Source organism: Pseudonocardia sp. Cha107L01 (assembly GCF_052566575.1).
In genome coordinates, this window is sequence record NZ_CP199579.1 from 56,657 (window position 1) to 284,646 (window position 227,990).

217 protein-coding genes, 4 tRNA genes and 4 pseudogenes (2 of these 225 running past the window's edge) are annotated in these 227,990 nt (G+C 70.6%); 57 read left to right on the plus strand and 168 right to left on the minus strand.

The window, feature by feature from the left end; genetic code table 11:
- From ACTXG6_RS00270 to ACTXG6_RS00285, 4 genes are all read right to left on the minus strand, one after another.
- On the minus strand, positions 1-161 hold the 5' end (the start) of the coding sequence (locus ACTXG6_RS00270) for an anti-sigma-D factor RsdA (protein WP_445185727.1). 1,450 nt of this gene lie to the left of the window's left edge; only the first 161 of its 1,611 coding nucleotides appear in the window; its start codon is at positions 159-161; the stop codon falls past the left edge of the window.
- Positions 162-179: 18 nt separating this feature from the next.
- Entirely contained in the window at positions 180-749 is a 570-nt protein-coding gene (locus ACTXG6_RS00275) for a sigma-70 family RNA polymerase sigma factor (RefSeq protein WP_445185728.1), read from the minus strand.
- A gap of 233 nt (positions 750-982) precedes the next feature.
- On the minus strand, positions 983-1,579 hold the full coding sequence (locus ACTXG6_RS00280; protein ID WP_028926878.1) for a response regulator transcription factor: 597 nt from the start codon (positions 1,577-1,579) through the stop codon (positions 983-985).
- Between the two features lie 85 nt (positions 1,580-1,664).
- The gene (locus ACTXG6_RS00285; RefSeq protein ID WP_445185729.1) at positions 1,665-2,825 is read right to left on the minus strand and encodes a hypothetical protein; all 1,161 of its coding nucleotides are present in this window, start codon (positions 2,823-2,825) and stop codon (positions 1,665-1,667) included.
- Between the two features lie 164 nt (positions 2,826-2,989).
- Here ACTXG6_RS00285 and ACTXG6_RS00290 point away from each other — a divergent pair, with 164 nt between their 5' ends.
- Positions 2,990-3,286 carry a WhiB family transcriptional regulator gene (locus tag ACTXG6_RS00290; RefSeq protein ID WP_445185730.1) on the plus strand — a complete coding sequence of 99 codons (297 nt, stop codon included), beginning with the start codon at positions 2,990-2,992 and terminating at the stop codon, positions 3,284-3,286.
- Between the two features lie 65 nt (positions 3,287-3,351).
- Here ACTXG6_RS00290 and groL read toward each other — a convergent pair whose 3' ends face one another.
- A complete protein-coding gene (groL, locus tag ACTXG6_RS00295; RefSeq protein ID WP_445185731.1) occupies positions 3,352-4,974 on the minus strand; it encodes a chaperonin GroEL in 1,623 nt (540 codons plus the stop codon).
- A gap of 107 nt (positions 4,975-5,081) precedes the next feature.
- Positions 5,082-5,378 carry a co-chaperone GroES gene (gene groES / locus ACTXG6_RS00300; protein WP_028926881.1) on the minus strand — a complete coding sequence of 99 codons (297 nt, stop codon included), beginning with the start codon at positions 5,376-5,378 and terminating at the stop codon, positions 5,082-5,084.
- 230 nt (positions 5,379-5,608) lie between these two features.
- Here groES and ACTXG6_RS00305 point away from each other — a divergent pair, with 230 nt between their 5' ends.
- A complete protein-coding gene (locus ACTXG6_RS00305; protein ID WP_445185732.1) occupies positions 5,609-7,282 on the plus strand; it encodes an alkaline phosphatase D family protein in 1,674 nt (557 codons plus the stop codon).
- A 180-nt stretch (positions 7,283-7,462) separates the two neighbouring features.
- Here ACTXG6_RS00305 and rimI read toward each other — a convergent pair whose 3' ends face one another.
- The 7 genes from rimI to ACTXG6_RS00340 form a co-directional block, all read right to left on the minus strand.
- Positions 7,463-7,933, minus strand: coding sequence for a ribosomal protein S18-alanine N-acetyltransferase (gene rimI, locus ACTXG6_RS00310; protein ID WP_445190307.1), 471 nt, complete (start codon positions 7,931-7,933; stop codon positions 7,463-7,465).
- A gap of 85 nt (positions 7,934-8,018) precedes the next feature.
- Complete coding sequence (gene tsaB / locus ACTXG6_RS00315; RefSeq protein ID WP_445185733.1) at positions 8,019-8,789, minus strand: tRNA (adenosine(37)-N6)-threonylcarbamoyltransferase complex dimerization subunit type 1 TsaB; 771 nt, start codon at positions 8,787-8,789, stop codon at positions 8,019-8,021.
- 62 nt (positions 8,790-8,851) lie between these two features.
- Positions 8,852-9,571 carry an HAD family hydrolase gene (locus tag ACTXG6_RS00320; protein ID WP_445185734.1) on the minus strand — a complete coding sequence of 240 codons (720 nt, stop codon included), beginning with the start codon at positions 9,569-9,571 and terminating at the stop codon, positions 8,852-8,854.
- A gap of 52 nt (positions 9,572-9,623) precedes the next feature.
- A complete protein-coding gene (gene tsaE / locus ACTXG6_RS00325) occupies positions 9,624-10,109 on the minus strand; it encodes a tRNA (adenosine(37)-N6)-threonylcarbamoyltransferase complex ATPase subunit type 1 TsaE (RefSeq protein ID WP_445185735.1) in 486 nt (161 codons plus the stop codon).
- Entirely contained in the window at positions 10,106-11,233 is a 1,128-nt protein-coding gene (locus ACTXG6_RS00330) for an alpha/beta fold hydrolase (RefSeq protein ID WP_445185736.1), read from the minus strand. Before ACTXG6_RS00330 ends, tsaE begins: the two co-directional genes overlap by 4 nt.
- A complete protein-coding gene (gene alr, locus ACTXG6_RS00335) occupies positions 11,230-12,471 on the minus strand; it encodes an alanine racemase (RefSeq protein WP_445185737.1) in 1,242 nt (413 codons plus the stop codon). Before alr ends, ACTXG6_RS00330 begins: the two co-directional genes overlap by 4 nt.
- A 125-nt stretch (positions 12,472-12,596) precedes the next feature.
- Positions 12,597-14,087: an NAD(P)H-hydrate epimerase gene (locus ACTXG6_RS00340; RefSeq protein ID WP_445185738.1), complete on the minus strand. Its 1,491-nt coding sequence runs from the start codon at positions 14,085-14,087 to the stop codon at positions 12,597-12,599.
- A gap of 120 nt (positions 14,088-14,207) precedes the next feature.
- Here ACTXG6_RS00340 and ACTXG6_RS00345 point away from each other — a divergent pair, with 120 nt between their 5' ends.
- The gene (locus tag ACTXG6_RS00345) at positions 14,208-15,047 is read left to right on the plus strand and encodes a dienelactone hydrolase family protein (protein WP_445185739.1); all 840 of its coding nucleotides are present in this window, start codon (positions 14,208-14,210) and stop codon (positions 15,045-15,047) included.
- 69 nt (positions 15,048-15,116) lie between these two features.
- Here the strand turns inward: ACTXG6_RS00345 and ACTXG6_RS00350 are convergent, their stop codons facing one another.
- From ACTXG6_RS00350 to eccCa, 9 genes are all read right to left on the minus strand, one after another.
- Positions 15,117-16,019: a hypothetical protein gene (locus ACTXG6_RS00350; RefSeq protein WP_445185740.1), complete on the minus strand. Its 903-nt coding sequence runs from the start codon at positions 16,017-16,019 to the stop codon at positions 15,117-15,119.
- Positions 16,016-16,333 (minus strand): hypothetical protein, encoded by a 318-nt coding sequence (locus ACTXG6_RS00355; RefSeq protein WP_445185741.1) that lies wholly within the window; start codon positions 16,331-16,333, stop codon positions 16,016-16,018. Before ACTXG6_RS00355 ends, ACTXG6_RS00350 begins: the two co-directional genes overlap by 4 nt.
- 131 nt (positions 16,334-16,464) lie before the next feature.
- Positions 16,465-17,805: a phosphoglucosamine mutase gene (gene glmM / locus ACTXG6_RS00360; RefSeq protein ID WP_445185742.1), complete on the minus strand. Its 1,341-nt coding sequence runs from the start codon at positions 17,803-17,805 to the stop codon at positions 16,465-16,467.
- A 7-nt stretch (positions 17,806-17,812) separates the two neighbouring features.
- The gene (rpsI, locus tag ACTXG6_RS00365; protein ID WP_445185743.1) at positions 17,813-18,325 is read right to left on the minus strand and encodes a 30S ribosomal protein S9; all 513 of its coding nucleotides are present in this window, start codon (positions 18,323-18,325) and stop codon (positions 17,813-17,815) included.
- The gene (gene rplM, locus ACTXG6_RS00370) at positions 18,322-18,765 is read right to left on the minus strand and encodes a 50S ribosomal protein L13 (protein WP_445185744.1); all 444 of its coding nucleotides are present in this window, start codon (positions 18,763-18,765) and stop codon (positions 18,322-18,324) included. The genes rpsI and rplM overlap by 4 nt, the downstream gene beginning before the upstream one ends.
- Before the next feature lie 251 nt (positions 18,766-19,016).
- On the minus strand, positions 19,017-19,304 hold the full coding sequence (locus tag ACTXG6_RS00375; protein ID WP_445185745.1) for a WXG100 family type VII secretion target: 288 nt from the start codon (positions 19,302-19,304) through the stop codon (positions 19,017-19,019).
- 43 nt (positions 19,305-19,347) lie between these two features.
- On the minus strand, positions 19,348-19,659 hold the full coding sequence (locus ACTXG6_RS00380; RefSeq protein WP_445185746.1) for a WXG100 family type VII secretion target: 312 nt from the start codon (positions 19,657-19,659) through the stop codon (positions 19,348-19,350).
- 164 nt (positions 19,660-19,823) lie between these two features.
- Positions 19,824-21,158 carry a type VII secretion-associated protein gene (locus tag ACTXG6_RS00385; RefSeq protein ID WP_445185747.1) on the minus strand — a complete coding sequence of 445 codons (1,335 nt, stop codon included), beginning with the start codon at positions 21,156-21,158 and terminating at the stop codon, positions 19,824-19,826.
- Positions 21,155-25,762 (minus strand): type VII secretion protein EccCa, encoded by a 4,608-nt coding sequence (eccCa, locus tag ACTXG6_RS00390; protein WP_445185748.1) that lies wholly within the window; start codon positions 25,760-25,762, stop codon positions 21,155-21,157. The genes ACTXG6_RS00385 and eccCa overlap by 4 nt, the downstream gene beginning before the upstream one ends.
- Positions 25,763-25,984: 222 nt before the next feature.
- On the opposite strand from eccCa, the gene eccD reads away from it, so the two are divergent.
- Both eccD and mycP read left to right on the plus strand, forming a co-directional pair.
- Complete coding sequence (gene eccD, locus ACTXG6_RS00395) at positions 25,985-27,496, plus strand: type VII secretion integral membrane protein EccD (protein ID WP_445185749.1); 1,512 nt, start codon at positions 25,985-25,987, stop codon at positions 27,494-27,496.
- Complete coding sequence (mycP, locus tag ACTXG6_RS00400; protein ID WP_445185750.1) at positions 27,493-28,971, plus strand: type VII secretion-associated serine protease mycosin; 1,479 nt, start codon at positions 27,493-27,495, stop codon at positions 28,969-28,971. Before eccD ends, mycP begins: the two co-directional genes overlap by 4 nt.
- A gap of 53 nt (positions 28,972-29,024) precedes the next feature.
- Here the strand turns inward: mycP and eccB are convergent, their stop codons facing one another.
- Entirely contained in the window at positions 29,025-30,512 is a 1,488-nt protein-coding gene (gene eccB / locus ACTXG6_RS00405) for a type VII secretion protein EccB (protein ID WP_445185751.1), read from the minus strand.
- A 122-nt stretch (positions 30,513-30,634) separates the two neighbouring features.
- On the opposite strand from eccB, the gene ACTXG6_RS00410 reads away from it, so the two are divergent.
- On the plus strand, positions 30,635-30,862 hold the full coding sequence (locus ACTXG6_RS00410) for a hypothetical protein (protein ID WP_445185752.1): 228 nt from the start codon (positions 30,635-30,637) through the stop codon (positions 30,860-30,862).
- Between the two features lie 17 nt (positions 30,863-30,879).
- On the opposite strand, the gene ACTXG6_RS00415 is transcribed toward ACTXG6_RS00410, so the two are convergent.
- Positions 30,880-31,779 (minus strand): SAM-dependent methyltransferase, encoded by a 900-nt coding sequence (locus ACTXG6_RS00415; protein ID WP_445185753.1) that lies wholly within the window; start codon positions 31,777-31,779, stop codon positions 30,880-30,882.
- Between the two features lie 174 nt (positions 31,780-31,953).
- Here ACTXG6_RS00415 and ACTXG6_RS00420 point away from each other — a divergent pair, with 174 nt between their 5' ends.
- Entirely contained in the window at positions 31,954-32,532 is a 579-nt protein-coding gene (locus tag ACTXG6_RS00420; protein ID WP_445185754.1) for a pyridoxamine 5'-phosphate oxidase family protein, read from the plus strand.
- Between the two features lie 21 nt (positions 32,533-32,553).
- On the opposite strand, the gene truA is transcribed toward ACTXG6_RS00420, so the two are convergent.
- The 56 genes from truA to ACTXG6_RS00700 all read right to left on the minus strand — a co-directional run bounded on the left by truA (position 32,554) and on the right by ACTXG6_RS00700 (position 82,640).
- Positions 32,554-33,345 carry a tRNA pseudouridine(38-40) synthase TruA gene (gene truA / locus ACTXG6_RS00425; RefSeq protein WP_445185755.1) on the minus strand — a complete coding sequence of 264 codons (792 nt, stop codon included), beginning with the start codon at positions 33,343-33,345 and terminating at the stop codon, positions 32,554-32,556.
- A 35-nt stretch (positions 33,346-33,380) separates the two neighbouring features.
- Complete coding sequence (gene rplQ / locus ACTXG6_RS00430) at positions 33,381-34,133, minus strand: 50S ribosomal protein L17, sunset domain variant (RefSeq protein ID WP_445185756.1); 753 nt, start codon at positions 34,131-34,133, stop codon at positions 33,381-33,383.
- 72 nt (positions 34,134-34,205) lie between these two features.
- Positions 34,206-35,249: a DNA-directed RNA polymerase subunit alpha gene (locus ACTXG6_RS00435; RefSeq protein WP_445185757.1), complete on the minus strand. Its 1,044-nt coding sequence runs from the start codon at positions 35,247-35,249 to the stop codon at positions 34,206-34,208.
- Positions 35,250-35,408: 159 nt separating this feature from the next.
- Complete coding sequence (rpsD, locus tag ACTXG6_RS00440) at positions 35,409-36,014, minus strand: 30S ribosomal protein S4 (RefSeq protein WP_445185758.1); 606 nt, start codon at positions 36,012-36,014, stop codon at positions 35,409-35,411.
- Between the two features lie 16 nt (positions 36,015-36,030).
- A complete protein-coding gene (gene rpsK / locus ACTXG6_RS00445) occupies positions 36,031-36,438 on the minus strand; it encodes a 30S ribosomal protein S11 (protein WP_445185759.1) in 408 nt (135 codons plus the stop codon).
- On the minus strand, positions 36,438-36,818 hold the full coding sequence (gene rpsM, locus ACTXG6_RS00450) for a 30S ribosomal protein S13 (RefSeq protein ID WP_445185760.1): 381 nt from the start codon (positions 36,816-36,818) through the stop codon (positions 36,438-36,440). The genes rpsK and rpsM overlap by 1 nt, the downstream gene beginning before the upstream one ends.
- Before the next feature lie 197 nt (positions 36,819-37,015).
- Positions 37,016-37,129 (minus strand): 50S ribosomal protein L36, encoded by a 114-nt coding sequence (gene rpmJ, locus ACTXG6_RS00455; RefSeq protein ID WP_010148647.1) that lies wholly within the window; start codon positions 37,127-37,129, stop codon positions 37,016-37,018.
- Between the two features lie 26 nt (positions 37,130-37,155).
- Positions 37,156-37,377: a translation initiation factor IF-1 gene (gene infA / locus ACTXG6_RS00460; RefSeq protein WP_028926917.1), complete on the minus strand. Its 222-nt coding sequence runs from the start codon at positions 37,375-37,377 to the stop codon at positions 37,156-37,158.
- A gap of 178 nt (positions 37,378-37,555) precedes the next feature.
- Complete coding sequence (locus ACTXG6_RS00465; protein ID WP_445185761.1) at positions 37,556-37,915, minus strand: hypothetical protein; 360 nt, start codon at positions 37,913-37,915, stop codon at positions 37,556-37,558.
- Between the two features lie 118 nt (positions 37,916-38,033).
- Positions 38,034-39,419, minus strand: coding sequence for an NAD(P)(+) transhydrogenase (Re/Si-specific) subunit beta (locus tag ACTXG6_RS00470; protein WP_445185762.1), 1,386 nt, complete (start codon positions 39,417-39,419; stop codon positions 38,034-38,036).
- A complete protein-coding gene (locus ACTXG6_RS00475; protein WP_445185763.1) occupies positions 39,416-39,760 on the minus strand; it encodes an NAD(P) transhydrogenase subunit alpha in 345 nt (114 codons plus the stop codon). The genes ACTXG6_RS00470 and ACTXG6_RS00475 overlap by 4 nt, the downstream gene beginning before the upstream one ends.
- Positions 39,760-40,902: a Re/Si-specific NAD(P)(+) transhydrogenase subunit alpha gene (locus tag ACTXG6_RS00480; protein ID WP_445190308.1), complete on the minus strand. Its 1,143-nt coding sequence runs from the start codon at positions 40,900-40,902 to the stop codon at positions 39,760-39,762. Before ACTXG6_RS00480 ends, ACTXG6_RS00475 begins: the two co-directional genes overlap by 1 nt.
- A 186-nt stretch (positions 40,903-41,088) precedes the next feature.
- Complete coding sequence (map, locus tag ACTXG6_RS00485) at positions 41,089-41,937, minus strand: type I methionyl aminopeptidase (protein WP_445185764.1); 849 nt, start codon at positions 41,935-41,937, stop codon at positions 41,089-41,091.
- Positions 41,938-41,961: 24 nt separating this feature from the next.
- Complete coding sequence (locus ACTXG6_RS00490; protein ID WP_445185765.1) at positions 41,962-42,510, minus strand: adenylate kinase; 549 nt, start codon at positions 42,508-42,510, stop codon at positions 41,962-41,964.
- Between the two features lie 71 nt (positions 42,511-42,581).
- Positions 42,582-43,892 (minus strand): preprotein translocase subunit SecY, encoded by a 1,311-nt coding sequence (secY, locus tag ACTXG6_RS00495; protein ID WP_445185766.1) that lies wholly within the window; start codon positions 43,890-43,892, stop codon positions 42,582-42,584.
- A gap of 213 nt (positions 43,893-44,105) precedes the next feature.
- Positions 44,106-44,552 carry a 50S ribosomal protein L15 gene (gene rplO, locus ACTXG6_RS00500; protein ID WP_445185767.1) on the minus strand — a complete coding sequence of 149 codons (447 nt, stop codon included), beginning with the start codon at positions 44,550-44,552 and terminating at the stop codon, positions 44,106-44,108.
- On the minus strand, positions 44,549-44,737 hold the full coding sequence (gene rpmD / locus ACTXG6_RS00505; RefSeq protein ID WP_445185768.1) for a 50S ribosomal protein L30: 189 nt from the start codon (positions 44,735-44,737) through the stop codon (positions 44,549-44,551). The genes rplO and rpmD overlap by 4 nt, the downstream gene beginning before the upstream one ends.
- On the minus strand, positions 44,734-45,375 hold the full coding sequence (gene rpsE / locus ACTXG6_RS00510; RefSeq protein ID WP_445185769.1) for a 30S ribosomal protein S5: 642 nt from the start codon (positions 45,373-45,375) through the stop codon (positions 44,734-44,736). Before rpsE ends, rpmD begins: the two co-directional genes overlap by 4 nt.
- 37 nt (positions 45,376-45,412) lie before the next feature.
- On the minus strand, positions 45,413-45,859 hold the full coding sequence (rplR, locus tag ACTXG6_RS00515; protein WP_445185770.1) for a 50S ribosomal protein L18: 447 nt from the start codon (positions 45,857-45,859) through the stop codon (positions 45,413-45,415).
- Complete coding sequence (gene rplF, locus ACTXG6_RS00520; protein ID WP_445185771.1) at positions 45,860-46,399, minus strand: 50S ribosomal protein L6; 540 nt, start codon at positions 46,397-46,399, stop codon at positions 45,860-45,862.
- A gap of 12 nt (positions 46,400-46,411) precedes the next feature.
- Entirely contained in the window at positions 46,412-46,810 is a 399-nt protein-coding gene (gene rpsH / locus ACTXG6_RS00525; RefSeq protein ID WP_445185772.1) for a 30S ribosomal protein S8, read from the minus strand.
- 73 nt (positions 46,811-46,883) lie between these two features.
- Entirely contained in the window at positions 46,884-47,069 is a 186-nt protein-coding gene (locus ACTXG6_RS00530; protein ID WP_028937626.1) for a type Z 30S ribosomal protein S14, read from the minus strand.
- A gap of 5 nt (positions 47,070-47,074) precedes the next feature.
- A complete protein-coding gene (gene rplE, locus ACTXG6_RS00535; RefSeq protein WP_445185773.1) occupies positions 47,075-47,644 on the minus strand; it encodes a 50S ribosomal protein L5 in 570 nt (189 codons plus the stop codon).
- Positions 47,644-47,970 (minus strand): 50S ribosomal protein L24, encoded by a 327-nt coding sequence (rplX, locus tag ACTXG6_RS00540; RefSeq protein ID WP_445185774.1) that lies wholly within the window; start codon positions 47,968-47,970, stop codon positions 47,644-47,646. Before rplX ends, rplE begins: the two co-directional genes overlap by 1 nt.
- 2 nt (positions 47,971-47,972) lie before the next feature.
- Positions 47,973-48,341, minus strand: coding sequence for a 50S ribosomal protein L14 (rplN, locus tag ACTXG6_RS00545; RefSeq protein WP_325697423.1), 369 nt, complete (start codon positions 48,339-48,341; stop codon positions 47,973-47,975).
- An 8-nt stretch (positions 48,342-48,349) separates the two neighbouring features.
- Complete coding sequence (gene rpsQ / locus ACTXG6_RS00550) at positions 48,350-48,634, minus strand: 30S ribosomal protein S17 (RefSeq protein WP_445185775.1); 285 nt, start codon at positions 48,632-48,634, stop codon at positions 48,350-48,352.
- Positions 48,631-48,879, minus strand: a complete 249-nt coding sequence (gene rpmC, locus ACTXG6_RS00555) for a 50S ribosomal protein L29 (protein WP_445185776.1) — start codon at positions 48,877-48,879, stop codon at positions 48,631-48,633. Before rpmC ends, rpsQ begins: the two co-directional genes overlap by 4 nt.
- Positions 48,879-49,298, minus strand: a complete 420-nt coding sequence (gene rplP / locus ACTXG6_RS00560; protein WP_445185777.1) for a 50S ribosomal protein L16 — start codon at positions 49,296-49,298, stop codon at positions 48,879-48,881. Before rplP ends, rpmC begins: the two co-directional genes overlap by 1 nt.
- Before the next feature lie 3 nt (positions 49,299-49,301).
- Entirely contained in the window at positions 49,302-50,201 is a 900-nt protein-coding gene (rpsC, locus tag ACTXG6_RS00565) for a 30S ribosomal protein S3 (RefSeq protein WP_445185778.1), read from the minus strand.
- A complete protein-coding gene (gene rplV, locus ACTXG6_RS00570) occupies positions 50,201-50,638 on the minus strand; it encodes a 50S ribosomal protein L22 (RefSeq protein ID WP_445185779.1) in 438 nt (145 codons plus the stop codon). The genes rpsC and rplV overlap by 1 nt, the downstream gene beginning before the upstream one ends.
- A gap of 65 nt (positions 50,639-50,703) precedes the next feature.
- Positions 50,704-50,985: a 30S ribosomal protein S19 gene (gene rpsS, locus ACTXG6_RS00575; RefSeq protein WP_445185780.1), complete on the minus strand. Its 282-nt coding sequence runs from the start codon at positions 50,983-50,985 to the stop codon at positions 50,704-50,706.
- 15 nt (positions 50,986-51,000) lie between these two features.
- Positions 51,001-51,837: a 50S ribosomal protein L2 gene (rplB, locus tag ACTXG6_RS00580; RefSeq protein WP_445185781.1), complete on the minus strand. Its 837-nt coding sequence runs from the start codon at positions 51,835-51,837 to the stop codon at positions 51,001-51,003.
- A 13-nt stretch (positions 51,838-51,850) separates the two neighbouring features.
- On the minus strand, positions 51,851-52,150 hold the full coding sequence (gene rplW / locus ACTXG6_RS00585) for a 50S ribosomal protein L23 (protein ID WP_445185782.1): 300 nt from the start codon (positions 52,148-52,150) through the stop codon (positions 51,851-51,853).
- Positions 52,147-52,839 (minus strand): 50S ribosomal protein L4, encoded by a 693-nt coding sequence (gene rplD / locus ACTXG6_RS00590; protein WP_445185783.1) that lies wholly within the window; start codon positions 52,837-52,839, stop codon positions 52,147-52,149. Before rplD ends, rplW begins: the two co-directional genes overlap by 4 nt.
- Before the next feature lie 4 nt (positions 52,840-52,843).
- A complete protein-coding gene (gene rplC, locus ACTXG6_RS00595; protein WP_445185784.1) occupies positions 52,844-53,506 on the minus strand; it encodes a 50S ribosomal protein L3 in 663 nt (220 codons plus the stop codon).
- A gap of 14 nt (positions 53,507-53,520) precedes the next feature.
- A complete protein-coding gene (rpsJ, locus tag ACTXG6_RS00600; RefSeq protein ID WP_003938093.1) occupies positions 53,521-53,826 on the minus strand; it encodes a 30S ribosomal protein S10 in 306 nt (101 codons plus the stop codon).
- 380 nt (positions 53,827-54,206) lie between these two features.
- The gene (gene tuf, locus ACTXG6_RS00605; RefSeq protein ID WP_445185785.1) at positions 54,207-55,400 is read right to left on the minus strand and encodes an elongation factor Tu; all 1,194 of its coding nucleotides are present in this window, start codon (positions 55,398-55,400) and stop codon (positions 54,207-54,209) included.
- Between the two features lie 325 nt (positions 55,401-55,725).
- Positions 55,726-57,825, minus strand: a complete 2,100-nt coding sequence (gene fusA / locus ACTXG6_RS00610; protein WP_445185786.1) for an elongation factor G — start codon at positions 57,823-57,825, stop codon at positions 55,726-55,728.
- Positions 57,826-57,895: 70 nt separating this feature from the next.
- On the minus strand, positions 57,896-58,366 hold the full coding sequence (rpsG, locus tag ACTXG6_RS00615; RefSeq protein WP_445185787.1) for a 30S ribosomal protein S7: 471 nt from the start codon (positions 58,364-58,366) through the stop codon (positions 57,896-57,898).
- The gene (gene rpsL / locus ACTXG6_RS00620) at positions 58,366-58,740 is read right to left on the minus strand and encodes a 30S ribosomal protein S12 (protein WP_445185788.1); all 375 of its coding nucleotides are present in this window, start codon (positions 58,738-58,740) and stop codon (positions 58,366-58,368) included. The genes rpsG and rpsL overlap by 1 nt, the downstream gene beginning before the upstream one ends.
- A gap of 675 nt (positions 58,741-59,415) precedes the next feature.
- Entirely contained in the window at positions 59,416-60,207 is a 792-nt protein-coding gene (locus ACTXG6_RS00625; protein ID WP_445185789.1) for an HAD family hydrolase, read from the minus strand.
- Between the two features lie 108 nt (positions 60,208-60,315).
- A complete protein-coding gene (otsB, locus tag ACTXG6_RS00630; RefSeq protein ID WP_445185790.1) occupies positions 60,316-61,110 on the minus strand; it encodes a trehalose-phosphatase in 795 nt (264 codons plus the stop codon).
- A 211-nt stretch (positions 61,111-61,321) separates the two neighbouring features.
- Positions 61,322-65,245: a DNA-directed RNA polymerase subunit beta' gene (locus tag ACTXG6_RS00635; RefSeq protein ID WP_445185791.1), complete on the minus strand. Its 3,924-nt coding sequence runs from the start codon at positions 65,243-65,245 to the stop codon at positions 61,322-61,324.
- Positions 65,246-65,324: 79 nt separating this feature from the next.
- Positions 65,325-68,831, minus strand: coding sequence for a DNA-directed RNA polymerase subunit beta (gene rpoB / locus ACTXG6_RS00640; RefSeq protein ID WP_445185792.1), 3,507 nt, complete (start codon positions 68,829-68,831; stop codon positions 65,325-65,327).
- 383 nt (positions 68,832-69,214) lie between these two features.
- Entirely contained in the window at positions 69,215-71,257 is a 2,043-nt protein-coding gene (locus ACTXG6_RS00645; protein ID WP_445185793.1) for a hypothetical protein, read from the minus strand.
- Between the two features lie 20 nt (positions 71,258-71,277).
- Positions 71,278-71,799 carry a hypothetical protein gene (locus ACTXG6_RS00650; protein ID WP_445185794.1) on the minus strand — a complete coding sequence of 174 codons (522 nt, stop codon included), beginning with the start codon at positions 71,797-71,799 and terminating at the stop codon, positions 71,278-71,280.
- Positions 71,796-72,782 (minus strand): hypothetical protein, encoded by a 987-nt coding sequence (locus tag ACTXG6_RS00655; protein ID WP_445185795.1) that lies wholly within the window; start codon positions 72,780-72,782, stop codon positions 71,796-71,798. Before ACTXG6_RS00655 ends, ACTXG6_RS00650 begins: the two co-directional genes overlap by 4 nt.
- Positions 72,783-72,802: 20 nt before the next feature.
- Positions 72,803-73,387: a hypothetical protein gene (locus tag ACTXG6_RS00660; protein ID WP_445185796.1), complete on the minus strand. Its 585-nt coding sequence runs from the start codon at positions 73,385-73,387 to the stop codon at positions 72,803-72,805.
- An 85-nt stretch (positions 73,388-73,472) separates the two neighbouring features.
- On the minus strand, positions 73,473-74,804 hold the full coding sequence (locus tag ACTXG6_RS00665; RefSeq protein WP_445185797.1) for an MlaD family protein: 1,332 nt from the start codon (positions 74,802-74,804) through the stop codon (positions 73,473-73,475).
- The gene (locus tag ACTXG6_RS00670) at positions 74,801-75,976 is read right to left on the minus strand and encodes an MCE family protein (protein ID WP_445185798.1); all 1,176 of its coding nucleotides are present in this window, start codon (positions 75,974-75,976) and stop codon (positions 74,801-74,803) included. Before ACTXG6_RS00670 ends, ACTXG6_RS00665 begins: the two co-directional genes overlap by 4 nt.
- Positions 75,973-77,298 (minus strand): MCE family protein, encoded by a 1,326-nt coding sequence (locus tag ACTXG6_RS00675; RefSeq protein WP_445185799.1) that lies wholly within the window; start codon positions 77,296-77,298, stop codon positions 75,973-75,975. The genes ACTXG6_RS00670 and ACTXG6_RS00675 overlap by 4 nt, the downstream gene beginning before the upstream one ends.
- Positions 77,295-78,356, minus strand: a complete 1,062-nt coding sequence (locus ACTXG6_RS00680) for an MCE family protein (RefSeq protein ID WP_445185800.1) — start codon at positions 78,354-78,356, stop codon at positions 77,295-77,297. Before ACTXG6_RS00680 ends, ACTXG6_RS00675 begins: the two co-directional genes overlap by 4 nt.
- A gap of 3 nt (positions 78,357-78,359) precedes the next feature.
- Positions 78,360-79,523: an MCE family protein gene (locus tag ACTXG6_RS00685; protein WP_445190309.1), complete on the minus strand. Its 1,164-nt coding sequence runs from the start codon at positions 79,521-79,523 to the stop codon at positions 78,360-78,362.
- An 8-nt stretch (positions 79,524-79,531) separates the two neighbouring features.
- A complete protein-coding gene (locus tag ACTXG6_RS00690; RefSeq protein WP_445185801.1) occupies positions 79,532-81,025 on the minus strand; it encodes an MCE family protein in 1,494 nt (497 codons plus the stop codon).
- Complete coding sequence (locus ACTXG6_RS00695) at positions 81,025-81,852, minus strand: MlaE family ABC transporter permease (protein WP_445185802.1); 828 nt, start codon at positions 81,850-81,852, stop codon at positions 81,025-81,027. Before ACTXG6_RS00695 ends, ACTXG6_RS00690 begins: the two co-directional genes overlap by 1 nt.
- Positions 81,853-81,854: 2 nt before the next feature.
- Entirely contained in the window at positions 81,855-82,640 is a 786-nt protein-coding gene (locus tag ACTXG6_RS00700) for an MlaE family ABC transporter permease (RefSeq protein ID WP_445185803.1), read from the minus strand.
- Positions 82,641-82,871: 231 nt separating this feature from the next.
- Between ACTXG6_RS00700 and ACTXG6_RS00705 the strand changes: the two genes are divergently transcribed.
- Complete coding sequence (locus ACTXG6_RS00705) at positions 82,872-83,981, plus strand: CaiB/BaiF CoA transferase family protein (RefSeq protein WP_445185804.1); 1,110 nt, start codon at positions 82,872-82,874, stop codon at positions 83,979-83,981.
- A gap of 84 nt (positions 83,982-84,065) precedes the next feature.
- A complete protein-coding gene (locus ACTXG6_RS00710; protein WP_445185805.1) occupies positions 84,066-84,701 on the plus strand; it encodes a TetR/AcrR family transcriptional regulator in 636 nt (211 codons plus the stop codon).
- A gap of 125 nt (positions 84,702-84,826) precedes the next feature.
- Here the strand turns inward: ACTXG6_RS00710 and rplL are convergent, their stop codons facing one another.
- Together rplL and rplJ are read right to left on the minus strand one after the other, a co-directional pair.
- Positions 84,827-85,210 (minus strand): 50S ribosomal protein L7/L12, encoded by a 384-nt coding sequence (gene rplL, locus ACTXG6_RS00715; RefSeq protein ID WP_445185806.1) that lies wholly within the window; start codon positions 85,208-85,210, stop codon positions 84,827-84,829.
- 60 nt (positions 85,211-85,270) lie between these two features.
- Positions 85,271-85,843, minus strand: a complete 573-nt coding sequence (gene rplJ / locus ACTXG6_RS00720; RefSeq protein ID WP_445185807.1) for a 50S ribosomal protein L10 — start codon at positions 85,841-85,843, stop codon at positions 85,271-85,273.
- Between the two features lie 405 nt (positions 85,844-86,248).
- Between rplJ and ACTXG6_RS00725 the strand changes: the two genes are divergently transcribed.
- On the plus strand, positions 86,249-86,527 hold the full coding sequence (locus ACTXG6_RS00725; protein ID WP_445185808.1) for a hypothetical protein: 279 nt from the start codon (positions 86,249-86,251) through the stop codon (positions 86,525-86,527).
- Between the two features lie 205 nt (positions 86,528-86,732).
- Here ACTXG6_RS00725 and rplA read toward each other — a convergent pair whose 3' ends face one another.
- The 5 genes from rplA to ACTXG6_RS00750 form a co-directional block, all read right to left on the minus strand.
- Positions 86,733-87,449 carry a 50S ribosomal protein L1 gene (gene rplA / locus ACTXG6_RS00730; RefSeq protein WP_445185809.1) on the minus strand — a complete coding sequence of 239 codons (717 nt, stop codon included), beginning with the start codon at positions 87,447-87,449 and terminating at the stop codon, positions 86,733-86,735.
- Positions 87,450-87,611: 162 nt separating this feature from the next.
- On the minus strand, positions 87,612-88,046 hold the full coding sequence (rplK, locus tag ACTXG6_RS00735) for a 50S ribosomal protein L11 (protein WP_445185810.1): 435 nt from the start codon (positions 88,044-88,046) through the stop codon (positions 87,612-87,614).
- A gap of 63 nt (positions 88,047-88,109) precedes the next feature.
- A complete protein-coding gene (gene nusG, locus ACTXG6_RS00740; RefSeq protein WP_445190310.1) occupies positions 88,110-89,015 on the minus strand; it encodes a transcription termination/antitermination protein NusG in 906 nt (301 codons plus the stop codon).
- A gap of 117 nt (positions 89,016-89,132) precedes the next feature.
- Positions 89,133-89,459 carry a preprotein translocase subunit SecE gene (gene secE, locus ACTXG6_RS00745; RefSeq protein WP_445185811.1) on the minus strand — a complete coding sequence of 109 codons (327 nt, stop codon included), beginning with the start codon at positions 89,457-89,459 and terminating at the stop codon, positions 89,133-89,135.
- Positions 89,460-89,510: 51 nt separating this feature from the next.
- Positions 89,511-89,586 (minus strand) — tRNA-Trp (locus ACTXG6_RS00750).
- 217 nt (positions 89,587-89,803) lie between these two features.
- Here ACTXG6_RS00750 and ACTXG6_RS00755 point away from each other — a divergent pair.
- Both ACTXG6_RS00755 and ACTXG6_RS00760 read left to right on the plus strand, forming a co-directional pair.
- Positions 89,804-91,039, plus strand: coding sequence for a pyridoxal phosphate-dependent aminotransferase (locus ACTXG6_RS00755; protein WP_445185812.1), 1,236 nt, complete (start codon positions 89,804-89,806; stop codon positions 91,037-91,039).
- Between the two features lie 24 nt (positions 91,040-91,063).
- Positions 91,064-91,414, plus strand: coding sequence for a nuclear transport factor 2 family protein (locus ACTXG6_RS00760; RefSeq protein ID WP_445185813.1), 351 nt, complete (start codon positions 91,064-91,066; stop codon positions 91,412-91,414).
- 8 nt (positions 91,415-91,422) lie between these two features.
- On the opposite strand, the pseudogene ACTXG6_RS00765 reads toward ACTXG6_RS00760, so the two are convergent.
- The 8 genes and pseudogenes from ACTXG6_RS00765 to ACTXG6_RS00800 form a co-directional block, all read right to left on the minus strand.
- Positions 91,423-92,732, minus strand: a pseudogene (locus ACTXG6_RS00765) (BCCT family transporter).
- Between the two features lie 209 nt (positions 92,733-92,941).
- Positions 92,942-93,151 (minus strand): hypothetical protein, encoded by a 210-nt coding sequence (locus ACTXG6_RS00770; protein WP_445185814.1) that lies wholly within the window; start codon positions 93,149-93,151, stop codon positions 92,942-92,944.
- Positions 93,152-93,272: 121 nt separating this feature from the next.
- Positions 93,273-94,631: a hypothetical protein gene (locus ACTXG6_RS00775; RefSeq protein WP_445185815.1), complete on the minus strand. Its 1,359-nt coding sequence runs from the start codon at positions 94,629-94,631 to the stop codon at positions 93,273-93,275.
- Between the two features lie 66 nt (positions 94,632-94,697).
- Positions 94,698-95,180, minus strand: a complete 483-nt coding sequence (locus ACTXG6_RS00780) for a MaoC/PaaZ C-terminal domain-containing protein (protein WP_445185816.1) — start codon at positions 95,178-95,180, stop codon at positions 94,698-94,700.
- A complete protein-coding gene (locus tag ACTXG6_RS00785) occupies positions 95,177-95,623 on the minus strand; it encodes an FAS1-like dehydratase domain-containing protein (protein WP_445185817.1) in 447 nt (148 codons plus the stop codon). The genes ACTXG6_RS00780 and ACTXG6_RS00785 overlap by 4 nt, the downstream gene beginning before the upstream one ends.
- 5 nt (positions 95,624-95,628) lie before the next feature.
- The gene (gene rpmG, locus ACTXG6_RS00790; RefSeq protein WP_445185818.1) at positions 95,629-95,793 is read right to left on the minus strand and encodes a 50S ribosomal protein L33; all 165 of its coding nucleotides are present in this window, start codon (positions 95,791-95,793) and stop codon (positions 95,629-95,631) included.
- Between the two features lie 37 nt (positions 95,794-95,830).
- Positions 95,831-95,906: transfer RNA gene (locus ACTXG6_RS00795), tRNA-Met, on the minus strand.
- A 40-nt stretch (positions 95,907-95,946) separates the two neighbouring features.
- Positions 95,947-96,019, minus strand: a tRNA-Thr gene (locus ACTXG6_RS00800).
- 175 nt (positions 96,020-96,194) lie between these two features.
- Between ACTXG6_RS00800 and ACTXG6_RS00805 the strand changes: the two genes are divergently transcribed.
- Both ACTXG6_RS00805 and ACTXG6_RS00810 read left to right on the plus strand, forming a co-directional pair.
- On the plus strand, positions 96,195-98,027 hold the full coding sequence (locus ACTXG6_RS00805; protein ID WP_445185819.1) for a metallophosphoesterase: 1,833 nt from the start codon (positions 96,195-96,197) through the stop codon (positions 98,025-98,027).
- Positions 98,028-98,179: 152 nt separating this feature from the next.
- A complete protein-coding gene (locus tag ACTXG6_RS00810) occupies positions 98,180-99,040 on the plus strand; it encodes an endonuclease domain-containing protein (RefSeq protein WP_445185820.1) in 861 nt (286 codons plus the stop codon).
- Between the two features lie 11 nt (positions 99,041-99,051).
- On the opposite strand, the gene ACTXG6_RS00815 is transcribed toward ACTXG6_RS00810, so the two are convergent.
- Complete coding sequence (locus ACTXG6_RS00815; protein ID WP_445185821.1) at positions 99,052-99,198, minus strand: hypothetical protein; 147 nt, start codon at positions 99,196-99,198, stop codon at positions 99,052-99,054.
- A gap of 15 nt (positions 99,199-99,213) precedes the next feature.
- Here ACTXG6_RS00815 and ACTXG6_RS00820 point away from each other — a divergent pair, with 15 nt between their 5' ends.
- The 6 genes from ACTXG6_RS00820 (at position 99,214) to ACTXG6_RS00845 (ending at position 105,230) form a co-directional block, all read left to right on the plus strand.
- Positions 99,214-99,990, plus strand: a complete 777-nt coding sequence (locus tag ACTXG6_RS00820) for a 5-formyltetrahydrofolate cyclo-ligase (protein WP_445185822.1) — start codon at positions 99,214-99,216, stop codon at positions 99,988-99,990.
- A gap of 230 nt (positions 99,991-100,220) precedes the next feature.
- Positions 100,221-101,510, plus strand: a complete 1,290-nt coding sequence (locus tag ACTXG6_RS00825) for a cytochrome P450 (protein ID WP_445185823.1) — start codon at positions 100,221-100,223, stop codon at positions 101,508-101,510.
- Complete coding sequence (locus ACTXG6_RS00830) at positions 101,507-103,189, plus strand: class I adenylate-forming enzyme family protein (RefSeq protein WP_445185824.1); 1,683 nt, start codon at positions 101,507-101,509, stop codon at positions 103,187-103,189. The genes ACTXG6_RS00825 and ACTXG6_RS00830 overlap by 4 nt, the downstream gene beginning before the upstream one ends.
- Before the next feature lie 126 nt (positions 103,190-103,315).
- On the plus strand, positions 103,316-104,179 hold the full coding sequence (locus ACTXG6_RS00835) for a hypothetical protein (RefSeq protein ID WP_445185825.1): 864 nt from the start codon (positions 103,316-103,318) through the stop codon (positions 104,177-104,179).
- A gap of 142 nt (positions 104,180-104,321) precedes the next feature.
- The gene (locus ACTXG6_RS00840) at positions 104,322-104,813 is read left to right on the plus strand and encodes a DUF1059 domain-containing protein (protein WP_445185826.1); all 492 of its coding nucleotides are present in this window, start codon (positions 104,322-104,324) and stop codon (positions 104,811-104,813) included.
- Between the two features lie 117 nt (positions 104,814-104,930).
- Positions 104,931-105,230, plus strand: coding sequence for a hypothetical protein (locus ACTXG6_RS00845; protein ID WP_445185827.1), 300 nt, complete (start codon positions 104,931-104,933; stop codon positions 105,228-105,230).
- A gap of 90 nt (positions 105,231-105,320) precedes the next feature.
- Here the strand turns inward: ACTXG6_RS00845 and ACTXG6_RS00850 are convergent, their stop codons facing one another.
- Positions 105,321-105,539 carry a hypothetical protein gene (locus tag ACTXG6_RS00850; protein WP_445185828.1) on the minus strand — a complete coding sequence of 73 codons (219 nt, stop codon included), beginning with the start codon at positions 105,537-105,539 and terminating at the stop codon, positions 105,321-105,323.
- A 251-nt stretch (positions 105,540-105,790) separates the two neighbouring features.
- Here ACTXG6_RS00850 and tenA point away from each other — a divergent pair, with 251 nt between their 5' ends.
- Together tenA and ACTXG6_RS00860 are read left to right on the plus strand one after the other, a co-directional pair.
- Positions 105,791-106,459 carry a thiaminase II gene (tenA, locus tag ACTXG6_RS00855; protein WP_445185829.1) on the plus strand — a complete coding sequence of 223 codons (669 nt, stop codon included), beginning with the start codon at positions 105,791-105,793 and terminating at the stop codon, positions 106,457-106,459.
- Positions 106,460-106,515: 56 nt separating this feature from the next.
- A complete protein-coding gene (locus ACTXG6_RS00860) occupies positions 106,516-107,838 on the plus strand; it encodes a cytochrome P450 (protein WP_445185830.1) in 1,323 nt (440 codons plus the stop codon).
- Positions 107,839-107,889: 51 nt separating this feature from the next.
- On the opposite strand, the gene ACTXG6_RS00865 is transcribed toward ACTXG6_RS00860, so the two are convergent.
- Genes ACTXG6_RS00865 through ACTXG6_RS00875 form a run of 3 tightly spaced genes read right to left on the minus strand, consistent with a single transcriptional unit; the run spans position 107,890 to position 110,301 of the window.
- Complete coding sequence (locus tag ACTXG6_RS00865; protein WP_445185831.1) at positions 107,890-108,720, minus strand: SDR family NAD(P)-dependent oxidoreductase; 831 nt, start codon at positions 108,718-108,720, stop codon at positions 107,890-107,892.
- Entirely contained in the window at positions 108,717-109,106 is a 390-nt protein-coding gene (locus ACTXG6_RS00870; RefSeq protein ID WP_445185832.1) for a phage holin family protein, read from the minus strand. The genes ACTXG6_RS00865 and ACTXG6_RS00870 overlap by 4 nt, the downstream gene beginning before the upstream one ends.
- A gap of 4 nt (positions 109,107-109,110) precedes the next feature.
- The gene (locus ACTXG6_RS00875; protein WP_445190311.1) at positions 109,111-110,301 is read right to left on the minus strand and encodes a serine hydrolase domain-containing protein; all 1,191 of its coding nucleotides are present in this window, start codon (positions 110,299-110,301) and stop codon (positions 109,111-109,113) included.
- A gap of 97 nt (positions 110,302-110,398) precedes the next feature.
- Between ACTXG6_RS00875 and ACTXG6_RS00880 the strand changes: the two genes are divergently transcribed.
- Positions 110,399-110,812 (plus strand): hypothetical protein, encoded by a 414-nt coding sequence (locus tag ACTXG6_RS00880; RefSeq protein WP_445185833.1) that lies wholly within the window; start codon positions 110,399-110,401, stop codon positions 110,810-110,812.
- On the opposite strand, the gene ACTXG6_RS00885 is transcribed toward ACTXG6_RS00880, so the two are convergent.
- Entirely contained in the window at positions 110,809-111,810 is a 1,002-nt protein-coding gene (locus ACTXG6_RS00885; protein ID WP_445185834.1) for an EamA family transporter, read from the minus strand. The two genes, ACTXG6_RS00880 and ACTXG6_RS00885, sit on opposite strands and share 4 nt — an antisense overlap.
- 333 nt (positions 111,811-112,143) lie before the next feature.
- On the opposite strand from ACTXG6_RS00885, the gene ACTXG6_RS00890 reads away from it, so the two are divergent.
- The 3 genes from ACTXG6_RS00890 to ACTXG6_RS00900 all read left to right on the plus strand — a co-directional run bounded on the left by ACTXG6_RS00890 (position 112,144) and on the right by ACTXG6_RS00900 (position 115,579).
- Positions 112,144-113,187 carry a zinc-dependent alcohol dehydrogenase family protein gene (locus tag ACTXG6_RS00890; RefSeq protein WP_445185835.1) on the plus strand — a complete coding sequence of 348 codons (1,044 nt, stop codon included), beginning with the start codon at positions 112,144-112,146 and terminating at the stop codon, positions 113,185-113,187.
- A gap of 105 nt (positions 113,188-113,292) precedes the next feature.
- Complete coding sequence (locus ACTXG6_RS00895; RefSeq protein ID WP_445185836.1) at positions 113,293-113,673, plus strand: nuclear transport factor 2 family protein; 381 nt, start codon at positions 113,293-113,295, stop codon at positions 113,671-113,673.
- Positions 113,674-113,917: 244 nt separating this feature from the next.
- Positions 113,918-115,579: a glucose/sorbosone family PQQ-dependent dehydrogenase gene (locus ACTXG6_RS00900; protein ID WP_445185837.1), complete on the plus strand. Its 1,662-nt coding sequence runs from the start codon at positions 113,918-113,920 to the stop codon at positions 115,577-115,579.
- A gap of 303 nt (positions 115,580-115,882) precedes the next feature.
- Here ACTXG6_RS00900 and ACTXG6_RS00905 read toward each other — a convergent pair whose 3' ends face one another.
- Positions 115,883-117,196: an MFS transporter gene (locus ACTXG6_RS00905; protein ID WP_445185838.1), complete on the minus strand. Its 1,314-nt coding sequence runs from the start codon at positions 117,194-117,196 to the stop codon at positions 115,883-115,885.
- A gap of 143 nt (positions 117,197-117,339) precedes the next feature.
- Between ACTXG6_RS00905 and ACTXG6_RS00910 the strand changes: the two genes are divergently transcribed.
- On the plus strand, positions 117,340-118,248 hold the full coding sequence (locus ACTXG6_RS00910) for an oxidoreductase (protein WP_445185839.1): 909 nt from the start codon (positions 117,340-117,342) through the stop codon (positions 118,246-118,248).
- A gap of 276 nt (positions 118,249-118,524) precedes the next feature.
- Here the strand turns inward: ACTXG6_RS00910 and ACTXG6_RS00915 are convergent, their stop codons facing one another.
- Genes ACTXG6_RS00915 through ACTXG6_RS00925 form a run of 3 tightly spaced genes read right to left on the minus strand, consistent with a single transcriptional unit; the run spans position 118,525 to position 121,380 of the window.
- A complete protein-coding gene (locus ACTXG6_RS00915; protein WP_445185840.1) occupies positions 118,525-118,899 on the minus strand; it encodes a hypothetical protein in 375 nt (124 codons plus the stop codon).
- Between the two features lie 46 nt (positions 118,900-118,945).
- Positions 118,946-119,812 carry a metal-dependent hydrolase gene (locus ACTXG6_RS00920; RefSeq protein ID WP_445185841.1) on the minus strand — a complete coding sequence of 289 codons (867 nt, stop codon included), beginning with the start codon at positions 119,810-119,812 and terminating at the stop codon, positions 118,946-118,948.
- Positions 119,809-121,380, minus strand: coding sequence for a flavin-containing monooxygenase (locus ACTXG6_RS00925; protein ID WP_445185842.1), 1,572 nt, complete (start codon positions 121,378-121,380; stop codon positions 119,809-119,811). The genes ACTXG6_RS00920 and ACTXG6_RS00925 overlap by 4 nt, the downstream gene beginning before the upstream one ends.
- A gap of 91 nt (positions 121,381-121,471) precedes the next feature.
- On the opposite strand from ACTXG6_RS00925, the gene ACTXG6_RS00930 reads away from it, so the two are divergent.
- Positions 121,472-122,209 carry a TetR/AcrR family transcriptional regulator gene (locus ACTXG6_RS00930; RefSeq protein ID WP_445185843.1) on the plus strand — a complete coding sequence of 246 codons (738 nt, stop codon included), beginning with the start codon at positions 121,472-121,474 and terminating at the stop codon, positions 122,207-122,209.
- 17 nt (positions 122,210-122,226) lie between these two features.
- Here ACTXG6_RS00930 and ACTXG6_RS00935 read toward each other — a convergent pair whose 3' ends face one another.
- Positions 122,227-122,706 carry a VOC family protein gene (locus tag ACTXG6_RS00935; RefSeq protein ID WP_445185844.1) on the minus strand — a complete coding sequence of 160 codons (480 nt, stop codon included), beginning with the start codon at positions 122,704-122,706 and terminating at the stop codon, positions 122,227-122,229.
- A 58-nt stretch (positions 122,707-122,764) separates the two neighbouring features.
- Positions 122,765-123,715, minus strand: coding sequence for an EamA family transporter (locus ACTXG6_RS00940; RefSeq protein WP_445185845.1), 951 nt, complete (start codon positions 123,713-123,715; stop codon positions 122,765-122,767).
- A 69-nt stretch (positions 123,716-123,784) separates the two neighbouring features.
- Here ACTXG6_RS00940 and ACTXG6_RS00945 point away from each other — a divergent pair, with 69 nt between their 5' ends.
- Positions 123,785-124,732: a LysR family transcriptional regulator gene (locus tag ACTXG6_RS00945; protein ID WP_445185846.1), complete on the plus strand. Its 948-nt coding sequence runs from the start codon at positions 123,785-123,787 to the stop codon at positions 124,730-124,732.
- Here ACTXG6_RS00945 and ACTXG6_RS00950 read toward each other — a convergent pair.
- From ACTXG6_RS00950 to sigK, 4 genes are all read right to left on the minus strand, one after another.
- Entirely contained in the window at positions 124,701-125,264 is a 564-nt protein-coding gene (locus ACTXG6_RS00950; protein ID WP_445185847.1) for a TetR/AcrR family transcriptional regulator, read from the minus strand. The two genes, ACTXG6_RS00945 and ACTXG6_RS00950, sit on opposite strands and share 32 nt — an antisense overlap.
- Before the next feature lie 132 nt (positions 125,265-125,396).
- Positions 125,397-127,001 (minus strand): molybdopterin-dependent oxidoreductase, encoded by a 1,605-nt coding sequence (locus ACTXG6_RS00955; protein WP_445185848.1) that lies wholly within the window; start codon positions 126,999-127,001, stop codon positions 125,397-125,399.
- Positions 127,002-127,075: 74 nt separating this feature from the next.
- Complete coding sequence (locus ACTXG6_RS00960) at positions 127,076-127,855, minus strand: anti-sigma factor (protein ID WP_445185849.1); 780 nt, start codon at positions 127,853-127,855, stop codon at positions 127,076-127,078.
- The gene (gene sigK, locus ACTXG6_RS00965) at positions 127,855-128,463 is read right to left on the minus strand and encodes an ECF RNA polymerase sigma factor SigK (protein WP_445185850.1); all 609 of its coding nucleotides are present in this window, start codon (positions 128,461-128,463) and stop codon (positions 127,855-127,857) included. Before sigK ends, ACTXG6_RS00960 begins: the two co-directional genes overlap by 1 nt.
- A gap of 217 nt (positions 128,464-128,680) precedes the next feature.
- Here sigK and ACTXG6_RS00970 point away from each other — a divergent pair, with 217 nt between their 5' ends.
- Positions 128,681-129,319, plus strand: a complete 639-nt coding sequence (locus tag ACTXG6_RS00970; protein ID WP_445185851.1) for a fasciclin domain-containing protein — start codon at positions 128,681-128,683, stop codon at positions 129,317-129,319.
- 294 nt (positions 129,320-129,613) lie between these two features.
- Here the strand turns inward: ACTXG6_RS00970 and ACTXG6_RS00975 are convergent, their stop codons facing one another.
- The 4 genes from ACTXG6_RS00975 to ACTXG6_RS00990 form a co-directional block, all read right to left on the minus strand.
- Positions 129,614-130,426 (minus strand): hypothetical protein, encoded by an 813-nt coding sequence (locus ACTXG6_RS00975; RefSeq protein ID WP_445185852.1) that lies wholly within the window; start codon positions 130,424-130,426, stop codon positions 129,614-129,616.
- A gap of 271 nt (positions 130,427-130,697) precedes the next feature.
- Positions 130,698-131,321 carry a phosphatase PAP2 family protein gene (locus tag ACTXG6_RS00980; protein ID WP_445185853.1) on the minus strand — a complete coding sequence of 208 codons (624 nt, stop codon included), beginning with the start codon at positions 131,319-131,321 and terminating at the stop codon, positions 130,698-130,700.
- Positions 131,322-131,377: 56 nt separating this feature from the next.
- Positions 131,378-132,244, minus strand: a complete 867-nt coding sequence (locus tag ACTXG6_RS00985; RefSeq protein ID WP_445185854.1) for a polysaccharide lyase family 7 protein — start codon at positions 132,242-132,244, stop codon at positions 131,378-131,380.
- 234 nt (positions 132,245-132,478) lie between these two features.
- Positions 132,479-132,820: a hypothetical protein gene (locus tag ACTXG6_RS00990; RefSeq protein ID WP_445185855.1), complete on the minus strand. Its 342-nt coding sequence runs from the start codon at positions 132,818-132,820 to the stop codon at positions 132,479-132,481.
- Between the two features lie 252 nt (positions 132,821-133,072).
- Between ACTXG6_RS00990 and ACTXG6_RS00995 the strand changes: the two genes are divergently transcribed.
- Positions 133,073-133,273, plus strand: a complete 201-nt coding sequence (locus tag ACTXG6_RS00995) for a hypothetical protein (RefSeq protein ID WP_445185856.1) — start codon at positions 133,073-133,075, stop codon at positions 133,271-133,273.
- 82 nt (positions 133,274-133,355) lie between these two features.
- Entirely contained in the window at positions 133,356-134,009 is a 654-nt protein-coding gene (locus tag ACTXG6_RS01000; protein WP_445185857.1) for a hypothetical protein, read from the plus strand.
- A 42-nt stretch (positions 134,010-134,051) separates the two neighbouring features.
- On the opposite strand, the gene ACTXG6_RS01005 is transcribed toward ACTXG6_RS01000, so the two are convergent.
- The 3 genes from ACTXG6_RS01005 to ACTXG6_RS01015 all read right to left on the minus strand — a co-directional run bounded on the left by ACTXG6_RS01005 (position 134,052) and on the right by ACTXG6_RS01015 (position 136,403).
- Positions 134,052-134,294, minus strand: coding sequence for a hypothetical protein (locus ACTXG6_RS01005; RefSeq protein ID WP_445185858.1), 243 nt, complete (start codon positions 134,292-134,294; stop codon positions 134,052-134,054).
- Between the two features lie 115 nt (positions 134,295-134,409).
- Positions 134,410-135,231, minus strand: coding sequence for a dienelactone hydrolase family protein (locus ACTXG6_RS01010; RefSeq protein ID WP_445185859.1), 822 nt, complete (start codon positions 135,229-135,231; stop codon positions 134,410-134,412).
- Positions 135,232-135,347: 116 nt separating this feature from the next.
- Positions 135,348-136,403: a zinc-dependent alcohol dehydrogenase gene (locus ACTXG6_RS01015; protein WP_445185860.1), complete on the minus strand. Its 1,056-nt coding sequence runs from the start codon at positions 136,401-136,403 to the stop codon at positions 135,348-135,350.
- Positions 136,404-137,181: 778 nt separating this feature from the next.
- Between ACTXG6_RS01015 and ACTXG6_RS01020 the strand changes: the two genes are divergently transcribed.
- The 8 genes from ACTXG6_RS01020 to ACTXG6_RS01055 all read left to right on the plus strand — a co-directional run bounded on the left by ACTXG6_RS01020 (position 137,182) and on the right by ACTXG6_RS01055 (position 147,844).
- The gene (locus ACTXG6_RS01020; RefSeq protein WP_445185861.1) at positions 137,182-138,030 is read left to right on the plus strand and encodes an IniB N-terminal domain-containing protein; all 849 of its coding nucleotides are present in this window, start codon (positions 137,182-137,184) and stop codon (positions 138,028-138,030) included.
- 228 nt (positions 138,031-138,258) lie between these two features.
- A complete protein-coding gene (locus ACTXG6_RS01025) occupies positions 138,259-138,861 on the plus strand; it encodes a DUF1326 domain-containing protein (protein ID WP_445185862.1) in 603 nt (200 codons plus the stop codon).
- Positions 138,862-139,719, plus strand: coding sequence for a DUF2182 domain-containing protein (locus ACTXG6_RS01030; protein WP_445185863.1), 858 nt, complete (start codon positions 138,862-138,864; stop codon positions 139,717-139,719).
- A 572-nt stretch (positions 139,720-140,291) separates the two neighbouring features.
- Positions 140,292-143,333: a GAF domain-containing protein gene (locus tag ACTXG6_RS01035; protein ID WP_445185864.1), complete on the plus strand. Its 3,042-nt coding sequence runs from the start codon at positions 140,292-140,294 to the stop codon at positions 143,331-143,333.
- A gap of 286 nt (positions 143,334-143,619) precedes the next feature.
- Positions 143,620-143,829, plus strand: coding sequence for a hypothetical protein (locus tag ACTXG6_RS01040; protein ID WP_445185865.1), 210 nt, complete (start codon positions 143,620-143,622; stop codon positions 143,827-143,829).
- On the plus strand, positions 143,826-143,972 hold the full coding sequence (locus ACTXG6_RS01045; protein WP_445185866.1) for a hypothetical protein: 147 nt from the start codon (positions 143,826-143,828) through the stop codon (positions 143,970-143,972). The genes ACTXG6_RS01040 and ACTXG6_RS01045 overlap by 4 nt, the downstream gene beginning before the upstream one ends.
- Entirely contained in the window at positions 143,969-144,202 is a 234-nt protein-coding gene (locus tag ACTXG6_RS01050) for a hypothetical protein (protein ID WP_445185867.1), read from the plus strand. The genes ACTXG6_RS01045 and ACTXG6_RS01050 overlap by 4 nt, the downstream gene beginning before the upstream one ends.
- A gap of 513 nt (positions 144,203-144,715) precedes the next feature.
- On the plus strand, positions 144,716-147,844 hold the full coding sequence (locus ACTXG6_RS01055) for a GAF domain-containing protein (RefSeq protein WP_445185868.1): 3,129 nt from the start codon (positions 144,716-144,718) through the stop codon (positions 147,842-147,844).
- A 473-nt stretch (positions 147,845-148,317) separates the two neighbouring features.
- Here the strand turns inward: ACTXG6_RS01055 and ACTXG6_RS01060 are convergent, their stop codons facing one another.
- Both ACTXG6_RS01060 and ACTXG6_RS01065 read right to left on the minus strand, forming a co-directional pair.
- On the minus strand, positions 148,318-149,106 hold the full coding sequence (locus ACTXG6_RS01060) for a class I SAM-dependent methyltransferase (protein WP_445185869.1): 789 nt from the start codon (positions 149,104-149,106) through the stop codon (positions 148,318-148,320).
- Between the two features lie 594 nt (positions 149,107-149,700).
- Positions 149,701-149,786: transfer RNA gene (locus ACTXG6_RS01065), tRNA-Tyr, on the minus strand.
- A gap of 93 nt (positions 149,787-149,879) precedes the next feature.
- On the opposite strand from ACTXG6_RS01065, the gene ACTXG6_RS01070 reads away from it, so the two are divergent.
- Positions 149,880-150,371: a YajQ family cyclic di-GMP-binding protein gene (locus tag ACTXG6_RS01070; RefSeq protein ID WP_445185870.1), complete on the plus strand. Its 492-nt coding sequence runs from the start codon at positions 149,880-149,882 to the stop codon at positions 150,369-150,371.
- Here ACTXG6_RS01070 and ACTXG6_RS01075 read toward each other — a convergent pair.
- The 5 genes and pseudogenes from ACTXG6_RS01075 to ACTXG6_RS01095 form a co-directional block, all read right to left on the minus strand.
- Positions 150,355-150,576 (minus strand): annotated as a pseudogene (locus ACTXG6_RS01075) (hypothetical protein); the annotation flags it as partial. The gene ACTXG6_RS01070 and the pseudogene ACTXG6_RS01075 overlap by 17 nt on opposite strands.
- Before the next feature lie 732 nt (positions 150,577-151,308).
- Entirely contained in the window at positions 151,309-151,527 is a 219-nt protein-coding gene (locus tag ACTXG6_RS01080; RefSeq protein WP_445185871.1) for a hypothetical protein, read from the minus strand.
- Between the two features lie 1,193 nt (positions 151,528-152,720).
- On the minus strand, positions 152,721-154,364 hold the full coding sequence (locus ACTXG6_RS01085) for an efflux RND transporter periplasmic adaptor subunit (RefSeq protein ID WP_445185872.1): 1,644 nt from the start codon (positions 154,362-154,364) through the stop codon (positions 152,721-152,723).
- Between the two features lie 1,209 nt (positions 154,365-155,573).
- On the minus strand, positions 155,574-155,936 hold the full coding sequence (locus tag ACTXG6_RS01090; RefSeq protein WP_445185873.1) for a cupin domain-containing protein: 363 nt from the start codon (positions 155,934-155,936) through the stop codon (positions 155,574-155,576).
- A gap of 105 nt (positions 155,937-156,041) precedes the next feature.
- Positions 156,042-156,800, minus strand: a complete 759-nt coding sequence (locus ACTXG6_RS01095) for an alpha/beta fold hydrolase (RefSeq protein WP_445185874.1) — start codon at positions 156,798-156,800, stop codon at positions 156,042-156,044.
- Between the two features lie 62 nt (positions 156,801-156,862).
- On the opposite strand from ACTXG6_RS01095, the gene ACTXG6_RS01100 reads away from it, so the two are divergent.
- The gene (locus ACTXG6_RS01100) at positions 156,863-157,819 is read left to right on the plus strand and encodes a helix-turn-helix transcriptional regulator (protein WP_445185875.1); all 957 of its coding nucleotides are present in this window, start codon (positions 156,863-156,865) and stop codon (positions 157,817-157,819) included.
- A 60-nt stretch (positions 157,820-157,879) separates the two neighbouring features.
- Positions 157,880-158,761, plus strand: a complete 882-nt coding sequence (rfbA, locus tag ACTXG6_RS01105; protein WP_445185876.1) for a glucose-1-phosphate thymidylyltransferase RfbA — start codon at positions 157,880-157,882, stop codon at positions 158,759-158,761.
- Positions 158,762-158,821: 60 nt separating this feature from the next.
- Here the strand turns inward: rfbA and ACTXG6_RS01110 are convergent, their stop codons facing one another.
- Complete coding sequence (locus ACTXG6_RS01110; RefSeq protein WP_445190312.1) at positions 158,822-159,262, minus strand: GNAT family N-acetyltransferase; 441 nt, start codon at positions 159,260-159,262, stop codon at positions 158,822-158,824.
- Between the two features lie 38 nt (positions 159,263-159,300).
- A complete protein-coding gene (gene htpX, locus ACTXG6_RS01115; protein WP_445185877.1) occupies positions 159,301-160,167 on the minus strand; it encodes a zinc metalloprotease HtpX in 867 nt (288 codons plus the stop codon).
- A 180-nt stretch (positions 160,168-160,347) separates the two neighbouring features.
- Between htpX and ACTXG6_RS01120 the strand changes: the two genes are divergently transcribed.
- The 3 genes from ACTXG6_RS01120 (at position 160,348) to ACTXG6_RS01130 (ending at position 164,309) form a co-directional block, all read left to right on the plus strand.
- On the plus strand, positions 160,348-161,163 hold the full coding sequence (locus tag ACTXG6_RS01120) for an enoyl-CoA hydratase (protein ID WP_445185878.1): 816 nt from the start codon (positions 160,348-160,350) through the stop codon (positions 161,161-161,163).
- Positions 161,164-161,301: 138 nt separating this feature from the next.
- Positions 161,302-163,236 (plus strand): 2-oxoacid:acceptor oxidoreductase subunit alpha, encoded by a 1,935-nt coding sequence (locus tag ACTXG6_RS01125; RefSeq protein WP_445185879.1) that lies wholly within the window; start codon positions 161,302-161,304, stop codon positions 163,234-163,236.
- Positions 163,233-164,309 carry a 2-oxoacid:ferredoxin oxidoreductase subunit beta gene (locus tag ACTXG6_RS01130; protein WP_445185880.1) on the plus strand — a complete coding sequence of 359 codons (1,077 nt, stop codon included), beginning with the start codon at positions 163,233-163,235 and terminating at the stop codon, positions 164,307-164,309. The genes ACTXG6_RS01125 and ACTXG6_RS01130 overlap by 4 nt, the downstream gene beginning before the upstream one ends.
- Before the next feature lie 64 nt (positions 164,310-164,373).
- Here the strand turns inward: ACTXG6_RS01130 and ACTXG6_RS01135 are convergent, their stop codons facing one another.
- Both ACTXG6_RS01135 and ACTXG6_RS01140 read right to left on the minus strand, forming a co-directional pair.
- Positions 164,374-166,092, minus strand: a complete 1,719-nt coding sequence (locus tag ACTXG6_RS01135; RefSeq protein WP_445185881.1) for an APC family permease — start codon at positions 166,090-166,092, stop codon at positions 164,374-164,376.
- 504 nt (positions 166,093-166,596) lie between these two features.
- Positions 166,597-168,897 (minus strand): sunset domain-containing protein, encoded by a 2,301-nt coding sequence (locus tag ACTXG6_RS01140; RefSeq protein WP_445185882.1) that lies wholly within the window; start codon positions 168,895-168,897, stop codon positions 166,597-166,599.
- Between the two features lie 311 nt (positions 168,898-169,208).
- Here ACTXG6_RS01140 and rarD point away from each other — a divergent pair, with 311 nt between their 5' ends.
- Positions 169,209-170,216 carry an EamA family transporter RarD gene (rarD, locus tag ACTXG6_RS01145; RefSeq protein WP_445185883.1) on the plus strand — a complete coding sequence of 336 codons (1,008 nt, stop codon included), beginning with the start codon at positions 169,209-169,211 and terminating at the stop codon, positions 170,214-170,216.
- On the opposite strand, the gene ACTXG6_RS01150 is transcribed toward rarD, so the two are convergent.
- The 18 genes from ACTXG6_RS01150 to ACTXG6_RS01235 form a co-directional block, all read right to left on the minus strand.
- Positions 170,185-171,171 carry a polyprenyl synthetase family protein gene (locus tag ACTXG6_RS01150; protein ID WP_445185884.1) on the minus strand — a complete coding sequence of 329 codons (987 nt, stop codon included), beginning with the start codon at positions 171,169-171,171 and terminating at the stop codon, positions 170,185-170,187. The genes rarD and ACTXG6_RS01150 overlap by 32 nt on opposite strands.
- Positions 171,172-171,203: 32 nt before the next feature.
- Entirely contained in the window at positions 171,204-172,769 is a 1,566-nt protein-coding gene (nuoN, locus tag ACTXG6_RS01155; protein WP_445190313.1) for an NADH-quinone oxidoreductase subunit NuoN, read from the minus strand.
- 14 nt (positions 172,770-172,783) lie between these two features.
- Positions 172,784-174,388, minus strand: coding sequence for an NADH-quinone oxidoreductase subunit M (locus ACTXG6_RS01160; RefSeq protein ID WP_445185885.1), 1,605 nt, complete (start codon positions 174,386-174,388; stop codon positions 172,784-172,786).
- Positions 174,389-174,395: 7 nt separating this feature from the next.
- Positions 174,396-176,363 carry an NADH-quinone oxidoreductase subunit L gene (gene nuoL / locus ACTXG6_RS01165; RefSeq protein WP_445185886.1) on the minus strand — a complete coding sequence of 656 codons (1,968 nt, stop codon included), beginning with the start codon at positions 176,361-176,363 and terminating at the stop codon, positions 174,396-174,398.
- Between the two features lie 40 nt (positions 176,364-176,403).
- Positions 176,404-176,703, minus strand: a complete 300-nt coding sequence (gene nuoK / locus ACTXG6_RS01170; RefSeq protein WP_445185887.1) for an NADH-quinone oxidoreductase subunit NuoK — start codon at positions 176,701-176,703, stop codon at positions 176,404-176,406.
- A gap of 76 nt (positions 176,704-176,779) precedes the next feature.
- Positions 176,780-177,631, minus strand: coding sequence for an NADH-quinone oxidoreductase subunit J (locus ACTXG6_RS01175; RefSeq protein ID WP_445190314.1), 852 nt, complete (start codon positions 177,629-177,631; stop codon positions 176,780-176,782).
- 11 nt (positions 177,632-177,642) lie between these two features.
- Complete coding sequence (gene nuoI / locus ACTXG6_RS01180) at positions 177,643-178,185, minus strand: NADH-quinone oxidoreductase subunit NuoI (protein ID WP_445185888.1); 543 nt, start codon at positions 178,183-178,185, stop codon at positions 177,643-177,645.
- A complete protein-coding gene (gene nuoH, locus ACTXG6_RS01185; protein ID WP_445185889.1) occupies positions 178,178-179,584 on the minus strand; it encodes an NADH-quinone oxidoreductase subunit NuoH in 1,407 nt (468 codons plus the stop codon). Before nuoH ends, nuoI begins: the two co-directional genes overlap by 8 nt.
- Positions 179,581-182,109: an NADH-quinone oxidoreductase subunit G gene (locus ACTXG6_RS01190; protein ID WP_445185890.1), complete on the minus strand. Its 2,529-nt coding sequence runs from the start codon at positions 182,107-182,109 to the stop codon at positions 179,581-179,583. Before ACTXG6_RS01190 ends, nuoH begins: the two co-directional genes overlap by 4 nt.
- A complete protein-coding gene (nuoF, locus tag ACTXG6_RS01195; protein ID WP_445185891.1) occupies positions 182,106-183,512 on the minus strand; it encodes an NADH-quinone oxidoreductase subunit NuoF in 1,407 nt (468 codons plus the stop codon). The genes ACTXG6_RS01190 and nuoF overlap by 4 nt, the downstream gene beginning before the upstream one ends.
- Positions 183,512-184,258: an NADH-quinone oxidoreductase subunit NuoE gene (gene nuoE, locus ACTXG6_RS01200; RefSeq protein WP_445185892.1), complete on the minus strand. Its 747-nt coding sequence runs from the start codon at positions 184,256-184,258 to the stop codon at positions 183,512-183,514. The genes nuoF and nuoE overlap by 1 nt, the downstream gene beginning before the upstream one ends.
- Positions 184,259-184,334: 76 nt before the next feature.
- Entirely contained in the window at positions 184,335-185,654 is a 1,320-nt protein-coding gene (locus ACTXG6_RS01205) for an NADH-quinone oxidoreductase subunit D (protein WP_445185893.1), read from the minus strand.
- Between the two features lie 88 nt (positions 185,655-185,742).
- On the minus strand, positions 185,743-186,552 hold the full coding sequence (locus ACTXG6_RS01210; RefSeq protein ID WP_445185894.1) for an NADH-quinone oxidoreductase subunit C: 810 nt from the start codon (positions 186,550-186,552) through the stop codon (positions 185,743-185,745).
- A gap of 8 nt (positions 186,553-186,560) precedes the next feature.
- Positions 186,561-187,109, minus strand: a complete 549-nt coding sequence (locus ACTXG6_RS01215; protein WP_445185895.1) for a NuoB/complex I 20 kDa subunit family protein — start codon at positions 187,107-187,109, stop codon at positions 186,561-186,563.
- Positions 187,110-187,122: 13 nt separating this feature from the next.
- Positions 187,123-187,488 (minus strand): NADH-quinone oxidoreductase subunit A, encoded by a 366-nt coding sequence (locus ACTXG6_RS01220; protein WP_445185896.1) that lies wholly within the window; start codon positions 187,486-187,488, stop codon positions 187,123-187,125.
- A gap of 96 nt (positions 187,489-187,584) precedes the next feature.
- Complete coding sequence (locus ACTXG6_RS01225; RefSeq protein WP_445185897.1) at positions 187,585-188,913, minus strand: geranylgeranyl reductase family protein; 1,329 nt, start codon at positions 188,911-188,913, stop codon at positions 187,585-187,587.
- A 221-nt stretch (positions 188,914-189,134) separates the two neighbouring features.
- On the minus strand, positions 189,135-189,821 hold the full coding sequence (locus ACTXG6_RS01230; protein ID WP_445185898.1) for a demethylmenaquinone methyltransferase: 687 nt from the start codon (positions 189,819-189,821) through the stop codon (positions 189,135-189,137).
- Between the two features lie 187 nt (positions 189,822-190,008).
- Positions 190,009-191,265: a polysaccharide lyase family 7 protein gene (locus ACTXG6_RS01235; protein ID WP_445185899.1), complete on the minus strand. Its 1,257-nt coding sequence runs from the start codon at positions 191,263-191,265 to the stop codon at positions 190,009-190,011.
- A 174-nt stretch (positions 191,266-191,439) separates the two neighbouring features.
- Between ACTXG6_RS01235 and ACTXG6_RS01240 the strand changes: the two genes are divergently transcribed.
- Positions 191,440-192,624, plus strand: a complete 1,185-nt coding sequence (locus tag ACTXG6_RS01240; RefSeq protein WP_445185900.1) for an epoxide hydrolase family protein — start codon at positions 191,440-191,442, stop codon at positions 192,622-192,624.
- 65 nt (positions 192,625-192,689) lie between these two features.
- On the opposite strand, the gene ACTXG6_RS01245 is transcribed toward ACTXG6_RS01240, so the two are convergent.
- Positions 192,690-193,799: a glycosyltransferase gene (locus tag ACTXG6_RS01245; protein WP_445185901.1), complete on the minus strand. Its 1,110-nt coding sequence runs from the start codon at positions 193,797-193,799 to the stop codon at positions 192,690-192,692.
- Positions 193,800-193,819: 20 nt separating this feature from the next.
- On the minus strand, positions 193,820-194,965 hold the full coding sequence (locus ACTXG6_RS01250; RefSeq protein ID WP_445185902.1) for a glycosyltransferase family 4 protein: 1,146 nt from the start codon (positions 194,963-194,965) through the stop codon (positions 193,820-193,822).
- A gap of 260 nt (positions 194,966-195,225) precedes the next feature.
- Here ACTXG6_RS01250 and ACTXG6_RS01255 point away from each other — a divergent pair, with 260 nt between their 5' ends.
- Positions 195,226-196,089 carry an inositol monophosphatase family protein gene (locus tag ACTXG6_RS01255; protein WP_445185903.1) on the plus strand — a complete coding sequence of 288 codons (864 nt, stop codon included), beginning with the start codon at positions 195,226-195,228 and terminating at the stop codon, positions 196,087-196,089.
- Positions 196,090-196,132: 43 nt separating this feature from the next.
- Here the strand turns inward: ACTXG6_RS01255 and ACTXG6_RS01260 are convergent, their stop codons facing one another.
- The gene (locus ACTXG6_RS01260; RefSeq protein WP_445185904.1) at positions 196,133-196,837 is read right to left on the minus strand and encodes a DUF3592 domain-containing protein; all 705 of its coding nucleotides are present in this window, start codon (positions 196,835-196,837) and stop codon (positions 196,133-196,135) included.
- A gap of 236 nt (positions 196,838-197,073) precedes the next feature.
- Between ACTXG6_RS01260 and ACTXG6_RS01265 the strand changes: the two genes are divergently transcribed.
- Positions 197,074-198,336 (plus strand): isochorismate synthase, encoded by a 1,263-nt coding sequence (locus ACTXG6_RS01265; RefSeq protein WP_445185905.1) that lies wholly within the window; start codon positions 197,074-197,076, stop codon positions 198,334-198,336.
- A 92-nt stretch (positions 198,337-198,428) separates the two neighbouring features.
- On the opposite strand, the gene ACTXG6_RS01270 is transcribed toward ACTXG6_RS01265, so the two are convergent.
- From ACTXG6_RS01270 to ACTXG6_RS01285, 4 genes and pseudogenes are all read right to left on the minus strand, one after another.
- Positions 198,429-200,258, minus strand: a complete 1,830-nt coding sequence (locus tag ACTXG6_RS01270; protein ID WP_445185906.1) for a thiamine pyrophosphate-binding protein — start codon at positions 200,256-200,258, stop codon at positions 198,429-198,431.
- Between the two features lie 92 nt (positions 200,259-200,350).
- A pseudogene (locus ACTXG6_RS01275) lies at positions 200,351-200,878 on the minus strand (YbaK/EbsC family protein); the annotation flags it as partial.
- 43 nt (positions 200,879-200,921) lie between these two features.
- Complete coding sequence (locus ACTXG6_RS01280; RefSeq protein ID WP_445185907.1) at positions 200,922-201,749, minus strand: aldo/keto reductase; 828 nt, start codon at positions 201,747-201,749, stop codon at positions 200,922-200,924.
- A 46-nt stretch (positions 201,750-201,795) separates the two neighbouring features.
- Positions 201,796-202,635, minus strand: a complete 840-nt coding sequence (locus ACTXG6_RS01285; protein ID WP_445185908.1) for an aldo/keto reductase — start codon at positions 202,633-202,635, stop codon at positions 201,796-201,798.
- A 121-nt stretch (positions 202,636-202,756) separates the two neighbouring features.
- Between ACTXG6_RS01285 and ACTXG6_RS01290 the strand changes: the two genes are divergently transcribed.
- Positions 202,757-204,394 carry an ABC-F family ATP-binding cassette domain-containing protein gene (locus ACTXG6_RS01290; RefSeq protein ID WP_445185909.1) on the plus strand — a complete coding sequence of 546 codons (1,638 nt, stop codon included), beginning with the start codon at positions 202,757-202,759 and terminating at the stop codon, positions 204,392-204,394.
- Positions 204,395-204,430: 36 nt separating this feature from the next.
- Here the strand turns inward: ACTXG6_RS01290 and ACTXG6_RS01295 are convergent, their stop codons facing one another.
- The 6 genes from ACTXG6_RS01295 to ACTXG6_RS01320 all read right to left on the minus strand — a co-directional run bounded on the left by ACTXG6_RS01295 (position 204,431) and on the right by ACTXG6_RS01320 (position 211,700).
- Positions 204,431-205,129, minus strand: a complete 699-nt coding sequence (locus tag ACTXG6_RS01295) for a FadR/GntR family transcriptional regulator (RefSeq protein WP_445185910.1) — start codon at positions 205,127-205,129, stop codon at positions 204,431-204,433.
- 63 nt (positions 205,130-205,192) lie between these two features.
- Complete coding sequence (locus ACTXG6_RS01300; protein WP_445190315.1) at positions 205,193-208,045, minus strand: FAD-binding and (Fe-S)-binding domain-containing protein; 2,853 nt, start codon at positions 208,043-208,045, stop codon at positions 205,193-205,195.
- A 103-nt stretch (positions 208,046-208,148) separates the two neighbouring features.
- Positions 208,149-208,691 (minus strand): FmdB family zinc ribbon protein, encoded by a 543-nt coding sequence (locus ACTXG6_RS01305; RefSeq protein ID WP_445185911.1) that lies wholly within the window; start codon positions 208,689-208,691, stop codon positions 208,149-208,151.
- Between the two features lie 64 nt (positions 208,692-208,755).
- A complete protein-coding gene (locus ACTXG6_RS01310; RefSeq protein ID WP_445185912.1) occupies positions 208,756-210,051 on the minus strand; it encodes a hydroxyacid-oxoacid transhydrogenase in 1,296 nt (431 codons plus the stop codon).
- The gene (locus tag ACTXG6_RS01315; RefSeq protein ID WP_445185913.1) at positions 210,048-210,860 is read right to left on the minus strand and encodes an N-acyl homoserine lactonase family protein; all 813 of its coding nucleotides are present in this window, start codon (positions 210,858-210,860) and stop codon (positions 210,048-210,050) included. Before ACTXG6_RS01315 ends, ACTXG6_RS01310 begins: the two co-directional genes overlap by 4 nt.
- Before the next feature lie 132 nt (positions 210,861-210,992).
- Positions 210,993-211,700: a GntR family transcriptional regulator gene (locus tag ACTXG6_RS01320; RefSeq protein WP_445185914.1), complete on the minus strand. Its 708-nt coding sequence runs from the start codon at positions 211,698-211,700 to the stop codon at positions 210,993-210,995.
- A 592-nt stretch (positions 211,701-212,292) separates the two neighbouring features.
- Between ACTXG6_RS01320 and ACTXG6_RS01325 the strand changes: the two genes are divergently transcribed.
- The 5 genes from ACTXG6_RS01325 (at position 212,293) to ACTXG6_RS01345 (ending at position 219,179) form a co-directional block, all read left to right on the plus strand.
- Positions 212,293-214,254: a thermonuclease family protein gene (locus ACTXG6_RS01325; protein WP_445185915.1), complete on the plus strand. Its 1,962-nt coding sequence runs from the start codon at positions 212,293-212,295 to the stop codon at positions 214,252-214,254.
- A gap of 107 nt (positions 214,255-214,361) precedes the next feature.
- Positions 214,362-215,276, plus strand: coding sequence for a 1,4-dihydroxy-2-naphthoyl-CoA synthase (locus ACTXG6_RS01330; protein WP_445185916.1), 915 nt, complete (start codon positions 214,362-214,364; stop codon positions 215,274-215,276).
- A gap of 21 nt (positions 215,277-215,297) precedes the next feature.
- Entirely contained in the window at positions 215,298-216,467 is a 1,170-nt protein-coding gene (menE, locus tag ACTXG6_RS01335; protein ID WP_445185917.1) for an o-succinylbenzoate--CoA ligase, read from the plus strand.
- Positions 216,468-216,882: 415 nt separating this feature from the next.
- Positions 216,883-218,175, plus strand: a complete 1,293-nt coding sequence (locus ACTXG6_RS01340) for a hypothetical protein (protein WP_445185918.1) — start codon at positions 216,883-216,885, stop codon at positions 218,173-218,175.
- Between the two features lie 122 nt (positions 218,176-218,297).
- A complete protein-coding gene (locus tag ACTXG6_RS01345; protein ID WP_445185919.1) occupies positions 218,298-219,179 on the plus strand; it encodes a 1,4-dihydroxy-2-naphthoate polyprenyltransferase in 882 nt (293 codons plus the stop codon).
- 99 nt (positions 219,180-219,278) lie between these two features.
- Here the strand turns inward: ACTXG6_RS01345 and ACTXG6_RS01350 are convergent.
- Positions 219,279-219,524 (minus strand): annotated as a pseudogene (locus tag ACTXG6_RS01350) (DUF4229 domain-containing protein); the annotation flags it as partial.
- A 143-nt stretch (positions 219,525-219,667) separates the two neighbouring features.
- Here ACTXG6_RS01350 and ACTXG6_RS01355 point away from each other — a divergent pair.
- On the plus strand, positions 219,668-219,868 hold the full coding sequence (locus tag ACTXG6_RS01355) for a hypothetical protein (RefSeq protein WP_445185920.1): 201 nt from the start codon (positions 219,668-219,670) through the stop codon (positions 219,866-219,868).
- Positions 219,869-220,156: 288 nt separating this feature from the next.
- On the opposite strand, the gene ACTXG6_RS01360 is transcribed toward ACTXG6_RS01355, so the two are convergent.
- The 7 genes from ACTXG6_RS01360 to hemL form a co-directional block, all read right to left on the minus strand.
- Positions 220,157-221,383 (minus strand): nucleotide-binding protein, encoded by a 1,227-nt coding sequence (locus ACTXG6_RS01360; protein WP_445190316.1) that lies wholly within the window; start codon positions 221,381-221,383, stop codon positions 220,157-220,159.
- A gap of 906 nt (positions 221,384-222,289) precedes the next feature.
- Positions 222,290-223,282, minus strand: coding sequence for a c-type cytochrome biogenesis protein CcsB (gene ccsB / locus ACTXG6_RS01365; protein ID WP_445185921.1), 993 nt, complete (start codon positions 223,280-223,282; stop codon positions 222,290-222,292).
- Positions 223,282-224,853 (minus strand): cytochrome c biogenesis protein ResB, encoded by a 1,572-nt coding sequence (resB, locus tag ACTXG6_RS01370; protein WP_445190317.1) that lies wholly within the window; start codon positions 224,851-224,853, stop codon positions 223,282-223,284. The genes ccsB and resB overlap by 1 nt, the downstream gene beginning before the upstream one ends.
- A 268-nt stretch (positions 224,854-225,121) precedes the next feature.
- Positions 225,122-225,898 carry a cytochrome c biogenesis CcdA family protein gene (locus ACTXG6_RS01375; RefSeq protein WP_445185922.1) on the minus strand — a complete coding sequence of 259 codons (777 nt, stop codon included), beginning with the start codon at positions 225,896-225,898 and terminating at the stop codon, positions 225,122-225,124.
- Between the two features lie 115 nt (positions 225,899-226,013).
- Positions 226,014-226,622, minus strand: a complete 609-nt coding sequence (locus ACTXG6_RS01380; protein ID WP_445185923.1) for a TlpA family protein disulfide reductase — start codon at positions 226,620-226,622, stop codon at positions 226,014-226,016.
- Positions 226,619-227,275 (minus strand): histidine phosphatase family protein, encoded by a 657-nt coding sequence (locus tag ACTXG6_RS01385; RefSeq protein ID WP_445185924.1) that lies wholly within the window; start codon positions 227,273-227,275, stop codon positions 226,619-226,621. The genes ACTXG6_RS01380 and ACTXG6_RS01385 overlap by 4 nt, the downstream gene beginning before the upstream one ends.
- Positions 227,272-227,990, minus strand: partial view of a glutamate-1-semialdehyde 2,1-aminomutase gene (hemL, locus tag ACTXG6_RS01390; protein ID WP_445185925.1) — the 3' portion only. The gene runs 622 nt beyond the window's last position; 719 of the gene's 1,341 nt are visible here — the last part of the coding sequence; the start codon falls outside the window, past its right edge; it ends in the stop codon at positions 227,272-227,274. Before hemL ends, ACTXG6_RS01385 begins: the two co-directional genes overlap by 4 nt.

Consider the following 227,990-nt stretch of genomic DNA (forward strand, 5'->3'; position numbering starts at 1 on the left):
TCGTCGTCGGCCCGGATCGACATCATGTCGACGGGGTCGACCTGGTCGCCGTCGTCGGAGAAGTCAAAGGGGGAACTCGAGGACCCGGCACCGGAGCGGCCGGCCCGGCGCTGCCCACGCCCATTCTTCGGGGACTCGTCCCCGCGCCATGAACCACGCATCTCAGACCACCTCCTCCACTACCGACCCTCGGACATTGCTTTGCGCAGCCGACCGAGAGCCCGGTGCTGCGCCACCCGAACGGCGCCCGGCGTCGAGCCCACCGCTTCCGCGGTCTCCTCGGCGGACAAGCCGTTCACCACCCGCAAAATCAAAATTTCACGCTGTTTCTCCGGAAGCACCTCTAGCAGGCGGCCCATCTCTCCGGCGGACTCGAACTGCAGCGCGCGCTGCTCGGGTCCGTCCGAAACCTCTGGACTATCCGGTACATCGGGAACCGGCTCGGACTTGTTACGTCCGGCCGCCCGGTGCGCGTCAATAACTTTGTGCGCGGCGATGCCGTAAACGAAGGCGAGAAAAGGTCTGCCCTGGTCGCGGTAGCTCGAAAGCGCCGTGAGTACCGCCATGCACACCTCCTGCGCAACGTCGTCCGCTGACGCGAACGTCCGTTCGGTGCGCCCGAGGCGGGCACGGCAGTAACGGACCACCAGCGGTCTGATAGTTCTCAGGATGTAGTCCACAGCGACCCGGTCGCCACGGATCGCGGCAGCCAGGTACGCGTCGAACTCTTCGTCCCTCGTATCAGTCATCGCTACTAGTCGTCTAGGTGTTACCGACACGGCCCCTCCAGTGCCCGGGGAGGGTACTGCGTCGCGAAGCAGGCCAATCCCAAAGCCCCCGGGGGCACCAACCGTAGCGGGTGGGTAGGTCCCAGCCCCCAGGTATTTCGAGAGAGAAGACGCACGAGACCGGGAGAGGTTGCGTTTGCAACCTCTCCCGGTCTGGTCTGGTGGCTGTCGCTAGGTAACAGCGGTGAGGACGATCAGGAAACCAAGCCGCGGCGGAACCCGTGCGCCACGGCCTGGGCACGGTCCCGGACGCCGAGCTTGCGGAACAGCCGGCGGGCGTGCGTCTTGACGGTGTCTTCGGACAGGTAGAGCTCACGGCCGATCTGACCGTTGCTCTTGCCCTGGCTCATGCCACGCAGTACCTGGAGCTCCCGCTCGGTGAGCTGCACACCAGGATCGGTGGGAGCCCGAGGGGTGGGTACGGCGGTGCTGGCCAGAGTGTGGGCCAATGCGGCCACCAGCTCAGGACGCGATGCATCCCAGCGAAGGTAGCCTCGAGCTCCCCCGGCAATGGCCGCGGCGATACTGCCAGCGTCGTCCGGTGCCCCGAACACAATGACGTTGGCCTGGGGATGCGCTGCGACAAGTCGACGTGTTGCTTCGACACCGGTGGGCACCGCGCGTTGCGTCCCCACCAGAACGACGTCGACCGGTTGCCGGGAGTACCGGGCCAGCAGTTCGTCGCCATGTGCCACACAGTCGATTCGGTGCACCCCCGGCACCGCGGACATCACACGAGTGAGCCCCTCACGAACGCTGCGACGATCATCGCAGATCAGTACCGTCGTCACAGGGACTCCTTCCTACAGCTGCTTCCTGCAGCCGGGTGACATCTCATCCCCCGTATCGGCTGGCAGGGAATCTACCTTGACACGATCAGGGCTTATTTTTGCACTCCATTCGGGAAGAATGCGCTGAGCGGCGCGTCTCGGCCGGGTGATAGGGATCCAAATGGAGCAATTTTGTCTCTGAGAGGGTCGGCACCCAGGGTGAACGGTCCAACACAGATCGTGCGAAGGGGTCACTGTGTCGGCGGATTGTCCACACAATCTGGGCGGCCCGACTGCGGTGGGTGGTCGATCGATCCAAGTCGGTGGGCTCCACCAGGCCTGCCAGCATCAGCTGGATCGGCCATTCGAGGGTCCATAACCCAGACTGACGCGTCCGTTCGGACAGCTTGCTGAGAACGGCGATCACCCGCTCGGGCGGACTCCCGGCGCCGGCCTCGGCCGCCGCGAGCACGAGCGCGGACTTGACCTGGTGCCGCACGGCGCCGGCCGCGGTGGCGCGTGCCAGCGCCGGGCGCGCCCACTCGATCGCCGGTTCCGGCCGGTTCTGGCTCAGTGCGAGCTCGGCGCGCACCCAGTGCCAGCGCACACCCGGACGCCAGGACGGGTGCTCGGCGGCCGCCGGCTCGGCCAGCCGCAGCAACCGGTCGGCCAGTTCCAGGTCGGCCAGCCCGATCGCATCGGCGGCCAGCCCGAGTAGTGCGTCCACCCTGGCGGCCGGCAGGTCCAGTCCGGCACCGGCACCACCCGGTCCGGCACCAACCGGTCCGGCACCAACCGGTCCGGCACCGCACCCGGAGACGGTGCTCTCAACACTGTCAGCGCTCTCAGTGGCGAGATTCTCAGTGGCGAGATTCTCAGTGGCGAGATTCTCAATGGCGCTCTCAGCGGCGCCCCCGCCGTTCTCAGGATCGGTGGCCAGTGCGAGCCCCAGACCGTCCCAGCGCCTCGCCGCCAGGTGACCGCCGGACTGGCGCAGGTGCGCGGCCCTGGTCACGGCGGCGTGCGCACGCACGGTCCTGCTGGCTCCTGACCGGCCGCTGACGCCGGCCAGCAGCGTCGCGGCGGCGGCGTAACGGCCACGGGCCCCGAGCGCCACAGCGGCCAGCCAGCGCTGTTCGGCCGGATCACCCGGATGGACCACTATCGGCGCCTCGGGTCGGTCGCCGAACGCGATCCGGACCAGGGCGACGGCACCGGCGGTCTCGAATACGCGCCGGTCACCGGGGTTGTCAACTCCGGTGCTCACCGGTTCACCCGATGCGAGGTCATTGTGAGCTGTGCCCTCTCCAGAATGCTTGTCAAGTACCGAAACCCGCTCCTAATGTGACGGTCAAATGTTTGACCAGTTAGGTGCCCGATCCTGCACGTCAGGCTCGAGCCTTCGAGAGAGTCGTATCGGGGGTACGAAACATGGCTGATACACGCAGGTTGCCCGGTCCGAACGCGGATGTGTGGGACTGGCAGCGCAGCGGCGCGTGTCGGGGCATGGACAGCGCGTTCTTCTTTCACCCGGAAGGTGAGCGCGGCCCGGCCAGGGCGAACCGGGAGGCCAGGGCCAAGTCGGTCTGTGGTGGCTGCGGGGTCCTCGACCAGTGTCGGCGGCATGCGCTCGCGGTGCAGGAGCCCTACGGGATCTGGGGCGGACTCTCCGAGTCCGAGCGCGACGGCCTGCTCCGGACGAAGAAGCGGCAGCTCACACTTCGGTGAGCTGCCGCTTCTTCGTGTGGCCCTAGGACCGTGTCGCACGTGTTCTAACGCTGGAACGAGCCAGGTCAGTGCCCGTGACCGTGGCCGCCGTGGCCGCCGGCGGCCGGCTGCTCCTCGACGGGCTTGTCCACGATGGTGCTTTCGGTGGTCAGCACCATGCGGGCGATCGAGGCGGCGTTGATGACCGCCGACTTGGTGACCTTCGCCGGGTCGACGATGCCGTCGGCGATCAGATCGCCGTAGACCAGCGTGGCGGCGTTGAAACCGCTGCCCCAGGGCTGCTCGGCAACCTTAAAGACGACGACCCTGCCCTCCTGGCCGGCGTTCGCGGCGATCCACTGGACCGGAGCCTGCAGCGCGCGGCGCACGATGGCGACACCGGTCGCGGAGTCACCGGTCAGCCCGAGCCCATCGGCGAGCTCCTTGGACGCGTGCAGCAGCGCGGAACCGCCACCGGGCACGACGCCCTCCTCGACCGCCGCGCGGGTGGCCGCTACCGCGTCCTCGATGCGGTGCTTGCGCTCCTTCATCTCGGTCTCGGTTGCCGCGCCGACCTTGACCACGGCGACCCCGCCGGACAGCTTGGCCAGCCGCTCCTGCAGCTTCTCGCGGTCCCACTCGGAATCGGTGGACTCGATCTCGGCCTTGAGCTGCGACACCCGAGCGTCCACGTCGGCCTTGGCGCCGGCGCCGTCGACCAGGGTGGTGGTGTCCTTGGTGACCACCAGGCGGCGGGCCTTGCCCAGCACCTCGAGGCCGGCCTCGGACAGCTTGAGCCCGATCTCCGGGTTGATCACCTGTGCGGCGGTGGCGACGGCCAGGTCGTCCAGGAATGCCTTGCGGCGGTCCCCGAAGTACGGCGCCTTGACCGCGCAGACCCGCAGCGTCTTGCGGATCGAGTTGACGACCAGGGTGGACAGTGCCTCGCCCTCGACGTCCTCGGCCACGATCAGCAGTGGCTTGCCCTCGCCGAGCACCTTCTCCAGCAACGGCAGCAGGTCGGCGATCGCGCCGATCTTCTCCCGGTGCAGCAGGATGTAGGCGTCCTCGAGCACCGCCTCCATCGACTCGGAGTCGGTCACGAAGTAGGGCGAGAGGTAGCCCTTGTCGAACTGCAGGCCCTCGGTGATCTCGAGCTCGGTGGCCAGCGTGGAGCCTTCCTCCACGGTGATCACACCGTCCTCGCCGACCGCCTGCATCGCCTGGCTGATCAGCTCGCCGATCTCGGCGTCCCGGGAGGCCACGGTGGCGACCTGGGCGATGCCGCTGCCGCCGGTGACCGGGGTGGCCTTCTCGGTGAGGATCTCGGCGATCTTGTCGGCCGCGGCCGAGATGCCGATCCCCAGCGCGGTCGGGTTGGCGCCGGCGGCCACGTTGCGCAGCCCCTCGTTGACCATGGCCTGGGCCAGCACGGTCGCGGTGGTGGTGCCGTCACCGGCGACGTCGTTGGTCTTGGTGGCAACGGCCTTGGCCAGCTGGGCGCCGAGGTTCTCGAACGGGTCTTCCAGGTCGATCTCGCGCGCGATGGTGACACCGTCGTTGGTCACCGTCGGGCCGCCGAACTTCTTGTCCAGTACGACGTGCCGGCCACGCGGGCCAAGGGTCACCTTGACCGCGTCGGCGAGCTGGTTCACCCCGCGCTCCAGCGCCCGCCGCGCCGACTCGTCGAAATTGATCTGCTTGGGCATTTTTGCCTTTCACCTAATCCATGGGTACGAAACGGCGAAACGCCGCCCCGGCTGGCCGGATCGTCAACTCTCCGGTGGCCGGGACGGCGTCGCGTGCTAGAAGACGGTCAGTTGACGACCGCGAGCACGTCGCGGGCGGAGAGGATGAGGTACTCCTCGCCGTTGTACTTGACCTCGGTGCCGCCGTACTTGGAGTAGATGACGACGTCGCCGACACTCACGTCCACCGGGACGCGGTTGCCGTTGTCGTCCACCCGACCCGGGCCGACCGCGAGGACCTTGCCCTCCTGGGGCTTCTCCTTGGCGGTGTCCGGGATGACGATGCCTGACGCGGTCGTCGTCTCGGCCTCACTGGCCTGCACGACGATCTTGTCTTCGAGCGGCTTGATGTTCACGCTCGCCACGAGTGTGCCCTCCCCTTCCTGGGGTGTTCATGAAGGATTCCCGGTTGAGAATCGCCATGTTGGGAACGACGGCCACGGTGCCCCGCCGTCGCGGGTGCCGGGGCACCGAGCTGCCGCGTAATTGGCACTCTACCCACGAGAGTGCCAAGCCTCAACGCCGACCCGCGTGGACTTCGAGGTTCACCGCGAGTTGGTTCACACGCCGCCCGGTGTCCGGTTGGCTGACGGGTATGTCCTCCTCGGGAACACCGGCCTCCGCCGGGTCCGCCGGACCGTCCCGGCGGGCGGTACTGCGCGGCGGCCTGACCGGGGCGGCGGCACTGGCCGGTCTCGCTTCGGCGGGAACGCTGGCCGGGTGCGCCTCGGCCGGTTGGCCCCGAAGCTCGGCGCTGGTGGCCGGGTCATTTCAGGGCCCGGCGGCGGCACGGTCGGCGGGCTCGGTGTTCACGCTCGGCGTGGCCTCCGGCGACCCGACCCCGGACGGCATGGTGCTGTGGACCCGACTGGCCCGCGACCCGGCGCACGAGGACGGCCTCGGCGGCATGCCGACCGGCGCCGGGTCCAGCTCCCTGGCGGTGGTCGACGTGGACTGGGAGCTGGCCGCCGACCAGCGCTTCGGCAAGGTGCTGCAACGGGGTACCGCGCGGACGGGCGCCGACCTCGGCTACTCCGTGCACGTGGAGACCAGGGGGCTGCCGGCCGGGCGGGAGTACTGGTACCGGTTCCGGGTCGGCAGGGGCAGCGGCGCCGAGCTGTCCCCGGCCGGGCGCACCCGGACCACCCCGGCGGCCACCGCGCTGACCCCGCTGAACCTCTGCTTCGTCTCCTGCGCACGCTACGAACAGGGCCTGTTCACCGCGTACCGCCGACTCGCCGAGGACCAGCCCGACGTGGTGCTGCACCTCGGCGACTACAGCTACGAGTACGCCTCGGACAGCACCTCGGTGCGCCAGCTGGCGGGCGGTGTTGAGCGCACCCTGGCCGACTACCGGCGGCGCTACGCGCAGTACCACGCCGACCCCGACCTGGCGGCCGCGCACGCCGCCGCGCCCTGGATCGCGGTCTTCGACGACCACGAGGTGGAGAACAACTGGGCCGACATGATCCCCGAGAACCCCGGCGAACCGGACTTCGCGGGGCGACGGGCGGCCGCGTTCCAGGCGTACTACGAGAACATGCCGCTCCGCCCGTCGGCCCGGCCGTCCGGGGTGAACATGCGGCTCTACCGGCGGCTGGGCTGGGGTGCGCTGGCCACCTTCCACATGCTCGACACCCGGCAGTTCCGCGATGACCAGCTGTGCGGCGACCGCTACGACAGCGACTGCGTCGCCCGGGTGGATCCGGCGCGGAGTCTGATGGGGGCCACCCAGGAGGCGTGGCTGGCCGAGGGGTTCGCCCGGTCCACCGCGCGCTGGGACCTGATCGGCCAGCAGGTGATGTTCTCCCAGGTCGACCTCACGCCCGGGGCCGACCGAGGGTTCAACCCGGACGCCTGGGACGGCTACGTCGGCTGCCGGGACCGGGTGGTCGACAGCTGGGTCGCCGCCGGGGTGCGCAATCCGGTGGTCCTCTCCGGGGACGCGCACCGGCACTGGGCGGCGGACGTGAAGACCCGGTTCGACGACCCGGCCGCGCCGGTGGTGGGCACCGAGCTGGTGGCCACCTCGATCGCGGCCGGTGGCGACGGGTCGGAGCAGCTGCCGACCACGGCGGCGGTGCTCGCGGAGAACCCGCACGTGAAATTCTTCAACAACCGGCGCGGATACGTCCGCACGACGGTCACCCCGGACACCCTGACGGCCGACTTCCGGGTAGTGCCGTACGTGTCCCGCCCGGGCGCGCCGGCCGAGACGCGGGCCAGCTTCGTGATCGAGGACCGGGCCGCCGGCCTGACCCAGCTCTGAGGCGAGCCGGGCGAGCCGGGCGAGCAGGCGAGCAGGGCGAGCCGGGCGAGCCGCAAGGTTGTTACCGAGCTGCACGCCAGGCAGGTTTTGCGGCGCCTCGGCATGCCTGTTGTGCAGCTCGGTAACAACAGGTGGCCCCGGGGGCTCGGCGGCCCGGGGGCTCGGGGGCTCGGCGGGCAGTCAGCCGGTGCTGGGCGGGCGGCGCATGGTGAACGCGTCGGCGCCGCTGGGGCGGTAGTAGTTGCGGCGGACGCCGAGCCGCTCGAAACCGGTCGAGCGGTACAGCTCCAGCGCCACCTCGTTGTCGGTGCGCACCTCGAGGAACACCGCGGCGCGCAGCTCGTCGGCGTGGCGCAACAGCCCGGCGAGCAGACGCCGCCCGACCCCCCGGCCCTGCTGCTCCGGGTGCACGCCGATGGTGTGGATCTCGGTCTCGGCCGGCTGTCCGGCGTTACCGGGCCCGGCGAGCAGGGCGAGCCCGCCGTAGCCGACCAGCCGCCCGCCGTCCGCGCCGTCGCGGGCGGCCAGGTAGAAGTGCCCGGCGGTCAGCTCGTCGCGGAACATCCGCGCCGTCCACGGGTCGTCCTCGGCGAACAGCAGCCGCTCCAGCACCGCGCAGTCCGCCGCGTCGCTCGGCAACAGCGGGCCCAGCGTGACGGTGCCCTCGCCGTGCCGCTGAACCTGCCGCTGGTCCTGCCGCTGGTCCTGCCGCTGGCCCTGCCGCTGGTCCTGCCGTTCAGCCAAGGCTGACCCGCTTGCGCGCGGCCGGCGGCACCGCGTCCGGGCGGCGCAGGTAGTAGGGCCGCAGGGGCGCCGGGTCGGCCCCGGTGCGCAGGTCGTCACCGGCCGCCGCCACCAGCCCGGCCGGCGACGGCGCCAGCGCGGCACCGGCCGCCGGGTACTCCGCGAGTCCGAGCAGCTCGGCGTGCGCGGCGGCCGCCGGCCCGGCCACCCGGCGAACCCCGAGCTCCGTGACCCGCTCCGCCAGCGCCGCCGGGGTGTCCACCGCCGGGCCGGCCACCCGGTGCCCGGCCCCGTCGTAGGCCGCCCAGTACACCTCGCGCCGGCGCGCGTCGCTGACCACCAGCAGCGCACCGACCCCGCCGGCCGCCGTGTGCAGCGCCGCCGCGTCCAGCGTGGCCGCCGAGCCGACCGCCGGGTCCAGCGCCACCGGGTCCAGCGCCGAGGCCGCCACCGCGTCCAGCGAGCACACCCCGTACACCGGCACGCCGAGCGCGTCGCCCAGCCCGGCCGCGCTGACCAGGCCGACCCGCAGCCCGGTGAACGGACCGGGACCGGCGCCGCAGACCACCGCATCGACGTCGGCCAGTTGCCGCCCAGCCGCCGCGCACACCTCGAGCACCGCCGGCATCAGCTGCTCACCGTGCTGCCGCGCGCCGGCGCGGACCCGCGAGGCGAGCACCGTGGCCGGCCCTTCGACGGCGGGCACCTCGAGCAGGCCGACGGCCACCGCATCGGTCGCGGTGTCTAGAGCAAGAACGAGCACCCGGCCAGGGTACGACCCGTGAGTGGCGAGTGGTCCTATCGGACCACTCGCCACTCACGTGGTCACCAGGTGGCGAGCAGCTCGGGCAGCTCGGACAGCCGTTGGATCACCGCGTCCGGCTCGACGTCCACCGGTACCTGCTGGTCGAGCGGGATGACGCTGTGCGGGACGAACACCGCACGCATGCCGATGCCCTTGGCGCCGGCGATGTCGTCGTACGGCCGGTCGCCGACGTAGACGCAGCGGGCCGGGTCGGTCGCCCCCACGGCGGCCATCGCGGCGCGGAACGCCTCCGGGTGCGGCTTGGTCCAGTCCAGGTCCGAGGTCCACACGCAGGCGTCGAACAGCTCCAGCACACCGTCGCGGCGCAGGAACTCCTCGTGCCAGGCGCCCGGCCAGCCGGTGGAGGACAGCACACCGAGCGCCAGCCCCCGCTCGCGCAGCCGGCTCAGCGTCGGAGCGACCTCGGCGTGGGTGTGCGTGGCGACCGTCCAGAACTCGCGGAACGCGGTCAGCGCGTCCTCCCGGTACGGCAGCGCCGGGCCACCGAGCGCCTCGGTCGCATCGGCCACCACCTGGGCCAGGGTGAACGCCCGGTGCTCCTCGCGGACGCGGCGCCACCGGCCGTTCTCAGCGGCGAGCAGCGCGGTGGCGGCCCGCTCGGCGGCGGTCGCATCGCCCGGGTGCACCACATCGGCGTAGGCCCGCCAGCCAGCGAGGTGATCGATCGTCACCCAGGGCGCGAGCGTGCCACCCCAGTCGAAGATCACGGCGTCGATCATCGGGCGGCGCTCATCGGGCGGCAATCATGTCTCGGCGATCATGTCTCGTCGATCATGTGGCGGGGGTCCCTGCCTCCCAGGACAGCAGCGCGACCCGGCTGTCGTCGTCGCGGCGGGTCAGCCGCACCAGCAGGTACCGCTGGGCCAGCCCGTCGGCCAGTCCCTCGCCCCACTCCACCACCACGGCGGCCGAGGCGAGGTCGGTGTCCAGGTCCAGGTCGTCCAGCTCGGCCCGCCCACCCAGCCGGTAGGCGTCCACGTGTACCAGCCCGACACCGCGCCCGCCCGGGGCCGGCGGGTGCTCGCGGGCGATCACGAACGTCGGCGAGGTGACCGCACCGGCCACCCCGAGCCCTCGGCCGATGCCCCGGGCCAGCACGGTCTTGCCGGCACCGAGCGGCCCGGACAGCAGCACCACGTCACCGGCCGCCAGCTCGGCGCCGATCCGCGCCCCCAGTGCCTCGGTGTCGGCCTCGGTGGGCAGCGTCAGCTCTCCGCCGGTCAGCTCGACCAGGGCGGTCCCGGCCTGCTCGGTCACGCCCGCCTCCGCAGCCGGCGCAACACACCCGTCGGGCGGGCCACCTTGCCGAGCAGTTCGACCAGTGCCGCGTTGACCGGCTCCGGCTGCTCCAGCATGGCCATGTGCCCGACCCCGGTCAGCCGCACCAGCGTCGCGTCCGGCAGCTCGCCGGCGATCTTCTCGCTGTGCGCGATCGGGATGATCCGGTCCGCGTCCCCACCGATGATCAGCGTCTCGCACTGCTTCAGCCCGGGCAGCGCGGCGAGGCGGTCATGGCTGTCCAGGGTGTCCACGAAGTCGATCAGCGCGTCCACCGCGTTGGCGCTGATCATCGTGTGCACGAAGTCCACCAGCCAGTTGCCCACCGAGCGGTCGCCGTAGGCATAGGCCCTGGTGACGCCCCAGACCAGGTCGTTGACGAGTGCACGGGTGCGCTCCACCAGCCGGGGCTGCCACCCGGCCAGCGCGCCGACCAGCCGGGTCAGCACATTGCGCCGGGACAGGAAGGTGCCGGGCAGCCCGGAGGCCGCGACCTCGCCGGCCGACGTGCACAGCAGCGCCACCCCGGCCACCCGCTCGGTGAACAGCTCGGGCAGCTGCTCGGCCAGCGCCATGATCGTCATACCGCCCATGGAGTGGCCAATCAGCACCAGCGGGCCGTCCGGGGCCAGCGTGCGCAGCACCGCGTCCAGGTCGGCGCCGAGCTGCTCGATCGTGCAGCTGACCCGACTGGCCCGCTCGGACTGGCCGTGGCTGCGGTGGTCGTAGAACACCAGGCGGGCCTTGGCGTCGGGGAGCGCGGCGAACGCCTGCCGCTGGAAGTGCCAGCAGCGGCGGTCCAGCGCAAAACCGTGCACGAACACCACGGTGAGCTCGGCGCGGCGGCTCTCCAGCGGCTCGATCACCTCGGCGGACAGCCGGACCCCGTCGTCGGCGGTGATCGACCACGGCGTGCCGGCCGGGAGCAGCCCCAGCTCGGCCGGCGCCGGCCGGCCGTCCTCGGCGTCCGTCGCCAGGCCCCGGCGCTCCCGGGACAGCTTGGACCAGCGGGTGGCCGTGCCGACGGCGACACCGGTGGCGGCGGCGCCGAGCACGCCGCCCACGACACCCCCGGCGATCCGCCAACCGCGGTTGCGACTCACCTGGCGTCCCCTGCATCCATACCGAACACCGTGCGCGACACCCGCCCCACCCGCAACCCGGTAACGACCTCGTAATGGATCGTGCCGAGCGCATCGGCCCAGTCCTGGGCGGTCGGCTCACCCCGGTCACCGGGCCCGAACAACACCGCCTCGGACCCCACCTCCACCGGCTCACCGTCCCGGTCGGGCCCGCAGTCGACCATGATCTGGTCCATGCAGACCCGGCCGACCACCGGCAACCGCCGCCCGGCCAGCAGCACCTCCATGCCGCCGACCCCGCTGGGCCGGCTCCCCAGCCGGCGGGGCACCCCGTCCGCGTAGCCGACCGGCAACAGCGCCAGCGTGGTGTCCCTCGGTGTGCTCCACTCGTGCCCGTAGGACACGCCCTCGCCCGCCGGCACCCGCTTGACCAGCGCAACCCTGGTTCGGAAGGTCATCGCCGGGCGCAGGCCGAACCGCGAGGGCGGTGGGCCGATCGGGTCCAGCCCGTAGACCGCGATGCCCGGGCGGACCAGGTCGTAGTGCAGGTCGGGGCGGGTCAGGGTGGCACCGGAGTTGGCCAGATGCCGGATCGGGTGCAGGCCGGCGTCGGTGGCGAGCTGCCAGGCGGCGTCCAGCCGGGCGGCCTGGCGGTCCAGCATCGGATTGGTGGGCTCGTCGCCGTGGGCCAGGTGTGACCACACCGCGATGACATCAATCACACCGTCGGCGACGGCTTCGGCGGCGGTCCGCACCAGACCCGGCCAGTCGGCCTCGTTGCAGCCGTTGCGGCTCAGCCCGGTGTCGATCTTGAGGTGGACGCGCGCGGGGCGACCGACCGCCTCGGCGGCGCCCCGGACCAGGGCGAGCTCGGTGACCGAGGCCACCGAGAGATCGATGTTCCTGGCCACGCCGGCGGCGAAGTCGACGTCGGGCAGGTCCAGCCAGCTCAGGATCGGCGCGGTGATGCCGCCGTCGCGCAGCGCCAGCGCCTCGTCCAGCGTGCACACGCCCAACCAGCTGGCGCCGGCCGACAGCGCCGCCCTGGCCACCGCGACGGACCCGTGCCCGTAGCCCTCCGCCTTGACCACCGCCATAACACCCGCGCCGGAACGGGCCGCGAGGCCGGTCAGGATTGCCACGTTGTGCCGGATCGCGCCCAGGTCGACGGCCGCTTCGGCGCGCGGCCTGCCCGACTCGGTGCCGCCGGCGGTCTCCCCGCTCGGTGCGGCGCGGCGGTGGTCGGCGGTCGCGGACATGCCGCCATGGTCTCATCCGGGCCACCCGCACCGGTCGCCCCCGGCTCACTACCCGTCCGGCCCCGCCGGCCGCCCCCGGCTCCCGACCCGTCCGCTGGCCCGGCTCTTACCTGCTCCGGCGCGGGCTACCGGGCCTGTCGGCGTACCGCGCGGATCGCGTCCGGCACGGCGGCCAGCAGCGCGGACGCGCCGATCGGGGCGCCCGGACCGGTCGCCGCACCCGGGTCAGCACCACCGACGGCGGCGATCACGGCGGCCCGGCTGTGCAGGTACGCGGCGCAACCGGCCGCCCACCACGGCTCCAGCCCGGCCGCCAGCAGCGCCCCGATCAGCCCGGACAGCACGTCCCCGGAGCCGGCGGTGGCCGCCCAGGACGAGTCGGACGGGTGTGCCAGGGCGCGGCCGTCGGCGTCGGCCACCACGGTGACGTTGCCCTTGAGCAGCACGGTGGCGTGCAGGCTGGCAGCGGCACGGCGGGCAGCGGCGACCCGGTCGGTGCCCACCTCGCCGGCGATCCGGGCGAACTCTCGGTCGTGCGGGGTGTACACGGCGGGCACCTCGGCGGCCGCGTCGGCCAGGTCCGGCGTCGAGGCGATCAAGGTGATCGCGTCGGCATCCAGGCAGACCGGGACGCCCCGGTCCAGCACGGCGGCCAGGGTGTCCCGGCCGGCGGCGCCGGTACCGATGCCCGGGCCGACGGTCCAGGCCTGGGTGCGGCCGGTGTCGGCGACGGAGCCGGCCGCCACCACCTCCGGCCAGCGCGACCGCACCTGTTCCGCGGCGCTGCCGGCGAACCGGACCATGCCCGAGGTGGCCGACACCGCCGCGCCGGTGGCCAGTACCGCCGCCCCCGGGTACACCGACGAACCGGCGGCGATCCCGACCACGCCCTGGGTGTACTTGTCGTCGGCCGGGCCGGGGACGGGCCAGCGCGACGCCACGTCGGCGACCTCGAGCTGGTGCAGGTCGGGCGCCGGCAGGTGCGGACCCAGCCCCAGGTCGACCAGGTGCACCGGTCCGCAGCGGCGCGCGGCCAGCGCGTGCACCGGCTTGTGGGCGCCGAAGGTGACGGTCGCGGCGGCGGTCACCGCCGGTCCGTCCGTCGCACCGGTGTCCGGGTCCACCCCGCTGGGCAGGTCGACGGCCAGGATCGGCACCCGGGCGTCCTCGGCGGCGGCCACCAGCGCGGCGGCCGGCTCACGCAGCGCGCCACGCCCGGAGATCCCGACGATCCCGTCGATCACCAGGTCCGCGCCGCGCACCGCCGCCTCGGCCCGCTCGGCGTGCGCCGCATCCAGGACCCGGCCCCCGCGTCGGCGCAGCGCGGCCAGCCCGGCCGGATGCGCGCGGTCCGGTACCAGCAGCACGGCGGTCACCGCGACGCCGCTCCGGCGCAGCTCGTAGCCGGCCCACAGCGCGTCACCGCCGTTGTTGCCCGCGCCGACCAGCAACGCCACCCGGCGCCCCGCCACCCCGCCGGCGTGCTCGGCCAGCATCGCGGTCGCCCGGGCACCGACCCCGTACGCCGCCCGCCGCATCAGCGCGCCGTCCGGGGTCCGCCGCAGCAGCACGTCCTCGGCCGCCCGCACCTGGCCGGCCGTCCACATCCGCCTCATGCCGCCAACGTTAGAGGCCGGCCCCCGGCCGCACCTGTCCCCCGGCCCGGCCGACATCTCCCCGGGAGGGCGGCGTGGCGTGCCGGTACCGCCTCCGGCGGTATGGGATAGCGTCTGCGCGTGGCTCGTACCCGACAGCCGGCGGCCCCCAAGCTGCCCCGATCGCCCAAGAAAGCGATCGAGCAGCTGTCCCGCCCAGGTCCGCACTCCGTGCTGCGCGGCGAGTTGGGGCTGGTCGGCCTGCCCGGCGTGGTCTACGCGCCCAGCGAAGGACTCGGCCTGCCCGCGGTGGCGTTCGGCCACGACTGGTTGCAGGGCCCGGACCGGTACCTGCCGCTGCTGCGCCACCTCGCCTCCTGGGGCATCGTGGCCGCCGCGCCGGCCAGCTTCCGGGGACCGGTACCCAGCCACGCCCGGTTCAGCGCCGACCTGCGCAGCACCCTGGAGGTCTGCGTCGGCGTCCGTCTCGGCGACGGTGCGATCAGCGTGGACAAACGACGGCTCGCGCTGGCCGGGCACGGCATGGGCGGTGGTTGCGCGGTGCTCGCCGCCGCCGACCGCCAGGCCGCCGGTGAGCCGGTCGCCGCCGTGGTCACCCTGGCCGCCTCGGAGACCCGGCCGTCCGCGATCGAAGCCGCCCCCCTGATCACCGCCCCCTCGCTGCACCTGGCCGCCGGCAAGGACCAGGTCAGCCCGCTGGTCGGCAACGCGGAACCGGTGGCCGCCGGCTGGGGCGGACCCGTCGTCCTGCGCTCACTGCCGAAGGCGAACCACCTCGGATTCCTGAGCGGCCGCGCCTGGATCGACTCCCTGCTCGCCGGCAAGCCGCACTCCGGCACCGCCCGGCTGACCCGTGCACTGGTGACCGGTTTCCTGCTGCAGACGCTGTTCGGCGACTCCGACCTGGACGAACTGGTGTCCGGCGAGCTCAAACGCACCGAGCTCCTCCTCACCCGCTGACCCCACCCGCGAGTCGGGGATTCCGTCAGCGCGAGTCGGGGATTCGATCAGCGCGAGTCGCGGAGTCCGTCAACGCGGCCGGTCCGGTAGCTGAGCGATGCGTACCCCGGTGTCGGTCTCGGTCCGGCTGCCCTCGGTACCGGCCAACAGTGGGCCGGTTCCGGCATCCAGCAGGGGAGCGGAGTCCAGCGGCTGCCAAACCTGGCGAACCTGGTCGCGGTAAGCCCGATCGACGACGATCTCCCGCGTCAGCGGTGTCCCGCCGCTGACCCAGGTACCGGATACGGCGTGCTCCGGCCCACCGCCGGGGTCACCGCTCCAACTGTCAGTTGCGCCGATGTGGCCGTCGCCGGCCAGCGCGGCACGCAACGCCCTGAGTACCGCGCTGTGGCGCCCGACCAGCTCGTCCAAGGCCCCCCAGCGAACCACCTCGACCGTTTCCTCCGCTGGGGGTGCACCGCGTCCGGCATCGCACATCGCTGATCCGTCCGCTTCGTCGGCCTCCCGATGAGCCAGCCAGACGGACCGGTGATCCCCACCGGTCGGAGCCCCATCGCCGACCCGCAACACCTGCTGTGCCAACTCCGCGAGCCAGGACTCGAGGCGAACCGAGTCCGCCCGCAACTGGGTCGCCAGGCCGGTCAGCTCAGCGACCTCGGACTCGATCGCGGCGCCCAGTACAGCGGCCCGCCCGGAGGCGTCCGGGCCGATCCCCGCCTCGGCGAGCGCGCCCACCTTCCGCCCGAGATCATCGACATCGGCCGCCTCCCGGTCCAGCCGATCAGCGGCGGTGGCCAGCTCACCGGGCTCGACGCCGACCAGCCGGGCGCACCGATCCTGTTCAGCGGTGGACCACGGGTGTTCGGCCGCAACGCCACGCCGGCACGGATGAGCCCACCAGCGCCGATACACCGGTCGCCACATCTCGAGTGCGGCCAGCACCGGGGCGATCGCGTGCAGTGGGGCGTTCACCGGCGTCCGGGCGGGAGCGTGGACAACCTGGACTCCAGCTGCCGGGCGCCGGCCACGAGCCGGCTCTCGTGCGCCCGCGCGGCATCGGCGCCGCGGCATACGTCAGCGGCGAGCTCCGCGAGCTCGGCGGTGTAGCGCCCGAGCCTGTCCGCCACGAGATCGCGCCGCTCGGGGGCCCCCGGCCCGGTCAGGAACGGATCGATCACCGTCCCGTGTACCCGGGCCGCCGACGAAGCCAACTCGTCAGCCAGCGCGGCGAGCCGGGTCGCTCCGGCCAGCGCTGCCTCGGGATCCAGCTCGAAACTCGTCGCCATGCGCCGAGCGTGACAAATGTCGGAGCCCGGCGGGCCCGAATCGGCGGACTTCGATGCGATCGCACACAGTGCCGGCCCCGAGCCCCGCCCAGCGCGCTGACGGAATCCCCGACTCGCCGGTGGGCCCGGGGTTAGGTGACGGAGGCTACGACGGTGGCCAGTTGCTCGCCGATGCGCTCCGCGAGATCCCGGGTCGGCGCCTCGACCATGACCCGGACCAGCTGCTCGGTACCGGACGGCCGCAGGAGCACCCGTCCTCGGTCACCCAGCTCGACCTCCGCCTTGGCGACCGCGTCCCGCACCTCGGCGGCGGCGGCGACCGTGGCCTTGTCGGTGACCCGGACGTTGATCAGCACCTGGGGCAGCGCGACCATCACCGAGGCCAGGTCGGCCAGTGTCCGCCCGGTGACCGCCATCCGGGCCATCAGGCGCAGCGCGGTGAGCACCCCGTCGCCGGTGGTGGCATACGCCGGCAGCACCAGGTGGCCGGACTGCTCGCCGCCCAGCGCGAACCCGCCGGCCCGCAGCTCCTCGAGTACGTAGCGGTCCCCGACCGCCGCGGTGCGTACCGTGATGCCCGCGTCCCGCATGGCCAGGTGCAGCCCGAGGTTGCTCATCACGGTGGCGACCAGGGTGTCCTCGACCAGCTCGCCGCGCTCCCGCAGCGCCAGGGCGAGCACCGCCATGATCTGGTCGCCGTCGACCGTGGCGCCGTCGGCGGTCACCGCGAGGCAGCGGTCGGCATCGCCGTCGTGGGCGATGCCCAGGTCGGCCCGGTGTTCGCGGACGGCTCCGGTCACCTCGTCGAGGTACGTCGAGCCGCAGTGGTCGTTGATGTTCAGGCCGTCCGGGGCGGCGTGGATCGCGATCACCTCGGCGCCGGCCCGGCGGTAGGCCTCGGGCGCGAGCTCGGCGGCCGCGCCGTTGGCACAGTCCACCACCACCCGCAACCCGGCCAGCGGAGTCTCGCCCGCGCCGGCGAGCCGCAGATGACCCAGGTAGCGCTCACCGGCGTCGACCAGGTCGCGCACCCGCCCGACCTCGGCGCCGACCGGGCGGCTTCCCGGCTCGTAGAGGCGCGCCTCGATGGCGTCCTCGACCGTGTCGGCCAGTTTGTGCCCACCCTCGGCGAACAACTTGATGCCGTTGTCCGGCATCGGGTTGTGCGACGCGGAGATCATCACGCCCAGGTCGGCACCGAGCTCGCCGACCAGGTACGCCACGGCCGGGGTGGGCAACACCCCGGCCCGCAGCACGTCCGCACCGGCGGAGGCCAGACCGGCGGTGACCGCCGCTTCCAGCATCTCGCCGCTGGCGCGGGGGTCCCGACCGACCACGGCCACCGGGCGGTGCGAACGATCGCGCTCCGCAAGTACCCGGGCGGCCGCGACCGCCACCGACATCCCGAGCTCGGGAGTCAGCTCCGCGTTGGCCAGGCCCCGAACGCCGTCTGTACCGAACAGCCGGCCCATCCGGGGGTCAGCGCTTGCTGTACTGAGGCGCCTTGCGGGCCTTCTTGAGACCGTACTTCTTGCGCTCAGTCGCCCGCGCGTCACGGGTGAGGAAGCCGGCCGCCTTGAGCGCCGGGCGGTCGTCGATGTTCAGCACGATCAGGGCCCGGGCGATACCCAGGCGCAGCGCGCCGGCCTGACCGGAGATGCCGCCGCCGTGCAGGGTGGCCAGCACGTCGTACTTCTCGACCTGCTCGGTGATCACCAGCGGCTCCTTGACCAGCTGCTGGTGCACCTTGTTCGGGAAGTAGACCGGAAGGTCCTTGCCGTTGAGCCGGAAGTTGCCGGTGCCGGGCACCAGGCGCACCCGTACCACGGCCTCCTTGCGGCGACCCACGGTCTGGACCGGGCGGCCGGGGACGACCGGCGCCGGAGCCGTGGTGTCCTCCGCGGGAGCGCTCTCCTCGCGCGGGGCCTCGACCTCGGCCGGGGTCTCGGTCGTGAAGTCTTCGACGTCGGGGGACTGCTCGGGGGTACTCACTGGCTCACCTGGGTGATCTCGAAGGGCTGCGGCTGCTGCGCGGCGTGCGGGTGGGTCGGGCCGGCGTAGACCTTGAGCTTCTTGCCAAGGGCCCTACCGAGCCTGTTCTTCGGCAACATGCCCTTGACGGCCTTCTCGACCAGCCGGTCGGGGTGCTTGTCCAGCATCTCCCCGACCGAGCGCTGGCGCAGGCCGCCCGGGTAGCCACTGTGCCGGTAGACGAACTTGTCGTCCCGCTTGTTGCCGGACACCGCGACCTTCTCGGCGTTGATGATCACGACAAAGTCGCCGGTGTCGACGTGCGGGGCGAAAGTGGGCTTGTGCTTACCGCGAAGCAGGGTGGCGGCATGAGTAGCCAGCCGGCCTAGGACGACGTCGGTAGCGTCGATGACATGCCAGTCGCGAGTGACCTCGCCAGGCTTCGGACTAAACGTGCGCACGGACCTACCTCGTCGTCTCTTGCTTGCGGGAGCTGCCTGGGGTTCGGCGCGGGCCGACCCCGGGGTGCTCGAACGAACGGCTCCGCTGGTTTAACAACACCGCCGTTCGCAGCACAACGACTTTCGAGGGTACCCGTCGTTGTCCCGATGGGTCAAAACGGGTCGGTGCGGCACCCACTCCGGCTCCTCGAGCCAGGGTCGATACCGCGCCCGCCACCGCCGGACCAGACCGGCAATTCGTCACGCCCTCGTCAAACCCAGCGGCTCGCATTGGACTGTTCGACCTGCTGATATCCCTCATTGGCGTGCCCCAATGCTACCCCGATCTGGGTCAGCACCTGATTCAGGTCGGCGGCCGAGGTATCCCACTGGCGCTGCTTGACCTGGTAGTCCTCGGCGGCCTGGCCGGTCCAGGTGGCCACCATCGGGGCCAGCGACCGGCGCAGGTCCTCCAGTTGGGCGTTCATCCGCTGTGCGGTGCCTGCCACGTTCTGCTGGGCGGCGGCCATCTCGCCGAACGTAACCTTGATCTCAGACATCGGTTTCCTCCTTAATCTCTGGTCAGCCTCTGGTCGCGACCGGTCAGCCCAGCGCGCCCTGGATCGCGGACAAACTCTGGTGCTGCTGGTCCTCGGCCTGTTGGTAACTGCGACCCGAGCCCTGAATCGCCTCGCCGATGCCACGCAGTGCCTCGTTCAAGGTCTTCGCATCGCCGTCCCAGCGGGCCATCAGCCCCTGGAACGCGGTCGACGCCTCCCCCCGCCAGGCGCCGGCCAGCGGCGCGAGCTGGTTGCGCAGCGCGGACAGCTGGGACTGCACCTGCTCGTTGACGGCCACCACCTGTTGGGCGGCGCGCTGCATTTGCTCGGGAGTGGTTCCGTACCCCGCGGCCATCGCCATCACTGCCTTTCATTCGTGTCGGTTCGCGGCCCGCTCGGGCGGCTTCAACACGTTCACGCTGTCAGTCGGCGCACAGTCCCGGAGTCGAATGCGGACTTTCGTGTGCGATTGCGAACACACCGGGACGCCGCTTCGAGCGCGGTGGCGCCGTCTCGTGTTCAGGACCGCATCCGCAGCGAGCCGACGACCTCGGCGCAGGCGGTGCGGACCGCCTCGACACCGCCCGGGGTGTGCTGGCAACCGACGCTGAGCTGCGCGTCCCGCTCGAAGAGCACGTACCAGTCCACCTCGGCACCGAGGCCCGGCTGGCGCTGCCGGTAGGCGATCACGTCCCGGTCCGCGACGCGGGTGGCCAGGGTGAACTCATCCAGCACCGCACCGCCGGCGACGGACCGCGCATACCGGTCGCGCAGCTCGCGGAATGCCCGGTCCGGCTCGGCCGCGCTGTCGTAGCCGAGCGGGGTCTGTTCGACCGCGATCAGGTCCGACCCGGCCGGCGCCCCGACCGGGGTGAGCAGGGTGCGTCGCCGTTCCGGCAGCCCGCCCGAGTGGCGCCAGCCATCGGGTAGCCGCACCGTGTAGTCGTACTGGGCCAGGCTGACGGGCCGCTCCCCGGCACCGTCGGACTGGTGCGGCGGCGGGCCGGCGCCGGTGAACGCCCCGGTCCCCAGCCCGGTGACCGCGGCCGCCACGAGCGCCGCGAGCAACGGGCCGCCGGCGCCGCACGACGCCCGGATCCGCCGTCCGGGTCTCGCGGCCGCCACCAGTCCCTCGGTCAGCGAGGCGGCCTCGATGCGGTGTGCTCCGGTCAGCTCGAACAGTGCCGGCCCGGAACCACTGAGCCCACCGGGCCGTGTGGCGGCGGTCGGTGCCGTTCGCAGTGCGCCCAACACCGCGACGGTGTCCGGGTCGGGCGGGAGCGTCGGGCGCTCGCCGAGCAGGTCGGTGAGCGGCTCGATCAGCTGCTCCACGACGGACGCCGCGGCCACCAGCAGCGCACCGCCGGTCAGTTCGCACGGCGGCACTCCGGCGGCCTCGGTGACCTGCGTCAACACCCGGATCAGATCGTTTCCGCCGACCCGAGGGGTCTGTCTGAGGGCGACTACCGGCCCGCCGTCCGCGCTGCCAAGCACGGTGGCACAGACGCCGGTCGGAGTCACCTGCAGCACCGCGAACGGCCCAGGTGGCCGCGCGGTGCGGGCGCTCACCTCGCGGGCGGCGGCCAGTGCCGACGAGCAGGTTCGTACCGGTACGCCCGGCCCGGCGAGCCGGCTGGCGGCGTCGAAGGCGGTCGGCGCCGACCAGTGCGCCGGGTGCACCACAACCAGCTCCTCGACCGGGTCGAGGACCGAGTCGAGTCGGCGCAGCGCCGACCGGACCGCTTCGCGGACCGACACCGAGGGGCCCCCGGGCAGCACCCAGGGCGCCTCGCAGCGGCCCGCCGCGGCGCCGAGTCGGACCTCGGCGGACCCGAGCTCGACGGCCAACCTCATGACGGTGGCCGCTTCGTCACTCTCCTGGCGGCCCGCGGCGCCCGAGGTGGCGGCGCCGCCGGAACACCGAGCTCGCGCGGCGCCACCTCCTCACCCGGCGCCGCCGCCTCGCCCGGTGCCGCCTCGCCCGGCGCCACCTCCTCACCCGGCGCCGCCTCGCGCGGTGCCGCCGCCTCGGCCGGTGCCGCCGGGATCGGTTTGGCCGGCCGACCCGGCTTTGCCCGCTCGACCGCTCGGGCGGAGCTCTCGGGCTCGGTCGGCTCTGCCCGGGCCGGCCGCACTGTCGGCTCCGCCCGGTCGCCCGCCGCTGCCGCCCTGGTCCGCGCCGGGGTCGAGGGCGACTTGGCCCGCCTGACCCTCGGTGCCGAGGGAGCGGGCGCCGGTCGGGCCGGCTCGACCGGCGGCACCGGCGCGGGGGCCGCCGCACCCGCCGGCACGGGTACCGAGGACCGAGGAAGCGAAGCCGGGGCCGATCCGCCGGACCCCGCGGCCGAGGCCGGGTCGCGCTGATCGAGCTCGGCATCCACCTCGAGCAGCGCGACCTGCACCCGGCGCCGGCCGGAGCGCCGGCCCACCAGTACCGCCCGACCGGGTGGCATCGGGGCCGGCTTCACGCCGTCCAGCAGCGGGCCCTCCTCGGGGCTGCCACTCATCATCAGCCCCGGTGAGGCGAGCTCGCGCAGCCGCGCGATGACCGGCTCGAACAGGGCCCGGCCGGCGCCGCCGCTGCGCCTGGCCAGCACCAGGTGCAGGCCGACGTCCTTGGCCTGCGGCAGGAACTCCAACAGCGGCAGCAGCGGGTTGCCCGACGCCGCCGCACCGCTGCTGGCGACCAGGTCGTAGTCGTCGACCAGCACGTACACGTCGGGACCGGACCACCAGGAGCGCGTGCGCAGCTGCGCCGGGGTGACGTCGGGGCCGGGCAGCCGGCGGCGCAGCGAAGCGGCCACCTCGCTGATCGCCTGACCGGCGGCCTCCCCGTTGCTGGCGTACCCGATCAGGTGACTGTCCGGCAGCTGCCCGAGCAGCGTCCGCCGGTAGTCGACGAGCACGATGCGGGCCTGCTCCGGGGCCAACCGGTCGGTGATGCCACGGGCCAGCACCCGCAGCAGGTTCGTCTTGCCGCTCTCCCCGTCGGCGAAGCACAGCAGGTGCGGCTCCGCTTCGAAGTCGAGGTAGACCGGCTCGAGCCGGGCCTCGTCCACCCCGATCGGCAGCGCGTGCCGGGAGGTCGGCGGGTTGGTCCCGGCCGCCGCCAGCTCGGTGCTCCTGGCGAGCAGCTCGCGGAACTCCATCCGGTCCGGCAGCAACCGCACCGCCGGCGCGCGGACCCCGGTCCACGCCTCGGCCACCGCCCGGACCGCCTCGGCGAAACCGCCGCCGATGGTGTCCAGCGCGGGCCGGGCGATCACGCAGTGACCGCCGTCCGGCGCCAGTCCCCGGGCCGGCCTCGCGGGTACCAGTGCCGCCTTGCGGCGGTCCACCTCGGAGTCGGCCGGGTCGCCCAGCCGCAGCTCGAAGCGGGTACCGAGCAGGTCCTTCAGCGCCGGGCGCAGCTCCGTCCAGCGGTTCGCCGACACCAGCAGATGCACCCCGTAGGACAGCCCCCTGCTGGCCAGCGGCATCAGCTGCGCCTCGAGCTCCTCGAACTCGGCACGCAGGGTGGAGTAGCCGTCGACCACCAGGAACACGTCGCCGTGCGGATCGTCGGCGAACTCACCGAGGACCCGGCGGCGCCGGAAGTCGGCGGCGGACTCGACGCCGGCCTCCCGGAAGGTGCGCTCCCGGTCCGCCAGCAGGCTGGTCACCTCCGCCATCGTGCGGCGCACCACGTCGGGGTGCTGGCGGTCGGCGACGCCACCCACGTGCGGCAGGCCGGCCAGCCCGCCGAGCAATCCGCCGCCGAAGTCCAGCGCGTAGATGGTCAGCTCGTCGGGGGTGTTGGTCAGCGCCATGCTGAGCAGCAGGGTCCGCAGCAGGGTGGACTTGCCGGACTGCGGGGCGCCGGCCACGACGCCGTGCCCGGCCGCCGAGGAGAAGTCGGCGACCAGTGGGTCCCACCGCTGGTGGTACGGCCGGTCGATCAGGCCGAGCGGCACCCGCAGTCCGCCGCTCTCCCGGGTACCGAGGCCGCGCGGCCCGCGGCCCAGTGCCGGCAGCAGGATGTCCAGTGCGGGCGGCTCGTCCAGTGGCGGCAGCCAGACCCGGTGCGCCGGCGGCCCCTGACCCGCCATCGCGCCGACCATCAGGTCCAGCACGCTGCGGGCCGCCGGTCGACCCGCGCCGGGCGGCGGGACGATGCCCAGCTGGGTGCCCGCCAGCACCAGCGGGCCGGCGCCGGGGACCGGGGCGTTGAACAGCGCGAGGGTTCCGTGGATCACCTCGGTCGCCGGTCCGGCGACACCGTCGGCCAGCACCTGGGTCGGCGCTTCGTCCGGTTCACCGGGGCGCGCCCCGACCCGGGCCGAGGTGAACAGCCGGGGGCGGATCGACCCGGTGACCGCGGCCGGCGCCGGCGCCACACCGGCCGCCTGCGGCGCGGACACGTACGCGGCCCGGAAGCGCACCAGCTCGTCGGTGCCCAGCGCGAGGTACCCGGAGCCGGGCATCGGCGGCAGCTGGTAGGCGTCCGGCACGCCGAGCACCGCCCGGGACTCCGCCGGGGAGAAGGTGCGCAGCGCGATGCGGTAGGACAAGTGCGACTCCAGCCCGCCCAGCCGCCCCTCGTCCAGCCGCTGCGAGGCCAGCAGCAGGTGCATCTGCAGCGACCGCCCCAGCCGGCCGATGGTGACCATCAGGTCGACCAGCTCGGGGCGCTGGGCGAGCATCTCGGAGAACTCGTCGACCACGATCAGCAGCGCGGGCAGCGGTGGCAGGTCGGCCCCGTCGCGGCGCTTGCGCTCGTAGTCGCCGACGCTGGCCAGGTTGCCGGCGGCGCGCAGCGCCTCCTGCCGGCGGGTGATCTCGCCGGCCAGTGCGTCGGCCATCCGGTCCACCAGGGACAGCTCGTCGGCCAGGTTGGTGATGACCGCCGAGACGTGCGGCAGCTCGGCCATGCCGAGGAACGTGGCGCCGCCCTTGAAGTCGATCAGGACCATGTTCAGCCGGTCCGAGGCGTGCGTGGCGGCCAGCCCGAGCAGCAGGGTGCGCAGCAGCTCCGACTTGCCCGACCCGGTCGCCCCGATGCACAGCCCGTGCGGCCCGGACCCGCCCTGCGCGGACTCCTTCAGGTCCAGCAGCACCGGGTCGCCGGTCTCACCGACCCCGATCGGCACCCGCAGCGTGTCCGGGGCGGAGTCGCGCCACCGGGCCCTGACCACCCCGACCGCGGCCGGGTCGTCCAGCCCGAGCAGCTCGGGCAGCCCGACGGTGTTGCGCAGTGGGCGGCCGGTGTCCGGCTCGGCTCCCCTCGGGGCGCGGTAGCGGGCCATCCGGCGGGCCAGCGTGGTCGCCTCGGCGAGACCGAGCGTGTCCGGCCGGCCGATCCACCTGGGCTGCTCGTCGCGGTCCCGGCCGCTGCTGATGCCCAGCCGGGTCGGCTCCACCCACAGGGTCAGTTCGCGTTCGCCGGTCGAGGCGCCCGCCAGGTCGGCCAGCCGCAGCACGGTGACCTCCGGCCGGTCCAGCCACTGCGCGCCGGCCCGCCGCACGTCGATCCCGTCCACCACGATCAGCAGCCGGGCGGGGTTGCCGCTGGCGGTCGGGGCGGTGGGCGCGGCCAGCCAGTCGGCCACCTCGGCGGCTCGCCCGGTGACCAGCCGCAGCGCGCCGATCTCGTCGACCAGCGTCGGGTGCTGCACGTGCGGCAGCCACTTCACCCAGTCCCAGGCCGGCATCGTCGCCGGGGAGGCGATCACCGCTAGGCGTGCCTCGGCCGGGCTGTGCCACACCACGTACTGCGCGATCATCGCCCTGGCCAGCCCTCGGGCCGTGTCCAGGCCGGGGTCGGTGCCCTGCGCGCGCAGGCACACCCAGCGCAGCGCGCCCAGCGCGACCGCGACCGGCAGATCCGGCACCACCGAGTGCGCCCGGAGCAGCCGCCGCAGCGCCCAGGCGCACACCGGTTCGAGTTCGTTGAGCGGCCCGGTCTGCGGTTCGACCAGGCGGGTGGCCAGCCGCTGCCGGCCCCGGCACACCCGAATCTGGCCGAAGTCCTGGTCGGTCTCCCGCCGCTCCCACAACCGGTCGGTGTCGAGTACCCCGAGCAGGGCCGACGGGTCCGGCTGGGTCCACTCCAGAGCCGTGCGCTGTGCGGCGGTGGCGATCCGGACCTTCTTCCGCACCTGGGCGAGGTAGCGCAGGTAGTCGCGGCGCTTCTCGTCGGTCTCCGCGCGCTGGCTGCCGCCCCGCCCCAAACCACCAGCCATCATGCCGACGGTGGACAGCGCGAACATGCCGCCGAACAGCCACGAGGTGGGGTTCTGGACGCCCATCACAACGATGAAACCGACCGAGCCGAGCACCATGACGGCCGGCATCAACCGCTGGCCCAGCCCGGCCGGCACCGGCTTGCCGGGCTCCGGTGGCGGCTCCAGCGGGAACTCGCCGCCGGGGAGCCGGGGTGGCGCAATCCGAGGCGCGCGGCGCACCGTGCGGGTACTCATGGGCAGCCGTCCCGTCCTGTGTCGAGGCCGTGCAGTGGCCGTGTCGGGGTTCGGCCACCGGGGCGTGGTGCCACCGGAAAGCTCGTCCGACCAGTTCCGCCAAACCGCCCTCACAGACGATCAGGCGCCGCAATACTAAGAACCTGACAGCGCCCGCCGGGGCCGTTTGAGAAAACTCGCCCCCGGTGACGGCCCGATCTTCTTTCCGTGGCAGGAGGTGGCATGACCAGGCCGGACGCCGGTATGGCACGGGCCGAGACGCGTGCCGACAGCACCCGGTTCTGCCGGGTGACAGTGTTGGCCCCCCGGTCTCGGATGGATCTTGCGCTACCGACCGACCTGACCGTGGCCGAGCTGGTTCCGATGCTCAGCGAGCTCGCGGGTGAGTCCGGTCCGCACCGCCGGGCCCGGTTATCCGGGGCAGACCGGTCAGGCACCCCGGCGGCCTGGTGCCTGGCCGCCGCGGCCGGCGCCGAACTGCCGCCGCACGCCACCCTGGCCGGGCTCGGTGTGCTGGACGGTGACCTGCTGCGGTTACGCAGCCGCGCGGACGCCCCACCGCCACCGGTCTTCGACGACCCGGTGGACGCGGTGGCCGAAGCGGTGCGCGCACCGGACGGCGAGCCAGGGGCCTGGTCGGACCGCGGTGACGACCCGGACGGCCCGTCGGAGCCCTACTCGGTGTGGCCCTGGAACGACCGCTGCCGCCGGCTGGCCGGGCTGTCCGCCGGCGTGCTGGCCGCGGTGGCCGCCGCGATCCTGCTGGCCGCCAGCCGCGGCTGGGGCGAGCAGCCCAACGGTGTCGCCGCGGTGGTCAGCGCGCTGGCCGCGGCCGCCGCCCTCACGGCCGCGGTGCGCACCGTGGCGCGGGACGGGACCGGCGCCGTGGTGCTGGCCACCGGCGCCGTCCCGCTGGCCGCCGCGGCGGGCTTCGCCGCGCTGCCCGGTACGCCGAGCGCCGGGCATCTACTGCTGGCCACCGCGCTCGCGGCCGCCGCCTCGGCGGCCGGACTGGCCCTGCTCGGCACCGCCGCTCCGGTGCTGGTGGGTACCGCGCTGGCCACCGCGCTGACCGCGTTGGCCGCCCTGCTGGGCGTGTTCCAGGCCGGATCGGCGAGCGGGCTGGCCGCCGGTGCGGCCACCGTCGCGGTGGGACTGTTGCCGCTGCTGCCCCGGGCCAGTATCCGGCTCGCCGGGCTGCCGCCGCCGGTCGTCCCCACCACCCCGAGCGACATGATCGCCGCCGACGCGCAGTGGGAGCTCGCCTCCCCGGAGGAGATCCACTACCAGTCCCGGTTGGCGCACACCTACCTCGCCGGACTGGTACTGGGCGCCACCGCGGTGGCCTCGGGCGGGGCGGTGCTGGCCGCGTCCGGCGCGGGCTGGGCCGGGCGCGGGTTCGCCGCCGTCGTGGTGGCCGTGCTGCTGCTGCGCTCCCGGGGTTACGTCACGGCCGCCGCGTCCGCCGCGCCGATGGCCGGCGGTCTGCTGGCCGGCATGGCGCTGGTCGCCGGGATCGCCTCCACCGGTCCGGCGGTGGCCCGTCTCGGCGGTGTGGCGGTGCTGCTGGTGGCCGGCGCCGTGGCGATCTGGCTGGTGCGCAGCGGGCCGAGGCGGGAGCCGTCGCCGGTGCTGCGCCGCACCGTGGACATCGTGGAAGCGGTCCTCGTGGTGGCCACCTTCCCGCTGGCACTGGCCGTGCTGGACCTCTACCAGCTGGTACGCGGACTGTGAGGCGGACAGCGGCCGGCCTGGCGCTCGCGGCGACCGCGCTGCTGCCCGCCGCGGCGCTCCCCCCGGCCTCGACCGGCACCACCGAGCCGTCCACGGTGGTGGGAGCCGCCGCCACCGTGCCCTCGGCCGCGCGCGCGGGTGCGGCGGCCGGAGGCACGGCCAGCGCCGGTGCGCACCGCGTGCCGGTGGACTTCCCGCGCCCACCGCCGGTCGACGTCAACCTGCTGCCCGGTGACGGCCCGCCGACTCGGGCGCCCGGGGTGCGGCAGGAGAGCGCGTGCGTCGGCGCCACCCACACTCCCGACCGCGCCACGTGGCCGGACCTGTTGTGGGGTCAGCGGCTGTTCTCGCTGCCCGAGCTGTGGTCGACCAGCAGAGGGCGCGCGGTGCGTATCGCGGTGATCGATACCGGCGTCGCCCGCCATCCGCTGCTGACCGGGCGGTTGATCGCCGGCGGCGACTACGTGGCCGGCGGCAACGGCCTCGCCGACTGCGACGGGCACGGCACCGCGGTCGCCGGCATCGCGGCCGCGTCGGCCGACCCGGGCAGCGGATTCGCCGGCGTGGCCCCGGCGGCCGAGGTGATCTCGATCCGGCAGTCCAGCCCGTCGTTCTCGGTGCCCGGCCAGGGCGACACGCGGCAGGCGGCCGGCAACCTGAACACACTGGCGGCGGCGATCGTGCACGCGGTCGACCTGGGCGCGGGCGTGATCAATATTTCCGAGGTGTCCTGCGCGCCGCCCGACGCCCCCGGCTCCGCCGAGCTGCAGGTCGCCATCCACAGCGCGGTGCTGCGCAACGTGGTGGTGGTCGCCGCCGCCGGCAACGCGGGCCCGAGGGCCGATCCCGGTCACGACGGCGCGTGCCCGGAGCAGCCGAGGTCCGACACGGTCGCCTACCCCGGCTGGTTCGACGACGACGTGCTCACCGTGGCGGCGGTGGCGCCGAACGGACTGGCCTCCCAGTTCAGCTACCCCGGGCCGTGGGTCGACGTGGCCGCGCCGGGTGAACGCCTGATGTCGCTGTCGCCCGGTGGCCCCGGCGTGACCGACCAGCTCTCCCTGATCAACACGACCGCCCCCATCCAGGGCACCAGCTTCGCGGCACCGGCGGTCGCCGGGCTGGCCGCGCTGATCCGGGCCAGGTTCCCACAGCTCACCGCCCGCCAGGTGATGGACCGGATCACCGCCACGGCGGCCCAGCACGCCTCCGGGCGCAGCGACACGGTCGGCTTCGGTGTGGTCGACCCGGTGGCCGCGCTGACCCGCTCCCCCGCGGTCCTGCCGCCGCCGGCCGGCTCACCGGCGGCCGGCGACACCGGCACCCTGCAGCTCGCCGCCGCCTCGGCGGGCCCGGCCGCCGCCGGCCAGGGCGCGCTGTGGGGCGGTGTGCTCGCGCTGCTGGGCGCGCTCACCGCCGCCGCGCTCGCGGTGGGCCGCCTGCGCACCGGCTGGCGGCCGGACACCCGCCGCTGAGCCACCGAGCCACCGAGCCACTGAGCCACCGAGGCCGCTGACTCGACCCGGGGTCAGCCGCCCGGGGCGGCCACCAGCACGTCCACCGTGCGCTGGGCCTGGGCGACGTCGAGGGGCGGCCCGGCCGGCAGCGCGCGCAGGGCATCCGCCGGGACCGGCAGCACCGACCGCACCCCGAGCGCGTTCGCGGTGTCCGGGTTGGCGATGGGGTAACCGACGCCGTTCTCGGATACCAGCCAGAGCGCTCCGGAGCCCTGCGCGCCGCTCTGCTCGTCGTCGGGTGCCGTGCACCTCGGCTGTGCGCGGGAGACGGCACAGGCCACCAGGGCGCCGCTGGCCGGCAACGACACCGCGTCCAGCCGGGGACCGGGGCCGTCGGCCTGGGCGAGCGGCGTGGCCGACCGCCCGGCCGGCACCGGTGGCGCGGCGGCCGTGGTCACGGTGCCGTCCAGCCCGTTCGGCGCCCACTGCCAGCACACCGAGCCCGCGCCGTCCACGATCTGGGGCACCACCGCCGGGTAGGCGTCCAGCTGCGGCACGGTGACCCTGGGCAGCGCGTTGATCTGCTCGAGCCGCACGCTGTCCGGCGGCTGGGCGGGGTCGGCGCGCAGCCCGGCCCTGAGCAGGCCGGCCACCGGCGGGGAGACCTCCTGCACGCCGTTCGCGAGCACCAGGTAGTTGCGGTCCGGTTGACCGGACACGACCACCCGCACGACGTCGCCGACCGCGTGGCCGGGCAGTACGGCCGTCTCCTGGCCGGCGCCGGACGGGGTCAGCGTGTCCAGCGGCTGACCGTCCGGGATGACCGCGAGCAGTGCGGCCGCGGCCGAGCGGGGGGCGTGGTCACGCAGGTCGTAGGCCTGGCGGACCTCCGGCGCGTCGATCCGGTACTTGTGCCCGCCCAGCACCAGGTACTGCTGGCCGTCCGGACCCTTCAGCAACAGCCCGTACGAGCGGCCCAGCGGGGTGGAGGGGCCGGCGCCGGCGATCAGGGTGCTGCTCGGAGCTGACCCCGGCGCGACGCTGTCGCACAGCGCCCACGGCCCGCTCGCCGCCACCGCGTCGTCCCCGGACGGCAGGATCGCGGCCGCACCGGGCACCGCGGCGGTCGCGGTGCGGGGCGCGGCGTCGAGCGCCTTGTCGTCCACGGTGACCGGGGTGGCGGCGGCCGAGGCACCGCGCGCCAGGCCACTCCCGCCGCCGCTGTGCTGGGCGGCGTAGAGCACCAGTCTGGCCGCGGCCAGGTTGGCCACCGGGACCAGCCGGTCCGGTTGGTGGATCACCGCGAACAGCCGGCCGGACTGCTTGCCGGCCACCACCTGCTGGTTCGCCCAGGCCGGCGCCGGCGACACCTTGGCGTAGACGAACATGGCGACCAGACCGAGCATCGCCAGCGCCACGCCGACCACGACGACGCGCCGCTGGCCGCGGATCTCCTCGTGCAGCAGCACCGGGTCGCGCCGAGCCAGCGCGGACTCCATCCGCCGCTGGCCGAACCGGTACGCGTCGAGCTGCATCCGGGTGACAGGTTGCTTAGCCATGATCGTCTGCCCGCTTGCCGTGAGAGGTGATCACCGAGCTGTCACGGTAACCGGGCAGCGGTCGCCGGCGGGGCGGAATGGCCAGATCGGCCCGGCGTTCCACACGCCCGCCGGAACCCGGGGTGGCGGGCATCGGCGCCGCGACCGGCCTGGTCCAGTTGCTCGGCGGCGGGCTGCTGTACCTCGCCATGCGCCGGGACCCGGTGCTCGCGCCGATGCTGTCACTGGCCGGCTGGCGCACCTCCTGGCCGGCGGTGCGCCGGCTGCTGAGGTCCGGTGGGCCGACCAACCGGCCCGGGGGCGTCCTGGGCCCGGCGGTGGTCCTGCTGCTGGGTCCGGAGTTCGCCTGAGCCGCGCGGGGTCGTGACTACCTGGTGGCCACCAGCTGCATCGGCGTCACCAGGTCGCTCTCCAGCGCGGCCACCAGGTTCGCCACCTTCACCCGGAAGCCGTCGCCCAGCATCACCTGCGGGCCCAGCGCCGGCAGCGCGTCCTCGGGCAGGTCGCGCAGCTTGGTGAGCTGTTCCAGCGCCAGGCCGCGCAGGTCCCGCCCCTCCTCCACGGTGAACCCGGCCTCGGTGAGCAGCCAGCGGTACTCCGACGGCGACTCCAGGAAGCTGTGCTCCGCACTGCTCGCCCACGGCACCGGATAGGTCAGCTCGCCGTCCTCCGACGCCCGCATCACGTCGTAGACGGCGAACCGCCCGCCGGCACGCAGCACCCGGTACGCCTCGGTGCACAGCTTCGCCTTGTCCGCGACGTTCATGCCGACGTGCACCAGCACGGCGGCGTCGAAGCTGCCGTCGCCGAACGGCAGCCCGGTGACGCTGCCCTCCCGGAAGGTGGCCAGGTCGGCCAGCCCGCAGCGCTCGGTGAGCTCGGTGGCAACCTCCGCGTGCTCCCTGGCCAGGTCCACCCCGGTCACCCGGCAGCCCCGGTGCCTCGCCAGGTAGCGCGCCGGGCCGCCCAGCCCGCAGCCGAGGTCGAGCACGTGGGTACCGGAGGCCGGCGCGAGCAGCTCGGCCAGCTCGACGGTCGCCGCACGGCCGCCGGTGTGCAGTTCGTCCACCGGGCTCAGGTCGTCGGAGTCGATCGGCGCCGCGGACTTCCCGGCCGCGGTGAGCGCGTCCAGCAGCGTGGACAACAGCGCGTGCCGGCTGTAGTGCCGGACCACCGGGTCGATCACTGGCACGGTCACCGCCTGTACCGGCCCCGTCGCCCCGATCGACGCGTCCACCCCCGTCGACAGCTCGGTCGACTCCGCCACCACGCCACCCCCAGATCGTGCCCGCCGGCCCGTGCCCGCCGGCTCGCACTCGGCGGCCGGCGGCGGGGCGGTGGCCCAAATCGTGGCACAGCCTCAGAATCGGCCCCGCACCGAAGGGCTCCCACAGGCCGAATCGCGCTCGCCTTTCGGCGGCCGCCGAACTACCGTCGAGGTGTGGGTCAGGTCTTCGAACGGCTGAACGACCGATGGCGACGATTCATCGCGGACCAACCGATGTACTTCGTGGCGACCGCGCCGAGCGGCCCGGAAGGGCACGTCAACGTGTCGCCCAAGGGTTACTCGGACACCTTCGCGGTGCTCGACGACCACACGGTCGGGTACCTGGATCTGGACGGCAGCGGCGTGGAGACCATTGCCCACCTGCGCCAGAACGGCCGGGTGACGATCATGTTCTGCTCTTTCACCCGATCGGCGAAAATCCTGCGGCTGTACGGCCGGGGCAGCGTGGTGCTGCCGTCGGACCCGGACTGGCCCCGACTGCTCGCGCACTTCGGCCCGCACCCGGGGGTGCGGTCGATCATCGTGGTCGAGCTCGACCTGATCGCCGACTCCTGCGGATACAGCGTGCCGACGATGACCGAGGTGGCGGAGCGGGATCTGCTGGACCGCTTGGCGAGGCGGCCGGACACGGTGGCCAGGCGGGTCGACCGGGCCGGCGACCACCGACACAGCATCGACCAGATCCCCGCGCTCGCACCGAGGGAGACCGACCCGGCGCACCAGCACTCCTGAGCGACTCAGCCGCTGACCGACTCAGCCGCCCAGTACGCGCACCCGCCGGGTCAGGGTGGCCCGCGCGGCCAGCTCGGCGGGCGGCGGGTAGTCCACGGCGACCAGGGTCAACCCGTGCGCCGGAGCCACCGTGACCTCGCTGGCCCGTTCCGGGCGGGTCAACAGCGAGGCGGGCCACTCCGGCGGGCGCTGACCCCGGCCCACCGCGAGCAGCGCGCCGACCAGGCTGCGCACCATCGAGTGGCAGAACGCGTCGGCGCTCACCTCGGCGACCACCACGCCGTCGTCCAGCGCGCGCCACTCCAGGCGCTGCAGCGCGCGGATCGTGGTGGCGCCCTCCCGGCGGCGACAGAACGCCACGAAGTCGTGCTCGCCGAGCAGCCCGGCGGACGCCTCGTTCAGCGTCGCCAGGTCGGCACCGTGCGGCCAGGAGACGGTGTCCCGGGCGCGCAGCGGCTCGGCGCCGTACGGGGTGACCGCGATGCGGTAGCGGTAGTGCCGGCGCAGCGCGGAGAAGCGCGCGTCGAACTCCGCCGGCACCCCGGTCAGCCCGCGCACCCGCACGTCCGGTGGCAGCAGCCGGTTCAGCCGCCGCAACACCGGCGACAGGTCCAGCTCGGCGGGCAGGTCGACGTGCGCCACCTGCCCGGTCGCGTGCACCCCGGCGTCCGTCCGACCGGCCACCGTCAACAGAACCGGCCGGCGCACCAGGGTGCTCAGCGCCTCAGTGAGAACGCCGCACACGGTGCGCCGGCCGGGTTGCACGGCCCAACCGGAGAAGTCGGTGCCGTCATAGCTGATGTCCAGCCGCACTCTCGCGAGCGCGGCTGGCCCGTCAACGGCTGAGCTCAGGAGCCGTCCTTCTCGGAGTCGCCGTCAGCGTCCTCGCGCTGCGCCGGCGGCAGTTCGAAACCGGCCGCCTCGGCCGCGTCCGCGTCGGCGAACCAGACCTCGGCGACGGTGCGGTCGTAGTGCGACGTCCCGGGCAGGTGGTACAGCTTCGAGTCGTCGTTACCCTTGACCGGGTAACCGTCCGGCTGTCCGCCGTCCGCCAGCGGGGCGTGGCTGCCCTCGCCGTAGGGCGCGTCCTCGGTGGAGGAGCTCTCCTCCACCTCGGCCTCGGTGCTGACCGCGGCGGGAGCCGTCTCGACCGGCGTCTCAACCGGAGCCTCGACCGGCGTCTCGGCCGGGGCGGACTGCGAGGCAGCCACCCGACGGGCCCGGTCCGCTTCGTTGGTCACCGTCTGCGAGGTGATCAGCTCGATGACCGCCATCGGGGCGTTGTCGCCCTTGCGCGGCATCGTCTTGGTGATCCGGGTGTAGCCACCCTCACGAGCGGCGAACAGCGGGCCGATCTCGGTGAGCAGGCGGTGCACCACGTTCTTGTCGCGGATCACCTTCTGGATCTCACGGCGGTTGTGCAGGTCACCCCGCTTCGCCTTGGTGATCAGGCGCTCGGCGTACGGGCGCAGCCGCTTCGCCTTCGCCTCGGTGGTGGTGATCCGCCCGTAGGTGAACAGCGAGGTGGCCAGGTTGGCCAAGATCAATCGCTGGTGGGACGGAGAACCCCCGAGGCGGGGACCCTTGGTCGGGGCAGGCATCTTGCACTCCTTCGGGATGCGGTGAGTGGCGAGTGACGTGACGACACTCGCCACTCACGCGTAGCCACAGGGCTACAGCTGCTCGGTTTCGGCGTAGTCCTGGCCGTCGTCGCCGAGGTGGTCCGGGTCGAAGCCCTCGCTGTCGTAGTCCACAGCTGCGACCGACGGGTCGAACCCGGGGGGGCTGTCCTTGAGCGCGAGACCCAACCCGACCAGCTTCATCTTGACCTCGTCGATCGACTTGGCCCCGAAGTTGCGGATGTCGAGCAGGTCGGCCTCGCTGCGTCCGACGAGCTCCCCGACGGTGTGGATGCCCTCGCGCTTGAGGCAGTTGTAGGAGCGGACGGTGAGGTCCAGCTCCTCGATCGGCATCGCGAAGGCCGCGATGGTGTCGGCCTCCTGCGGCGACGGGCCGATCTCGATGCCCTCGGCGTCCACGTTGAGCTCGCGCGCCAGGCCGAACAGCTCGACCAGGGTCTTGCCGGCCGAGGCCAGCGCGTCGCGCGGGGTCATGGACGGCTTGGTCTCGACGTCCAGAACCAGCTTGTCGAAGTCGGTCCGCTGCTCGACCCGGGTCGCCTCGACCTTGTAGGTCACCTTGAGCACCGGCGAGTAGATCGAGTCGACCGGGATGCGCCCGATCTCGGCACCACTGACCTTGTTCTGCACGGCCGGCACGTAGCCCCGGCCGCGCTCGACGACGAGCTCGACCTCGAGCTTGCCCTTGTCGTTCAGGGTGGCGATGTGCAGGTCCGGGTTGTGCACGGTGACGCCGGCCGGCGGCACGATGTCGCCGGCGGTGACCGAACCCGGGCCCTGCTTGCGCAGGTACATGGTGACCGGCTCGTCCTCCTCGGAGCTGATGACCAGCTCCTTGAGGTTCAGGATGATGTCGGTGACGTCTTCCTTGACCCCGGGGACGGTGGTGAACTCGTGCAGCACCCCGTCGATCCGGATGCTGGTGACGGCGGAACCCGGGATGGACGACAGCAGGGTCCGGCGCAGCGAGTTGCCGAGCGTGTAGCCGAAGCCGGGCTCGAGCGGCTCGATGACGAACCGGGACCGGGTCTCGGCGACGGTGTCTTCAGCAAGGCTGGGACGCTGAGAAATCAGCACGTGCGTTTTCCTCTCGTTCCACGACATCCGCTATTTGACGCCGTGTTTTAACCGGCCGGGTGGCCGTGTCGCCGACACTGCGGCGACACGGCCCCCGACCTCCTCCAGAACGCTCCATTCCGCGCCCGGAGGACCTCACAACTAGTGCAACAGAGCCGCTTACTTCGAGTAGAGCTCGACGATCAGCTGCTCGGTGACCTGGGTGTCGATCTGCGACCGCTCCGGCCGCTGGTGGACCAGGATGCGCAGCGTGCTCGGCACGACCTGCAACCAGGCCGGAACCGGGCGGTCGCCCTGGGTCTCCTTGGCGATGATGAACGGATCCGTGTTCACCGACTTGGGACGCACGTCGATGATGTCGTACTGGGACACCCGGAAGCTGGGGATGTCCACCTTCTTGCCGTTCACCGTGAAGTGACCGTGGTTCACCAGTTGGCGAGCCATCCGCCGGGTGCGGGCCAGGCCGGCCCGGTAGACCACGTTGTCCAGCCGCGTCTCGAGGATCTGCAGCAGGTTGTCACCGGTCTTGCCGTCGCGACGGCTGGCCTCGGCGTAGTAACGACGGAACTGCTTCTCCAGCACGCCGTAGGCGAAACGGGCCTTCTGCTTCTCCTGCGTCTGGAGCAGGTACTCCGTCTCCTTGATCCGGATCCGGCCGTGCTGGCCGGGCGGGTAGGGACGGCGCTCGAATGCCTGGTCGCCGCCGACAAGGTCAACCTTGAGCCGACGGGACTTGCGGGTCATGGGGCCGGTGTAACGAGCCATATCTGGTTCTCCTCCCCTAGACCCGGCGCCGCTTGGGCGGACGGCAGCCGTTGTGCGGCTGCGGGGTGACGTCGGAAATGGTGCCGACCTCGAGGCCGGCGGCCTGCAGCGAACGGATCGCGGTCTCCCGGCCGGAACCGGGGCCCTTCACGAAGACGTCCACCTTGCGCATGCCGTGCTCCTGCGCCTTGCGGGCCGCGCTCTCGGCGGCCATCTGCGCGGCGAACGGAGTCGACTTGCGGGAGCCCTTGAACCCGACGTGCCCGGCCGAGGCCCAGGCGATCACCGCACCCTGGGGGTCGGTGATGGAGACGATCGTGTTGTTGAAGGTGCTCTTGATGTGAGCGTGGCCATGGGCCACGTTCTTCTTTTCCTTGCGCCGAATCTTCTTCGGACCGGCGCCAGCCCGCGTCTTGGGAGGCATTACTTCTTCCCTGCCTTCTTCTTGCCGGCCACGGTCTTCTTCGGACCCTTGCGGCTACGAGCGTTCGTCTTCGTCCGCTGGCCGTGCACGGGGAGGCCTCGGCGGTGCCGGATCCCCTGGTAGCAACCGATCTCGATCTTGCGCCGGATGTCCGCCTGGACCTCACGGCGAAGGTCGCCCTCGACCTGGAAGCTGGTCTCGATGTGGTCCCGCAGCTTGGCGAGGTCCTCGTCGGAGAGGTCCCTCGAGCGCAGGTCCGGGTTGACCCCGGTAGCAGTCAGGATGTCCTTGGAACGGCTACGGCCGATGCCGTAGATGTAGGTCAGCGCGATCTCCATCCGCTTTTCGCGGGGGAGGTCTACGCCAGCGAGTCGTGCCATGCGGCGTGTCGTCTCCTGTCGTGTTTCTTCCAGGTCTGCTTCCCGACCGTCCCGGATGACTCGCTTTTACGCGTCCGGGCCCCGGCCTGGATTCCGGGGGCAAACACACTCCAGATTTCGGAGTGGCAGGTTCGGGAAGGCTCTGTTGTGCGTAGTGCGGTGGGCGACGCGCGGGGCAACCGCACAGCGCCCGGCGATCAGCCCTGACGCTGCTTGTGGCGCAGGTTCTCGCAGATCACCATGACCCGCCCGTGACGGCGGATCACCTTGCACTTGTCGCAGATCTTCTTGACGCTCGGCTGGACCTTCACGTCCGTCGCTTCCTAGAGATGGGTCGTCACTTGTAGCGGTAGACGATGCGGCCACGGGTCAGGTCGTACGGCGACAGCTCGACGACGACCCTGTCTTCCGGCAGGATGCGGATGTAGTGCTGCCGCATCTTGCCGCTGATGTGCGCGAGCACCCGGTGGCCATTTTCCAGCTCCACGCGAAACATCGCGTTCGGCAGCGGCTCGACCACCCGGCCCTCTACCTCAAGCGCCCCGTCTTTCTTGGCCATATCCTCCGCGATTCGTGACTAGCTTCAGGTGACAGGCACGCGTCAACACCGGGACCTGAAGTGCGGGATGGCACGACGGAACCAGCGCATCGCGCGCCGTATGTCCAGTGTACGTGTCCTTGCGCGGCGGCTCCAAACCGGGTACAGGCGCGCCCCGGCCGGCAACCCTGCGTGGCCCTCAGTGGCAGGGTCGCACCTTCGAGGTCAGCTGTTCGAGCAGCAGCACGACCCCCCAGGGTCCGACCACCCACACCCACCACGGGTACACCCCGCCGCCGACCCCCACCGACACCGCCGCCCAAATCACCACGTTGACCACGCCGGCGAACAACCAGCAGAGCAGTTGGATGCGCCGGGCCAGCGCCCAGCCGTCCCGCCGGGAACGCCGAGGATGCCGCTCGGACGGCAGCGGTGAACGGGTGGAGCCCGCCGACGGCACTGCCCGGGCCCGCGATCCGATCGTGGGCGACCCCGGCTCGGGCAGGTCGGCGGTCAGCGGCGCCAGGTCGGCATAGGTGCGGGCCGCGTAGGCGAGCATTTGGAAACATCGTTACAGTAACGCTGTTTCGCTGGGCTGTCACCCCCGTGCCGGCCGTGCTCGCGAAGCGGCGGGCGCCCACCGCATCCGGCGAGCGCCCGCCACGGCGCGAACTCCTCTAGAGCGCCTTGAGCTCCTCGGTCACCTCGGAGACCGACTTCTTCGCGTCGCCGAACAGCATCGAGGTCTTGTCGTCGTAGAACAGCGGGTTGTCGATGCCGGCGAACCCGGAGTTCATCGAGCGCTTCAGCACGATGATGTGGTGCGCCTGGTCGACGTTCAGGATCGGCATGCCGTGGATCGGCGAGCTGGGGTCGTTGCGCGCGGCCGGGTTGGTCACGTCGTTGGCCCCGATCACCAGCGCCACATCGGTGCGGGCGAACTCGTCGTTGATGTCGTCCATTTCCTTGAGCTGGTCGTACGGCACGTCGGCCTCGGCCAGCAGCACGTTCATGTGCCCGGGCATCCGCCCGGCGACCGGGTGGATGGCGTACTTGACCGTGACACCCTTGGCCTCCAGCAGCTTGGCCATGTCCTTGACCGCGTGCTGGGCCTGGGCCACCGCCATGCCGTAACCGGGCACCACGACGACCTGGTCGGCGTAGGCCATCTGGATCGCCGCGTCCGCCGCCGACGTGGCCTTGACGGTCTTGTCGCCGTCCTCGCCGCCGCCGACCGCGGTACCGCTGCCACCGAAGCCGCCGGCGATTACCGACGGGATCGACCGGTTCATCGCCTTGGCCATCTGGTCGGTCAGGATCGAACCGGAGGCGCCGACGATCATGCCGGCCACGATCATCGCGGTGTTCGAAAGCGCCAACCCGGTGGCCGCCGCCGACAACCCGGTGAACGCGTTGAGCAGCGAGATCACCACCGGCATGTCCGCGCCGCCGATCGGCAGCACCACCATCACGCCGAGGACCGCCGCGATCAGCAGGATGCCGACGATCAGCCACTCCGAGGTACCACCGGTGCCGATCACGATCGCCAGCGCGATGGCCGCGACCAGCAGCAGCACGTTCAGCACGATCTGCAGGCGGCCGAGCCCGATCGACTTACCCGGGATGATCTCCTGCAGCTTGCCGTAGGCGATCAGCGAGCCCCAGAACGAGATCGACCCGACGATCACCGAGAACAGCGAGGCCACCACGAAGTAGCCGGGGTGGCTGGCGTAGCCGGGGTCGTCGCGGAACTCCACCCACGCGATCAGGGCCACCGCGCCACCGCCGACGCCGTTGAACAGCGCCACCATCTGCGGCATCGCGGTCATCTTGACCTGGCGCGCCGACGGCACCCCGAGCAGTGTCCCGATCACGATCCCGATGACGATCAGAACCCAGTTCGACATCCCGGGCACCAGCAGCGTGGCGATGAGCGCGACGCCCATGCCGACCGCGGCGATCTGGTTGCCGCGCACCGCCGTCTTCGGGCCGGTCAGCCCCATCAGGCCGTAGATGAACATGCCGAACGCCACGATGTAGAGGACGGTCACCAGGGTGTTCACGACTTGTCCCCATCCTTGCCGGCACCGGCCGGGGCCTTCTTGGCACTGGTCGGGCCGCCCTTGAACATGCCCAGCATCCGGTCGGTCACCAGGAACCCGCCGACGACGTTGATGGTGCCGAACGCGATCGCGATGACCAGCAGGATCTTGGAGAACACATCCAGGTGCTCACCGCCGAGGCCCAGCACCACGATGCCGCCCAGCAGGACGATGCCGTGAATGGCGTTGGTGCCCGACATCAGCGGGGTGTGCAGCGTGTTCGGCACCTTCGAGATGACCGCGAAGCCCACAAATCCCGCCAGCACCAGAATCGCCAAGTTTGCGAGCAGACTCGACTCCATCAGTTCCCGCCCTCACTCGGCTTGCCGGCGACGCGGGACTTGCTCAGCACCTCGTCGGAATAGTCCGGCGCGAGCCCACCCTCGTCATTGATCATCAACTCCAGCAGCGCGGAGATATTCCGCGAGTACAGCTCGCTGGCGTGCTCGGGCATGGTCGCCGGCAGGTTCAGCGGCGAGGCGATGGTGACGTCGTGCTTGACGACGATCTCGCCCGGCTCGGTCAGCTCACAGTTGCCGCCGGCCTCCCCCGCCAGGTCGACGACCACACTGCCGGCCTTCATGCCCTGCACCGCGGCCGCGGTGACCAGTGTGGGGGCCTTGCGCCCCGGTACCAGCGCGGTGGTGATCACCACGTCGAAGCCGGTGATCGCCTCCTCGAGCCGCTTCTGCTGCTCGGCCCGCTCGTCCTCGGACAGCTCGCGGGCGTACCCGCCCTCACCGGCCGCCTCGATGCCCAGATCCAGCCACTGCGCACCGAGCGAGCGGACCTGGTCCGCCACGTCCGGGCGCACGTCGTAGCCCGTCGTACGGGCGCCCAGGCGCTTCGCGGTGGCCAATGCCTGCAGTCCGGCCACCCCGACGCCGAGAACCAGTACCGTCGCCGGTTTCACCGTGCCGGCGGCGGTGGTCAGCATCGGGAAGAACCGGGTCGACTGGTCCGCGGCCAGCAGCACCGACTTGTAGCCGGCCACGTTCGCCTGCGAGGAGAGCGCGTCCATCGACTGCGCCCGGGAGATGCGTGGGATCGACTCCACCGCGAAGGCGGTCACCCCGGCCGCGTCCAGCTTCTCGATCACTTCCGGATGGGCCAGCGGAGCCAGGAACCCGATCAGCATGCCGCCCTTGGTGAGCTTGCCGATCTCCTCGTCGGTGGGGGGCGCGACCTTCACCACCACATCGGCACCCCACGGGTCGCCGATCGTCGCGCCCACGTCGGTGTAGAGCTCGTCGGGGATCAGGGCCGCGAGCCCCGCCCCGGACTCGACCACGATGTCCAGCCCCTTGCCGATCAGACGCTCAGCGACCTTGGGCACCAACGCCACCCGCCGCTCGCCAGCACCCGTCTCGCGGGGTACGCCTACACGCGTACGGCGCTGCGCCGCCGCGTCACCAGTTGCGTTCACAGCGAGAGCATCAAGCATGCTCACGCACGCGTCCAGTCCAGCCCAACAACGGTGTGGTGAGCGTAACGCTATCGGATGGTGTCAGCATTCGGCAGACAGTATACGAAGTGCTGATAGAAGGCCATGATCGCCTTCAGTACAAGTGATCTGACCAACTCAATCACTCGCGGCGCTCGGGATCTGACTAGTCCGAAAACAGGACTCTCAGCTGCTGGCGGGCGTCCGCACCGGGGCGGTCAGCACCCACGGGCCATCCTCGGTGATCGCCACCGTGTGCTCCCAGTGCGCCGCCCGGGAGTTGTCCTCGGTGACCACCGTCCAGCCGTCGTCCAGCGTCCGGGTCTCCGCGCTGCCACCGGTGAGCATCGGCTCCACCGCGAGCACGCCGCCGGCGGGCAGCCTCGGGCCGCGCCCCGGCGAGCCCAGGTTCGGCAGGAACGGGTCCATGTGCATGCTGGTGCCGATGCCGTGGCCGCCGTACTCGGCGACGATCCCGTAGGGCACCCCGTCGCGCTCGGCGGCCGCCTCGGCGGCGACCTGCACGGCGTGCGAGATATCGGTCAGCCGGCCACCCGGCACCGCCGCCGCAATGCCCGCTTCCAGCGCCGACCGGCACGCCTCGGACAGTGCGAGGTCGGCCGCCGACCCGGTGCCGACGGCGAAGGTGACGGCCGAGTCACCGTGCCAACCGTCCACGATCGCGCCGCAGTCGACCGACAGCAGGTCACCCTCGGCGAGCACCTGGTCCGCGGCCGGGATGCCGTGCACGATCTGGGCGTTCACCGAGGCGCAGATGCTCCCCGGGAAGCCGTGGTAACCGAGGAACGACGGCACCCCGCCGCCGTCCCGGATGGTCTGCTCGGCGAGCTGGTCCAGCTCGAGTGTGCTGATCCCGGCCTTGGCGTGCGCTGCCACCTCGGCCAGCGTGCGGGCCACCAGCTGCCCGGCGGCGTGCATCGCTTCCAGCTGGCCCTGCGTCTTGCGTTCGATCTGCCGACCTCCCAGCCTGGCGAGGCCGGCACGCAGGCCAGCCAGTGGTCCGTTCCCGCTCATCTCGTCAACTCCGCGCCGAACACCTCAGCCGGCGCCCAGGGCGTCGACCACGCGCTCGGTGATCTGCTCGATCTCGCCGACCGCGTCCACCGTGACCAGCAGATCGCCGTAGTGCTCGAGCAGCGGGGCCGTCTCGTCGCGGTAGATCTCCTGGCGGCGCCGGATCACGGCCTCGGTGTCGTCCGTCCGGCCGCGGCCGAGCAGTCGCTCCACCAGCACGTCCTCGGGCACCTCGAGCGCCACCACGGCGTCCAGGTCGTCCCCGGCGGCGTGCAACATCTCGCCCAGTGCGTCGGCCTGCGCGACAGTGCGGGGAAAGCCGTCCAGGATGAACCCCTTGGCGGCGTCGTCCTCGGTGAGGCGCTCCCGGACCATGCCCACCGTGACCTCGTCGGAAACCAGCTCGCCGGCGTCCATGAACCGCTTCGCGGCAAGACCGAGCGGGGTGTCCGCACTGAGGTTCGCGCGGAAGAGGTCGCCGGTGGAGATGTGCGGTACCTCGAGGCGCTCCGCGAGCCGGACCGCTTGGGTCCCCTTGCCCGCGCCCGGCGGACCAACCAGAACGAGTCGCACCGCGACACCGACCTTTCTACCTCGTGGACTCACTCGCCCCACTCACCCCATACCGGCGGCACAACTCGAGGTTAACGGAGGAAACCCTCGTAGTTGCGCTGCATGAGCTGGCTCTCGATCTGCTTCACCGTGTCCAGGCCCACACCCACCATGATCAGAACCGCCGTTCCACCGAACGGGAAGTTCTGGTTCTGGCCGGCGCTGGTGATGCCCAGGAAGAAGTTCGGCAGCACCGCGATGATGCCCAGGTACAGCGACCCGGGCAGGGTGATCCGGCCGAGCACGAAGCTCAGGTACTCGGCCGTGGGACGGCCGGGCCGGATGCCGGGGATGAAGCCACCGAACTTCTTCATCTCGTCGGCGCGCTCATCGGGGTTGAACGTGATGCCGACGTAGAAGTACGTGAAGAAGATGATCAGCAGGAAGTAGAGCGCAATGTGCACGAAGCTGGACTGGTCCACGACGTAGGTCTGAACGATCCGCGACATCGTGCCGCCGTTGTTGCCGGACAGCCGCACGATCAGATCGGGCAGGTAGAGCAGCGACGAGCCGAAGATGACCGGGATGACGCCGGCCTGGTTGACCTTCAGCGGGAGGTAGGTGGAGGTACCGCCGTACATCCGGCGGCCGACCATGCGCTTGGCGTACTGCACCGGGATACGGCGCTGGCCCTGCTCGACGAAGACGACGCTGGCGATGATGGCGAGACCGAACACGCAGATGCCGACGAAGACCAGCACGCCGCCGTTGGTCAGGATGCCACCGCCCTCGGCGGGGATGCGGGCCGCGATCGAGGTGAAGATCAGCAGCGACATGCCGTTGCCGATGCCGCGCTCGGTGATGAGCTCGCCGAGCCACATGATCACCGAGGTACCCGCGGTCATCACCAGGACGATGACGGCCAGCGGGAAGATGCCCGAGTCGGGGATCACCGGCTTGTCGCAGTTGGCGAACAGCTGGCCCCGGTCGGCGAGGGCGATGATTCCGGTGGACTGCAGGATCGCAAGCCCGATCGTGAGGTAGCGGGTGTACTGGGTCAACTTGCCCTGACCCGACTGCCCTTCCTTCTTCAGCTGCTCGAACCGGGGGATGACCACGGTGAGCAGCTGCACGATGATGCTGCCGGTGATGTAGGGCATGATGCCCAGCGCAAAGATCGACAACTGCAGCAGCGCGCCGCCGCTGAACAGGTTGATCAGTGCGTAGACACTCTGGTTCTCGCCGCCCTCGACCTGCCGCAGGCACTCCTGGACGTTCGGGTAGGAGACCCCGGGGGACGGCAACGTGGCGCCCAGCCGGTACACGGCCAGAATCGCCAGAGTGAAGAGGATCTTCTTTCGGAGGTCCGGTGTCGCAAGTGCAGACCGGAACGCGCTGAGCACTCCTGGATCCTCCCGTGCTGGGGCGTCTTCGGTGCCGCGGAGCGGCTCTGACGCCAATGGAACCGGTATCCGACACCACCGGCCAGAATGCTGGAACACGAGGGTAACAGCAGGCCGATGGGGCTCTAACCGGGCGTCGGCGATGCGGATTACACCGCATCGCCGACGGGCCGGCGCGGCTTCGAATGCCGCGCCGGCGGGGCCGCCCGGGAGTTACAGCTGGGTAGCTGTGCCGCCGGCGGCGGTGATCTTTTCCTTGGCGCTGCCGGAGAACTTGTGCGCGCTCACGGTCAGCTTGATGCTGCCCAGATCGCCGTCTCCGAGCACCTTGACCAGCTCGTTCTTCCGTACCGCACCGGACGCGACAAGCTCGTCGGGGCCGACGGTGCCGCCTTCCGGGTACAGCCGAGCCAGGTCGCCGACGTTCACTACCTGGTACTCGACGCGGAACCGGTTGCGGAAGCCCTTGAGCTTCGGCAGCCGCATGTGCAGCGGCATCTGGCCACCCTCGAACCCGGGCGCCACGGTGTTGCGCGCCTTCGTGCCCTTGGTGCCCCGACCGGCGGTCTTGCCGCCCTTGCCGCCTTCACCGCGGCCGACCCGGGTCTTGGCCGTCTTGGAGCCGGCCGCCGGGCGGAGGTGATGGACCTTGATTGTCATTTGGAGTCAACCTCCTCCACCGTGACCAAGTGGCGCACGGTGGCGATCATGCCTCGAACCGCCGGGGTGTCATCCCGCACCACGGTCTGCCGGATCTTGCGCAGTCCGAGGGTGTGCAGGGTGGCCTTCTGGTTCTGCTTGCTACCGATGGTGCTCCGCACCTGGGTGACCTTGAGCGCCATCACGCACCGGCCCCACTGGCGGCCGCCGCCCGAGCGCGCAGCATCGCGGCCGGAGCCACGTCCTCCAGCGGCAGGCCGCGGCGAGCGGCCACCTCCTCGGGACGCTGAATGCTCTTCAGCGCGGCCACGGTGGCATGCACCACGTTGATGGCGTTGTCGCTGCCCAGTGACTTGGACAGGATGTCGTGGATACCGGCGCACTCCAGCACGGCGCGCACCGGGCCACCGGCGATGACACCGGTACCGGGGCTGGCCGGGATGAGCAGTACGACGCCGGCGGCGGCTTCACCCTGCACGCGGTGCACGATGGTGCCGCCGATGCGCGGGACGCGGAAGAAGTTCTTCTTCGCCTCCTCGACGCCCTTGGCGATCGCCGCCGGGACTTCCTTGGCCTTGCCGTAGCCGACGCCGACCATTCCATCGCCGTCACCCACGATCATCAGCGCGGTGAAGCTGAATCGACGACCACCCTTGACGACCTTGGCCACCCGGTTGATGGTGACCAGCCGCTCCACGAACTGGGTCTTCTCCTGGGCCGCCCCGCCACGGCCTCCGTCGCGACGGTCCCGGCGGTCGTTGCGGTCGTTACTGCCGCCCGCGGGACCCCCCTGACCGCCGTCACGCCGTGCACGTCCGGGCATCAGGCGTTCCCTTCCATCTGGTTACACATCATGTTCATCAGAACTCCAGGCCGCCTTCGCGCGCCGCGTCAGCGAGCGCCGCGATCCGGCCGTGGTAGACGTAGCCGCCACGGTCGAAGACCGCTGCGCTCACGCCGGCCGACTTGGCCCGGGACGCGAGTAGCTCGCCAACCTTGGCCGCACGGGCCTTCTTGTCGCCGTCCAGGCCACGCACGTCGACCTCCATCGAGGAGGCCGAGGCGATGGTGTGACCGGCCACGTCGTCGATCAGCTGCGCGACCATGTGGCGCGAGCTGCGGTTGACGGCGAGGCGAGGACGCTCGGCGGTGCCGGTGATCTTCTTACGGATCCGGGCATGACGACGGGTGCGGGCCAGCCGCCGCCGGGCCGAGACCCGGGAGCCGACCCGGCGCGCGGTACCTGCGCCGGCCGCCTTCTTCGGAGCGCCGTTGACGCTCGCTTCTGGGCTGCTTGTGCTAGCCATTTACTTACCCGTCTTCCCGACCTTGCGCCGGATGTTCTCGCCGGCGTAGCGCACACCCTTGCCCTTGTACGGGTCGGGCTTGCGCAGCTTGCGGATGTTCGCGGCGATCTCGCCGACCAGCTGCTTGTCGATGCCCTGGACGGTGAACCGCGTGGGGTTCTCCACCACGAAGGTGATGCCGTCCGGCGCCGCCACGGAGACCGGGTGGCTGTAGCCGAGCGCGAACTCCAGGGTCGAACCCTTGAGCGCGACGCGGTAACCGACGCCGTGGATCTCCATGCGCTTCTCGTAGCCGGCGGTCACCCCGACAACCAGGTTGTGGACCAGGGTCCGGGACAGCCCGTGCATCGCGCGGCTGTACCGCTCGTCGTCGGGCCGGGTGACGCGGATGGTGCCGTCGTCGTCCCGGTCGACCGCGATCGGCTCGGCGACAGTGTGGGTCAGGGTGCCCTTGGGTCCCTTGACGGTGACCGTGCGCCCATCGATGGTGACGTCGACGCCGTTGGGCACCGCCACCGGGAGCTTTCCGATTCGTGACATGGTCAGATCCCCTTACCAGACGTAGGCGAGGACTTCCCCGCCCACGCCCCGCATGCTCGCCTGCCGGTCGGTCATCAGCCCCGACGACGTCGAGATGATCGCCACGCCGAGACCACCGAGCACCCTCGGCAGGTTGGTCGACTTCGCGTACACCCGCAGGCCGGGCTTGGAAACCCGGCGCAGGCCCGCGATGCTCCGCTCACGATTGCGGCCGTACTTCAGGTCGACCACCAGCGCACTGCCGACTTCGGCCTGCTCGGTCTTGAACGAGGCGATGTAGCCCTCGCGCTGGAGGATCTCCGCGATCGAGACCTTGAGCTTGGAGTGCGGCATCACGACCTGGTCGTGGTATGCCGAGTTGGCATTGCGCAGACGAGTGAGCATGTCTGCGATCGGGTCGGTCATCGTCATGGTGACCCTGTCACCTCTCTCATCGTGGTTCCCCGGTGGGGCCTACGACGGTCATTCGCTTGAGAAGTCGTCCTCACCAGGACGACTTGGAAACTCCTGGCAGTTCGCCCCGGTGCGCCATCTCGCGCACGCAGATCCGGCACAGGCCGAACTTGCGCAGCACCGCGCGGGCACGCCCGCAGCGCTGGCATCGGGTGTAACCGCGCACCGCGAACTTCGGCTTGCGCGCGGCCTTGATAACCAGACCAGTCTTGGCCATCGCGGTCAGCTCTCCTTGAACGGGAAGCCGAGCAGCTTGAGCAGCTCCCGACCTTCCTCATTGGTTCCGGCGGACGTGACGACCGTGATGTCCATGCCGCGAGGCCGGTCGATCGAGTCAGGGTCGATCTCGTGGAACATGGACTGCTCGTTGAGACCGAAGGTGTAGTTGCCGTTGCCGTCGAACTGCGTCGGCGCAAGCCCGCGGAAGTCGCGGATACGCGGCAGCGCGATGGTCAGCAGCCGGTCCAGGAACTCCCACATCCGGTCGCCGCGCAGGGTGACCCTGGCGCCGATCGGCATGCCCTCGCGGAGCTTGAACTGGGCGATCGACTTGGTGGCCTTGCGGACCTCCGGGCGCTGCCCGGTGATCGTGGCCAGGTCGCGGACCGCGCCGTCGATGAGCTTCGAGTCGCGGGCGGCCTCGCCGACGCCCATGTTCACCACGACCTTGAGCACGCCGGGGATCTGCATGACGTTCGAGTACTCGAACTTCTCGCGCAGCGCCGGGGCGATCTCCTCGCGGTACCGGGCCTTGAGCCGAGGCAGCTGCTTGGTGTCGGTAGCGGTTGCCATCAGAGCTCCTTCCCGGTGCGACGGGCCACGCGAACGCGCTTGACCTTGCCGTCCTCGCGCTTGACTTCCTTCTTACCGATCTTGGTCGGCTTGCCCTCGGAGTCCACGATCATCACGTTCGACACGTGGATCGAGGCTTCCTGGGTGACGATCCCGCCCGACTGGGCGCCGCGCTGGGTGGTCGTGATCCGGGTGTGCTTCTTGATCCGGTTCACGCCCTCGACCAGCACTCGGTCCTTCGTCGGGTACGCCTGGATCACCTTGCCCTTGGCACCCTTGTCCTTGCCGGCGATCACCTGAACGGTGTCGCCCTTCTTCACCTTCATTTCTACAAAACCTCCGGCGCGAGCGAGATAATTCGCATGAACTTCTTGTCGCGCAGCTCGCGGCCCACCGGACCGAAGATCCGGGTACCCCGGGGTTCGCCGTCCGGCTTGATCAGAACGGCGGCGTTCTCGTCGAAACGGATGTAGGAGCCGTCCGGGCGACGCTTTTCCTTGACGGTCCGCACGATGACGGCCTTCACCACGTCGCCCCGCTTGACGCCGGCGCCCGGGATCGCGTCCTTGACGGTACCGACGATGATGTCGCCGATCCCGGCGTAGCGGCGCCCCGATCCCCCAAGCACCCGGATGCACAGGATTTCCTTGGCACCGGTGTTGTCCGCGACACGCAGTCGCGACTCCTGCTGGATCACGTCAGCTCCTACTTAGCCTTCTCGAGGATCTCCACCAGTCGCCAGCGCTTGGTGGCTGACAACGGGCGGGTCTCCATCAGCCGGACGCGGTCTCCGACGCCGGCGGTGTTGCTCTCGTCATGCGCCTTGACCTTGCTGGTCCGGCGGATGACCTTGCCGTAGAGGGGGTGCTTGACCCGGTCCTCCACCGACACAACGATCGTCTTGTCCATCTTGTCCGACACCACGAGGCCCTCACGGACCTTGCGGAACCCCCGGGTGCTCTCCACCTCGGTTGCGGTCTCTTCACTCATGCCGCGCCCTCATCGTCGATCGGGGCGGCCGACAGTCCCAGCTCGCGCTCGCGCATCACGGTGTACACCCGCGCGATGTCGTGCCGAACCGTACGCAGCCGCCGGTTGTTGTCCAGCTGCCCGGTCGCCATCTGGAAGCGGAGGTTGAACAGCTCCTCCTTGGACTCCCGCAGGCGCAGCACCAGCTCCTCGTCGGTGAGCTCACGCAGCTCCGACGCACCAGTACCCACTCCGGAACTTGCCATCAGAACTCACCACCCTCACGGGTCACGATGCGGCAGCGCATCGGCAGTTTGTGGATCGCGCGGCGCAGTGCCTCGCGCGCGGTCTGCTCGTTCGGGTAACTCATCTCGAACATCACCCGGCCGGGCTTGACGTTGGCCACCCAGAACTCCGGGCTGCCCTTACCGGAACCCATGCGGGTCTCGGCGGGCTTCTTGGTCAGGGGACGGTCCGGGAAGATGTTGATCCACACCTTGCCGCCACGGCGGATGTGCCGCGTGATGGCGATACGGGCGGACTCGATCTGCCGGTTGGTGACGTATGCCGGCTCGAGGGCCTGGATACCGAAGTCACCGAAGGTGACCTTGGTGCCGCCCTTGGCCGCGCCACTCCGTCCCGGGTGGTGCTGCTTGCGGTGCTTGACCTTGCGAGGCATCAGCATGGCTCAGCCCTCCGAAGAAGACGCAGTGGACGCCGGAGACGCAGTAGACGCCGCGGGTGCACTGGCCCCGATCGTCTGGGTCGCGGCAGGTGCCTCGGCCGGAGCAGCAGCCTGCTCCTCGACAGCGACCCCACCGGACGCCTGCTGGGCCGCGGCCCGACCGGCATCCGTGCTGGTGGCGGTAGTACCGGAGGCACCGGAGCGGCGACGCGTCGGGCGCTCCCGGCGCGCGGCACCACTCGGCTCCGCGGCCGCGGCGGCGTTCTCACGACGACCGCCGACCACGTCACCCTTGTAGATCCACACCTTCACGCCGATCCGGCCGAACGTGGTGCGGGCCTCGAACAGGCCGTAGTCGATGTCCGCGCGCAGCGTGTGCAGCGGCACCCGACCCTCGCGGTAGAACTCCGAACGCGACATTTCGGCGCCACCGAGGCGGCCCGAGCACTGCACCCGGATGCCCTTGACCTGCGGCGAGCGCATTGCGGTCTGGATCGCCTTACGCATCGCGCGGCGGAACGCCACCCGGTTGGACAGCTGCTCGGCAACACCCTGCGCGACGAGCTGGGCGTCCGACTCGGCGCCCTTCACCTCGCGGATGTTGAGCTGCACCTGCTTGCCGGACAGCTTCTCCAGCTGGCCGCGGATGCGGTCCGCCTCCGCGCCACGCCGGCCGATCACGATGCCGGGGCGGGCGGTGAAGATGTCGACGCGAACCCGGTCCCGGGTGCGCTCGATCTCGACCTTGGAGATACCGGCCCGCTCCATGCCCTTGGAGAGCATCTTGCGGATCGCGACATCTTCCTTCACGTACTCCGCGTACTGCTTGTCGGCGTACCACCGGGACTTCCAGTCCGTGGTGATGCCCAGCCGAAAGCCGTGCGGATTGATCTTCTGACCCATCAGCGGGTCCTTCCCTTCGCGCCGGAGCGGCTGGCCTGCTTCTGCTGCGCCCTGCGCAGCGACTCGGGCCGCGACTCGAGCTCGACCGTGATGTGGCTGGTGCGCTTGCGGATGCGGTATGCCCGGCCCTGTGCGCGCGGCCTGATTCGGGGCAGCGTCTTGCCTTCGTCCACGTACGCGGTAGCGATCACCAGCGAGTCCCGGTCCAGCTCCAGGTTGTGCTCGGCGTTGGCGATCGCCGAGGCGACCACCTTGTACACCGGCTCACTGGCCGCATGGGGGTCGAACTTCAGGATCGTCAGGGCGTCCACAGCACGCTGACCACGAACAAGGTCGATGACGCGCCGAACCTTCCGAGCACTCATCCGGATGTGCCGGGCCCGCGCGACAGCGCGCACCGGCTCGGTGCCGGTGGTGTCCTGGCTGGTTGCAGCCATCTCTTCCTCTGCCTTCTTCTCAGCTCTTTAATGCAGCCGCTGTTCAACGTCAGCTACTGGCCGCGTCAGCGGCGGCGAGCCCTGCGGTCATCCTTGATGTGGCCACGGAACGTGCGGGTCGGCGCGAACTCGCCGAGCTTGTGCCCGACCATCGACTCCGACACGAACACCGGGACGTGCTTGCGGCCGTCGTGCACCGCAATGGTGTGCCCGATCATGTCGGGGATGATGGTCGAACGGCGAGACCACGTCTTGATCACGGTCTTCTTGCCGGACTCGTTGAGTACGTCCACCTTCTTGAGCAGGTGGTCGTCCACGAACGGGCCCTTCTTCAGGCTGCGCGGCATCTCTTACCTCCCTGCTCAGCGCTTCTTGCCGGATGTACGCCGGCGGCGGACGATCAACTTGTCACTTGGCTTGGTCCTGCGCGTGCGGCCCTCGGGCTTGCCGGCCGGGTTGACCGGGTGACGCCCACCGGACGTCTTGCCCTCACCACCGCCGTGCGGGTGGTCCACCGGGTTCATGGCGACACCACGGACGGTCGGGCGCTTGCCCTTCCACCGCATCCGTCCCGCTTTACCCCAGTTGATGTTGGACTGCTCCGCGTTGCCCACCTCGCCGACGGTGGCGCGACAGCGCACGTCGACGTTGCGGATCTCACCGGACGGCAGCCGCAGCTGCGCGTACGGGCCGTCCTTGGCGACCAGCTGCACCCGTGCGCCGGCCGAGCGCGCCATCTTCGCGCCGCCACCGGGGCGGAGCTCGATGGCGTGGATCACGGTGCCGGTCGGGATGTTGCGCAGCGGCAGGTTGTTGCCCACCTTGATGTCGGCCTTGGGGCCGGCCTCGATCTTGTCGCCCTGCTTGAGCTTCTCCGGCGCGATGATGTAGCGCTTCTCGCCGTCGAGGTAGTGCAGCAGCGCGATCCGGCTGGTGCGGTTCGGGTCGTACTCGATGTGCGCGACCTTGGCCGGCACGCCGTCCTTGTCCGCCCGGCGGAAGTCGATCACCCGGTACGCACGCTTGTGGCCACCGCCCTTGTGCCGGGTGGTGATACGCCCGTGCACGTTGCGGCCGCCGGTGCTGTGCAGCGGGCGGATCAGCGACTTCTCCGGCGTCGACCGAGTGATCTCAGCGAAGTCGGAGACGCTGGAGCCGCGCCGGCCAGGCGTGGTCGGCTTGTGTTTACGGATACCCATGGTTTCTCCTCCCTCAGCTCGCCGGTCCGCCGAAGATCTCGATCGCGCGGCTCTCCTCGGAGAGCGTCACGATCGCGCGCTTCGTGTTCTTGCGCTTGCCGTAGCCGCTCCGGGTGCGCTTGCGCTTACCCGGCCGGTTCAGCGTGTTGACGCTGACGACCTTGACGCCGAACACCTTCTCCACGGCGATCTTGATCTCGGTCTTGTTGGCGGTCGGCGGCACCAGGAAGGTGTACTGGCGCTCCTCGAGCAGCCCGTAGCTCTTCTCGGAGACCACCGGCGCGATCAGTACGTCGCGCGGATCGGGGATCACTTGCTCTCCTCCGTGACAGCCGCGGCCTCGCTCGACCGGGCGATAGCCCGTGCGGAGCGACCGCGGGCCGGACCGGCCAGGAACGTGTCCAGCGCGTCGGCGGTGAAGATCACGTCGTCGTTGACCAGCACGTCGTAGGTGTTGAGCTGATCCGGCGCGATCACGTGCACCGTCGGCAGGTTGCGCAGGCTGCGCCAGCCGACCTCGTCCTCGCGTCCGACCACGACCAGCACCCGGGGGCGCTCGCTCAGCGCCGCGATCGCGGTGCGAGCCGTCTTGGTGGACGGGGTCTCGCCGGAGACGATCCCGGTGAGCACGTGCACCCGGCCGTTGCGGGCCCGGTCGGACAGCGCGCCGCGCAGGGCGGCCTGCTTCATCTTCTTGGGGGTCTTCTGGGCGTAGTCGCGCGGCACCGGGCCGTGCACCACACCGCCGCCGGCGAACTGCGGCGCCCTGGTCGAGCCCTGACGAGCCCGGCCGGTGCCCTTCTGCCGGTACGGCTTCTTGCCACCGCCCCGGACCTCGCCACGCGACTTCGCCTTGTGCGTGCCCTGGCGTGCGGCGGCCAGCTGGGCCACCACCACCTGGTGCATCAGCGGCTTGTTCTCCGTGACGTCGAACACGTCGGCCGGGAGCTCGACCGAACCGTCGGTGCCGCCCTCAGGCTTGCGGATCTCCACGCTTGTCATCTGGTCACACACCGCCCTTCGCGGCACTCTTGACCAGCACCAGGCCGCCCTTGGGGCCGGGAACCGCGCCCTTGATGAGCAGCAGCCCGGAGTCGGCGTCGACCCGGTGCACAGTCAGGTTCTGGTTGGTGACCCGCGCGTGGCCCATCCGGCCAGCCATCTTCAGGCCCTTGAACACCCGTCCAGGGGTGGCGCAGCCACCGATGGAGCCGGGCGAACGGTGCTTGCGCTGGACACCGTGGCTGGCACCGAGGCCGTGGAAACCGTGGCGCTTCATGACGCCGGCGGTGCCCTTGCCCTTGCTGGTGCCGACCACGTCGACGACCGCGCCGGTCTCGAACACCTCGGCGGTCACCTCCTGGCCAAGCTGGTACTCGTTCGCATCGGAGGTGCGCAGCTCGAACAGGTGCCGGCGCGGGGTGACCCCGGCCTTGCTGAAGTGTCCGGTCTTGGGCTTGTTCACCCGGCGCGGGTCGACCGCCCCGTACGCCAGCTGGACGGCGGTGTAACCGTCGGCCTCCTGGGTACGGATCTGGGTCACCACACAGGGCCCCGCGCGCACCACGGTCACCGGCACGACGCGGTTGTTCTCGTCGAACACCTGCGTCATCCCGAGCTTTGTGCCCAGGATGCCGGTCACCTGCTTCTCTTCACTCGACTCAGTCATCGGTTTCGGAGCCTTTACTGGATGTTGACGTCGACGCTGGCCGGCAGGTCGATGCGCATGAGCGCGTCAACCGTCTTGGGCGTCGGGTCGAGGATGTCGATCAGCCGCTTGTGCGTACGCATCTCGAAGTGCTCCCGCGAGTCCTTGTACTTGTGCGGCGAGCGAATGACGCAGTACACGTTCTTCTCGGTCGGCAGCGGCACCGGACCCACGACCCGCGCGCCGGTGCGCGTTACCGTCTCGACAATTTTGCGAGCGGACGCGTCGATCGCCTCGTGGTCGTAGGCCTTGAGCCTAATGCGGATCTTTTGTCCCGCCATGGTGGTAGGCCGTCCTCTTCTTCCTGCCGCTGCGTGCCTTGCCCTGTCGCGTGCTTGGTCTGTCCGGGCCGGCTCGGTCGCAAGGACCGAGCGTGATCCGGCTCGACCGCCGCGCCGAGCCTGGCCGCGGACCATCGTTCGTGGTGGCCCCGGTCCACGAGGTCGGGCGTGTCGCGCGCCAGGCGCAGACTGGTACCCGTACCACTTCGTCTCGAGGGGGCTGACTTCCCTGCCTCCCGCACTCGGTCGATGTTCCGACCTGCTACCGGAGGCCGCTCATGCCAGGGCCGATCGGCACTTAGTCAATCGGTGCCGATCGGCCCCAGTGAGCAACCCGTCTAGTTTGCCACACCGTGATGCGGCAACCCAAATCGGGGTCGTTACTTGTTGATCTTGACGACTCGACCGGCGCCGACGGTACGTCCACCCTCGCGAATAGCGAAGCGGAGACCCTCTTCCATGGCGATCGGCTGGATCAGTGCCACGGTCATCTCGGTGTTGTCGCCCGGCATGACCATCTCGGTCCCGCTAGGCAGAGTGACCACACCGGTCACGTCCGTGGTACGGAAGTAGAACTGCGGCCGGTAGTTGTTGAAGAACGGCGTGTGCCGGCCACCCTCGTCCTTGGACAGGATGTAGACCTGTGCCTCGAAGTCGGTGTGCGGGGTGATCGAGCCCGGCTTGACGACAACCTGGCCGCGCTCCACCTCCTCGCGCTTGATGCCACGGAGCAGCAGACCGACGTTGTCACCGGCCTGGCCCTCGTCGAGCAGCTTGCGGAACATCTCGATGCCCGTGGTGGTGGTGGTCATCGACTTTTCCTTGATGCCGACGATCTCCACGGTCTCGTTCACCTTGACCACGCCACGCTCGACGCGGCCGGTGACGACGGTGCCACGGCCGGTGATGGTGAACACGTCCTCCACCGGCATCAGGAACGGCTTCTCGATGTCGCGGACGGGCTGGGGGACGTTGTCGTCCACCGCGTCCATGAGCTCGAGAACGCTCTTGCCCCACTCCTCGTCGCCCTCCAGCGCCTTGAGCGCGGAGACGCGGACGATGGGCAGGTCGTCACCCGGGAACTCCTGCGAGCTGAGCAGCTCGCGGACCTCGAGCTCGACCAGCTCCATGATCTCCTCATCGTCGACCATGTCGGCCTTGTTCAGCGCGACGACGATGTAGGGGACGCCGACCTGACGGGCCAGCAGCACGTGCTCACGGGTCTGCGGCATCGGGCCGTCGGTGGCCGCGACCACCAGGATCGCACCGTCCATCTGGGCCGCGCCGGTGATCATGTTCTTGATGTAGTCGGCGTGCCCTGGGCAGTCGACGTGCGCGTAGTGCCGCTTCTCGGTCTGGTACTCGACGTGCGCGATGGAGATCGTAATACCGCGCTGCCGCTCTTCCGGGGCCTTGTCGATCTGGTCGAACGCGCTGGCCTCGTTGAGTTTCGGGAACTTGTCGTGCAGAACCTTGGTGATGGCCGCCGTCAGCGTGGTCTTGCCGTGGTCGATGTGACCAATCGTGCCGATGTTGACGTGCGGCTTGGTCCGCTCGAACTTCGCCTTCGCCACTGCTGGGTCCTCCTGGACTGTGATTCCTTGTTATCCGCCGTGCTGACGGCAGGTCTTTGGTTCTTGGAGATCGGACCGGGAACGCTACTCCCCCGGTCCGACCTCGCTGTACTGGGTCTAGCTGGTCGCTCTACTACCCGTCGACGCGAGCTGTGACACTCACTCGCCCGTAGCCTTCGCGCTACCGACTGCTCGGCCCCGGGCTCGCTCCGCTCCTCGCTCGCTAGAGCGAGCTGCGATGCTCACTCACCCGTAGCCTTCGCGCTACCGACTGCTCGGCCCCGGGCTCGCTCCGCTCCTCGCTCGCTAGAGCGAGCTGCGATGCTCACTCACCCGTTGCCTTCGCGATGATCTCCTTGGCCACGTTGGTCGGAACCTCCGCGTAGGAGTCGAACGTCATCGAGTAGTTCGCCCGGCCCTGCGTCTTGGACCGCAGGTCCCCGACGTAGCCGAACATCTCCGAGAGCGGGACCAGTGCCTTGACCACACGGGCCCCGGCACGCTCCTCCATGGCCTGGATGTGGCCACGGCGGGAGTTCAGGTCGCCGATCACGTCGCCCATGTAGTCCTCGGGCGTGGTGACCTCAACGGCCATCAGCGGCTCGAGGAGCACCGGAGACGCCTTGCGGGCGGCCTCCTTCAGCGCGATCGAGCCAGCGATCTTGAAGGCCATTTCGGACGAGTCAACCTCGTGGTACGCGCCATCCAGCAGGGTGAGCTTGATGCCCACCAGCGGGTAGCCCGCGATCACGCCATACTGCATGGCGTCCTGTGCGCCGGCGTCCACCGAGGGGATGTACTCCCTCGGCACCCGTCCGCCGCTGACCTTGCTCTCGAACTCGTACAGCGCACCGTCGCCGGTCTGCAGCGGCTCGAGCTTGATGATCACCTTGGCGAACTGGCCGGAGCCACCGGTCTGCTTCTTGTGCGTGTAGTCGTACTTCTCGACCGTCTTGGTGATGGTCTCGCGGTACGCCACCTGCGGCTTGCCGATGTTGGCCTCGACCTTGAAGTCCGACTTCATCCGGTTGACCAGCACCTCGAGGTGCAGTTCACCCATGCCCTGGATGATGGTCTGGCCGGTCTCGTCGTCCTGGTTGACCCGGAAGGTCGGGTCTTCCTCGGCGAGCTTCTGGATCGCCGTGCCGAGCTTCTCCTGGTCGGCCTTCGTCTTCGGCTCGATAGCAACCGAGATGACGGGCTCCGGGAAGGTCATCGACTCGAGCACGATCGGCGACTGCGGGTCACACAGGGTGTCCCCGGTCGTCGTCTCCTTGAGGCCGATCACCGCGTAGATGTGGCCGACCATGGCCTCGTCTACCGGGTTCTCCTTGTTGGCGTGCATCTGGAAGATCTTCCCGATGCGCTCCTTGCGGTCCTTCGTGGAGTTGACCAGCTGGGCGCCGGCCGAGACCCGACCCGAGTAGACCCGGATGTAGGTCAGCTTCCCGAAGAACGGGTGCGCCGCGATCTTGAAGGCCAGCGCGGCGAACGGCTCGTCCACCTGCGGCTTGCGGAACGCGGGCGTCTCGCCATCGGCCAGCGTGCCCTCGACGGGCGGCAGGTCGTACGGCGACGGCAAGTAGTCGATGACCGCGTCGAGCATGGGCTGGACGCCCTTGTTCTTGAACGCGGACCCACACAGCACCGGGTAGGCGATCCGGTCGGTCACGATCTTCCGGATGCCGGCCTTGATCTCGTCGATCGACAGCTCTTCGCCACCGAGGTAGCGCTCCATCAGGTCGTCGTCGGTCTCGGCGACCATCTCGAGCAGCTTCTCGCGGTACTCGGCGGCGCGCTCGGTCAGGTCGGCCGGGATCTCCTCGACCGCGTAGTCCTCGCCCTTCTGCACCTCGCCACGCCAGGTCAGCGCACGCATCTGGACCAGGTCGACGACTCCGATGAAGTCGCCCTCCGATCCGATCGGCAGCTGAATGGGCAGCGGCTTGGCGCCGAGGCGCTCGGAGATGGTCCGGACGGTGTAGTAGAAGTCCGCGCCGATCTTGTCCATCTTGTTGACGAAGCAGATCCGGGGGACGTCGTACTTGGTGGCCTGCCGCCAGACCTGCTCGGACTGCGGCTCGACCCCCTCCTTGCCGTCGAAGACCGCGACCGCGCCATCCAGTACCCGCAGGTTCCGCTCCACCTCGACGGTGAAGTCCACGTGCCCGGGGGTATCGATGATGTTGATCTGGTGGTCTTTCCAGAAGCAGGTGGTAGCAGCGGATGTGATCGTGATTCCGCGCTTCTGCTCCTCCTCCATCCAGTCCATCGTGGCGGCGCCGTCGTGCACCTCACCGATCTTGTAGTTGATCCCGGTGTAATACAGGATCCGCTCGGTGGTGGTGGTCTTGCCGGCGTCGATGTGGGCCATGATGCCGATGTTGCGGACCTTCGTCAGGTCCGTCAGCACGTCTCGTGCCATGGTTGTAACCCCCCCTCTCGCGTGGTGGGCGGTTTTGGGTAAGGAATCGGTAGGACGGACGGTCGGTCCGTCACCACCGGTAGTGCGCGAAGGCCTTGTTCGACTCGGCCATCTTGTGCGTGTCCTCGCGGCGCTTGACCGCGGCACCAAGTCCGTTGCTGGCGTCCAGCAGTTCGTTCATCAGCCGGTCGACCATCGTCTTCTCACGGCGCTGCCGGGAGAACGTGACCAGCCAACGCAGCCCGAGCGTGGTGGACCGGACCGGCCGCACCTCGATCGGCACCTGGTAGGTGGCACCACCGACGCGGCGGCTCTTGACCTCGATCGACGGCTTGACGTTGTCCAGCGCGCGCTTGAGGGTGACCACGGGGTCGGTGCCGGTCTTGTCCCGGCAGCCCTCCATGGCCGCGTACACGATCCGCTCCGCGATCGACTTCTTGCCGTCTACCAGTACCTTGTTCACCAGCTGGGTAACCAGCGGCGAGCTGTAGACCGGGTCAGACACCAATGGCCGCTTGGGAGCCGGGCCCTTGCGAGGCATTAGCTCTTCTCCTTCTTCGCGCCGTACTTGCTGCGAGCCTGCTTGCGGTTGCGGACACCCTGGGTGTCGAGCGAGCCGCGAATGATCTTGTAACGGACACCGGGGAGGTCCTTCACCCGGCCGCCGCGCACGAGCACGATCGAGTGCTCCTGCAGGTTGTGGCCCTCACCGGGGATGTAGGCGGTCACCTCGATCTGACTGCTCAGCCGGACCCGGGCGACCTTGCGCAGCGCGGAGTTCGGCTTCTTCGGCGTGGTGGTGTACACGCGCGTGCAGACACCGCGGCGCTGGGGGCTTTCCTTCAGCGCGGCGGTCTTGGTCTTGGAGACCTTGTCCTCGCGGCCCTTGCGGACCAGCTGCTGGATCGTGGGCATGGACCGGCTACTTCTTCCCGTCGGTGGCGTACTGCGTGCTTGTCATGTCTCTTCTACGTGCTCGTGCGGTGTTCTCTGGTGTTACCGGGCCGCCCGCGACGGGGGGCTGACCGTCCCCCGAGGTCGGGCGTGTCGCCTAGAAATCGGCTCACGGTGACCCAGGGGAGCACACCATTCAACGTTTCAGGGTGACCCGCGATTCCGTACTCCGCGCTCGCGTTTGGGCGAGCGGCAGGGGTGACGAGCACGCGGAGCTACCCGACAATGCCGGGCACTACCCCAAAGGATACCCGGCCCGCCGCCATAGGGTCAAAACGGGTCGGTTGCTACCCCGAGAGTGCCCGATCACGGCGGGGTCCGCAAGAACCTTCACCTGGGAAGTTCGGCCATGAACCGGGGCGCCCGAGCCGTCCGGGCCCGCATCCGCGGGGAACACCCACCCCGCCGGTCCGCTGCCCAGTGTCACCGCCCGGTCACGCCAGGTGCTCGGTGGAACCGCCGGCGCGGAACCGGACGAGCTCCCCGGGCCGGCCCTCGGACCACCGTGCACCGGTTCCCTCGCCCCTGGTTCGGCGACCGGTTGCGCGGCTGCGCTCAGCGGTACGACTGCGGATAGCGTTCTGACCTGCACTAACGCTGCGCAGCCGGATTACTACAGAGCGCTCGGGTGAATCTTCAGGACGACCGGCGCCGCAGCCGACCGGCGGCGAGCTCCGCGAGGTCGACCTCGTCCAGCGAGCTCACCACCAGGTCGGCGTTCTGCCCGGCGAGCAGGTCGGCATCGTCCGACCGGGCCACCCCGATGGCGAACATGTCGCCGGCCTTGGCCGCCTGCACCCCGCTCGGTGCATCCTCCACGACGAAGCAACTGGTCGGCGGTTGGTGCAGCTCTTCGGCGGCGGCCAGGAAGATGTCCGGCGCCGGCTTGCCGTGCGCGAAGTCACGTCCGGAGATGTCCACATCTAGTGCATCGGCCAGGGTGAGCCCCGGGCGCAGCACCTTGGTCAGCTCGGTGGGCAGGTTCTGCTGCTCGGCGAAGGTGTCCAGCCGGATCTGGCGGAGCATCAGGCCGGCGTTCTTCGACGACGACGCGGCCGCCGTGGGGATGCCCGCCGCCTTGACCCCGAGTACGAACCGCAGCGCGTCCGGGAACGCCGTGAAGTCGCCGGCCTCGATCAGCGCGATCACCTTCGCCTGCTTGCGATCGGCGTACTCCTGCGCCCTGCGGTCGATGTCGGGCACACCGAAGTACTCCAGCGCGTCCCGGGCGCCGTTCATCCTCGGCTTGCCGGAGAGCACCTTCTGATAGACCTGGCTGGTGAACCCGTCGGCCGTCCAGCTGGTCCCGCCGGCGATGTCGGACCAGTCGCCCTCCATCAGCTCGCGCAGCGAGTCCCGCCAGGCCGGCTCGTGCGGTGAGTCGACCAGGACCCCGTCGACATCGAAGATCGCTCCCTGAAACGACACCTGCGTTCCTCTCCCCTGCCGCGGCTGGCTGCGCTCAGCCTGCCAGGTCCCGGGTGGCGCGGCACAACCCGCCCGGGGTGAACAGAGACAGAGACCGGGCTCAGAGCCTCAGCGCGCCAGGGTGTCCAGGAACCGCTCGACCTCGTCGACCGAGTCGAGGGTGAAGTCGGCCGCGGTCTCCCGGTCCAGCTCCGCCTGGTCACCGACATAGATGGCAATGCCGCGGCCCTGCACCGCCCGGAAGGCGTCCTCGTCGGTCACGTCGTCGCCCAGGTACAGCGGCACCTGGTCGTCGCCGGCGAGCCCCAGGGTGTCGAGCAGGTAGAGCACCGCGCGGCCCTTGTCCCAGTCCAGCTTGGGCTGCAGCTCGTAGACCATCTTGCCCGGGGTGAGCTTGAGGTCGTCGGGACGCTTCGCCAGCAGCCCCTGCACCACCTCGTCGACCCGGCGCCGGCCGTCCCCGTCGGTCAGCCGGTAGTGCACCGCGACCGACGCCCGCTTCGGTTCGACGAACGCACCGGGCACCTGGTCCAGCTCGGCGCGCAGTGCCTCGGTCACCGAGTCGACCAGGTCCACGAAGTCGGACGCCGCCTCGTGGCTCAGCGTGCCCCGCTCGGGGTGCCAGATGTCGAACCCGTGGCTGCCGGCGACCACCAGGTCGGCCACACCCATCAGGACCTGTACCACCTGCCGGTCCCGCCCGCTCACCACGCACACCGAGCAGCGGGTGGCCAGCTCGTGCACCACCCGCCGCATCGCGGGGCTCATCCGGGCATCTTCGGGTCGGTCGACGATCGGGGTGAGCACGCCGTCGTAGTCCAGGAACACGGCCGGTTGCCGGCCGGCAAGTCGGTTCTCGAATTCGTCGTGGTCGCGGAGCGCGTGCGGGAGCTGATCAGCCACCCCTGCACCCTACGGCCGCACGGCGACGCGGGAGAAACGAAGGAGCCGGGGTCGGGGGCCACCACGGGAGAGTGGTCCCCGACCCCGGCTCCGGGATCGATCTTCAACTCGACTTTCGCCTCGCGCCGGGTGTGCTGGGACCCCCGACTCGATGTGCTGTGAGCCCCGACTCGCGCTCACCCGTCGGTTCGCGCGAGCCGGTCGGGCTCACCTAGCGGTAGTCGCGGCCGAAGTCGTAGTCGTCCAACGGCACAGCCGCGCCGGTGCCGGTGCCGAACACGTCGGGGGCGTAGTACCCGTCGTCGTAGTTCGGCAGGGCGTAGGCGGCCGCACGAGCTTCCTCGGTCGGCTGGACCTCGATGTTGCGGTACCGGCTGATACCGGTACCGGCCGGGATGAGCTTGCCGATGATGACGTTCTCCTTGAGCCCGACCAGCTGGTCGCGCTTTCCGTTGATCGCCGCATCGGTGAGGATCCGGGTGGTCTCCTGGAACGAGGCCGCGGACAGCCACGACTCCGTCGCCAGCGAGGCCTTCGTGATCCCCATCAGCACCGGCCGACCTGAGGCGGCCTCGCCGCCCTCGGCCACCATCCGACGGTTCACCGTCTCGAAGTCGGCCCGCTCGGCGAGTGCGCCGGGCAGGAACTCCGTGGAACCCGAGTCGATGACGGTCACCCGGCGCAGCATCTGCCGGACGATCACCTCGACGTGCTTGTCGTGGATGTCCACGCTCTGCGTGCGGTACACCTTCTGCACCTCACGCACCAGGTGCAGCTGCACCTCGCGCGGGCCCATGACACGCAGCACCTCGTGCGGGTCGGCGGTGCCCTCCAGCAGCAGCTGCCCGACCGTGACGTGGTCGCCGTCGGCGAGCGGACGCTCCTCGCCGTTGACCGTCGTCATGGCCAGCCACTGCCGCTTGGACAGCTTCTCGTAGATGATCTCCTCGCCGCCGTCGTCCGGCACCAGGGTGATCTTCCAGAACTTGTCGCCGTCCTCGATCTGGATGCGGCCGTCGACGTCCGCGATGGGCGCCTTGCCCTTCGGTACCCGAGCCTCGAACAGCTCGGTGACACGGGGCAGACCGGTGGTGATGTCGTCCCCGGCCACACCGCCGACGTGGAACGTCCGCATGGTCAGCTGGGTACCCGGCTCACCGATCGACTGGGCGGCCACGATGCCGACCGCCTCGCCGACGTCCACCTGCTTGCCGGTGGCCATCGAACGGCCGTAGCACATCGCGCAGATCCCGGTGGCGGACGTGCAGGTCAGCGCGCTCCGCACCTTGATCGTCTTGATGCCCGCCGCGAACAGCCTGAGCAGTGCCGGGTCGCCGAGGTCGTCGCCCTTGCCGACCAGCACATTGCCTTCGGCGTCCCGGACCTCTTCACCCGAGCAACGGGCGTACACGCTGGTACGCACGTAGCGGTCCGGGATCCGCGAGCCGTCGGCCGCCGGTTCGGTGACCGGCATCGTGATGCTGCGCTCGGTGCCGCAGTCGACCTCGCGGACGATGACGTCCTGCGAGACGTCGACCAGACGCCGGGTCAGGTAGCCCGAGTCGGCGGTCCGCAGCGCGGTGTCCGCCAGGCCCTTCCGGGTGCCGTGCGTGGAGATGAAGTACTCCAGCACGGACAGGCCCTCGCGGAAGTTGGACTTGATGGGCCGAGGGATGTACTCACCCTTCGGGTTCGCCACCAGGCCCTTCATGCCCGCGAGCTGCCGGACCTGGGCCATGTTGCCGGCCGCTCCGGACTGCACGATGGTCGGGATCGGGTTGTCCGGCGGGAAGTTGGCTTCCATCGCCTTGGCCACCTCTTCGGAGGCCTGGGTCCAGATCTTGACCATCTCGTCGTTGCGCTCCTGGTGCGACAGTGCGCCGCGCTGGTAGCGCTTGTTGATCTGCTCGGCCTTGACCTCGTAGCCGTCCAGGATGTCCTGCTTGTTCGGCGGGACGACGACGTCGTCGATGGCGAGCGTGACGCCCGAGCGGGTCGCCCAGTAGAAGCCGGCGTCCTTGAGGCGGTCCAGGGTCTGGGCCACCTCGGTCATCGAGTACCGCTCGGCCAGGTCATTGATGATCATGGCCTGGCGCTTCTTCGGCAGCGCGTCGTTGATGAACGCGTAGTCCGACGGAAGCAGCTCGTTGAACAGCACCCGACCCAGGGTCGTCTCGTTCAGCCACGGGTCGCCCTGCTGCCAGCCCTGCTCGGTCAGCTCGGCCGCCCGGTCAGCCGGCGGGACCGCATCGGTCAGCCGGATCTTGACCATCGCCTGCAGGTGCAGGGACTTGCGGTCGTAGGCCATGACAGCCTCGGCCGGCGAGGAGAACGCCTGTCCCTCACCGAACGCGCCATCGCGCTGCCGGGTCAGGTGGAACAGACCGGTCACCATGTCCAGACGGGGCATGGCCAGCGGCCGGCCCGACGCCGGGGACAGAATGTTGTTCGACGACAGCATCAGGATCCGCGCCTCGGCCTGGGCCTCGGCGGACAGCGGCAGGTGCACCGCCATCTGGTCACCGTCGAAGTCCGCGTTGAACGCCTCGCAGACCAGCGGGTGCAGCTGGATCGCCTTGCCCTCGACCAGCTGTGGCTCGAAGGCCTGGATGCCGAGGCGGTGCAGCGTGGGTGCCCGGTTCAGCAGGACCGGGTGTCCGCTGATGACCTCTTCCAGCACGTCCCAGACCTGGGACCGGCCGCGCTCGACCATCCGCTTGGCGGACTTGATGTTCTGCGCGTGGTTGAGGTCGACCAGCCGCTTCATCACGAACGGCTTGAACAGCTCCAGCGCCATCTGCTTGGGCAGCCCGCACTGGTGCAGCTTGAGCTGCGGGCCGACCACGATGACCGAACGGCCGGAGTAGTCGACGCGCTTGCCGAGCAGGTTCTGACGGAACCGGCCCTGCTTGCCCTTCAGCAGATCGGACAGCGACTTGAGCGGGCGGTTGCCCGGACCGGTCACCGGCCGGCCGCGGCGGCCGTTGTCGAACAGTGCGTCGACGGCCTCCTGCAGCATCCGCTTCTCGTTGTTGACGATGATCTCGGGCGCGCCGAGGTCGATCAGCCGCTTGAGCCGGTTGTTCCGGTTGATCACGCGGCGGTACAGGTCGTTCAGGTCGGAGGTGGCGAACCGGCCACCGTCCAGCTGCACCATCGGGCGCAGGTCCGGCGGGATGACCGGGACACAGTCCAGGACCATGCCGAGCGGGTTGTTGCCGGTGATCTGGAACGCCGCCACGACCTTCAGCCGCTTGAGCGCGCGCAGCTTCTTCTGTCCCTTGCCGCTGCGGATGGTCTCCCGCAGGTTCTCTGCCTCGGCAGGGATGTCGAAGGTCTGCACCAGCTTCTGGATCGCCTCGGCGCCCATACAGCCGGTGAAGTAGTCGCCGTACCGGTCGTAGAGCTCCCGGTAGAGCATCTCGTCGGCGATCAGCTGCTTGGTGGCCAGCTTGGCGAACGTCGACCAGATCTCGTCGAGGCGGTCCAGCTCCCGCTGCGCACGATCGCGCAGCTGGCGCATCTCGCGCTCGCCGCCTTCCTTCACCTTGCGGCGGACGTCGCTCTTGGCGCCCTCCGCCTCCAGCTCGGCAACGTCGGCCTCGAGCTTCTGGGCGCGGGCCTCGAGGTCCGCGTCCCGGCGCTGCTCGACGCGCTTGCGCTCGACGCCCATCTCGTTCTCGAGGGTGGGCAGATCGTTGTGCCGCTGCTCGTCGTTCACCGAGGTGATGACGTAGGCAGCGAAGTAAATGATCTTCTCGAGATCCTTCGGCGCCAGGTCGAGCAGGTAGCCGAGCCGGCTCGGCACACCCTTGAAGTACCAGATGTGCGTGACCGGAGCGGCCAGTTCGACGTGGCCCATCCGCTCGCGGCGGACCTTGGTGCGAGTCACCTCGACGCCGCAGCGCTCACAGATGATGCCCTTGAACCGGACCCGCTTGTACTTACCGCAGTAGCACTCCCAGTCCCGGGTCGGGCCGAAGATCTTCTCGCAGAACAGCCCGTCCTTCTCCGGCTTCAGGGTTCGGTAGTTGATCGTCTCGGGCTTCTTGACCTCGCCGAACGACCACTGACGGATGTCCTCAGCGGTGGCAAGGCCGATGCGTAGCTCGTCGAAGAAGTTGACGTCTAGCACGTGGCTTCAGTCTCCCCTTGCAGGTGTCGCGTAACAGCAGTAGCTAGTGGACGGTGGTTCCGCACTGATCTGCGAGGGATCAATGCACCACGTCATCCACGGACATCGAGTCGGATCCCGGCCGGCTGGACAGGTTGATGCCCAGGTTGGCCGCGGCCCGCTCCAGGTCCTCGTCGTCGGTGTCGCGCATCTCGATGGCGGCACCGTCGCTGGACAGCACCTCCACGTTCAGGCAGAGCGACTGGAGTTCCTTGAGCAGAACCTTGAACGACTCGGGAATGCCCGGTTCGGGGATGTTCTCGCCCTTGACGATGGCCTCGTACACCTTGACCCGGCCCACCACGTCGTCCGACTTGATGGTGAGCAGTTCCTGCAAGGTGTAGGCCGCGCCGTAGGCCTGCATCGCCCAGCACTCCATCTCACCGAAGCGCTGACCACCGAACTGCGCCTTACCACCCAGCGGCTGCTGGGTGATCATCGAGTACGGGCCGGTGGAACGGGCGTGGATCTTGTCATCCACCAGGTGTGCCAACTTCAGGATGTACATGTAGCCGACAGCCACCGGGAACGGGTACGGCTCCCCGGAACGCCCGTCGAGCAGCTGCGCCTTGCCGTCCGGGCCGACCATGCGGTTGCCGTCGCGGTTGGGCAGCGTGGAGGCGAGGAGACCGGTGATCTCGTCCTCCTTGGCGCCGTCGAACACCGGTGTCGCGGTGTTCGTGTTCGGCGGCACGGAGTAGAGCTCCTGGGGCATCTTGGCCGCCCACTCAGGGGTGCCCTCGATCTCCCAGCCGGTCTTGGCGATCCACCCGAGGTGGGTCTCCAGGATCTGGCCGATGTTCATCCGGCGCGGTACACCGTGGGTGTTCAGGATGATGTCCACCGGGGTGCCGTCCGTGAGGAACGGCATGTCCTCGGCGGGCAGGATCTTCCCGATCACGCCCTTGTTGCCGTGCCGACCGGCCAGCTTGTCGCCGTCGGAGATCTTCCGCTTCTGGGCCACGTACACCCGGACCAGCTCGTTGACGCCGGGAGCCAGCTCGTCGTCGTCATCGCGGGAGAACACCCGGATGCCGATGACCTTGCCGTTCTCGCCGTGCGGCACCTTGAGGCTGGTGTCGCGGACCTCGCGGGCCTTCTCGCCGAAGATCGCGCGCAGCAGCCGCTCCTCCGGGGTCAGCTCGGTCTCGCCCTTGGGGGTGACCTTGCCGACCAGGATGTCGCCCGGCTGGACCTCGGCACCGATCCGGATGATGCCGCGCTCGTCCAGGTCCGCCAGCACCTCTTCGGAGACGTTCGGGATGTCCCGGGTGATCTCCTCGGCGCCGAGCTTGGTGTCCCGGGCGTCGATCTCGTGCTCCTCGATGTGGATCGACGTCAAGACGTCGTCCTGCACCAGGCGCTGCGAGAGGATGATCGCGTCCTCGTAGTTGTGCCCCTCCCACGGCATGATCGCCACGAGCAGGTTCTTGCCGAGGGCCATCTCACCGTCCTCGGTGCACGGCCCGTCCGCCAGTACCTGACCCAGCTCGACCCGCTGACCCTCGTCCACGATGGGCTTCTGGTTGTTGCAGGTGCCCTGGTTGGACCGGCGGAACTTGTTCAGCCGGTAGGTCTGGCGGGTGCCGTCGTCGGCCATCACGGTGATGTAGTCGGCGCACAGCTCCTCGACAACACCGGGCTTGTCGGCGACCAGCACGTCACCGGCGTCCACCGCGGCACGCAGCTCCATGCCGGTACCGACCAGCGGCGACTCGCTGCGCAGCAGCGGCACCGCCTGCCTCTGCATGTTCGCGCCCATCAGTGCGCGGTTCGCGTCGTCGTGCTCGAGGAACGGGATGAGCGCGGTGGCCACCGAGACCATCTGCCGAGGCGAGACGTCCATGTACTCGACGCCGGCCGGGCTGATGTAGTCGACCTCGCCGCCCTTGGTCCGGACCAGGACCCGCTCCTCGGAGAAGCGGCTGTTCTCGTCCAGCGGGGCGTTCGCCTGCGCGATGACCTGACGGTCTTCCTCGTCGGCGGTGAGGTAGTCGATCTGGTCCGTGACCACACCGTCCTCGACCTTGCGGTACGGCGTCTCGATGAAGCCGAACGGGTTCACCCTGGCGAACGAGGCCAGCGAGCCGATCAGGCCGATGTTCGGGCCTTCCGGGGTCTCGATCGGGCACATCCGGCCGTAGTGCGACGGGTGGACGTCGCGGACCTCCATGCCGGCGCGCTCCCGGGACAGACCACCCGGGCCGAGCGCCGACAGCCGGCGCTTGTGGGTCAACCCGGCCAGCGGGTTGTGCTGGTCCATGAACTGGGACAGCTGGCTGGTGCCGAAGAACTCCTTGATCGCCGCCACCACCGGGCGGATGTTGATCAAGGTCTGCGGCGTGATCGCCTCGACGTCCTGGGTGGTCATCCGCTCGCGGACGACCCGCTCCATCCGGGACAGCCCGACCCGGATCTGGTTCTGGATCAGTTCACCAACGGTGCGCAGGCGGCGGTTGCCGAAGTGGTCGATGTCGTCGGTCTCGACCGGGATCTCGACCGCGGCCTCGCCCTCGCCCACCGTCATCGACGTGTCGCCGGCGTGCAGCCGGACGAGGTACTCGATGGTGGTGAGGATGTCGTCCTCGGTGAGCGTGCCCACGCTGGTCGCGGACCGCACGCCCAGCTTCTTGTTGACCTTGTAGCGGCCGACCTTGGCCAGGTCGTAGCGCTTGTCCTTGAAGAAGAGGTTCTCCAGCAGGGTCTGCGCGCTCTCCCTGGTCGGCGGCTCACCCGGGCGCAGCTTGCGGTAGATGTCCAGCAGCGCCTCGTCCTGACCGGCGGTGTGGTCCTTCTCCAGGGTGGCGAGCAGCGTCTCACTGAAGCTGAACCGCTCGCGGATCTGCTCGGTGGTCCAACCCAGCGCCTTCAGCAGCACGGTGACCGGCTGGCGGCGCTTGCGGTCGATCCGGACCCCGACGGTGTCGCGCTTGTCGACGTCGAACTCCAGCCAGGCACCCCTGCTCGGGATGACCTTGACCGAGTAGACGTCCTTGTCGGTGGCCTTGTCTACGTTGTGGTCGAAGTACACGCCGGGCGACCGCACCAGCTGCGACACCACTACGCGCTCGGTGCCGTTGATGATGAAAGTGCCCTTGTCGGTCATCACCGGGAAGTCACCCATGAACACCGTCTGGCTCTTGATCTCGCCAGTGCTGTTGTTGGTGAACTCCGCGGTGACGAACAGCGGTGCCGCGTACGTCATGTCCTTGTCGCGGCACTCTTCGACCGGAGCTTTGACCTCGTCAAAGCGGGGGTCGGAGAACGACAGGGACATCGACCCGGAGAAATCCTCGATCGGGGAGATCTCCGTAAGGATCTCCTCGAGTCCGCCTACCGGAAGCTCGTCGCCAGCATCGATGCGGCGCTGGAACCAGGCCTCGTCGCCGACCAGCCACTCAAAGGACTGGATCTGCAGATTGAGGAGGTCGGGAACCTCGAGCGGCTCACGGATCTTGGCGAAGGAAACTCGGGTCGGTGCGCCCGGAAAACTCGGGTTGGCCGAGGCTGGGGTCGCAGTGGTCGCGGTGGCGCGGGAGACAGCCAAGATGCGTCCTTCCGAGAACTACGCTCGTCTGGCACGCGCCGCCTGAACCGGGTACCTTTTGGCAGTGTGACCCGGGCGAGAGGTCCGGGTCTGGTCTGCCATGCGGTGGGCTGTATCGACGCGTTGCCTGTGTTGTGTCAGCGCGCTTCCTCGTTCAGACGGCATCCGGCCCTTGGCCGAGATGGAGCGTCCGGGGGCATGTCTTCTGAATGAAGGCAGCGCAAAGAGGCAGTCTAGCTGCAAATGCAGCCGCTGTCCAGACGGGTCGCGGAGCAACCATCGCGCCACCAAGAGTGACGTGCCTCGCTCTCCCAGTCAAGACGCTAATCGTCGGCAAGTGGTCTCTTTTGGAGGACGACCGGCGGCGTCATGACTGCGGAGGGTCACTTCTGGTTAACCCCGGATACCTTCCACTGACCGCCTACCTTCTCGGCGGTGACGCTGAGCCGAACGGCGGCTCGAAGCGGCTGTGGGTTGTCGCCGCGGTGACCGACCTGATTCACCATGACAAGCAGCGTGGCGCGACTCTCCGTGAGCGACTGGACGCCGGCCTCGACGACCGTGGAGGTGAGCTGAGCCTTCTCCTGCGGGGCGAGCTGGCGCACCGTGGCGAAGTTCTGCTTGAACTCGTCGCTGTAGTCGCCGGTGATGAAGGACAGCGCGCGGTTCTCGCTGTCGTCCAGCTGCGTCGAGTCGTAGGAGTAGATGGCCTCGATCGCCTTGCTCACCTGGTCGCGGACGCCGGCGGTGCTCAGCGGGTCCACGAACGCGATGTTGCCGGTCGGGCGGGCGTCGGCGGCCTGCTGCGCCTTGGTCCAGCAGAAGTAGGCGGCACCCGCCCCGACGACCGTGACGAGCAGCAGCGCCAACGCCAGCGCCACCGGACGGCCGCCCTTGCCCTTGGCTCCCGACCTGCCGTCGGTGTAGCGCGGGATCAGGTCGGTGCGGCCCTCGTCGATCTCGTCGTCGGCGCGGCGGGTGGTGGACTGGTCCGTGTCCGAGTAGCCGGCCAGCAGTTCGGGGCCGACCGCGTGCGGGTTGTCCGCGTCGACCGCCGCGCCGTGCGCCGCCATCAGCCCGGCGGCCGGCGCCGCCGCGATCGCCGCGGCGGACAGCGCCTCGACCGGCGGCCGGTTCTTGGCCGGCCCTTCGCTGTCCCGTGCCTCGGTGTCCGGTGTGTCGGTATGCGCTGCGTCGGTGTCCGGGGTCTCTGTGTCCGGCGCATCGGTGACGGGGGACTCGGCGGTCTGGGCGTCGCTCACGGACGCGGCCGGGGTGGCGCTCTTGTCCTTGGCGGGTTGCCCGTCGGCCTGCTCCCCGGGGGCGCCGTACTCGTCGTGCCCGTACTCCTGGTGGCCGTACTCGTCGTGCCCGTACTCGTCGTGGCCGTGTGTCTCGTCGCCGCCGTCCGCGGCGGCCGGCGGCGCTGACTCCGACTCGTCCTCGACGATCGTGCCGTGGTCGGTGATCCGCGGGATGATCGCGGTGTCCACGTACTCGTCGGAGCCGGAGTGGTAGGAGCCGAAGAGCTGTTCGGACACCGGCAGCGGCTCGCCACCGGTCTGCGCGCGCGGCTGCTGGCCCGCCGGCTCGGCATAGCTCGCATCGTCCTGGCCGGGGTGGTCGTAGCCGGAGTCGTCGTAGCCTGCGGTGGTGGCCGCGTCGTCGTAACCGGCGTCGTCGTAACCGGTGTTCTCGTAGCCGGCGTTGTGGTAACCCGCGCCATCGTGGCCGGCGTTCTCGTAACGGTCGTTCTCGTAGCCGGCGGTGTCGTGGCCGGCGTCGTCGTAGCTGGCTCCGTCATGGCCGGCGGTGTAGTAACCGGCGCCGTTGGGGCCCGCTCCCCCGTCGCCGGTGCCGTCCTCGACAGCCTGCTCGTAGCCGGCCTCGGTCCGCCCGGTCTCGCCGTACCCGGCTTCGGCGTAGCCCGCCTCGGTATGACCGGACTCGGTGTACCCCGATTCGGTGTAGCCACCGTCGGCATGGCCCGACTCGGTGTAGCCCGATTCGGTGTAGTCACCGTCGGCATGGCCCGACTCCGAGTACCCGTCCCGCTGGTACCCGGTCCCGTCGTGGTCGGGGTCCTCGCGGAAGGCCTCGATCACCTGCGTCGGGTACTCGGGCTCGTGGTGCACCGTCGGCCGGTCGGCGTGCAGCGGCTGGTCCTGGTGCGCCGGCTCCTCGGACCGAGCCTGCTCGCCGGCGTCCGCCGACGGCTCCCAGCGATCGATGTCGGCGTACCCGTCGGAGGCCGCGTAGCCGTCGGCGGGCGCGTAGCCGTCGGAGTCATCGTGCTCGTCCGGATCGGTGTCGCGGACCGGCTGGAAGACCTCCGTCGGGTACTCGTCCCTGGGGCTCTCCGGCGCCATCTCCTCCGGGTAGGCAGGGCTGGTCTGCTGGCTGGACGTCCGACGCTGCACAGTCACGGGAACAGGGCTCCAGGATTTCAGGCGTTGACGAGACCGGAACTGGAAACCTTCCAGCCCTGGTCGGTCGTCCGGCTCAACGTCAGCTTCACCCGAAGCTGACGCACGGTCGGTGCCCCGGGCACGCCGTTGACCAGGGCGGATTGGCTCACATCGAGCGCGGTGATCGCGGTTGCGGTGCCGGCGTTGGCGTTCAGGGCCGTCAGTGCGGCGTCGACCACGGTTGCCTGGCTGGTGCTCGGCGACTTCTGCAGGTCACCCAGGTACTTCTGCTTGTCCGTCCGGAGCTTCTGCAGCAGCGGACCGGTCGCGGCGGCCTCCCAGGCCGCGATGCTGTCCTCGGGATGGGCGGGGTCCACGCTCTGCAGGGTCACCGCCAGCTGTCGGGCGGCCCGCAGCGCGGTGTCCCGCGCCACGACGGTCTCCGCCTCGTTGCCCTTCGCGGCCGACCACCAGGAGTACCCACTCCAGCCGGCGGCCAGTACGGCCACGAGCGCGAGCACACCCAGCAGCGGGGTCACGATCTTCCAGATGCCGCTCATTCCGGGGTGACCTCCGAGATCTTCCACCGGCCGTCGACCTTCTGGGCATCCACCACCAGCCGCGCGGTGGCTCCGGTGGCCTCCTTCGCCGCGCCGCGGGTGCCGGTCTGGTCGATCATCATCAGCAGCCGTGCCCGGTCACCCTGCAGCAGGATCACCCCGGCCGCTGGCACGGTGGACTTGAGAACCGCCTGCTCCTGCGGCGCCAACTGCTTGACCGGGCCGAACACCCGGGGGAACTCGGTGGCGAACTTGCCGGTGATGACGGCGTTCGCGGCGGCCTCGTTGGCCGGCAGGTTGGTGTAGTCGTAGGAGTACACCGTGGTCATGTCGTTGGTCACCTGGCCGACGACCTCAGCGGTCGCGGCGCTGTCCACGAATGCCTCGTTCGACCGGGGACCGGACGTTGCGGCGGAGCGCCAGCCGACCGCTGCCACAACCGCGGCCGCCACCAGCACCACCGCGGCGACCGCAAGGCCCGTCAGCAACCGGACCCGCTTGCGGTCCGCGGCGAGGTCGGGACCGGACTCGGTGGCGGCCGACGCGGCGGCGGGCTCGGCCGGGTCGACCGGCTCGGCCGCCGCGCTGCCGGTCCCCGCCTCGCGGGCGGTCCCGGGCGTGCTCGTGGTCCCGGCCCCGGTCGGGGCGATCAGGTCGGTGCCAGCGGTGCCGGCGGTGTCGTCCTCGACATCGCGGTCGGCCAGCGCGGTCCCGGCGGCACCCGGTTTCCGCGCTCCGGCCACCCGCTGCTTGGCCCTCGGGCGGGCCGCCTGGCCAGCGGTGCCGGCGCCCGTGCCGGCACCGTCGGAATCGGCAGTGGTCGAGCCGGCACCGTTCGAAGCGGAAGCGGTCGAATCGGCAGCGACAGAGTCAGCCGCGATGGGCGTCGACTCGGCGGCCGGAGCCGGCTCGATGCTCGACGCCGTCTCAGCGTCCGACGTGATCTCGGCGTCGGGCGTCGTCTCAGTGCGACGAGATGACATGGATCGAATCCTTACGGGGGTCAGGATCGGATGGCGCTGGCCGCATCTGCCTTCCATCCGGCGTCCGGCGTCCGGACGAGGTCGAGCGCGATGCGTACCTGCTTGGTGACCGGGAGGCTGGGGGCTCCGTTGTCCATCTGAGTGGTGGTCACATCGACCGAGGCGACCGCTTTCGCCTTGCCGGCGCCCAGGTCGAGGTCGGACAGCGCGGCGTCGATCAGCCGCGCGTTCGTGGTGGTCTGCACCTTGCGGATCTGGTCGGCGTACTGCTGGCGGTTCTTCTGGAACTCGGTGAGCAGCGGTCCGGTGGTGGACGACTCCCAGATCGAGAGGCCCTTGTCGACGGTGTTGAAGTCCAAGGTCTGCAGGTTCACCGCGATCTGCCGGGCGGCGGCCAGTGCCTCGTCCCTGGCGGCCGCGGACTTTGCGGCCGAGCCGTGCCCGGCGTTCCACCACAGCGCCCCGAAGACCACCACCGCCACCAGGCCGAGCGCGGCCACCGCGGCGGCCACCTTCGTCAGGAGGCCGATCCGGTCCACCTGGCGCGGGCCGGCGCTGCCGGTCGCTTCGTCAGTGGCGCCGCGGCGCGCCAGGAGGGCTCTCATGGCAGTTGAGGGTAGAGGCGACCGTCTGAGGGCCGTCCCCGGGCCCCCCACAACTCAGTGACCGCCGTCTCCCCCAACTGGCGGCTCACTGGGTGAGCAGGCCAGGAGTCAGCCCGAACTGGCCGAACGAGGCCGGTGCACCGAGCAGGCCCGGTGCCGCCGCCCCGCCGAACATCGTGCTCGTCAGGTCGGCGTTCGACTGGTTGCCGTGGCCGTGACCCGCCCTCGACGGGCCGTGGATCCCGGCCGCCGGTCCGTCGCTGTAGAACGCGTGGAACCAGTCCGGTGGGCTCTGCGGCTTGCCGTCGACGAACGGGTACTGCGGCTTGATGCCGCGGACGTCGGTGGGCGAGAAGATCGGCTCCCGGCAGTAGGCCCGGTAGTCGATCGGCCAGGGCTTCTGGATGTTGGTGCCCGGGCGGCGCACAGTGGCCTCGTAGCCCTTGGTGCAGTTCGGCGGGTCGTTGATGTTGAGCACCAGGCCGAGGTGCGCGGTGCCGTCGCCGGGCAGGATCGTCGGGATGGCCGCCGCGAGTCCCGGGTAGAGCTGCAGCACGTTCTGGATCCCGCGCAGGTGGTTGTCGGTGATCTGGCTCAGCGTCAGCAGTTCCTTGATGGTGCGGTGCAGCCCGTCGCCCGACTCGTCGATCAGGTCGCTGATCTCCTGGGCGGCATCCGGCCCGGTGTGCAGCAGCCTGCGGATGTCCGGGTCGCTCTTCTTGAGCTGCTCGCTGATCAGCTTGACGTTCGAGCTGAACGACTTGATCGGGTCGGCCAGGTCGTTCTGGGTCTGCAGCACGGTGCGGGCGTCGTGGATCAGCGCCAGCGTCTGCGGCAGGTTCTGCATCGCCGACACGGTCAGCGAGTGCGTCGAGTCGAGCAGCAGCTGCAGCTTCGGGCCGAGCCCGTCGAACGCCTGCCCCAGCTCGTTGACCGAGGTCTGCAGGTCGTTCAACGGCACGCTGGCGACCAGCGTGTCGACGCTCTGCAGCACGGTCTGCACCGGGATCGGCACCTTGACCCTGTCGGCCGGGATGGTGTCGCCGTCCTTGAGGAACGGCCCGGCATCGGTGTTCGGCCGCAGGTCGACGTACTTCTCACCGACAGCGGAGCGGTCGGCCACCTGGGCGGTCAGATCGGAGGGTATCTTCGGTCCGCCACCTTCCAGGTCCAGATCGGCCACCACTCCGGAATCGGTCAGCCGCAGCGCGCCGACCGTGCCGACGTCCACCCCGCGGAAGGTGACCTCACTGCGGGAGAACAGCCCGGAGGCGTCCTGCAGCGGCAACTCCACGGTGTAGCGCTTCGGCCCGAGGAAGTTGAACACCCCGAGGAAGTGTGCCCCGACGTAGAAGATCAGTGCCACGGTCAGCACGAGGAAGGCCACGGCGCGGACCGCGGTAGCGCGGGTGATCATTTGTCGCCTCCCAGCCCGGGCAACTGCAGGCCACCCATCGGCACAGCCGGATCGGACCCCTGGGTCGGCAGCAGCCCCGGCACGGACAGCGCGGGCGGCAACTTGGGCAGAAGGTTGAGCAGGTCGGGCGGCGCGATCAGCGGCGTGGTGGCGTTCAGCAGGTTGTCCAGCAGGTCCTGCAGGTTCAGGTCGAGCGTGAAGTTCAGGTTCATGAAGTCACCGGCGCTCGGCTTGATCGCGGCGTCGGTGAACGGCGGGCTCGCCAGCACCTCGAGCGACTTGGGCAGCGAGTCGCCGGTCCGGGCCAGCTCGCGCAGCGTCGGGCGCAGCGCCTCCAGGTCGTGCACGAGGTCGTCCTGGCTGCGGTCGACGACCTCGTTGGCCACGTCGGACAGCTTGTCCAGCGCCTTGAGCATGCCGACCAGCTGCGGCCGCTGGTCGTTGAGGACCTTGAGGCCGGGCCGCAGATCGGTCAGGACGTCGTCCAGGTTGCCCTTCTGGTCGGCCAGGTTGGCGGACAGCCGGTCCACCCCGTCCAGCGCCGCGGTGATGTTCGACTTCTGCCCGTCCAGGGTGCTCACCAGCGTGTTCAGGTCGTCGAACAGCGCGCGCGTGTCGCCCTCGTGGCCGTCCAGCGCGGTGTTCAGCTCTTTGGAGATGGTCTGCAGCTGGCCGACCCCGCCGCCGTTGAGCAACATGGACAGCGCGCCGAAGATCTCCTCGGCCTCCGGGAACCGGTTGGTCCGCTCGACCGGGATGACCGCGCCGTCGGTCAGCGTGCCCTGCGGCGGGACTCCGGTCGGTGCGCTGATCTCGATGTACTTCTCACCCAGCAGAGTGGTCTGCTTGAGCTCGGCGACGGAGTTGGCCGGCAGCTTCGCCGACCCGTCCAGCTCGACCCGGACGTCGGCATACCAGTTCTTCTGGTCCAGGTCGATGGACTGGACCTGGCCGACCGTGACGTTGTTGACCTTGACGCTGGACTGCGGCACCAGGTCTAGCGCGTCCCGCAGCTGCACAGTGACCGCGTACGGACTGTTGCCGAGGCTCGCCCCGCCGGGCAGTGGCACACCCTGCAGGCTGATCGAGCCACAGCCGGTCAGTACCGCGGCCATCCCGGCGACCAGCCCGAGTCCGGCGGCGCGCACGGCGCCTCGGCGCACCCCGTTCATCGGCCACCTCCGAGCAAGCTACCGAGTGACGGTGGTCCGGACGATTTGTTCGAGTCGCTACCGGAGTCGGAGTTGTCCGAGCTCTGGTTCGACCGTTCCGCGACGCCGGGAGGTGCGGCGGCCGGCAACTTGCCGGCGGTCAGGCCGGGCATCGTCGGCAGTTTCAGGTTGGACGCCGCGGGGGCGGTCCCGGCCGGAAGCGCCGGCGACGGCGCCGGCGTCACACAACCGGCAGGGAAACCTAGGGGAAGGAAGCTGTTCAACAGCGGGGCGAGAGTCGTGGCGAGGATCGGGGCCAGAATCGGCCCCGCGCCGGGTGCCGTTGCCAGTTGGTTGTAGACGGAACACAGCAGCGAAGCGACCAGATCCGGCCGGGTGTCCAGGGTGCCGGAGGAGGCGTTGTAGGCGTTGACCAGCCCGTCCAGGCCGGGGCCGGCGGTGTCGAGCACCTGCTCCAGAGCGAGCCGCTCGCCGTTCACCGTGCCCACGATCTCGCCGAGCTTGTCCACGTTGGACCTGATCTCGGACCGGTTGTCGTGGACGAACTTGGCGACGTCCCCGAGGGTCTCGGACAGCTGCTTGAGGGTCTCCCCCAGGTTCTGCCTCTCGTCCGCCAGGTAGCGGCTGACCTGCGCGAACTGGTGGGTGAACTCGCGGACCTTGCCGTCGTTCTGCTTCAGGTTGGTGGTGAACGAGGCCAGGTTCTGCACCGTGCCGGCCAGGTTGTCCCGGGACGCGGACAGCGTGTTGATGGCCTGCGCGGTGTTGTCCAGGGTGGTGTTGAGCTGCTTGCCGTTGCCGTTCAGGTTCAGCGCCAGGGTGTGCAGGGCATCGGAGAGGGCGCCGTTGCTGTTCACCCCCTGCGGGCCGAGCGAGGTGCTCAGCTTCTGCGCGCTGGCCAGCAGGTCGTCGAACTCGGCCGGCGACGCGGTGCGCTCCTTGGGGATCACCGTGCCGGGCGCCATGGTCGGCCCGCCGGTGTAGACCGGGGTCAGCTGCAGGTACCGGTCCGCGACGACGGTGGGCGCCACCACGGCGGCCATCGCGCCGGCCGGCACCTTCGTCCTGCTGTTGACCTCGAAGTTGACCTTGACGAGCTGGCCCTGAGGCTCGACGGAGTCGATCCTGCCGACCGGCACGCCGAGCACCCGCACGTCTGAGCCCGGGTACAGCCCGATCACCGTGGACAACATCGCCGAGTACTTGGTTCCGCTCGGCCGGTTCATCACGAAGGCCAGTGCCGCGACCACGACGAGCGCGACGACGCAGAGAAAGGCGATCGTGCTGAACCAGGCGCTGCCCCGTGACGTTCTGGGAGTCACCCGCCACCTCCAGTGGTCGGCAGGGTCGGCAGAGAGGGCAGCGGCAACCCGCCACCTCCGGTGGTCGGCAGGGTCGGCAGGGTCGGCAGGGGCGGCGTTGGTACGGCCGGCAGCAGCGAGGTCAGGCCGTCGATGAAGCTGTCGAACCAGCGACCGTTGCCCAGCGCGTTGGTGAACACCGTGGCGAAGGGCCCGAGCCGCCGCAGCCCGGCCACGATGTCGTCCTCGTGGCGCTGCAGGGTGTCGGTGAGCTGGTCGAGCTCGTCCAGCGTCGTGCCGATCTGGTCCTCGTTGTCGTGGATCAGGCCGCGCAGCTCGTGCGACAGGCGCCGGGTGCCGTCCAGCAGCCGGGTGATCGCGTCCTCCCGGGCGTGCAGCTCGTCGAGCAGCTTCGCCCCGTCGGACAGGATCGAGTCGATGTCGTCGTTTCGGTCGGCCAGCAGCCCGGTCGCCTTGTTCGTGTTGTCCAGCAGGTGGGCCAGCTGGTCGTTGCGCGAGGAGATCGTCACCGACAGCCGGCTCAGGCCCTCCAGCGAGGTCTTCACCTCGGCGGGGGTGTCCTTGAACGTGTCGGACAGCGTCTTCAGGCTGGCCGCCAGCTGGTTGGTGTCCAGCTGCCCCACCGTGTCGCTGAGCTTGTTGAACGCCTGCACCACGTCGTACGGCGCGACGGTCCGCTCCAGCGGGATCTCGGTGCCCGGGTCCAGCGGTTTCGCCCCGGACGGGTCGATCGCCAGGTACTTCTCACCGAGCAGCGTCTTGATCTGGATCGACGCCGAGCTGGTGTCGCCGATGTCGGCGTCCTTGGCCCGGAAGGTGACCAGCACGTGCGAACCCTCCAGGCTCACCCCGGTGACCTTGCCGACCTTGACCCCGGCGATCCGCACCTCGTTGCCGGAGGCCAGCCCGGCCGCCTCGGAGAACGCCGCCTTGTACTCCGGCCCGAGCCCGATGACCGGCAGGCTGTCCGCCCGGTAGGCCAGGGTCAGCAGGCCCGCGATCACCGCGAGGCTCACCAGCCCGATGATGATCGGGTTCTGCTTCTGGAACGGCTTCATGCCTCAGCCACCTCCCAGGCCGGGAATGGTGACCAGCGGGTTCGCCGGCTTCGGCTTGTCGTTGTGAATACCGAAGTTGTTCGGCAGACCGGCCGCCGTGCACCGCGGGGCCGGGTTCTGGAGGAGAGGTATCGGAAGCGTGGCGCCACCCAGCGGCGCCGGGATCGACACGGGTGGGAGCGGGGGGACGTTGAGCGCGGTCGGCAGGGTTATCGTGCCGCTGAGGTCACAGATGTAGAAGTTGAACCACGACCCGTAGGTACCCAACGGGGTGAGCACGTCCATCTTCTTCGGCAACGTGGTCAGGAACCGCTCGACCAGGTCCTGGTTGTCGTTCAGGTGCTCGGCCAGGTCGCCGAGGTGCTTGATGTCGGCCTTGAGCGGCGGCCGCGCGTCGTGCAGCAGGTCCGCGGTGCTGTCGGTGAGGTCGCCGATCGAGTCGATGGCGTCGCCGATCGTGTTGCGGTCCTTGGACAACCCGGACACCAGCTGGCGCACCGTGACCACCAGCTGGGTGAACTCGGAGTCGCGTGAGTTCACCGTGTCCAGCACCTGGTTCAGGTTGTCGATCACGCTGCCGATCACCTGGTCCTTGTCGGCGATCGTGCTGGTCAGCGAGGCGGTGTGGGCCAGCAGGCTGGTCAGCGTGCCGCCTTCGCCCTGGAGCACCTGGATCAGCTCGTAGGACAGCTGGTTCACGTCGTTGGGCGACAGCGCCTGGAACAGCGGCTGGAATCCGTTGAACAGCTGGGTCAGGTTGACCGCCGGGTGGGTCTGCACCAGCGGGATCGTCGCCCCGGCGGCCAGCGGCGCACCGGGTGGGCCGACGCCCTGTTCCAGCGCGATGTAGCGCTGGCCGACCAGGTTGCGGAACTTGATGGTGGCCTCGACGGTCTGGGGCAGCCGTACCGCGCTGCGCACCGCGAACTCCACCAGTGCGACCTTGCGGTCGACCAGCCGGATGTCCTGCACCTCGCCGACCCGGACGCCGGAGATGCGGACCTCGTCGCCCTTGTTCACTCCGGTCGCATCGGTGAACTTGGCGCTGTAGTCCGTGGTGGACCCGCCGAGCTGGTTGGAGATCGTGCCGGCCAGTAGCAGGGTGGCGAACAGGGTGACCGCGGCGAAGATGGTGAACTTGGTCAGCGGGCCGCCGAGGCCGCGCAGTGCTCCCCTCATCGGACCTGTACCTCCGTGCCACGAAGCAGCGTCCCGACCATCAGGCTGGACCAGGCCGGCATGCTCGCCGGGTCGGTCCCGGTCATGTCCGCGAGCAGGCCGGCCACCAGCTGCCGCTCCGGGGCGGAGTTGGCGATGGTGAGCGAGCTTGCGGTGAACGCCGGCACCGGGCTACCCAGCGCCTGGGGCTTGCTCGCCGGCGCACCGAGTGCGTCCGGCTTGTTCGCCGGCAGGTCCAGCGGGCCGCCGGAGTCCGGTGCGCTCGCGCCGGTCCCGCCGAGCAACGGCAGCGCCGGCAGCGCCGGAGCCGTCGAGCCGGAGCTCCCTGCCGGCGCGGTGGGGTCGGTGCCGAGCAGCTTGCCGAGCTGGACCGCCTGCGCGCTGGCCGGCGGGTGCGACGACCCGTCCATGTACGGGCCGCCCGGGTACTGGGCGATCGGCGGGGTGTTGTTGTAGCAGGCCGGGCCGCGGTTGTCCGTGTAGTCCGGCTCGTCCAGGTGCGGTTTGAACTTGCCCCGGTTGGCCACGACCTCGACCTTGACCCGCAGCGCCGGCCGTGCGGTGCCCTCGCCGAACGCGGCCTTGCCCAGCGGGATCGCCGCGGCCAGCCGCTGGAACAGGCAGACGTACTCCGGCGAGTACCGGGCCGCCAGATCCAGGGTGGGCCGCGCCTTGTCCACCAGGTTGATCAGGTTGTGCTTGTTGTCCTCGAGGAACTCGCGCAGGTCGTCGGAGGTGTCGGTGACCGTCGAGTACAGGTGGGCGAACTCGTCCTTCTTGTCGTCCAGCGTCTTCGTGGTCGTGGTCAGTGTCTTCAGGCCCTCGATCAGGTCCGGCGCGGCCTTGCTGTAGGTGTCGGTGAACTTGGGCAGCGCGTCGAGGTCCGCCGTCAGGTCCGGCAGCGCCGGGTTGAACCTCGACAGGTACTGGTGCAGCAGGGTGATCGTGTCGCCCAGCTGCGCGCCGCGCCCGGACAGTGCCTGGCTCAGCGCGCCCAGCGTGTTCGCCAGGTCAGCCGGCTTGACCGCCTGCAACAACGGGAGCAGGTTGTTGAACACCTGCTCGGTCTGGATGGTGTCGCTGCTGCGGTCCCTGGGGATCACGGCACCGGCCCGGATCGGCGTGGTCGACGGGTCGGGCGGCACCTCCAGCGCCACGTACCGCTCGCCGAAGAGGCTCTTGGGCAGCAGCTGCGCGCTCACGTTGCTCGGGATGTGTGACACCAGGTCGGGCTGCAGCGCGAGCGAGACGGTGGCCACCTTGCCGTCGGTGCTGACCGACTTGACCTCGCCGACCGTGACCCCGCGCAGCCGGACCTCGGCCTGCGGGGCGAAGGAGTTGTCCACCTGGTCGATCTGCATGGTCACCGGGACCGTCGAGGTGAACACCTTCGCGTAGACCGCGACACAGAGCGCGAGCAACGCGACGACCAGGCCGACCATCGCCAGGCCGAGCAGCCGCCGTGGGCCCGCGGACAGGTTGTCGGCCATCAGGCGATCTTCACCGTGGTCGTGGAGCCCCACAGCGCGAGGCTCACGAAGATGTCGAACAGGAAGATCAGGACCAGCGAGGCGCGCACCGAGCGGCCCACCGCGACCCCCACCCCGGCCGGGCCGCCCGTGGCCCGGTAGCCGTAGTAGCAGTGGATCAAGATGATCAACACTGCGATGACCAGCACCTTGAGGAACGAGTAGAGGATGTCGATGGGCGGCAGGAACAGGTTGAAGTAGTGGTCGTAGGTGCCCAGTGACTGCCCGTAGAACACCGTGACGGTGAACCGGGACGCCCAGTAGGACGCCAGCAGGCCGCCGGCGTAGAGCGGGATGATGGCGACGAACGCGGCGATGACCCGGGTGGTCACCAGGAACGGCAGGCTGGGCACCGCCATCACCTCGAGCGCGTCGATCTCCTCGGAGACCCGCATCGCGCCGAGCTGTGCGGTGAAGCCGGCCCCGACCGTCGCGGTCAGGCCGATCGCGGCGACCAGCGGAGAGATCTCCCGGGTGTTGAAGTACGCCGCGATGAACGCGGTGAGCGCGGCGGCGCCGATCTGGTTCAGGCCGGCGAAGGTCTGCAGGCCGACCACCGAACCGGTGAACGAGGTGAGCAGCGCAACGATGATCACCGTGCCGCCGACCAGTGCCAGACCGCCGGCACCGAAGGTCACCTCGGTGAGGATCCGCAGGACTTCCTTCTTGTACCGGCTGAGCGTGCGGGGCAGCCAGCCCAGCGCCCTGATGTACAGCCAGCCCTGGTCACCGAGTTCGTCAAGGGACCGTAACGGCGCCTCGGCGGCCCGCTTCAGGCCGTCCGCCATGATCAGCTCCCCTTCGCGGGCACGATGGCCAGGTACACCGTGGTCAGCACCACGTTGATCAGGAAAACGAGGATGAAGCTGATCACCACGGACTGGTTCACCGCGTCACCGACACCCTTCGGGCCCGGTGGCGGGTTCAGCCCCCGGTACGCGGCGACAACACCGGCCGCGACACCGAAGAACACCGCCTTGATCGCCCCGATCACCAGGTCCGCGGGCTGGGCCAGCGCGGAGAAGCCGGCGAGGTAGGCACCCGGCGTGCCGTTCTGCAGGACAACGTTGTAGAAGTAGCCGCCGGCCACCCCGACGATGCTGATCAGGCCGTTGAGCAGCACGGCGACGATCGCCGCCGCCAGCACCCTCGGCACCACCAGGCGCTGGATCGGGGAGATGCCCAGCACCTCCATCGCGTCGATCTCCTCGCGGATGGTCCGGGCACCCAGTTCGGCGCAGATCGCGGTGCCACCGGCGCCGGCGATCAGCAGCGCGCAGATGATCGGCGCGGCCTGCTGCACGTTGGCCAGCACACTGACCGCGCCCGCGAAGGAGGGCGCCCCGATCTGCTTGAGCAGCGAACCGAGCTGCAGCGAGATGATCGCGCCGAACGCCATCGAGACCAGGGCCGCCGGCAGGATGGACACGCTCGCGATGAACCACAGCTGCTCGATGAGCTCACGCAGCTGGAACGGTCGCTTGAACAGGTTTCGGCCGACGTCCAGCCCGAGGGCGAAAACCTTGCCCACCTGTTGCAGTGCTGAGATCGGTTTGGCGATCAGCGGACTGCTCACTAGCCGTGCTCCGTTGCTGTTGTCATGCCCATCGGCCGCGGTTCCCCCGGCTCACGGCCAACTGGCAGGTACCTCTGGGGTGTACGAGATATCTCTCTTCCGGACGATGCCCTGGCTATGCAACGACGGGTATGGGGGCTCGGTTACTCATGGGTTTGCGGCGGTCGCTCGGTCGTGGCCGTACGGCGTACTACGGTGACTGGAGAATCGAACGAGTCTTAAGGAGATGCCGTGCCGGGACCGCTTGCCGGACTGAAAGTCGTGGAGCTCGCCGGGATCGGCCCGGGACCGCACGCCGCGATGATCCTGGCCGATCTCGGCGCCGACGTGGTCCGCGTCGAGCGTCCCACCGGAGGTCTCAAGCTCGGCCGGGGCAGCGACTACACACTGCGTGGGCGCCGCTCCGTCGCCGCCGACATGAAGTCCGAGGCCGGCCGGGAGACCGTGCTGCGGCTGGTCGAGCGGGCCGACGTACTGCTGGAGGGCCTGCGCCCCGGGGTGACCGAGCGGCTCGGCGTCGGGCCGGCCGACTGCCAGGCGCGCAACCCAGGCCTGGTGTACGCCCGGATGACCGGGTGGGGGCAGGACGGGCCGATGGCGACCCGGGCCGGCCACGACATCAACTACATCTCGCTGACCGGCGCGCTGCACGCGATCGGCAAGGCTGACCAGCCGATCCCACCGCTGAACCTGGTCGGCGACTTCGGCGGCGGCTCGATGCTGCTGGTGATCGGCATCCTGGCCGCGCTGCAGGAGCGGCAGAGCTCGGGGCAGGGCCAGGTGGTCGACGCGGCCATGGTGGACGGCGCGAGCCTGCTGTCCCAGATGTTCTGGTCACTGCGGGCCAACGGTGTGTGGCGGGACGAGCGCGAGGTGAACCTGCTGGACGGCGGCGCCCCGTTCTACCGCACCTACCGCTGTTCGGACGGCGGGTTCATGGCCGTCGGCGCCATCGAGCCGCAGTTCTACGCCGAGCTGCTCACCGGCCTCGGGCTGGCCGACGCGGAGCTGCCGGCACAGCTGGACCAGTCCGGCTGGCCGGCCGTGCACGAGCGGTTCGCCGAGGTGTTCGCCAGCAGACCGCGGGACGAGTGGACCAAGATCTTCGCTGATACGGACGCCTGCACGACGCCGGTGTTGGCCTTCGGCGAGGTGGCGGACCACCCACACGTGGCGGCCCGCAACACCGTGATCGAGATCAACGGGGTACCCCAGGCGGCACCGGCACCCCGGTTCTCCCGTACCCCGGCCGGACCGCCCACCGCACCTCCCGTGCCGGGCGCCGACACGGACGCCGTGTTCGCCGCGTGGGGAGTCGAACCGGTCGCACCGGCCGGCTGACCAGAACGCCCGCGCGGCGACCCGTCCAGGATCCGGGCCCTACGGCCGTGCCCCCCACCCGGGTGACGGCCGTAGGGTCTCAGCATGAGTGGGCAGTTACGTACCGTCTCGAACTGGCGGAACTTCTCCCCTTCGCTCGACCTCGACCCGGTCCTCGGGGCGGCGGCCGACAGTTTCGTGGCCCTCGGTTACCACGGCACGACCATGCGGGAGATCGCCCGGCGGGCCGACCTCTCCGTCCCCGGGCTGTACCACCACTACCCCAGCAAGCAGAACATGCTGGTCGCCGTGCTCGATGCCACCATGGCCGATCTGCGGTGGCGGCTGGACGCGGCGGACGACGAGGGCGACGGCGACCCGGTGGCGCGGCTGGAACTGCTGGTCAGCGCGCTGGTGCTCTACCACTGCCACCGCAAGGGGCTCGGGTTCATCGCGCTCAGTGAGATGCGCAGCCTGGACCCGGCCAACCGGCGTCGCATCGCGGCCCGGCGCACCGAGGTGCAGCGGCTGGTGGACACGGCGGTGCTGGACGGCGCGGCGCGCGGGCTGTTCCGCACCCGGTACCCGCTGGACTCCAGCCGGGCGGTGGTCACCATGTCGATCGCGGTGGCCACCTGGTTCCAGATGGACATGTCGCTGACGCCGGAGGACGTGGCGCAGCGGTACGTGGAGTACGCGCTCAATGTGGTCCGGTACCACGACGCGGCCGACCGCCGCTGACCCGAGCCGCTCCCCGACAGGCTCCGCACCCCGACAGGCCCCGGACCCCGAGAGGCTCCGCACAGAACACAAAGGGGCGGGCCCGACCCGGTGTGGGTCGGACCCGCCCCTTCAGGCGTGCGCGATCAGGCCAGGCTGACCTTGGCGCCGGCCTCCTCGAGCTTCGCCTTGGCGGCCTCGGCGGCCTCCTTCGGCGCGTTCTCCAGGATCGGCTTCGGAGCCGACTCCACGAGGTCCTTGGCCTCCTTCAGGCCGAGGCCCGAGACCAGCTCGCGGACGACCTTGATGACCTGGATCTTCTTCTCACCGGCGGCCTCGAGGACGACGTTGAACTCGTCCTTCTCCTCCTCGGCCGGGGCGGCGGCGGCGGCCGGGCCCGCGGCGGCCGCGACCGGCGCGGCGGCGGTGACCTCGAAGACGTCCTCGAACTTCTTCACGAACTCCGACAGCTCGAGCAGCGTCATTTCCTTGAACGCGTCGAGCAGCTCGTCGGTCGACAGCTTCGCCATGGTGGCGGTTCCTCTCTAAAAATGGGTCTACAGCAGGAAGGGGCAGGGCAGGGGTTCGAGTTACTCGGCAGCCGCGGCGGCGGGCTCGGCCGGCGCGGCCGACTCGGCAGCGCCACCTTCCGCCGCACGCTTGTCGGCCAGGGCCTGGGCGAGCCGCGCGACCTGCGACGCCGGAGCGTTGAACAGGCCGGCCGCCTTGGCCAGGTTGCCCTTCATAGCGCCGGCCAGCTTGGCCAGCAGGACCTCACGGGACTCCAGGTCGGCGAGCTTGCTCACCTCGTCGGTGCTCAGCGGGCGGCCGTCCATCACGCCGCCCTTGATCACCAGGCCCTTGTGGTCCTTGGCGAAGTTCCGCAGCGCCTTGGCCGCGTCCCCGGGCTCACCGGTGATGAACGCGATCGCGGTGGGGCCGACGAGCAGGTCGTCGAGCCCAGCGACGCCGGCGTCCGCGGCAGCCCGCTTGACCAGCGTGTTCTTCGCAACCCGGTAACTTGCCGAACCCCTGAGCGCCCGGCGCAACTCTGCGAGCTGCGCCACGGTCAGACCGCGGTATTCGGTGATCACCGTTGCGGACGCGCCGCGAAAACGCTCGGTGATCTCCTCGACGGCGGCCACCTTGTCGGGCCGTACCATCGGGCCTCCTCAGCTAGCGGATCAGGGTGTGCGCCACCTCAGCCCATGACCCGCTCATGACAAACGCCCCGGCGCAGGGCGCACGGGGCGTCAAGCACAACTCGGCGGCACGCCGTGTCGTGGGGAAACGACCTCGTCCTCCTGCGCGGGCCGCCCGGCGTTAACGGGGCCTTCGTCCGCCTACCCGGCGAGCCGGGCACACGGAGACCTACGGTCTGCGGTGGAACTTGCACCACAATACGTGATGCCGGGACCACCCCGTTCACGGGGTCGAGTTGCGGTGGCCCACCACCGCTGCCTCGGGGGCGAGGATCCCCCGATCAGGGTGCCCGCCGGGTGATTGAACAGGCACCTACCGGGCTAACCTCTCCGCGATCAAGTCGCACCGCGACGAGGAGGCCAACGGTGAGTTCAGCGGTATCGGACGCGGTGTGGATCGACGTCGCCATGTGGTCCGGGCTCAGCGGTAAGCCGCAGCCGTTCACCGATGTCGAGTGCAACCCGCCCGAGCAGGTCCCGAACGACCGGGAGGCCTGGAAGCAGTGGGCGCTGGAGCACCTCGCGGTGGTCTCCGAGCAGGACGCCTGGCAGCCCGGCCGCTACCACTTCACCGTGGAGCGGCGCGATCCCGCCGGCCGCCCGCTGGACACCTTCGCCCAGGGCATCTGGGAGTGGCGCACCTGAGGCCGCCGCGCGTCCCGACCGGCCCGCGGAAAACCCCGACTCACCCCGCGGAACGTCCCGACTCGCCGAAGGCGTCCCGACTCGCCGGACGGTCCCGACTCGCCGGACGCCGAGAGCCGGCCGGGGTGACCCCCGACCGGCTCTCGGTGTGCCGTGCTCTGTCGTATTCGATGTGTCGTCTTCGATGTGGGCCGGTACGCCTTGCTCAGGCGGTCGGCTCGTCGACGAGCAGGTTGCGCGTGCGGTTCGGGTCGACCGGGATACCCGGCCCCATCGTGGTGCTGAAGGTGATCTTCTTGACGTACTTGCCCTTGGCGGCCGACGGCTTGGCCCGCAGGATCTCGTCCAGCGCGGCCGCGTAGTTCTCCACCAGCTTCTCGGTGTCGAAGCTCGCCTTGCCGATCACCAGGTGCAGGTTGGACTGCTTGTCAACCCGGAAGTTGATCTTGCCGCCCTTGATCTCGTTGATCGCCTTGGTGACGTCCGGGGTGACCGTGCCGGTCTTCGGGTTCGGCATCAGGCCACGCGGGCCGAGCACCCGGGCGATCCGGCCGACCTTGGCCATCTGGTCCGGCGTGGCGATCGCGGCGTCGAAGTCCAGCCAACCGCCCTGGATGCGGGCGATCAGGTCCTCCGAGCCGACCTCGTCGGCGCCGGCGGCGGTGGCCTCGTCGGCCTTGTCACCGACCGCGAAGACGATGACCCGGGCGGTCTTGCCGGTACCGTGCGGCAGGTTCACGGTGCCCCGGACCATCTGGTCCGCCTTGCGCGGGTCCACGCCGAGCCGCATGGCGACCTCGACGGTGGCGTCCATCTTCGTGGCCGAGGTGTCCTTGGCCAGCCCGGCGGCCTCGAGCGGGCTGTAGAGCTTGTCGTGGTCGATCTTCTCCGCCGCCTGGCGGTATCCCTTGCTGCGCTTCATCTCTCTGTCCTCTTCGATTCCGGCCGCCGCACCCTCGGTACGGCGGGCCATCGCGCTGCCGCGCCTTTGGCGTGGCTGCCGCGTGGGTCAGGTGTGGTGCGAGCCGCGCCCGGCTCTCCCACAGGTGCCTGGGGGCTCAACGCCCCCGTACGGCTGAACGTCTCAGCCCTGCACCGTAATTCCCATCGACCGGGCGGTCCCGGCAATGATCTTCGCGGCCTGGTCGATGTCGTTGGCGTTCAGGTCCTGCATCTTCTGGTTGGCGATCTCGCGCACCTGGTCCATGGTCACCGTGGCGACCTTGAGGCGGTGCGGCTCGCCGCTGCCCTTCTCGACGCCCGCTGCCTTGAGCAGCAGTCGCGCGGCCGGCGGGGTCTTCAGCGCGAAGGTGAAGGACCGGTCCTCGTAGACCGAGATCTCCACCGGCACCACGTTGCCCCGCTGGGACTCGGTGGCGGCGTTGTAGGCCTTGCAGAACTCCATGATGTTGACGCCGTGCTGACCCAGCGCGGGGCCGACCGGCGGCGCCGGCGTGGCCGCACCGGCCTTGATCTGCAGCTTGATAATCGCGGAGAGTTTCCGCTTCTTGGGTGGCATGTCCTTGTTTCCCTTGCTCCCTGCATCACCCGGCCGCCTGCCGCGGCCCGGGCTGAATCTTGACTAGATCTTGGATACCTGGCTGAACGAGAGCTCGACCGGGGTCTCCCGGCCGAAGATCGACACGAGCACCTTGAGCTTCTGCGCGTCGATGTTGACCTCGTTGATGGTGGCGGGCAGCGTCGCGAACGGCCCATCCATCACGGTAACCGATTCGCCGACCTCGAAGTCGACCTCGACCATCGGCTTGCCCGACGCGGTCTCGCCACCGGCCTTGCCGGCAACGGCCTTCTTCGGCTGCTCCACCTTCGGCAACAGGAACTTGAGCACGTCGTCGATGGTCAGCGGGGAGGGCTTGGAGGTGGCGCCGACGAAACCGGTGACCCCGGGGGTGTTGCGCACCGCGCCCCAGGACTGGTCGTTCAGCTCCATCCGGACCAGGATGTAGCCGGGCAGCACCTTGCGCTGGACCTGCTTGCGCTGGCCGTTCTTGATCTCGGTGACCTCTTCGGTCGGCACCTCGACCTGGTAGATGTAGTCCTCGACGTCCAGGGTCTGCACCCGGGTCTCGAGGTTGCTCTTCACCTTGTTCTCGTAGCCGGCGTAGGAGTGCACCACGTACCACTCACCGGGTGCCCGGTGCAGCGCGGCGCGCATCTCCTCGACCGGGTCGAGCTCTTCGGCTTCCTCGGCGTCGCCGGCGGCCTCAGCCTGAACCTCGGGCGCACCGTCAGCCGAGACCTCGTCATCCGAGTCGCCGTCCGAGTTGCCGTCCGAGTCGCCGTCCGAGTCGCCGCCGTCCGATTCCTCCGCGTCCTCGTCGTTCGAGGCCTCGGCCGTCTCGTCGTCAACCTCGGTGTCGCTGTCGGCAGAGCTGTCAACAGAGCTGTCGGCACGGAGGTCCGTGGCTGCGTCGTCCTTGGCCTCCGGCCCGTCGAGCTGGCCGGCGTGCCCCGACTCCTCGGTCACCGAGGTGCCATCGGTCGGCTCCGGACCACCGTCGTAGGAGGTCACTGCAGTTCGCTTCCTTTCCGTGCCTGATTCGCTGCCGTTCGCGGCGTGAGGTTCGGCCGTACCTCGGGTTGTCTAGGTGCCGAACACCGCGAACACGCCCTTGGCGAACACGTAGTCGAGCAATGCGACCAGTGCCACCATGAAGGACACGAACACCAGGACGACGATCGTGTACGTCACCAGATCATTCCGGGTCGGCCAGATGACCTTGCGGAGCTCGGCGACGACCTCGCGCAGGAACCGGATCAACCGGGCCGGCGGGGACAACTTCGTTCCCCGGCCGTCCCGCGAGGGGGTCGGCCGGCCCTTGCGACCGTCGAGCTCCGCCGCGACGGACGGGCCGCGACGGTCGGCGGCGGTCGCCGGGCGATCCCGCTCCGACTCGTGCTCCTCGGTCACGTCCGCTGCTCCACTACTGTGCCTGCCTTCTGATCGAAACCACGCGTCTGGTGGCAGGGGTGACAGGACTTGAACCTGCAACCTGCGGTTTTGGAGACCGCTGCTCTGCCAGTTGAGCTACACCCCTATGGCAACTTGCCTTCCCCGGCACCGCCCGAGCGTCAAGTCCGGGCGATATCGCGGAAAAGCGGCACGGCGCAGCAAACGACGTGCCAGCCGTGGCGAGTGTACGGTACCGCGACTTGGCACCCCAATCGCGCTGGTACCCCGCGTCCCGAACGGGGCCGCGCAACCCAGGGTGAGGTGCACAGATGTCCGGTTGCGGGGTTTGAAAGGATGGGGGCATGTCCTCCGCGACCTCAGCCCCGACCGAGACCCAACGCCCCCGCATTTCAGCGCGCATCGGCGGCATCGCCGAGTCCGCCACGCTGGCCGTGGATGCGAAGGCCAAGGCGCTCAAGGCCGCCGGGCGGCCGGTCATCGGGTTCGGCGCCGGCGAGCCCGACTTCCCGACCCCGCCGGCCATCGTGGCCGCCGCGCAGGCCGCCTGCGCCGACCCGAAGAACCACCGCTACTCCCCCGCCGCCGGCCTGCCCGAGCTCAAGGAGGCGATCGCGGCCAAGACCGCGCGCGACTCCGGCTATCGGGTCACGGCCAGCCAGGTGCTGGTCACCAACGGTGGCAAGCAGGCCGTCTACCAGGCCTTCGCCACGCTGCTGGACCCGGGCGACGAGGTGCTGCTGCCGGCGCCGTACTGGACCACCTACCCCGAGGCGATCACCCTCGCCGGCGGCAAGCCGGTCGACGTGGTGACCGACGCCGCCGCCAACTACCAGCCCTCGGTGGCACAACTGGAGGCGGCCCGCACCGACCGCACCAAGGTGCTGCTGTGGTGCTCGCCGTCCAACCCGACCGGCGCGGTGGCCCCGCCCGAACTGGTCACCGAGGTCGGCCGGTGGGCGCTCGAGCACGGCATCTGGGTGGTCACCGACGAGATCTACGAGCACCTGGTCTACGACGGGGCGACCGCGGTGTCGATGCCGGTCGCGGTGCCCGAGCTGGCGGACACCTGCGTGATCCTCAACGGGGTCGCCAAGACCTACGCGATGACCGGCTGGCGGGTCGGCTGGATGATCGGCCCGGCCGACGTGATCAAGGCCGCCGGCAACCTGCAGTCGCACCTGAGCTCGAACGTGTGCAACGTGGCGCAGCGGGCCGCGCTGGAGGCGGTGTCCGGTTCGCTGGACGCGGTCGCCGAGATGGGCGCGGCGTTCGACCGGCGCCGCAAGACGATCGTCGAGATGCTCTCCGCCATCCCCGGGGTGATCTGCCCGACGCCGCACGGCGCGTTCTACGTCTACCCCTCGGTGCAGGACCTGCTCGGCAAGGAGATCCGCGGCCGGCGGTCGGCCACCAGCGTCGAGCTGGCCGCGCTGATCCTGGACGAGGTCGAGGTCGCGGTGGTCCCCGGCGAGGCGTTCGGCACGCCCGGCTACTTCCGGCTGTCCTACGCGCTCGGCGACGACGACCTGCGCACCGGCATCGAGCGGCTGGCCGCCCTGCTCGGCGAGGCCCGCTAGGCGCGAGTAGAACCGCTGAGCCTCGTGGGGCGGGACGAGATCGTCGGCTTCATGCGGAAGAACCTCGGGCCCGACATCATCACCGCGCACCTGGCCGGCCAGCCGGAGATCGCCGTCGAGGGCGACGCCGCCACCGGGACCTGGGCATTCCAGGACACTGTGATTGCCACCCGGTACCAGACGGTGATCCAGGGCGCGGCGTTCTACCGGGACCGTTACCTGCGCTGCCCGGACGGCGCCTGGCGGATCGCGCACACCGGGTACCAGCGCACCTACGAGGCCACCCTGTCACTCGCGGACCTGCCCAGCTTCCGACTGACCTCGAACCGCTGGGTCCGGCCGGACTCAGCCGCCGCGGCGCCGGCCGGCGGCTGACTCAGGGGTCATTCGGGCTTCTTCGGCTCCACCCGCAGGTGGAAGTGCTCGCCGTAACGGGTGGTGCCGTACTCCACCGCGCGCTCGACCTTCTCCCTGGTCCGGTCGTCGCGGTGCACCAGCGGGTCGTTGCGCAGCTCCTTCGCCAGTGACACGCACAGCAGCACCATGATCAGCGCGAACGGCGCCGCGGTGATGATCGTCAGCTTCTGGATGCCGCTCAGCGCGGCGTCGCCACCCCCGCCGACCAGCAGCATGATCGCGCCGATGGTGCCCATCAGGACGCCCCAGAATCACCACACCGCGCGCCGGCTGGATCGAGCCGCGCTGCGACAGCGTGCCCATCACCACCGAGGCCGCGTCAGCGCCGGACACGAAGAAGATCGCCACCAACAGCATCGCGACGACGCCGAGCGCAACGCCGAGCGGGTAGGAGTCCAGCACGGGAAACAGTTGCTCCTCGGAGCTCTTGGAGGCCAGGTCGACCCCGGAGCGCTGCAGGCTCACCGCCGCGCCGCCGAAGATGGCGAACCAGATCAGGCTGACCAGGCTGGGGATCAGGATGACCCCGGTGACGAACTGCTTGATGGTGCGGCCCCGGCTGATCCGGGCGATGAACATGCCGACGAACGGCGTCCCACCCCGGCCAGCACCATGTTGATGTTGGACAGCCACTGGATGCCCTTGGCCACCCCGCTCACCGCGCTGGCCACGAACGCCACCGTCAGCACCGCGATGACGACCACCAGCAGCGTGGTCCCGACGTTGTCCAGGTAGCCGCCGGCCTTCAGCCCGCCGCCGATCTGAAGGGCACCGAGACCCAGCGAGGCCGCCGAGCCGAACAGCGTCGCGAAGATCGCCATCACGTCGATGGCCCGCCCGATCGGGCCGCTCGCCCGCTTCGCCCCGATCAGCGGCGCGAACGCGGCAACCCGATGCCCATCCCGGCGTTGAACATCATGGCGATCCAGGAGACGGTCCGGAACTCCGGCACCTCCCCGTCACGGCCGAGCGGGATCCGACCGTAGCGGCTGAACGCGAGCCAGAGCGCAAAGACCACGAAGCCGGTGGCCGCGAGCACGAATGCCCAGCCGCCGCCCTTCATCACGCCGTTGAGTACGGCGGTGGTGACCGCGCCGAGCGAGTCGGTGCCGAACACCCCCCAGGCGATGAACGCGACGGTGAGCACGCCCGCGGTGCCGAAGACCCAGCGGTCCACCGGTTGCGGGAGGTCGGCTCGCGGGCCGGCGTCCCGCGGCGTTCCGCCGGCCGGTGTCGGCCCGTCGGCGGGAGTGTGGGTGGGGTCCGCGAGAGTCATCCTGGATCGGCCCCGGCGGGAACCGGAGCCTTCCTCCCTTCCGGTTCGCCGTGCCCGTGCTCGCGCGCTGAGAGTTTACTGAGATCGCGATACGCGCGTCTTCACGCGTAATCCGCAACAGTGTCAAGGGCTGGGGCGGCCCGGAAAGCCGTGAGTGGCCGGCGTTGCCAGTGCAACGCCGGCCACTCAGGGGTTCGAGGGGGACCGACCTACTTGTCGGTCTCGGCCAGGTCGGCCAGCGCGCGGGCGCGGCGGGCGTACTTCCAGTTGGCCAGCTGCTCGATCGTCTTGATGCCGAACTCGGCCAGCTTCTCGTCGTGCGCCGGCGTGAGTCCCTCGAGCGCGGATGGCGGGGCAGCCAGGATCTCAGCGGCGGTCTTCTCTTCCCATGCCTTGTCCACCAGCTTGCCGAAGTTCACGGGCGAATCCTCTCGTTACGGAATCGGGACGCCGGCAGCATTCTCCGTACCGGGCTGGCTCGCAACGCCAGGGCGCCGATCACCGCAGGGCGTTCACCCACCGGGGTCACACCCGACCGCCCTACTCGACGGTTACCGCCCGCCGGGAGCCCACCTCGCCGGCCAGCCAGGGCAGGAAACCGTCCAGGAAGCGCTCGGTGGCCGGCATGAAGTAGCCGCCGTAGTGGCTCAACGGGTCGAGTGTGGACACCACCAGGGTGCCCGGCGTGCTGACCCGGTCGACGTACAGCAGCGCCTCGCCGCCCGGCAGCGTGACCAGCACCTCGGCGCCGTCCGGCGGGTCCAGCACACCGTGGTAGTGCCAGGTGCAGTCGCGCATCGCGAGCCGCTCGAACAACGGGTGCTCCGGTACCGGGGTGCGCAGACCGAGATCGGCACCGGGCTCCAGCCACCACCAGAAGTTCGTCGGGCGGTGCTGCCAGCGCACCCCGGGCAGGAACTCCGGCACCGGCTCGCCACCGGCGAACGCGGCCACCGTGCCGCCGGCGACCAGCAGCTCGAGGATCCGGGGCGCGGCCCGGGTGAGCAGTCCCCGGTGCAGTCGCTCCGGGATGAGCAACCCGGGGTGGCCGGTGAGGTCGGTGTCGGCGAGGTCGGGCAGGTAGAGCAGGCCGCCGGTGAGGTGCCGGGCGTACTTCGGCTCGGTCAGCGCGCGGTGGTGCCAGGCCGACCCGCCGTAGACGGCGGCGAGGCCCCGGCCGGCGGGCGGCGGCGCCCCGGCGGTGACCGTGTGGAGGTCGCCGGTGGTCGTGTAGCTGGCGCTGGCCCGGTTGGCGCTGTGGCCGGCGCCCGACGGGCCGGCGCTTTGGTCGGCGCGCGTGCGGTCGGCGCCCGCGTGGCCGGCGCTGTGGTTCGCGCCGGCCTCGGCGAGGATCCAGTCCACCAGGTGCCGTCCGTCGCCGGTCAGCGGGTCGCTGGTCGCCTGCACCAGCACGGTGCCGGCGGTGCTCACCCGGTCCAGGTAGGTGGCCGGTTCGCCGCCGCCGAGCCGCACCAGCACCTCGGCGCCCGGGGGTGGCGGGTGGTGGCCGCGGGCGAAGAAGCCGGCCACCCCGCGCCGGTAGGTCAGCTCGTCCGGCCCGAGCCCGTCGAACAGCGGGTGCTCGGCGACCTCGGCGACCCGGTAGGCGGCCAGCGTCGGGTGTGGCAACTGGACGAACGGGGAGCAGCCGGGCAGCCAGTCGCGGTGCAGGTGGCCGCCGAACACCAGCACGCCACCGCCGGCCAGGTAGGCCGCGATCCGGTCCCGGTGCCGCAGCAGGTACTCCTGGTCGACCATGCCGGCGATGATCAGCCCCTGGTAGCCGGCCAGGTCGACCTGGTCGAGGCGGTAGCAGTCCAGGTGGTCGATGCGCCCGTCATAGGCCGCCGGGTCCAGCGCGCCGATGTCCATGTCCAGGCGTGCGACCGGTGGCGTCACGAGTACCTCCCGGACGGCACAGTAAGGCTTACCTAAGCTGGAGGCAACCCGCCGGAGTGCGCCGGTTCAGTTCCGCAGCCGGACCGTGGCGATCGCCCTGCCGAGCACCGATTTGCCGTCGAGCTTGGCGGCGATGTCCACCCGCGCGACTCGGGTGCCGTCCTCCGCGACGGTCACCGACTTGACCGTGCCGGACAGCTCGATCACGGCGCGGCCGGCGCCGTCGTCGACGCCGTCCACCACGTCGGGCACCGGCACCGGCCGGGTGAACCGCGCCTGGTAGGACAGCACCGCGCCGGGGTCGCCGACCCACTCGGTGACCAGCCGGCCGCCCAGCGCCATGGTCAGCATGCCGTGCGCGACCACGCCGGGCAGCCCGACCGACTCCGCGACCCGGTCGCTCCAGTGGATCGGGTTGAAGTCGCCGGAGGCGCCCGCGTAGCGGACCACGTCGGTCCGGCTCACCGGCACGGACAGCGGCGGGAGCTCGGCCCCCTCGCCGAACTCGGCCGCCGCGGCGGACTCGGTCGTGGACTCGGCGGTACTCATCCGGCGTCCTCCTGGCTGAGTAGTAGCGCCTCGGTCGCGCAGACCGGCTCGCCGGCCACCGTCGACACCGCGCAGCGCAGGGTCAGCATGTGGGTGCCGGCCCGGGTGCGCAGGCTCTCCACGTGGACGGCCGTGACCAGCTCGTCCCCGGCTCGGATGGAGCGCTGGAACTCGATCTTCTGGTCACCGTGCACGGTACCCTCGAAGCGCCAGCCGAAGTCCGGGTCGCGCAGCAGCAGCTCGATCCGGGGCATGGTGAACACCACCGGGAAGGTGGGCGGCGCGATCAGGTCGGGATAGCCCGCGGCCTGGGCCGCGGCCACGTCGTGGCAGAGCGGGCTCAGCTCACCGATCGCGGTGGCGAACTCGCGAATGCGCTCCCGCCCCACCTGGTACGGCGGTGAGGACGGGAGCGTGCGACCTACGTATGACTCGTCGACCACCCGGGTCAGCGGGTCTCGCGGTGTGCTGTGTGGTGCTTGCAGTTCGGGCAGAACTTCTTCAGACCGAGGCGGTCCGGGTCGTTACGCCGGTTCTTCTTGGTGATGTAGTTGCGGTGCTTGCACACCTCGCACGCCAAGGTGATCTTCGGTCGAACGTCGGTGGCGGCCACTGGTGTCTCCTGATCACTTCATATGTCGGTCTAGCGATGGTAGCGGTGGCCGGACTTGAACCGGCGACACAGCGATTATGAGCCGCTTGCTCTACCGACTGAGCTACACCGCTGCACGGATCACACAAATCCGTAGGCACCCACTGGGTGTCGAGCCCCTTTACGGAATCGAACCGTAGACCTTCTCCTTACCATGGAGACGCTCTGCCGACTGAGCTAAAGGGGCGGGTCGGCCGTCCCCGGGACACCATGAAGCACCCCGGTGAAGCCTTGACGAGAGTACACAACCCTCCGCACGGACACGAAATCGGACCCCTATCGCCGGGTGGACAGCGTGCGTTCACCCATCCTTCACGTCGTGTCGCCTGACAGCGTGACAGGACGTTGTTGACTATGCAGCCATGACGCGTGCGCTGAACCCACCAGGAGAGACCCCGGATGTCGGGGTGCCGGCCGCCCTGGCAGCCCAGATGACCATCGGCGAACAGAACGACTGGCTGCGCGGGTTCCTCAGGGCGCGACCGGTGAGCCGCCGCCGCGCACTGCGCGGTGCGGCCGGCGCCCTGGCCGGGCTGGGGATGGTCGGCGGGCTGGGCGAGGTACTGGCCGCCTGCGGCTCACCGACCGGCGGCGGCGCGGCGGCCGGCGGCCCGGTACCGCTGGCGCTGACCGGGCGGCACCTGTCCTTCGGGGCGGACCCGACCGCGACGATGGCCATCGGCGGGGAGCTCACCGCCAAGCCCGCCGGCAAGGTGTTCCTGGACATCGGCGCCGACGCCAACTACGGCACCAGCCTCGAGGCCGAGGTCCGCGAGCTGATCAGCCACGTGCCGCAGCAGGACGGCTCGATCCGCTCGGCCGACCAGTTCTTCGTGCACGGGCTGGCCGACCGGCTCAGCGCCGGCCAGCGCTACCACTACCGGTTCCGCCTGCCCGGCGGCGGGACCACCCCGGACGCGGTGTTCAGCACGGCGCCGACCGGACGTGCCCCGTTCACCTTCACCGCGTTCGGCGACCAGGGGGTGAACGGGCCGACCTCGGTCATCGAGGCCTTCACCGACGACTACTACAAGCCCGACGACAGCCGGCGCACGCCGCAGCCGGCCTCCTCGCTGGTCGCCATGATCGCCAAGCGGCAGCCGGCATTCCACCTGCTCGCCGGGGACATCTGTTACGCCGACCCGACCGGCTACGGCCACCCGGTCAAGAACACCGTGCCGGCCCCCGCGACCAGCACCGGCTTCGACAACTTCGACCCGACCACCTGGACCGCGTACTTCCACAGCATCGAGTTCACCGCCGCCACCACGCCGTGGATGTTCGCCACCGGCAACCACGACATGGAGGCGGTCTACGACGACAACAAGTCGCCGGGCGGCGCCACGCACGGCTACGGCGGCCACGCCGCGCGGCTTGACCTGCCGAAGAACGGGCCGAGCAACTGCCCGTCGGTGTACACCTTCAAGTACTCCAACGTGGGTGTGGTCAGCCTGGACGGGAACGACCTGTCCACCGAGATCCCCACCAACGCCGGCTACAGCGGCGGGGCGCAGGTCAGCTGGGCGAGGCAGACGCTCAGCGCGCTGCGGGCCGACCCGAACATCGACTTCATCGTGGTGTTCCACCACCACTGCGCCTACGCGACCAGCGCCTCGCACGCCTCCGACGGCGGGGTGCGTTCGCTGATGTCCCCGCTGTACGACGAGTTCAGCGTTGATCTCGTGGTGCAGGGACACAACCACCAGTACGAGCGGAGCAGCCCGATCAAGGGTGGGCGTACCGGGGTGCAGGCCCCGGACGGTGCCACCGTGCACCCGCCGACGGACGGCACCACCTACATCTGCGTCGGCTCGGGCGGGCGGCCCCGCTACACCTGGCAGCCCGGCGAGACGGACCGCTACCGGGGCAACACCGGGCCGGACAGCGGCACCCACGTGACCAGCTTCGTCAACGTGGCCGGCGGCGGCAAGACACCGGAGCAGGTGGACTGGTCGCAGGCGCGGTACCTGGACTATGCGGTGCTCGCGGTGGACGTCGCCCCCGGGGCGCCCGGCGCGGACTCCAGCATGACCGTCCGGGCGATCAGCGACACCGGGCAGGAGATCGACGCGGTGACCCTGGTCCGCAAGGCCGGCCCCGGCGCCGGCGCGGTCGCCCCGAAACCGGCCGCGCTGGGCTCCTGGGACCGCACGCCCACCGGACTGTCCGTGCCCGGCGGCGTCCAGACCTGGTGAGCTCGCCGGGGTGACCGGCCCGCTCCGGGCTGACCGCCATGGCCCGGTGATCAACTCAACGTTCCTCTGGTTCGATCGCCGATGTGACCAGAGGAACGTTGAGTTAGGCGAAACGCCACCACGGGCCCGGCGTCCCGGTCACGCTGGAGGTCGTGCTCGACGGACCGTTCCGAGGTAGCCAGGCGCTCGCTGGTGGCCTGCTGACGCCCAACCAGCTCTACGGCCCTCGACACCGCCGACTGTTCCGGGACGTGTTCGTGCCGGCTGCTCTCGAACCTGACCTGGCCACCCGCTCGCGCGCCGCCTTCCTGCTCGTCCGGGGCCGGCGCGGGCTGCTGGCGGGCTACTCGGCAGCCGCTCTGCTGGGCGCGGACTGCGCACCGCACGACGCACCGGCGGAGGTTCTCGTGCCGCGCTGCATGCGTGGCGAGCCGGGGCTGCGGGTCAGGTACGGGGCTGCCGCCGGCGTCGACCTCATGCTGGCCGGCGGCTGCCGGGTCACCGCGCCGTTGCGCACCGCATGGGACCTGGCCCGCCGGTTGCCGCTGGTGGAGGCGGTGATCGCGGTGGATGCGCTCGCGCGCGCCGGCGGCTTCGCTCCGGCCGAGCTGCTCACCAGCCGAACGTCCGCTCCGGGTGCGCGGAACTGTCGGCGGCTCGACGAGGTGGTGGCGCTGTCCGACCCGAGGGCGGAGTCGCCGAGGGAGACCCGGCTGCGTGTCGGGCTGGTCCGTGCCGGGCTGCCCGCGCCCGAGGTGCAGTACCGGATCTCCGACGAGCACGGGTTCGTGCTGGCCAGGGTCGATCTGGGCTATCCGTGGGCCAAGCTGGCCATCGAGTACAACGGCGCCACCCACTTCACCGCACGCCGGGCCCGGCTGGACCGGGAGCGCGACGGCCTGCTGGCCTCCCACGGCTGGCAGACGCTGCGACTGGCGGGCGACGACATCGGCATCGCCATGCACCAGACCGCGAACCGGGTGGCCGAACTGCTCGCCCTACGCACCCGCTGAGCCGCGCCGAGCTACTCGCCCCGCGCATACCCGGTGAGCCGCGCCGAGCTGCTCGCCCTGCGTACCCGCTGAGCCGGCGCACGTTGAACCGCCGCGACGACGGTCGCCAAGGCGCCCGACCCGGCCGGCCCGAGCGCGCCGTTAGGCTTGCCGCCCATGCACGGATCCCGGCCATGAGGAACACCCGGCGCCACGATCACGACGCGGGCGGCGACCCGGAGCTGCTGGCGGCGAAGGCGGAGCTGCGGGACGAGATCTGGGCGGCACTCACCGAGGCGAAGGTGTCCCGCTTCCCCGGCGCCCGCAACCGGATCTCCAACTTCGTCGGCGCCGAGCGCGCGGCCGAGCGACTGCGGGACACCGACGTCTGGCGGGCCGCGAAGACGATCAAGGCCAACCCCGACTCGGCGCAGCTGCCGGTGCGACAGCGGGCGCTGGAGGACGGCAAGACGGTGTACATGGCGGTTCCCCGGCTCGCCGAGACGGAACCGTTCTTCCTGCTCGACCCGGACGATCTGGCGGACACGCCACGGCGGGCAGCGTCGATCTCCGGCGCGACCAGGTCGGCGCGCCGCGTCGCGGTCGACGATCTCGGCCCGGTGGATCTGGTGGTGAGCGGATGCGTCGCGGTGGCCGAGGACGGCGCCCGCCTCGGCAAGGGCGGCGGGTTCGCCGACCTGGAGTTCGCGCTGGCCGGCTCGGCCGGGCTGATCGGGCCGGACACCCTGGTGGTGACCACGGTGCACGAGCTGCAGGTGCGCCCGGCCGGTGCCATTCCGACGGCCGCGCACGACGCTCCGGTCGACCTGGTGATCACGCCCGACCGGGTGATCGACTGTCGGCCCGGTCGAGGCCGGCGCCCGGTCGGCGGCATCCGCTGGGCCGAGCTGACCGAGGAGAAGATCGCCGCCATCCCGCTGCTCGCCGCCCTGCGCCCCACCGAGCACTGACCCGCCGCCGCCCTCCGCGCGCCTTGTTACCGAGCTGCACACCAGGCAGCCCGAAGCATGATCGAACCTGCCTGCTGTGCAGCTCGGCAACAACAGGCCGGTCGCGGCCGGCGGCGAGGCCCGCCCGGACGTACACCGTACGTTTGGTGGATGGCGTAGATCAGCGTGCCGCGGCACGCTGGCGGATGCCGACCGTGCATCCGCCCACCACCGCGTAGGAGCCCACCACCGTGCAGCCACCCACCAGCGTCAGCGATGCCGCCAGTGACGTGCTCAACCTGAACCTCTCGGACCTCGAGGGCTTCTGGACGCAGTCGATCGAACGCCGCCACACGGCGTTCAACACCCTGCGGGAGCGGCCCGAGCTGCCGTTCTTCGACCAGCCACAGCTCTGGTTCACCCCGCCGGGTCCCGGCTACTACGCGCTCACCAAGCTCGACGACATCGTCGAGGCCAGTCGCCAGCCGAAGATCTTCACCTCCGGCAAGGGCGCGACCAGCGCGGCGGACATGCCGGCCGAGTTCCTCGAGTTCTACGGCTCGATGATCAACATGGACGACCCTCGGCACAGCCGGCTGCGCCGCATCGTCTCCCGCGGCTTCACCCCGAGGATGCTCGATGCGCTGACCGACAACGTGGCCAAGGTCGCGACGAGGATCGTCGACGAGGTGATCGAGAACGGCCCGTGCGACGCGGTGAGTGCGATCTCCGCGAAGCTGCCGCTGACCATCGTCTGCGACATGATGGGCATCCCGGCCAGCCAGCACCAACTGGTGTTCGAGCGGACCAACGTGATCCTCGGCGCGGCCGACCCGGAGTACGTGCCGGACGCGGAGAACATCGTCACCGCGCTACTGTCGGCCGGTGCGGACCTGGCGCAGGTGATGCGGGACCTCGCCGCGCACCGCGCCGCGCACCCCACCGACGACCTCACCTCGGCGCTGGTCAACGCGCAGATCGACGGCGAGACGCTGACCCCGGACGAGCTGGCCTCGTTCTTCATCCTGCTCGTGGTCGCCGGCAACGAGACCACCCGCAACGCGATTACCTGGGGCCTGCACCTGCTCACCGAGTACCCCGAACAGCGCGCAACGTGGCTGGCCGACATCGACGGCGTCACCCCCACCGCGATCGAGGAGATCGTCCGCTGGGCGTCACCGGTGATCTTCATGCGGCGCACCCTGGCCGAGCCGGCCCAGCTCGGCGGGCAGCAGCTGGAGGCCGGCGCCAAGGTGCTGATGTACTACTGGGCGGCCAACCGGGACCCTAAGTACTTCACCGACCCGGACCGGTTCGACGTGCTGCGCTCACCCAACCCGCACATCGGCTTCGGCGGCCCCGGCCCGCATTTCTGCCTGGGCGCGCACCTGGCCCGGCGGGAGATCAGCGTGATGTTCCGTGAGCTTCTGAGCCGGGTCCCAGACATCCACGCCACCGCCGCCCCGTCACGGCTAACGTCGGCCTTCATCAACGGGATCAAACATCTGCCGATCGACTTCGGCACCGGAGGCACTCGGTGATCGTCAGCTCGTCAGCCAGCCTGGACTACCCCGAGGTGCCCGCCGGCGCGGTGCTGGCCGGTGCGGCGGCCCGCTGGGGCGACCGGATCGCGCTGCACGTGGACGGCCGCGAGCTCAGCTTTGCCGAGCTCTACCGCCAGGCGTGCCAGTTCGCCAACGCGCTGCGCGCCGAGGGCGTCGGACCCGGCGACGTGGTGGCCATCCACTCGCCGAACTGCCCGCAGTTCGCCATCGCCTACCACGGCACCCTGCTCTCCGGGGCCACCTACACGCCGGCGAACCCGCTGCTGCCGCCGAACGACCTGGCCGCCCAGCTGGCCGACTCCGGTGCGGTGCTGGCGCTCAGCTTCGAGCCGGCGTCGAAGGTGCTGGCGGCGATCCGGGACAGGACCGCGCTCCGTCGTGTGGTGCTCACCGACCGGGCGCAGGCGCTGGACCCCGGGCACCGGGTGGACACCGCCGAGTTCGGCGCGGCCGGGGTGGACTTCGAGGAGTTCCTCGCCGGGCAGCCCAGCACCCGGCCCGAGGTGGACATCGACGTCCGCGCCGACCTCGCGCACCTGGCGTACACCGGCGGTACCACCGGCCGGTCGAAGGGCGTGCGGCTGCCGCACCGCAACGTCGTGGTGAACGCGCTGCAGTACGCCTGCTGGGGTAGCGGGTCGGAGCCCCGGGTGGACGACGCCGGCGGTCTGTGGATCGAGCAGGTGGGCGACGACGCGGAGTTCCCGGTCGAGCTCGGCACCGGGGTGGCGATCGGCCTGACCCCATGGTTCCACGCCATGGGCACCATCGGCAGCCTCCACATCCCGATGCTGAGCGGCGCCACCCAGGTGCTGCACGAGCGGTTCGACCCGGGCCGGTACCTGGCCGACGCGGAGCGCTTCCAGGTCACCGGGATGACCGGTGCGCCGCCGCTGTTCGCCGCGCTCGTCGCGCACCCGGACTTCGCCACCCGCGACCTCGGCTCGGTACAGGGCATCAGCTCCGGTGCCGCCCCGCTGGCCGTCGAGCTGATCAAGGCGATGCGGGCCCGGTTCGGCGAGGACGTCGTGATCGGCGAGGGGTACGGCCTCACCGAGGTCACCATGGGTGCCACCGCCGGCCCGGCCGGGCGCTCCGCGATCCGCAAGATCGGCACCGTGGGCCTGCCGATCTACGACACCCAGGTCAAGCTGGTGGACGAGGGCTCACCCGGCGGCCCGGAGGAGCCGCTGCCGGCCGGCGAGCACGGCGAGGTGTGCATCCGGGGCCCGCAGGTGATGCTCGGGTACCGCAACCGCCCTGAGGAGACGGCGGCGACGCTGGTGGACGGCTGGCTGCACACCGGGGACATCGGGGTGCTGGACGAGGACGGCTACCTGGCGATCGTGGACCGCAAGAAGGACATGCTGATCTACAAGGGCTACAACGTGTACCCCCGTGACCTGGAGGAGCGGCTCTACGCCCAGCCCGGGGTCAGCGCGGCGGCCGTGGTGGGCCGGCCGGACCAGGCCCTCGGCGAGCTGCCGGTGGCGTTCGTGGTCGCGCCGTCCGTCGACGCCGAGCGGCTGCGCGAGACCGTCAACGCGGACCTGCTGCCCTACCAGCGACTTCGCGAGCTGTATCTGGTCGACTCCATACCGGTTTCGGCAGCGGGAAAGGTATTGAAGCGGGAGTTGCGCGAACGGCTAAAGTAACAACGACCTCCGGTGCCGCGACGTCTAGAGCAAGGTGGCACGGCCAACTGGCCGCGGCGCCTGACCAATCAGGTCGGGGGGTCCGAGTCGCGGATCCGCCCGGCCCTTCTCACAGGGCGGCACTCGATGGCTTCGGACGAGACGCGGCGGGCTCGGCCGGACCCGACCGCCCAGGACTCCGGCATCCCGGCGAACGGCGACGCCGGAGCTCCGACCAGCGCGGACGCTCCCCGCCGCACGGACCCCGTCGAGTGGGCGAACGGCCCCGCCAAATCTGGGCGCGCCGAGACTGACGCCGATCCGAAGACGGCGCCCCAGGTCAGCCAGCCCGACCCGATGGCCACCAGCAAGATGGCCGCCATGCCGCAGCCCGGGTGGGACAACCGAGACGCCGACTGGCCCGCGCCCGGTCCGGGCCCCGGCCGACCGAACGGACCCGGCGGTTGGCAGCAAGGCGGCCCGCAGCAGGGCGGCCCGCCGAGGGGCTGGCCGCCGCCGCCCGGACCGCCGCCACCTGGGCCGGCACACAGCTGGCCGCCCTCGGGGCCGGTGAGCGCCTGGCCGCCGCCCCCGCCCCCGCCGGTCGAGCAGAAGGGGCCGTCGAACAAGGTCCTGGCCTTCCTGCTGGTTGGTGTGGTCGCGTTGGCCGGTGGACTGCTGTTCTGGGCCACCGGCTCCAGCAACAGCTACGTGCCGCCGCCGGCCCCGGTGTCGGACGCCGGCTCGTCGTCCGTGCAGCCGTTCGTGCCGCCGATCGCCGCCCCACCGCCGACCACCCCACCCCCGCCGCCGAGCACGCCGAAGCCCACACCGCGCCGGATCGCGCCGGTACGCACCCCCGTTCGGGTCGCGCCGAAGCCGGTTCAGCGGACCACGCCGAAGACCACGACGAAGACCTCGAAGCCGTCGTCCACCAAGTCCTCCAAGTCCTCGTCCTCGTCCCGGTCGAACTCGGACAACAGCAACAACGACAGCAACAGCGGCAACTGACCGCGAAGGTCTCGCCCTGACAGCTCGGCGACGTACGCACAAGTGCGTATCGACGCCGACACCGTCACCCGCTTGGGTTACCTGGCGGCCGGGAACGCATCGCCGTCCCGGCGACCGGCCAGCCAGCACCCGAGGAGGCGACATGCCCAGGATCATGATCGACTGTCGGGACGTCCCCAGCGAGAGCGGTTGCACGTTGGCGATCTCCGGCGAGCGGGACGAGGTACTGCGGGCCGCCGTGGCGCACGCGGTTGACGTTCACGGTCACCAGGACGACCCCGAGCTGCGCGCCGCCATCGAGTCCGGGCTGCGCGAGGCCGCCGAGCTCCCGACACCGGGTTCCTTCGTTCAGCTCATCGAGTTCAGCACCAGGCGCATCGACGAGTTCGAGCAGACCGTCGCTCGGTGGACCGCCTCCATCGGCGGGGCCCGGACCGCGCGTTGGGCGATGACCGGTGCCGACCGCGACCAGCCCGACCGCTTCCTGCAGTTGGTCGCGTTCCCGGACTATGCCGCCGCGATGGCCAACTCGGACCATCCGGCGACCGGTGAGTTCGCCGGGCAGCTTCGCAAGCTGTGCGACGGCGACGCCACGTTCCACAACCTCGACGTCCGTTCGGTCACCACGTTCTGACCCGGTCGGCCCCTCCCTCGGCCGGTTCCACGTGACAGAACACACAGCGGTGGCTAACGCCGAGTACGCCATCGGCGATACCCCGGGCGAGCGCTCCCCCATATCGAGGTGGTGCAGATGGCCCCGACCAGTTACGCCGAGCAGACGACGAGTTCGACCGAGGAGGACGCCACACATATCCCGGCCGCGGGCGGTCGACACCGCCGGGCACCGGAGCCGTTGGGCCGTCGACTGGTCGCCAGCGCCTTCACACTGAGCGGCTACCTGGGACGGACGATGTCCGCGCTCGCCGCGCTCGCGGTACTCGGCTCGATCCTCACGCTGGGCGCCCCGGACACCGCCGCGGGGCCCGGCGACGTGTGGCGCACGACCGCGCAGGGCCCGACGGCCGAGATCGCTCCACACCGGGTCAGGTGAGCAATCCGGACACCACACGCACGCGCAGCGAGCGATTCCGGGCAGCACAACCGTCGCGCCGGCGCCCGGGGCGCCGGCCGAAGGCTTGAGTCAGGCCGCTTCGGTCTGCTGGAGCTGGGCGTTCATCACGGCGTCCACGATGCCCATGATCATGCCCCGGGAGCCGAGTCGGTAGCCGAACTCCTCCCACGACAACAGCTCACGGGAGAGCAGCTCGCCGACCGGGCCGGGGTAGACCCGGGTGGCCCGGAAAGCGGCGGCACGCAGCCGCATCCGCTCGTGGTGGTCCATCGATGCATGTGTAGTCATGCCGGCACCTCCGCCTGGTGAGACGACCTTCGGCGGCGCTCGGCGCTGAGTCGCATCCCGAAGTAACTATGGTTACCCAGGAAACGCGCGTAGTCACGTCCCTGAGACGATTGACTCGCTTCTTACCTCTGTGACTACCTCAACGAGCGAGCGACGACCTCGACATTCGGCCATTCGGTTGGCTTGTCGGCGGTCGGGCACCGGGGCAGCGGGCGCACCGGGACGGCGCCGTCCGATCTAGGGTCGACGGCATGACCGAAACGTTGACCGGCCGGCTCTGGTCCAGTGTCGAGCACATCTACCAGGGCGTCCTCGAGCACCCGTTCGTCACCGGGCTCACCGACGGCAGCCTGCCCGCCGAGTCGTTCCGGCACTACATCGTGCAGGACGCGCACTACCTGCGCGGTTACGCCCGCGCGCTCGCCGTCTGCGCAGCCAAGGCACCGACCGAGCAGGACACCGTGATGTTCGCCGTGCACGCCGCCGGCGCGGTCGCGGCCGAGCAGGACATGCACGCCGAGCTGATGTCCGAGCTCGGCTCCTCGCCCGCCGAGGCGGCCGCCGAGCCGGTGGCGCCGACGACTCGGGCGTACCTGAGCTATCTGTTGGCGACCACGTACGGCGGTTCGTTCGCCGAGGGCCTCGGCGCGGTGCTGCCCTGCTACTGGATCTACGCGCGGGTCGGCGACGAGCTGCTGGCCCGCTCGTCGCCGAACAAGCTCTACGCCCGGTGGATCGAGATGTATGGCGGCGAGGAGTTCCAGACCGTGGTGAACGACGTGCTCGCGCTCACCGACCGGGTCGGCGCCACCCTCTCGCCCACCGAGGCGGACCGTGTCACCGAGCACTTCGTGACCACGTCGCGCTACGAGTGGATGTTCTGGGACGCGGGATTGCGGCGGGAGGCCTGGCCCATCTGAGCCATCCGGACGTACAGTGTACGTACGCAGTTCCCGGTGGACCTCGGAGGACGACCATGCAGCTCCCGGACACGGCGCGGTGGGCGTTGACACACGGGCTGATCCGGCTGGTGATGCGGCGCGAGACGCGCAAGGGCAACCTGAACACGCGGTTCCTCACCGACCGCGCCGTGCAGCTCGACCCGTACCCGCACTACGAACAGCTGCGGACCGACGGGCCGTTCAGCAGCGGGTTGGCCGGCAAGCTCACCGTCCACCACGCCGTCGGCACCGAGGTGCTGCGCGCGGAGGACTTCGGCACCGCCTCGTTCGGCGGCGCGCCGCGGCCGATCCGCCGGCTGCTCAGCGCGTCGGCGGCGGGTGCCGCGCGCAGTGTGGTCGAGCCGCCGTCCATGCTGGCGGTCGACCCGCCGGACCACAGCCGCTACCGCAAGCTGGTCACCCGGGCGTTCACCGCCAAGGCGGTCAAGGCACTGCGGGTGCGCACCGAGGAGGTCGCGGTCGAGCTGCTCGACGACATCGACCGGCGTGGCGTGCGTGAACCGGTCGACCTGGTGCGGCTCTACGCCTCGCAGCTGCCGGTGATCGTGATCTGCGAGATCCTGGGTGCGCCGACGTCCATGAAGGACGAGTTCCTGGCCTGGGGCGACGGGGCGGCCGCCTCGCTCGACCCCGGCATGAGCCGCCAGCAGTACCTCGAGGCCCAGCGCGGTATCGACGCCCTGCTGGACTGGATGCGCGGGCACTTCGAGACGCTGCGCCGCAACCCGGGCGAGGACATCCTCTCCGAGCTGGTCACCACGGCGGACACCGACGGTGAGCGGCTCACCGAGACGGAGCTACTGGCCACCTCGCTGCTCGTGCTGGCCGCCGGCTTCGAGACCACGGTGAACCTGATCGGCAACGGCATCGCACTGCTGCAACAGCACCCTGAGCAGCGTGCCCTGCTCACCGAGCAGCCCGCGCTGTGGCCGAACGCCGTCGACGAGATGCTCCGCTTCGACTCCCCGGTACAGCGCACCGCGCGCCGTGCCCTGCGGGACACCGAGATCGCCGGTGTCGGAGTACGCGAGGAGGAGCTGGTGCTGATCCTGCTCGGCGCAACCAACCGGGACCCGAAGGTCTTCGAGCAGCCGAACACCTTCGACGTCACCCGGCGCAACGCCGGCAAGCACCTGGCGTTCTCCAGCGGTATCCACTACTGCCTCGGCGCCTCGCTGGCGAAGATGGAGGGCGAGGTGGCCCTGCGCGCCCTCTACGACCGCTTCCCCGGCCTGACCCTGGTCGGCGACCCGCACCGCCGCCCCACCTCGAACCTGCGGGGCTTCGACCGGATGACGGCCGCCCTGGCCCCCACCCCCGTCGGCCAAATCTCGTGAGTGGCGAGTGGTCCCAGGGGCCACTCGCCACTCACGAGGCCTGACCCGCGGTTACTCGGGGTCGAAGGCGGTGGCCCTCGAGACGTGCTCCCAGCTGGCCAGCTCGTCGGCCACCGAGTCGAGCTGGCCGCGGATCGAGTCGACCGCGTCGGCGCCGAGCGGCAGCCGCAGTGGCGGGTTCTCGGCGTCCAGCGCGGTGAGGATCGCGGCGGCCGCCTTGGCCGGGTCGCCCGGCTGCTCGCCGTCGCCGCCGGTCACATACTGGCGGGTCGGGCCGACGGTGGCGGCGTACCCCGGGAGCTCGGCGGACAGGTACGCCGCACCCGGGTTGAACAGCCCGGTACGGAAGGCACCGGGCTCGACGATCAGGAACCGGACGCCGAAGTCGACCTCCTGGCTCAACGTCTGGGTCAGTCCCTCCAGCGCGAACTTCGTCGCGCAGTAGGCGCCGAAGCCGGGCGCGGTGATCCAGCCGCCCACGCTGGACATCTGCACCACCGCCCCGCCGCCCTGACGGCGCATGTGCGGCAGCACCGCCTTGGTCAGCGCCGCCGGCCCGAAGAAATGCAGCTCGAACAGGTAGCGCAGCTCGGCCGCTGTGGTCTCCTCCAGCGCGCCGACCTGGGTGCGGCCGGCGTTGTTGACCAGCACGTCGATCCGGCCGTGCCGGGCCACCACGTCGTCCACCACGGCGGGCGCATCCGGCGAGGTGACATCCAGCCGGACCGCCTCGGCCTGACCGGGATGCGCGGCGACCAGGTCGTCGAGAGCCTCGGGACGCCGGGCCGCCCCGACCACCAGGTCACCGGCGGCGATCGCGGCCTCGGCGATGGCGCGGCCGAAACCGCTGCTGGCGCCGGTGACCAGCCAGACTCGGCTCACTCCCGGTCCAGGCTGTCCGGGATGATCAGGTGCAGGATGAAGCCGACGATGGCCACCACGATCGCGCCCCAGAACGCCGGCACGAACCCGGCCACGTGGAACGGCAGCCCGACCTGGCCGGAGAGCCAGCCGACCAGCAGGAACAGCAGCCCGTTCACCACCAGCCCGATCAGTCCCAGGGTGAGGATGTAGAACGCGCAGCCGACTGTCTTCACGATCGGCTTGATCACCGCATTGACCACACCGAAGATCAGCGCCACCACGATGAGAGTGGCGATCCGGGTGCCCTTGTCGGAGCCGCCGAGCTCGATACCGGAGATCAACAGCGTGCACACCCAGAGTGCGACCGCGTTGACCAGCACCTTGATGACAAGCGCAAGCGCCATCGCTCTACAACACCGCCTGGTAGACCAGGGTCCGCAACTGGGACCGGATCGAATGGGTGCTGGACGGTAGCAGTTGGGTGAAGAACATCGCGGTGAGGTCCTCGACCGGGTCGACCCAGAACGCGGTGCTCGCCGCGCCGCCCCAGGCGAACTCCCCGGGGCTGCACAGGTTCTTCACCGCGGCCGCGTCCTGCACCACCGAGAACCCCAGCCCGAAGCCCATGCCGGCCATCGGGCTCTCGGCGAACAGCGGTCGCCCGAACTCCTCCAGGTCGGTGCCGCCGGGCAGGTGGTTCTGTGCCATGTAGGCCACCGTCCGGTCACCCAGCACCCGCTGGCCGTCCAGCTCACCGCCGCGCAGCAACATCTGGGTGAACCGGTGGTAGTCCGCCGCGCTGGACACCAGCCCGCCGCCGCCGGACAGGCACGTCGGCTCGCGCAGCGCGGCGCCGCCCATCAGGTCGTTGCGGGCGAACCGGCCGGTCTCCGGGTCCGGGCTGTACAACGCCGCCAGCCGCTCGACGTCCTCGGCCGGCGTACCGAACGTCGTGTCGGTCATCCCCAGCGGCCCGAAGATCCGCTCGGCGAAGAACTGGTCCAGCGACTGCCCGGACACCACCTCGACCACCCGGCCGAGCACGTCGACGGAGACCGAGTAGTTCCACTCCGTACCCGGCTGGAACACCAGCGGGAACCCCGCCCAGGCCGCGCAGGCCGACGCCAGGTCGGTCCCGCGCGGGACGCCCCACTCGTAGCCGGCGCGCCGGTAGATCTCGTCGACCGGGTGCGCGTGGTGGAAGCCGTAGGTGAGCCCCGAGGTGTGCGTGAGCAGATGCCACAGCCGGATCGGCTCGGTGGCCGGCTCGGTGACCGGTTTGAGCCCGGAGCCCTTCACGAAGACCCGGGTCGCGCCGAACTCCGGGATGAACCGGCTGATCGGGTCGGTCAGCTCGATCAGACCCTCCTCGACAAGGATCATCGCGGCCACCGAGGTGATCGGCTTGGTCATCGAGTAGATCCGCCACAGCGTGTCCGGGGCCACCGGCAGGCCGGCCTCGGCGTCGCGCTGGCCGAATGAACCGACGTGCACGATCTTGCCCCGCCTGGTCACCACCGCCTGCCAGCCGGCGAGGCGGCCGTCGTCGACGTAACGGGCGAAATGCCGGTCGATCCGGGCCAACCGGTCGGCATCCATGCCGACCTCTCCGGGATCAATCTCAGTAGTCAGCTCAGCCACGATCACGACCCTACCGGCGCGGCCGCCGCCCCGGCGTGCGCTAAGTTCCGGGGCTGTGGCCACCTCCTGGATCGACCTGGTCGGATACGTCAGGTTCCGCTACGAGATCTTCCAGCAGACCGAGCGAACGCTGCGCTTCCACCTGACGACCGGGGAGGGGCGCACGCAGCGGGTCGCTGTGCACCACGTCGAGCCGGACTCCACTCCGGCCGGGACCGGCGCCGGCGAGGGCTGGATCCTGATCGAGTCGGCGGTCGCCGGCGCGGACAACGTGGACCTCCGCCAGCTGCTCGAGCTGGCCGGGCAGTCCGTGATCGGCGGCGTGGTCATCGTCGACGGGGTCGCGCTGTTCCGGCACGCGGCGGCGCTGGCCGACCTGAGCCTGGCCGGCTTCGACAAGCCTTTCCAGCTGGTCGCGGCGCGCGCCGATGAACTGGAGCACCAGCTCACCGGCGCGGACCACTTCTAGGAGAGTCCGGCCTCCGTCACCGGCCGCGACGTCGAGCCACCCACCCCGGCGACCACCGCCGCGGCGCAGAGCAGCCCGGCCCCGACCATCCCGCCGAGGCCCAGCCGCTGGCCGAGCACGAGCACCCCGAGCACCGTCGCGGTGACCGGTTCGAGCACCGCGACCACCGCCGCCGAACTGGCCGAGACGCCGCGCAGCCCGACGAAGAACAGCCCGTAGGCCAGCGCGGTCGGCACCCAGCCGAGGTAGACGAGCAGGCCGACCGAGGCCGCCGTCGGCGCGAACTCCAGCCCGCCGAAGCCGTGTCCACCGAAGCCGTGTCCACCGGTGAGCGCACCGACCACCAGGGCGGCCACCGCGAGCAACACCCCGCCGGCGGTGAACCCGACCCCGATCGTCGCGGGCCCGTCCAACCCCGGCACCGGACGCCGGCCGATCAGCGCGAGCGCACCGAAGCCGGCCGCCGCCCCCAGCGCGAGCAGCACCCCCAGCGCCAGCGAGCCGCCGCCGGCACGCGTCAGCGGGTGCCCGGACGTACCGAGCAGCAGCGCCAGCCCGAGCAGCGCCAGCCCGATCGCGACCAGGCTGGCCGAACCGGGCCGGCGCCGCTCACCGACGGCCTCGGCGGTGAGCACCAACACCGGCGCCGCCCCGATGGCGATCACGGTGGCCACCGCGAGCGAAGTCATCGCCACCGCGGCGAAGTAGCAGACCTGGTAGGTCGCGGTCAGCACGCCGACCGACAGCACCCGGAGCCATCCGGCACGGCGGAGCCGAGGCAGCCGGCCGGTCACCGCGAGTACCGCGAGCACGGTGAGGCCGCCGCCGGCCAGCCGGTAGGTGGCAACGGCCAGCGGCGACAACGCGGCGACCTGGCCGAGCAGACTGCCGGCCAGTCCGCCGGTGCCCCAGAGCAAGCCGGCCGAGAGGACGTAGTAGAGGTCAGTTCGAGATCCGGACGCGCGCAGCGCGGCGTCCGGGGAGGACAGCGAAGACATCCAAGGCTCCCGCCACGAAGGGAAAGGGCGCGGAAGCGGGCGCATCGGACCGGCGGCCGTTTCAGGGGCCGACCCGGAGCTGCACAGGGATGTGGGGACGCCGGGGACGCGCGCGGCAAGAAGCCGGGACGCGCCTACAAGGGGTCGATCCGCCCGCTCAGCGGGTGGGCGGCGGGGAGATCGTGAAGCGCCGGTGCATGCCAGCGACGCTACCCGCGCGGCGCCCCGATGCCGAGCGGATTTCGCACGATGAGACGTCGGAGCCACCCGAGGCCGGCCACCGTGAGGTCCGTCACGTCACGCGTACGTCTCACTCGCATTGGGGAGCAACCGATGAAGGCGCTTGTTTACCACGGCCCCGGCCAGAAATCCTGGGACGACGTCCCGGATCCCACGGTGACCGATCCGACGGACATCGTCGTCCGGGTGGACACGAGCACGATCTGCGGTACCGACCTGCACATCCTCAAGGGCGACGTGCCCACGGTCGAACAGGGCAGGCTGCTCGGCCACGAGGCGGTCGGCACGGTGGTGGCCACCGGCGCGGCGGTGTCCTCGCTGAACGAGGGCGACCGGGTACTCATCCCGGCGATCACCTCCTGTGGGCGCTGCGCGAACTGCAAGCGGGCGATGCCCAGCCACTGCCTGGCGGTCGGCGGGGTGGGCTGGATCTTCGGTCACCTCATCGACGGGTTGCAGGCCGAGTACGCGAGGGTGCCGTTCGCGGAGACCAGCGTGCACAAGGTGCCGGAGGGCGTCACCGACACCCAGGTGCTGTTCCTGACCGACATCCTGCCCACCGGCTACGAGGTCGGGGTGCGCAACGGCCGGGTGAAGCCGGGTGACACGGTGGCGGTGGTCGGCGCCGGGCCGGTCGGGCTGGCCGCGATCATGACCTGTGGGCTGCACGGCGCCAGCCGGGTGATCGCGATCGACAAGGCGGCGTCGCGGTTGGAGCACGCCAAGCAGTTCGGCGCCGGGTACACGATCAACGCCGACGACGACGTGGACGCGGCACTCGCCGAGCTGACCGACGGGCACGGCGTGGACGTCGCCATCGAGGCGGTCGGCGTGCCGGAGACGTTCGAGACCTGCGCCCGGATCGTCCGGCCCGGCGGCGTGGTGGCCAACATCGGCGTGCACGGCGCGTCGGCCACCCTGCACCTCGAGGAGCTGTGGATCAAGAACATCACCATTACCACCGGGCTGGTGGACACCGTGACGGTGCCGATGCTGCTGCAGCTGGTGCGGGACGGGCGGATCCGGGCCGAGATGTTCGGCACCCACGACTTCGCGCTGGACAAGATCATGGACGCGTATGACGTGTTCGCGAACGCGGCCGAGCACAACGCACTCAAGGTGGTACTGAAGCGCTAACTCACGCACTGAAGCGCTGAAAGCATTACCTCTGAGGGAATCGAACTGGTGCGGCATGGCTGCCAACCTGGTGTCACGAGCACGACGGACGCCAGGGAGGCAGCCATGAGCACCGACATGAACACCGACATGAACGTGATCGCCGAGCGCTACATCGACGCCTGGAACGAGACCGACGCGACGACCCGCCGGGCGCTGATCGACGAGCTCTACACCCAGGACGCCGGCTACACCGACCCGTTGCTCGATGCCAAGGGCCGGGACCAGATCGACGCCGCCATCGAGGGCGCCCAGCAGCAGTTCGCCGGGCTGGTGTTCAGCCTCGCCGGCCCGGTGGACAGCCACCACGACACCGCCCGGTTCCAGTGGCACCTCGGCGCACCCGGCGCGGACGAGCCCCTGGTGGTCGGCTTCGACGTGGCGGTCGCCGAAGGCGGACAGCTGCGCCGGGTGTACGGGTTCCTGGACAAGGTGCCGACCGCCTGACCCCGCACCCGCACCCGCACCGCGAGTCGGGGATTCCGTCCGGGCGAGTCGGGGATTGCGTCAGCCCCGACTCGCCCCGGGACACCGCGCCCGGCAGAGCGCCACCCGCTCCGCCGCTCGGGGTTCTGGTTGGGCCACCTGAGGCGGTCGCGGCGCCCGTGGGTGTCACCGGGCGGGCCACCCCCACCGATCGGCTGCACCGTGACCGCTAGGTTGTGCTCCACCCAGGACGAAGGAGCCCCCCGTGAAGCGGTCGCTGGCTGTCGCCACCCTGCTGTCGGCGGCCCTGTTCGCGGCGGCCTGCGAGGAAGCGCCGCCGGTGCTGCACGGGGCGGGGCCCGGCGGCACCGCCGGCAACGGACTGGCCGCGCCGGGCGTGGTACCGAGGGTGCTCGCCGGTGGACTGTCCAACCCGTGGCAGCTGACCTGGGGGCCGGACAACTTCCTCTGGGTGACCGAGAAGACCGGCAAACGGATCACCCGGATCGACCCGGCGGACGGGTCGAGCACCGACGTGCTGGACATCGCGGACGTCTCGGCCAGTGGCGCCGACGACGGCCTGCTCGGTCTGGCGTTCGGCGCCGGCGCGGTCTACGTCGCCTACGACTACAACTCCGGTGCCGGCCTGCGCGGCAAGATCGTCCGGTTCAACTACGACCAGGCCGCGGCATCCTTGAGCAGCCCGACGGACGTGCTCACCGACCTGCCGGCGAGCACCGTGGACAACGGCGGGCGGCTCGCCGTCGGCCCGGACCACAAGCTCTACCTCACCGTCGGCGACCAGGGCGCCAACCAGTACGCCGGCGCCTGCGCGCCGATCCGTTCGCAGGACCTCCCGACCGCCCAGCAGGTCACCGCCCGGGACTGGAGCAGCTACGCCGGCAAGATCCTCCGGATCGACCCGGACGGCGGCATCCCGGCGGACAACCCGATGCTGCACGGCGTCCGCAGCCACGTCTTCAGCTTCGGCCAGCGCAACCCGGTCGGCCTGGCGTTCGGCCCCAGCACCCTGCTGTACTCCGCCGAGCAGGGTCCGAGGAGCGACGACGAGATCAACCTGCTGCAGGCCGGCAACAACAACGGCTGGCCGTTCGTCGCCGGGTACCGCGACGACCAGTCCTACCGGTACGCGAACTGGTCGGCGGCCAAGAACTGCGCGCAGCTGGGTTACGACGCCGACCAGGTCCCCGCCGGCGTACCGCTCGGGCCGCCCGAGACACAGTGGACCAGCCCGGACTACCGCGAGCCGCTGAAGACGCTCTACACGGTGCCCAACGGGTACGACTTCCAGGACCCGGCCTGCGGGCCGACCTACGACCACTGCTGGCCGACGATCGTCCCGGGCAGCCTGAACTACCTGCCACCGGACACCCCCGACACCACACTGGCCAACTCGCTGCTGGTGCCGAGCCTGAAGAACGGCGCGGTGTACGCGCTCAAGCTGAGCCAGGACGGCCGCGAGGTGCAGGGCGATGTGCTGCAGCTGTTCCGCACGCACAACCGGTACCGGGACGTGGCGGTCTCAGCGGACCACACCAAGATCTACATCGCCACTGACAACACCGGCCTGAGCGGGCCGGCACCGGGCGAGCAGACCGGGTCGCTGGACAATCCCGGCTCGATCCTGGAGTTCGCCCTGACCGCGCCGCTGGCGACCCCCGCCCCGCTGACCGGCCCGTCCCCGACACCGATCCCGCCGAGCAACGCCCCGGTCACGACAACCACCTCGCCGCCGCCGACGACGACCTCGAGCACGCCGAGCTTCTCCCCCACGCCCACGGCATCGAGCACGCCGACCTCGCCGACCTTCTCCCCGGCCCCGTCGGCGACCAGCACCCCGCCGACCTCGGTCCGGGGCGGCAACCCGCTGCTACCCACCATGACACCGAGCCCGCCGAGCAACTGAGCGACGGGCTGACCGACTCGGCCGGCGGCGTTCAGCCGGCGCGGCACCGCCGAGCCAGCCGTCCAGCTCCCGGTCGTACCGCTCGGTGACCCGCAGCTCCCGACCGGCGCCCGGCAGCAGCCACACGGCCAGTGCGGTGGCGCGGATCTTCCAGGCCTGGGACGAGGCACTCGGCGCCAAGGACCTGGACGCGGTCCGCCACCTGCTCGGGACAGCCGAGGGCGTGGTGCGCGGCAAGGACGCCCTCCGCCGCTTCGTGGAGATCGTCTTCGCCAACCAGCCGCCGGAGCGAGGCCGTCGCGCTCAGGCGTCCAGCGGGCGGGTGCCGAGGCCGTCGCTGAAGTCGTCGTCCTTGGTCTCGGCGAGGAACAGCAGGCAGACCAGGCAGAGCACGGCAACCCCGACCAGGTACCAGGAGATCCCGGTGGTGGAGCCGGTCCTGGCCAGCACGTCGGTCGCGATCAGCGGGCTGACGCCGCCGCCGATGATGCCGGCGGCGCTGTAGGCGAACGAGGCGCCGGAGTAGCGGTAGCGGACCCGGAACAGCTCCGGGAAGTAGGCGCCCATCGGCCCGTAGAGCAGCGCGAAGCAGAGCAGCCCAACCACCATGGCCACCCCGATCAGCAGGGGCGAGCGGGTCTGCAGGAGCCAGAACAGCGGGAACGCCCAGATCGCGGACACGATCGCGGCCGCAATGCACAGCTTGCGGCGCCCGACCCGGTCGGACATGACCGCGAACCACAGCGTGGCCACGCCCATCACGGCGGCGGCGATGATGGCCTCGACGAGCATGGTGGTGCGGGACAGCTTCAGCGTGGTGGTGCCGTAGGACAGGCAGAACGTGGTGATCGTGTAGAACAGCGTGAACGCGAGGATGAACGAGCAGGTGGCCAGGATCAGCTGCACGGGCTGGCGGCGCCACAGCTCGAAGAACGGCACCTTGGCCTGCTCGTGGGCGTCCAGCGCGGCCTGGAAGACCGGTGTCTCGGCGATCTTCATGCGGATGTAGTAGCCGACCGCGAGCAGTACGGCGGAGGCGAGGAACGGGATCCGCCAGCCCCAGGACTGGAACGCCTGGGCGCTCATCGTCGCGTTCAGCACCAGGAACAGCGCGTTACCCAGCACGAACCCGACCGCCGGGCCCAACTGCGGGAACGCCGAGTAGAGCCCCCGTTTGCCCGGCGGGGCGTACTCGGTGGCGAGCAGTACCGCGCCGCCCCACTCCCCGCCGAGCCCGATCCCCTGCAGGAACCGCAGCACCGCGAGCAGGACCGGTGCGGCGACCCCGATGCTCGCGAACGAGGGCACCAGCCCGATCGCCACCGTGGACAACCCCATCACCAGCAGCGAGATGATCAGCATCCGCTTGCGACCGAGCCGGTCGCCGAAGTGCCCGAACAGGATCGCGCCCAACGGCCGGGCGATGAACCCCACCGCGAACGTGGCCAGCGAGAGCAGCACCCCCGCAGTCGGGGAGAACGACGGGAAGAACAGCTTGCCGAACACCAGCGCCGCCGCGGTGCCGTAGATGTAGAAGTCGTAGAACTCGATGGCGGTGCCGATGAAGCTGGCGACCGCGATACGACTCCGCGACGGGGGCGCGCCAACGGTGCTCATGGGTACTCCGATGCGGTGACTATGAGTCGGCTGTGATCATCGCAGCCGCATCCGAAAGAGCGCACGGTGATGTGGCCAACTCCGCCGGACGAGTGGCCGGTCGGGGCCCGGCGGTTAGATGGGTCCGGCGGTTAGATGGAGCGGTGACGTCAACGAGCGAACAGCGGGAACGGCTCGCGGTGGTCGGTCCCGGTGCGATCGGAGCAACGTTCGCGGCGGTGGCGCAGCGCGCCGGGATGGGTGCGGTGCCGCTGTACGGGCGCACGGCGGTCGGTGGCATCACGGTCCATCCCGACGACGGTGATCCGGTGGTGCTGGCCGGCGAGGTGCGGACCGCGCCCGAACATGCCCGTGGCCCGCTGGACTGGCTGCTGCTCGCGGTGAAGGTGCACCAGACCCCGGACGCCGGCCACTGGTTGCGGTCGCTGTGCGGTCCGGAGACCGTGGTGGTGGTGCTGCAGAACGGCGTCGAGCACCGCGATCGGGTGGCGCCGTACGTCGGCTCGGCCACCGTGCTGCCCGCCGTGGTCTGGTGCCCCGCCGAGGGGCTGGACCGGCGGACGGTCCGGCTGCGCGGCGTACCCGAGCTCACCGTGCCGGACGAACCCGCCGGTCACCGCCTTGCCGAGCTGCTCGTCCCGGGTGGCGCGCAGATCCACGTGCGGCCGGACTTCCATACCGAGCTGTGGCGCAAGATGACGATGAACGCGCTGGCCGCGCTGATGGTGCTGTCCGGGCGGCGCTCCGGCGTGTTCCGCAGGGCGGACGTCCGGACGCTGGGCCTGGCACTGGCGCGGGAGTGCATGGCGGTGGCCGAGGCCGAGGGGGCCCGGCTGGACCCGGCGTTCGCCGAGCAGATGGTCGACCGGCTGGCCACGATGCCGCCGGACATGGGTTCGTCGATCCTGTTCGACCGGGCGGCCGACCGGACGCTCGAGTGGGACGCCCGCAACGGCGTGCTGTGCCGCCTCGGCGCCCGGCACGGCGTGCCCACCCCGATCAGCGACGTCCTGGTCCCACTCCTCGCGGCGGCCAGCGACGACCCGAACTGAGCCGCGCCGACCGGGGCACCGCCGCGACGCCCGAAGATCAACGCAACGTCAGCCTGGTTTGATCATGAGAACGACCCGGCTGAGGTTGAACTCGGCGAGCGGATACCTCGGCGCCCGGCACGGCGTGCCCACCCCGATCAGCAGCGAACGGGCCCGACGCTCACAGCCAAGCCCTCAGATTTGTTACCGAGCTGCACAGGAGGCAGGCCGAGAGCCGCAAAAACCTGCCTGCTGTGCAGCTCGGTAACAACAGGCCGCAACACGCCAGCCGAGCGGCTACTTGTAGCGGAAGCCGTCCAGGAAGCGCCGGAACAGGCCGCCCGTGTGCGGCAACGGCGCACCGGGCGGTGGCGCGGTGGGGCGCAGCGACGCGATCGGCTTGTCGTAGTCGGTACGCGCGATCGCGTCCACGACCTGGGCCTCGTCGAAGTTCTCCGAGCCCTCGATCACCGGCACGAACCCGACCAGGTTCCCGTCCCGCATGACCTGGGCCTCCAGGGTCGCGGTGCCGTCGGAGTCCCAGATCGCCTCTCGCCCGTCGCCGAGCGACACCCGTACCCCGAACTGGTACACGCCGGCCCGCTCCAGGTATGCGTCGATGCCGCGATCCCTGAGCGTGTCGGCGACCCGCCGTGCCCGATCCTCGTCCACACCGAAAACCTACCGCCGATCCGACATCGCGAGCCGGCCACCCTGGTTACCTGAGGTGGTCGGCGAGGCTCCCGTTGGTGCCGAACAGCTCGGCCCTCCACCTCTCCAGCAGCGCGGTGGCGTCGAAGTCGTCCGGGTGGAAGCCGGGCCTGTTGTAGGCGAGCAGGTTCCGCCGGACCACCTTGGCCACGAACGGCGAGCGGGGCACCCGCGCCAGGCTGCGCAGCAACCGGACCGGGTTGTAGCTGGCCCGGTCGCCGGCCAGCGAGATCGCGGTGAATACCACCACGATCGGTACGAACAGCGCGTTGACCAGCCGCATCGTCCCGATCCGCATCCGCTCGGTGCCGCCGATCGCGCGGTAGACGTCGAACGCGACGGCCTTGTGCTCGGACTCCTCCAGCGCGTGCCAGAGCAGCACCGAGCGGACCTCGGTCTCGCCGAGCAGCTCCTGCGCCTCCGGGCTCGTCAGCAGGCGTTCGGCGATGGTCGCGGTGTAGTGCTCGAGCGCGGCGGTGACCGCGAGCTGGAAGCGGCGTGGGAACAGCCGGTCGGACCGGATGAGCAGCAGGTTCGTGAAGCGGTCGACCAGGCGGGTCGGGTAGCCCATCTCGCGCAGCCGGTCGTTGAGCGCCCGGTGCTCCCGGCCGTGCGTGACCTCCTGCCCGATGAAGCCCGCCACCTGCGCCCGCAGCTCCGGGTCGGTCACCTGGTCGCGGTAGCCGCGCACCGCCCGGATGAAGAAGTCCTCACCCTCGGGGAACAGCGCGGACAGCACCGCCACGAGGTGGCTCATCACCAGGTCGCCCTGCACGTAGTGGCGGTCCAGCGAACCGGTCGGGTAGGCGAAGGCGATCCGGCGGGTGCGCACGTCGCGCTTGGGCACCACAACGCGCTCTTGTTCGGCGGTCATCTGATCCTCCTGGTAACCATGGCCAGCTCGTCGGCCGTGCTGGCGGTGCCGGCGGCTTCGGGCAGGGACGTGTAGCGGTAGTCGTCGAGCGGGAAGTCCCGCGCGGCGCGGAATGCGGCCGCCGAGCTGGTGGGACGCAGGTACGGCAGGTCGCCGTGATGGTCGAAGTAGTAGCTGTTGGCCGTCGCGCAGCTGTTGGTGTTGAACAGCGAGCCGGCCAGCCGGGTACGCATCCGTTCGGTCCACCGCCGGGTCGGTTCCGGGCGCACCTCGACGGCGGTGGCGCCCCGCCTACCGGTCTCGGTGATCACCCGCACGATGTGCGCCGAGGTGCTCTCCACCAGCTGGTGCCAGGTGCCGCCGACCCAGCCGTACGGGCCGAACATCATGAAGTGGTTGGGCAGCTCGGGAATGCTGATGCCCTCGTAGGAGGTCAGCCGCTGTCCCGCGTAGGACGTGGCCAGGTCGAAGCCGTCCCGCCCTCGGACCGGGGTGCGCCGGAAGTTCGCCGGGTCGCTGGCCAGCCGGAACCCGGTGGCCAGGATGAGGACGTCGACGTCGCGGTGGTGCCCGTCGGCGGTGCGCACGCCGCTGGGAGTGATCGACTCGATGGGGTCGGTGACCAGCTCCACGTTGTCCCGGGTGAACGTCCGCAGGTAGCTGTTGGAGACCGAGGGGCGTTTGCAACCGAGCCCGTAGTCCGGGGTCAGCCTGGCCCGCAGCTCCGGGTCCGGCACCTGGGCGCGGTACCAGATCGACCGCATCGCGGCGGCCGCTCCCCTGGTCAGGAACGGCACCCGGTGGTGGTTGACCACGAGGTCGATGAGCATCAGCTCGACCGCCCGGGTGGCCACCTTCCGGACGACCCGCTGGCTGACCGGGAACCGGCGGTACAGGCCTGCCAGCACCGGTGGGGTGGTCGGGTCCAGCTTCGGCCCGACCCAGATCGGGGTGCGCTGGTAGACGTCGAGTCGAGCCACCCGACGGGCGATCTCCGGCACGATCTGGACCGCGCTGGCGCCGGTGCCGACGAGGGCGACCCGGGCGCCGGTCAGGTCGACGTCGTGGTCCCAGCGCGAGGAGTACATCAACGTGCCGGCGAAGTCCTCGGCGCCGGGGATGTCCACCGGCTTCGGGTCGACGAACGGGCCGATCGCGCTGACCACGAACCGGGCGGTCACCTCGCCGCCGTTGACGGTGAGCCGCCACAGGTGCGCGCCGTCGTCCCAGACCCGCGCGGTGACCTCGCTGCGCAACCGGACGTGCTCGCGGACCCGGTACCGGTCGGCGACGCCGTCCAGGTACGCCTTGACCTCGGGGCCCCGGGCGAACGCCCTGCTCCAGTCCGGGTTGAGCTCGAAGCTGAACTGGTAGGCCTGGGCCGGGACGTCGACCGCGATACCCGGGTAGGTGTTGTCCCGCCAGGTGCCGCCGATGTCGCCGGCCCGCTCGAGGATGACGTAGTCGAGCAGGCCGGCCCGGCGCAGCGCGATGCCCATCCCGATGCCGCTCAGCCCGGCACCGATCACCACGACGTGGTGGTCGGGTTGGCTCGGCGTCGAGGCCATGACTGCTCCGTCCGCGTGGTGCCTGCGTTTCGCAACACTCAAACGTATGTAACAAATTCCGTCAAGATGTAAACCCTTGTTAGGGTGAAGCATGCGGAGGGGCGGCGCCGACAGCGCTCGGGACACGGGGCGCGCTGAGGATCTGCTGCGCGATGCACTGGCGTCCGACCCACCGGACGACGAGACCGCGTCCCGGATCCTGACGGCGGCGTTCGACCAGGCCGAGGACTTCGGGCTGCGCCGGTTCACCATGGACGATGTGGCGCGGCGGGTGGGCGTGTCCCGGGTGACCATCTACCGGTACTTCCCGAAGAAGGACCAGCTGATCAACGCGCTGCTGATGCGCGAGCTGCGCCGCTTCCTGACCAAGCTCGAGGCGGTCATCGAGGCGGAGTCCACCTCGGAGGCCAAGCTGTCCGAGGGGCTGCTGTTCTGCCTGGCGTTCCTGCGCGAACACCGGGTGCTCAACCGGCTGCTGCGCACGGAGCCCGAGCTGATCCTGCCGTACCTGACCACCAAGGCCGATACCGTCGTCGCGGCGGCCCGCGGCTGGATCGCCCGGCTCATCCGAGGCGAGGTGGCCGCCGGCCGGATCGAGCTGCCCGAGCAGGACATCGAGATGCTCGCCGAACTGCTGGTGCGCACCGTCATCTCGCTGGTGATCACGCCCACGACGGTGCTGCCGGTCGACTCACCGGAGGGCCAGCGACGGCTCGTCGAGGTCTACGTCAAGCCGCTGGTCGCCGCGGTCCGGCCACGGTCCGCGCCACCATCGGTTCCGGCCACCACCGCGGCGGTGCCCTCCGGGCTCGAGGGCTCACCGCGGTAGCGGCCGGTGCGGGCCGCTCAGTGTCCGTCGTACGCGCTGCGCAGCGCCGCGATGTCGAGCTTGGTCATCGTGAACATCGCCTCGGTGGTCCGCGCCGCCTTGACCGGGTCGGGGTCGCTGACCATCTCGATCAGCGCGGCCGGGACGACCTGCCAGGACACCCCGTACCTGTCCTTCAGCCAGCCACACTGGATCTCCTCGCCGCCCTCGGTGAGCCTGCTCCAGTAGTAGTCCACCTCGCCCTGGTCGGCACAGCGGATCTGGAACGAGATGGCCTCGCTGAACGTGAACATCGGGCCACCGTTCACCCCGACGAACTTCTGGCCGTTGAGCTCGAACTCCACGGTCAGGACCGATCCAGCCGGGCCCGGCCCGGCCTCGGTGTAGCGGACGATACTGCCGAGCGTGGAATCCTTGAAGATGCCGAGGTAGTAGTTCGCCGCCTCTTCGGCCTGGTTGTCGAACCACAGGCAGGTGGTGATCGGGCTGTCGCTCATCGGTCCTCCCGGTACGTGGACGTCTCGCCCCCGTACTGACCACCGCGCTGTCCGAAACTCATCGGGGTAGGTCGGCCGCGCTGGTCCGTACCGCTCCCGCGCTCGCCGCAACAACGAGAACGATCGCGGCGACCTGCCCGGCGGCGAGGGACTGGCCGAGCACGAGCAGACCCGCCACCGCGGCGATCGCCGGTCCGAGGCTCACCAGTACCGCGAACGTCGACGTGGGCATCCGGCGCAGGGCGAGCAGCTCCAGCGTGTACGGCAGCACCGACGACAGGCCGGCGACCGCCGCGCCGAGGCCGAGCGTGACCGGGTCGAACAGCGCGGACCCGGCGGTGGCGACGCCGAGCGGCAGGGTCAGCACGGCGGCCGCGGTCATCGCGAGCGCGAGCCCGTCGGCCCGGGGGAACCGACGACCGGTCCGGGCGCTGAGCAGGATGTAGGCGGCCCACATCACCGAGGCCCCGAGCGCGAACCCGACCCCGCCCAGGTCCAGCCCGTGCACACCGCCACCCTGCAGCAGGACCACGCCGCACAGGGCGAGCAGCCCCCACAGCCAGCGGGTCGGCCGCCCCCCGGCGATCACCGACAGCGCGAGCGGACCCAGTACCTCCAGGGTGACCGCCGCCCCGAGCGGGATCCGGTCGATCGCCTCGTAGATCAACGTGTTCATCCCGGCCAGCGCGGTGCCGAACCCGCCGATCAACAGCCAGTCGCGTCGGCCGTAGCCGCGCGGCCGGGGCCGGCACACCGCCAACAGCACCGCCGCCGCGATCACCAACCGCAACGTCACGACACCGGACACCCCGGCCCTCGGGAACAGCAGCGCCGCGACCGCGGCTCCGAACTGCACCGACAGCGCGCCCCCGAGCACCAGCCCGACCGCGCCGGCACCGCCGCCGCGCGAACCGGTCCGCCCGGTGTCGGCGGCGGGCACAACGATGGGTACGGAGGCGGGCACGGGGCTGGGCACAGCGGTGGGCACGGCGGGGCGCGACTCGGTCACGCCGACAACGCTACGAGCGCGCTCGAGCGAGGTGAAATGCCTGTTGAGCCGGGCTTATGCTGAGCAGACATGACCGCCGAGCTGCGTCACCTGCGTGCCTTCGTCACCATCGCCAACGAGGGCAACATCAGCCGCGCCGCCGCCCGACTGCACCTGACCCAGCCCGCGCTCTCCCGCACCCTGCAGCAGCTCGAGGAGCATCTCGGCGTCCGCCTGGTCGATCGGGACACCCACCACCTGGCGCTCACCGCCGCCGGCCGGGACTTCCTGGACCGCGCCCGCCTGGCGCTCGCCGCCGTCGAGGACGCGCTCGACCCGGACCGGGCCGCCAGCTGGCCGCTGCGCCTGGGACACCCGTGGTCGGCGCTCGGCCCGCACACCACCACGCTGCTGCGCCGGTGGAACCGGGACCGACCGCGGATCCCCCTGGAACTTCTGCGGGTCGACGACCGCTCCGCCGGGCTGACCCAGGGCAAGGTCGACGTCGCCGTCATCCGGGATGCGCTGTCGGCTCCCGGCATCCGCACCGAACACCTGCTCGTGGAGCCGCGGCTGGCCGCCGTGCCGATCGACAGCCCACTCGCGGACCGGCCGGCGCTGACCCTCGCCGACCTGGCCGCCCATCCGGTGGCGCTCAACACCGTCTCCGGCACCACCACCCCCCAACTGTGGCCCGACGGCGCCCGCCCCCGGCGGACGGTCACCGTCGCCAACACCGACGACTGGCTCGCCGCCATCGCCTCCGGCCGTGCCGTCGGTGTCACGACCAGCGCGACCGCCGGCATGCACCCGCACCCGGCGGTGGCCTACCGTCCGCTCACGGACGCGCCGGACGTGGACGTCTATCTCGCCTGGCGACAGCCGCCGAGCCACCCCGCGGTCAGCGACCTCCTCGACATGGTCCGCGCCGTGGTCGGAGCACGGCCGGAACCGGTCGGCGACACGTCGCGGGACGTCGAGATCGAGCCGGTTGCTCCGAGCTCGGCTACCGGGCGCCGGCGCGCAGGCCGTCCATGACGATGTCGAGCATCCGGGCGGCCCGCACCTCCCAGTCGGGGCTGGGGGCGATGCGCCAGAGGAAGCCCAGGATGAGCAGGACGTCGTCGGGGTCGTGGCCGGGCCGGATGTCGCCGGCCTCCTCGCAGGCCCGCAACAGCAGGGGGATGGCGCCGATGACACCGTAGGTCTCGCCGACGAGGCCGTCGCTGGTGGCGGCGTGCAGCACGTCCGCGAGGCCGTGTTTGATCCGGCCGTAGTAGGCGAGGCGGTCGAACCACAGCCGCGGCGCCCGCAGCGGGGAGTGCTCCGCGAGCAGGGCGGGCGCGGCGTCCACCAACTGCTGGACGTCGTGGCGGTAGACCGCCAGCACGAGTGCCTCGCGGCTGGGGAAATGCCGGTAGAGGGTGCCCGGGCTGACGCCGGCCTTCTTCGCGATCGAGTTCAGCGAGACCTCGCCGGAGGCGGCGAAGGCGTCACGCGCGACCTCGAGGATGCGGTCGCGGTTGTGCTGCGCGTCGGCCCGCAAGTGCTCGCCATGCTCCCGCGCCACCACGCCTCCGTCTCGCCGGACCGCATCGACGTTGCTAAGCGGAGAGTTCTCCTCTCCCCCGCCGGCTCCTGATCGCGGTCGGCCGCCCGGCCCGGCGATCTCGGTCGGCTGGGTTCGAGCGCGTCCATCGAGTCAGGCCACGGCGAATCTGATGCCGGGCCAACCGGCCGCGCCGTCCGGGATGGGTGGTGCCGGCGTGGCGGTCTGGGTGGCGCCGGTGGAGTCGGTGGCGCGGCACTGGATGTAGTGGCTGCCCGCCGCGAGCGCGAGGTCGATCCGCCACATCCGCCAGGTCCGCGGGTTGACCTGGGGGGTCAGTTGCGCCGGCCGCCACGGACCGTTCTCGTCGATGCGGACTTCGACCCCGCCGATGCCGCGCGGTTGGGCCCAGGCGATCCCGGCCATGGCGACGGTGCCGTCCCGGCCGGGTGTGAGTGTCTCGAAGGGGCGTGGGCGGTCGACCCTGGACTGGGTCTTGATCGGTGCCCGTTGCGCCCAACCGCGTTGCAGCCAGTAGGCCTGCTTGGCGTCGAAAGTGGTCAGCTCCAGGTCGGCCAGCCACTTGGTTGCCGAGACGAAGCCGTAGAGCCCGGGTACCACCAGCCGTACCGGGAACCCGTGCTCCGGCGGCAATGGTTCACCGTTCATCCCGATGGCCAACAGCGCGCCGCTGTCCGGGCGCAGCAGCACGTCGGTGGGCGTGCCCGCGGTCCAGCCGTCGATGCTGGTGCTGAAAAGCTGCTCGGCACCGGGCGCCACCCCGGCCTCCAGCAGCAGGTCCCGCAGCGATACGCCGGTGAAGTTGGCGGTCGAGATCAGGTTGCCGTTGACCTCGTTGGACACGCAGGTCATCGTGATCGTCTGCTCCAGCAGCGGCCGCGCGAGAAGGTCGTCATAGGTAAGCCGCAGTTCCCGCTCGACCAGACCGTGGACCCGCATCGACCAGGACTCGGCGGTGACCTCGGGGATCCGCAGTGCGGTGTCGATCCGGTAGAAATCCCGGTTGGCGGTGAGGAACGTCGGGCAGCCGATCGAGGCGAAGTCGGCGCCGGGCGGCAACGCGGGCGCCGGTCGGGTCGGTCTGATCCGCCCGAGCAGTGCGGTGCGTGAGCGCGCGACCCCGCCGCCGAGCGACGAGCCGGCGACCGCCGCACCGATCCCGCCGATCCCGACAGCGACGGCGGCCAGTAGCGCGCTCCGTCGGGACACGCCGCCGGGCCGGTCCGCCGCCGGACCCCGCGACCGGGTGGCCAGTGCGTGCAGCCAGCCGAAGACGGCGAGCCCGGTGAGCAGCGCGACGAGCGGGGCCACCAGGTTCAGCGGCGCGAACACCGGGGAGAAGATCACCGCCGCCAGCCCGGCCACACCGAGAGCCGCGATCGCCACTCGCCCCGGCAATCGCCGGCGCCGCGACGCGAGGCCGGCGATCACCGCGATCAGGAGGATGACCGCGCCGATGCCGACCAGCAGTGCCAGCTTGTCCGCGACGCCCTTGCCGATGCCGAGCGCGGGGAACTCGAGAGACTTGCCGAACTCGGTCAACCCCGCCGGCGAGAGCCGGACCACTGTGTCGGCGACCGCCTGGAACGGCGCCGAGGCCGGTGCGATCAGTGCGGCGGCGAGTTGGCTCAGACCCAGCGCGGCGCTGACCGAGGCGACCTCGATCAGCGCGGCGACGGGTCCGGGCACACCGGCCGAGCGGGGTGCGGTGTCCGGCGGAGTCGCGGTGATGCTCACCTGGCTGGTTCGTCGCGCGCCCGGTGCCGGATTGGTCTCGACCCCGGGCTGTCAGCCACCGCGACCCGGGTGCCTCAGGTAGGCAGGTCGAACAGCACGACCGGGGTGGTGGTGGGTTGCGGCGAGCCGCCGGCCGGCTCGATGGTCAACCCGACCTTGGTCGCACCGGAGAGGCCGCCGAACCGCAGCGGGTCCGCCCGGTTCGACGCCGCTGCCTGCACCAGTCCCACCGAACGGGGGTGGCCCTGGCCGATGAGCCAGGCCTGGTACGTGTGCCCCGGCGGGGGCGCGGGCAGGTCGGACACCAACAGCACGGCCTGGTTCAGCTCGTGGGAGGCGAGCACGAACACGGTGCCACCGCGCACCCCGACCCCGGACCCGCCCCGTGCATCCGGCGCCGCGGCCAGTTGTTGCACCGGCGCGTACTGCGCCTGTGCCTGGGCGAGCTCGGCCAGTGCGGTGTCACGTTGCTGCGCGGTACGCACCGTGACCACGCCGAGCACCACCGCGGCGGCCGCCGCAACGGCCGCGGCGGCCGCGGTCAGCCGCACCGCCCAACCTGCACCGGTGCGCCGCCCGGCCGGCCCACTGCGCGGCTGCGCGGGAACCGGTCCACCCGCCGGGGAGTTCTGGCGGGTGATGGCCACCTCGGCCAGCACCCGGCGGCGCAGCGAGTCCGGGGGCTGTTCGGCCGCGGCGATGCCCAGTTTGGCCGCGGTCGCGCGCAGCTCGTCGACCTCGCGGGCACACTCCGGGCACTGGGCCAGGTGTGCCTCGAACTGGCGGCGCTCGAGCTCATCGAGCGCGTCGAGGGCGTACGCGCCGGTCAGCGTATGAATGTCGGGGCTGCTCATCACGCCACTCCCAAGCAATCGCGGAGCCGGATCAACCCGTCGCGCAGGCGAGTCTTCACCGTGCCCAGTGGTGTGTTGAGAAGTTCGGCCACCTCGGAGTAGGTGCGCCCGCCGTAGTAGGCCAGCTCCACGGACTCCCGCTGCAACGTGGTCAGCGAGCCCAGGCAACGGCGAACCTGCTCACGTTCCAGGTTGGTGGTCACGGCCTCGGCCACCTCGTCGAAATCCCGGGCTCCCGACTCGGCGCAGAACCGCTGCTCACGGTCGCTGCGCGCCTGGGCCGAACGAACCCGGTCCACCGCGCGCCGATGGGCGACGGTCAGCGCCCAGGTCAGCGCGCTGCCCTTGGCCGGGTCGTAGCGCGGGGCGGTCCGCCACAGCTCGACCAGCACTTCCTGCGCGACCTCCTCGGTCTGCGCGGTGTCGCGCACGACCCGACGTACCACGCCCAGCACCGGGCCGGCGACCAGCGGGTAGAGCTGTTCGAACGCCGACTCGTCCCCCTTGGCGACCTGGGCGAGCAAGTCCTCGGCCGTCGCCGGGCGCGGGTCGCCCCGCTCGTCCCGTCTCTCGTCACCGCGGCGGAGTGGCCACACCGGATCTCGCATCACAAGCGCCCCTCGCCGTCGGTACCCAGCCAGCATTCGGGGCCACCGGGCTCACGGTTTGGTCCGCGACCAAAATTCGCCCGCCGCTTCTGCCGAACGGACGAATTCGGTTCCGGACCAAGCCGACGCCACCGCGGGTCCGAAGCAACCACGTCACCGTCCGGCCCCCCGACGAGGGGACGCCGCGGACCAGCACCACCCTCGAGAGGAACCGACCATGCGCATCACCCGAATCGTGGCCGCACTGAGCATCACGATCGCCGCCGCCGGTCTGACCGCCTGCGGCAGCAGCGAAACGCCCAGCTCCGCACCCGGCACCAGCCAGACCGCCGCCGCCGCACCGGCCACTACCAGCACGGAGGCGGCCAGCCAGTTCGGCTCCGCCTGCGGCGCGGTACCGACCAGCGGCCCGGGCAGCTTCCAGGGCATGGCCACCGACCCGGTCGCCACCGCCGCCAGCCACAACCCGGTGCTGTCCACCCTGGTCACCGCGGTGAAGAAGGCCAACCTGGTCGACACCCTGAACAGCGCTCAGAACATCACCGTGTTCGCCCCGGCCAACACTGCCTTCGACAAGATTCCGCCGGCGACCCTCAACAAGGTGCTCGCTGACAACGCGACGCTGACCAAGATCCTGACCTACCACGTGGTCGGCCAGAAGATCACCCCCGCCGACCTCGCCTCCGGTGACTTCAAGACCCTCGAGGGCGCCAGCCTCAAGACCTCCGGCACCGGTGAGGACTTCACCATCAACGGCGCCTCGCACGTGATCTGCGGCAACGTCCAGACCGCCAACGCCACCGTCTACATCATCGACAGCGTGCTCATGCCGCCGGCCGCGACACCGGGCAGCTGACCGCACCGGGAACTAGTGTCCTGTGGTGGGCGCCCCACGGACGGGCGCTCACCACGACCGGAGCACCGGGCACGGTCGGGGCCGCATCGACGGCCGGGTCAGGTCCTGTTCTGCACCCACCGGCGTTCGGGATGAAACCTCGCTCCAGGAGCGCGTACGCCTCGGCGAGGTCACGAATCGCTACCCGCCTCCGCGGTGCGGAGCAGCAACTCCGGCGAACCGGTTAGTGCGCCGACGCGCCGGTGTTCGATCTACTCGGCGGCGAACAACGACCGCGGCTGCGAACCTCGGGAACTACTGCTGGGTGACCAGCGTCGGCTCCGGCGGGCCGATGTAGATCGTCTTGCCCCACGTGTTGTAGTGCGAGTCCAGCTTGAACCGGCCGGTCGCGCCGGGCATGGGCTGGTCGATCAGGGTCCGGAGCGGGCGGTGGCTCTCGTCGAGCCAGATCGTGAGATCCACACTGGTCAGGCCGGCGGCGAGCGAGTCGCGGAGCGCCTGGCCGATCGCGGGGTTGGGTTGGTTGGCCGCCGCTTTGGCTACGTCGGCGTGCAGGTCGTAGCGCACCCCTCGGGCACCGTCGATCGCCTCCTCGGCGGAGTTGGTGATGGTGACCGCGTCGCCGTACCGGGCGAAGAACATCTGCGGGTCGGAGATGCGCAGCGCCGCCGCCATCGGCAGGAACCGCCGGTAGAACGGATCGGAGGTGTAGCGCCCCAGTTGCACCCACGACTTGCGCGGCGGCAGGACCGCGTCGGCCGGGGGCTTGAGGTAGACCGCGCTGGGCTGGACAACGAGCGTGACCTCCGCCGGGGCCGCGCCGGGCCGCTGGACCTGTTCGGCGAACTGCATCGACGCGCCGCCCTGGTCCAGGCGCAGCACCCCCACACCGTAGAACTCCTGGTCGGGCTGGCCGTCCACACCGCCACTGATAGTCATCTTCGCGGTCTTGTCGGCGTTCTCCCGCGTCGTCACCGCGGCATTCAACTGCTCGACCGAGGAGAACTTCGCCAACGGGGGTGGCCCCGACGGCACGACGGGCTCGGCCCGCCCGCACCCGGCTAACAGTCCGACGAGCACGAGGAGCGGTGCGGCACGGCGCATCATGGTGGTCTCCAGACTGAGCCAGGAACTCAGAGGACAAGATTCGGTCGGCGAGCGTTCGCGCAGGGTGCGACCGGCCCACGGCGTCGGTGGGCCCGGCGCCGCCCCGGGGTCACTCTGGCGAAGGATGCGGACGGCTCGTATGTAGGAACGACGAGCCCGCCTCCAGGTTTCTCGGCATCGCTCTCAGCCTCGGCGAGCCGGTGCCGTCGGCTCACTGCGTGGCCGGGCAGGGCCGCTGGCGAGTTGACCATGGGCACCCGCCGCTGCCAGGTCAGACGACCCTGGCCGCGGGATTGGCCAGGCGGGTGCGCGGGGTGGCGGTGATCAGCGGCCGGAAGATCGTCGGATCGGCCATCCTGAGCAGGCGCACCAGGACCACGCGCACGACCAGGTAACCGACCAGACTGATCACCGCGCCGAGCAGCAGCCCGATCAGGACGTCGGACGGGTAGGCCTCCGCGATGTAGACCCGGGCGAACGCCATCAGGGCCGCTGCCAGTGCCGTCCAGCAGCCGAGCTGGCGGCTGACCAGGAACAGTGTGGCGGTCACCGCGCCGGCCAACACGGCGTGATCGCTGGGGAACCCCGGCGCCAGGCTGTGCTGGGCCATGCTCACCAGGTTCGGGTACATCAGGTAGGGACGCCGCTCGGCGAACATCGCCGATATCGGCTGGTTGATCGCCAGCGCGAGCAGCATGCCCACCGGTGTCCAGAGCGCGGCCGCCACCGCTCCGAGATTCGGCCGCCGGCGCGCGAGCCACCAACCGGCGAGCATCAGCTCGGCGAACACGACGAAGCCGCCCGCCGTCGCGTAGAACTGCATCAACGGCTGGAGCCACGGCGTCGACCTTGCGAACGCATTGATGGCCAACAACAGCTGAATGTTGATCGTCATGGACATGTCCTCCACGGGGTGGGCGAGGGAACGATCCCATCGACTGCCCGGCTTGGCTACCCCCTCGGCGAGGGGACAGTGGGCTGTTCGGCAAGACGGTGGAAGATGACCCGCCCGCCGTCCTGGGCTCCGCCTGGGTCATCGGCCTGTTGGTAGCTCCCGGCTTGGAAACGCACCGTCTGGCCTTGGAACGGCGCTGGGATCGGCGCCACGACCTGATGGGTGTCGCCGCCGTGCGACGCGGTGAACGCGAGGCTGCCGTTGCCCAGATCGGTGATGGTGAAATCGAACTGGCTGTTGAGCCCCACGTTGTTCAGCAGCGGGTACTTGTTCGAGCTGCTCCCGCTCTGCTTCTTCTTGACCACGACCCTGACCTGCCCGTCCTGGAAGCGCAGCATCACAAAGGGCACCGAGCTGATGTCATCGGCCCCGTGGATCTGGCCGAGGATGATGCCGCCGCCGTCCTGGGGCACCTGCAACAGCGTCACCGAGGCGGTCAAGGTGTGTGGGCCGGTGCCGGCCTTGAAGTTGGTGAGACTGTCCAGCTCGGTGCGCGGATTGTCGGAGTTCTTGGTGGTCGCCCCGGACGCGGGCGCCCAGAACATCAGCCCACCGTCAGGGGTCGCGCTCAGCCAGGGTGCTTTGAGGGCCGCCGGCTCAATCGTTGTCGCGTCGCCGTCGTCGTTCTCCTCGGGAATGCTCAACTTCCAACCGTCGAGGCTGATCCCCACGGGTTGAGGTGATGGCGGTGTGGCGGAGGCGACCGGTGGGCTCGACGGCGGTGACTCCGGGTGCGGGCCACCTGCGACGAGCAGACCGATCCCCAGGCTCGCGACGAGCACGACCGCGCAGGCCGCGGCGATTGCCGACCGTCGCCGTCCGAGCACCGCGCCGATCTTGTGGGGTAGTTCGCGCCGCGTCACGCTCACACGCTAGCGTGACCACCGAGTGTGACCGGTGGCTGTCCTCGGACGCGGGCCCCCCGACCTCCCGATCCCGGTCACAGCGCATGGGTCGTCGCGGCAGCGCGGCGTGCGGATCGGTATCGAGGCGACGCTGCCGCCCCGGCAGCGCCATGGGTGCCAGGCATGATCCGTTCGGAAAGTGGGGCCCTCAGCGCGCGGCTCGCCGAGAGGGGCGAGCTCGCCGGTCCACGGTCAGGGTGCCGGTACCGGCGGGACCGTGGTGTATGCGCACTTCCACTGACCCACCCCGGGCGGGGGCGCGGGCGGACACAGCAACCCGATCCGCTGGGGCCCGCCGGCGGAACTGCTACCGCCGAAGTAGTCCCTCATGATCTCCCCGGCGCGCGCGTGGCGATTGTGCAGGTGCCAGTGGTAGTTGTGTCCGGTGTCGTCGTCCGCGAGCTGAATCGGCATCGCTGACGACGAGACCTGCACCGGTGCCGGCGTCGCGGCGAAGGCGGTACCGGCCGCCACGAACATCGTCGCCACGGCGGCGGAGGCGGTAACGGCAATGGGATAGCGGGTTCGGTTCACCTGGGTCCTCCTCGATTAAAGATCGCAATCACGAGATTACCCGTCAGATCATCTTCGGCAATGGCCTTGACGGCGCCCGGACCCGGTGGGGTGATCCGCACCGCACGGGGCCCTCAGCCCAGTACCCGGGAGAGAAACACCCCAGTGCGTGCGTGGCGGGGTGCGACGAAGACCTTGGCTGTCGCCGCTGACCATCATGGTCGAGGAGCTGGGCGACCGTGGCGGCTGGCCCACCCGTGCATCCTCCCCGACATGATGACGCCCGACTCCCGGCGCACCCGCGTGGCGGAGCACAGCGCCCTCGTCCAGCGGTTGGAGGAGCAGGACCTGCCCGGCGTGATCGAGGCACTGGGCCAGCACCGCAACCGGTCCCGCCTCCCAACCGCGAGCGCCACCGCGACCGCGACCGCGACCGCCCGAGGCTCGAGCATGACGCCGGCCACTCTCGCTTGACCTCAAGTCCAGTTGAGGGTCGAGAGTCGGGAGCACGCGGCGCGGACACGCCTTGCGCCGCCCCTCATCGAGGAGTGGCGCGATGCCCGACTACCCCCCAATCACTTCAGGCCACACGTTCAGCGGATTCGATGCACGCGCTCTGTCGCCCTTGATCTGGACGATGGACCCCAGCTCGCTTTCAGATCAGGCCGAGCTCCGACTGGTCGCGAAGCGACTGATTTCCGCCACCGTCCTCGGGTGCCGAATAGTAGCGATCCTGCCGGTGATCGAGTCCTTTGTTGAGGACTTCTATTCGACCAGATCCGATGCGGCGACGGAACTCACCGAACCCGGGCGACGCGAGCTTGCGGCCGTTCTATCGGTCGGAGGTGCGATGTCCGGTTCGCTGGTCTCGATGGCCGTGACCGAACTCGGGTCACCCGCGGTGTCACTTCGAGCTGAGTGGGCCACCAGCGACGATGACCGCGGCGCGGCGATGCATGCGATCCGAACAGCGCCGATCCGAGAAGCCCTCGCCACCAGTGCCATCGTTCTTGTCGCCGGCCTCCAACATGCCCGCGATTTCGACTCTGCGCCCGGTGCCACCACAAGCACCTGCGAAATATGTGTTTCCCAGTTGACAGCCACACTGGGCGCAACCGAGTACGAGCCGTTCAGGCAGATTCGGCCACTCCCCCAGCCACCCACCGGGACCGCCGAGGGGCGACGACTGCTGCCTCGACCGGTTCGATGACCGGATCTCCACGACCTGAGTTCCCTCAGCGGTCCTGACCCATCATGACGACCGCGATGACGGCGTCCACGGGTGCGGAGCCCGCCAGCGGTGCGGGGTGCTCCGCTGGGCGAACGCCTGCCCGGTCGACAGCTCCGCGGCTGTCCCGTCCTCCATCTCCAGCACGATCTGTCCGGACAGGACGAGCCCGACGTCGAGCGTGGGAGCGTGGAGGAACGCCGGCGGCGCAGCGGCGGGGTCCTCGGGCGCCATCCCCGGCATCTCCCAGCGCATGCTCTCGCGCACACTGGCCCAGCTCCACCGGGACGGTCTGATCACCAGGACCGCCTATGCCGAGGTGCCGCCGCGGGTGGAGTACGCCCTCGCCCCCCTGACGCGCCTGCCAGCGCAGAAGGACGCTCTAAGCCAGGAGCAGGCGTTCGCGGAACAGGTCCAGAACTTGGTCCAACGCCACGCGGGTGGGCTGGCCGGGCTGGTCGACGAGGTGCTCGGTGAGCACCGAATGCGGGGCCATGACCGCGTCCGGGTTTGCGGCGGAGTCGTCCAGCTCAACGGCGACAAAGGCCTCGCCGAGTTCCTGACGCAGGAACCGGAAGCGGCTCTCCGGCACGAACCGGTCTCCCCGGAAACGCAGGCCGACGACCTGCAGGCCGTCATTCGCGCAGCGGTTCTTGACCACCGCGAGGTCCTCCGGCGCGATGTCGATCGAGTGGCGTTGCGCCCGGGTGATGGGCAACGGCATGGACGGCTGGGACAGGACCGGGACGAGGAGCCGGTCGTCCGTGGCCATCGCGAGCGCGTAGCCGCCGGTGAAGCACATGCCAACCGCGCCGACCCCCGGCCCGCCGCACCGCTGGTGTTCGTGGGTGGCGAGCGCGCGCAGCCAGCCGACGACCGGGGAGGTCTTGCCGGTGGCCCAGACGGTGAACTCGCGGCTGACACAGGCCCGCAGGATCGAGCCGGCGATGTACCCGACCGCCGGGAGCACACCGCGCGCCGTCGGGTGGGGGTCGCGCCCGGGCTCACCGAACAGCCGAGGGAGCACCGCGGTGCAGCCGACCGCCACGACCCGGTCGGCGAACTCGAGGACCTTCGGCGTGATACCCGGCATCTCGGCGATCACGATGACCGCCGGTCCGCTGCCTTTGCGCAGCACCTCGTGAACCACCCCACCATGGGTGAACTCGTCCCGGTCAAACCCACTGAGGTCGTGATCAGCCATTGCTACGCAACCTTCGACACTGGGGAGCGATTGCGGCACAAGGTGGGTGCCGATCTCCATCAACTTACCGTCCGAGTGGGCTTACGGCGGCCTTTCCCCGTTCTCCTGTGAGGCGGTCAGGCGTTGAATGCCTCCGTGTCGATGACGACCAGGACTTTGATGTCGTGACCGCTCTGGGATCGCTCGAACGCGGCCGCGACGTCGGTGAGCGGTTGGGTGTTGGTCACGATGTCGGCGGCCCGCACGGCGCCGCTGCGCAGGAGCTCGATGGCTTCGGCGTAGTCGGCGGGGAGGTAGGTCGCGCTGCCTTGGATTCGGATCTGGTGGTCCTGGATCAGCGGGAGCGGGATGGTGACGTCCTGGGCTGGAACTCCCACTACGACCACGGTGCCGCCCTTGTCCGCGAGTTGGATGGCTTGGCCGAGGGTCGGGGCGATGGCCACACAGTCGAACACCACGTCCGCGCTTTCCCCCAGCGCGGTTCGGATTTGCTCGACCGCGTCGGGTGCGGCGGCGTCCACGACGGCGTCGGCGCCGAGTTTGAGGGCGAGGTCGCGTTTGCTGGCCAGGACGTCGGTGGCCACGACCCGTTTCGCCCCGTGTGCGCGAACGACCGCGAGCAGCAGCTGGCCAATGGTGCCCGCGCCGAGGATGACGACGGCGCGGTCGGTGATGTCGCCGGCGATGCGTACGGCGTGCACCGGAGTCGAGAGCGGTTCGATGAGCGCCGCGCCCCGGTAGTCGAGGTCATCAGGGACGGTGTGCAGGCGGTTCGCCGGGATGGTGAAGTAGTCGGCCATCCCGCCCTGGGGGTAGCCGCAGCCGAAGAACTGCAGGTTTTCGCACAGGTTCTGCTGGCCGCGCCGGCACTGCTTGCAGTTCCAGCAGGGCAGGTCGGGTTCGACGGTGACGCGCTGACCGGGGCGAACGCCGGTGACGGCCGCACCGATCGCGGTGACGACGCCGACTACCTCGTGGCCTGGCGCGTAGGGCAGTGGAACGAAGGGGTGGCGTCCGTGCGCGGCGTGGGTGTCCGAGCCGCAGACGCCGGCGACGACCGAGCGCACCAGCGCCTCATCGGGTCCGGGTGTGGGGATGGGGGCCTGTTCCACGGTGATCCCGGTGCGCGAGACCACCACCCGTCGCATGGTCTCGGGTGTGCTGCTGGGCATGGCGGTCCTTTCCGGACTCAGGCTTGCACGACGTTCATCCCGGCATTGTGCAACCGGCGAGCTTTTCCTCGGCGTACTCGGTGCGGGCGCCGCACACGTCGTTCGCGGCGTGGTTCACCGACATGATTCACAACGGTTTACCCGCGGCCCGAGCACGAGCGTCAGGCACACTCACGGTGGTCTACTCTCAGCCCCGTATGAGAAGCTCCGGCCGCACCAGGGACGCCGCCGGCAACGGATGGGGAGGCATGGTAGCGAGGAGCGCGCGGGCTATTACCGCGCTGCTGGCGCTGCTCATCCTTACCGTTCTCGCCCTCACTCCCGCCAGCGAGGCGACCCCGGAGTTGCTATCGGCCTCCGGTGGCGTCTCCAGCGAGCCGCTGGAAGGTGGCGCGCCGCACGATTGCCATCGTGAACCCTTGCACGGCACCCACTATGTGGCGGGCCAAGCGTCCGATCGCGCGCGCCCCGGGTCGGCCGACAGGCAAGTGCGTCTGGGCTTTCACGGAACCGATTCCTGCTCCTGGCGGACCGGGAGCACCGATCTCGCCGTTCTCCGGGCAGCCGGCCCGGCCGGGCATGATCTGCAAGTCTGGCGCTCCCCGCCGTCTCTGCAGGTATTTCGACTCTGATGAGGCACTTGGTGAAGCGCAGCTTCACCAGTCGCTGATACGGCACACACGCATCACTGACCCGTAGTTACCTCTTTCGCGAGGATGCGTTGTGTGCCGGTTCTCCCGAGCGGAATACCGCAACGACTCATAGATGGAGACCTGCCATGATGAACTCAACTTCACTGCTGGATTGGATCATGGACCTGTTCCGTGACCCGCAAGCCCGGGCCGCGTTCCAGGAAGACCCGCAGGGGTATGCCGCTGACCACGGGTTTCAGGACCTGTCAGCGAACGATGTGTACGACTCGCTGTGCTTGATCGCCGATTCCCAGTCCTCCGGTTACGACTACAAAGGCGGCGGCGAGGGATCAGTGCACTACCCGCCGCCGCACCACCCGGACGCATCGGGAGAGGACGCGGGACGTTATCTCAACAACTACATCACAAACAATTACCAGGTCATCGAGAAAAACGAAACGAACATCGACAACTCGGTGCACCAAAATATCGACACTGACGGTGGTGACTTCAGTCAAGTGATCGACAATGATCCTGTCGTCGCGTCAGGTGACGGCGCGGTCGCGGCCGGCGCGGACATCAGGGACAGCACTGTCACCACCGGCGACGGCAACGTGGTCGGAGACGGCAACCAGGCCGTGACCGGGGATGACAACACCAGCGCCTTCGGTTCCGGGGACGCCACCACCGCCGATCTGAGCGGCGGAAACTTCGGCGACGGCGCCGCCGTGTCGGTGGGCGGCGACGCGACCGGGAACAACACCGACAACGACACCACCACCTCAGTGCGCAACTCCGGCTCAGGCGACACCTCCGTCAACGCCGCCGGCGATCACGGCTCCGCCGACCAGTACGCCAACCAGAACGAGACCGACGACAGCACACACAGCAACTACGAGAACAACTCGAACACCGACAGTCACGACAACACCAATTCGCACAACCAGAGCGACTTCCGCGACGACCACAGCAGCACAGTCGACTTGCCCAGCTAATCGGCTCGCGACGGAGCTGGGCTACGGCTGCGGTTGTGGGCCTCGGCCCAACTCCGTCGCGTCGGCGGCAACCGGCCGGCCAACTCAGACCGGGAGGACCGAAGGCGACGTTCACCTACGGAGGCGTCAAGACCGCTCCCGCCGGCGATTAGGTCGGTCGGTGGCTTGACCGCGCTTCATCGGCAGGACGAGACTTTTCGGCTCTCCCGGTCGAGAGGGGGCCAGCTCATGACCTGGTCCATCCGTGGTCGCTACTTCGAAAACTGTTCCTGCGACATGCCGTGCCCGTGCACGGTCTCGTTCGACGCCGGTGCTGACACCGAACGCTGCCACGCCGTGCTGATCTTCCATGTCGACAGCGGCGCGGTGGACAACGTGGACGTCAGCGACCGCACCGTTGTGGCGGTGGCAGACGCCCCGCAGGTCATGACGGACGGCAACTGGAAGCTCGCGCTCGTGGTGGACGACCAGGCCACGGACGAGCAACTCGAGAAGCTCGGTTCTGTCTTCGGCGGTCAGCTCGGGGGCCCGATGGAGGCACTCGCACCGCTGGTGGGCGAGATGCTCGGAGTGGAACGAATGCGTATCGAAGTCACCGAGAGCAACGGCAACCACAAGCTGACAGCCGGTGGCGCACTCGAGGTCGAGGTCGACGACGTCGTGCCGTTCGGCGTGGAGACCGGCCGACCCGCCAAACTCGTCGACGTCTTCCATCCCGCCAACAGCGAGCTGACCGTGGCGAAGGGCCGCTCACGGGTCGGCGTTCTCGGCCTCGAGTGGTCCCAGGAGGGCACCTCGGGGTTCTCCGCTCCCTTTGCCTGGTCGGGCTAGATGACCCGGGCGCTGGTGCCGCAGCGGTCCGACCGCCTTCTGACGATCGTTCCGCTGCTGGTCCTCGCGGCGGTGTGTTGGGGCCTCGTGCTCTGGCGGATGGGTGACGCGGACGCGGGCCCGGGGGCCGACCCCGGGACGATCGGCTTCTTCACCGGTATGTGGACGGTGATGATGGCCGCGATGATGCTGCCATCGTTGTGGCCGACAGTCGTGGTGTATCGGAGGTTGCAGGCAGCGCGACGCGAGCGCGGGGACAACGCCGTGCGGATAGGACCGGCTCTGCTCGTCGTCGGTTACCTAGGCGCCTGGACTGTCGCCGGGCTCGTCGGCTTTGTCGTGCTGAAGGCCGGGCGCGCCCTCGAGATCGACGTCCTGAGCTGGGACCGGGGCGGACCGGTGCTGGCCGGCGGTGTGATCGTCGCGGCCGCCGTCTACCAGCTCACCCCGCTCAAGGACGTCTGCCTGCGACATTGCCGCGGCCCCTTCAGTTTCCTGCTCGAGCACTGGCGACCCGGCACGCTCGGAGCTGTTCGGATGGGTGTGCGACACGGCGTCTGGTGCATCGGCTGCTGCTGGGCACTGATGGCCGCACTGTTCGCGCTCGGAGTGATGAGCATCCCGTGGATGGCCGCGATTGCCGTGCTCATCGCCGTTGAGAAGCTCCTGCCGTGGCGCCGGGTCGCGACGACCTTCGTGACCGTCGCGCTGTTGGTGCTCGGTCTCGCGGTCGTCCTTGTTCCCGAGCGGGTTCCGGGACTAATGGCACCCGGCGGCCCAGCGATGCACGACATGAACATGTCCATCGGGGCTATCGGCGCATGTGATCCTGACCAAGGGAAGCCACCTCTTCGATGACGTCTGCCGCATGTGCTGCTCCCCCGGCAGCGCGGCGTTGGAGAACTGGTCTACCGCTCGCGGGATCGCGATCATCGGCACCCCGTTGGCCAGCCCCTCCGAGCCCATCGAAACGAGCACGAGTGGCCTGTCCGGCTCCGCTTGGTGCGGCCGTGCGTCCAGGCAGGGGCCGACGAACGTGTAGACGTCGGGGTCGACCCGGGGCGGCGTGCGGCTGGAGCGCCCGCGGGATCAGCACGACCGAGCGCGGCGGCCGACCGGTGAACGTCTCCGGGTCGAGGTCCACCCCCTGCGCGGCAAGCCAGTCCGCGAACCGCCGTCGGACCGGTTGGCCGCGCCCGGTTATTCAGGCAAGCCCGACAGCCGGGGCCACTGGTCGTCCGGCGGTCCATTCAGGGATCATGTACGCCCTGTCGGGCTACTTTGGACCTTGTGCAGTGCTTCGGACGACTCCGCTGGGCTTGCGGGCGGAACGACGGCATCTGGAGCGGCGTCACCAGCGCCCACCAGACGAAACATTGTGCACGCTTGCCTGGGCGAGCTCGAGCGCTGGGGAAGAGGGCGGTGGCCGCGTGAGGAGTTGCCGATTCGGTTGGCCGGGCCCGCTGGGCGGCCTCGTCGCGGGGGCGGTCGGGGTCGCGGCGGTGACCGGACTGGTCTGGGCGCTGCAGTCGGTGGTTCCGGTGTCGGCGCTGGCGGGTCTCTACGTGCTGGCGGTGCTGCCGGTCGCGGTGTTCTGGGGGGTGTGGCCGTCGCTGGTTGTCGCGGTCATGTCGGCGTTGGCGGACGACTACTTCTTCTTCCCTCCCATGTTCGCTCTGACGCCGACCGACCCGGACATCCTGGCGATCCTGGTGATCTCCGCGGTGACGGCGGTGGTGGTCAGCGTGCTGGCCGGACGGATGCGGCGGCGTGCGGGCGAGGCGGAGTCGTTGGCTGGGGAAGTTCGCCGGTTCGCCGAGGGGCAGGCGGCGCTGCGACGGGTCGCGACCCTGGTGGCCCGGGCAGCATCGCCGGAGGAGGTGTTCGCGGCGGTCGCTACCGAGGTTCGGCGGGTGCACGCCGTCGACCTGACGGTCATGTGCCGCTACGACCCGGACGGCGTGTTGACCTACGTCAGTTGGAGCCAGAGCGGCCACGAGGGGCCGGTCGGCGTCCGGGTGCCCCTCGGTGGGCGCAACGTGGCCCGGCTGGTGTTCGACACCGGCCGGCCGGCGCGGATCGATGACTACGGCAAGGCTTCCGGCCCGGCCGCCGACATCGTCCGCCCGCTCGGGCTCCGCGCCGCCGTCGGGGTGCCGGTCAACGTCGCGGGCCGGCTGTGGGGCGTGATGACTGTCGGGTCGATGGGCGAGCAGCCGCCGCCGGCGGACACCGAGGAGCGGTTGGCCGGGTTCACCGAGCTGGTCGCGACCGCGATCGCCAACGCGCAGGCCCGTGTGGAGCTGCGTGGCTTCGCCGAGGAGCAGGCCGCGCTGCGACGGGTGGCGACCCTGGTCGCCCGGGCGGCGCCGCCGGAGGAGGTGTTCGGCGCGGTCGCGGCGGAGGCCGGGCGGCTGCTGGAGGTCGACGTCACGATCCTGAGGCGGTTCGAGGACGGCGAGCACGTGTCGGTCGGTACGTGGTGGAGCGGCACCGGCGTCGGCGAGCCGTTTCCCCTCGGCACCCGGGTACCCCTCGGCGGGCGGAACGTGATGTCGTTGGTGTTCGAGACGGGCCGGCCGGCGCGCATCGACGACTACAGCGTCGCCTCGGGCCCGGACGCCGACGCCGCACACGGCTGGGGGCTGCGCTCGGCCGTCGGCGTGCCGATCAGCGTCGAGGGCCGGCTGTGGGGCGCGGTGACGGCGGCGTACATGCGTGATGAGCCGCTGCCGGCGGGCACCGAGGAGCGGTTGGCGGGGTTTGCCGAGCTGGTCGCGACCGCGATCGCGAACGCGCAGGCCCGGGTGGAGCTGCGTGGCTTCGCCGAGGAGCAGGCCGCGCTGCGCCGGGTGGCGACCCTGGTCGCCAGGGCGGCGACGCCGGAGGAGGTGTTCGCCGCGGTCACCGCCGAGGCGGGACGGGTGCTCCATGTCGATTACAGCAGCATGATCCGGCTCGACCCGGACGGTGCGATGACGTGGGTCGGCTCGTGGAGCGACACCGACGCCGTGTTCCCCATTCCCCTCGGCACCCGAGCCGAAGTCGGGGGGCGGAACATGCCCACGCTGGTGTTCGAGACGGGTCGGCCGGCGCGGATTGATTACGCCGACGCCTCGGGCGCGGTCGCTGATATTGCCGTCGCGGTGGGTATCCGCTCGGCGGTCGGCGTGCCGATCAGTGTCGCTGGCCGGCTGTGGGGTCTGCTGGGCGCGGTATCCACGCAGTTGGAGCCGCTGGCGGCGGATATCGAGGCGCGGCTGGGCGGGTTCGCCGAGCTGGTCGCGACCGCAATCGCCAACGCGCAGGCCGGGGTGGAGCTGCGGGGTTACGCCGGGGAGCAGGCCGCGCTGCGACGGGTGGCGACCCTGGTCGCCCGGGCGGCCGCGCCGGGGGAGGTGTTCGAAGCGGTGACCGCGGAGGTCGGGCGGCTGCTGAAGGTCGACTTCACCGTCCTGAGCCGCTACGAGCCGGACGGTGCGGTGACCGTCGTCGGCGCCTGGGGCAGAGTCCCTGTGAGCCGGCCTCGGCCCATCGGTCTGCGCCTGGAACTCGGCGGCCACAACCTGCACACCCTGGTGTTCCAGACCCGCCGGACGGCCAGGATCGAGTACGCCGAGGCCGGCGGACCTCCCGCCGACGTTGCCCGCGAGTGGGGGTTCCGCTCTGCTGTGGGCGTGCCGATCAATGTCGAGGACCGGCTGTGGGGCGTCGTCAGCGTAGGTTCCGCCAGCGAGGAACCGCTGCCGGCGGATACCGAGCCGCGGCTGACCGGGTTCACCGAACTGGTCAGCACCGCACTGGCCAACGCCGAGGCCCAGGCCGCGCTCACCGCGTCGCGGGCCCGGATCGTGGCCGCCGCCGACACCGCCCGCCGCCGCATCGAGCGAGATCTGCACGACGGAGCCCAGCAACGGCTGGTGACCCTGGCGCTGCACCTGCGCGGCACCGTGCAGGCGGCCGTGCCACCCGAGGCCCACGAGCTCAAGGCACACCTGGACGAGGTGGCCGCCGAAGTGGTCAGCACCCTCGACGAGCTGCGCGAGCTCGCCCGCGGCATCCACCCGTCGGTCCTCGCCAAGGGCGGGCTACACCCGGCGCTCAACACGCTCGCCCGCCGTTCCTCAGTCCCGGTCGATCTACAGATGCGAATCGACAGGCGACTACCCGAACAGATCGAGATCGCCACCTACTACGTGGTCTCCGAAGCACTCACCAACGCGGCCAAGCACGCCCACGCCTCCCACGTCCACGTCAAGGTCGACACCGACGAGGCCGACGCCGTGCTGCGAGTCCAAGTCCGCGACGACGGCCGCGGCGGAGCCGACCTGTCCGGCGGGACCGGCCTTGTCGGACTCAAAGACCGGATCGAGGCACTCAGCGGCCGGCTTTCCGTTCAGACCGCCCCTGGCGCAGGCACCACCGTGCGCGCGGAGCTGCCGCTGCACTCGGGCAACGTACTGCCCGGATGAAGCCGTCAGGCCAACTTCCTTACGCGGCGGTCACCCCGAGGTAAAAACAATTCCCAGTCCAGACGCGGAATGCCCGCATGCCCGGGCGAAAAGAAACGCTCTCCGACCGCATGAAGGCGGTTTTCGGCGACCTAAGCGCGCGACCGGAGGCATGTGCAGCTAACGGGTAGTCGGGCACTCCGGCCACCGCCCCTTGGGAACGGGTGGTGGCCGCGATGCTCCGGAGGCCAATCATGGTGAAGCTGAAATTACAAGGCTAACGCCCGCCGCGCAGAAGGAGGAAATCATGATTGCATCGGTCCAGCTCAGTACCGTGACCGGCGAGCACCTTCTTGCAGTACAGGCGAACGATCTAGATCCCTACATCACTCTCACGGTCCGCCAGCACAGCCTCTACCTCACACGCGATCAAGCCCGTCAAGCCGCTGACGCACTTCGCGCCTGCGCTATGACAGCCATCAACGACGAGTTTGGCAACATGGAGGAAATCCTTTGAATCCCGGTGAAGATCGCCGGCTGCTGGTCACCGGCGCGCGCCGCGAGCAGAAGGTGCTCTACCGCGTGCCATACGACATCGACCTCCTCGAACGGTGCGGATATCTCATCGCCGTCGCAGGCCATACCCACGACACACCATGACAAACACCAACGACCCCAGCATCCGCCAATCTCGCCACCCCGGGCTCGACCACCACGAACGCATGCGACTCCGGGCCGCCGCGTTCCGCGCAACCAGCGTCTACCCCGGGCCCGTCGGCGAGCTTCTCTCGCGGGAACTGCTGCTCTGGGAGGAATTCGGCTATCGGCTCGGCACCGGCGGACTGATCAACGGCGTAGTCGACGCCATCATGACCTCCCTCCCAGCCTGACCCAAGGGACACCGACGTAAATTCCGCCTGAGCGGTGATTGACCGGGTTCCGGCGTCAACCCCGCAACGCGCCCCGATCCAGCCGGGTGGTCCCGTAATGCGGCCGCCGACGTCGTCGCCGCTCCAACCGTCGCGGCCGCTCCGATCGTGTGCAGCGAGATCCTCGGCCTACCGCGGGCGGCCGCGAGCCGGCCACGGCACTCGGCAACCACACGTTCGCACTGCCCGCGCCTGTCGCCCAGTTGCAGCTAGCAGGTACCGGGAGTGCCGGTCAGCTGGGAACGAGAAGGGGCGCTGGCCGCGGCGACGCCGCGCGCCATCGACGCGAAGCTGGCGGGGAGGAGCGTCGGGTCACACTGGCGAACCCCGCGACGACAGCGATGCAGGCGGTTGGATCAGTAAAACACGAGGCACGGATCGTGCGGCGTCGGCTGTGGCGGCTGACAACCAGTTTGCTGACGGGACCGGGCATCAGCGTCACCGCACCCACCTGACGGGAAGAGCGAGCCCAACGTGCATACCGTCCCCCGCGAGCCCGCCGCGACCCGACTACGGCCACCTGCCCGAGCCGCGGGTCTGTCCCCGCCGCACCGGTTCGCCGGGGCGCTGACCGGGCTGGTCGTTCTTCCCCTGCTGACAGCGGGTTTGGCCCGGCTTCGTGACGTCCTGGGCGTGCCCAGCCAGACGCTGCTCTACCTGATCGCCGTCGCGGTGGTGGCGCTGGTCGGTGGGCTGGTCCCGGCGCTGGTTGCCGCGGTCGCTGCCGCGGTGCTGCTGGATTACTACTTCATCCCGCCGCTCGACGACTTCGCCGTCGCCGACCCCAACGATGTGGTGGCCTTGGTCACGTTCGTCCTCATCGCCGGTGCGGCCAGCTCGGTTGTCGGCTTGGCCGCGCGCCGCGGTGAGGCCGAAACCCTGGCGACCGCGAACGCCGAGGGCCGCGAGGAGCTCCGCCGACTCGCCGACGAGCAGGCAGCCCTGCGCCGGGTCGCCACGCTGGTTGCCCGCGGCGTAGCGGCGGCCGAGGTCCTCGCGGCCGTCGCGCGGGAGGTCGGCCAGATCCTCGGCGCCGACTCCACGCTCATCGCGCGCCTCGATCCCGACGACGCGACGACTCTAGTTGCCGGCGTCGGCGCACACCCCGACGAGTTCCCGATCGGAAGCCGCTGGAACCCTGAGCCGCCCGTGGCCATGGCGGCGGTTCTGCGCACCGGCCGCCCGGCCCGCAACGACGACTACGGCCAAGCCTCCAGCGCGTCCGGTGACGCCATCCGCCGGCTGGGAATCCGGTCGTCGGTTGCGGCGCCGATCGTGGTTGAGGGGCGTCTGTGGGGCACGATCGGCGTCGGGACACGGCGCGAACGTTTCCCGGCCGACGCCGAACAGCACCTTGTCGGCTTCACCGAGCTCGTCGGCACCGCGATCGCGAACGCCGAGGGTCGCGCGCAGCTCGAGGAAGGCCGCGACGAGCTTCGCCGGCTCGCCGACGAGCAGGCCGCGTTGCGCCGGGTCGCCACACTGATCGCCCACGGGCTGCCACCGGCCGAGGTGTTCCCGGCCGTCGCGCACGAGGTCGGCAGCGTCCTCGGTGCCGACGTCACGAACATCGTCCGCCTCGATCCCGACGGCGCGGCCACCATCCTCGCCCGCGTCGGCGCACCCGCCGACGCGTTCCCGGTGGGGAGCCGCTGGAAGCCTGAACCGCCGCTGGCCGTGGCGGTCGTCCTGCGCACGGGCCGCCCGGCTCGCCTCGACGATCTCAGCCAAGTTTCCGACGCGTACGGCAACCGCCTCCGTCGGCTGGGACTCCGATCAGGGGTCGCGGCGCCGATCGTCGTCGAGGGGCGGCTGTGGGGCACGATCGCCGTCGGGACCCGGCGCACGCGTTTCCCGGCCGACGCCGAACAGCACCTGGTCGGCTTCACCGAGCTCATCGGCACCGCGATCGCGAACGCCGAGAGCAGCGCGCAGCTCGAGGAAAGCCGCGACGAACTGGGCCGGCTCGCCGAGGAACAGGCCGCGTTGCGGCGGGTCGCCACGCTAGTTGCCCGCGGGGTGCCACCGGCCGAGGTATTCGCGGCCGTTGCCCACGAGGTCGGCCACGTCCTCGGGGCTGACGCCACGACCATCGCCCGCCTCGATCCCGATGGCGCGATGACCGTCCTCGCCTGCGTCGGCGATCACTCCGCCGAGGTGGTGGTCGGAAGCCGCTGGCAGCCTGAGCCGCCGCTGGCCTTGGCGGTCGCCCTGCGCACCGGCCGTGCGGCCCGCTGCGAGGACTTCAGCCAGGCCTCTGGGGCGTTCGTTGACGCCACCATCCGCCGGTTGGGTATCCGGTCGGGGGTCGCGGTTCCGATCGTGGTTGAGGGGCGTCTGTGGGGCGGGATCGGCGCCGGGACGCGAAGCGAGCACTTCCCGGCCGACACGGAACAGCGCATGGCCGGGTTCACCGAACTCATCGGTACCGCGATCGCGAACGCCGAGGGCTGCGCCCAACTCGAGGAAAGCCGCGACGAACTGCGCCGGGTCGCCGAAGAGCAGGCCGCGTTGCGCCGGGTCGCCACGCTGGTTGCCCGGGGGCTGCCGCCGGCCGAGGTGTTCGCGGCCGTTGCGGACGAGGTCAGCCGCGGCCTGGGTGCCGACGGCACAGTCATCGTCCGCCTCGATCCGGACGGCGCGACGACTCTCGTTGCCAGCGTCGGCGCACACTCCTCCGAGCTTCCGGTGGGGAGCCGCTGGACGCCTGAGCCGCCCGTGGCCGTGGCGGTGGCCTTGCGCACGTGCCGACCGGCTCGCTGCGACGACTATGATCAGGCTCCCGGCGAGTACGCCGCCGCCGTCCGCCGGATGGGCCTCCGGTCGTCGGTCGCGGTTCCGATCGTCGTCGAGGGGCGTCTGTGGGGCGGGATCGGCGCCGGGACGCGGCGTGGGCGTTTCCCAGCCGACAGCGACCAGCGCATGGCCGGGTTCATCGAGCTGGTCGGCACCGCGATCGCGAACGCCGACAGCAGTGCCCAGCTCACCGCCTCCCGGGCCCGGATCGTCGCGGCCGCCGACGACGCCCGGCGCCGCATCGAACGCGACCTGCACGACGGCACTCAACAGCGCCTGGTCGCGCTCAGCCTCACGCTGAGCCTGGCCCAGTCCAGCGTGCCCGAGCAGCTGCCCGAGCTGCGAACCCAGCTCGGCTGGATCGCCGGCGAGCTCACCGCGGCGAACGAGGAACTGTGCGAACTCGCGCGCGGCATCCACCCGGCGATCCTGTCCGAGCGCGGGCTGGCACCGGCCCTACGCACCCTGGCCCGCCGCGCCGCGATCCCGGTGCAACTCGACATCCGGACCGAAACCCGCCCCGCGGACCGGATCGAGGTGGCCGCCTACTACGTCGTGTCCGAGGCCCTGACCAACACCACCAAGCACGCCCACGCGTCCTACGCGCACGTCTCCGTGGAGCAGCGCGACGCGCTGCTGCACCTGTCGATCCGCGACGACGGCATCGGCGGCGCCGATCCTGCCGCAGGTTCGGGTCTAATCGGGCTGCGCGACCGGGTGCAGGCCCTGGGCGGATCGCTCGAAGTCACCAGCCACCCCGGCGAGGGGACGGCGATCGTCGTCGAGCTTCCGCAGTCGCCTGACTGACCGGTCGGCCGGCGAAGGCATTCCGGCTGACTGTTTCAGGTCGCGCCGGTCGTCGTGGAGGTGGCCCCGGTGCGGTAGGGGTGGGAAACCCCAGGTCGCCGTGGGAGAAGGTGGGACACTGCAGGAGCCGTGAACGAGGACGACCCCTGACCGCGTCTCCGATGATCAGGCGCCGTTTGCGCCCTGGTGGCAGGTGAAGGATTCGAATCTTCGTAGGCGTAAGCCGACGGATTTACAGTTGGCTGTCATTCGGGCACTGACCTGCGTCGATGTTGCGGGACGTTGCCTGCGTCCGTGATGCGTCCGTGAAACGGGTTTCGCCTGTCCACGCTGGGTGCTGTGGTGATCTCCTCACGGCGCGGGTTCATCCCTGCCGGGCCGAGGCTGGCTGCCCTCGGGAGCGCCGTGGGGAGATCACCACCCCCGCCACCCCCCGATCTCCGAAGCGGTGCCCGGTTCGGCGGAGCCCGAGTTCAGGCGCGTTGACCCCACGCGGAGATCAGCGGCGGTGTGCCGACCGTGATCGTTGCGTCCGCGATCGCAGCGACGTGCGCGTCGATCTCATCTTGGGTTGCGAGCTGCTGTTCGATGAGGGCATCCCGGACTTGGGTGATGTTGGCAACGCTGAGCACGTTGCCGGCAGGTATGGCCACCGGGAGGTAGGCATCCGCACCTACTTGAGTGAGTCCGGCGTCGCGGAAGATTCGGGGCAGGCGGCGGGCGTACTCCAGATCGGCGCCTCGTTGGGCCAGGAGTGCGTACACGCCTGCATGCAGCTTGTTGGCTCGGTGATGCTCGGGCAGATAGGCGTCGATGCACCTGACCGGGATCACCTTGTCGAAGTCTTCGACGAGCAGCCAGCCGCCGGGACGGAGCGATGCCACCATCCGCCGCAGGGCTTTGCCTCGGGCCGGAAGGTGGCTCAGGACGAGTCGGGCGTGCACCAGGTCGAACTGGCCGGCTGGTGGATCGTCTTGCGTCACGTCGTGTTGGAGAACTTCGACGGTGTGATCGAGATGCTCGGAGACCCAGCTGGTGTTGATGTCCGTGGCGAGGACACGTCCGCTGGCTCCGACCCGCTCGGCCAGCCAGTTGGACACCGTGGGGCCGCCTGCGCCAACCTCCCAGCATCGGCACCCTTGGCCGATGTTGAGAGCCTCGATGTGCCGGAACGTTGTTGGGTCGAAGAGTGCGGAGAGGGCGCCAAAGCGTTGCCTGGCTTCCGAGGCTGCGTTGTCGAACAGGTAGTTGCTGTTGCTCATGGTGGAGCTCCGGTCCCCTCGTGACGTCAGCGTCTCAACTCTTCGGGGCGGCCGCATCGGCGAGGGTCGAGGCGACCGGTCGACCGACGTCGCGACCTCGCTCAAATGCATGCTGCTGCTCATGGTGTCGGACGGCTGCCAGCTAGTCCCGCGCAATTGGCTACCTGTCGTTAGCCTAGGAGTCGGAGCAGCTGGCCTGCGGGTGATTGTTGGATGCTGGGCCGGCGAAGCCGGCCCGCGCCGACGGAGGCGGCGCGCTTGATCCTCTAAAGGCAGATTCGGCAGCGAAGAGACGTCGCGTCGCAGATCACAAAGCGGATCGCAAAGCGCATCCCGCCTTGTCGAGTCCCGCCTGATGCTTGACGTCGTGGTTCCACCTGACGCTTGACGTCAGGTCCTGATCAGCTTTCCGGCCCCGGTCCTCGTCGTCTCTCGAACCTGACCAGCACGATCTGAGCGACCACAAGTCCACAGATAGTCCACACGGGGCGGGAAAACCCAGGTCGCCGTGGGACAAGGTGGGACACTGCAGGAGCCGGACAAAGCGAACCGGCCCCTGACCGCGTCTCCGCTGGTCAGGGGCCGTTTGCGCCCTGGTGGCAGGTGAAGGATTCGAACCTTCGTAGGCGTAAGCCGACGGATTTACAGTCCGCTCCCATTGGCCGCTCGGGCAACCTGCCGGGGTGCGCATCACCGGGGTGAACTCGCATCATAGAGGATACGGCAGCGGTCGAGGGCGATCGCAACGGGTTCGGTGATCGGAGGGAACGGACGTGGCAGATCCTTCGTTTGACGTGGTCAGCAAGGTCGACAGGCAGGAGGTGGACAACGCGCTGAACCAGGCCTCCAAGGAGCTCTCCCAGCGGTTCGACTTCCGCGGCACCGGTGCCGGAGTGAGCTGGTCAGGCGAGGAAGGCGTGACCATCGAGGCGGAGACCGAGGAGCGCTGCCGGGCCGCCGTCGATGTGTTCAAGGAGAAGCTGATCAAGCGCGGCATCTCGCTCAAGGCGTTCGAGGTGGGCGACCCTGCGCCGTCCGGCCGCATCCACAAGGTCACCGGCACCATCGTGCAAGGCATCGCCTCGGACAAGGCCAAGGAGATCTCCAAGACCATCCGGGACGAGAAGCTCAAGGGCGTGCAGGCCCAGATCCAGGGCGACCAGCTCCGGGTATCGGGCAAGAAGAAGGACGACCTGCAGGCCGTCATCGCGCTGCTCAAGGGCAAGGACTTCGGCATCGCGCTGCAGTTCACGAACTACAGGTAACGCATAGCCCCTGACCTGCGGATTCTCGACCAGCCCCCTGCCGGGTACAACCCAGTGCGGACTCGACGAGGGTTCTGGTCTGGTCGACTACGTCCGGCCAGAAGCCGACATAGATGTTGAGTGTCACGGTCGGCGTCGTGTGGCCCATGGCGAGCTGGACCGTCTTGACATTGGCTCCTCCGAAGATCAGGACGGTGGCGAAGTAGTGGCGGAGGCGAGGGCTACCAGGTCACAGCACGGGGGCAAGCCTGACCAAGCCGGCGGCGGTCTAGCCGCATGGGGTTATCGCGAGCCTGAGCAGGTCACGACCGTCAGGTCGGACTCCAGGTGTGCACCTCATTGGTCACGGACAGTGACGGTCCACGCCCCGTGCCCGGACGCAACATTTGCGATACCCGGCAGTGTGATCAGCCGATTCCCCGCGGTGCAGTGCTCGTTGACCTCCAATAGGTAGCTCTACTCGATCGAGAGCACGACTAGCTGCGTAACCCATGCAGGTCGACCTGGTTGCGGTAGCCGGGTTGGCCGCGGCGTGGACAGACGAGAGGTCAACGATGCATCGCGCGCCGACGGCAGGGCCAGTCACTTCGGGTAGTCGTCAGATCCGACACGCCCTGGAACGAAGGGACCGGGTGAACCGAATCCTTCGCCTCACTGTCGGATCCGCGACGGTTGCAGTGGCCGCCGTGGCTATCGCGACCGGCACCGCGTCCGCACAGACGCCACCCGTCTCACCGACGGTCGTCCACGGTGCACCGTCGCAAGCAAGCGGAATTGCTCGCAGCGACTGCCCGTTCGACTACGGGTCCCCGCACAGCCTCGGCCAAGACAGAAACAGTCCAAGCGCACAGCAACCGCTCAACCCGAACCACACCGCCAGCAACGCATCGTCGGGTGGCGCAAGCGCTAACCCGAACTCCGACCCCTACAGCCACATCTACGGCAGCGGTAATCCGTACGGAGACAAGAACGGTTGCGTCGGCATAGGTGGTGGTGGCTCCTCCAGCACGACCGGGACCACCTCCGGCACAAGTGCGACCAGCGGCACGAGTGCAGCCAGCGGCACGAGCACAACCAGCGGCGCAAAGAGAAGCAGCGTCAGCACGGGCACCGCCAGGAGCAGCGGTACCACCGCACCCACGGCAAATACCGCCACAGCCCCCGCTCCGGTAACCGGCGCCACGGGCGAGCCCGGTAATGGGCAGCACGGCCACGACCACGACTCCGATAGCGACGACTAGGAGCGTCAGCACGGGCACGCCCGGCACACGGGCGGTACGCGTCGCATGGGGCGGCAGCGGCGCTCCACGGCTGGAGGGCGACTCGCGGCCGCCAGGCTTCTCCGCACACCGTGAAACAGTTCGCGGAGTAGCGCGGTCAGCTCGGGTGGGCACGGCACTGCGTGGCTCGTTCTCGGTGCAACTCGCCCCCCGCGGATAGTCAGAGGTTCTGCGCGGCCAGGATCGCGCAAGCGCCTCGGCTGCGTTGGCCGGCTCGCGGCTGCCGGTTCGCCTCCATATCCACACCCGGCTCTCAGGGCAGATCACTATCCTGGTAACCAGGGTGGTCATGGCGATCGGCTCAGCTGGTCGACCGTGCCAGCGCTGCGAGCTGGCAGCCTCCCCAGCGGGGAGGACACCCAGATGGGTCGTCGTATTTGGCAGCGGCTGGCGGCTACGGCTCTCGTGCCGGTGGCGTCATTTGCCCTCGCTACGGGCACTGCGTCCGCTGCCCCGATCAGCGCACCGAACGTGCTCGCTGCGGCCAAGTCTGTCTCGGGCTCGGCTGTCAGTGGGTTAGCCGGTACGGGCCACAGCCGAGGGGGTGACTTCGCTGGCACGGCAGCTGAGACGGGAGCCACCGGCGCGGCACCCATTCTGAGCGTCGAGAACGGCAGCGCTAACTCAGGTGGCGGCGTCAACTCATACGGTGGCGTCAACTCATACGGTGGCGTCAACTCGTATGGTGGCGCCAACTCGTATGGTGGCGTCAACTCGTATGGCATTAAGCCCAATGGCTGCGTCAAGTACGGCGGCGTAAATTCGTATGACTGCGCTCACTCGCATGGCAGGCGCCCCGCAGGGTCCTCTGCCTCTGCTGTCGGGCCGACGATCTGGCTAAAGGGGTAGCGAGGGTACGGTGCCGTAGCTTCGAGTCCGGAGAGCGTAGGCCTCAACTTTTCGGGGGACCTGGGCCGCACACTGTTACGCCGACGATCCTCAGATCCAACTGCGCGGTCGGTGGAAGCGCAGACGGCAAAGCCATGACCGCAGCAAACGACCCCGCGTCGGTTCCACGAAATCGTGTGACCGAAGCGGGGTCGTTCGTTCGCCCTGCGCTCAGGTGGGGTCAGCCGCCGCCGCGGCCTCCACCGCCGCCACCGCCACCGCCGCCGCCGGCGCCGCCGCCGCCGCTGGGGCTGCCGGAGACGGTCGCCTGGGGCAGCTGGATCTGCTGGCCTTCGGTCAGGCCGGACAGCACCTGGGTGTTGTCGTCGCCGACCAGACCTGGCTGGAACTCCTGCTGGCGGGGTTTGCCGTCCGGTCCTGGGACGTTGACGAAGGACCGCCCGCCCTGCTTGATGACCGCCGAGTTCGGCACCACCAGCACGTTCTCCAGGTCTGCCACCAGGACGCCGGCTTCGGCGGTCTGGCCGGTACGCAGCCGGGGGTCGCTGTCGGTGAGCAGGATCGTGGCGTAGTAGTTCGTCACACCGGAGATGTCCACACCACCGGGGGCGACGGACAACACGGTGCCGTCGCGGGTCAGGTCCGGCAGTGCGTCGAAGCTGACCTGCACCTTCTGGTTCGGTGCCACCTTCGCCGCGTCCGACTCCTCGAACGGGACGACCACCTGGAAGGTGTTGATGTTGTTCAGCGCGATGAACGCCGATCCGCCCGGGCGGGTCGCCGAGGGGGCACCGGAGGAACCAGCCGAGGACTGGTCACTGGTGGCCGCCGCGCCGACGCCGGGGATCGCCGCATCCGTACCTGGCGCGAGGGCGCTGGTACCGCCACCGGCACCCAGGAACTCACCCACCGCACCGGTGATCGAGGACACCGTGCCCGCGACGGGTGCGTAGAGCACCGTGTCGTTCAGGTTGCGCTGCGCGTTGGCCACCAGAGCCACACTGTTGGCCACCAGGGCGGCCTGCGCGGCGATGTTCGGGCCGCGGTCGGAGCTGTCCGAGTCCACCGCGTTACGCGCCGACACCACACTCTGCCGCGCGTTCTCCACCGAGATCCGCGACGCCGTGTCGTCCACCTCGAGGGTCTTCTTCGCCTGGTCGTAGTTCGTCTTCGCCGTGATCAGGTTCCCCTGGGCCGTGCCGACCGCAGTCTGATCCGCCTGCAACGTGGTGTGCGTGGTGTCCAAGGTGCACGTTCCGGGGGAACTCGTGGTGGGGGCGGGTATCATTGACGTAGCCGGCGGCGGGGTTGCCTCACACTTTCGCAACGCGGCCTGAGCCTGCCGCAACTGCACCTGGGCGAAGTCCAGGGCCACCTCAGCCCGATGGACCGCGTTCTCGTCCCGCTCGTGGATCGCGTCGCTGTTGCTCTTGGTCTTCGAGAGGATCTTCTGCGCCTGGTCGAGGGTGCGGTGGTCACCGTGCACCGTGGGCGAGTGCACGAGCCGGTCCAGGATCGCCTGTTGCTGGTTGAGCTGCGCCTGCTGCTGGTTGAGCAACTGCTGGAAGTTGAACGGGTCCTCCCGGGCCAGCACCTGACCCGCACGAACAACGTCGCCGACCTTGACGTCCAGCTCGATCAGCTGAGCCGCCTGGGCGAACCCCAGGTTCTGCGAGCTCACGGACGCCAACGCACCGGAGGCCGAGACCTTCGTCGACACCTGCCCGCGCTGCACCGTCGACGTGGGAGGCGCGGGAGCCGTACTGCCACACGCCGCTGTCACCGCCGCCACCACCAGGGCCAGCGAGACCGCTGCGGCAAGGCGCACCCCCCGCGCGCTGCCACGGCTCGTCGTGTGAGCCATCAACTCCCCCTAGCCTTCATCTCTGTAGGTCTTCGCCGATGTCCAGGACACCGGCAAGTTGTTGATCAATCGCTGCCCGGTTCCGGCGCATCTGACCTCGGATGACAGGTCACCGTTCGAGATGAGATGGGGGACAATGCCCCCGCGGTAGCTTCGACGTTCGCTGCATGGGACGGAAGCGCTCCTGGCGGGCGGCGCACCGGCGTCGCACCTCACACTGGTCGCCCCCTTAGATCCACGGCCCCCGGACTAGGTGGGCGTGACGCTTCCGAACTCGACTTCCGCCGCGGTGCGGGCGCCGCCATAGCTCTTGCGCCGTCGCTGCGACACGCGACTAGGCCATACCCATTCGCTTTGCAAACCATTTGGTCAAACGACCTCGATGGGCAGGGGTTACGACTCGTGACACGGTAGTGACGCTCCGACACGATCGTTTCCATCGGCGTAGAGGCCACAATCCACTCCAGAGCCCTGCACCTAACGCCGTTCATCGTCGGCAGGTGGCGCATCGGGATCAGCGCGATCGCCGATGGCCCGGAATCGCCTGTTCACGTGCGCGGACCGAACCCGGGTACGGAGGCCCTATGCGGCCCTGACCAGGACCCGCAGCAACTATCGGTCCGGGACGTCGTTATTACAGATGGCCACTGCCCGTCCTTTCGGGAGGACAGGTAAGTGGGTTCGCGGGGCGCGGTCGGCCAGTTCACCCCTTGAGGCTCACCGCGCCCCGCGAACAACTTCCTGAGAACGTGGGCGTCGCGCCTTTCCGGGTCCGCCAGCAGGGAGTGATCATCTCCCTACTTTGCCCCCACAAAAGAACGACAGAGTGCCATCGCCGACACCCGACGACATGTAGGGAAAGAAGAAGTTCGAGCAGGCATGCCGGATACCGCGGCGCCGGCGGCCGTCGCAAGATCGGATACAGAGTCCCGCACAGGGTCCAGACTGGCCCACTGGAGGCTCGATCATCGATCAGCAGGAACCGGACCGCCGTATCCCGTGCGTCCATAACGGACTCCCGGGCTCGTCTGGTCGGCGGCCGGCCGGGTACAAATCCGGTACAGACGGCAGCGACGGCCGGTAGGACGCAGTTCACGAACTACAGATACAGGCCACGCCTCCTACCGCCCTGACCCGCGCCGGAGATGCATGCCGGAGCGCGGCCGCCACCGATCAAGGCCGCGCCCGGGGTCCGTCGGCCCGAGCCGATCAGCCCTTCGCGTAGTCCGCGAATCCCTGCCAGTCGATCACGACGCAGGGCTCGTTCCCGACGATCCAGGCATCATGACCGGGCGGGCACCGCATGTAGTCACCCGCACCGAACGTGGCTTCCTCGCCATCATCCATCCGGACCGTCATCTGCCCCGAGATCACGTAGCCCACATGGGCCGCCATGCAGCTGTCGGTCCCGGCGATGGGCTTCACGTGCTTGGACCACTGCCAGCCCGGCTGGAAGGTAGCGCGCCCGACACCCCCGGCCTCGAGATCAACCAACTCGAGATGCCCCATCCCGTCCTTGAACGGCCTGACTTCCTCTGGACTGCTCAGGCTCTTGATCACCAAACCGGCCATTCCGACCCCTTTGTCGTCCGAACTGAGTTGATAAGAGCTTTCGAGTGTGAAACAGATCACTCTATCACCAGTTCGGTCCAAGGCTCGATCACGTTGAGTGATTTTCTAGCGTGTGTCGCTAACCTCAACCGGTGACGGTCGGTCCTGGGCCAGCAGCAGCTCGACCAGTGCGTCCGGCTCGGAGAACATCGGCCAGTGCCCGGTCGGCAGCTCGACGAACGACCACTCCGAGCCGCCCATCTCGATATAGGCGGGTACTCCGGCGTCGATCGCCGCCCGGGCGTCGGCCTCGGTGAAGGTGCAGGCGATCACGGTCTTGGGCAGCGTCCGGTCCGGCGAGCCCCGGCGGGCGGTCCCGGTGACCGTGCCTCCCGGTTCCGGGGTGGTCCGGGCGTGGATCAGATCGAAGGTCGTCGCGTCGATGCCCTCGGTGCTCGACCCGATCTCGGCCAGCTGCCGCGACGTCGGCATCGGGTACCAGCCGTCGTTCTCGACCAGCTGCGTCTCCACCCAGGCCCGCACCTCGGGCGGCCCGAAGTCGATCTGCGCCATACCCTCGGGCAGCGGCCCGGTGTCCACCAGCACCAGCCGCGACACCCGCTCCCGGGCCCGCTCCGCCGCCGGCACCACAACGAGGCCGCCCCCGCTGTGCCCGACCAGCACGACGTCGCGGTGCTCCCGCAGGGTGTCGAGCAGGTCCGCGATCCGCGTCTCGATCGTGGCGTCGGTTTCCGCGCCGCGCTCCGCCACTCCACGCGGGGTCAGCGCCACCACCTCGTGCCCCTCGGCGCGCAGCCGCGCGGCCACACCGTCCCATGCCCAGCTACCCATCCAGAAGCCCGGAACCAGCACGTATGTCGTCATAGCGAGAACACTAGAAGCTAATCAGGGCAGTTCCCGCCCTCATTAACTGCCAGAATGGGGCAATGTCCGCCGCCCGGGTGCTCGCCCTGCTCGAGCTGCTGCAGGCCCGCCCCGGGCTCACCGGTCCGGAGCTGGCCGCCCGGCTGGAGATCCACCCGCGCACCGTGCGCCGGCACCTGGCCGCCCTGGAGAGCCTCGGCGTGCCCGTGGTGGCCGGCCGCGGCCGGCACGGTGGCTACCGGCTGCTGCCCGGCTACAAGCTGCCGCCGCTGATGCTGACCGGGGACGAGGCGGTGGCCGTGGTGCTCGGGCTGCTCGCCGCCGAGCGCACCGGTCTGCACACCGCCGCGCCCGCCATGCACAGTGCGCAGGCCAAGATCGACCGCGTGCTGCCGGCCGAGCTGCGCGCGCGCACCAGGGCGGTCGCCGACACGCTCGGCTTCTCCGCCTCGGCCCGGGTGGCGGCCAGTGCGCCGGCCGCCGACGTACTGCTCACCCTCGGCGAGTCGACCCGCGACCGCCGCCGGGTGCGCCTGGAGTACACCTCCTGGTCGGGCGCCGCGAGCGAGCGCGAGCTCGACCCGTTCGGCCTGGTCGTCCACGCCGGGCGCTGGTACGTCACCGGCCACGACCAGCTGCGCGGCGCCGTGCGCACGTTCCGGCTGGACCGGATCGCGTCGGTGCGTCAGGTCGGCGCCGGCACCGCCCCGCCGGCCGGTTTCGACCCGGTGGGCACCGTGGTCGCGAGCATTGCCGCGGTGCCCTGGGCGACGGCGGTGGAGGTGCTGCTGCACGCGCCGGCGGAGGAGGTGCGGGCCCGGTTGCCCCGAACCGCCGGCACGCTCGAGGCGCGGCCCGGCGGCACCCTGCTGCGCGCTCGCGCGGAGCACCTGGACGGGATGGCCACGATGCTCGCCGGGCTCGGTTGGCGGTTCACCGTGCACAGTCCGGACGAGCTGCGCACCGCCGTGCGTGAGCTGGCCCGACGGCTGACCGCCGACGTGTCCGAACCCGGCTGAGCGAGTAGTACCGAATTCATACGACGCGTGCGGGACGCCGGGCCGCTAGGTTGGGCGGCGATGAAGGGAATCATTCTCGCCGGCGGGTCCGGCAGCAGGCTGTATCCGGTCACCGGCGCGGTGTCCAAGCAGCTGCTGCCCGTATACGACAAGCCGATGATCTACTACCCGCTCTCGGTGCTGATGTTCGGCGGCATCCGGGAGATCCTGATCATCTCCACACCTGCCGACCTGCCGCAGTTCAAGCGGCTGCTCGGGGACGGCACCGAGCTCGGCATCAACCTCTCCTACGCGGAGCAGGCGCAGCCGAACGGGCTCGCCGAGGCGTTCCTGATCGGCGCCGACCACGTGGGCGACGACAGCGCCGCGCTGGTGCTCGGGGACAACATCTTCCACGGCCCCGGCTTCCCGGACCAGCTGCGCCGCAGCATCAGCGAGCTGGACGGCTGCGTGCTCTTCGGTTACCCCGTCTCCGATCCCGGCCGCTACGGCGTCGGCGAGTCGGACGACTGCGGCCGGCTGATCTCGATCGAGGAGAAGCCCGCCCAGCCGCGCTCGAACCGGGCGATCACCGGGCTGTACCTCTACGACAACGACGTGCTGGAGATCGCCAAACAGATCAAGCCGTCGGCCAGGGGCGAGCTGGAGATCACCGACATCAACCGCACCTACCTGGAGCGGGGCACCGCCACCCTGATCGACCTCGGCCGGGGCTTCGCCTGGCTGGACACCGGTACCCACGACTCGCTTCTCGAGGCCGGCCAGTACGTACAGGTCCTGGAGCACCGGCAGGGCATCCGGATCGCCTGCCTCGAGGAGATCGCGCTGAGCATGGGCTACATCGACGCCGACGCCTGCTACGCGCTCGGCGCCAAGCTCGGCAACTCGCGCTACGGCGAGTACGTGATGGCGATCGCGCTCGCCGCCGGCGCCACCGGCTGAGCGGCCCGACTCGCGCTGCCAAAATCCCCGACTCGCGCTGACAGAAACCCCGACTCGCGGTCAGCCCTGGGAGCTCGGGCGTTCCAGGTACGAGGAGTCGGGCTCACCGAAGCCGAACTGCCGGTACAGCCCGTGCGCGTCCGACGTGTGCAGCGTCCAGCGGAACTTCGAGCCAGGGCCGTCGTCGATCATGTGCTGGACGATCCGCTTGCCCAACCCGTGGCCCCGGTGTTCGTCGAGCACATACACGTCGGCCAGGTAGGCCATCGCGAAACCGTCGCTGAACGCCCTGGCGAACCCGACCTGCGAACCGTCTGCGGCGTACGCCCCGACGACCCGCCACGCGGTGCGGATCTGCTCCTTGACGACGTCGACCGTGCGCCACCGCGCCCAGTAGACCTCGGTGGTCAGGTAGCCGCAGACGGCGTCCAGGTCGAGGCGGTTCGGGTCGTCGTCCACTTCGTAGTCGGCCACCGGGCCACCGTCGTCGATCCGCCGCATCCCGTCGACCCAATTAGCCCCGTCCACGTAGCGCCACCCTAAGTCCGCCGGGCCATCTCCTCCAGCCGGCGGATGCGGTCCTCCAGCGGCGGGTGGGTGGAGAACAGCTTGGCCATCCCCTCGCCGGGCCGGAACGGGTTGGCGATCATCAGGTGCGACTGCGAGACGAGCCGCGGCTCCGGCGGCAACGGCGCCAGCTGGGTGCCCCGCTGCAGCTTGCGCAGGGCGGATGCCAGCGCCAGCGGGTCGCGGGTGAGCAGCGCGCCGCTCGCGTCGGCCTGGTACTCGCGGGAGCGACTGACCGCCATCTGTACCACGGCCGCGGCGATCGGTCCGACCAGCGAGACCAGCAACAGCGCCAGCGGGTTGGGCCGATCCTCGCTGTCGCCGCCGAAGAAAGAGCTGAACATCGCGATGTTCGCCATGAAGCTGATCATCGAGGCCAGCGCGCCGGCGACGCAGGAGATCAGGATGTCCCGGTTGTAGACGTGCGAGAGCTCGTGGCCGAGCACGCCGCGCAGCTCCCGTTCGTCGAGCAGCTCGAGGATGCCGGTGGTGGCGCAGACGGCCGCGTTGCGCGGGTTGCGGCCGGTGGCGAAGGCGTTGGGTGCGTTGGTCGGGCTGATGTAGAGCCGGGGCATCGGCTGCCGCGCAGCGTTCGACAGCTCGCGCACGATGCGGTACATCGAGGGCTGCTCCGCCTCGGTCACCGGGCGGGCGTGCATCGCCCGCAGCGCGAGCTTGTCGGAGTTGAAGTACGCATAGCCGTTCATGCCCAGCGCGATGACCAGTGCGATGAACAGGCCGGTCCGGCCGCCGATCAGTGCGCCGATGAGCAGCACCAACGCACTGAGCCCGCCGAGTAGAACGGCCGTCTTCAGCCCGTTCATGTGGTGGTTGTGCATGACGCTTCACTTCCTCCTGACGGAGCAGGGGCCGCTGTCGCGGAACCCGCACCGCCCGATCACGATCCTTGTGCGTTGAACGACTGAGCCGCAAGGCCGGTTCCGCCGCCATGCGTGATACCGGCTACCCGAGCGCAGACCCGGGCAGCGGGGTCGCGGCCGCCGAGAGAGGATGGCGGTATGGCTGACGATGCCCCGGCAACGACGCAGACGGCACAGACCCGGACCGACGGGGCGCCCCCGGCGGCCCGCGAGATCCGCTTCGAGCGGCGGGACCGGGTCGCGGTGATCACCGTGTCCGACCCGGCCCGGCGCAACGCGATGGCGGTGGACCTGGCCACCGACCTGGTCGCGGCGGTCCGCCGGGCCGAGCAGGACGACGGCATCGGCGCGATCGTGGTCACCGGTGAGCCGCCGGGCTTCTGCGCCGGGGCCGACCTTAGCCAGCTCGGCGCGTCGAAGGACGACGGCCTGCGCACCATCTACCAGGGCTTTCTCGCCGTCGCGGAGTGCACGCTGCCCACCGTCGCGGCGGTCAACGGCGCGGCCGTCGGCGCCGGCATGAACCTCGCGCTGGCCTGCGACCTCCGCCTGGCCGGTCCGAAGGCGCGCTTCGACTCCCGGTTCCTGCAGCTCGGCCTGCACCCCGGCGGCGGCTACACCTGGATGGCGCACCGGATCCTCGGCCCGCAGGGGGCGGCGGCGGTGACGTTGTTCGGCGAGAACCTGGGTGCCGAGGAGGCGGAGCGGACCGGTCTGGTGTGGCGCGCGGTGGAGGACCCGCTGGCCACGGCGGTCGAGCTGGCCGCCCGAGCGGCCGACGCGCCGAAGGACCTGGTGATCACCACCAAGCGCACGATGCGGGTGACCGCCACCCAGGCCAGCCAGCGCGACGCGGTGGAGGTCGAGATCCGGGCCCAGGTCGCGTCGCTCGAGTCACCGGCCTTCGCCGAGCGACTGGCCGCGCTGAAGGCCCGGGTATCGAAAGCCAAGTGATCGGGCGTTCACCTACTGTTCCGGAAACCAGAACGCCAATGTGACTTTCACTAGTCCTGACCGACAGTCGCCGGGCGGGGTACTACCCTGGATTCGGGCATAACCTGTATGTAATCCGCGATCGACGGAAGACAACACATGACCATCCCGGACACCACCGTCCAGCCCACAGTGGGCGACGGCTCCCCTTCGTCCAACGGGACAAACGGCCAGCACCGCGACGTTGAGATACAGCAGCGTCACCGCGTTGTCATCCGCTTCGCCGGTGACTCGGGCGACGGCATGCAGCTGACCGGCGACCGTTTCACCTCCGAGGCGGCCGCGTTCGGCAACGACCTGGCCACGCAGCCGAACTTCCCCGCGGAGATCCGGGCGCCTGCCGGAACCATGCCGGGTGTGTCGTCCTTCCAGCTGCACTTCGCGGACTACGACATCCTCACCCCCGGCGACCGCCCCGACGTACTGGTCGCGATGAACCCGGCCGCGCTGAAGGCCAACCTCACCGACCTGCCGCTGGGCGGGATCCTGATCGCCAACTCCGACGAGTTCACCAAGCGGAACCTGACCAAGGTCGGCTACGAGGCGAACCCGCTGGAAGACGACTCGCTGTCGGCCTACACGGTGTACAGCGTGGCGATGGCCACCCTGGCCAAGGGTGCGCTCGCCGAGACCGGGCTGTCCAAGAAGGACGCCGAGCGCTCCAAGAACATGTTCGCGCTCGGGCTGCTGTGCTGGATGTACCACCGGCCGACCGAGGGCACGGAGCGGTTCCTGCGGGAGAAGTTCTCCCGCCGCCCCGACCTGGCCGAGGCCAACATCCTGGCCTTCCGGGCCGGCTGGAACTACGGCGAGACCACCGAGGCGTTCGCGGTCACCTACGAGGTCGCGGCCGCCAAGCTGAAGCTGGGCACCTACCGGCAGATCACCGGCAACACCGCCCTCGCGTACGGCATCGTGGCGGCCGGCCAGCAGTCCGGTCTGCCGGTGTTCCTCGGCTCGTACCCGATCACCCCGGCCTCGGACATCCTGCACGAGCTATCCAAGCACAAGGCCTTCGGCGTAACCACGTTCCAGGCCGAGGACGAGATCTCCGGCATCGGCTCGGCGATCGGCGCGGCGTTCGGCGGCGCGCTGGGCGTGACCACCACCTCCGGTCCGGGCATCTCGCTGAAGAGCGAGGCCACCGGTCTGGCGGTGGCGCTCGAGCTGCCCCTGCTGGTGATCGACGTGCAGCGCGGTGGCCCGTCCACCGGGCTACCGACCAAGACCGAGCAGTCCGACCTGCTGCAGGCCATGTACGGCCGCAACGGCGAGTCGCCGCTGCCGATCATCGCGCCACGGTCGCCGGGGGACTGCTTCGACGCGGCGATCGAGGCCACCCGGCTCGCGGTCACCTACCGAACCCCGGTGATGATCCTGTCGGACGGCTCGCTGGCCAACGGCTCGGAGCCGTGGAAGGTGCCGGACATCGCCGACCTGCCGGTCATCGAGCCGAAGTTCGCGACCGCGCCCAACGCGACCGACGGTTCCGGCGAGTTCTGGCCCTACCTGCGTGACGACGACACGCTGGCCCGGCCGTGGGCGGTGCCCGGGACGGCGGGGCTGGAGCACCGGATCGGCGGCCTGGAGAAGGCCGACGGCAAGGGCTCCATCTCCTACGACCCGGAGAACCACGAGCGGATGGTCCGGCTGCGCCAGGCGAAGATCGACGGCATAGCCGTGCCGGACCTGGAGGTCGACGACCCGGACGGGGACGCCGAGCTGCTGGTACTGGGCTGGGGATCCACCTACGGCCCGATCGGTGCCGGTTGCCGGCGGGTCCGGGGCGACGGCCTGTCCATCGCGCAGGCCCACCTGCGCCACCTCAACCCATTTCCCGCGAACCTCGGCGAGGTACTGCGCAGGTACAAGACGGTGCTGCTGCCCGAGATGAACCTCGGCCAGCTCGCGCTGATGCTGCGCGGTCGGTACCTGGTCGACATCAAGTCCTACACCAAGGTGTCGGGGCTGCCGTTCAAGGCCGAAGAGCTGCAGAACGTCTTCACCGACGCGCTGAAGGGTGACTTGCTGTGACAGCAACTGATCTTGGTTTGCCGACGCTCGGTGGGCTGGACGGTATCCCGACCACCGACGAGAAGCAGACCGCCAAGGACTACACCTCCGACCAGGAGGTCCGCTGGTGCCCCGGCTGCGGTGACTACGCCGTGCTGGCCGCCGTGCGTGGCTTCCTGCCGCAGCTCGGGCTCAAGCGCGAGAACGTGGTGTTCGTGTCCGGCATCGGCTGCTCCAGCCGGTTCCCGTACTACCTGAACACCTTCGGGATGCACTCCATCCACGGGCGCGCCCCGACGATCGCCACCGGGCTCGCGGTGACCCGCCCGGACCTGTCGGTCTTCGTGGTCACCGGCGACGGCGACGCGCTGTCCATCGGCGGAAACCACCTGATCCACGCGGTCCGCCGCAACATCAACATGACCATCCTGCTGTTCAACAACAGGATCTACGGGCTGACCAAGGGCCAGTACTCGCCCACCTCGGAGATCGGCAAGATCACCAAGTCGACGCCGATGGGTTCGCTGGACCACCCGTTCAACCCGCTGTCGGTGGTCCTCGGGGCGGAGGCGAGCTTCGCCGCCAGGACCATCGACGCGAACCGGGCCCAGCTCACCGAGGTGCTCACCGCCGCGGCCGCGCACCGGGGCACCTCCTTCGTGGAGATCTTCCAGGACTGCCCGATCTTCAACGACGGTGCCTTCGACGTGATCCGCAAGGGCGGCGACGACGCCAAGCAGCGGATCATCGCCCTCAAGCACGGCGAGCCGATCCGCTTCGGGATCGAGGGCGAGTACGGCGTGGTCCGCACCGAGGACGGCTACGGCCTGCGGGTCGCGCCGATCGCCGAGGTCGGCGAGGACGCCATCGTGGTCCACGACGAGACCCGGGCAGACCCGAGCTTCGCGTTCGCGCTGTCAAGGCTGTCCGACCAGGACCTCAGCCACACGGTCACCGGCATCTTCCGCAACGTCGACCGGGTGACCTACGACGACGGCGCACGCCAGCAGGTGCGCGACGCCAAGGCCAACCAGCAGGCCGACCTCGGCAAGCTGCTGCGCGGCAAGGACACCTGGACCGTCGAGGCGGAGTAACTCGCGTCCCGTTCAGCCAGCGGCCGGCCCACCCGAGGATCACCTCGAGTGGGCCGGCCGCTCTTTAAGGCGCGGAGTGACGCCCGGTGGGTGGCGTGCCGTCCTCGTCCCGGCGGATCTCCCCCTCGGTACGCACCTCCACCGCGTGCTGCCCCGGTGGCAGGTTGGACAGGTCGGGCGCGATGACCAGCGCCTCGTGCGAGTCCGGCAGCCGGGCACCGCTGTCGATGCCCTCCTCGTGCGCCAGCACGAACTCGTGCGTCACCTTGGACAACGTCGCGCCCCGGAAGAACGCCGGCGCCTTGCGCTGCCAGGCCAGCATCAGCAGCACGCCGAGGATCAGCGTGCCGATACCGATCACGAACACCCCGCCGATGCCGAACAGCTTGGTCTTGCCGAAGTCCGGCGCGGCGTACTGGATGCTCGCGGCGATGAACGCACCGAGCAGGATCAGCCCGCCGAGTAGCGGCAGCACCCCGCGCATCACGAAGTGCCGCACGCTGCTGGTCAGCGTCCTGCGGAAGTACCAGACGCAGGCGAACCCGGTCAACCCGTAGTAGAAGGCGATCATCAGGCCGACCGCGGCGATCGAGTCGGCGAGCACGTTGCTGCTGACCAGGGTGAGCCCCACGTAGAACACGATGGACACGATGCCCATCCAGACCGTCGACTCGGTCGGCGTCAGGTAGCGGGGGTGGATCTTGGCGAACCGCCTGGGCAGGGCGTCGAACACACCCATCGACAGTGAGGTACGCGCGGTCGGCAGGATCGTGGTCTGGGTGGATGCCGAGGCCGAGGTCAGCACGCTGATCAGCAGCAGCACCTCGAACACCTTGCCGATCGCGCTCTCGCCGAACACCGCCGGCCCGATCGCCTTGAACACGTCGTCGGAGTTGTCCGCGTTGGCCAGGCCGATCCCGGTACTGCCGGTGCCGGCGAAGGCGACCGCCGAGACGGACACCACGGCGTAGATCGCCAGCAGCAGCACGGTGGACAGGATCGCCGCCCGCCCCGGTGTCTTGGCCGGGTCGTCGCACTCCTCGTTCGTCGCGACCGCCGTGTCCCAGCCCCAGTAGATGAACACCGCGAGCAGGAACGCCGGGATGATCGCGCTCAACGACAGCCCGGACGGCCAGAGCCAGCTGATGCTGGGCGTGACCGAACCCTCCGGCGCACCACCGGAGAACACCTTGGCCAGAGCGAAGATGGCGAAGGCGACCAGTACAACGACCTCGATGCCCAGCAGCCCGTACTGCAGCCGCGCCGACACCTCGATACCCCGATAGCAGATGTAGGTCATCACGGCGATCCACAGCACCCCGGCGACCGTCGTCCAGAAGGTGCTGTCGGCCAACCCGTCCGCGCCGAAGAGCAGGAAACCGTAGCGGCCGGCGATCTGTGCCAGATTGGACATCACGATGACGTCGGCGGCGATGATCCCCCAGCCACCCAGCCAGCCCCACCACGGCCCGAATGCGCGACTGGCCCAGGTGAATGTGGTGCCGCAGTCGGGCTCCTCACTGTTCAACTCGGCGTAGGCGACGGCAATGAAATACATCGGGACGAACGCGAGCAGCATGACGCCGGGAGCCTTGAAGCCCACGATGCCGTCGCCGTTCGCGGTGGCCACGACCAGCCCGAGGGTCGCCGCGAGACTGTAGGCCGGGGCGGTGGACGCGATACCTACGACGACGCTGGACACCAGGCCAAGGGCACCGCCCTTGAGGCCCTTGCCGGCTGGTTCGTCGACATCACTTGGCGGCACTGCCTGAAGATCGGTCACCGCGCACCGCCTCCCCTATCGGGTGAATTGATGACAGAACGGTACAGTCAGATCAGGGGGTTCAATAGTGCGCGATCACAGAATTCGATAACCAATGTGACGTCAACAGCGGATATCGCGGCACTCTGTCGACACAATCCGGCGAGCCACTACCGATTCGGCCATAGACCTGGACATCCGCGAGTTGTACAATTCGCGGCCTTTCTGTTGATCATTTGGAGTGGCGAGCGGCGGCCTCGAGTCGGGACCGTCAGCGCGACCGGGGCCACTGGTCGAGGACCGTCACGGGTGGCCGCTGGGCTATGCCAGTCACTGGGCTATGCCAGTCGCTGGGCTGCGTCAGCCGCTGGGCTTCGTCAGGCGCTGGGCTGCGTCAGGCGCTGGGCTTCGTCAGGTGAAGATCAACGCAACCTCAGCAGGGTTTGATCATGATCAGGACCCGACCACGGTTGAACTCGGCGGCCGAACCCGGCGTGGCCGTGTCGTGGCGAGCTGATCTCGAGGTCAGTCCGAGGCGCTGAAGCCGGCCGCCTCCGCGTCCGCGACGGTTCGGAACCACACCTGTGCCGCGGTGCGGGCGAAGTACGGCGAGTCGTCGGTGTAGTACCGCCGCACCGCGAGGTTGACCTTCACCCGGTAGTCCGGTGTCGGCGCGGAGCCGTCCGGCAACGAGTGCGCGGCGCCGGGGAACGGCGGCGGCTCGGGCTCGAAGAGCGACACCGGTTCCGGGCCGGTCCCGGACTCAGGCACGGGCTCCGACTCAGGCACGGGCTCCCGGTCCGGACCGGGCGTGGAATCGGACTCGCGAGCTGACTCGGACTCCAGCCATGACTCCGGCTCGGGCGTGGACTCCGGCCTGCGCCCGCCGTCCGGCTCCGGCGCTCCGTCCGGCTCCGGCGCTGCGTCCGGCTCCGACGCTGCCTCCGGCTCCGGCGCTCCGTCCGGCTCCCACGCTGCCTCCGGCTCCGACGCTCCGTCCGGCTCCGGCGCTGCCTCCGATTCAAGTGCCGCGGGCGGCTCTGCCTCTGCCGCGGGCATCGACTCGGGCTCGGGCACCGGCGTGAACCCGCGCTCCGGGTCGGTGTCCAACGCGCGCTCGGACTCTGGCGTGGAATCGGACTCTGGCTCGGGCTCGGACTCAGACCCCGGCTCGGGCTCGGGCTCGGGCTCGGGCTCGAAGAGCGGTACCGGCGCGGGCACCGGGGAGGTTCGGGTGGCTGCAGCCTCCTCGGATGCGGCGTGGTCGTCGGGTGCAGCTGCGTCGGGTTCGGCTGGGGCGGGTTCGGCTGGGGCGGGTTCGGCTGGGGCGGTCTGCTTCGTGACCCCGACGGCTTCAGCGGTCTCGGTGCCCTCGCCGTGCGCCTCAGCGGCCTCGACGGCCCCGGTGGACTCGCCGGGCGGTCCGGCACCTTCGCCTGCTCCAGTGGGCCCGGTGGCCGTCTCAGCGTCCGGTCCGGTGCTCTCAGCACTGTGCGTGCCATCGGCGGTGGCGGTCGCCTCGGCGGCCCCGGACGCGGCGGGTTCTGTCTGTGCCGGCGTTGCGGTGCCCGGCCGCCGCGCCGGTGGGCCCGCCGACCCGGGAAGGCTGGTCACGAAGCGGCCGGAATCCAGTGCGGCGAGCGCGGAGTCGGAACCGGTTCCGCCGAGCCACGACGGCCGCGCCGTGTCGGGCTCGGGTTGGCGCTCGCCTTCCCCATCCGCGGCGGGCTGGGTGCCGGCCGCGCTGACCGGATCAGTGCCCGATCCGCTGCCCGGCTCGCTACCCGCGGCAGTGCCCGATCCGGTGCCCCGCTCGCGACCCGCGGCAGTACCCGGTTCGCTACCCGTGGCAGTGCCCGCGCTACCCGCGACAGTGCCCGGTTCTCTGCTCGGCTCGCTACCCGCGGCAGTACCCGGTTCTCTACTCGGTTCGGTGTCCGCCTCAATGCCCGGTTCGGTGCCGGTCTCAACGGCCGACCCGATCGGCTCGGGGCCTGGCCCGGTGGCCGTCTCGGCCCCCGACCCGCTGCCCACCACTGCGTTCGGTGCGCCACTCGCGCCAGCGCTCGGCTCGCCGGCCCCCGACTCCTCAGGCACCGACTCCTCAGGCACCGACTCGTCAGGCACGGACTCGTCAGGCACGGACTCGTCAGACACCGACTCGTCGGCGCTTGGCGAGGCGGCAACCGCCGGCGTGGGCTCCGAGGGAGGCACGACCGTGGAGCGGTCGGCCAGGACCGCCGGGTCATCCGCCGTGCCCTCGGCCGCCGCGCCGCCGGTCGACGCCACCGCCGATTCCGCGGCCGATTCCACCGCCGATTCCTCAGCCGATTCCGCCGCCGCCGACCCCTCGGGGGCCCCGTGCCCGTGCGGAAGGTCGCTCTGCTCCGGGGTCTGCTCCGGTGAGCTCGATTCGGCTGGGGCCGACGTCGCCGCGCCCGGCTCGGCCGGCACCGATCCCGCACCGGCCGGCTGGTCCTGAGCGGCTCCGGCGGGCGGTTGCGGGACCAGTTTCAGTGCCCGCTCCGACGGCGGCCCAGCGTGCTGCTCCGACGTCGGCGCCGACTCAGCGGAGCTCGCCGGTTCAGCAAGTGATACCGGTTCAGCGGGTGATCCCGACTCGGCCGCCGGGGCCGGGTCTACCGGCGAGGCCGCGCCGGGGGAAGGGGTCGACCCGCGGGCGGGCGGGGAGGCCGGCGCGGCGACCTGATCCCGGCGGGTCGAGATGCCGCGCACCAGCAGCCAGATCACCGCCACCACGACCACCACGACGACGGCCACGATCACCGCCGGCAGGACTGCGCCACCCGCCAAGACCGCTGCCATCGCCCTGTCCTCCTCCGCACCCGCTACGCGGCGCCCGACGTCCGCCCCACGTCAACGGTGCCGATCGGCACGATCCACGCACGATAATCACAGAAAGATCGTCAACAGGCCACGACTGTGCGGCCAACCGCACCGACCCGTTTGGGGGCAGTCCGGAGCAGTTCCGCCGAAAAAGCACCACCGACCAGGAGAAATCCCCCACAACCCGCGCGACAGGACCGCCACCGTTATGTTCGGATAGGGCCGTGCCGGATGCATCGGGGCCTTATCCAGTCGAGCCGGGTATCACGCCCGGGCTCAGTTCGAACCGGTTGACCAGCCTGGATGGCCGCGGCGGCACCGCGCCTCACCCCGCTGCGCCGAACGCCACCGGGCCGAACGCCACCGGGCCGAACGCCACCGGGGTGGATGGCCGGGGCGTCGCCCTCGGGGTGGCCGCCTACGCCGTGTGGGGCCTGTTCCCGGCGTTCTGGGGCCTGCTCGAGCCTGCCAGCGCGGTGGAGATCCTGGCCCAGCGGATCGCCTGGACGATGGTGCTGATGACGGTCGTGCTGACCGTCCTGCGGAGTTGGCGGCTGCTGCGCGCACTGTCCGCCCGGGGCTGGTTGATGGCCGGCGCGGCGGCGGTGGCGATCGCGGTGAACTGGGGCCTGTTCATCTACGGCGTCGGCATCCACCACGTCGTGGAGATCTCGCTCGGCTACTTCATGAGCCCGCTGCTGAGCGTGCTGCTCGGGGTGCTGGTGCTGCACGAGCGGCTGCGCACCTGGCAGTGGGTCGCGCTCGGCATCGCCTCGGTGGCGGTGGTCATGCTGAGCGTGCAGAACGGCCGGCCACCGTGGCTGGCGCTCGCGCTGGCCACCTCGTTCGGCATCTACGGGCTGCTCAAGAAGACGATCCCGCTGCCGGCGACGGCCAGCCTCACCGCCGAGGCACTGGTGCTCGGCCCGATCGCCACCGGCTATCTGATCTGGCTGGGCAGCACCGGCCATGCCTCGTTCGGGCACGGCGCACTGCACACCGCGCTGCTGATCGCCGGCGGTCCGGTCACCGCGATCCCCCTGCTGCTGTTCGGCGCGGCGGCCCGCCGCATCCCGCTGGCCACCGTCGGCACCCTGATGTACCTGACGCCGAGCCTGCAGTTCCTCTGGGGCGTACTGGTCAACGGCGAACCGATGCCGGCTGGTGAGCTCGCCTGCTTCGCCCTGGTGTGGGTCGCGCTGGCGATCTTCACCGTGGACCTGTGGCGCAACCGGGGTGGGACCGCGGCGGTCGAAGGCGAACCGCTCAGCCGGTCCGGTCCACCACGAACACGGTGAGCGAGGCCAGCGCGTCCCGTGCCGAGCAGTCGGGTAGCGCGGACAGCTCGTCGCGGGCCTGGGTGGCCTGCTTCCGCAGCATGTCGCGGGACCGCTCCAGCCCGTCGCTGGCCCGCAGCAGCTCCAGCGCCTCGGTCACCAAGCCGTCGTCGGTGATCGGGGCGGCAAGCAGCGCACGCAGCCGCTCGGCGCCGGGGCCGCTCTGCTGGGCCGCATAGAGCATCGGCAGGGTGGCCACGCCCTCCCGCAGGTCGGTGCCCGGGGTCTTGCCCGAGTCCTCCGGCGGCGAGGCAATGTCGATCACGTCGTCGGACACCTGGAACGAGGTGCCGATGATCTCGCCGAACCGGCGCAGCGCGGCGACCTGCTCCGGTGGGCAGCCGGCGAACATGGCCCCGTACCGGGCGGCGGTGGCGATCAGCGAACCGGTCTTCTCGGCCACCACGGTGAGGTAGTGCTGGACCCGGTCCTCGCCGGCACGCGGGCCCCTGGTCTCCCGCATCTGACCGGTGACCAGCTCGGCGAAGGTGTCCGCGATGATCCGCACCGCGTCCGGGCCGAGGTCGGCCACCAGCCGCGAGGCGTGCGCGAACAGGTAGTCGCCGGTGAGGATGGCGACCGAGTTGTCCCAGCGGGCGTTGGCGCTCGGGGCACCGCGCCGCATGGTGGCCGAGTCCATCACGTCGTCGTGGTACAGCGTCGCCAGGTGGATCAGCTCCACCACGGCGGCCGCGATCACCACGTCCGGCGAGTCAGCCCTGGGCCCGATCTGGCCGGCGAGCAGGGTGAACAGCGGCCGGAACCGCTTCCCCCCGGCCTCCATCAGGTGCAACGCCGTCTCCGTGACGAAGTCGTACTGGCCGCTCACCTCCCGGCGTAGCAGCTCCTCGACGCGGACCAGTCCGCTGTCGACCACCTCGGCCAGGTTGGGGTCGAGGAACTCGACCCCGGCCACTCGATTAGCTCCGCTCGACCCGTGCACACCCGTCAGCTTACGAAGGGGCCGCCACTGGCCCACGACAAGGCCAACGAAGGGGCTACCCCGAGCAGCAGAGTGATCAGTACGCCCAGCGTGATGGCGGCCGTGGTGAACGCCCCGGGCACCGTCACGGTGGGGCCGTCGGCGGCCGGTTCACTGAAGTACATCAGCACGATCACCCGCAGGTAGAAGAACGCGGCCACCGCGCTGGCGATCAGCGCGATCACCACCAGCGGCGCCATACCGTCCGCGATCGCGGCTGAGAATACCGCGAACTTTCCGGTGAATCCGCTGGTCAGCGGGATGCCGGCGAGGGCGAGCAGCAGGAACGCCATCACCCCGGCGGTGATCGGTGAACGTTTGGCCAGCCCGGCCCACTGGGACAGGTGGGTGGCCTCGCCGTTGCCGTCGCGCACCAGGCTGACGACGCCGAACGCGGCCAGCGTGGTGAAGCCGTAGGTGAGCAGGTAGAACATCGTGCCGGACAGGCCCTGCGCGGTGATCGACATCGCACCGATCAGGAGGAACCCGGCGTGCGCCACCGAGGAGTAGGCGATCATCCGCTTGACGTCGGTCTGGGTGAGACCGATCACAGCGCCGATCACCATCGAGACGATGGCCACCGCCCACAGCACCCCGCGCCACTCCCACCGGGTGTCCCCGAAGGCGACCGAGAGCACCCGCAGGATGGCACCGAACGCCGCGACCTTGGTGGCCGCCGACATGAACGCGGTGACCGGCGTCGGAGCACCCTGGTAGACGTCCGGGGTCCAGGTGTGGAACGGGCCGACGGAGGCCTTGAACAGCAGGCCGATGATCAGCAGTGCCAGCCCGCCGAACAGGAGCGTGTCGGAGCGCTGCGAGGCGGCCGACGCGGCCGCGATGTCGGACAGCTTCACCGAGCCGGCGTAGCCGTACAGCAGGGCCAACCCGTAGAGGAAGAACGCCGAGGCGAACGCGCCGAGCAGGAAGTACTTGACCGCCGCCTCCTGGGACAGCAGCCGCCGGCGCCGGGCCATCCCGCTGAGCAGGTACAGCGGCAGGCTCAGCACCTCGAGCGCGACGAACATGGTGAGCAGGTCGTTCGACGCGCAGAAGGTCATCATCCCGCCGAGCGCGAACAGCGTCAGCGGCAGCACCTCGGTCTGCATCCCGGTGCGGCTCGCGGTGATCCGGTCCTGCGGGGTGCCGGCCGGGATCGGCGAGTCGGTGACGAACGCGCCACCCGGCTCCACCGAACGGTCCGAGATGAGCAGCACGCCGCCCAGTCCGAGCGCCAGCAGGGTGCCCCACATGAACAGGGTCGGGCGGTCCACCGCGATCGCGTCGCCCACCGTCTTGATCGGCGCCGCGCCGGAGCTGGCGTAGGCGCCGAGCAGGATGCCGGCCACCACCAGCGCCAGCAGCGTCAGCGAGACCTGCGCGGCCCACCGCTGGTGGCGGGGCAGGAACGCCTCCACCAGCACACCCACGCAGGCCGCGCCGAGGATGACCAGCACCGGGGACAGCGCGAAGTAGGCCACCGACGGCGGCACGATCTGGCCCTGTGCCAGCACCGTTGCCGGGTCGAGCATGATTGCCGGGACCGTCACCGGGCCACCCCTCCAACTGGGTCGGGCAGGCCGACCTCGTGCATGGTCGCCGTCACCGACGGGTTGATCACGTCCAGCACCGGGCCGGGGAAGAAGCCGAGCAGCAGCACGAGCGCGACGAGCGGGGTGAGCACCCCGATCTCGCGCTTGGTGAGGTCGGCGAAGGTGCTCTTCAGCGCGCCGACCGCGGTGTCCGGGTCAGCAACCGAGCCGGGGCCGGTCATCGACGCCAGGACCGCGTCACCGCGCACCGGGCCCTGGAACACCCGTTGGTAGACCCACAGCACGTACAGCGCGGCGAAGATGATGCCGACCGTGGCGATGATCGTGTAGACCGGCTCCCTCGGGAACGAGCCGAGCAGCACCAGGAACTCGCTGACGAACGAGTTGGTGCCGGGCAGGGCCAGTGAGGCGAGGCCGGCCAGCAGGAACACCCCGGCCAGCCCCGGCGTCAGCTTGGCCACCCCGCCGTAGTCGCTGACCAGCCGCGAGTTGCCCCGGGCGATCAGCATGCCGACCACGATGAACAGCAACCCCGTCGTGATGCCGTGGTTGACCATGTACAGCACCGACCCGGCGAACGCCTGGGTGGAGAAGGCGAAGATGCCCAGCGAGATGTAGCCGAAGTGCGCGATCGAGGTGTACGAGACGAACCGCTTCATGTCGTTCTGGCCGACGGCGAGCAGCGCGGCGTAGATGATCCCGACGACCGAGAGCACCAGCACCAGCGGGGCCAGCGTCCTGGACGCCGCCGGGAACAGCGGCAGGCAGTAGCGCAGGAACCCGAAGGTGGCGACCTTGTCGAGCACGCCGACCAGCAGCACGCCGGCCCCGATCGGGGCCTCGGCACCGGCGTCGGGCAGCCAGGTGTGGAACGGCACCAGCGGCGCCTTGATGGCGAACGCGACGAAGAAGCCGAGGAACAGCCAGATCTGCACCGACTCGGGCACGGAGGCGGCAATGGACTGCAGCGCCGTCCAGCTGAACGAGGCGCCGCCGGGCAGCCGCTCCGAGCTCACCACGTAGAGCCCGATCACCGAGGCCAGCATGATCAGACCGCCGAGCAGCGAGTACAGGAAGAACTTCACCGCCGCGTACTGCCGCTTCGGCCCGCCGAAGCGCCCGATCAGGAAGTACATCGGGATCAGCATGGCCTCGAAGAACACGTAGAACAGGAAGACGTCAGTCGCCGCGAAGACCCCGACCAGGGTGGCCTGGGTGGCCAGCAGGAGGCCGTAGAAGCCGGCGGCGGTGCGCCCCTCTGGCAGCTTGTCCGCCCACGAGGAGGCCATCACGATCGGCACCAGCACCGCGATCAGGGCCAGCATGACCAGCGCGATGCCGTCCACGCCGAGGGTGATCCGGGTGCCGAAGCTGGGGATCCAGGACATGTCGAAGACCAGCTGGAACCGCTGGCTGGCGGCGCCGGCCACCGAGTAGGACAGCCAGGTCACCAGGGTGAGCAGCAGCTCGACCACGGCGACACCGAGGGCGAGCGACTTGGCCGCCTTCGCGTTGTCCCGCAGCGAGGCGACGGCCACCGAGCCGACCAGCGGCAGCAGTAGCAGGATGAGCAGGAGCACGCTGTGTGAGTTGTTCACGCCGACCTCACTGAGTCCCGAACCGGACGGCGAGCAGCGCCGCTATGAGCAACACGCCGCCGCCGAGCATGCTCAGCGCGTACGAGCGGACGAAACCGGTCTGCATCCGGCGCATCCGACCCGAGGTACCGCCGAGCAGCGCGGCCATTCCGTTGACGATGCCGTCGACGCCCTTGTTGTCCACGAAGACGAGCGCCCTGGCCAGCCAGGTGCCGGGCCGGGCAACGAGCGCCTCGTTGATGGCGTTCGCGTAGAGATCCCGCCGTGCCGCCTGCACCGGCCAGGCCACCGGCTCCGGCCGCTGCACCGGGGTCGGGCGCCGGCCCACCAGGAGGTAGGCGATCAGCACGCCGAGGCCGGACAGCACCAGGGTGCCGCCCGCCACGGCGCTCTCCGGCAGCGCGCCGCCGTGCTGCTCCTCCAGCTCGCCGAGCGTCGGGGCGAGCCAGCCGGCCAAGGTGTGCGACTGGGTCAGCAGGTAACCGGCGAACACCGAGCCGAACGCCAGGATGATCATCGGAATGGTCATCGAGGCCCCCGACTCGTGCGGGTGGTAGTCGTGGCCGTCCGGCGCCTTCAGCTTCTGCCAGCGCTTCTCGCCGAAGAAGGTCATGAAGACCAGGCGGGTCATGTAGAAGGCGGTGAGCCCGGCGGCCAGCATGGCCAGCCCGCCCATCACCAGGCCGCGCCAGCCGGGTTGCGCGGCCGCCGCCTCGATGATGGCGTCCTTCGAGTAGTAGCCGGACAGGAACGGGAACCCGATCAGCGCCAGGTAGCCGAGCCCGAAGGTGACGAAGGTGATCGGCATGTGCCTGGCGAGCCCGCCGAAGTGACGCATGTCCACGTCGTCGTTCATCGCGTGCATCACCGAACCGGCGCCGAGGAACAGCCCGGCCTTGAAGAAGCCGTGGGTGAGCAGGTGGGCGATGCCCAGCGCATAGCCGGCCGGCCCGAGCCCGACCGCCAGCATCATGTAGCCGATCTGGCTGACCGTCGAGTAGGCCAGCACCTTCTTGATGTCGTCGTAGGCGCAACCGATGATCGCCCCGATCAGCAGCGTGATCGTGCCGATGATGGTGACGATCAACCGACCGTCGGCGCTCACGTCGTAGATCGGGTTGCACCGGGCCACCAGGTAGACGCCGGCGGTGACCATCGTTGCCGCGTGGATCAGCGCGGAGACCGGGGTCGGGCCCTCCATGGCGTCCGGCAACCAGGACTGCAGCGGGAACTGGCCGGACTTACCGCAGGCACCCAGCAGCAGCAGGACGCAGATGGCGAGCACGGTTCCCGGGGAGAGCTCCCCGATCCGGGCGAACACCTCGGTGTACTGCACGGTGCCGAGGTTGGTCCAGAGTAGGAAGATCGCCAGCGCCAGGCCGACGTCGCCGACCCGGTTCATCAGGAAGGCCTTCTTGGCCGCCGTCGCCGCCGAGGGGCGGTCCTGGTAGAAGCCGATCAGCAGGTAGGACGCCAGGCCGACGCCCTCCCAGCCCAGGTAGAGCATCACGAAGTTGTTGCCGATGACCAGGATCAGCATCGCCGTGACGAACAGGTTCAGCTGGGCGAAGAACCGCCGCCGTCCCGGGTCGTGGCTCATGTAGCCGATCGAGTAGATGTGGATCAGCGAGCCGACCCCGGTGATCAGCAGTACGAAGGTCAGCGAGAGCGGGTCGATCCGCAGCCCGAAGTCCACCTGCAGCGCGTTCACCGGGATCCAGCGGTACAGGTTCAGCTCTGAGGTGCGCTGCTCCGGTGCCAGGCCGAGGGTGTGCAGGAAGATCGTGAGGCCGACCGCGAAGGCGGCCACCACGGTCAGGCAGCCCAGCAGGTGGCCCCAGGCGTTGGCGCGACGGCCGGCCAGGAACAGCACCAGGGCGCCGAAGGCCGGCGCCGCGATCAGAAGCCAGGCCAAGCCGGTCACGCCTGTCGCCGCCTCGACCTGCGGGGTGGCCGCAAGGAAGTCGGTACTCATGCCGCCGCCGCGGCTGGGGAGCTGTGCACGGAGTCGACTCCTAGTACTTGAGCAGGTTCGCGTCGTCCACCGAGGCGGACCGACGGGTGCGGAAGATGGACATGATGATGGCCAGCCCGACCACTACCTCAGCGGCGGCGACCACCATCACGAAGAAGGCCATGACCTGGCCGTCGAGCTGACCGTTGATCCTGGCGAAGGTGACCAGGGTCAGGTTCACCGCGTTGAGCATCAGCTCCACGCACATGAACACCACGATCGCGTTGCGGCGCACCAGCACGCCGACCGCGCCGATGGAGAACAGCAGCGCGGACAGGAGTAGGTAGTAGGTCGGGGTCATGAGGCGGTGCCAATCGTGAGCATCGACCGAGCTTGCGAGGGAGGAGCGGAGCGATTGGTCCGCCGGGCTGGCACAGTCATCGGTGGCTCTCCCCGGTGGTGTCGGGATCGCGCCGGCCGCCGGTCAGCGCGTGCGCGTCATGGGTGGGCAGCGGCGGTTCGTCGGCCGGCGCGGACTCGATGATCGCCGAGAGCGACTCCGGCGCGATCGAGCCGTCCGGCAGCAGCGCCGGGGTGGCCACCGAGTTGGCGGTGGCGAAGACACCCGGGCCGGGCAGCGGCGAGATGCGGGCGTGCTCGCCGCGCAGCCGGGCCTCCACGGTGGCCCGCTGGCCCTTCTTCGCGGCGTTGCGGGACTGCGAGAAGGCCAGCAGCATGGCGCCGAGCGCGGCGGTGATCAGCAGCGCCGAGGTCAGCTCGAACGGGAACAGGTACTGGGTGAAGATCAACCGCCCGATGCCGCCGACGTTGCCGCCCGCGCTGGAGTTGGTGCCGGCCAACCCGACCGGCTGCACCGCCTGCAGCGAGTTGGCCAGCGCGCCGACCAGCAGCACCGCGAACGCGAGGCCGAAGAACGTGCCGGCCAGCCGCTGCCCGCGCAGCACCTCGACGACCGAGTCGGAGCTGTCCCGCCCGACCAGCATCAGCACGAACAGGAACAGCATCATCACCGCGCCGGTGTAGACGATGATCTGCACGAAGCCGAGGAACGGCGCCCCCTGGACCATGTACAGGGCGCCCAGGCTGAGCATGGTGACGGCCAGCCACAGCGCGGAGTGCACCGCGTTGCGGGCGAACACCATGCCCAGCGCGCCGGCCAGCGCAACCACGCCGAGCACCCAGAACGCGACAGTCTCGCCGGTGCTGACGGTCGCACTCGGGTCGATCGGCGCGCCGGGCCCCTGGGCCAGCACCGAGCCGACCGCCATCAGCACTGCACTCATTTGACCTGTTCCTCGACGGCGTCGGTGACGTTCGGGTCGGCGGCGTGCGCCGGGGCGTACACGTAGTAGTCCTGCTCGTCGTCACCGAGGCGCATCGGGTGCGGCGGCTGCTCCATGCCCGGCAGCAGCGGGGCGAGCAGGTCTTCCTTGGTGTAGATCAGCCGCTGCCGGTCGTCGTCCGCCAGCTCGTAGAAGTTGATCATTGTCAGCGACCGGGTCGGGCAGGCCTCGACGCACAGCCCGCAGCCGATGCAGCGCAGGTAGTTGATCTGGTAGTCGGCGCCGTACCGCTCACCCGGGGAGAACCGTGCCTCCTCGGTGTTGTCGCCGCCCTCGACGAAGATCGCGTCGGCCGGGCAGGCCCAGGCGCACAGCTCGCAGCCGACGCACTTCTCCAGCCCGTCCGGGTGCCGGTTGAGCTGGTGGCGCCCGTGGTAGCGGGGCGCGGTGGGCCGGAAGTCCTCCGGGTACTGCTCGGTGACCACCTTCTTGAACATGGTGGCGAAGGTGACGCCGAAACCCTTGAACGCATCAAGCATCGTCTGAACTCCCTCTCTGAGGGGTGGCCGGCGCGGCCGAGCCGGCCAGTGCGGCCTCGCCCGACGCGCCGCCGAGCGGACCGTTCTGGCTGGTCTGCGGCGAGGCTCGCATCCGGTGCCGGGGTTGCGAGGGCACGGCCAGGTCGAGCGGGGGCACCGGGAAGTCCGAAGCGGGCTCGACCTCCGGCGCCTCGGGTTTCCGTTGGTCCGGCACCAGGAAGGCGAAGATCAGCGCGGCCACCACGACCACCCCGATGACCACCAGCGCGGTGCCGCCGTGGCCGCCCCCGCTGGTCCGCCAGGTCCGGATCGCGAAGATCATCAGGATCCACAGCAGGCTGGTGGGCACCAGGCCCTTCCAGCCGATCCGCATGAACTGGTCGTACCGCAGCCGGGGCAGCGTGCCGCGCAGCCAGATGAACACGAACAGGAAGACCAGCATCTTGCCGATGAACCACACCATCGGCCACCAGCCCTCGTTGGCGCCGGCCCACAGGCTCAGCGGCCACGGGGCGCGCCAGCCACCGAGGAAGAGCGTGGTGCCCATCGCCGAGACGGTCACCATGTTCACGTACTCGGCGAGGAAGAACAGCGCGAACTTCAGCGAGGAGTACTCGGTGTGGAAGCCACCGACCAGCTCGGACTCGGCCTCGGGCAGGTCGAACGGGGCCCGGTTGGTCTCCCCGACCATCGAGATGCAGAACACCACGAAGCTGGGCAGCAGCAGCCAGATGTACCAGCCGCCCTCCTGCGCGTTCACGATGCCGGCGGTGGACAGGGTGCCGGAGTAGAGGATCACCGCGACGAGGGACAGCCCCATCGCGATCTCGTAGGAGATCACCTGAGCGGCCGAGCGCAGCGCGCTGAGCAGCGGGTACGGGGTGCCGGAGGCCCAGCCGGCGAGCACGATGCCGTAGACCCCGATGGACGAGCAGGCCAGCGTCACCAGCACGCCGACCGGCAGGTCGGCCAGCTGCAGCACCGTGTGGTGCCCGAAGATGGACACCTCCGGACCGAACGGGATCACCGAGAAGGCCACGAACGCCGGGATGCAGGAGATCACCGGCGCCAGGAAGAAGACCACCTTGTCCGCGGTGACCGGCATGATGTCTTCTTTGAACGCCAGCTTGAGCCCGTCGGCCAGCGACTGCAGCCAGCCGTTGGGGCCGACCCGGTTCGGGCCGGGCCGGTGCTGCATCCGGCCGACGACCTTGCGCTCCCAGTTGATCATGAACAGGGTCAGCACGACGCCGATGGCGAACAGTGCGACGACCTTGAGGATGATCAGCCAGAGCGGGTCCTGGGCGAGCAGTGCCTCGGTCTGGTCGGCGTTCAGCGCGAGTACCGCGTTGTGCACCGCGGCGGTGGTCAGCGCAGTGCCATCGAAGCCGGTGTTCATCGGTCCCCTCCGGCGGTAACCGTGACCAGGTCGCCGTGGCCGGCGCCGAGTGTGGCGCGGACCCTGGAACCCGGCGAGTTGGCCGGTAGCCACACCACGCCGTCCGGTAGGTCGGCCAGCTGCACCGGCAGTGAGATCGCGCCCTGCTCGGTCGCCACCACGGCGACCCCGCCCTCGGTCAGCCCGAGTCGAGCCGCGGTGGCCGGGTTGACCCTGGCCTCCGGCGCCCGTGCGGTGCCGGCCAGGTGCGGCTCGTCCACGGCGAGACTGGAGATGTCGAGCAGCTGCCGCCAGGTGGCCAGCACCGCCCGCCCGTCGGCGGGCGTCGCGGCGGTGTGCCCGTCGGTCCCCGCGGCGATCGGGGTACTCGGCCGGGTGGCACCGACCAGGCCGACCCTGGCCAGCTCGGCGGCGGCCGCGGCGGGCGTCTGGGTGAACAGGTCGACGTCCATCTCCACCGCCAAGGTGTCCAGCACCCGGCAGTCGGCGAGCATGCCCGGCTCGCGCAGGGTCAGCCCGAAGTCGCGGCGGCGGCCCTCCCAGTTGAGGTAGCTGCCGTCCCGGTTCACGTCCGGGGCGACCGGCAGCACCACGTCGGCCAGCTCGGTCACCGCCGACTCGTGCAGCTCGAGGCTGACCACGAACCGGGCGTTGCGCAGCGCGGCCAGCGCCAGCTCCGGGTCCGGCAGGTCGTACGGGTCGACCCCGCCGACCACCAGCCCGGCCAGCTCACCTGCGGCGGCGGCGGTCAGCATCTCCGACGTGCTGCGGCCCGGCTCGGCCGGCAGCTCGTCGACGCCCCATGCGGTGGCCACCACGGCGCGGGCGGACGCGTCGGTCACCGACCGGCCACCGGGCAGCAGCGTCGGCACCGCGCCGGCGTCCAGCGCGCCCCGGTCACCGGCCCGGCCCGGGATCCAGGCCACCTTCGCGCCGGTCCGCGCCGCCAGCTCGGACACCGCGGCGAACAGCCCCGGCACCTCGGCCGCGCGGCCGCCGACCAGGATCGCCGCGCCGTCCTGGCCCAGCAGGTCCAGCACGTCGGAGCCCAGCTCGGCCAGCACGCTCGCCTCGGTGCCGGGCACCGCCGGGATCAGCGTCGCGTTGGTCTTGCTGACGCTCGGGGTGGTCCACTGGCCGAGGTGGAAGACCCGCAGGCCGCGGTGCCGGTTGGCCTTGCGCAGCCGGAGGAAGACGATGCCCGCCTCCTCCTCGGGGTCCAGCGCCACACACAGCACCGAGGGCGCCTGCTCCAGCTCGGTGAAGGTCAGGCCGCCGGTTTCCGGGCTGGTGCCGACCACGTGCGCGGCCAGGAAATCCAGCTCCTCGGCGCTGTGCGCACCGACCCGGAAGTCCACGTCGTTGGTGCCCGCGGCGAGCCGGGCGAACTTGGCGTATGCGTAGGCGTCCTCGACGGTCAGCCGGCCACCGGCCAGCACGCCGATGCCCTTCGGCGGCTCAGCGGGGGCGCTGTGCCGGGCCGCGTCCGGGTGCAGCGCCGGGTCGAGCTCGGTCGGCTCGACCGGGTAGTCGCCGTCCCGGGCCGCGAGCAGACCCTCGGCGGCGACCTGCAGCGCGTCGGTCCACGAGGTCTCGACGAGCGTGCCGTCCGCGCCGCGCACCATCGGGCGCACGATCCGGCCCTTGGAGGTCAGGTAGCGGAACGCGAAGCGGGCCTTGTCGTCGATCCACTCCTCGTTGACCTCGGGGTCGTTGGCGGCCAGCCGGCGCAGCACCTGCCCGCGTCGGGTGTCGATGCGGATCGCGGCACCGCTGGAGTCGTGCTCGCTCACGCCGGGGGTGGACTCCAGGTCGAACGGCCGGGACCGGAACCGGTAGGCCGCGCTGGTCAGCGCGCCGACCGGGCAGATCTGGATGGTGTTGCCGGAGAAGTAGGACTGGAACGGCTTGTCCTGCGCCACGCCGATCTGCTGGTTGGCGCCGCGCTCGAGCAGCTCGATGAACGGGTCGCCGGCGATCTCGTCGGAGAACCGGGTGCAGCGCTGGCAGAGCACGCAGCGCTCCCGGTCCAGCAGCACCTGGGTGGAGATCGGCAGCGGCTTCGGGAAGGTGCGCTTGCGGTCGATGAACCGGGAGTCGTCCCGGCCGTTGCTCATCGCCTGGTTCTGCAGCGGGCACTCGCCGCCCTTGTCGCAGATCGGGCAGTCCAGCGGGTGGTTGATGAGCAGCAGCTCCATCACGCCCTGCTGCGCCTTGTCGGCCACCTTGGAGGTGTGCTGGGTCTTGACGACCATGCCGTCGGCCACCGTCATGGTGCAGCTGGCCTGCGGCTTCGGCATCGGCCGGCCGCCCATCTCCACCTCGACCAGGCACTGTCGACATGCACCGGCCGGGGACAGCAGCGGGTGGTCGCAGAACCGGGGCACGATGATGCCGAGGCGCTCACAGGCACGGATCAGGATCTCGCCCTTGGGCGCGTCCACCTCGATGCCGTCGATGGTGAGCCGGACGTGCCCCTCCGGCACCGGCCTCGACTCGGTCCCAGAATCCTGGGTCAGGGTCATGACTGGGCTCCCACTGTGTTGTCCGCTCCGCGGCCGCTACGCGCTGGCCGCTCCCCTGGCCCTGTGCTGGGAGAGGTCGTGACTCCGCGGAGATCGTCGAGCTGGTCCGGACGCGGCACGGCCGGCTGGGCCTTGCACAGGTCCAGGAACTCCTGCCGGAAGTACTTGATCCCACTGGTGATCGGGCTGACCGCACCGTCGCCCAGCGCGCAGAACGAGCGGCCGAGGATGTTGTCGCAGACGTCGAGCATGGTGTCGATGTCGGCCTCGGTGCCCTCGCCGGCGACCATCCGCTGCAGGATCTGCAGCAGCCAGTAGCAGCCCTCGCGGCACGGGGTGCACTTGCCGCAGGACTCGTGTTTGTAGAACTCGGTCCACTTCATGACCGCCCACGGCACCGAGACGGTCTCGTTGAAGATCATCAGCGCCGTGGTGCCCAGCATCGAGCCGGCCGCCACCGCACCCTCGAAGTCGAGCGGGACGTCCAGGTGCTCGGCGGTGAACAGCGGGGTGGACGAGCCGCCCGGCGTCCAGAACTTCAGCGGGATGCCGTCCTTCATGCCGCCGGCCAGCTCCAGCAGCTCGCGCAGCGTGGTGCCCAGCGGCGCCTCGTACTGGCCGGGGCGCTCCACGTGCCCGGACAGCGAGTAGATCTTCGGTCCGGGGCTCTTCTCCCGGCCCATCGTGCGGAACCAGTCGCTGCCGCCCATCACGATGGCGGGAACGCTGGCGATGGTCTCCACGTTGTTCACCACTGTGGGCGCGGCATACAGCCCGGCGGTCGCCGGGAACGGGGGCTTCAGCCGAGGCTGCCCGCGCCGACCCTCCAGCGAGTCCAGCAGCGCGGTCTCCTCGCCGCAGATGTACGCCCCGGCGCCGGCGTGAACCACGATGTCGAGGTCGAACCCGGAGCCCAGGATGTCCTTGCCGAGGTAACCGGCCTCGTAGGCCTCGTTGACCGCGTTCTGCACCCGGCGGATGCAGTGCAGTGCCTCACCGCGGATGTAGATCGCGCAGAAGTTGGCCCGGATCGCGTAGCTGGTGATGATGCAGCCCTCGATCAGGGAGTGCGGGTCGGCCATCATCAGCGGGATGTCCTTGCAGGTACCCGGCTCGCCCTCGTCGGCGTTGATCACCAGGTAGTGCGGCTTGCCGTCGCCCTGCGGGATGAACGACCACTTCATCCCGGTCGGGAAGCCGGCGCCGCCCCGGCCGCGCAGCCCCGAGTCCTTGACCAGCTGGATCAGCTGGTCCGGGTGCGCCCGGCCCGCTCCGCCCTCGCGCCCGACCAGCACGGTGTGCAGCGCCTGGTAACCCTCGAGCTGTTCGTAGGTTTCCCGGGACCACGAGCGGGGGGACAGCCAGCGGCGGGTGAGCACCGGGCTGAGCGGCTGAGTCGTCATCACTTCTTCTCCGGTGCGGCAGGCAGTTCCGGGTGGTCCGGCATCGCCGGCGCGGTCCAGCCGCTGGACTCGGCCAGCTGGGCCCCGATCAGCGTCTCGGTGGCGGCCGACGGGCCGGCGACGGCGGCCGGCAGGTCGTCGTAGAACCCGGCCAGCTCGCGCTCCACGGTGCGCCAGTCGGTGAGTGCGGCACCCCGGGTGGGCGCCGGCTTCTCGCCCCGGCGCAGCGCGTCGACCAGCTCGCCCGCGGACTCGACGGTCTGGTTGTCGTAGTACTCGTAGTTCACCTGCAGCACCGGGGCCAGGTCGCAGGCGGCCAGGCACTCGGCGTGCTCGACGGTGATCGAGCCGGTGCTACCCGGCTCACCGGCGGTCTGCTCATGGCCCAGCGGCTTGCCCGCCGAGCCCAGCTGCTCGCACACCCGCTTGTAGATGGCGTCCCCGCCGAGCGCCGCGCACAGCGTGTTGGTGCACACGCTGACCAGGTGCTCACCGCCGGGACGGCGCTTATACATGGTGTAGAAGGTGGCCACCGCACTGACCTCGGCGGTGCTCAGGCCGAGCTGCTCGGCGCAGAACCCGATGCCCTGCTGGCTGACGTAGCCCTCCACCGACTGCACCAGGTGCAACAGCGGCAGCAGCGCGGAGCGGGACACCGGATACCGGTTGATGATCTCCTTCGAGCGCTGCCTGGTGAGCTCGTCGAACACCTGGTCGGTGGTCGGTCCGGACTGGTCGGTGCTCATGCCTCGCCTCCGCGCTCGTTCCGCTCCTCGCTCGCTGGCGCTCGCTGCGATGCTCGCTCGCTGTCGGCTTCGGTGCTCATCGGTCGCATCCCCCCATCACCGGGTCGATCGAGGCCACCGCGGCGATGACGTCGGCGATCATGCCGCCCTCGCTCATCGCGGGCATGGTCTGCAGGTTGATGAAGCTGGGCTCACGCAGGTGGACCCGCATCGGCCGGGTGCCGCCGTCCGAGACCAGGTGCGCGCCGAGCTCACCGCGCGGCGACTCGACAGCGGTGTAGACCTGTCCGGCCGGCACCTTGAAGCCCTCGGTGACCAGCTTGAAGTGGTGGATCAGCGACTCCATCGACTGGCCCATGATCTTGCGGACGTGCTCGAGGGAGTTGCCGAGGCCGTCGGAGCCGAGGCTCAGCTGCGCGGGCCAGGCCACCTTCTTGTCCGCGACCATGACCGGTCCCGGCTCCATCTTGTCCAGGCACTGCCTGATGATCTTGAGGGACTCGTGCATCTCGGCCAGCCGCAGCCGGTACCGGGCGAAGCAGTCCGCCTCGGTCGCGGTGGGCACCTCGAACTCGAACTCGTCGTAGAGCGAGTACGGCTCGGTCTTGCGCAGGTCCCAGGGCAGCCCGGCGGCGCGCAGGATCGGCCCGGTGGCGCCGAGGGCAAGGCAACCGTCCACCGGCAGGTAGCCGACGCCCTCCATCCGCTGGCGCCAGATCGGCTGTCCGGTGAGCAGCTTGTCGTAGGACGGCAGGTACTTGTCCATCCAGTCGACGAAGTACTGGACGTGCTCGCGGTAGTCCTCCGGGAAGTCCTGCGCCATGCCGCCGGGGCGGATGTAGGCGTGGTTCATCCGCAGCCCGGTGAGGTACTCCAGCAGGTGCAGCGCCACCTCCCGCTCACGGAAGCCCGAGGTCATCCCGGTCAGCGCGCCCAGCTCCATGCCGCCGGTGGCCAGCGCGACCAGGTGCGAGGAGATGCGGTTGATCTCCATCAGCATGACCCGGCCGAGCTGGGCGCGGCGCGGCGCGGTGATGCCGAGCAGCTTCTCCACCCCGAGGCAGTACGCGGTCTCGGTGAACAGCGGGGCCAGGTAGTCGCACCGGGTCACGAACGTGACGCCCTGGGTCCAGGTGCGGTACTCGCAGTTCTTCTCGATGCCGGTGTGCAGGTACCCGATGACCGAGCGGGCCTGGGTGACGGTCTCGCCCTCCAGCTCCAGCACCAGGCGCAGCACGCCGTGCGTGGACGGGTGCTGCGGCCCCATGTTGATCACGATGCGATCGTCGTGCTCGTCGTTGACGACCGTGTCCCAGTCGCCACCGGTGACCGTGTAGACGGTGCCCTCGGTGGTCTGCCGCTCTTCGGCGTACGGATCGTTCATGTCGGTGCTCATGCCTGCGCTCCGCGCTCGTTCCGCTGCTCGTTCGGCTTCTCGTGCACAGCCCTGGTCGTCACAGCCCTGGTCGTCACAGCCCTGGTCGTCATGAGTACGACCGCCGCTGGTCCGGTGGCGGGATCTCGGCGCCGTGCTTGTACTCGACCGCGATGCCGCCGAGCGGGTAGTCCTTGCGCTGCGGGTGGCCGTCCCAGTCGTCCGGCATCAGGATCCGGGTCAGCGCCGGGTGCCCGTCGAAGATCACCCCGTACATGTCCCAGGTCTCGCGCTCCTGGAAGTCGGCGGTCGGGTAGACCTCGACGACGCTGGGCAGGTGCGGGTCCTCGACGGTGACCGAGACCTCCAGCCGGATCCGCCGCCGGAAGGTCATCGAGGTGAGGTGGTAGACCACGTGCAGCCGGTCCGGGACCGCCTCGCCGTAGTCCACCCCGGACACGCTGGAGCACAGCTCGAAGCGCAACCCCTCTGAATCACGGAGTGTCCTGCACAGTTCGAGGATGCGGTCCCGGTGCACGTAGAGCGTGATCTCGCCGCGGTCGACGGTGACCTGGCGGATCGCATTGCCCGGGATGCCCCGCTCGGTCAGGCTCGCGCCCAGCTCGTCGGCGAAGTCGTCGAACCAGCCGCCGTAGGGCCGCTCGGCCGGTGCCGGCGAGTACGCCGGCAGCCGCAGCCCGCCGAAGCCGGAGGTGTCCCCGGTGCCGTGCACGCCGAACATGCCGGCCCGCTCGTGGCCGGCGAGCAGCGGCAGGCTCGGGCGGTCGCCCTGCAGATCGCTGGGAACCAGGTCGTCGCCGCCGCGCTCGGCCGAGGACTGCTCGGTCCCGGACTCCGATGCGCCGGCGTCCTCAGGGGTGTTCTCGGCGGCGTCGCGCGGTTCGCTGTCAGAGCTCACGTCATCGCTCACTTCTTGGCGTACTTGACCGAGGACGGGATGAGCTCGGTGCGGTGGCCACTGGCGGCCAGCGCGGCGGCACGCTTGGTGCCCAACGGCTCGTCCATGATCTTCGCGTGGATCTTGAGGATCGCGTCCATCAACATCTCCGGGCGCGGCGGGCAACCGGGCAGGTACATGTCCACCGGCACGATGTGGTCCACGCCCTGCACCACGGCGTAGTTGTTGAACATGCCACCGGAGGACGCGCAGACACCCATCGCCAGCACCCAGCGCGGCTCCGGCATCTGGTCGTAGATCTGTCGCAGCACGGGGGCCATCTTCTGACTCACCCGGCCGGCCACGATCATCAGGTCGGCCTGGCGGGGCGAGGCGCGGAACACCTCCATGCCGAACCGCGCCAGGTCGTAGCGGGGCGCACCGGTGGTCATCATCTCGATCGCGCAGCAGGCCAGCCCGAAGGTGGCGGGCCACAGCGACGACTTACGGGTCCAGTTGACCAGCTTTTCCACGCTGGCCAACAGCACACCGTTAGGCAGTTTCTCCTCGAGTCCCATTAGTTCGGCCCCCTCAGTTCCAGTCCAGGCCACCTCGGCGCCACACGTAGACGTAGGCGAAACCGACCGTCGCGATGAACAGCACGATCTCGACCAGCCCGAACAATCCGAGCGAATCCGCGGTGACGGCGAACGGGTAGAGGAACACAGTCTCGATGTCGAACAGGATGAACAGCATCGCGGTCAGGTAGTAGGCGACCGGCATCCGGCCACCACCGACAACCGGGTGGGGGGACGGCTCGATACCGCATTCGTAGGCGTCCAGCTTCGCCCGGTTGTACCGCCGAGGGCCGGTGTGTGGCGCCGAGGCCACCGAGAAGAAAGCGAACGCTCCGGCCAGCGCCATCATCAACACCAGCGGGAGGTAGGGCTGGAGCATCTCTCTCCTCCGGTACGCGGTCGACTTTCCATGGTCGACAGTCATTGCCGACCCTAATCACCTACTCAGAGCAGTTCCTGAGTGAGGCGAGCCTTACTACTTGACGGCCGGGGTCAGCCGGGTCATCGCCGCGATGAGCCGGTCCGATGCGTCCCCGCCCTTGGGGTCGTGGAGGTTGGCCAACAACTTCAGCAGGAACGCCATCAGTGTCTTACGCGGCAGCCCGTGGCGGGTCGCCAATCGCATGACGGTCGGGTTTCCGATGGCTTTCGAGAATAGGTTGCCGATGCGGTAGTAGCTGCCCAGCGCCTCGCGGATGGCGATGGGATAATTCTGCAACGCGTGCTCCGCCGCCGAGCCCGATCGGGCCAAGGACTGGATGGCGCAGGCGGCCGCGATCGACGCCGATTCCATCGCGTACGCGATGCCCTCGCCGTTGAACGGGTTCACCATCCCGCCGGCGTCTCCCACCAGCAGGAGACCGGGGCGGTAGTGCGGGGTGCGGTTGAAGCCCATCGGCAACGCGGCGCCGCCGATCGTGCCGACCGCGTGCTCGTCCCGGTAGCCCCATTCCTCCGGCGTGCCGTCCAGCCACGACTTGAGCAGCGCCCGGTAGTCGGTGGACCCGTAGGCGCGGCTGGTGGACAGGATGCCGAGGCCGACGTTCGAGGTGCCGTCGCCCATGCCGAAGATCCAGCCGTAGCCGGGCAGCAGCTTCGGGCTCTTCGGGTCGGTGCGGTCCCACAGCTCCAGGTGCGACTCGAGGTAGTCGTCGTGGGTGCGCGGGCTGGTGTAGTAGCGGCGGACCGCGACGCCCATCGGCCGGTTGTCGTTCTTGGCCATCCCCAGCGACAGCGCCACCCGGGCGGAGACGCCGTCGCAGGCCAGCGTGAGCGGGGCCCGGAAGGTCACCTCGCGCTTGTCCTTGCCGCGCCCGACGTGACCCTTCACGCCGACCACCCGGCCGGTGCGCTCGTCGGTCATCGCCTCGGTGACCGAGGTCTCCTCGTGCAGCCGGGCGCCCGCCTTCTCCGCGTGCCTGGCCAGCAGCTCGTCGAAGTCCTGCCGGGGGCGGACCGCGCCGAAGTCGGGGAAGTTGGCCAGGTCCGGCCAGTCCAGCTCCAGGCTGACGCCGCCGCCCAGCACCCGCAGGCCCCGGTTGTGCAGCCAGCCGTTGCGCTCGGAGCAGTCGATGCCGACGTCGATGAGCTGCTTCATGCCGCGCGGGGTGAAGCCGTCGCCGCACACCTTGGGCCGGGGGAAGGTGGACTTCTCCAGCAGCAGCACGTCCAGCCCGGCCCGCGCCAGGTACGTGGCGGCGGTCGATCCAGCCGGTCCGGCACCGACCACGATCACATCCGCGTCGCTTCCGGTGACTCTCGGCGCGACGGACTGCGCGGAGGTCTGGGCGGGCGGCTGGGCCATGCGGCTCTCCCGGTGCATCGGTGCGCGTGTGGTGGTGGGTCGTGCGGGTCGTTCTGCGTCGTTCTTCCGGTCGTGCTGGTCGTATCCGGCGCTTGTGAAGACTTTCACGAAGTCCGGTTGGAGTGTAAGACCCCGGCGGGCGAGACGCGCGACCAGTGCCTCCGACCTGCGCAACATGTCGTCACGGGCGGCCGAACGCGGTCACCGGCGGAGGGCTGTGGTCAGGGGCGGCGGGCGCGGTGCAGCGCGACGATACCGCCGGTCAGGTTGCGCCAGGCCACGTCGGTCCAACCGGCCGAGCCGATCTTCGCGGCCAGCCCCTCCTGGTCCGGCCAGGCCCGGATCGACTCGGCGAGGTAGACGTAGGCGTCCGGGTTGCTGCTCACCCTGGTGGCGATCGCCGGCAGCGCGCGCATCAGGTAGTTGGTGTAGACCGCCGCGAACGGGGCCCAGGTCGGGGTGGAGAACTCGCACACCACCAGCCGGCCGCCCGGGCGGGTCACCCGGGCCATCTCGGCCAGCCCGACCACCGGGTCGACCAGGTTGCGCAGCCCGAAGGAGATCGTCACCGCGTCGAAGCTGGCGTCGGCGAACGGGAGATGCAGGGCGTCGGCGGCGACCATCGGCACCGGGCGGTGCCGGCCGCTGCGGAGCATGCCCAGCGAGAAGTCGGCGGCCAGGCACCAGGCACCGTCGCGGGCCAGCTCGACGGTGGACACGCCGGTACCGGCCGCCAGGTCGAGCACCCGCTCGCCGACCGCGGGCGCCAACGCATGCCGGGTGGCGATCCGCCACAGCTTGTCCTGCCCGCCGGAGAGCAGCGTGTTCGTCAGGTCGTAGCGCCGCGCCACCGCGTCGAACATCCGGGCGACGTCACGGGGGTCTTTGTCCAAACTGGCTCGGGACACGGTCGCCAAGGCTACGTGGTGACCCGGGCACGCCCGGCCACGCACCTCCGGTGGCGGACCGGGTTGCCCTGACGGGCGCCGGCCGCCCCCGCCGAGATCGACGGCACGGCTGAAATTCTCGTGGCCCAGCAGCCCTGGCGCCGCTCTCGACGCGAGGACGGGACGCGGCGGGGCACGGTTCTCGGGGCTAGCCGTGGCTGACCTCGAGGTTGTAGATCATTGTCTCGCCGTAGTTGTCGCTGTCGCAGGGCGAGACCTTCTCGCAGTTCGCCTGGGTGTAGGCGCCGGCCTTGAAGTAGGCGTTCGAGAAGCTCTTGGACAGCGTGGCCTGCAGCTGCCCGTTGTAGTAGGCCTTGACCGTGCCGTCGCTCACCACGTACCTGGCCTGATACCTGGTACCGAGGGCATAGTCGCTGGTCACCAGCTTGAAGTGCGGGTTGTCGCCGTCGGTGACGTACAGGTTGGAGCCTTCCAGCCGGAACACCGAGATGTCGTCGGAGTCGTCGTGGATCTGCGCCCCGACCAGTTGGGGTTTGCCCTGGGGCAGCCTGTTGAACGACTCGGTGACGGTCAGGGTGTGCGTACCGGAGGCTGACGACCAGGCGGCATCCGAACCTCCGTCGCTCATCTCCCGCAGCTCCGAGCGCGGATAGCTCGAGCCCTTCGTGGTGACGCCGTCGACCGCCGAGCGGAACACCACGGCCGCACAGTCCGACGTGGGTTGGAACCAGGGCGTACTGGCGAAGGTGGCCAGGGCCGGCTGCACGATCTCCTTGGGGCTGCCCGCCGAACCGGTGGGCAGGGTCAGCTTCCAGCTCTTCAGGTCCAGGATCTGGGACGGGTACCGGCACCCGCCGCCGTACCCGCCACCGCCGTAGCCGCCACCGCCGTAGCCGCCACCGCCGTAGCCGGAGCCGCCGCCGTAGCCGCCACCTCCATAGCCGCCGCCGTAGCCGGAGCCGTCGGATCCGGAGCTGCCCCACCACCCGCCGCCGGTTCCGCCGTCGCCCGAACCGCCGCCGCCCGACCAGCCACCGCCGTCGCCCGAGCCCGTACCGCCGGGCCAGCCGCCACCGGATCCGCCGTTCCCCGACCAAGCGCCGCCGGAACCGTCGTTCCCCGACCAACCGCCGCCCGACCCGCCGTTACCCGACCCGGAGTCGCCGGACCCGGACCCCGCACCCCACGAACCGTCGCCCCCCGAACCAGCCGACCCTGAACCGTTCTGCCCCGAACCAGCCGACCCCGAACCGTCGAGCGCGGAGTCGTCCGACCCCGAACCGTCGGACTCCTCGAGCGCCAGCACGGAGCTCCCACTGTGCGCATGCCGGAGCAGCCACGGGTTCGGCGTCACCAGGAACCCGGCGGCGACGGCGGCAACAGCCGTGATCGCGGCCGCCAGCCGGAGCACCGTCCGCCGGGAGAACGATCTGCCGGGCTGCATGTCGATCCTCGCCTCGGGGTGGGATCTGGCGTGTCGGGACCGTAGGCCGGGCGGCGGCTCGCCGAGGGCACATTGGCCTCGGCTGTGTGCGATCGCGATCGCCCGCGATCTCCGGCGACCGCCGAGGGCCGTTCAGGCAGGCAGCTGTCCGGCCGGCGCCCTACCGTGTGGGTCATGACCGACATGGCCACCGGGAGCGACACCACCCAGCTGACCCCGTTCCGTCTCGACATCCCCGAGTCGGCGCTCGATGACCTGCGCCGGCGGCTGGCGGACACCCGCTGGCCGGACCAGCCCGTGCCGGCCACCCCGGCCGACGGCGGCTGGCGCCTCGGCCCGCCGCTGGACTACCTGCGCGAGCTGGCCGAGTACTGGCGCCGCGACTACGACTGGCGCGCGGCGGAGGCACAGATCAACGAGTTCCCGCAGTTCACCACGCAGATCGACGGCCAGCGGGTGCACTTCCTGCACGTCCGCTCCGTCGAGCCGACCGCCCGGCCGCTGATCCTGACGCACGGCTGGCCCGGTTCGATCGTCGAGTACCTCGACCTCATCGGCCCGCTCACCGACCCCGCCGCGCACGGGGGAGATCCGGCCGACGCCTTCCATGTGGTGCTGCCGTCCATCCCCGGCTTCGGCCTGTCCGGGGTCACCACCGAGACCGGCTGGGAGGCCGCGCGGGTGGCCAGGGCGTGGGCCGAGCTGATGCGCCGGCTGGGCTATGACCGGTACCTGGCACACGGCGGCGACTGGGGTTCCGCGATCACCCGCGAACTCGGGCTGGCCGACCCCGAGCACGTCGCCGCGCTGCACGTGCTGCAGATCTTCGCCGCCGCGGTCGGCGCACAGAACGCCGACCTGGAGATCCCCGAGGAGCGGCGCAGCGTCGAGGCCGGCCGGCGCTACCGCGACGAACTGGCCGGCTACTCGGCGATCCAGAGCACCCGGCCGCAGCTGATGGCCTACGCGCTGACCGACTCCCCGGTCGCGCAGCTGGCCTGGATCGTCGACGGGTTCAAACACTGGACGGACTCGGTGGACGTACCGGAGGACGCGGTCGACCGGGACGCGATGCTCACCAACGTGATGCTCTACTGGCTCACCGGGACGGCCGGCTCGTCCGCCCGCTTCTACTACGACGGCTTCCGCGGTTTCCGCCAGGCGTCGGCGCGGTGCACGGTCCCGACGGCGGTGGCGGTGTTCCCGCGCGACATCTCGGTGCCGGTCCGGCGGATCGCCGAGCAGACGAACAACATCGTGCGCTGGACCCACTTCGACCGGGGCGGCCACTTCGCCTCGCTGGAGGAACCGGACCTGGTGCTTGCCGACCTGCGCGAGTCGTTCCGCCCCTACCGCTGACCAACCTGCCGCTGACGCCGTGAGTGGCGAGTTGGGTCAGGAGCCAACTCGCACTCACGGGTAGCTCAGGAGGCCTCGAGAGCGCCGAGCATGCCGGTCACGGCGGCCGGCCAGGTGAACTGCTCGGCGCGCGCCCTGGCCTGGGCCCGCCGGTCGTACTCGGCGAAGGCCAGCAGCTCGCGGACCGCGCCGGCGAAGGCGGTCGAGTCGTCGGCCACCGCCGCGCCGCACCCCGGCCGGACGATCTCCACCAGCGCCGACGAGCGGGACACCACCACCGGCGTGCCGCTGGCCAGCGCCTCAAGGGCGGCCAGGCCGAACGTCTCGTGCGGCCCGGGCGCCAGCGCCACGTCCGCGGAGGCGAGCAGGCTGGCCACCGCCGTCCGGTCGGCCACGAACCCCAGGAAGGTCACCGGTAGGCCGCGGGCGCGCCGGTGCAGGGCCGCCCGCCGCGGCCCGTCGCCGGCCACCACCAGCCGCACCCGGTGGCCGGACTCGTGCAGCCTGGCCACCGTGTCCACACTGCGCTCCACGTGCTTCTCCGCCGACAGCCGTCCGCAGTGCACCAGCAGGGTGTCCGCCGGGTCGGCCAGCCGGGCGCGCAGCGCGACGTCGTGGCGCGCCGGGGAGAACGCCGCCAGATCCACCCCGAGCGGTACCTGCAGCACGTTGTGTGCCCCGATCCGGTCGAACTCCGCGCGGGCGAACCCGGTGGTGCACACGACGGTGTCGTAGCTGGCGGCCATCCGGTCGTTCGCCCAGTCCGCCCACCGCCGCGCCGCCGGCCCGGGCAGCAGGAACTGCTCAAGCAGCCGGTCCAGCCGCTCGTGCGAGATCACCACGCTGGGCACCCCGTGCCGCGCCGCCCAGCCGCCGAGGCCGCGCAGGGTGAGCCGGTCGGACACCTCGATGGCGTCCGGGCACAGCCGGTCCAGCAGCGCGCGCACCCGCCACGGGTCCACCGCCCGGTAACCACCGGTGCCGGGCAGCCTGGGCGCGGCCACGGTGAGCCGGCGGACCCCGGTGGCCAGCCGTTCGTCGGCCGACCGCCCGCCCGGCACGATCAGCGTCACGGTGTGCCCGCGCGTCACGTAGCCGGCACCGAGGTGGTGCAGTGCGGTCCGCAGGCCACCGGAGCGCGGGCCGTAGAAGTTCGCCAGCTGCACGATGTGCATCCGCGAGTAACCCGCCCCGCTCAGGCCGCGTGCCGGTCGGCGCGGGGACCCGCGTCCTGCACCTCCGCGTAGTGCGCGAGCAGCTCGTCGCACACCGTCGCCCAGTCCCGGCGCAGTACCGAGCGCCGTGCGGCCAGGCCACACCGGGCGCGCACCTCGTCGTCCCACAGCCGCAGCACCGCCGCGCGCAGCGCCGACGCCGCCGCCGGGTCGGACGGGTCGGTCCCCGGTGTCACCAGGTAGCCGGTTCGGCCGGGCGCGACCAGGTCACGGGGCCCGCCGGCGTCCAGCGCCACCACCGGCACCCCGGAGGACAGCGCCTCCTGCACCGCCTGGCAGAACGTCTCCGACGGCCCGGTGTGGACGAACACGTCGAGCGAGGCGTAGATCTGGGCCAGCTCGTCGCCGCCGCGGAAACCGAGGAACGCCGCGCCGGGCAGCAGCTCGCGCAGCCTGGGCTCGCTCGGCCCGTCGCCGACCACGACCAGCCGGATCCCGGGCAGCCCGACGAGCGCGGCCAGCCGCTCCACCTGCTTCTCCGGCGCGAGCCGCCCCACGTAGCCGACCAGCAGCTCGCCGGACGGGGCGAGCCGGGCCCGCCACTGCGCGGAGCGCTGGGACGGGCGGAACCGGGCGATGTCCACGCCGCGGGCCCACCGGTGCACCCTGGGGACCCCGCGCGAGGTCAGCGCGTCGGCTGCCCAGCTGGACGGGGCCAGGGTCCGGTCGGCCAGCGAGTGCAGCCGGCAGGTCCAGCGCCACGCGGCGCGGGCGGTCAGGCCGAGGCCGTACGAGGTGGCGAAGCCGGCCACATCGGTCTGGTAGATGGCCACCGTCGGCACCTCGAGGCGGCGGGCGGCGGCCAGCCCCCGGGCGCCGACCACGAACGGCGCGGCCAGGTGCACCACGTCCGGGCCGAACCGGCGCAGCGCGGTGAGCACCCGGCGGCTCGGCAGCCCGACCGGCATCGAGTTCACCACCGGCAGGTCCAGCGCCGGCACCCGGACCACCGGTACGCCGAGGTACTCGTCCGGGTCGTCCCGGGCGGCACCGGGCGCGACCACCATCACCTGGTGTCCGCCCCGGCGCAGATGCTCGATCACCCGCAATACCGAGTTCGTCACGCCGTTGACGGTGGGCAGGAAACATTCCGACACGATGGCCACTCGCACAACCGGACCATGCCCGGCCCGGCATCCGGTGAGCCGACGACGGCGTGACCAGCGAGGGAACACGGCAACAACATCGCGAACGGGGCCCCGGAGCCGGCCGGGCCGGGCGATCCGGGGGATCACTCCAATGCTGTTGCGCCGCCATGCGGTCCGACACCGGCAGTCACCACCCAGGCGGGAGTTGCCCTGGTGATCCGCGACCTGTCACCCGCCGGACGCACCCGGGTCACCAGGGCAGGACACGCTGGGTCGATATGACGGTGTTGTTCTCCCAGACCGCCGAACCGGTCGACCCCGGGCTGCTGTCCCGGGCGTTGGAGGTCGGCGGTCGGCTCGCGAACGACGCGGCCGAGGTGATCGCCGCGACGGCCGACCGCGGCTGCCGGGTCGGTGGCAACGCCGAGGCGCACCTGTACGACTGGGTCACCGACACCGACCGCACCCTCGAGCGGCACACCCACCGGGTGCTCGCCTCGGAGTTCCCGGACATCGCGGTGGTGGGCGCCGAGTACGCGGCGTCGGAAACCCCTGATCCCCGCTACCGCTGGCTGGTCGCCCCGGTGGACGGCGCCGCCAACTACCTGGCCGGCCTGCCCTGGTACGGCTACAGCCTGGCCCTGCTGGACGGCTCCGGACCGGTCGTCGGGGTGATCTCCGACCCCAGCCGCGCGGAGATCTACGCGGCCGCGAGGGGGCGCGGTACCCGGGTGAACGGGGTACCGGTGCGCATCCCGGAGCGGGTGGTTGCCCGGGGGTACCCGATCTGCACGGAGCTGACCCGGGCCGGCGGTTGGCCCGGTCTGACCCGGTTCCTGGCGTGCGCCGCCGAGGCCCGCTGCGGGGTGCGGGTGCTCGGCTCGGCCGCGCTGGCCATCACCCAGGTCGCGCTCGGACACGCGGTCGCCGCGGTGCTGGAGGACTACCGGGAGTGGGACGTGGCGGCCGGGTTGGCGTTGGCGCTGGAGGCCGGGGCGGTGGTGCTGGACCGGCGGGGCCGCCCGGACCCGGTGCCGGTCGGTGGCCTGTTGGTCGCCGCTCCCTCAGCGGCCGCGGACGTGCTCGGTTGGTGGCAGGCGGCGGTCCCGGACGCGACTGAACCGTCCGCGGACCACGACTGAGGAGGTTCTGAGGACGCGGCTGAGATTGCCTGAGAGCCTGAAGTCAGGCGGCGTCGGTGGAGGCGGACTTCGCCGGGGACGTGTCGCCGGCTCCGGTGCCGAGCGGGTCAGTGCCATCGGGGTCAGAACCGTCGGGGCCGGAATCGTCCGGGTCCGAGCCGTCCGGAGCAGCACCGTCCGTGCTTGCGTCGTCCGATCCCGGGGTCGCGGCGGCGGCCGCGGCGGCGATGCTCGCGGCCAGCCGGTCGCTCTCCAGCCGGCGCAGCTGGCGGCCCCGCAGCGTGAAACCCACCGGCAGCGCGATCGCCCAGGTGATGGCCACCACCAACCCGATCGGCCACGAGCCGACCGAGGCATCCCGGCCGAGCACCCGCACCCGGTCCGGGTGGGTGCTGTCGTACTCGACCCGGACGATCTGGCCGGGCTGCAGGCCGCGCGGGTAGAACACGCCCTTCTCGGGCGACACGGTCTCGCCGCCGGCCGTGGTGAACGCGATCAGCGTGCGGCTGAAGTCGGACCCGGGCAGCACCTCGGCGGTGGCCACCGCGCTGTGCGCCCGGATCTCGGCGTCGTCGCGGTGCGCCCCGACCAACACCAGCACGCCCATCAGCGTGATCAGGCCGGCGAGCACCAGGATCATCGCCGGCAACCGGCGCACGAGCGGCATGACCACCGGCAACAGGAGGCCGGCCAGCTCATCGAGCAGCCGCCCCGTTGCGCTCGAGTTAACGCCGGTGACCGTGGACATCGGAGGCAGTCTACGGATGCGGAGCCGCACCGGCGCCACAGGTGCCCGCCCCGGCACCGCCGGGCAGGTGACCAGGGCCACTCCTTCCGATCGGACGGCCCGTCCGACCGAGTTCGCCACCGAGCGCCTGAGCAGCCAGGACCGCGCCAGATCGGGCCCCACTGGACCCACCCGGTGTGTCCAGCACCTCGCCGTCCGATTGCGCACCGTTCGCCACGGCCTCTTACCCTCGTCCCGTGAGCATCGCTCCTATTGCCGCGCCGGTACGGGTCCGTACCCGCGCCATCCCCGACCCGGGCCGGCTGATCGAGCTGCTGCCCGACGAGCGCGGACCGCTGTGCTGGGTGCGGGGTTCGGAGGGGCTGGTCGGCTGGGGCGAGGTCGCGCGGTTCAACACTCGCGGCCCGGACCGCTTCGAGGCGGCGGATGCCTGGTGGCGGTCGTTCACCAGCCGGGTCGAGGTCACCGATGAGGTGCGGCTGCCCGGGTCCGGCCCGGTGGCGTTCGTCAGCTTCGCCTTCTCGCCCGACTCGGACGAGTCCGTGCTGGTGGTGCCGCAGGTGGTGGTCGGCAGCCGGGACGGCGTCGGCTGGATCACCGAGATCGATGCCGGCGTCGCGAGCCGGCTGCCCTCGGTGCGGCGGGTGGCACCGGTCCGGCGAGCCACCGGGGTGCGCTACAGCGAGGGCCTGCAGTCCGTGGAGGGGTGGCGGCGCGCGGTGTCCGAGGCGGTCGCCCGGATGCGCCGGGGCGACCTGTTCAAGGCGGTGTTCGCGCACGACCTGATGGCCACCGCCGACGAGCCGCTGGACCCCCGGTTCCTGCTCGGCGGGCTGGCCGAGCGCTATCCGACGTGCTGGAGCTACGCGGTGGACGGCCTGGTCGGGGCCACCCCGGAACTGCTGCTGCGGCGGACCGGCACCGAGGTCAGCTCCCGGGTGCTGGCCGGCACCAACTGGCTCGGCGAGCTCAGCGGGTCGGACGCCGACGAGCTCGGGCCGGCGTTGCTCGCCTCCGGCAAGGACCGCGAGGAACACCGGTACGCGGTGGAGTCGCTGGTGGACCGGCTGCGGCCGCTGTGCGCCGAGGTCCACTCGCCCGCCGAGCCGTCGGTGCTACGGCTGCCGAACGTGACCCACCTGTCCAGCGACATCACCGCCCACCTGGACCCGGCCGACCCGCCCTCGCTGCTGCGCCTCGCCGGAGCGGTACACCCGACCGCCGCCGTCGGCGGTACCCCCACCGAGCCCGCGCTGCGGCTGATCGCCGAGCTCGAGGACATGGACCGGGGCCGCTACGCCGGTCCGGTGGGCTGGGTGGGCGCGCGGGGCGACGGTGAGCTGGGCGTGGCGCTGCGCTGCGCGCTGCTGTCCGGCTCGACGGCCCGGTTGTTCGCCGGCTGCGGGGTGGTCGCCGACTCCGACCCGGACACCGAGGTCGCGGAGGCCGCCGCCAAGCTCGTCGCGGTCCGCTCCGCGCTCGAGGGCCGCCCGCTCTAGCCTGTTGTTACCGAGCTGCACACCAGGCAGGTTGTGAGCGGCGAAATCCTGCCTCCTGTGCAGCTCGGTAACAAGCCCACCGCGTGCACGCGCTAACTCAGCGCCGCGTCGAGTGCTGCGCGCAGGGCCGCGTGGCCGTCGCGCAGGCCGTCGCGCTCTGCCGGCACCTCGACGATCCGCACCCCGTCACCCACCCCGCCCAGCGCCCCCGGCAGGGCGGACAGCTCGTCGACCCGGCGGTAGTCGACCCCCAACCCGGCGCAGAGCGCGTCCAGCCGAACCCGGTGCGGGGTGCCGAACACCCGCTCGAAGCTCGCCCGGTGCGCCGGCGCCCCCTGCTCGAGCAGCGAGAAGATGCCGCCGCCGGAGTCGTTGAGCACCACCAGGGTGAGGTCCGGGCGCGGCTCGTCGGGGCCGAGTACGAGAGCGGTCAGGTCGTGCAGCACGGTCAGGTCGCCGAGCAGCGCGTAGCCGGGGCCGGCACCAGCACCGTGCGCCAGGCTGGCCCCCACGGCGGTGGACACGGTGCCGTCGATGCCGGCGACCCCGCGGTTGGCCAGCACGGTCAGCCCCGGCCGGGGCCGGGCGGCCAGGGACACGTCCCGCACCGGGTTGGACGAGCCGAGGGTCAGCACGGCGTCGGCGGGCAGCGCGGCGACCAGTGCGGCGGCCAGCCGGAGCCCGGTCGGCGCGGCGGGCTCGCCCAGTGCCTTCTCCAGTGCGTCCCCCGCGAGCTGGTCGGCGCCGGCCCAACGGGCACACCACTCCGACGGCGGGCACAGCGGCGGCACCGGGCCCACCGCGCGTACCGAGGTCGGCAGCTCGACGCCGACCGTGCCCTCGACGGCGTACACCGCGACCCGTTCGTCGGCGAGCAGCCGGGCGACCGAGCGGTTCAGCGTCGGCCGCCCGTGCAGCACGACCTGCGCCGGCCGCAACAGTACCGACTCCAGCGCCGACTCCAGTGCCGGCGAGCCGAGCAGCCACGGACCGGTCCGCAGCGCGCCCGGCCACAGCGGCGAGGTGGGCTCGGCGATCACCGGCGCGCCCCCGGGACCGGCCCCGACCGGCATCCCCGGTACCGCCCCGGTCGGCACCGCGCCGCCCAGCACCACGGTGGGCAGCTCCGGGTCGAGCGGTAACAGGGTCCGCCCCGTGCCCGAACCGACATCGCCCGAGTCGACGCCGCCCGAGTCGACGCCGCCCGAGTCGACGCCGCCCGAGTCGACGCCGCCCGGGTCGACGCCACCCGAACCGACGCCGGCCGAGTCAACGTCGCCCACTCCGCCCGCGCCGGGGAACCTGGTCCACGGCCCGCCGTCGGCGCGGCCGTCCAGCGGCTCCGGCCAGGTCGCGGCGTCGAACGGCCCGTCCGGCACCAACGGCTCACCGAACGGCAGGTTGACGTGCACCGGGCCCGGCGGATACCCGGTCCGGCCGAGCGCGGTCCCGACCGCCTTGGCGACCGAGGCACGCCAGGTGGCCTGCTGCCTACCGTCCCGGCGGGCCAGCCCGAGGTTGAGCTCGAGGCGCGGCGCGGTGCCGTACAGGTGGGTCTGCACGATGGTCTGGTTCGCGCCGGTACCGATCAGCTCGGGTGGCCGGTCCGCGGTCAGCGCGAGCAGCGGCACCCCGGCGTGCGATGCCTCCAGTACGGCCGGGTGCAGGTTGGCCGCCGCCGTGCCCGAGGTGCACACCACCGGCACCGCGCGTCCCGACCGCAACGCCAACCCGAGCGCGAGGAAGCCCGCGCCGCGCTCGTCGATGCGCACGTGCAGCCGGATCCGGCCGGCCGTGTCCGCCCGGTGCAGCGCGAAGGACAGCGGGGCGTTGCGCGAGCCGGGACAGAGCACCGCGTCCGTCACGCCGCAGCGGATCAGTTCGTCGACCAGTACCTCGGCCTGTGCGGTGGACGGGTTCATTCCGCCGACGAGCCGGCCGGGCCGATCGAGCCGGCCGGAGCTCCCGACGAGCCGGCCGGAGCGCCCGCCGAGCCGTTCGGGCCGACCGGGGTGGCCAGCCCGTCCACCACCGACGCGGTGGGCAGTGCGGCCAGCAGCGAACCGGCGACCACCAGCTTGCTGCGCCGCAGCCCGGAACCGATCACCACCTGCTCGGCGGCCGCCACCGCGCCGTCGAGGTAGACCGGCCAGTCCGCCGGCAGCCCGTACGGGGTGATCCCGCCGTACTCCATGCCCGTCTCGCCGGTGGCCACGTCGCGGGAGGCGAACGATGCCTTCCGCGCGTCCAGCAGCCGCCGCAGCACACCGTTGACGTCCGCCCGGGTGGTCGCCAGCACCAGGGCGGCGGCCATCCGGGTCTCACCGCCGCGCTTGCCGGCGATCAGTACACAGTTGGCCGACTCGGCCAGCGGCACCTGGTAGCGCTCGCAGAACGCGGCGGTGTCGGCCAGGTCGGGGTCGATCTCGGCGACCTGGATGGCGGAGCCGATCAGGTCCAGGCCGGCGATGGCGTCCCGCACTGGATCGGCCAACAGGTCGGGCCGATCCAGCGCGGGTACCAGAGTCAGTGCGTAGCTCACGGGTCCATCGTCGCGAACCCGCGACGGACCGGCGACAGGACGGTCAGCGGCCGAACGTGTCCGGGTCCGGCCCGGTGCGCTGACCGGTGTTCAGCGCCTCGACCGCGGCGAGATCGTCGGCGGTCAGCTCGAAGTCGAACACGTTGATGTTCTCCCGCATCCGGGCCGGGTTGACCGACTTCGGGAACACGATGTTGCCGACCTGCACCTGCCAGCGCAGCACCACCTGGGCGGGCGTCCGGCCGTACTTCTCGGCCAGCCCGGTCAGGGTCGCGTCGCCGAGGATCGAGCCCTTGGCGATCGGCGCCCACGCCTCGGTCGCGATGCCGTGCTCGGCGTGGTATTTGCGCAGCTCGGTCTGGGTGAGCAGCGGGTGCAGCTCGATCTGGTTGACCGCCGGGACCGTGTCGGTCTCCTTGGCCAGGCGGTCCAGGTGCGCGGGCTGGAAGTTGGACACCCCGATGCTGCGCGCCTTGCCGTCCGCGAGCAGCTTCTCGAAGCCCTTCCACGTCTGCACGTACCGGTCCTGGTGCGGCAGCGGCCAGTGGATCAGGAACAGGTCCACGTACTCGAGCCGCAGCTTCTTCAGGCTCTCCTCCAGCGTGGCGATCGCCGAGTCGAAGCCGTGGTTCTGGTTGTTCAGCTTTGTGGTGATGAACACCTCGCCCCGGGACAGCCCGGAGTCGGCGATCGCGTCTCCGACGCCCTCTTCGTTGCGGTACATCTGAGCGGTGTCGATGTGTCGGTAGCCGGCCTCGAACGCCTGCCGCACGGTCTGCGCGGTCTGGTCCGGGTCGACCTGGAAGACCCCGAAGCCGAACTGCGGGATCTCGACACCGTTGTTCAGCCGGAGATTTGGTACCTGAGTCATGCCCCGAAATCTACCTGTCATTACCTGATCCTGTGATGGGCAGACCTCAGGCGCCGAAGGTGTCCGGGTCCGGCCCGGTGCGGTGCCCGGCGTCCATCGCCTCGATGGCGTCCACGTCGTCATCGGCCAGCTCGAAGTCGAATACGTCGATGTTCTCCCGCATCCGGTCCGGGTTGACCGACTTGGGGAACACGATGTTGCCGACCTGCAGGTGCCAGCGCAGCACCACCTGCGCGGGGCTCTTGCCGTACTTGTCCGCGAGCGATGTGATCGTCTGTTCGCCCAGCACCTCGCCCTGGGCGATCGGGCTCCACGCCTCGGTCGCGATGCCGTGCTCGGCGTGGTATTTGCGCAGCTCGGTCTGGGTGAGCAGCGGGTGCAGCTCGATCTGGTTGACCGCCGGGACCGTGTCGGTCTCCTTCGCCAGGCGGTCCAGGTGCGCCGGCTGGAAGTTGGACACCCCGATGCTGCGCGCCCTGCCGTCCGCCAGCAGCTTCTCGAAGCCCTTCCAGGTCTCCACGTAGCGGTCCTGGTGCGGCAGCGGCCAGTGGATCAGGTAGAGGTCCACGTAGTCCAGCCGGAGCTTCTTCAGGCTCTCGTCCAGCGCGGAGATCGCCGAGTTGTAGCCGTGGGCGTCGTTGTTCAGCTTTGTGGTGACGAACACCTCGCCGCGGGACAGGTCGGAGTCCTTGATCGCCTCTCCGACGCCCTCCTCGTTGCCGTACATCTGCGCGGTGTCGATGTGCCGGTAGCCGGCGGCGAACGCCTCCCGGACCGCGCCGGCGGTCTCGGCCGGCGGGATCTGGAAGACCCCGAAACCGAACTGGGGGATCTCTGCGCCGGCGATCGCGCCGTTGTTCAACCGGATGTTGGGTACCTGGGTCATGCTGTGGAGCTACCCGTCCTCGGCGGCCGCTAACCCGTGGACCCACCTGGGAACGGATCCTCGGCCGAACCCACCCGGTCGGGTGGCCCGCCACGGCGCGCGCGGTAACGTCGGAACCCTGATGAGCGCGACCCTGCAGGCCACCGATCTCGCCGCCGGCCACGGCGCACGCACACTGTTCAGCGCACTCAACCTGATCGTCGCGCCGGGTGACGTGGTGGGGCTGGTCGGCGCGAACGGCGCCGGCAAGTCGACCCTGCTGCGGCTGCTCGCCGGATTGGACGAACCCGAGCAGGGGCGGATCGCGCTGGCTCCGCCGCAGGCCACCGTGGGTCTGTTGCGCCAGGAGCCGGAACGGCTCGACGGGGAGACGGTGCGCGACTTCCTGGCCCGGCGTACCGGGGTGGCCGACGCCCAGGCCGCGATGGACGAGGCCGCCACCGAGCTCGGCGAGGGCACCGAGGGGGCGGACGACCGGTACGCCACCGCACTCGAGCGTTGGCTCGCGCTCGGTGGCGCCGACCTGGACGACCGGGTCGACGCGGTCCTCGCCGAGGTGGGGCTCGACAGCGGCGCCGACGCGCTGATGACCGGCCTCTCCGGCGGTCAGGCCGCGCGCGCCGGGCTGGCCACACTGCTCGCCTCCCGTTACGACGTGCTGCTGCTGGACGAGCCGACGAACGACCTGGACCTGGACGGGCTGGCCCGGCTGGAGTCGTTCGTCGGTGGCCTGCGCGCCCCGGCGGTGATCGTCAGCCACGACCGGGAGTTCCTGGCCAGGACGGTGAACCGGATCGTCGAGCTGGACCTCGCACAGCAGAAGGTGGGCGTGTACCAGGGCGGGTACCAGGCCTACCTGGACGAGCGGGAGGTCGCCAGGCGGCATGCCCGGGAGGCCTACGAGCAGTACTCCGACACCGTGTCCGACCTGACCGAGCGGGCCCGCACCCAGCGCAACTGGATGGCCGCCGGGGTGCGCAACGCCCGCCGCAAGGCACCGGACAACGACAAGATCGGGCGCAACCTGCGCTCGGAGACCAGCGAGAAGCAGGCCGCCAAGGTGCGCCAGAGCGAGCGGCGTATCGAGCGGCTGGAGGTCGTCGAGGAACCGCGCAAGGAGTGGCAGCTGCGGATGACGATCGCCGCGGCGCCCCGCGCGGGAGCCGTGGTCGCGACCCTGCGCGCCGCCGTTGTCGAGCGCGGCGACTTCCGGCTGGGGCCGGTGGACGCCCAGGTGGATTGGGCGGACCGGATCGCGATCACCGGGGCGAACGGGTCCGGCAAGTCGACGCTGCTGGCCGCGCTGCTGGGCCGGCTGCCGCTGACGTCCGGCTCGGCCAGCCTCGGGGCCGGCGTGCGGGTCGGCGAGGTCGACCAGGTGCGCGGGCTGTTCCTGGGTGGCCAGTCGCTGGTGGAGGCCTTCCGCGCCGAGGTGCCCACCTGGTCCGAGCCGGACGTGCGCACCCTGTTGGCCAAGTTCGGCCTCACCTCGGTGCACGCCACCCGGCCGGCCGCGTCACTGTCACCCGGCGAGCGGACCAGGGCCGCACTGGCACTGCTGCAGGCCCGCGAGGTCAACCTGCTGGTGCTCGACGAGCCCACCAACCACCTCGACCTGCCGGCCATCGAGCAACTCGAGTCGGCGCTGGACTCGTTCCCCGGCACCCTGCTGCTGGTCACCCATGACCGCCGGATGCTGGACACGGTCCGCGTCACCCGGCGCTGGGCGGTCGCCGACGGCCAGCTGACCGAGAGCTGAACCCCCTGAGCTGAACCCTGTGAGTGGCCCGGGTGCTCATCGGCGGGCCGCCTGCCGCTGGGCCACCGCGTCGCGCAGCTGCAGCAGGTGTTCCCGGGTCAGTCGCTCGGCCCCGGCCCCGTCACCGTCCCGGACGGCGGTACAGATGGCCAGGTGTTCGGCGTAGTCGCGGCGCCGGTCCTCGATCAGTAGCCGAACCATCCGTTGCTCCTTGCTCCGGGCCGCGAGGAGCGAGTCGATCACCTCGAACAGCACCTGGTTGCCGGACGCGGCGGCCAGCTCCCGGTGGAAGTTCATTCCTCGGGCGGCGTCCGCCGGGTCCCGGACCGGGCGCTCGCGGCGCGCCGTCTCGGTGGCCAGCTCGAGGCGCGCCAGGTTGCCCTCGGTGCGGTGGCAGGCCGCCAGCGCGGCGATCCCCGGCTCGACGGTGAGCCTGGCCTCGACCAGTTTCAGGACCAGTTCGCCGTCCATCGGCGCGGTGTTGGGATTGGGCAGCACGGTGCGGTGGATCCCGGGGCCGACGTAGATCCCCGAGCCGTGCCTGAGCCGGACCGCGTCGGTAGCCTGCAGCCGGCGCAGCGCCTCGCGGATGGTCGGCGTGGTCACCGCGAACCGCCGCGCCAGCTCGCGCACCGTCGGCAGCAGATCTCCCGGTGCCAGTCGCTGCTCGGCGATCAGCTCCAGCAGCCCGGCGGCGAGCCGCTCGGAAAGGCTCGATATCTCGCTCCCGGTCATCAATTGACTAAATCACTTAACCAATCGCCCGGCGTGGGCTGCGGCATGCCGCAGCCCAGCGGATCAGGCCGGCCGGTCGAGACCGAGCGCGCGCACGGCCAGCTGGGCCAGGTGCACCGGCTCGCGCTGGCCGGCCTGGCGCAGCTGGGTGCGGCAGCTGAAGCCGTCGGCGAGCACCTCGACGCCCGGCTCGGCGGCCCGCACCGCCGGCAGCAGCACCCGCTCCGCGCAGGCCATCGACACCTCGTAGTGCCCCTTCTCGAAACCGAAGTTGCCGGCCAGCCCGCAGCAGCCGGAGTCCAGCACCGTGGCGTCCACGCCGAGAGCCTTGAGCACCGCGCGGTCGTCGTCGGCGCCGAGGTCGGCGTGTTGGTGGCAGTGCACCTGGACCAGCGCGCGCAGGCCCAGCGCCGTGTCGGACCGCTCGGCCAGCGTGTCGGTGTGCCCGGCGAGCACCTCGGCGAAGGTACGCACCGCGCCGGCCAGGTCGGCCGCCGCCGCGTCGGCCGGCAACAGCTCCGGCAGGTCGGCGCGCAGTGCCGCGGCGCAGCTGGGCTCCAGCACCACGATCGGCACTCCGTCGGCCAACCACGGGCGCAGTGTCGCCAGCGTGCGGCGGAGCACCGTGCGGGCGGCGTCGACCTGGCCGGTGGAGTACCAGGTCAGCCCGCAGCAGACCGGCCCGCCGGGGATCTCGACCCGGTAGCCCAGCGACTCGAGCACCGTCACGGCGTCGTGTGCGATGTGCGGGTCGAAGTGGTCGGTGAAGCTGTCCGGCCAGAGCACGATCCGCCGCCCAGCCCCCCGCGAGTCGGGGCTCTCAGCACCCTGAGTCGGGGCTCTCAGCACATCGGCCGGGTGTGCTGAGATCCCCGACTCGGTGTGCCGAGAGTCCCGACTCGCGCGGAAACGGGAGGTGAAGGTGCGCTGGGCGAGCGGTGGGATGTCCCGTTCCGGGGCGATGCCGCCGAGGCGTTTGGCCACCGACGCCAACCGAGGCCGCCGGGCCGCCGCGTTCAGTACCTTGGGCAGTCCCGGCACCCGCGCGGCCAGCCGCAGCCAGCGCGGCAGCGCGCCCATCGAGTAGTGCGACAGCGGGCGGAGCCGCCCCTTGTACCGCTGTGCCAGGAACTCGGTCTTGTAGGCGGCCATGTCCACGCCGACCGGGCAGTCCCGCTTGCAGCCCTTGCAGGACAGGCACAGGTCCAGCGCCTCGGCCACCTCCTCGGACTGCCAGCCATCCTTGATCACCGACCCGTTGGCCATCTCGAACAGCAGCCGGGCCCGCCCCCGGGTGGAGTGCATCTCCTCGCCGGTGGCCCGGAAGCTGGGGCACATCACGCCGCCGCTGGCGGTCACGCAGCGCCCCACCCCGAGACAGCGCCGGGTCGCCCTGGTGAAGCTGCCCCGGTCGTGCGCGAACGCCAGCAGCGGCCGGTCCGGCAGCGTCGGCATGCCGACGAAGACGCGCAGGTCCTCGTCCAGTTTGGCCGGCCGCACCACCCGCTCCGGGTTCATCCGGTCGTCCGGGTCCCAGATGCCCTTGAACTGCTCGAACCCGGCGATGATCTCCTTCGGGTACATCCGGGGCAGCAGCTCGGCGCGGGCCTGGCCGTCGCCGTGCTCACCGGAGAGCGACCCGCCGTGCGCCACCACGAGGTCCGCCGCGTTCTCCATGAACGACCGGAAGTTGGCGATGCCCGCCTTCGTGAGCAGGTCGAAGTCGATCCGCACGTGCAGGCAGCCGTCGCCGAAGTGGCCGTAGTAGACCCCGCGCCGGCCGTGCCCGGCCAGCACCGCGTCGAACTCACGCAGGTAGGCGCCGAACTTCTCCGGCGGCACCGCGGCGTCCTCCCAGCCCGGCCAGGCCTCGCCGCCCTCCGGCGAACGGGTCAGGATGCCGGCGCCGTCCTCCCGGATCCGCCACAGCGCGGCCATCGCCGCCGGCTCGCTGACCACCACGCTCGTCGCGCCGTACGGCTTCATCGCGCGGACCACCGCCTCGGCGGCCGCCTCCGCCTCCGCCCGGGTCGCGCCGCCGGTCTCCACGTACAGCCAGCCGCCGCCCTCGGGCAGCGCCCGGCTCGCGGTCTCACCCGGGTGCTGGGCGCGCAGCGCGGCGATCAGCCCGGCGTCCATGCCCTCGATGGTTAGCGGGTGGTGCTCGCGGACCACCATCACGTGGTCGGCGGCCAGGTAGGCGTCGGGGAAGCCGAGCACGGCCAGCGCACGGGCCGCCGGCGACTCCACCAGCCGCATCGTCGCGCCGAGCACCGTCACGCAGGTGCCCTCGGTACCGACCAGCGCCTTTGCCAGGTTGAACCCGTTCTCCGGCAACAGCTGGTCGAGGTTGTAGCCGGAGACGCGGCGGGTCAGCTCGGGGAAGGAGGTGCGCACGTCGTCGCCCAGCCGTTCGGCGAGGTCGCGCAGCGCGTCCGGGATCGCCCCGCCGACCGGGTTGCCGGGGCCGACCGTGAGCCGCTCGCCCCGGTAGGTGAGCACGTCCAGGGCCTGCACGTTGTCGACGGTCTTACCCCAGGCCACCGAGTGCGACCCGCAGGCGTTGTTGCCGATCATCCCGCCGAGCGTGCACCGGTTGTGCGTCGACGGGTCCGGGCCGAAGGTGAGCCCGTGCGGCCGGCCGGCGTCGCGCAGCGCGTCACAGACGACGCCGGGCTCGACGCGGGCGGTGCGCGCCTCCGGGTCCAGCTCCAGGATCCGGTTCAGGTGCTTGAAGTCGAGCACCACGGCGGTGTTCACCGCCTGCCCGCCGATGGACGTGCCGGCCCCTCGGGGCAGCACCGGGACGCCGTGCTCGCGGCACACCGCGATGGCCGCCTCGACGTCACCGGTGTCGCGTGGGGTGACCACGCCGATCGGCACCCGGCGGTAGTTGGACGCGTCCGCCGACCACATGGCGCGGCTGGCGGCGTCGAACCGGACCGTGCCGCTGACGGCCGCCGTGAGGTCGGCGTTCAGGTCGCGGGTGACAGGGGGAAGGTCGGGCAAGCTCACCTGATCAGTGTGACCCGCCGGCTGAACCGCCCGCGCCCGGCGTCGACGACCCGGGTTTCCCGCCGGTCGCCGGCTTGGCGGCCGGGGCGGTCGGGGTGGCCGGGGTGGCGGGCGAGTCGCCGTGGCCGTGGCCGTGTCCGTGCCCATGTCCGTGGCCGTGCCCGGCGGCCGGCGCGGCGGCACCCGGCCTCGGGTCGCCGGCGCGCAGGGGCGTGTCGTGGTAGCGGCCCTCGTGCGCCAGGATCGGGCGCTGGTCGCCGGCGATCTCCGGGTACTTCGCCTCCAGCCGCTGCCGGTTCTCCCACTGCCGGCGCATCCGGCCGACGTACTCGGTGTTGCCGTTGTAGACCCCTCGCCAGGTCTGCGGCATCGAGTCCTTGGCCAGCCCGGCGTCGGCCTGCCCGCCCAGGCTGAACCCGGCCGGGATCTTGCGGGTGGCACCGCCGCAGCCGGGGCAGGCCGGCTCCACCGCGTCGAACGAGGTCAGCTGCTCGAAGCGCAGCCCGCACTCCCCGTCATCGGCGCAGCGGTAGACGTAGATCGGCACAGCGGCACCCTCCCGCGGGTCGTGAGTGGCGAGTGGTCCCCGGGGACCACTCGCCACTCACGGGCTACCAGTTCGTGATCGAGTTGGTGAGGATGTTGGCGATGTCGTCCTCGGTCGGCGTCTTCGGGCAGGTCGCCAGCAGCCGCTGCTGCTTCATCGTCCCGGGCACCAGGTCCGGCACGTCCGACTCGGAGTAGCCGACGCCGCCGATGCCGTTCGGGATGTCGATGTCCCGCATCAGCCTGATCAGCACCGAGGGCAGCTGCTCGCTCGGGTCGTTGTGCTTCTCCGCGTCCGGGTCCATCAGCGCGGCGGCCCGCAGGTGACGCTCCGGGGCGCTGGCGAAGGAGAACCGGAACGCCTCCGGCGCGGTCAGCGACACCGACTGGCCGTGCGGCACCATCGGCTCGTCCGGCGGGTAGCCGGCCGGGATGTAGTCCTTGACCATGCCGGCGATCGGGTAGGCGTTGGCGTGCGGGATGTGCACCCCGGAGTTGCCGAAGCCCATGCCGGCGAAGGTCGCGGCCATCATCATGTTCGACCGCGCCTCCAGGTGGTCCGCGCCCTGGTGCACGGCGGTGCGGAACGAGCGCGCCAGCAGCTCCATGGCCCGCTCGCACCACAGGTCCGACACCGGGTTCGAGCCGCAGTAGGTGACCCGTTCCTCGGGCTGCTTGCGGTCGAAGCTGGTGTAGTACCGCGCGGTGTAGCTCTCCACCGCGTGGCAGACGATGTCCATCCCGGAGGCCGCGGTGACCTCCGCCGGCAGCGACATGGTCAGCAGTGGATCGATTACCGCGAGGGTGGGGCGCAGCCGCCAGTGGCTGATGCCGGTCTTGACCTTCATGGACAGGATGTCCAGCACGCACATCGCGGTGGACTCCGAGCCGGTGCCCGCCGTGGTCGGGATCGCGATGAGCGGTTTGAGCTGTCCCTCGGGCACCCGCGCGTTGCCGATCGGCTTGTTGATGTAGTCCATCAGCTCGCCGGGGTTGCTGGTCAGCAGGTTGATCGCCTTGGCGGTGTCGATCGCCGAGCCGCCGCCGATCGCGACGAAGCCGTCCCAGTCGCCCTGCGCGCGGGCGTACTCCACAGCCTTGTTCATCGAGTCGTCGGTCGGCTCGACGTGCACCCCGTCGAAAATCTCGGACTCGATCTTGTAGCGGCGCAGGTTGTCCGCGATGCGCTGCGGGGCGCCGAGTGAGTTGACTCCTGAGTCGGTGACGATCAGGACCCGCCGCACCCCGTAGCCGGACATCTCGAAACCGACCTCGTCGGCGGCACCGGCGCCGAACTTTAGCGGCGGCGCACCCCAGGTGAAGATCGTCTCCTCGGTGAGATCCACGCCCGGGTAACTCATGTGTAGGACTCCTTGGGGGCCACTCTCAGCTGGTGGATCTGCTCGGCGTCGTGCCCGAAGACCATCGTCGCGTTGGTCTGTTCTTGGATGCCGCGCAGCTTCTCGACCGAGGAGTAGAAGTCCTCCAGGTTGTTCACGATCGCCGCGGGCGTGGCCGGCGGGCCGAAGCTCTCACCCATGTACACCGCGTCCGAGGTGAAGATCATCGTGCCGGAGTCGGCCAGGTCCACCTGCATCGACATGGTGCCGACGGTGTGCCCGGGCGTCTCGATCAGCTTCACGCCGGGCAGGAACTCGGCGTCCCCGGAGACGGTCTGGAACTCCAGGCCCTCGTAGTCGGTCTTCAGGTGCGCGCCGGTGAACAGGCCGTCGAAGCCGAACGCGAACTCCTTCTCCCGCTCGTGGCAGACCAGCTTGGCGTTCGTGTTCTTGAACATCTGCGCGTTGCCGGCGTGGTCGAAGTGCAGGTGCGACAGGATCACGTAGTCGATCTCGTCCAGGCCGACACCCATCTGGTTCAGCCGCGAGTCGAGGTACTCGTCCTCGGCGACCTTGTCGTAGGGGAAGAAGTCCTGCAGGCCGGTCGGCCCCCAGCGCTCCTCCCAGTCGCGCGGGCAGCTGGTGTCCCAGAGGATCTTGCCCTCGTCCGTCTCCACGAGAACGCAGTGCGTGGGCACGTCCACCCACGGCTGTGGGGCGTCCTTGTGATGACGGTCGGTGATGGAGCGCCCGGGCTTGAGGAGCAACCAGGTCAGATCGGCGCTCATCGCCCCACAGGGGATGACGCTCACCTTGTTCGCTGTCGCCATGGCGGGGTCCCTTCGACACTGAGAGGGGTGCGGCTCGGTCCCGACAGTGGCATGCCACATGCCACTCGTCAATCTGTGCGCACCTGTTCATCAAGTCTCGATTTGAGACTTGATGAACAGGTGGGAGCACCGTCAGGACGGCTCGGACGAGGTCCACCCCAGGTCCACGTCCACCGCGCCGACGTCGTCGCCGGCCTCCTGCGCGACCAGCAGCTCAGCGGTGTGCAGGATGTGCGCGCGCATCGCCTCGGCGGCCCCGTCCGCGTCGCCGGCCAGCACCCGGTCCAGCACCGCGCGGTGCTCGGCGACGATGCCCTCCAGTGTCCGGGACTGGCGTGCGGTGGAGACACCCCGGCGCAGCACCATGTCGCGCAGCCCGTCGACGTACTCGGCGAGGCGGCCGTTGCCGGAGGCCTCCAGGAGCAACCGATGGAACCGCCGGTCGTGCTCCCACATCCGGAACTCGTCGTCCGCCGCCGCCGCCTTCTCCATCGCGGCGAACACCTGGCGCAGCTCGCGGGTGGTGGTCGCGCTCAGCAGTTTGACCGCGCGGCGGGTGGCCGGCACCTCCAGCAGCAGCCGCAGCGCGAAGACCTCTTCCAGGTCGTGCAGGGAGGTCTGCAGGATGCGCACGCCCCGATTGCGCTCGAAGCGCACCATGCCCTGCTGGGCGAGCTTGATCAGCGCCTCGCGGACCGGCGTGCGGGAGATCCCCAGCTGACCGGCCAGGGTGGCGACGGAGTGCAGAGTGCCCGGCGGCAGCTCGCCGGTGATCACCGCGGCGCGCAACGCATCGAGCACCTGCGCGTTGACGGAGGAGGACTGGCGTACCTGCTTCACCGGGCCCGCCGGGCGTCCGGGCGGCCGCCGAGCAGTGGCAGGCCACGGCCGATCATCGACTGAGCGTGGCACGCCACCCGGCGGCGGTCAACGAGCTCGCCGATGGCCCCGACTGCTCCGTATGGTGCGGGAGGCAGTACCCCGGATGGCGGTGTGCAAGCCGCGCCGGACGACCGAGACGCTCAACCCCGGGCTGCCTGGCGCGCCCAGCTGCCCGAGCTACCTCCTCTCAGGTGACACGCGTCATACCCCAATCGGGTGACAATGCGGGAGGTGTGCGGCCCGGGACGCTAGGGACCGATGTGCCGAATCGAGACTTGCGTTAACAGTAGTTGCGAGCGGAATCACTGTGCGCTGGCTCACGAAAGTGTCGTGACCTGCGGAAACAACAAAGTCACCGAGTTGAATTTCACCAATGTAATTCGAATGGCCTAGTGGTCCAAGCGATGGCTAACAGCCCGCGACATTGGTCCGACAGTCGCAAATGGAATGTGCCGCAGTATCGAGCCCAGGAATTCGTCGTTAACCCAGCCAAGAAGCCGTGCCGTATGTGAGACACGGCCGGCGCAGCAAGCGATTGGGGGATGTCGCCATGGAGCTCAGGTCCGACATTGCTGCCGCGACGACCCGCATGACATCGGGCTACGAGGTTCAGCGCGAGATCCGTCAGCTCGGCGCGTACCTGCGCGAGGGCGAGACGGTGCAGCGGCTGGCCGCCGGCATCTACGGAGCCGGCGCCGGGCTGCTCGCGGTGACCGACCACCGGGTCCTGCTGCTCCGGGACGGCCGCAGCGGACAGGCCAGCGAGGGTTTCCCGCTGGAGCGGGTGTCCGCCGCCGAGTGGATCGCCGACGGCCCCCTGGGCACCATCACGGTCTCCGACTCCAACACGACCGCTGAGCTCCGGGACGTGCCGACCGCCGACGGTGCCGAAGTGGTCGGCTTCATCCGCTCGCTGACCGGCCCGCAGGCCGACGTGCCGCCGAGCAGGCGCTGGACGAACTTCGCCGCACCGCGCGGGATGGGCCCAGCCGGCCCGGGCGCGACCGGACCGGTCGCCCCGCTCGCCGACAACGCCGGCCCGAACCGCACGTCGCCGCGGTCGCGGGCGGTGCCCACCCAGTCCGGTCTCGGCCCGGGCGGCCTGCCCTCCCGGATCGCCGCCCAGCACACCGGTGGCTACCCCACACCGGCGCAGTACGCGCCGAACTTCCCCGCCTCGGCGACCGCCGACGCCCTCGCCAGGGGCGCGGTACCGATCTCGGTACTGGCCCGCACCACGGCGATCCCGGCCCAGCAGCTGTCGGTGGAGCAGTCGCGGGTCGAGCAGTCCGCCGGACAGTTCACCGTGGGGCAGCCCGGGGTCGAGCAGTCTGTCGAGCAGCCCTGGGTGGGACAGTCCCGGGCCCAGCACTCGGTCGAACAGGCGAGGGTCGAGCAGGCGGGGGTCGAGCAGTCGCTCGAACAGTCCCGGGTGGAGCACTCCGGCCCGATCGGCAGCCCGGAGGTCATGGCCGGTGAGGTGCCGGTCAGCTTATTAGCCGCCGAGGCGACCGTGTCTCTGCACGCCGCCCCGGCCGGCGAGGACCTGACCGGCTCGGACGCCGAGGCGACCATGGCGGTCCCGAGGGCCGGCGCCGAGTCGACCGACGAGGCAGAGGCGGACGGCGAACGGCCGCAGCCGATCAGCTGGAGCGCGCCCGCGAAGTCCCGAGGCGGTGCGGCACCCGGGAGCACCGAGTCGCGCACCGTGAACCTGCGCCGACCGGTCCGCCTCGAGGCCAAGAACCGGCCACCGAACGCCGAACCCGGCACCGGCCCCGGCGCACTCGCCCGGAGCAAGAAGTGGATCTGGCTCGGCGCCGGCGCGGCCGGCCTGATCGGGCTGGCCGCACTCGGCAGCGCGAAGCTGATCTCCACCGGGGAGCCCGGCCCGGCCTCGGTCAGCCCGGCCCCGGCCGCGGTGGACTCGGCGGTCGGCCCGGTGGTCACCGTCACGAAGGTCATCGACGGCGACACCGTCGAGGTGTCCGGGCCGGTCAACGGCATCGTCGAGGTGCTCGGCATCGTGGCGCCGCGGCTGGACAAGGACCAGTGCGGAGCGGCCACCTCGAAGGCCTTCGCGGTCAAGACGCTGAACAACACCACCGTCACCCTGGTCACCGACCCGTCCCAGCCGGCCACCGACCACGGCGGCAACAAGCTCGCCTTCCTGCGGCTGCCGGACGGCGCGGACTACTCGGTGGTCGCCGTCGAGGCGGGCATGGCCCGGTACTACGAGAGCCCGCAGCCGGTGGGCAACGCCGCGGCCATCAAGGCGGCCGAGGCGGACGCCGAGAAGAAGAGCGCCGGTCTGTGGGCCGCGCCGTGCCACGGCAAGTTCAGCGGCACGGGCACGACCAGCGGCACCAGCAGCGGCACGACAAGCGGATCAAGCACCGGATCGAGCTCCGGCACCGGTGCCTCGCACGCCTCCGAGACGACCTCGGTGAAGCCCAGCTCGACCCGGACCAGCCGGGTCACCTCCGAGGATTCCTCGACCGCCGGCAACTGATCAGCGGCCCGCAAAGGTCCCCGGCCGGCGCGGGCGCACACCCGGCGCCACCGCCCAGTCACGGCCAGACCCGGCCCTGACTGGGCGGCCCCATATTGTGGTGCCCCGTGAGCACTGAGACTTCGGTGTCGGAGACCTTCGACCCAGCCGCCTGGCGGCTGATCGACGGCTTCGACTTCGCCGACATCACCTACCACCGCCACGTCGACGCCGGCATCGTGCGGATCGCGTTCAACCGGCCCGAGGTCCGCAACGCGTTCCGCCCCGGCAGCGTCGACGAGCTCTACCGGGCGCTGGACCACGCCAGGATGAGCTCCGACGTGGGGTGTGTGCTGCTCACCGGCAACGGCCCGGCCCCCAAGGACGGCGTGTGGGCCTTCTGCTCCGGCGGTGACCAGCGGATCCGGGGGCGCACCGGATACCAGTACGCCAGCGGCGAGACCGCCGACACGGTGGACCCGGCACGGGCCGGCCGGCTGCACATCCTGGAGTGCCAGCGGCTGATCCGGTTCATGCCCAAGGTGGTCATCGCCGTGGTCAACGGCTGGGCGGCCGGCGGCGGGCACAGCCTGCACGCGGTGTGCGACCTCACACTGGCCTCGGCCGAGCACGCCCGGTTCAAGCAGACCGACTCCGACGTGGGCTCGTTCGACGGCGGCTACGGGTCGGCGTACCTGGCGCGGCAGGTCGGCCAGAAGTTCGCGCGCGAGATCTTCTTCCTCGGCCGGACCTACACCGCCGAGCAGATGCACCAGATGGGCGCGGTCAATGAGGTGGTGCCGCACGCGGACCTCGAGGCCACCGCGATCCAGTGGGGCCGCGAGATCAACAGCAAGTCGCCGACCGCACAGCGGATGCTCAAGTACTCGTTCAACCTGATCGACGACGGCCTGGTCGGCCAGCAGCTGTTCGCCGGCGAGACGACCCGGCTGGCCTATATGACCGACGAGGCCGTAGAGGGTCGGGACGCGTTCCTGCAGAAGCGTGCGCCCGACTGGTCCGCCTATCCCTGGTACTACTGACCCCCCGTGAGTGGTGCACAGATGCAGGTGGTGCGGTGTGACGGCTCGCCGGCGTCGGTCGCCAAGCTGACCCGGGCGCTGGCCGAGGCACTGGCCGGCGGGCCGGCGGTGCTGCCGGTCGACGGTGCCGTACCCGCCGGCACCGCCGACATCGGCTGGGCCGCCGGTCTGCCGGAGCCCGGGCCCGGTGCGGCGCTGGTCATCGAGACCTCCGGGTCCACCGGCGGCCCGAAGCGGGTGGTGCTGTCCTCGGCCGCGCTGCGTGCCTCGGCGGCGGCGACCCACCGGCGGCTCGGCGGCCCGGGGCACTGGCTGCTGGCTCTGCCGGCGCACCACGTCGCGGGCGCCCAGGTCATCTCCCGGGGACTGATCGCCGGGCACCGGCCCACCGTGCTCGACAGCGCGGGCGGGTTCCGTCCCGAGCGGTTCGGCGCCGTCGCCGGCGAGCTGCTGGCCGCCACCACCGGCGAGCGCCGCTACACCTCGCTGGTGCCCACCCAGCTGCACCGGGTGCTCGGTGAGGGCGGCGGCAGCGCGTTGGCTGCGCTGCGCGGCTTCGACGCGGTGCTGGTGGGCGGTGCGGCGGCACCGCGGTCCCTGCTCGCCGAGGCTCGCGCCGCCGGTGTCGCGGTGGTCACCACCTACGGCATGAGCGAGACCGCCGGCGGCTGCGTGTACGACGGGACGCCGCTGGACGGCGTGCGGGTCCGGCTCGACCCCGCCGACGCCCGCATCTCACTGTCCGGCCCGATGTTGGCCAGCGGCTACCTCGGCGACCCGGCGCGCACCGCCGAGGTGTTCGGCGACGGCTGGTTCCACACCTCCGACCTGGGCCACTCGGACCCGGACGGTCGGCTCCGGGTGCTCGGCCGGGTCGACGATGTGATCATCACCGGTGGCGAGAAGGTGCACCCGGCCGCCGTGGAGCGGGTGCTGACCGCGCAGCCGGGGGTGCGCGCGGCCTGCGTGGTCGGGCTGGCCGACCCGGAGTGGGGACAGTTGGTCGCCGCCGCGGTGGTCTGCGCCGACCCGGCCGGCCTGGACGCCGGTGGGCTGGGCAACGCGGTCCGCGCCGAGCTGGGGGCCGCCTCGGTGCCCCGGCTGATGCGCGAGCTGGCCGAACTGCCGGTACGCGGGATCGGCAAGCCGGACCGGGCCGAAGTGGTCCGACTGCTCGCCGGCAGCAGCTGACCTCAAGCTCTCCCGTGCCCCGGGCGCACCACCTACAGCACAAATCCCACAGAGAGACACGTGCCACTCAATGATTCATTCGTCAACTGCGTCGCATTCACTCGTCAAGACAATTTGATACCGCAAACATTCGCTATCCGCGCGGCCGGATCCCCCGATTCGGGCGCCTAGTCCTCCGTTCGGGTAGGCACACCCCGGGCCGATCCGCAACTCGAAACCGAACACGGTGTGGATTATTCTCGCTGACCGATTACCAGGGCGATCCATTAGTGACAGAAGTTAGGTATTTGCATCGGCAAGCCTCACCGACCCCGCGCGCCGACCGAGACGTCCCCTCCCCCGGGGTCCGGTACACGTTCCGGGCACTCACCCTGGGTTGATTGACCATTACAGATCTTTTCGATCAACTCTCGCCGTGCCCGGCAGGCTGCCCACCGTCCTGCTCACCGCGCTGTCCACCCTGCTGGCGAGCGCGCTCACCGCCGCGCCCGCGAACGCCGAGACCCCGAGCGTGGACTGGGTGGCCAACCTGGACCAGGGCCACGGGGTCGGCGTCGCCTATGCCAACGGCGCGCTCCGGCTCACCGCCGCCACCGGCCTGCTCACCCTGCCGGCCCGCCCGCTCGCCCGGCCGGTCGGCCGGCTCAGCACCCAGCTCGACGCGGCCACCCCACCCGGCGCCACCGCCGAGGTCGACGTGCGCGGCCGGCTGCCCGGTGGCCGCTGGACCGAGTGGCTGCCCACCCGGCCGAACACCCCGACCACACTGCCCGGCCCGAGCAGCCTGGTGCAGCTGCGGGTGCTGCTGACCGCACCGGCGGCGGGGGCCGGCGCCGCGCGGCCCGAGGTGCGTGGGCTTCGGGTGCACGGCGAGGTGGTACCCGGCCTGCGGGTCGCCGCGCCGGCCCAGGCGGCCAGCTACCGGGTGTTCGCCACCCGCGAGGGCCTGGTGGACGGGCACACCGCCAACGGGCACCGGATCGTCCCGCACGACCTGTTCGTGGCACTGCCCTCGTGGCGCTCACTGGCCGACGAGGACGGGTCCGAGTACAGCGTCAAGGTGTGCTCGGCCGGCGGCAGGTGCGCATGGGCGCCGGTCTGGGACGTCGGGCCGTGGAACACCAGGGACGACTACTGGAGCGGGCACCGGGAGCAGTGGCACGACCTGCCCCAGGGCGTACCGGAGGCGCAGGCCGCGTACCGCGACGGCCACAACGACGGCAAGGACGGCACCGGGCGCGCCGTGGGCAACCCGGCCGGGATCGACCTGTCCGACGGGTTGTTCGACGCGGCGCTCGGGCTGACCGACAACTCCGAGGTCACGGTCAGCTACCTGTGGACCGGCGGCCCGGCGTTGAGCACGGTGGACGCCGGCGACCAGCAGACCGACACCGGCGCGGCGAGCGCGGCCGACTCCGGCGCGGGCACCGACGACTCGGTCACCGGCGACTCGGTCACCGGCGACTCCGGGGCCGGCGGGGGCACCAGAGACTCCGACGCCGGCGGGGGCGGGCTCAGCCCGGAGCGGGCCGTCGCGGTGCGCAGCGCTCCGGCCGCCGGCGCACCGACCGTCGGTGTGGCGGCCGACAACGCCGGCGTGCCGGTCGAGTGCGCCACGCCCAACGGCTGGCTCCGGATCGGCACCTATCAGTACCTGCCGGCCAGCGCCGTCGACCTGGCCGACGACACCGCCGTCGGACCGTGCTGACGCCCCAACCGCTGACCCGTACAGATCCCCGGCCCGATCACCCGCTCCGGCCCCGGTGACGATCTCTGTGACGATGCGCGCGCGCTGATCTCCGCGCCCGCCGTGCCAGGTACGGTGATCCGGTGGCGACCGTGGCGCAATGGGTGCAGGGCGCCCGACCCCGCACCCTCCCGAACGCGGTGGCCCCGGTGCTGGTCGGGACCGGTGCGGCGATCGGCACCGGCGCGGTGCGGCCGGGTTTCGCACTGCTGGCGCTGCTGGTCGCGGTGGCGATGGTGATCGGCGTCAACTACGCCAACGACTACTCGGACGGAACCCGGGGCACCGACGACGACCGGGTCGGCCCGCTGCGGCTGGTCGGCTCCGGGGTGGCCGCCCCGAGCGCGGTCCGCACCATGGCGTTCGGCTGGCTGGGGCTGGCGATGCTGGCCGGCGTGGTGCTGGTGGCGCTGAGCGGGACGTGGTGGCTGCTCATCGTCGGCGCGGTCTGCGTACTCGGCGCGTGGTTCTACACCGGCGGCAAGCACCCCTACGGTTATCTCGGCCTCGGCGAGGTCGCGGTGTTCCTGTTCTTCGGGCCGGTCGCCGTGTTGGGTACCGCCTACGTGCAGAGTGGCCCGCCGGGCGCGCTGAGCCTGATCGGGGCCATCGGCGTCGGCATGCTGTCCTGCTCGGTGCTGGTGGCGAACAACCTGCGGGACATCGAGTCGGACGAAGAGGTCGGCAAGCGCACCCTCGCGGTGCTGCTCGGCGACCGCGACACCCGGCGCCTCTACGCCGCGCTGGTCGGCATCCCGATGCTGCTCAGCGTGGTCGGCGCGATCGCCAACCCGTGGCTGCTGCTCGGCCTGATCGCCGCGCCGCTGGCCTACTCACCCGTTCGGCGGGTGCTGAACGGAGTTCGGGGACGCGACCTCATCGCCGTCCTGGGCAGCTCCGGTGCGGTCATGCTGGTCTGGTCGCTCGGCACCGCCGTCGGCCTCGCCCTGGCCCTCTTGGACTGAGCCCTCCTGGACTGAGACCGAGCCGTCCCGCTCCCGCGCCTCGCGCTCACCGCTCAGTTGGGACCGCAGCCGGGCCTTCTGCTCCTTGCGCCGCTGGCCGGTGACCGCCATGGCCGCGTCCAGCTCCCGGCGCAGCTTCGGGAACAGCACCAGTGACAGCGGCAGCGCGACCACCAGTGCCACCATCACCGCAACCAGCAGCGGCACCCCGACCAGCACCAGCACCACCGTCAGCGCGGCCACCAGGGTGAGTCGGGCCGAGCCGTAGCGCGCGATGGCTACGGCCAGTGAGCGCGGCGGCGAGTCAAGGGGCGAGTCTGGCGATCGAGGGGGCTCGGCTGTCACACGACGAGCCTACGGATAACCCACTCGGGAGCCCCATCGCCCGGCAACTCTGACCCGATCGGTCACTGTGTGGTGAACGAGTGGCTGGCCTTCACCCCAGCAGAACCCCGGCTGAGTTAGCCTCATGGGAGGAGGTGGTCGACATGCTGTTCCTCATCGCGCTGGCCGCCGCGGCAATCGTTGGCTTTGTGCTGTGGAAGGCGATGACCGATCAGCCGTCTCGGACGTCGACCCGTTCCAACGCACCGCGCCGCTCCGCCGCGCCAGATGATGACCCGGAGTTCCTGCGGCAGCTCGACGAGCGGCTGCGCCGCGAGGGCGAGGACCCACCCCGCCGGCGCTGAGCGGGTACGGCTGGCTCAGGACCTGGCCAGGCTCGCCTGGCTCAGGAACTGAGCGGGTTCGCCTTGCTCAGGACCTGACGCCTGGCTCAGGAATCGGTCAAGCGAACCTCAAGTCTTCGTCAACTCCACCCAACCGCCGCCCTGCCGGGCATAGTCTGCTGACCAGGACGTTCGGTCGCAAAGCCCGGCAACGGCGGTGATCTCGCCGCGCCCCGGCTTGAGCTTGGCCGACGTTCGCCGGCTCTGAAGGGGGGAGTCGGCGGACGTCGGTCCACCGACCCCCTCCAGTTAGGCCGGTGAGTGCGGGAAGGCGTCCGCCACCGAGGCGGCAAGCTCCAGCAGGGCGACCCGGGTGGCCGGCGACAACCGGTCCAGGTCCAGCTCGGCCCCCTCTTCCAGGTGGCTGTCGTACGGGATGCGGACCACCTTGCGGCAGCGCGCCGCGAAGTGCTCGGCCACCCGGTCCAGGTCGACCTGCCCGGAGGACCGACGCACCGAGTTGATCACGGCGACCGAGTTGCCGACCAGGTCACCGTGCCCGTGCGCGTCCAGCCAGTCCATGGTGGCCGAGGCGCTGCGCGCGCCGTCGATCGAACCGGACGACACGATGACCAGCGCATCGGCGAGCCCGAGCACCCCGTACATCGCGGAGTGCATCAGCCCGGTCCCGCAGTCGGTGAGCACGATGTTGTAGAAGTGCTCCAGCAGGGTCACCGTGCGCCGGTAGTCCTGCTCGCTGAACGCCTCGGACACCGCCGGGTCCTGCTCGCTGGCCAGCACCTCCAGCCGGGACGGCCCCTGCGAGGTGTAGGCCCGCACATCCGTGTAGCGGCGCACCCGCTGCGAGTCACGCAGCAGGTGGCGGACCGTGGCGCTGGTCTCCAGCGGGATCTTCTGGCTGAGCGTGCCCCGGTCCGGGTTGGCGTCCACCGCGATCACCCGGTCGCCGCGCAGCGAAGCGAACGTGGCGCCCAGCGTCGCGGTCACCGTGGTCTTGCCGACACCACCCTTGAGGCTGAGCATGGCGATCTTGTAGCAGCCGGCGAGCGGCTGGTTGACCTCGGTGGTCAGCTCGCGCTGACGCAGGTCGATCGGCCCCTCACCCAGGTTGATCAGGCCACCGGTCAGGCGGAAGAGCACCCGCCGCCAGCCGGTCCTCGGCGGGCGGCGGGCGGGCCGCAGCAACCGCGCCGTGTTCAGGTCGCCTCGGTCGCGAAGCTCCCCGGTGCGGGCGCGCTGCGCCTGCTGTGCGGCGAGCGCGCCGGGCTCCACCCACCGGGCCGCCGGCCTCGGCTCCTCCGGCCGGGGCGCCGGTGCGGGCTCGGCGGGGCGGGGGTCCTCCGGTTCCGGCCAGCTGGCGACCACCGGTTCGCGGTAGCCGGTCGGCGTCGGCTCCTCCGGCGGGGCGTACCGGCCGTTGGTCCACGTCTCCGGCCGCACCGGGCCGAGTTCGAAGTCCTCGTCCTCCTCGGTGTGCACCTCGGGGCCGGCGGCGGCCGGCTCGATCTCGGTCACCGGTACGGCACCGGCGTGCGGATCGGGCCGGGCGGCCGGCGGCTGGGCGATGGGCGGCTGGGTGACGGGCGGCTGGGTGAGGGCCGGCGGTTCGGGCTGCTCGACCGCGCGCTGCTCATCGCCGACGTCGGACGGGTCGGGCCAGGACGGGTGCCGCGCGGCGCCGGGGTCGACCGGAGCGGGCCACGAGGGCGGCGTCTCGGTCTCGCTGCCAGCTTCGGCCGACGTCTCGAACCAGGACGGGTGCCGGTCGGTCCTCGCCGACTGGACCGGTGCCGAGTGGACCGGTGGCGGCTCGACCGGGTGCGGCGGGGCACCCGCGCCGTTGGCGGGTACCCGGATCGCGTCGAGCAGGCTCTCCAGCTCGTCGGTGTGGCGCATCGTGTTCGGTGACAGAGCCGGTGACAGAGCCGGTGACGGTTCGCGGCGGGTCTGCTCCGGCACCAGGCCGGGCGCCAGCGGGCGTTCGGCGCCGGCCATCGGCCGGAGCGGGATACCCCTCGGTGGGGTCTCGGCGGCGGGGTCGATCTGGTCGACGTGGGCCCAGCTGTCGTCGCCCCACGCGTCCTCGGGGTACTCCTCGTCCGCTTCGAGCTCGGCGTCAGGCCTGGTCCCGGCCTCGGTCCGGCCCTCGGCCGCTCCTAAAGCGGTCCGCTCAGCTGTCCGGTCAGCGCCAGCTTCGGCCGGCGAGCCAGCCGTTGTCCCCTCGGTCCGGGCCCGCGGGGAGTCCTCGTCGAACTCCGACTTACCCCACCCTCGGCCCTGGGCCAGGTGCCCCACGGTGCCAGGTGGGTACTCCTGCTGCGCCTGATCCACCGTTCTCCTCTACCCCATCACCGTCGCTGGTGCTCGCGACCAACCCCGGCGACGGTAGTCCGGAGCTGCGCCCGACGCGAGTGTGCCCGCTCAACCCAGCCCGGCGTAGGAGTGCAGCCCGGTGGTGACCAGATTGATGAAGAACAAGTTGAACAGCACGGCGGCGAACCCGAAGACGTTGATCCAGGCCGCCCCGCCGGCGCGCCAACCCGCGGTGGCCCTGGCGTGCAGGTAACACGCGTAGACCACCCACACCACGAACGCCACCGTCTCCTTGGGGTCCCAGCCCCAGAACCGGCCCCAGGCCGCCTCCGCCCAGATCGCGCCGCAGATGATGGCGAACGTGTAGAGCGGGAAGGCGAAGATCGTGACCCGGTACGCCGCGCGGTCCAGGGTGTCCGCCGACGGGAGCGCGTCGAGCCAGGTACCGCCGACGCCGTGCTTGCGCAGCAGGAACAGCACGCTGGCCACGCCGGCGACCATGAGCAGGCCGGACGCCAGGCTGACGGCGGTGACGTGGATGGTCAGCCAGTAGGACTGCAGCGCCGGCATCACCGGGGCGGGCTTGACGTAGAGCGCGCTGCCGGCCAGGAACAGCAGGATCTCCACCGGGAGCAGCAGGAACGCGCCGAGCGGGCGCAGCGAGTGGTTGCGGCGCAGCAGGTAGAGCCAGGCCAGCACAGCCATCAGCCCGGCCGCCGAGATGAACTCGTACATGTTGCCCCACGGCCAGCGCTCGACCGCGATGCCCCGGATGACGACCGAGCCGATGTGCACCAGCGCGCCCAGGATGGTCAGCGCCACGCCCATCCGGCCGAACCGCTCCGGCAGGGACCGGGTCTGCCGGTCCGGCCCGGTCGGACCCGTGCCAGCCGCATCGGTACCCGGGCCGGCGGTACCGACCTCGGCGCCGACCTCGGCGCCGACCTCGGCGCCGACGTCGGCGCCGACCGTGGCCAGCGCCACCGGGGTGCGGGTGCGCGCGTACTCGCCGAGGTGCAGCACCATCGCCAGCAGGTAGATCCCGACCGCGGCGTGGAAGGCGTAGTCGCTGTAGGTCGCCAGCGCCATGTTGACGGGCATCAGGCCGAGCCTCCCCGATCTCGCGTGCCGTCCGGCCGCGGTTCGTCCGTGTTCTCGCTCATGTCGACAGCCCCGGACCCGAGCAGGGCCGCCCGCAACCGGGCGAACTCCTCGCCGTAGCCGGCCTGGTCGGTGCGGGCAAGGCCGCCGATCTCCATCACCGTACGTCCCGGCTCGGATACCGGATCGGCCGGGCGGATCCGTGCCCAGAACCGGCGCCGCTTGATGGTCAGCGAGGTGCCCAGCCCGAGCAGGATCAGCACGGCGAACACCAGCACGAACTTCTCCGCCGGGTCGTGCGAGATCTGCAGGTCGACCCACTGGGTGACGTTGTCGAAACGCACCGTGGTGCCGTCGTCCAGCCTGACCTGGTCGCCCTCGAACAGGTTCTGCCTGGCCACCCGCTTCAGCGCGCCGGACTCCAGCTGCGCCTGGGACACCTCGAAGATGGACTGGCCGCGTCCGTCGTCAAGGCCGAGGTCGCCGCGCAGCACGTCCACCGCGACCTCGGGGTGCAGCGGGGCAGGGAACACCGAGGTGATCACCTTGCCGCCGGAGGACGTGGGCGCGAGCAGCCCGGTGACGGCGATCTGGTTGCGCCGCCGGCTGGCCTCGTCCGGCAGCCCCGGGCGGTCGAACTTGGTGGCGCCCTCGGAGAGCATGGTCGTCTGGTCGGCGGGCTTCCACTGGATGGTCTGGGTGCGGGCGGTGCCGTCCGGGAAGGTCACGGTGAAGGTCGGCGCGTACCCGTGACCGAGCAGGTAGACCCGGTCCCCCGCCACCCGCAGCGGCGAGTTCACCTTCAGCGCGTACGGCCGCCACGGGCCGCTCGCACCGGCCGCCAGGTCCGCGCCGGCCTGGTAGCCGATACTGGCCTCGTAGTGCTCGGGCTGGCCGTTCGGCAGGTACTGCGCGTCGAAGGTGTCGACCTTCACGCAGAACGGGTTCAGCGAGGTGCCGTCCACCAGGTTGCCGGCGGTGAACGAGTCGTAGCCCAGGATGCCGCTGTTGCAGAACTGGTTGCCGCCGGTGAGCACGATGACCTGGCCCTCGTACCCGAACAGCTTGCCCACCGCGAACCCGACCAGCAGCCCGACCAGCGCCAGGTGGAACACCAGGTTGCCGGCCTCGCGCAGGTAGCCCTTCTCGGCGGACACCGTGTACCCGCCGGCACCGTCCGGTTCCTCCCGCACCCGCCAGCCCCGCAGCCGGGCCCGCACCTGGCCCAGCGCGTCCTCCGGTGAGCCGTCGATGCGGGCCGACGCGTGGTGCGGCAGCCGGAACAGGTTCCGAGGGGTGGCCACCGGCCGGGCGCGGCTGGCCTTGACGTAATCCAGGTTGCGCGGCAGCAGGCAGCCGATCAGGGACACGAACAGCAGCAGGTAGATGGCCGCGAACCACGGGCTGGCGAAGACGTCGAAGAAGCCGAGGCGGTCCAGCAGCGGACCGAGCCAGGGGTGTTGCTGGCGGTACTCGGTGATCTTGGCCGGGTTCAGCGAGCGCTGCGGCAGCAGGGCGCCGGGCATGGCCGCGAGCGCCAGCAGGAACAGCAGGAACAGCGCCGTGCGCATGCTGACCAGGCCGCGCCAGGTGTTGCGCAGGAAGCTGACCAGGGTGGCGGGCCCGCCCGGCGGGCCGGGAGCGGTCTCCTCGACACCGGGCTGGGCGTCCGGGTGCGGGTCGGCGGTCCCGTCGGCCGGTCGATCGGGAGGCGGTGCGCTCGGCGCATCGCTGGTCGAGCGGGTCGAGGGGGTCGAGGGGGTCGAGGGGGTCGAGGGGGTCGAGGGAGTCACAGCCGTGCCGCCAGGCTCGCCACGGTCCTCGTCGGGGTAGTCGGCATCAGATCGGCGGGGTGAATCCGGTGATCGACACCTGGAGCCCGGCCACCAACTGGCCCCACAGGCCGGTCACCAGCAGCACGCCGACCACCACCAGCAGCGCACCACCGCTGACCTGCACCGCGCGCACGTGCCGGCGCAGCCAGGCCAACGCCCGGACCGCCCGCGCCGCACCGACGGCGATGACCACGAACGGCACGCCGAGCCCGGCACAGTACGCCAGCGTGAGCGCGACCCCGCGCAGCGAGCCGCCGCCCGTGCCGGCCGCCACCGCGACCACCCCGGCCAGCGTCGGCCCGATACACGGCACCCAGCCCAGCCCGAACAACGCGCCCAGCAGCGGCGCGCCCCACAGCCCGGCCTTCGGCACCAGGTGCACCCGGCGTTCCCGCGACAGCACCGGCACCAGCCCGACGAAGGCCAGCCCCATCACGATGGTGAGCACGCCGCCGAGGCGCTGCAGCAGGTCGGTGTTGCGGGTCAGGGCGTCGGCCAGCCGGACGACACCCACCATGATCACGCCGAACACCGCGGTGAAGCCGAGCACGAACAGGCCGGCCGCCCCGGCCACCCGCCACCGCCCGGTGCGCGGCCCCGCCGCCTCCCGCTGGGTCACCGGCGGCACGTCCGCCCCGACCAGGCCGGCCAGGTAGGCCAGGTAACCGGGCACCAACGGGACCACACACGGCGAGGCGAAACTGACCGCCCCAGCGGCAAGCGCCACCAGGACCGCGAGCAACGGCGGCCCTGAGATGACGAGGCTGGTGGACGGGTCCATCGGTTTGAGAGTAAGCAGCGCCCGCTGAGGAGCGCCCGGCGGGTTCATCCCTTGTGAAGGGCACAGTGAACGGCACAGTCGGCAGCACGGCTCGCGACACCCGCCGCGGCATCACTCAGTCGACCCGCTCGGCGGCCAGCTGCGCCACCACCGGCGCCAGCTGGCCGATCCGGACCGAGGTCAGGAACACCGCGGCAACCCGGTGCTCGCGGTCCAGCACGATCGTCGAGGGCACCGTGTTGCGGGGGTAGCCGTGCAGCGCGTCCAGCGTGCGGCCGGGCGGGTCGAAGATGGACGGGTAGGTGACCTTGCGGTCGTGCACGAAGTCGGTCGCCGCGTCCCGCAGGTCGCGCACGTCGATGCCGAGCACGGCGACGCCGCCGGTCTGGCCGGCCTGGTTGCCCTGGTGCAGCTCCTGCAGGTCGTCCATCTCGGCCCGGCACGGGCCGCACCATGATCCCCAGATGTTGATCACTACGACCTGGCCGGGCCAGTTCTGGATGCCGACCTGGGTGCCGGGTTCGGTCAGGCTGTCCCCGGACAGTGCGCGCAGCGCGCCCCGCGAGCTCGGCGGGTCGTAATGGATGATCTGCTTGCCGCCCGGGGCGACGAACTCGAAGCTGCCGCCGCTGGCCACCGCGTCGGACCCGGTACTGCAGCCGGCCAGCAGCGCCGCCGCCGCCAGCAGCGCCGCCGCCAGTGCCCGCCCGCGCGCCGTACTCATGCCCCGGTCACGGTCGGGTCGCTCGCCCCCGCCGGCTCCCGGTAGCGCAGCTCGACGAGCTCGTCACCGTCGAACACCAGGGTGGTCAGCGACGCCAGTCCGCACTGGCGCTGCCGCGGGTCGTGCCACATCCGCTTGCCCTCGAAGTTGCGCCGCGAGGTCCAGATCGGCAGCTGGTGCGACACGCACACGGCGGTGTGCCCGGCGGCGAGCTCCCTGGCCCTGCTCACCGCGGCCCGCATCCGCGCCGCGATCTCGACGTACGGCTCGCCCCAGGACGGCTTGAACGGGTTGATCAGCTTCGGCCAGGTGGCGGGGTGCCGCAGCACGCCGTCGCCCACCCCGAACCGCCGCCCTTCGAACTGGTTGGCCGCCTCGATGAGGTTCGGCTCGGTGATCACCTCGAGCTCGTGGGACTTGGCGATCGGGGCGGCGGTCTGCTGGGCGCGCTCCATCGGCGAGGCCAGCAGCACCGTGATGTCCTCCTCGGCGAGTGCGTCGGCCACCAGTTGGGCCTGCTGTTCACCGCGCACCGAGAGGCGGTACCCGGGCAGCCGCCCGTAGAGCACGCCCTCCGGGTTGTGCACCTCGCCGTGGCGGAGCAGGTGGACGGTGGTTCTGACACCAGTCCGGGTACCGGCCGGGTCGCTCACCGGCCACCCCCGACGGCCGGGTCGGTCGCTTCGGCGGCGGCCCGCGCGGCGGCCGGCAGCGCGGACGCGAGCACCTCGAACGCCTCGTCGTCCAGAGCGGCGGAGACGAACCAGGCCTCGAACGCGCTCGGTGGGCCGTACACGCCGTGGTCCAGCAGTGCCTGGAAGAACGCGGGGAACCGCCAGGTCTGCGCGGCGCTCGCGGTCGCGAAGTCGGTCACCGGGTCCTCGGTGAAGAACACCGAGAACATGTTGCCGGCGTACTGCACCCGGTACGGCACCCCGGCCGCACCCAGCGCGTTGCCCATCAGCTCACCCAGGCGGGCCGCATTGGCGTCCAGCGCGGCGTACACCGCCTCGTCCGCGGCCCGGAGGGTGGCAAGCCCGGCGGCCACCGCGATCGGGTTACCGGACAGCGTGCCGGCCTGGTAGACGGGACCGGCCGGGGCCAGGTGCGACATCAGCTCGGCGCTGCCGCCGAACGCCGCCGCCGGCAGCCCACCGGACATCACCTTGCCGAACGTGTAGAGGTCGCCGGCCACGCCCTCGAGGCCGTACCAACCCGAGCGGGACACCCGGAAACCCGTCATCACCTCGTCCATCACCAACAGCGCGCCGTGCGCGTTGGCGAGCGCGCGCAGCCCGGCGTTGAAATCGGCCAGCGGGGCGACCGCGCCCATGTTGCCGGCCGCCGCCTCGGTGATCACGCAGGCGA

Coding starts and splice junctions, on each gene's coding strand:
- rplA (WP_445185809.1), bottom strand. CDS start 87,449: ATGAAGCGCAGCAAGGGATACCGCCAGGCGGCGGAGAAGATCGACCAC.
- ACTXG6_RS01090 (WP_445185873.1), bottom strand. CDS start 155,936: ATGGCCGGTTTGGTGATCAAGAGCCTGAGCAGTCCAGAGGAAGTCAGG.
- rpsM (WP_445185760.1), bottom strand. CDS start 36,818: ATGGCACGACTCGCTGGCGTAGACCTCCCCCGCGAAAAGCGGATGGAG.
- ACTXG6_RS00805 (WP_445185819.1), top strand. CDS start 96,195: ATGACGCGTGCGCTGAACCCACCAGGAGAGACCCCGGATGTCGGGGTG.
- groL (WP_445185731.1), bottom strand. CDS start 4,974: ATGCCCAAGCAGATCAATTTCGACGAGTCGGCGCGGCGGGCGCTGGAG.
- ACTXG6_RS00380 (WP_445185746.1), bottom strand. CDS start 19,659: ATGGCCGCGGGGTACGGAACCACTCCCGAGCAAATGCAGCGCGCCGCC.
- ACTXG6_RS01255 (WP_445185903.1), top strand. CDS start 195,226: ATGACGGTGTTGTTCTCCCAGACCGCCGAACCGGTCGACCCCGGGCTG.
- ACTXG6_RS01025 (WP_445185862.1), top strand. CDS start 138,259: ATGACCTGGTCCATCCGTGGTCGCTACTTCGAAAACTGTTCCTGCGAC.
- ACTXG6_RS01050 (WP_445185867.1), top strand. CDS start 143,969: ATGACAAACACCAACGACCCCAGCATCCGCCAATCTCGCCACCCCGGG.
- ACTXG6_RS01125 (WP_445185879.1), top strand. CDS start 161,302: ATGACCATCCCGGACACCACCGTCCAGCCCACAGTGGGCGACGGCTCC.
- ACTXG6_RS00860 (WP_445185830.1), top strand. CDS start 106,516: ATGCAGCTCCCGGACACGGCGCGGTGGGCGTTGACACACGGGCTGATC.
- ACTXG6_RS00975 (WP_445185852.1), bottom strand. CDS start 130,426: ATGATGCGCCGTGCCGCACCGCTCCTCGTGCTCGTCGGACTGTTAGCC.
- ACTXG6_RS00835 (WP_445185825.1), top strand. CDS start 103,316: ATGGCTTCGGACGAGACGCGGCGGGCTCGGCCGGACCCGACCGCCCAG.
- rplF (WP_445185771.1), bottom strand. CDS start 46,399: ATGTCACGAATCGGAAAGCTCCCGGTGGCGGTGCCCAACGGCGTCGAC.
- rplX (WP_445185774.1), bottom strand. CDS start 47,970: ATGAAGGTGAAGAAGGGCGACACCGTTCAGGTGATCGCCGGCAAGGAC.
- ACTXG6_RS00690 (WP_445185801.1), bottom strand. CDS start 81,025: ATGGCCGACAACCTGTCCGCGGGCCCACGGCGGCTGCTCGGCCTGGCG.
- ACTXG6_RS00305 (WP_445185732.1), top strand. CDS start 5,609: ATGTCCTCCTCGGGAACACCGGCCTCCGCCGGGTCCGCCGGACCGTCC.
- ACTXG6_RS00665 (WP_445185797.1), bottom strand. CDS start 74,804: ATGATCACCCGCGCTACCGCGGTCCGCGCCGTGGCCTTCCTCGTGCTG.
- ACTXG6_RS00275 (WP_445185728.1), bottom strand. CDS start 749: ATGACTGATACGAGGGACGAAGAGTTCGACGCGTACCTGGCTGCCGCG.
- ACTXG6_RS01040 (WP_445185865.1), top strand. CDS start 143,620: ATGATTGCATCGGTCCAGCTCAGTACCGTGACCGGCGAGCACCTTCTT.
- ACTXG6_RS01120 (WP_445185878.1), top strand. CDS start 160,348: ATGGCTGACGATGCCCCGGCAACGACGCAGACGGCACAGACCCGGACC.
- ACTXG6_RS01205 (WP_445185893.1), bottom strand. CDS start 185,654: ATGAGCACCGACATGAACGATCCGTACGCCGAAGAGCGGCAGACCACC.
- ACTXG6_RS00780 (WP_445185816.1), bottom strand. CDS start 95,180: ATGAGTACCGCCGAGTCCACGACCGAGTCCGCCGCGGCGGCCGAGTTC.
- ACTXG6_RS00375 (WP_445185745.1), bottom strand. CDS start 19,304: ATGTCTGAGATCAAGGTTACGTTCGGCGAGATGGCCGCCGCCCAGCAG.
- rplP (WP_445185777.1), bottom strand. CDS start 49,298: ATGCTGATGCCTCGCAAGGTCAAGCACCGCAAGCAGCACCACCCGGGA.
- ACTXG6_RS01300 (WP_445190315.1), bottom strand. CDS start 208,045: ATGTGGTCGGCGGACGCGTCCAACTACCGCCGGGTGCCGATCGGCGTG.
- rpsQ (WP_445185775.1), bottom strand. CDS start 48,634: ATGAGTGAAGAGACCGCAACCGAGGTGGAGAGCACCCGGGGGTTCCGC.
- ACTXG6_RS00920 (WP_445185841.1), bottom strand. CDS start 119,812: ATGACCGCCGAACAAGAGCGCGTTGTGGTGCCCAAGCGCGACGTGCGC.
- ACTXG6_RS00290 (WP_445185730.1), top strand. CDS start 2,990: ATGGCTGATACACGCAGGTTGCCCGGTCCGAACGCGGATGTGTGGGAC.
- ACTXG6_RS00885 (WP_445185834.1), bottom strand. CDS start 111,810: ATGTCTTCGCTGTCCTCCCCGGACGCCGCGCTGCGCGCGTCCGGATCT.
- ACTXG6_RS00945 (WP_445185846.1), top strand. CDS start 123,785: ATGACCGCCGAGCTGCGTCACCTGCGTGCCTTCGTCACCATCGCCAAC.
- rplV (WP_445185779.1), bottom strand. CDS start 50,638: ATGGCTGCAACCAGCCAGGACACCACCGGCACCGAGCCGGTGCGCGCT.
- ACTXG6_RS00695 (WP_445185802.1), bottom strand. CDS start 81,852: ATGGCGGACGGCCTGAAGCGGGCCGCCGAGGCGCCGTTACGGTCCCTT.
- rfbA (WP_445185876.1), top strand. CDS start 157,880: ATGAAGGGAATCATTCTCGCCGGCGGGTCCGGCAGCAGGCTGTATCCG.
- nuoH (WP_445185889.1), bottom strand. CDS start 179,584: ATGAACACCGGCTTCGATGGCACTGCGCTGACCACCGCCGCGGTGCAC.
- ACTXG6_RS01225 (WP_445185897.1), bottom strand. CDS start 188,913: ATGGCCCAGCCGCCCGCCCAGACCTCCGCGCAGTCCGTCGCGCCGAGA.
- ACTXG6_RS01240 (WP_445185900.1), top strand. CDS start 191,440: ATGACCGACATGGCCACCGGGAGCGACACCACCCAGCTGACCCCGTTC.
- eccD (WP_445185749.1), top strand. CDS start 25,985: ATGACCAGGCCGGACGCCGGTATGGCACGGGCCGAGACGCGTGCCGAC.
- rpsJ (WP_003938093.1), bottom strand. CDS start 53,826: ATGGCGGGACAAAAGATCCGCATTAGGCTCAAGGCCTACGACCACGAG.
- rplJ (WP_445185807.1), bottom strand. CDS start 85,843: ATGGTACGGCCCGACAAGGTGGCCGCCGTCGAGGAGATCACCGAGCGT.
- htpX (WP_445185877.1), bottom strand. CDS start 160,167: ATGCACAACCACCACATGAACGGGCTGAAGACGGCCGTTCTACTCGGC.
- ACTXG6_RS00710 (WP_445185805.1), top strand. CDS start 84,066: ATGAGTGGGCAGTTACGTACCGTCTCGAACTGGCGGAACTTCTCCCCT.
- ACTXG6_RS01220 (WP_445185896.1), bottom strand. CDS start 187,488: ATGCTCCAGCCCTACCTCCCGCTGGTGTTGATGATGGCGCTGGCCGGA.
- map (WP_445185764.1), bottom strand. CDS start 41,937: ATGAGCGGGAACGGACCACTGGCTGGCCTGCGTGCCGGCCTCGCCAGG.
- ACTXG6_RS01060 (WP_445185869.1), bottom strand. CDS start 149,106: ATGAGCAACAGCAACTACCTGTTCGACAACGCAGCCTCGGAAGCCAGG.
- ACTXG6_RS00845 (WP_445185827.1), top strand. CDS start 104,931: ATGGCCCCGACCAGTTACGCCGAGCAGACGACGAGTTCGACCGAGGAG.
- rpsK (WP_445185759.1), bottom strand. CDS start 36,438: ATGCCTCCCAAGACGCGGGCTGGCGCCGGTCCGAAGAAGATTCGGCGC.
- nuoN (WP_445190313.1), bottom strand. CDS start 172,769: ATGCTCGACCCGGCAACGGTGCTGGCACAGGGCCAGATCGTGCCGCCG.
- ACTXG6_RS00670 (WP_445185798.1), bottom strand. CDS start 75,976: ATGAACGGGGTGCGCCGAGGCGCCGTGCGCGCCGCCGGACTCGGGCTG.
- ACTXG6_RS00355 (WP_445185741.1), bottom strand. CDS start 16,333: ATGGCGACGAGTTTCGAGCTGGATCCCGAGGCAGCGCTGGCCGGAGCG.
- menE (WP_445185917.1), top strand. CDS start 215,298: ATGCAGGTGGTGCGGTGTGACGGCTCGCCGGCGTCGGTCGCCAAGCTG.
- rplR (WP_445185770.1), bottom strand. CDS start 45,859: ATGGCTAGCACAAGCAGCCCAGAAGCGAGCGTCAACGGCGCTCCGAAG.
- rplL (WP_445185806.1), bottom strand. CDS start 85,210: ATGGCGAAGCTGTCGACCGACGAGCTGCTCGACGCGTTCAAGGAAATG.
- rpsL (WP_445185788.1), bottom strand. CDS start 58,740: ATGCCCACGATCCAGCAGCTGGTCCGCAAGGGCCGCGAGGACAAGGTC.
- eccB (WP_445185751.1), bottom strand. CDS start 30,512: ATGGCTAAGCAACCTGTCACCCGGATGCAGCTCGACGCGTACCGGTTC.
- ACTXG6_RS01215 (WP_445185895.1), bottom strand. CDS start 187,109: ATGGGACTCGAGGAGAAACTGCCTAACGGTGTGCTGTTGGCCAGCGTG.
- ACTXG6_RS01085 (WP_445185872.1), bottom strand. CDS start 154,364: ATGGCTCACACGACGAGCCGTGGCAGCGCGCGGGGGGTGCGCCTTGCC.
- ACTXG6_RS00970 (WP_445185851.1), top strand. CDS start 128,681: ATGCGCATCACCCGAATCGTGGCCGCACTGAGCATCACGATCGCCGCC.
- rpsE (WP_445185769.1), bottom strand. CDS start 45,375: ATGCCCGGACGTGCACGGCGTGACGGCGGTCAGGGGGGTCCCGCGGGC.
- ACTXG6_RS01325 (WP_445185915.1), top strand. CDS start 212,293: ATGGAGCTCAGGTCCGACATTGCTGCCGCGACGACCCGCATGACATCG.
- eccCa (WP_445185748.1), bottom strand. CDS start 25,762: ATGAGTACCCGCACGGTGCGCCGCGCGCCTCGGATTGCGCCACCCCGG.
- rplC (WP_445185784.1), bottom strand. CDS start 53,506: ATGACTGAGTCGAGTGAAGAGAAGCAGGTGACCGGCATCCTGGGCACA.
- ACTXG6_RS01000 (WP_445185857.1), top strand. CDS start 133,356: ATGCCCGACTACCCCCCAATCACTTCAGGCCACACGTTCAGCGGATTC.
- ACTXG6_RS00480 (WP_445190308.1), bottom strand. CDS start 40,902: ATGCTTGATGCTCTCGCTGTGAACGCAACTGGTGACGCGGCGGCGCAG.
- rplB (WP_445185781.1), bottom strand. CDS start 51,837: ATGGGTATCCGTAAACACAAGCCGACCACGCCTGGCCGGCGCGGCTCC.
- ACTXG6_RS01285 (WP_445185908.1), bottom strand. CDS start 202,635: ATGACCCAGGTACCCAACATCCGGTTGAACAACGGCGCGATCGCCGGC.
- ACTXG6_RS00340 (WP_445185738.1), bottom strand. CDS start 14,087: ATGAGGCGGATGTGGACGGCCGGCCAGGTGCGGGCGGCCGAGGACGTG.
- ACTXG6_RS01290 (WP_445185909.1), top strand. CDS start 202,757: ATGAGCGCGACCCTGCAGGCCACCGATCTCGCCGCCGGCCACGGCGCA.
- ACTXG6_RS01315 (WP_445185913.1), bottom strand. CDS start 210,860: ATGGCGACAGCGAACAAGGTGAGCGTCATCCCCTGTGGGGCGATGAGC.
- ACTXG6_RS00820 (WP_445185822.1), top strand. CDS start 99,214: ATGAGGAACACCCGGCGCCACGATCACGACGCGGGCGGCGACCCGGAG.
- ACTXG6_RS00995 (WP_445185856.1), top strand. CDS start 133,073: ATGATGACGCCCGACTCCCGGCGCACCCGCGTGGCGGAGCACAGCGCC.
- ACTXG6_RS01020 (WP_445185861.1), top strand. CDS start 137,182: ATGATGAACTCAACTTCACTGCTGGATTGGATCATGGACCTGTTCCGT.
- ACTXG6_RS01015 (WP_445185860.1), bottom strand. CDS start 136,403: ATGCCCAGCAGCACACCCGAGACCATGCGACGGGTGGTGGTCTCGCGC.
- ACTXG6_RS00815 (WP_445185821.1), bottom strand. CDS start 99,198: ATGGGCGGCAAGCCTAACGGCGCGCTCGGGCCGGCCGGGTCGGGCGCC.
- ACTXG6_RS01310 (WP_445185912.1), bottom strand. CDS start 210,051: ATGAGTTACCCGGGCGTGGATCTCACCGAGGAGACGATCTTCACCTGG.
- ACTXG6_RS00530 (WP_028937626.1), bottom strand. CDS start 47,069: ATGGCCAAGACTGGTCTGGTTATCAAGGCCGCGCGCAAGCCGAAGTTC.
- ACTXG6_RS01100 (WP_445185875.1), top strand. CDS start 156,863: ATGTCCGCCGCCCGGGTGCTCGCCCTGCTCGAGCTGCTGCAGGCCCGC.
- rpsG (WP_445185787.1), bottom strand. CDS start 58,366: ATGCCTCGCAAGGGCCCGGCTCCCAAGCGGCCATTGGTGTCTGACCCG.
- infA (WP_028926917.1), bottom strand. CDS start 37,377: ATGGCCAAGAAAGACGGGGCGCTTGAGGTAGAGGGCCGGGTGGTCGAG.
- nuoK (WP_445185887.1), bottom strand. CDS start 176,703: ATGACCCCGACCTACTACCTACTCCTGTCCGCGCTGCTGTTCTCCATC.
- ACTXG6_RS01270 (WP_445185906.1), bottom strand. CDS start 200,258: ATGAACCCGTCCACCGCACAGGCCGAGGTACTGGTCGACGAACTGATC.
- rplQ (WP_445185756.1), bottom strand. CDS start 34,133: ATGCCTGCCCCGACCAAGGGTCCCCGCCTCGGGGGTTCTCCGTCCCAC.
- ACTXG6_RS00850 (WP_445185828.1), bottom strand. CDS start 105,539: ATGACTACACATGCATCGATGGACCACCACGAGCGGATGCGGCTGCGT.
- ACTXG6_RS00870 (WP_445185832.1), bottom strand. CDS start 109,106: ATGGCGCTTGCGCTTGTCATCAAGGTGCTGGTCAACGCGGTCGCACTC.
- ACTXG6_RS00650 (WP_445185794.1), bottom strand. CDS start 71,799: ATGAGCGGCATCTGGAAGATCGTGACCCCGCTGCTGGGTGTGCTCGCG.
- ACTXG6_RS01375 (WP_445185922.1), bottom strand. CDS start 225,898: ATGGACCCGTCCACCAGCCTCGTCATCTCAGGGCCGCCGTTGCTCGCG.
- ACTXG6_RS00655 (WP_445185795.1), bottom strand. CDS start 72,782: ATGTCATCTCGTCGCACTGAGACGACGCCCGACGCCGAGATCACGTCG.
- fusA (WP_445185786.1), bottom strand. CDS start 57,825: ATGGCACGAGACGTGCTGACGGACCTGACGAAGGTCCGCAACATCGGC.
- tenA (WP_445185829.1), top strand. CDS start 105,791: ATGACCGAAACGTTGACCGGCCGGCTCTGGTCCAGTGTCGAGCACATC.
- ACTXG6_RS01095 (WP_445185874.1), bottom strand. CDS start 156,800: ATGACGACATACGTGCTGGTTCCGGGCTTCTGGATGGGTAGCTGGGCA.
- rpsD (WP_445185758.1), bottom strand. CDS start 36,014: ATGGCTCGTTACACCGGCCCCATGACCCGCAAGTCCCGTCGGCTCAAG.
- ACTXG6_RS00925 (WP_445185842.1), bottom strand. CDS start 121,380: ATGGCCTCGACGCCGAGCCAACCCGACCACCACGTCGTGGTGATCGGT.
- rplD (WP_445185783.1), bottom strand. CDS start 52,839: ATGACAAGCGTGGAGATCCGCAAGCCTGAGGGCGGCACCGACGGTTCG.
- rplK (WP_445185810.1), bottom strand. CDS start 88,046: ATGCCACCCAAGAAGCGGAAACTCTCCGCGATTATCAAGCTGCAGATC.
- ACTXG6_RS01355 (WP_445185920.1), top strand. CDS start 219,668: ATGCTGTTCCTCATCGCGCTGGCCGCCGCGGCAATCGTTGGCTTTGTG.
- ACTXG6_RS00895 (WP_445185836.1), top strand. CDS start 113,293: ATGAGCACCGACATGAACACCGACATGAACGTGATCGCCGAGCGCTAC.
- ACTXG6_RS00320 (WP_445185734.1), bottom strand. CDS start 9,571: ATGATCGACGCCGTGATCTTCGACTGGGGTGGCACGCTCGCGCCCTGG.
- ACTXG6_RS00980 (WP_445185853.1), bottom strand. CDS start 131,321: ATGACGATCAACATTCAGCTGTTGTTGGCCATCAATGCGTTCGCAAGG.
- resB (WP_445190317.1), bottom strand. CDS start 224,853: ATGCGCACGGCGCTGTTCCTGCTGTTCCTGCTGGCGCTCGCGGCCATG.
- nuoL (WP_445185886.1), bottom strand. CDS start 176,363: ATGAGTACCGACTTCCTTGCGGCCACCCCGCAGGTCGAGGCGGCGACA.
- ACTXG6_RS01380 (WP_445185923.1), bottom strand. CDS start 226,622: ATGAGTACGGCGCGCGGGCGGGCACTGGCGGCGGCGCTGCTGGCGGCG.
- alr (WP_445185737.1), bottom strand. CDS start 12,471: ATGTCCGCGACCGCCGACCACCGCCGCGCCGCACCGAGCGGGGAGACC.
- ACTXG6_RS01260 (WP_445185904.1), bottom strand. CDS start 196,837: ATGTCCACGGTCACCGGCGTTAACTCGAGCGCAACGGGGCGGCTGCTC.
- ACTXG6_RS00475 (WP_445185763.1), bottom strand. CDS start 39,760: ATGGAGTCGAGTCTGCTCGCAAACTTGGCGATTCTGGTGCTGGCGGGA.
- ACTXG6_RS00465 (WP_445185761.1), bottom strand. CDS start 37,915: ATGCTCGCCTACGCGGCCCGCACCTATGCCGACCTGGCGCCGCTGACC.
- rpsC (WP_445185778.1), bottom strand. CDS start 50,201: ATGGGTCAGAAGATCAATCCGCACGGCTTTCGGCTGGGCATCACCACG.
- rplO (WP_445185767.1), bottom strand. CDS start 44,552: ATGACAATCAAGGTCCATCACCTCCGCCCGGCGGCCGGCTCCAAGACG.
- ACTXG6_RS01235 (WP_445185899.1), bottom strand. CDS start 191,265: ATGCAGCCCGGCAGATCGTTCTCCCGGCGGACGGTGCTCCGGCTGGCG.
- ACTXG6_RS00680 (WP_445185800.1), bottom strand. CDS start 78,356: ATGAAGCCGTTCCAGAAGCAGAACCCGATCATCATCGGGCTGGTGAGC.
- ACTXG6_RS01190 (WP_445185890.1), bottom strand. CDS start 182,109: ATGACCCTGACCCAGGATTCTGGGACCGAGTCGAGGCCGGTGCCGGAG.
- sigK (WP_445185850.1), bottom strand. CDS start 128,463: ATGCGAGATCCGGTGTGGCCACTCCGCCGCGGTGACGAGAGACGGGAC.
- rpsH (WP_445185772.1), bottom strand. CDS start 46,810: ATGACGATGACCGACCCGATCGCAGACATGCTCACTCGTCTGCGCAAT.
- rpsS (WP_445185780.1), bottom strand. CDS start 50,985: ATGCCGCGCAGCCTGAAGAAGGGCCCGTTCGTGGACGACCACCTGCTC.
- ACTXG6_RS01175 (WP_445190314.1), bottom strand. CDS start 177,631: ATGGCGGTCGGCTCGGTGCTGGCCCAGGGGCCCGGCGCGCCGATCGAC.
- glmM (WP_445185742.1), bottom strand. CDS start 17,805: ATGGGCCGGCTGTTCGGTACAGACGGCGTTCGGGGCCTGGCCAACGCG.
- nuoF (WP_445185891.1), bottom strand. CDS start 183,512: ATGACGACTCAGCCGCTCAGCCCGGTGCTCACCCGCCGCTGGCTGTCC.
- ACTXG6_RS00905 (WP_445185838.1), bottom strand. CDS start 117,196: ATGAGCACCGTTGGCGCGCCCCCGTCGCGGAGTCGTATCGCGGTCGCC.
- ACTXG6_RS00890 (WP_445185835.1), top strand. CDS start 112,144: ATGAAGGCGCTTGTTTACCACGGCCCCGGCCAGAAATCCTGGGACGAC.
- ACTXG6_RS01030 (WP_445185863.1), top strand. CDS start 138,862: ATGACCCGGGCGCTGGTGCCGCAGCGGTCCGACCGCCTTCTGACGATC.
- ACTXG6_RS00660 (WP_445185796.1), bottom strand. CDS start 73,387: ATGAGAGCCCTCCTGGCGCGCCGCGGCGCCACTGACGAAGCGACCGGC.
- ACTXG6_RS00960 (WP_445185849.1), bottom strand. CDS start 127,855: ATGAGCAGCCCCGACATTCATACGCTGACCGGCGCGTACGCCCTCGAC.
- ACTXG6_RS00875 (WP_445190311.1), bottom strand. CDS start 110,301: ATGGATGCCGACCGGTTGGCCCGGATCGACCGGCATTTCGCCCGTTAC.
- ACTXG6_RS00755 (WP_445185812.1), top strand. CDS start 89,804: ATGTCCTCCGCGACCTCAGCCCCGACCGAGACCCAACGCCCCCGCATT.
- nuoI (WP_445185888.1), bottom strand. CDS start 178,185: ATGCTTGATGCGTTCAAGGGTTTCGGCGTCACCTTCGCCACCATGTTC.
- ACTXG6_RS00840 (WP_445185826.1), top strand. CDS start 104,322: ATGCCCAGGATCATGATCGACTGTCGGGACGTCCCCAGCGAGAGCGGT.
- rplE (WP_445185773.1), bottom strand. CDS start 47,644: ATGGCAACCGCTACCGACACCAAGCAGCTGCCTCGGCTCAAGGCCCGG.
- ACTXG6_RS01245 (WP_445185901.1), bottom strand. CDS start 193,799: ATGCACATCGTGCAGCTGGCGAACTTCTACGGCCCGCGCTCCGGTGGC.
- ACTXG6_RS01110 (WP_445190312.1), bottom strand. CDS start 159,262: ATGCGGCGGATCGACGACGGTGGCCCGGTGGCCGACTACGAAGTGGAC.
- ACTXG6_RS01280 (WP_445185907.1), bottom strand. CDS start 201,749: ATGACTCAGGTACCAAATCTCCGGCTGAACAACGGTGTCGAGATCCCG.
- ACTXG6_RS00935 (WP_445185844.1), bottom strand. CDS start 122,706: ATGAGCGACAGCCCGATCACCACCTGCCTGTGGTTCGACAACCAGGCC.
- rpmC (WP_445185776.1), bottom strand. CDS start 48,879: ATGGCAAGTTCCGGAGTGGGTACTGGTGCGTCGGAGCTGCGTGAGCTC.
- ACTXG6_RS00385 (WP_445185747.1), bottom strand. CDS start 21,158: ATGAGGTTGGCCGTCGAGCTCGGGTCCGCCGAGGTCCGACTCGGCGCC.
- ACTXG6_RS00930 (WP_445185843.1), top strand. CDS start 121,472: ATGCGGAGGGGCGGCGCCGACAGCGCTCGGGACACGGGGCGCGCTGAG.
- ACTXG6_RS01295 (WP_445185910.1), bottom strand. CDS start 205,129: ATGACCGGGAGCGAGATATCGAGCCTTTCCGAGCGGCTCGCCGCCGGG.
- ccsB (WP_445185921.1), bottom strand. CDS start 223,282: ATGCCCGTCAACATGGCGCTGGCGACCTACAGCGACTACGCCTTCCAC.
- ACTXG6_RS01140 (WP_445185882.1), bottom strand. CDS start 168,897: ATGGCAGCGGTCTTGGCGGGTGGCGCAGTCCTGCCGGCGGTGATCGTG.
- nuoE (WP_445185892.1), bottom strand. CDS start 184,258: ATGAGCACCGACCAGTCCGGACCGACCACCGACCAGGTGTTCGACGAG.
- ACTXG6_RS01010 (WP_445185859.1), bottom strand. CDS start 135,231: ATGGCTGATCACGACCTCAGTGGGTTTGACCGGGACGAGTTCACCCAT.